Origin of the sequence: Flavobacterium oncorhynchi (assembly GCF_002217355.1) — a bacterium.
GTDB classification, from domain to species: Bacteria; Bacteroidota; Bacteroidia; order Flavobacteriales; family Flavobacteriaceae; genus Flavobacterium; species Flavobacterium oncorhynchi.
The window spans coordinates 115,344-346,029 of sequence record NZ_MUHA01000007.1 but is presented as its reverse complement, the minus strand read 5'-3'; the positions used below and the strand labels follow the sequence as shown (position 1 = coordinate 346,029).

At 33.1% G+C, this 230,686-nt stretch carries 206 protein-coding genes, 1 tRNA gene and 1 pseudogene (2 of these 208 only partly in view); 97 read left to right on the top strand and 111 right to left on the bottom strand.

Going from position 1 to position 230,686, the window contains the following annotated elements; translation table 11 throughout:
• The 5 genes from B0A75_RS06960 to dusB form a co-directional block, all read left to right on the top strand.
• Nucleotides 1-266, top strand: partial view of a 1-acyl-sn-glycerol-3-phosphate acyltransferase gene (locus B0A75_RS06960; RefSeq protein WP_089053573.1) — the end only. It extends 3,412 nt beyond the left edge of the window; the window shows 266 of its 3,678 coding nt (coding positions 3,413-3,678); the start codon falls outside the window, past its left edge; its stop codon occupies nt 264-266.
• A 1-nt stretch (nt 267) separates the two neighbouring features.
• Entirely contained in the window at nt 268-1,785 is a 1,518-nt protein-coding gene (locus tag B0A75_RS06955) for a phytoene desaturase family protein (RefSeq protein WP_089053572.1), read from the top strand.
• Between the two features lie 6 nt (nt 1,786-1,791).
• On the top strand, nt 1,792-3,459 hold the full coding sequence (locus B0A75_RS06950) for a C45 family autoproteolytic acyltransferase/hydolase (RefSeq protein ID WP_089053571.1): 1,668 nt from the start codon (nt 1,792-1,794) through the stop codon (nt 3,457-3,459).
• Nucleotides 3,456-4,751: a phenylacetate--CoA ligase family protein gene (locus tag B0A75_RS06945; RefSeq protein ID WP_089053570.1), complete on the top strand. Its 1,296-nt coding sequence runs from the start codon at nt 3,456-3,458 to the stop codon at nt 4,749-4,751. The genes B0A75_RS06950 and B0A75_RS06945 overlap by 4 nt, the downstream gene beginning before the upstream one ends.
• 113 nt (nt 4,752-4,864) lie before the next feature.
• The gene (gene dusB, locus B0A75_RS06940; RefSeq protein WP_089053569.1) at nt 4,865-5,857 is read left to right on the top strand and encodes a tRNA dihydrouridine synthase DusB; all 993 of its coding nucleotides are present in this window, start codon (nt 4,865-4,867) and stop codon (nt 5,855-5,857) included.
• Between the two features lie 102 nt (nt 5,858-5,959).
• Here the strand turns inward: dusB and B0A75_RS06935 are convergent, their stop codons facing one another.
• The 4 genes from B0A75_RS06935 to rbfA all read right to left on the bottom strand — a co-directional run bounded on the left by B0A75_RS06935 (nt 5,960) and on the right by rbfA (nt 9,824).
• Nucleotides 5,960-6,568 (bottom strand): N-acetylmuramoyl-L-alanine amidase family protein, encoded by a 609-nt coding sequence (locus B0A75_RS06935; protein WP_089053568.1) that lies wholly within the window; start codon nt 6,566-6,568, stop codon nt 5,960-5,962.
• Nucleotides 6,569-6,630: 62 nt separating this feature from the next.
• Nucleotides 6,631-8,058, bottom strand: coding sequence for an MATE family efflux transporter (locus B0A75_RS06930; protein WP_089053567.1), 1,428 nt, complete (start codon nt 8,056-8,058; stop codon nt 6,631-6,633).
• Nucleotides 8,059-8,230: 172 nt separating this feature from the next.
• Entirely contained in the window at nt 8,231-9,430 is a 1,200-nt protein-coding gene (locus B0A75_RS06925) for an ABC transporter permease (RefSeq protein WP_089053566.1), read from the bottom strand.
• A 1-nt stretch (nt 9,431) separates the two neighbouring features.
• On the bottom strand, nt 9,432-9,824 hold the full coding sequence (rbfA, locus tag B0A75_RS06920) for a 30S ribosome-binding factor RbfA (protein WP_089053565.1): 393 nt from the start codon (nt 9,822-9,824) through the stop codon (nt 9,432-9,434).
• Nucleotides 9,825-10,054: 230 nt separating this feature from the next.
• Between rbfA and B0A75_RS06915 the strand changes: the two genes are divergently transcribed.
• The gene (locus tag B0A75_RS06915) at nt 10,055-10,474 is read left to right on the top strand and encodes a CBS domain-containing protein (RefSeq protein WP_089053564.1); all 420 of its coding nucleotides are present in this window, start codon (nt 10,055-10,057) and stop codon (nt 10,472-10,474) included.
• 196 nt (nt 10,475-10,670) lie between these two features.
• On the opposite strand, the gene B0A75_RS06910 is transcribed toward B0A75_RS06915, so the two are convergent.
• From B0A75_RS06910 to B0A75_RS06820, 19 genes are all read right to left on the bottom strand, one after another.
• Nucleotides 10,671-11,951, bottom strand: a complete 1,281-nt coding sequence (locus tag B0A75_RS06910; RefSeq protein WP_089053563.1) for a murein hydrolase activator EnvC family protein — start codon at nt 11,949-11,951, stop codon at nt 10,671-10,673.
• A gap of 23 nt (nt 11,952-11,974) precedes the next feature.
• The gene (locus B0A75_RS06905; protein ID WP_089053562.1) at nt 11,975-12,754 is read right to left on the bottom strand and encodes a DUF4292 domain-containing protein; all 780 of its coding nucleotides are present in this window, start codon (nt 12,752-12,754) and stop codon (nt 11,975-11,977) included.
• 13 nt (nt 12,755-12,767) lie between these two features.
• The gene (locus B0A75_RS06900; protein ID WP_089053561.1) at nt 12,768-14,114 is read right to left on the bottom strand and encodes a tetratricopeptide repeat protein; all 1,347 of its coding nucleotides are present in this window, start codon (nt 14,112-14,114) and stop codon (nt 12,768-12,770) included.
• A gap of 51 nt (nt 14,115-14,165) precedes the next feature.
• Nucleotides 14,166-15,182, bottom strand: coding sequence for a sugar phosphate nucleotidyltransferase (locus B0A75_RS06895; RefSeq protein ID WP_089053560.1), 1,017 nt, complete (start codon nt 15,180-15,182; stop codon nt 14,166-14,168).
• 88 nt (nt 15,183-15,270) lie between these two features.
• On the bottom strand, nt 15,271-15,705 hold the full coding sequence (dut, locus tag B0A75_RS06890; RefSeq protein ID WP_074660083.1) for a dUTP diphosphatase: 435 nt from the start codon (nt 15,703-15,705) through the stop codon (nt 15,271-15,273).
• A gap of 31 nt (nt 15,706-15,736) precedes the next feature.
• The gene (locus tag B0A75_RS06885; RefSeq protein ID WP_089053795.1) at nt 15,737-17,194 is read right to left on the bottom strand and encodes a lipopolysaccharide biosynthesis protein; all 1,458 of its coding nucleotides are present in this window, start codon (nt 17,192-17,194) and stop codon (nt 15,737-15,739) included.
• A gap of 91 nt (nt 17,195-17,285) precedes the next feature.
• On the bottom strand, nt 17,286-17,732 hold the full coding sequence (locus B0A75_RS06880) for a GNAT family N-acetyltransferase (protein ID WP_089053794.1): 447 nt from the start codon (nt 17,730-17,732) through the stop codon (nt 17,286-17,288).
• Between the two features lie 392 nt (nt 17,733-18,124).
• On the bottom strand, nt 18,125-18,985 hold the full coding sequence (atpG, locus tag B0A75_RS06875; protein ID WP_089053559.1) for an ATP synthase F1 subunit gamma: 861 nt from the start codon (nt 18,983-18,985) through the stop codon (nt 18,125-18,127).
• 92 nt (nt 18,986-19,077) lie between these two features.
• A complete protein-coding gene (gene atpA, locus B0A75_RS06870; protein WP_089053558.1) occupies nt 19,078-20,655 on the bottom strand; it encodes a F0F1 ATP synthase subunit alpha in 1,578 nt (525 codons plus the stop codon).
• 38 nt (nt 20,656-20,693) lie between these two features.
• Nucleotides 20,694-21,227, bottom strand: coding sequence for an ATP synthase F1 subunit delta (atpH, locus tag B0A75_RS06865; protein ID WP_089053557.1), 534 nt, complete (start codon nt 21,225-21,227; stop codon nt 20,694-20,696).
• Nucleotides 21,228-21,231: 4 nt separating this feature from the next.
• Nucleotides 21,232-21,723, bottom strand: a complete 492-nt coding sequence (locus B0A75_RS06860; RefSeq protein ID WP_089053556.1) for a F0F1 ATP synthase subunit B — start codon at nt 21,721-21,723, stop codon at nt 21,232-21,234.
• Between the two features lie 84 nt (nt 21,724-21,807).
• Nucleotides 21,808-22,008: an ATP synthase F0 subunit C gene (atpE, locus tag B0A75_RS06855; RefSeq protein WP_089053555.1), complete on the bottom strand. Its 201-nt coding sequence runs from the start codon at nt 22,006-22,008 to the stop codon at nt 21,808-21,810.
• A gap of 40 nt (nt 22,009-22,048) precedes the next feature.
• A complete protein-coding gene (gene atpB, locus B0A75_RS06850) occupies nt 22,049-23,224 on the bottom strand; it encodes a F0F1 ATP synthase subunit A (protein WP_089053554.1) in 1,176 nt (391 codons plus the stop codon).
• Between the two features lie 133 nt (nt 23,225-23,357).
• Nucleotides 23,358-23,741 (bottom strand): hypothetical protein, encoded by a 384-nt coding sequence (locus B0A75_RS06845; RefSeq protein WP_089053553.1) that lies wholly within the window; start codon nt 23,739-23,741, stop codon nt 23,358-23,360.
• Nucleotides 23,741-23,962, bottom strand: coding sequence for an AtpZ/AtpI family protein (locus B0A75_RS06840; RefSeq protein WP_089053552.1), 222 nt, complete (start codon nt 23,960-23,962; stop codon nt 23,741-23,743). Before B0A75_RS06840 ends, B0A75_RS06845 begins: the two co-directional genes overlap by 1 nt.
• Nucleotides 23,955-24,338 (bottom strand): bactofilin family protein, encoded by a 384-nt coding sequence (locus B0A75_RS06835; protein ID WP_089053551.1) that lies wholly within the window; start codon nt 24,336-24,338, stop codon nt 23,955-23,957. The genes B0A75_RS06840 and B0A75_RS06835 overlap by 8 nt, the downstream gene beginning before the upstream one ends.
• Before the next feature lie 2 nt (nt 24,339-24,340).
• Nucleotides 24,341-26,950 (bottom strand): type IX secretion system periplasmic lipoprotein PorW/SprE, encoded by a 2,610-nt coding sequence (porW, locus tag B0A75_RS06830; RefSeq protein WP_089053793.1) that lies wholly within the window; start codon nt 26,948-26,950, stop codon nt 24,341-24,343.
• 87 nt (nt 26,951-27,037) lie between these two features.
• Nucleotides 27,038-27,733, bottom strand: coding sequence for an ABC transporter ATP-binding protein (locus tag B0A75_RS06825; protein WP_089053550.1), 696 nt, complete (start codon nt 27,731-27,733; stop codon nt 27,038-27,040).
• Between the two features lie 111 nt (nt 27,734-27,844).
• Nucleotides 27,845-29,305: a DUF5687 family protein gene (locus B0A75_RS06820; RefSeq protein ID WP_089053549.1), complete on the bottom strand. Its 1,461-nt coding sequence runs from the start codon at nt 29,303-29,305 to the stop codon at nt 27,845-27,847.
• A gap of 127 nt (nt 29,306-29,432) precedes the next feature.
• On the opposite strand from B0A75_RS06820, the gene B0A75_RS06815 reads away from it, so the two are divergent.
• On the top strand, nt 29,433-30,485 hold the full coding sequence (locus B0A75_RS06815) for a 2Fe-2S iron-sulfur cluster-binding protein (protein WP_089053548.1): 1,053 nt from the start codon (nt 29,433-29,435) through the stop codon (nt 30,483-30,485).
• Nucleotides 30,486-30,748: 263 nt separating this feature from the next.
• The gene (locus tag B0A75_RS06810; RefSeq protein ID WP_089053547.1) at nt 30,749-31,162 is read left to right on the top strand and encodes a hypothetical protein; all 414 of its coding nucleotides are present in this window, start codon (nt 30,749-30,751) and stop codon (nt 31,160-31,162) included.
• Here the strand turns inward: B0A75_RS06810 and B0A75_RS06805 are convergent.
• Both B0A75_RS06805 and B0A75_RS06800 read right to left on the bottom strand, forming a co-directional pair.
• Complete coding sequence (locus B0A75_RS06805; RefSeq protein WP_089053546.1) at nt 31,151-32,158, bottom strand: glycosyltransferase family 9 protein; 1,008 nt, start codon at nt 32,156-32,158, stop codon at nt 31,151-31,153. The genes B0A75_RS06810 and B0A75_RS06805 overlap by 12 nt on opposite strands.
• A gap of 39 nt (nt 32,159-32,197) precedes the next feature.
• Nucleotides 32,198-32,803 carry a DUF4254 domain-containing protein gene (locus B0A75_RS06800; RefSeq protein WP_089053545.1) on the bottom strand — a complete coding sequence of 202 codons (606 nt, stop codon included), beginning with the start codon at nt 32,801-32,803 and terminating at the stop codon, nt 32,198-32,200.
• Between the two features lie 113 nt (nt 32,804-32,916).
• Here B0A75_RS06800 and upp point away from each other — a divergent pair, with 113 nt between their 5' ends.
• Entirely contained in the window at nt 32,917-33,570 is a 654-nt protein-coding gene (gene upp, locus B0A75_RS06795; protein ID WP_089053544.1) for a uracil phosphoribosyltransferase, read from the top strand.
• Here upp and B0A75_RS06790 read toward each other — a convergent pair.
• On the bottom strand, nt 33,565-34,494 hold the full coding sequence (locus B0A75_RS06790) for a DUF6427 family protein (RefSeq protein ID WP_089053543.1): 930 nt from the start codon (nt 34,492-34,494) through the stop codon (nt 33,565-33,567). The two genes, upp and B0A75_RS06790, sit on opposite strands and share 6 nt — an antisense overlap.
• Nucleotides 34,495-34,626: 132 nt before the next feature.
• On the opposite strand from B0A75_RS06790, the gene B0A75_RS06785 reads away from it, so the two are divergent.
• A complete protein-coding gene (locus tag B0A75_RS06785) occupies nt 34,627-34,857 on the top strand; it encodes a DUF6341 family protein (RefSeq protein WP_041519835.1) in 231 nt (76 codons plus the stop codon).
• A gap of 38 nt (nt 34,858-34,895) precedes the next feature.
• On the opposite strand, the gene purD is transcribed toward B0A75_RS06785, so the two are convergent.
• Nucleotides 34,896-36,170 carry a phosphoribosylamine--glycine ligase gene (gene purD, locus B0A75_RS06780; RefSeq protein WP_089053542.1) on the bottom strand — a complete coding sequence of 425 codons (1,275 nt, stop codon included), beginning with the start codon at nt 36,168-36,170 and terminating at the stop codon, nt 34,896-34,898.
• A 133-nt stretch (nt 36,171-36,303) separates the two neighbouring features.
• Between purD and B0A75_RS06775 the strand changes: the two genes are divergently transcribed.
• On the top strand, nt 36,304-37,614 hold the full coding sequence (locus B0A75_RS06775; protein ID WP_089053541.1) for a phenylacetate--CoA ligase family protein: 1,311 nt from the start codon (nt 36,304-36,306) through the stop codon (nt 37,612-37,614).
• 42 nt (nt 37,615-37,656) lie between these two features.
• The gene (locus B0A75_RS06770; protein WP_089053540.1) at nt 37,657-38,187 is read left to right on the top strand and encodes an ORF6N domain-containing protein; all 531 of its coding nucleotides are present in this window, start codon (nt 37,657-37,659) and stop codon (nt 38,185-38,187) included.
• A gap of 63 nt (nt 38,188-38,250) precedes the next feature.
• On the opposite strand, the gene B0A75_RS06765 is transcribed toward B0A75_RS06770, so the two are convergent.
• The 3 genes from B0A75_RS06765 to B0A75_RS06755 all read right to left on the bottom strand — a co-directional run bounded on the left by B0A75_RS06765 (nt 38,251) and on the right by B0A75_RS06755 (nt 41,438).
• Nucleotides 38,251-39,018, bottom strand: coding sequence for a glycosyltransferase family 2 protein (locus tag B0A75_RS06765; protein ID WP_089053539.1), 768 nt, complete (start codon nt 39,016-39,018; stop codon nt 38,251-38,253).
• On the bottom strand, nt 39,018-40,391 hold the full coding sequence (locus B0A75_RS06760; RefSeq protein WP_089053538.1) for an undecaprenyl-phosphate glucose phosphotransferase: 1,374 nt from the start codon (nt 40,389-40,391) through the stop codon (nt 39,018-39,020). The genes B0A75_RS06765 and B0A75_RS06760 overlap by 1 nt, the downstream gene beginning before the upstream one ends.
• 63 nt (nt 40,392-40,454) lie before the next feature.
• Nucleotides 40,455-41,438 (bottom strand): UDP-glucuronic acid decarboxylase family protein, encoded by a 984-nt coding sequence (locus B0A75_RS06755; RefSeq protein ID WP_089053537.1) that lies wholly within the window; start codon nt 41,436-41,438, stop codon nt 40,455-40,457.
• A gap of 171 nt (nt 41,439-41,609) precedes the next feature.
• Here B0A75_RS06755 and B0A75_RS06750 point away from each other — a divergent pair, with 171 nt between their 5' ends.
• Nucleotides 41,610-42,686: a glycosyltransferase gene (locus B0A75_RS06750; protein WP_089053536.1), complete on the top strand. Its 1,077-nt coding sequence runs from the start codon at nt 41,610-41,612 to the stop codon at nt 42,684-42,686.
• Here the strand turns inward: B0A75_RS06750 and B0A75_RS06745 are convergent.
• The 7 genes from B0A75_RS06745 to B0A75_RS06715 form a co-directional block, all read right to left on the bottom strand.
• Entirely contained in the window at nt 42,655-43,893 is a 1,239-nt protein-coding gene (locus B0A75_RS06745; RefSeq protein ID WP_244284353.1) for an O-antigen ligase family protein, read from the bottom strand. The genes B0A75_RS06750 and B0A75_RS06745 overlap by 32 nt on opposite strands.
• Before the next feature lie 37 nt (nt 43,894-43,930).
• Nucleotides 43,931-44,989, bottom strand: a complete 1,059-nt coding sequence (locus tag B0A75_RS06740) for a hypothetical protein (RefSeq protein WP_089053534.1) — start codon at nt 44,987-44,989, stop codon at nt 43,931-43,933.
• Between the two features lie 17 nt (nt 44,990-45,006).
• The gene (locus B0A75_RS06735; protein ID WP_089053533.1) at nt 45,007-46,311 is read right to left on the bottom strand and encodes an MATE family efflux transporter; all 1,305 of its coding nucleotides are present in this window, start codon (nt 46,309-46,311) and stop codon (nt 45,007-45,009) included.
• Nucleotides 46,312-46,318: 7 nt separating this feature from the next.
• A complete protein-coding gene (locus B0A75_RS06730) occupies nt 46,319-47,305 on the bottom strand; it encodes a hypothetical protein (RefSeq protein ID WP_089053532.1) in 987 nt (328 codons plus the stop codon).
• A gap of 9 nt (nt 47,306-47,314) precedes the next feature.
• A complete protein-coding gene (locus B0A75_RS06725; RefSeq protein ID WP_089053531.1) occupies nt 47,315-48,994 on the bottom strand; it encodes a DUF6909 family protein in 1,680 nt (559 codons plus the stop codon).
• Between the two features lie 118 nt (nt 48,995-49,112).
• A complete protein-coding gene (locus B0A75_RS06720) occupies nt 49,113-50,597 on the bottom strand; it encodes a GH3 auxin-responsive promoter family protein (protein ID WP_089053530.1) in 1,485 nt (494 codons plus the stop codon).
• 11 nt (nt 50,598-50,608) lie between these two features.
• Nucleotides 50,609-51,109 carry a peptidase gene (locus B0A75_RS06715; protein WP_089053529.1) on the bottom strand — a complete coding sequence of 167 codons (501 nt, stop codon included), beginning with the start codon at nt 51,107-51,109 and terminating at the stop codon, nt 50,609-50,611.
• 209 nt (nt 51,110-51,318) lie between these two features.
• On the opposite strand from B0A75_RS06715, the gene B0A75_RS06710 reads away from it, so the two are divergent.
• Complete coding sequence (locus B0A75_RS06710) at nt 51,319-51,495, top strand: Sec-independent protein translocase subunit TatA/TatB (protein ID WP_089053528.1); 177 nt, start codon at nt 51,319-51,321, stop codon at nt 51,493-51,495.
• Nucleotides 51,496-51,573: 78 nt separating this feature from the next.
• Here B0A75_RS06710 and B0A75_RS06705 read toward each other — a convergent pair whose 3' ends face one another.
• Entirely contained in the window at nt 51,574-53,697 is a 2,124-nt protein-coding gene (locus B0A75_RS06705; protein WP_089053527.1) for a Tex family protein, read from the bottom strand.
• 115 nt (nt 53,698-53,812) lie between these two features.
• Between B0A75_RS06705 and B0A75_RS06700 the strand changes: the two genes are divergently transcribed.
• Entirely contained in the window at nt 53,813-54,082 is a 270-nt protein-coding gene (locus B0A75_RS06700; RefSeq protein ID WP_089053526.1) for a DUF1294 domain-containing protein, read from the top strand.
• Nucleotides 54,083-54,225: 143 nt separating this feature from the next.
• On the opposite strand, the gene rpiB is transcribed toward B0A75_RS06700, so the two are convergent.
• Together rpiB and B0A75_RS06690 are read right to left on the bottom strand one after the other, a co-directional pair.
• A complete protein-coding gene (gene rpiB, locus B0A75_RS06695) occupies nt 54,226-54,657 on the bottom strand; it encodes a ribose 5-phosphate isomerase B (protein ID WP_089053525.1) in 432 nt (143 codons plus the stop codon).
• 778 nt (nt 54,658-55,435) lie between these two features.
• Nucleotides 55,436-55,669: a putative signal transducing protein gene (locus B0A75_RS06690; RefSeq protein ID WP_089053524.1), complete on the bottom strand. Its 234-nt coding sequence runs from the start codon at nt 55,667-55,669 to the stop codon at nt 55,436-55,438.
• A 110-nt stretch (nt 55,670-55,779) separates the two neighbouring features.
• Between B0A75_RS06690 and rnr the strand changes: the two genes are divergently transcribed.
• The 3 genes from rnr to B0A75_RS06675 are packed head-to-tail and all read left to right on the top strand — an operon-like array spanning nt 55,780 to nt 59,336.
• Complete coding sequence (rnr, locus tag B0A75_RS06685) at nt 55,780-57,960, top strand: ribonuclease R (protein ID WP_089053523.1); 2,181 nt, start codon at nt 55,780-55,782, stop codon at nt 57,958-57,960.
• A gap of 23 nt (nt 57,961-57,983) precedes the next feature.
• Nucleotides 57,984-58,652: a head GIN domain-containing protein gene (locus B0A75_RS06680; RefSeq protein WP_089053522.1), complete on the top strand. Its 669-nt coding sequence runs from the start codon at nt 57,984-57,986 to the stop codon at nt 58,650-58,652.
• 6 nt (nt 58,653-58,658) lie between these two features.
• Nucleotides 58,659-59,336, top strand: coding sequence for a LysE family translocator (locus tag B0A75_RS06675; protein WP_089053521.1), 678 nt, complete (start codon nt 58,659-58,661; stop codon nt 59,334-59,336).
• Between the two features lie 277 nt (nt 59,337-59,613).
• Here the strand turns inward: B0A75_RS06675 and B0A75_RS20490 are convergent.
• Nucleotides 59,614-59,684: transfer RNA gene (locus tag B0A75_RS20490), tRNA-Cys, on the bottom strand.
• Between the two features lie 94 nt (nt 59,685-59,778).
• Nucleotides 59,779-60,138 carry a dihydroneopterin aldolase gene (folB, locus tag B0A75_RS06670; protein ID WP_089053520.1) on the bottom strand — a complete coding sequence of 120 codons (360 nt, stop codon included), beginning with the start codon at nt 60,136-60,138 and terminating at the stop codon, nt 59,779-59,781.
• 107 nt (nt 60,139-60,245) lie between these two features.
• Here folB and B0A75_RS06665 point away from each other — a divergent pair, with 107 nt between their 5' ends.
• The 5 genes from B0A75_RS06665 to B0A75_RS06645 all read left to right on the top strand — a co-directional run bounded on the left by B0A75_RS06665 (nt 60,246) and on the right by B0A75_RS06645 (nt 64,903).
• On the top strand, nt 60,246-62,363 hold the full coding sequence (locus B0A75_RS06665) for a glutamine--tRNA ligase/YqeY domain fusion protein (RefSeq protein WP_089053519.1): 2,118 nt from the start codon (nt 60,246-60,248) through the stop codon (nt 62,361-62,363).
• An 894-nt stretch (nt 62,364-63,257) separates the two neighbouring features.
• Nucleotides 63,258-63,740 carry a hypothetical protein gene (locus B0A75_RS06660; protein WP_089053518.1) on the top strand — a complete coding sequence of 161 codons (483 nt, stop codon included), beginning with the start codon at nt 63,258-63,260 and terminating at the stop codon, nt 63,738-63,740.
• A 91-nt stretch (nt 63,741-63,831) separates the two neighbouring features.
• Entirely contained in the window at nt 63,832-64,158 is a 327-nt protein-coding gene (locus B0A75_RS06655) for a YtxH domain-containing protein (RefSeq protein WP_089053517.1), read from the top strand.
• Between the two features lie 136 nt (nt 64,159-64,294).
• Nucleotides 64,295-64,645: a competence protein gene (locus B0A75_RS06650; protein ID WP_089053516.1), complete on the top strand. Its 351-nt coding sequence runs from the start codon at nt 64,295-64,297 to the stop codon at nt 64,643-64,645.
• Nucleotides 64,646-64,648: 3 nt separating this feature from the next.
• Nucleotides 64,649-64,903: a DUF6327 family protein gene (locus B0A75_RS06645; RefSeq protein WP_089053515.1), complete on the top strand. Its 255-nt coding sequence runs from the start codon at nt 64,649-64,651 to the stop codon at nt 64,901-64,903.
• Between the two features lie 22 nt (nt 64,904-64,925).
• On the opposite strand, the gene B0A75_RS06640 is transcribed toward B0A75_RS06645, so the two are convergent.
• Nucleotides 64,926-65,906, bottom strand: coding sequence for an SPFH domain-containing protein (locus tag B0A75_RS06640; protein WP_089053514.1), 981 nt, complete (start codon nt 65,904-65,906; stop codon nt 64,926-64,928).
• Between the two features lie 132 nt (nt 65,907-66,038).
• Nucleotides 66,039-67,544 carry a glutamate--tRNA ligase gene (gene gltX / locus B0A75_RS06635; RefSeq protein WP_089053513.1) on the bottom strand — a complete coding sequence of 502 codons (1,506 nt, stop codon included), beginning with the start codon at nt 67,542-67,544 and terminating at the stop codon, nt 66,039-66,041.
• Nucleotides 67,545-67,705: 161 nt separating this feature from the next.
• On the opposite strand from gltX, the gene B0A75_RS06630 reads away from it, so the two are divergent.
• The 7 genes from B0A75_RS06630 (at nt 67,706) to B0A75_RS06600 (ending at nt 78,906) form a co-directional block, all read left to right on the top strand.
• Nucleotides 67,706-71,095: a DUF4175 family protein gene (locus B0A75_RS06630; RefSeq protein ID WP_089053512.1), complete on the top strand. Its 3,390-nt coding sequence runs from the start codon at nt 67,706-67,708 to the stop codon at nt 71,093-71,095.
• Nucleotides 71,092-71,511 carry an rRNA maturation RNase YbeY gene (gene ybeY / locus B0A75_RS06625; protein ID WP_089053511.1) on the top strand — a complete coding sequence of 140 codons (420 nt, stop codon included), beginning with the start codon at nt 71,092-71,094 and terminating at the stop codon, nt 71,509-71,511. The genes B0A75_RS06630 and ybeY overlap by 4 nt, the downstream gene beginning before the upstream one ends.
• A gap of 348 nt (nt 71,512-71,859) precedes the next feature.
• Nucleotides 71,860-73,731: a tRNA uridine-5-carboxymethylaminomethyl(34) synthesis enzyme MnmG gene (gene mnmG, locus B0A75_RS06620; RefSeq protein ID WP_089053510.1), complete on the top strand. Its 1,872-nt coding sequence runs from the start codon at nt 71,860-71,862 to the stop codon at nt 73,729-73,731.
• Between the two features lie 302 nt (nt 73,732-74,033).
• A complete protein-coding gene (locus B0A75_RS06615) occupies nt 74,034-74,894 on the top strand; it encodes a class I SAM-dependent methyltransferase (protein ID WP_089053509.1) in 861 nt (286 codons plus the stop codon).
• A gap of 234 nt (nt 74,895-75,128) precedes the next feature.
• Nucleotides 75,129-75,704, top strand: a complete 576-nt coding sequence (locus B0A75_RS06610; protein ID WP_089053508.1) for an OmpH family outer membrane protein — start codon at nt 75,129-75,131, stop codon at nt 75,702-75,704.
• A 103-nt stretch (nt 75,705-75,807) separates the two neighbouring features.
• The gene (locus tag B0A75_RS06605) at nt 75,808-78,087 is read left to right on the top strand and encodes a helix-turn-helix domain-containing protein (RefSeq protein WP_089053507.1); all 2,280 of its coding nucleotides are present in this window, start codon (nt 75,808-75,810) and stop codon (nt 78,085-78,087) included.
• A 57-nt stretch (nt 78,088-78,144) separates the two neighbouring features.
• Complete coding sequence (locus B0A75_RS06600) at nt 78,145-78,906, top strand: hypothetical protein (RefSeq protein ID WP_089053506.1); 762 nt, start codon at nt 78,145-78,147, stop codon at nt 78,904-78,906.
• A gap of 43 nt (nt 78,907-78,949) precedes the next feature.
• On the opposite strand, the gene B0A75_RS06595 is transcribed toward B0A75_RS06600, so the two are convergent.
• Entirely contained in the window at nt 78,950-79,912 is a 963-nt protein-coding gene (locus B0A75_RS06595; protein WP_089053505.1) for an HU domain-containing protein, read from the bottom strand.
• Between the two features lie 238 nt (nt 79,913-80,150).
• On the opposite strand from B0A75_RS06595, the gene dprA reads away from it, so the two are divergent.
• Nucleotides 80,151-81,251: a DNA-processing protein DprA gene (dprA, locus tag B0A75_RS06590; protein ID WP_089053504.1), complete on the top strand. Its 1,101-nt coding sequence runs from the start codon at nt 80,151-80,153 to the stop codon at nt 81,249-81,251.
• 45 nt (nt 81,252-81,296) lie between these two features.
• On the opposite strand, the gene trpS is transcribed toward dprA, so the two are convergent.
• Nucleotides 81,297-82,271, bottom strand: coding sequence for a tryptophan--tRNA ligase (gene trpS, locus B0A75_RS06585; RefSeq protein WP_089053503.1), 975 nt, complete (start codon nt 82,269-82,271; stop codon nt 81,297-81,299).
• A 205-nt stretch (nt 82,272-82,476) separates the two neighbouring features.
• Between trpS and B0A75_RS06580 the strand changes: the two genes are divergently transcribed.
• Nucleotides 82,477-83,232, top strand: a complete 756-nt coding sequence (locus tag B0A75_RS06580) for a lysophospholipid acyltransferase family protein (RefSeq protein ID WP_089053502.1) — start codon at nt 82,477-82,479, stop codon at nt 83,230-83,232.
• 541 nt (nt 83,233-83,773) lie between these two features.
• Here B0A75_RS06580 and recA read toward each other — a convergent pair.
• From recA to B0A75_RS06560, 4 genes are all read right to left on the bottom strand, one after another.
• Nucleotides 83,774-84,781: a recombinase RecA gene (gene recA, locus B0A75_RS06575; protein ID WP_089053501.1), complete on the bottom strand. Its 1,008-nt coding sequence runs from the start codon at nt 84,779-84,781 to the stop codon at nt 83,774-83,776.
• A gap of 163 nt (nt 84,782-84,944) precedes the next feature.
• Entirely contained in the window at nt 84,945-85,454 is a 510-nt protein-coding gene (locus B0A75_RS06570; RefSeq protein WP_089053500.1) for an acyl-CoA thioesterase, read from the bottom strand.
• Between the two features lie 88 nt (nt 85,455-85,542).
• Nucleotides 85,543-85,926: a DoxX family protein gene (locus tag B0A75_RS06565; protein ID WP_089053499.1), complete on the bottom strand. Its 384-nt coding sequence runs from the start codon at nt 85,924-85,926 to the stop codon at nt 85,543-85,545.
• Nucleotides 85,927-85,933: 7 nt separating this feature from the next.
• Nucleotides 85,934-87,082: a DNA polymerase III subunit gene (locus B0A75_RS06560; protein ID WP_089053498.1), complete on the bottom strand. Its 1,149-nt coding sequence runs from the start codon at nt 87,080-87,082 to the stop codon at nt 85,934-85,936.
• A gap of 436 nt (nt 87,083-87,518) precedes the next feature.
• Here B0A75_RS06560 and B0A75_RS06555 point away from each other — a divergent pair, with 436 nt between their 5' ends.
• The 12 genes from B0A75_RS06555 (at nt 87,519) to B0A75_RS06500 (ending at nt 116,512) form a co-directional block, all read left to right on the top strand.
• The gene (locus B0A75_RS06555) at nt 87,519-87,971 is read left to right on the top strand and encodes a hypothetical protein (RefSeq protein WP_089053497.1); all 453 of its coding nucleotides are present in this window, start codon (nt 87,519-87,521) and stop codon (nt 87,969-87,971) included.
• A 187-nt stretch (nt 87,972-88,158) separates the two neighbouring features.
• Nucleotides 88,159-89,451 carry a hypothetical protein gene (locus B0A75_RS06550; protein ID WP_089053496.1) on the top strand — a complete coding sequence of 431 codons (1,293 nt, stop codon included), beginning with the start codon at nt 88,159-88,161 and terminating at the stop codon, nt 89,449-89,451.
• Nucleotides 89,452-89,552: 101 nt separating this feature from the next.
• Entirely contained in the window at nt 89,553-89,966 is a 414-nt protein-coding gene (locus tag B0A75_RS06545) for a hypothetical protein (RefSeq protein WP_089053495.1), read from the top strand.
• Nucleotides 89,963-91,417 (top strand): gliding motility protein SprC, encoded by a 1,455-nt coding sequence (gene sprC / locus B0A75_RS06540; RefSeq protein WP_089053494.1) that lies wholly within the window; start codon nt 89,963-89,965, stop codon nt 91,415-91,417. The genes B0A75_RS06545 and sprC overlap by 4 nt, the downstream gene beginning before the upstream one ends.
• A 1-nt stretch (nt 91,418) precedes the next feature.
• Nucleotides 91,419-95,174: a PorP/SprF family type IX secretion system membrane protein gene (locus B0A75_RS06535; protein ID WP_089053493.1), complete on the top strand. Its 3,756-nt coding sequence runs from the start codon at nt 91,419-91,421 to the stop codon at nt 95,172-95,174.
• A gap of 132 nt (nt 95,175-95,306) precedes the next feature.
• Nucleotides 95,307-109,763, top strand: a complete 14,457-nt coding sequence (locus B0A75_RS06530) for a T9SS type B sorting domain-containing protein (RefSeq protein WP_165765097.1) — start codon at nt 95,307-95,309, stop codon at nt 109,761-109,763.
• A gap of 43 nt (nt 109,764-109,806) precedes the next feature.
• Nucleotides 109,807-110,781 carry a PorP/SprF family type IX secretion system membrane protein gene (locus tag B0A75_RS06525; protein ID WP_244284352.1) on the top strand — a complete coding sequence of 325 codons (975 nt, stop codon included), beginning with the start codon at nt 109,807-109,809 and terminating at the stop codon, nt 110,779-110,781.
• Nucleotides 110,782-110,947: 166 nt separating this feature from the next.
• A complete protein-coding gene (locus tag B0A75_RS06520) occupies nt 110,948-112,135 on the top strand; it encodes a phosphoglycerate kinase (RefSeq protein WP_089053491.1) in 1,188 nt (395 codons plus the stop codon).
• A gap of 110 nt (nt 112,136-112,245) precedes the next feature.
• On the top strand, nt 112,246-114,084 hold the full coding sequence (locus tag B0A75_RS06515) for a LysM peptidoglycan-binding domain-containing protein (protein WP_089053490.1): 1,839 nt from the start codon (nt 112,246-112,248) through the stop codon (nt 114,082-114,084).
• 46 nt (nt 114,085-114,130) lie between these two features.
• Nucleotides 114,131-115,099 carry a DUF4837 family protein gene (locus B0A75_RS06510; RefSeq protein WP_089053489.1) on the top strand — a complete coding sequence of 323 codons (969 nt, stop codon included), beginning with the start codon at nt 114,131-114,133 and terminating at the stop codon, nt 115,097-115,099.
• 171 nt (nt 115,100-115,270) lie between these two features.
• Complete coding sequence (locus B0A75_RS06505) at nt 115,271-115,912, top strand: DUF1579 domain-containing protein (protein ID WP_089053488.1); 642 nt, start codon at nt 115,271-115,273, stop codon at nt 115,910-115,912.
• 153 nt (nt 115,913-116,065) lie between these two features.
• Nucleotides 116,066-116,512: a GNAT family N-acetyltransferase gene (locus B0A75_RS06500; protein ID WP_089053791.1), complete on the top strand. Its 447-nt coding sequence runs from the start codon at nt 116,066-116,068 to the stop codon at nt 116,510-116,512.
• 126 nt (nt 116,513-116,638) lie between these two features.
• Here the strand turns inward: B0A75_RS06500 and B0A75_RS06495 are convergent, their stop codons facing one another.
• The 4 genes from B0A75_RS06495 to rnpA all read right to left on the bottom strand — a co-directional run bounded on the left by B0A75_RS06495 (nt 116,639) and on the right by rnpA (nt 120,403).
• Nucleotides 116,639-117,442: an OmpA family protein gene (locus B0A75_RS06495; protein ID WP_089053487.1), complete on the bottom strand. Its 804-nt coding sequence runs from the start codon at nt 117,440-117,442 to the stop codon at nt 116,639-116,641.
• Nucleotides 117,443-117,445: 3 nt separating this feature from the next.
• Nucleotides 117,446-119,083 carry a S41 family peptidase gene (locus B0A75_RS06490; RefSeq protein ID WP_089053486.1) on the bottom strand — a complete coding sequence of 546 codons (1,638 nt, stop codon included), beginning with the start codon at nt 119,081-119,083 and terminating at the stop codon, nt 117,446-117,448.
• Between the two features lie 2 nt (nt 119,084-119,085).
• On the bottom strand, nt 119,086-119,919 hold the full coding sequence (locus tag B0A75_RS06485; RefSeq protein WP_089053485.1) for a DUF4349 domain-containing protein: 834 nt from the start codon (nt 119,917-119,919) through the stop codon (nt 119,086-119,088).
• 79 nt (nt 119,920-119,998) lie between these two features.
• A complete protein-coding gene (rnpA, locus tag B0A75_RS06480; protein WP_089053484.1) occupies nt 119,999-120,403 on the bottom strand; it encodes a ribonuclease P protein component in 405 nt (134 codons plus the stop codon).
• Nucleotides 120,404-120,529: 126 nt separating this feature from the next.
• Between rnpA and B0A75_RS06475 the strand changes: the two genes are divergently transcribed.
• From B0A75_RS06475 to B0A75_RS06465, 3 genes are all read left to right on the top strand, one after another.
• A complete protein-coding gene (locus tag B0A75_RS06475) occupies nt 120,530-121,276 on the top strand; it encodes a lysophospholipid acyltransferase family protein (RefSeq protein ID WP_089053483.1) in 747 nt (248 codons plus the stop codon).
• Nucleotides 121,277-121,319: 43 nt separating this feature from the next.
• Entirely contained in the window at nt 121,320-122,312 is a 993-nt protein-coding gene (locus B0A75_RS06470) for an acyl-ACP desaturase (RefSeq protein ID WP_089053482.1), read from the top strand.
• A 177-nt stretch (nt 122,313-122,489) separates the two neighbouring features.
• On the top strand, nt 122,490-123,143 hold the full coding sequence (locus tag B0A75_RS06465; RefSeq protein ID WP_089053481.1) for an HD domain-containing protein: 654 nt from the start codon (nt 122,490-122,492) through the stop codon (nt 123,141-123,143).
• 808 nt (nt 123,144-123,951) lie between these two features.
• Here the strand turns inward: B0A75_RS06465 and B0A75_RS06460 are convergent.
• The 4 genes from B0A75_RS06460 to B0A75_RS06445 form a co-directional block, all read right to left on the bottom strand.
• Nucleotides 123,952-124,074: a FeoB-associated Cys-rich membrane protein gene (locus B0A75_RS06460; protein WP_089053480.1), complete on the bottom strand. Its 123-nt coding sequence runs from the start codon at nt 124,072-124,074 to the stop codon at nt 123,952-123,954.
• A 6-nt stretch (nt 124,075-124,080) separates the two neighbouring features.
• Nucleotides 124,081-126,180: a ferrous iron transport protein B gene (gene feoB / locus B0A75_RS06455; RefSeq protein ID WP_089053479.1), complete on the bottom strand. Its 2,100-nt coding sequence runs from the start codon at nt 126,178-126,180 to the stop codon at nt 124,081-124,083.
• The gene (locus B0A75_RS06450; protein ID WP_089053478.1) at nt 126,180-126,419 is read right to left on the bottom strand and encodes a FeoA family protein; all 240 of its coding nucleotides are present in this window, start codon (nt 126,417-126,419) and stop codon (nt 126,180-126,182) included. The genes feoB and B0A75_RS06450 overlap by 1 nt, the downstream gene beginning before the upstream one ends.
• Before the next feature lie 103 nt (nt 126,420-126,522).
• Entirely contained in the window at nt 126,523-127,188 is a 666-nt protein-coding gene (locus tag B0A75_RS06445) for an SCO family protein (RefSeq protein WP_089053477.1), read from the bottom strand.
• A gap of 320 nt (nt 127,189-127,508) precedes the next feature.
• Here B0A75_RS06445 and B0A75_RS06440 point away from each other — a divergent pair, with 320 nt between their 5' ends.
• Nucleotides 127,509-129,569 (top strand): M13 family metallopeptidase, encoded by a 2,061-nt coding sequence (locus B0A75_RS06440; RefSeq protein ID WP_089053476.1) that lies wholly within the window; start codon nt 127,509-127,511, stop codon nt 129,567-129,569.
• A gap of 144 nt (nt 129,570-129,713) precedes the next feature.
• The gene (locus B0A75_RS06435; protein WP_089053475.1) at nt 129,714-131,774 is read left to right on the top strand and encodes a M13 family metallopeptidase; all 2,061 of its coding nucleotides are present in this window, start codon (nt 129,714-129,716) and stop codon (nt 131,772-131,774) included.
• A 55-nt stretch (nt 131,775-131,829) separates the two neighbouring features.
• On the opposite strand, the gene B0A75_RS06430 is transcribed toward B0A75_RS06435, so the two are convergent.
• From B0A75_RS06430 to hemB, 3 genes are all read right to left on the bottom strand, one after another.
• Entirely contained in the window at nt 131,830-132,279 is a 450-nt protein-coding gene (locus B0A75_RS06430; protein ID WP_089053474.1) for a GyrI-like domain-containing protein, read from the bottom strand.
• Nucleotides 132,280-132,350: 71 nt separating this feature from the next.
• Nucleotides 132,351-132,752, bottom strand: a complete 402-nt coding sequence (locus B0A75_RS06425; RefSeq protein WP_089053473.1) for a c-type cytochrome — start codon at nt 132,750-132,752, stop codon at nt 132,351-132,353.
• A 1-nt stretch (nt 132,753) separates the two neighbouring features.
• Complete coding sequence (gene hemB / locus B0A75_RS06420; RefSeq protein ID WP_089053472.1) at nt 132,754-133,746, bottom strand: porphobilinogen synthase; 993 nt, start codon at nt 133,744-133,746, stop codon at nt 132,754-132,756.
• A 282-nt stretch (nt 133,747-134,028) separates the two neighbouring features.
• Between hemB and B0A75_RS06415 the strand changes: the two genes are divergently transcribed.
• Nucleotides 134,029-134,661: a hypothetical protein gene (locus B0A75_RS06415; RefSeq protein ID WP_089053471.1), complete on the top strand. Its 633-nt coding sequence runs from the start codon at nt 134,029-134,031 to the stop codon at nt 134,659-134,661.
• A gap of 3 nt (nt 134,662-134,664) precedes the next feature.
• Nucleotides 134,665-136,470 (top strand): hypothetical protein, encoded by a 1,806-nt coding sequence (locus B0A75_RS06410; RefSeq protein WP_089053470.1) that lies wholly within the window; start codon nt 134,665-134,667, stop codon nt 136,468-136,470.
• A gap of 68 nt (nt 136,471-136,538) precedes the next feature.
• Here B0A75_RS06410 and B0A75_RS06405 read toward each other — a convergent pair whose 3' ends face one another.
• The 10 genes from B0A75_RS06405 to hemA form a co-directional block, all read right to left on the bottom strand.
• On the bottom strand, nt 136,539-137,426 hold the full coding sequence (locus B0A75_RS06405) for a fructose bisphosphate aldolase (protein WP_089053790.1): 888 nt from the start codon (nt 137,424-137,426) through the stop codon (nt 136,539-136,541).
• An 81-nt stretch (nt 137,427-137,507) separates the two neighbouring features.
• Nucleotides 137,508-138,446 carry a DUF4421 family protein gene (locus B0A75_RS06400; protein WP_089053469.1) on the bottom strand — a complete coding sequence of 313 codons (939 nt, stop codon included), beginning with the start codon at nt 138,444-138,446 and terminating at the stop codon, nt 137,508-137,510.
• 149 nt (nt 138,447-138,595) lie between these two features.
• Nucleotides 138,596-139,498, bottom strand: coding sequence for an oxygen-dependent coproporphyrinogen oxidase (gene hemF / locus B0A75_RS06395; protein WP_089053468.1), 903 nt, complete (start codon nt 139,496-139,498; stop codon nt 138,596-138,598).
• A complete protein-coding gene (locus tag B0A75_RS06390; protein WP_089053467.1) occupies nt 139,488-140,039 on the bottom strand; it encodes a GNAT family N-acetyltransferase in 552 nt (183 codons plus the stop codon). Before B0A75_RS06390 ends, hemF begins: the two co-directional genes overlap by 11 nt.
• Before the next feature lie 2 nt (nt 140,040-140,041).
• On the bottom strand, nt 140,042-140,419 hold the full coding sequence (locus B0A75_RS06385) for a hypothetical protein (protein ID WP_089053466.1): 378 nt from the start codon (nt 140,417-140,419) through the stop codon (nt 140,042-140,044).
• A 77-nt stretch (nt 140,420-140,496) separates the two neighbouring features.
• On the bottom strand, nt 140,497-141,522 hold the full coding sequence (gene hemE, locus B0A75_RS06380; protein WP_089053465.1) for a uroporphyrinogen decarboxylase: 1,026 nt from the start codon (nt 141,520-141,522) through the stop codon (nt 140,497-140,499).
• 51 nt (nt 141,523-141,573) lie between these two features.
• Complete coding sequence (locus B0A75_RS06375) at nt 141,574-142,239, bottom strand: uroporphyrinogen-III synthase (protein WP_089053464.1); 666 nt, start codon at nt 142,237-142,239, stop codon at nt 141,574-141,576.
• Nucleotides 142,239-143,162, bottom strand: a complete 924-nt coding sequence (gene hemC / locus B0A75_RS06370; protein WP_089053463.1) for a hydroxymethylbilane synthase — start codon at nt 143,160-143,162, stop codon at nt 142,239-142,241. The genes B0A75_RS06375 and hemC overlap by 1 nt, the downstream gene beginning before the upstream one ends.
• A 146-nt stretch (nt 143,163-143,308) precedes the next feature.
• Nucleotides 143,309-143,713 (bottom strand): GxxExxY protein, encoded by a 405-nt coding sequence (locus tag B0A75_RS06365; protein ID WP_089053462.1) that lies wholly within the window; start codon nt 143,711-143,713, stop codon nt 143,309-143,311.
• 186 nt (nt 143,714-143,899) lie between these two features.
• A complete protein-coding gene (gene hemA, locus B0A75_RS06360) occupies nt 143,900-145,150 on the bottom strand; it encodes a glutamyl-tRNA reductase (protein WP_089053461.1) in 1,251 nt (416 codons plus the stop codon).
• 227 nt (nt 145,151-145,377) lie between these two features.
• Between hemA and B0A75_RS06355 the strand changes: the two genes are divergently transcribed.
• From B0A75_RS06355 to B0A75_RS06325, 7 genes are all read left to right on the top strand, one after another.
• Complete coding sequence (locus tag B0A75_RS06355; RefSeq protein ID WP_089053460.1) at nt 145,378-146,250, top strand: helix-turn-helix domain-containing protein; 873 nt, start codon at nt 145,378-145,380, stop codon at nt 146,248-146,250.
• Nucleotides 146,250-146,792 (top strand): hypothetical protein, encoded by a 543-nt coding sequence (locus B0A75_RS06350; protein ID WP_089053459.1) that lies wholly within the window; start codon nt 146,250-146,252, stop codon nt 146,790-146,792. Before B0A75_RS06355 ends, B0A75_RS06350 begins: the two co-directional genes overlap by 1 nt.
• A 155-nt stretch (nt 146,793-146,947) precedes the next feature.
• A complete protein-coding gene (gene hemH, locus B0A75_RS06345; RefSeq protein WP_089053458.1) occupies nt 146,948-147,961 on the top strand; it encodes a ferrochelatase in 1,014 nt (337 codons plus the stop codon).
• A gap of 33 nt (nt 147,962-147,994) precedes the next feature.
• Nucleotides 147,995-148,543, top strand: a complete 549-nt coding sequence (locus B0A75_RS06340; RefSeq protein ID WP_089053457.1) for a CopD family protein — start codon at nt 147,995-147,997, stop codon at nt 148,541-148,543.
• A 230-nt stretch (nt 148,544-148,773) separates the two neighbouring features.
• A complete protein-coding gene (locus tag B0A75_RS06335) occupies nt 148,774-150,189 on the top strand; it encodes a sensor histidine kinase (RefSeq protein WP_089053456.1) in 1,416 nt (471 codons plus the stop codon).
• A 10-nt stretch (nt 150,190-150,199) separates the two neighbouring features.
• Entirely contained in the window at nt 150,200-150,982 is a 783-nt protein-coding gene (locus B0A75_RS06330) for an enoyl-CoA hydratase/isomerase family protein (RefSeq protein WP_089053455.1), read from the top strand.
• A gap of 130 nt (nt 150,983-151,112) precedes the next feature.
• On the top strand, nt 151,113-151,511 hold the full coding sequence (locus B0A75_RS06325; protein WP_089053454.1) for a hypothetical protein: 399 nt from the start codon (nt 151,113-151,115) through the stop codon (nt 151,509-151,511).
• A gap of 560 nt (nt 151,512-152,071) precedes the next feature.
• On the opposite strand, the gene B0A75_RS06320 is transcribed toward B0A75_RS06325, so the two are convergent.
• The 3 genes from B0A75_RS06320 to B0A75_RS06310 form a co-directional block, all read right to left on the bottom strand.
• A complete protein-coding gene (locus B0A75_RS06320) occupies nt 152,072-152,725 on the bottom strand; it encodes a metal-dependent transcriptional regulator (RefSeq protein WP_089053453.1) in 654 nt (217 codons plus the stop codon).
• A gap of 92 nt (nt 152,726-152,817) precedes the next feature.
• On the bottom strand, nt 152,818-154,686 hold the full coding sequence (locus B0A75_RS06315) for an Nramp family divalent metal transporter (RefSeq protein ID WP_089053452.1): 1,869 nt from the start codon (nt 154,684-154,686) through the stop codon (nt 152,818-152,820).
• Between the two features lie 74 nt (nt 154,687-154,760).
• A complete protein-coding gene (locus tag B0A75_RS06310) occupies nt 154,761-155,153 on the bottom strand; it encodes a Fur family transcriptional regulator (protein WP_089053451.1) in 393 nt (130 codons plus the stop codon).
• Between the two features lie 94 nt (nt 155,154-155,247).
• Between B0A75_RS06310 and B0A75_RS06305 the strand changes: the two genes are divergently transcribed.
• The 7 genes from B0A75_RS06305 (at nt 155,248) to B0A75_RS06275 (ending at nt 162,481) form a co-directional block, all read left to right on the top strand.
• Nucleotides 155,248-155,601, top strand: a complete 354-nt coding sequence (locus B0A75_RS06305; protein ID WP_089053450.1) for a MerC domain-containing protein — start codon at nt 155,248-155,250, stop codon at nt 155,599-155,601.
• Between the two features lie 12 nt (nt 155,602-155,613).
• Nucleotides 155,614-156,519, top strand: a complete 906-nt coding sequence (locus B0A75_RS06300; RefSeq protein ID WP_089053449.1) for an NAD(P)/FAD-dependent oxidoreductase — start codon at nt 155,614-155,616, stop codon at nt 156,517-156,519.
• Nucleotides 156,520-156,758: 239 nt separating this feature from the next.
• The gene (locus B0A75_RS06295) at nt 156,759-159,020 is read left to right on the top strand and encodes a TonB-dependent receptor (RefSeq protein ID WP_089053448.1); all 2,262 of its coding nucleotides are present in this window, start codon (nt 156,759-156,761) and stop codon (nt 159,018-159,020) included.
• Nucleotides 159,021-159,393: 373 nt separating this feature from the next.
• The gene (locus tag B0A75_RS06290; protein ID WP_089053447.1) at nt 159,394-159,858 is read left to right on the top strand and encodes a thioredoxin family protein; all 465 of its coding nucleotides are present in this window, start codon (nt 159,394-159,396) and stop codon (nt 159,856-159,858) included.
• Between the two features lie 18 nt (nt 159,859-159,876).
• Nucleotides 159,877-161,061 (top strand): lycopene cyclase family protein, encoded by a 1,185-nt coding sequence (locus B0A75_RS06285; RefSeq protein WP_089053446.1) that lies wholly within the window; start codon nt 159,877-159,879, stop codon nt 161,059-161,061.
• Between the two features lie 3 nt (nt 161,062-161,064).
• Nucleotides 161,065-161,862, top strand: a complete 798-nt coding sequence (locus tag B0A75_RS06280) for a tetratricopeptide repeat protein (RefSeq protein ID WP_089053445.1) — start codon at nt 161,065-161,067, stop codon at nt 161,860-161,862.
• 208 nt (nt 161,863-162,070) lie between these two features.
• Nucleotides 162,071-162,481, top strand: coding sequence for a BrxA/BrxB family bacilliredoxin (locus tag B0A75_RS06275; RefSeq protein WP_089053444.1), 411 nt, complete (start codon nt 162,071-162,073; stop codon nt 162,479-162,481).
• A gap of 49 nt (nt 162,482-162,530) precedes the next feature.
• Here the strand turns inward: B0A75_RS06275 and B0A75_RS06270 are convergent, their stop codons facing one another.
• From B0A75_RS06270 to B0A75_RS06260, 3 genes are read right to left on the bottom strand one after another with little or no spacing between them, the layout of a single operon-like run.
• The gene (locus B0A75_RS06270; protein ID WP_089053443.1) at nt 162,531-163,898 is read right to left on the bottom strand and encodes a TolC family protein; all 1,368 of its coding nucleotides are present in this window, start codon (nt 163,896-163,898) and stop codon (nt 162,531-162,533) included.
• Nucleotides 163,891-167,064: an efflux RND transporter permease subunit gene (locus B0A75_RS06265; protein WP_089053442.1), complete on the bottom strand. Its 3,174-nt coding sequence runs from the start codon at nt 167,062-167,064 to the stop codon at nt 163,891-163,893. Before B0A75_RS06265 ends, B0A75_RS06270 begins: the two co-directional genes overlap by 8 nt.
• 18 nt (nt 167,065-167,082) lie before the next feature.
• Nucleotides 167,083-168,228, bottom strand: a complete 1,146-nt coding sequence (locus B0A75_RS06260; RefSeq protein ID WP_089053441.1) for an efflux RND transporter periplasmic adaptor subunit — start codon at nt 168,226-168,228, stop codon at nt 167,083-167,085.
• 319 nt (nt 168,229-168,547) lie between these two features.
• Here B0A75_RS06260 and trhO point away from each other — a divergent pair, with 319 nt between their 5' ends.
• The 4 genes from trhO to B0A75_RS06240 all read left to right on the top strand — a co-directional run bounded on the left by trhO (nt 168,548) and on the right by B0A75_RS06240 (nt 172,201).
• Nucleotides 168,548-169,906 (top strand): oxygen-dependent tRNA uridine(34) hydroxylase TrhO, encoded by a 1,359-nt coding sequence (gene trhO / locus B0A75_RS06255; protein ID WP_089053440.1) that lies wholly within the window; start codon nt 168,548-168,550, stop codon nt 169,904-169,906.
• Nucleotides 169,907-169,932: 26 nt separating this feature from the next.
• On the top strand, nt 169,933-170,364 hold the full coding sequence (gene tnpA / locus B0A75_RS06250) for an IS200/IS605 family transposase (protein WP_089053439.1): 432 nt from the start codon (nt 169,933-169,935) through the stop codon (nt 170,362-170,364).
• A gap of 365 nt (nt 170,365-170,729) precedes the next feature.
• Nucleotides 170,730-171,971 (top strand): peptidase U32 family protein, encoded by a 1,242-nt coding sequence (locus B0A75_RS06245; RefSeq protein WP_089053438.1) that lies wholly within the window; start codon nt 170,730-170,732, stop codon nt 171,969-171,971.
• The gene (locus tag B0A75_RS06240; protein ID WP_089053432.1) at nt 171,971-172,201 is read left to right on the top strand and encodes a ferredoxin; all 231 of its coding nucleotides are present in this window, start codon (nt 171,971-171,973) and stop codon (nt 172,199-172,201) included. The genes B0A75_RS06245 and B0A75_RS06240 overlap by 1 nt, the downstream gene beginning before the upstream one ends.
• Before the next feature lie 128 nt (nt 172,202-172,329).
• On the opposite strand, the gene B0A75_RS06235 is transcribed toward B0A75_RS06240, so the two are convergent.
• The 4 genes from B0A75_RS06235 to B0A75_RS06220 all read right to left on the bottom strand — a co-directional run bounded on the left by B0A75_RS06235 (nt 172,330) and on the right by B0A75_RS06220 (nt 176,103).
• A complete protein-coding gene (locus tag B0A75_RS06235) occupies nt 172,330-173,286 on the bottom strand; it encodes a hypothetical protein (protein ID WP_089053437.1) in 957 nt (318 codons plus the stop codon).
• Nucleotides 173,287-173,304: 18 nt separating this feature from the next.
• Nucleotides 173,305-174,249: a DUF6175 family protein gene (locus B0A75_RS06230; protein WP_089053436.1), complete on the bottom strand. Its 945-nt coding sequence runs from the start codon at nt 174,247-174,249 to the stop codon at nt 173,305-173,307.
• A 66-nt stretch (nt 174,250-174,315) separates the two neighbouring features.
• Nucleotides 174,316-174,828, bottom strand: coding sequence for a hypothetical protein (locus tag B0A75_RS06225; RefSeq protein ID WP_089053435.1), 513 nt, complete (start codon nt 174,826-174,828; stop codon nt 174,316-174,318).
• Between the two features lie 24 nt (nt 174,829-174,852).
• Nucleotides 174,853-176,103 carry a hypothetical protein gene (locus B0A75_RS06220; RefSeq protein ID WP_123872331.1) on the bottom strand — a complete coding sequence of 417 codons (1,251 nt, stop codon included), beginning with the start codon at nt 176,101-176,103 and terminating at the stop codon, nt 174,853-174,855.
• Between the two features lie 227 nt (nt 176,104-176,330).
• Here B0A75_RS06220 and B0A75_RS06215 point away from each other — a divergent pair.
• The 7 genes and pseudogenes from B0A75_RS06215 to B0A75_RS06185 all read left to right on the top strand — a co-directional run.
• Nucleotides 176,331-176,552, top strand: a pseudogene (locus B0A75_RS06215) (U32 family peptidase); the annotation flags it as partial.
• A complete protein-coding gene (locus tag B0A75_RS06210) occupies nt 176,552-176,782 on the top strand; it encodes a ferredoxin (protein WP_089053432.1) in 231 nt (76 codons plus the stop codon). The pseudogene B0A75_RS06215 and the gene B0A75_RS06210, both read left to right, overlap by 1 nt.
• A 177-nt stretch (nt 176,783-176,959) precedes the next feature.
• Entirely contained in the window at nt 176,960-178,324 is a 1,365-nt protein-coding gene (locus tag B0A75_RS06205) for a PSP1 domain-containing protein (RefSeq protein WP_089053431.1), read from the top strand.
• Entirely contained in the window at nt 178,308-178,787 is a 480-nt protein-coding gene (locus B0A75_RS06200) for a gliding motility lipoprotein GldH (protein ID WP_089053430.1), read from the top strand. The genes B0A75_RS06205 and B0A75_RS06200 overlap by 17 nt, the downstream gene beginning before the upstream one ends.
• Nucleotides 178,788-178,796: 9 nt before the next feature.
• The gene (locus B0A75_RS06195) at nt 178,797-181,103 is read left to right on the top strand and encodes a penicillin-binding protein 1A (RefSeq protein ID WP_089053429.1); all 2,307 of its coding nucleotides are present in this window, start codon (nt 178,797-178,799) and stop codon (nt 181,101-181,103) included.
• A gap of 167 nt (nt 181,104-181,270) precedes the next feature.
• Complete coding sequence (locus tag B0A75_RS06190) at nt 181,271-181,969, top strand: CoA transferase subunit A (RefSeq protein WP_089053428.1); 699 nt, start codon at nt 181,271-181,273, stop codon at nt 181,967-181,969.
• Nucleotides 181,970-182,056: 87 nt separating this feature from the next.
• Nucleotides 182,057-182,713 carry a 3-oxoacid CoA-transferase subunit B gene (locus B0A75_RS06185; protein ID WP_089053427.1) on the top strand — a complete coding sequence of 219 codons (657 nt, stop codon included), beginning with the start codon at nt 182,057-182,059 and terminating at the stop codon, nt 182,711-182,713.
• 160 nt (nt 182,714-182,873) lie between these two features.
• Here the strand turns inward: B0A75_RS06185 and B0A75_RS06180 are convergent, their stop codons facing one another.
• Both B0A75_RS06180 and B0A75_RS06175 read right to left on the bottom strand, forming a co-directional pair.
• On the bottom strand, nt 182,874-183,395 hold the full coding sequence (locus tag B0A75_RS06180; protein WP_089053426.1) for a DUF6646 family protein: 522 nt from the start codon (nt 183,393-183,395) through the stop codon (nt 182,874-182,876).
• 46 nt (nt 183,396-183,441) lie between these two features.
• The gene (locus B0A75_RS06175; RefSeq protein WP_089053425.1) at nt 183,442-184,176 is read right to left on the bottom strand and encodes a metallophosphoesterase family protein; all 735 of its coding nucleotides are present in this window, start codon (nt 184,174-184,176) and stop codon (nt 183,442-183,444) included.
• Between the two features lie 140 nt (nt 184,177-184,316).
• Here B0A75_RS06175 and dinB point away from each other — a divergent pair, with 140 nt between their 5' ends.
• Together dinB and B0A75_RS06165 are read left to right on the top strand one after the other, a co-directional pair.
• Nucleotides 184,317-185,399 (top strand): DNA polymerase IV, encoded by a 1,083-nt coding sequence (dinB, locus tag B0A75_RS06170; RefSeq protein ID WP_089053424.1) that lies wholly within the window; start codon nt 184,317-184,319, stop codon nt 185,397-185,399.
• 100 nt (nt 185,400-185,499) lie between these two features.
• A complete protein-coding gene (locus B0A75_RS06165) occupies nt 185,500-186,000 on the top strand; it encodes a PAS domain-containing protein (protein WP_089053423.1) in 501 nt (166 codons plus the stop codon).
• Nucleotides 186,001-186,158: 158 nt separating this feature from the next.
• Here the strand turns inward: B0A75_RS06165 and B0A75_RS06160 are convergent, their stop codons facing one another.
• From B0A75_RS06160 to B0A75_RS06105, 12 genes are all read right to left on the bottom strand, one after another.
• The gene (locus tag B0A75_RS06160) at nt 186,159-187,763 is read right to left on the bottom strand and encodes a fumarate hydratase (RefSeq protein WP_089053422.1); all 1,605 of its coding nucleotides are present in this window, start codon (nt 187,761-187,763) and stop codon (nt 186,159-186,161) included.
• A 71-nt stretch (nt 187,764-187,834) separates the two neighbouring features.
• Nucleotides 187,835-188,563, bottom strand: coding sequence for a hypothetical protein (locus B0A75_RS06155; protein WP_089053421.1), 729 nt, complete (start codon nt 188,561-188,563; stop codon nt 187,835-187,837).
• Between the two features lie 15 nt (nt 188,564-188,578).
• Complete coding sequence (locus tag B0A75_RS06150; RefSeq protein WP_089053420.1) at nt 188,579-189,232, bottom strand: hypothetical protein; 654 nt, start codon at nt 189,230-189,232, stop codon at nt 188,579-188,581.
• Nucleotides 189,233-189,259: 27 nt separating this feature from the next.
• Entirely contained in the window at nt 189,260-190,699 is a 1,440-nt protein-coding gene (locus tag B0A75_RS06145) for a nucleoside recognition domain-containing protein (RefSeq protein ID WP_089053419.1), read from the bottom strand.
• A 111-nt stretch (nt 190,700-190,810) separates the two neighbouring features.
• The gene (locus B0A75_RS06140; RefSeq protein ID WP_089053418.1) at nt 190,811-191,884 is read right to left on the bottom strand and encodes a winged helix DNA-binding domain-containing protein; all 1,074 of its coding nucleotides are present in this window, start codon (nt 191,882-191,884) and stop codon (nt 190,811-190,813) included.
• Between the two features lie 52 nt (nt 191,885-191,936).
• Nucleotides 191,937-192,650 carry a 3'-5' exonuclease gene (locus B0A75_RS06135; RefSeq protein WP_089053417.1) on the bottom strand — a complete coding sequence of 238 codons (714 nt, stop codon included), beginning with the start codon at nt 192,648-192,650 and terminating at the stop codon, nt 191,937-191,939.
• Nucleotides 192,651-192,740: 90 nt separating this feature from the next.
• A complete protein-coding gene (locus tag B0A75_RS06130) occupies nt 192,741-193,217 on the bottom strand; it encodes a methylated-DNA--[protein]-cysteine S-methyltransferase (protein ID WP_089053416.1) in 477 nt (158 codons plus the stop codon).
• A 175-nt stretch (nt 193,218-193,392) separates the two neighbouring features.
• Nucleotides 193,393-194,208, bottom strand: a complete 816-nt coding sequence (locus B0A75_RS06125; protein ID WP_089053415.1) for an SDR family oxidoreductase — start codon at nt 194,206-194,208, stop codon at nt 193,393-193,395.
• 171 nt (nt 194,209-194,379) lie between these two features.
• Nucleotides 194,380-194,799 (bottom strand): SRPBCC family protein, encoded by a 420-nt coding sequence (locus tag B0A75_RS06120; protein WP_089053414.1) that lies wholly within the window; start codon nt 194,797-194,799, stop codon nt 194,380-194,382.
• A 4-nt stretch (nt 194,800-194,803) separates the two neighbouring features.
• Nucleotides 194,804-197,197, bottom strand: a complete 2,394-nt coding sequence (locus tag B0A75_RS06115; protein ID WP_089053413.1) for a M28 family peptidase — start codon at nt 197,195-197,197, stop codon at nt 194,804-194,806.
• Nucleotides 197,198-197,210: 13 nt separating this feature from the next.
• Nucleotides 197,211-197,558 (bottom strand): hypothetical protein, encoded by a 348-nt coding sequence (locus B0A75_RS06110; protein WP_089053412.1) that lies wholly within the window; start codon nt 197,556-197,558, stop codon nt 197,211-197,213.
• Nucleotides 197,558-199,084, bottom strand: a complete 1,527-nt coding sequence (locus B0A75_RS06105) for a bifunctional GNAT family N-acetyltransferase/carbon-nitrogen hydrolase family protein (RefSeq protein ID WP_089053411.1) — start codon at nt 199,082-199,084, stop codon at nt 197,558-197,560. The genes B0A75_RS06110 and B0A75_RS06105 overlap by 1 nt, the downstream gene beginning before the upstream one ends.
• A 174-nt stretch (nt 199,085-199,258) precedes the next feature.
• On the opposite strand from B0A75_RS06105, the gene B0A75_RS06100 reads away from it, so the two are divergent.
• Nucleotides 199,259-199,588: a single-stranded DNA-binding protein gene (locus B0A75_RS06100; RefSeq protein WP_089053410.1), complete on the top strand. Its 330-nt coding sequence runs from the start codon at nt 199,259-199,261 to the stop codon at nt 199,586-199,588.
• Nucleotides 199,589-199,658: 70 nt separating this feature from the next.
• On the opposite strand, the gene B0A75_RS06095 is transcribed toward B0A75_RS06100, so the two are convergent.
• From B0A75_RS06095 to metG, 8 genes are all read right to left on the bottom strand, one after another.
• Nucleotides 199,659-200,351, bottom strand: coding sequence for a DUF2461 domain-containing protein (locus B0A75_RS06095; protein WP_089053409.1), 693 nt, complete (start codon nt 200,349-200,351; stop codon nt 199,659-199,661).
• A 93-nt stretch (nt 200,352-200,444) separates the two neighbouring features.
• Nucleotides 200,445-200,630 (bottom strand): hypothetical protein, encoded by a 186-nt coding sequence (locus tag B0A75_RS06090; protein ID WP_083692280.1) that lies wholly within the window; start codon nt 200,628-200,630, stop codon nt 200,445-200,447.
• An 82-nt stretch (nt 200,631-200,712) separates the two neighbouring features.
• Complete coding sequence (locus tag B0A75_RS06085) at nt 200,713-201,231, bottom strand: ferritin (RefSeq protein ID WP_089053408.1); 519 nt, start codon at nt 201,229-201,231, stop codon at nt 200,713-200,715.
• A gap of 94 nt (nt 201,232-201,325) precedes the next feature.
• The gene (locus tag B0A75_RS06080; protein ID WP_089053407.1) at nt 201,326-202,798 is read right to left on the bottom strand and encodes a hypothetical protein; all 1,473 of its coding nucleotides are present in this window, start codon (nt 202,796-202,798) and stop codon (nt 201,326-201,328) included.
• Between the two features lie 214 nt (nt 202,799-203,012).
• Nucleotides 203,013-203,645, bottom strand: coding sequence for a chloramphenicol acetyltransferase (locus tag B0A75_RS06075; protein WP_089053406.1), 633 nt, complete (start codon nt 203,643-203,645; stop codon nt 203,013-203,015).
• A complete protein-coding gene (locus tag B0A75_RS06070; protein ID WP_089053405.1) occupies nt 203,645-204,352 on the bottom strand; it encodes an HAD family hydrolase in 708 nt (235 codons plus the stop codon). Before B0A75_RS06070 ends, B0A75_RS06075 begins: the two co-directional genes overlap by 1 nt.
• 396 nt (nt 204,353-204,748) lie before the next feature.
• Nucleotides 204,749-205,633, bottom strand: a complete 885-nt coding sequence (locus B0A75_RS06065; protein WP_089053404.1) for a DMT family transporter — start codon at nt 205,631-205,633, stop codon at nt 204,749-204,751.
• A gap of 94 nt (nt 205,634-205,727) precedes the next feature.
• Nucleotides 205,728-207,863, bottom strand: coding sequence for a methionine--tRNA ligase (gene metG / locus B0A75_RS06060; RefSeq protein ID WP_089053403.1), 2,136 nt, complete (start codon nt 207,861-207,863; stop codon nt 205,728-205,730).
• Nucleotides 207,864-208,349: 486 nt separating this feature from the next.
• On the opposite strand from metG, the gene B0A75_RS06055 reads away from it, so the two are divergent.
• Complete coding sequence (locus B0A75_RS06055; RefSeq protein WP_089053402.1) at nt 208,350-208,577, top strand: CDGSH iron-sulfur domain-containing protein; 228 nt, start codon at nt 208,350-208,352, stop codon at nt 208,575-208,577.
• Nucleotides 208,578-208,635: 58 nt separating this feature from the next.
• Here B0A75_RS06055 and B0A75_RS06050 read toward each other — a convergent pair whose 3' ends face one another.
• The 5 genes from B0A75_RS06050 to B0A75_RS06030 form a co-directional block, all read right to left on the bottom strand.
• Nucleotides 208,636-209,538, bottom strand: coding sequence for a PhzF family phenazine biosynthesis protein (locus B0A75_RS06050; RefSeq protein WP_089053401.1), 903 nt, complete (start codon nt 209,536-209,538; stop codon nt 208,636-208,638).
• A gap of 74 nt (nt 209,539-209,612) precedes the next feature.
• Nucleotides 209,613-210,170, bottom strand: coding sequence for a YdeI/OmpD-associated family protein (locus B0A75_RS06045; RefSeq protein WP_089053400.1), 558 nt, complete (start codon nt 210,168-210,170; stop codon nt 209,613-209,615).
• Nucleotides 210,171-210,173: 3 nt separating this feature from the next.
• Nucleotides 210,174-210,722 (bottom strand): DUF6438 domain-containing protein, encoded by a 549-nt coding sequence (locus B0A75_RS06040; protein WP_089053399.1) that lies wholly within the window; start codon nt 210,720-210,722, stop codon nt 210,174-210,176.
• Between the two features lie 11 nt (nt 210,723-210,733).
• Nucleotides 210,734-211,012, bottom strand: coding sequence for a hypothetical protein (locus B0A75_RS06035; RefSeq protein WP_089053398.1), 279 nt, complete (start codon nt 211,010-211,012; stop codon nt 210,734-210,736).
• A 64-nt stretch (nt 211,013-211,076) separates the two neighbouring features.
• Nucleotides 211,077-211,415, bottom strand: coding sequence for a hypothetical protein (locus B0A75_RS06030; protein WP_089053397.1), 339 nt, complete (start codon nt 211,413-211,415; stop codon nt 211,077-211,079).
• 136 nt (nt 211,416-211,551) lie between these two features.
• On the opposite strand from B0A75_RS06030, the gene B0A75_RS20485 reads away from it, so the two are divergent.
• From B0A75_RS20485 to proC, 12 genes are all read left to right on the top strand, one after another.
• On the top strand, nt 211,552-211,722 hold the full coding sequence (locus tag B0A75_RS20485) for a hypothetical protein (RefSeq protein ID WP_165765096.1): 171 nt from the start codon (nt 211,552-211,554) through the stop codon (nt 211,720-211,722).
• Between the two features lie 52 nt (nt 211,723-211,774).
• The gene (locus tag B0A75_RS06025) at nt 211,775-212,317 is read left to right on the top strand and encodes a DMP19 family protein (RefSeq protein ID WP_089053396.1); all 543 of its coding nucleotides are present in this window, start codon (nt 211,775-211,777) and stop codon (nt 212,315-212,317) included.
• Nucleotides 212,318-212,719: 402 nt separating this feature from the next.
• Entirely contained in the window at nt 212,720-214,264 is a 1,545-nt protein-coding gene (locus B0A75_RS06020; protein ID WP_089053395.1) for a patatin-like phospholipase family protein, read from the top strand.
• Between the two features lie 294 nt (nt 214,265-214,558).
• The gene (locus tag B0A75_RS06015) at nt 214,559-215,455 is read left to right on the top strand and encodes a hypothetical protein (protein WP_089053394.1); all 897 of its coding nucleotides are present in this window, start codon (nt 214,559-214,561) and stop codon (nt 215,453-215,455) included.
• Nucleotides 215,456-215,482: 27 nt separating this feature from the next.
• A complete protein-coding gene (locus B0A75_RS06010; RefSeq protein WP_089053393.1) occupies nt 215,483-216,892 on the top strand; it encodes a T9SS type A sorting domain-containing protein in 1,410 nt (469 codons plus the stop codon).
• 150 nt (nt 216,893-217,042) lie between these two features.
• Entirely contained in the window at nt 217,043-218,314 is a 1,272-nt protein-coding gene (gene serS / locus B0A75_RS06005; RefSeq protein ID WP_089053392.1) for a serine--tRNA ligase, read from the top strand.
• A gap of 94 nt (nt 218,315-218,408) precedes the next feature.
• A complete protein-coding gene (gene lgt / locus B0A75_RS06000; protein ID WP_089053391.1) occupies nt 218,409-219,242 on the top strand; it encodes a prolipoprotein diacylglyceryl transferase in 834 nt (277 codons plus the stop codon).
• Nucleotides 219,243-219,302: 60 nt separating this feature from the next.
• Nucleotides 219,303-221,084 carry a tetratricopeptide repeat protein gene (locus tag B0A75_RS05995; protein ID WP_089053390.1) on the top strand — a complete coding sequence of 594 codons (1,782 nt, stop codon included), beginning with the start codon at nt 219,303-219,305 and terminating at the stop codon, nt 221,082-221,084.
• Nucleotides 221,085-221,198: 114 nt separating this feature from the next.
• Complete coding sequence (locus B0A75_RS05990) at nt 221,199-221,510, top strand: DUF4286 family protein (RefSeq protein WP_089053389.1); 312 nt, start codon at nt 221,199-221,201, stop codon at nt 221,508-221,510.
• Nucleotides 221,511-221,664: 154 nt separating this feature from the next.
• Entirely contained in the window at nt 221,665-222,444 is a 780-nt protein-coding gene (rsmA, locus tag B0A75_RS05985) for a 16S rRNA (adenine(1518)-N(6)/adenine(1519)-N(6))-dimethyltransferase RsmA (RefSeq protein WP_089053388.1), read from the top strand.
• Nucleotides 222,434-223,840 carry a magnesium transporter gene (gene mgtE / locus B0A75_RS05980; protein ID WP_089053387.1) on the top strand — a complete coding sequence of 469 codons (1,407 nt, stop codon included), beginning with the start codon at nt 222,434-222,436 and terminating at the stop codon, nt 223,838-223,840. Before rsmA ends, mgtE begins: the two co-directional genes overlap by 11 nt.
• A gap of 181 nt (nt 223,841-224,021) precedes the next feature.
• Nucleotides 224,022-224,798 (top strand): pyrroline-5-carboxylate reductase, encoded by a 777-nt coding sequence (proC, locus tag B0A75_RS05975; RefSeq protein WP_089053386.1) that lies wholly within the window; start codon nt 224,022-224,024, stop codon nt 224,796-224,798.
• 72 nt (nt 224,799-224,870) lie between these two features.
• Here proC and nhaA read toward each other — a convergent pair whose 3' ends face one another.
• Nucleotides 224,871-226,013, bottom strand: a complete 1,143-nt coding sequence (nhaA, locus tag B0A75_RS05970; RefSeq protein WP_089053385.1) for a Na+/H+ antiporter NhaA — start codon at nt 226,011-226,013, stop codon at nt 224,871-224,873.
• 159 nt (nt 226,014-226,172) lie between these two features.
• Nucleotides 226,173-226,862 carry an alpha/beta hydrolase gene (locus B0A75_RS05965; protein WP_089053384.1) on the bottom strand — a complete coding sequence of 230 codons (690 nt, stop codon included), beginning with the start codon at nt 226,860-226,862 and terminating at the stop codon, nt 226,173-226,175.
• Nucleotides 226,863-227,229: 367 nt separating this feature from the next.
• Between B0A75_RS05965 and B0A75_RS05960 the strand changes: the two genes are divergently transcribed.
• From B0A75_RS05960 to B0A75_RS05940, 5 genes are all read left to right on the top strand, one after another.
• Nucleotides 227,230-228,177, top strand: a complete 948-nt coding sequence (locus B0A75_RS05960; RefSeq protein ID WP_089053383.1) for a 2-hydroxyacid dehydrogenase — start codon at nt 227,230-227,232, stop codon at nt 228,175-228,177.
• 180 nt (nt 228,178-228,357) lie between these two features.
• Nucleotides 228,358-228,765 (top strand): DUF805 domain-containing protein, encoded by a 408-nt coding sequence (locus B0A75_RS05955; protein ID WP_089053382.1) that lies wholly within the window; start codon nt 228,358-228,360, stop codon nt 228,763-228,765.
• 25 nt (nt 228,766-228,790) lie between these two features.
• Complete coding sequence (locus B0A75_RS05950) at nt 228,791-229,069, top strand: TM2 domain-containing protein (RefSeq protein WP_089053381.1); 279 nt, start codon at nt 228,791-228,793, stop codon at nt 229,067-229,069.
• 89 nt (nt 229,070-229,158) lie between these two features.
• Nucleotides 229,159-229,422 carry a TM2 domain-containing protein gene (locus B0A75_RS05945; RefSeq protein WP_089053380.1) on the top strand — a complete coding sequence of 88 codons (264 nt, stop codon included), beginning with the start codon at nt 229,159-229,161 and terminating at the stop codon, nt 229,420-229,422.
• A 198-nt stretch (nt 229,423-229,620) separates the two neighbouring features.
• A complete protein-coding gene (locus tag B0A75_RS05940) occupies nt 229,621-229,986 on the top strand; it encodes a DUF805 domain-containing protein (RefSeq protein WP_089053379.1) in 366 nt (121 codons plus the stop codon).
• 87 nt (nt 229,987-230,073) lie between these two features.
• Here the strand turns inward: B0A75_RS05940 and B0A75_RS05935 are convergent, their stop codons facing one another.
• Nucleotides 230,074-230,686: the 3' end of a GNAT family N-acyltransferase gene (locus tag B0A75_RS05935; RefSeq protein WP_089053378.1), read on the bottom strand. The gene runs 1,190 nt beyond the window's last position; only the last 613 of its 1,803 coding nucleotides appear in the window; its start codon lies off the right edge, out of view — the gene reads right to left on this strand; it ends in the stop codon at nt 230,074-230,076.

Genomic DNA, 230,686 nt, shown 5'->3' with positions numbered 1-230,686 from the left:
ATGAAGAAAAATTGGCTGTTGCAAAAACGAATTATTTCCTTAAAAAGAGAAAAATACTCTATTCTGATCAAATAGAAGCAGCATTTGAAAATCAACATGAAATTCTTTTAATTTCTGATGAAAGCTATGCTGCTGCTTTTGAAAAAATCATTTTAAGCACGGCAATAATTTTAATCAGCTGTCCAGATTTAAAAGCTAAACTGATTGCTGCTGGTTTTGAAATTGCTGCTGAAGAGAATGCTATAACTGTATTAAAGAAAAAATAGGATGAAAGAGCATTACGATGTAGTAATTGTTGGCAGCGGTTTAGGCGGATTGGTTTCGTCTATAATTTTGGCTAAAGAAGGCTACAGCGTTTGTGTGCTCGAAAAAAACAATCAATACGGCGGAAATCTGCAGACTTTTGTTCGTGATAAAACTATTTTTGATACTGGAATTCACTATATCGGAGGCTTAGATAAAGGCGAAAATCTCTATAAATATTTTAATTATATCGGTATTATGAAGCATCTAAATTTGAAAAAATTAGATGATAACTGTTACGATATGATTTCTTTTGAAGATGATCCGAACGAATATCCGCATGCGCAGGGATATGATAATTTCACCAAACAGCTGACTGCCTTTTTTCCTGAAGAAAAAGCCAATATTGATAAATACTGCGAAAAACTAAAGGCGATCTGTGACGCTTTTCCGCTTTACAATTTAAATTGGGAAGGAAAATATGAAAACGAAATTCTTGCACTTAATGCCAAAGAAACGATTGAGGAATGCACGCAAAATGAAAAATTAAAAGCGGTTCTTGCCGGCTCTAATTTTTTATATGCTGGAATTCCAGACAAATCGCCATTTTACGTTCATGCTCTTTCGATAAACTCATACATTCAAAGTTCATGGCGATGCATTAACGGCGGAAGCCAGATCACAAAACAACTCTTAAAACAGCTTAAAAAATACGGCGGCGAATTTTACAAATACAAAGAAGTTACTCGATTTCATGTCGAAAACAACAAAGTTGAATTTGTAGAATTAAAAGACGGAACAAAAGTTTTTGGCTCAAGGTTTATTTCAAATATTGAACCTAAGACAACTTTGAAAATGGCTGGTGAAGAAAACTTTAGAAAAGCGTTTGTTAATAGAGTTCAAAGTCTTGAAGGTGTCATTTCGGCTTTTAGTTTGTATTTGGTTTTTAAACCCCAAACTTTTAAATATATCAATCATAATTTCTATCATTTCAAAAAAAGCAGCGAAGTATGGACTGCACATGATTATGATGATGATTCTTGGCCAAAAGGTTTTATGGCTTCGATGAATGCCTCAAAAAAAGATGAAATCTGGGCTGACGGAATGACGTTTATTACCTATATGAAATATGAAGATATGGCTCCTTGGAGCGGTACTTTTAATACAACTGCCGAAAAAAGCGATCGAGGGGAAAGTTATGAAGAATTTAAAGCGAGAAAAACGGCTAAATTTTTAGATGAAATTGAACTAAAATTTCCAGGAATTAAAGATTGTATCAAATCGATTCATTCCTCGACACCGCTTTCCTATCGTGATTATATTGGCGGTTACAACGGAAATATGTACGGATATGTTAAAGATTCTAATAATCCGATGAAAACATTAATCCCTGCAAAAACCAAATTGGATAATTTGTATCTTACGGGTCAAAGCATAAACATGCACGGAGTGTTGGGTGTAACAATTGGCGCCGTTTCGACCTGCTCTGAAATTATTGGTAAAGAATATTTGGTTACCAAAATCAACAAAGAATCTGAATAAAGAATCATGAAAAACCGAATCTCATTTTTTTTATTTATCGGTTTTCTACTATCGCTTGTTTCTTGCGGAACATCAAAATCAATGCACCATCAACCCGAAATTTTGGGGTATAATTCGGAAAAACCAGTTGTCAAGAAAATTTCTGACTCTGTTTTTACTTCAGGAAAAAATTCTCTTTTAAAAAACAAACAAGGTCTTTGGGAATTGTATGCTGAAGGCGATCCACTTGAAATTGGTTTAAACACCGGCGCCTTGACAGATTCACTTTTAAAAAAACAACAACAGATTTTTTTCTCTAAAATAACCGATTTAATTCCGTCAAATTTTGAGCAGAAAATGCTTCGTCATTTTTTAAAATGGTACAATCGAAAATTATATTTGAATGTTCCTGAAGAATATCAAACAGAAATTTTTGGCGTTTCAGAATATACTTCGCATGAGTTCGACAATATTGCATCCAAATATCAACGCGGCCTGTATTTACACGCTGCACACGATATTGGCCATGCTCTTCAAGATTTAGCTTTAGTCGGCTGTTCTTCTTTTGCTGCTTGGAATGAAAGATCGGAAGATGGAAGTTTAATTCTTGGACGAAATTTTGATTTTTATGTAAATGACGCTTTTGCGGAAAATAAAATTATAGCATTCATAAATCCGAAAGAAGGTCATAAATTTATGATGATTACTTGGCCGGGAATGATTGGTGCGGTTTCTGGAATGAACCAAGAAGGCTTAACAATTACAATTAATGCATCAAAATCGAAAATTCCGTTAATTGCCAAAACACCAATTTCGATCCTTACTCGAGAAATTCTACAGCACGCCGCAACTATAGATGAAGCCATTGCGATTGCCAAAAAAAGAAAAGTATTTGTTTCTGAATCTATAATGGTAGGAAGTGCAAATGATAACAAAGCAGTTTTAATCGAAGTTTCTCCCAAAAAAATGGATGTTTTCGATGTTTCAAACAGCAATGAATTAATTTGTTCTAATCATTTTCAAGGCGATGCCTTTAAAAATGACAAAAGAAATCAAGCTCAAATCGCCAACAGCCATTCTGAATATCGATTTGAAAGAATGCAGGAACTTTTATCTGAAAATTCAAAAGTAAATCCTGAAATTGCTTCTGAAATTCTTCGAAACAAAAACGGTTTAAAAAATATTCCGCTTGGTTACGGATCTGAAAAAGCACTAAATCAGCTTATGGCACATCATGGAATTATTTTTAAACCTAAAGAAAAATTAGTCTGGGTGTCTGCAAATCCGTATCAATTAGGCGAATTTGTCTGCTACAACTTAGATACTGTTTTTAGTAATCGAAAAACAGATACTTTGGTTTCGTTTCAACTAGAAAATTTAAATATTGCCAAAGATCCTTTTCTACAAACTACAGCTTACGAGAATTATAAAAAATTTAGAATTGAAGATCATAAAATAGATGCTCTGCTTGAAAAAAAAGAAAGTATTTCGGCTGCATTTATTCAAAATTACCAATTCTTAAACCCTGATTATTGGGTTGTATATTATAAGCCAGGATTGTACTTTTACCAAATAAAAGATTTTCAACAGGCAAAGCTTAATTTTGAAAAAGCTTTGACAAAAGAAATCACCACTGCACCTGAAAAAGAAAAAATTGAAAAATATTTAAAAAAGATCAAAAGAAAACTACAATGATTCCAGCAATAGAAAAAGATTCTTTAGAAGAAATTAAAATTTTTCAAGAAAAAAAACTTACCGAACTTTTAGAATATATCAGTCAAAATTCACCTTTTTACAAAAGACTTTTTGCTGGACAAAATATCGATATTTCGAAAATTAAAACACTCGAAGATTTACAATTTTTGCCTGTTACTACAAAAGAAGATTTACAACAATATAATGATGATTTTGTATGCGTGCCGCAAAATAAAATTATCGACTACGCCTCTACTTCAGGTACTTTGGGCGATCCTGTAACTTTTGGTTTAACTGATTCTGATTTAGATCGATTGGCTTATAATGAAGCTATTTCTTTTGCCTGTGCAGGAATTACCGAAGGCGATGTTGTACAGTTGATGACTACAATCGACAGAAAATTTATGGCTGGTTTGGCTTATTTTCTGGGACTTCGAAAACTAAAAGTAGGCGTTATTCGTGTTGGTGCCGGAATTCCTGAAATGCAATGGGACTCGATTTTAAAATACAATCCGAGTTATTTAATTACAGTTCCTTCGTTTTTATTGAAGTTAATTGAATATGCCGAAATTCACGGAATCGATTATAATAATTCGAGTGTAAAAGGCGCCATTTGCATTGGAGAATCGCTGAGAGATCAGGATTTTTCGATGAATACTTTGTCTAAAAAAATTACGGATAAATGGAATATTAAGTTATTTTCGACTTATGCTTCTACTGAAATGAGTACGGCTTTTACAGAATGTGAACACGGAAAAGGCGGTCATCATCATCCAGAATTAATCATTGTTGAAGTTTTGGACGAAAATAATCTACCGGTAAAAAATGGTGAAACGGGCGAACTCACTTTTACTACTTTAGGTATTGAAGCGATGCCTTTACTGCGTTTTAAAACGGGCGATGTTGTACAGCTTCATAATGAACCTTGCGCCTGCGGGCGACACACTTTGCGTGTTGGTCCTGTTTTAGGACGAAAAAAGCAAATGATTAAATACAAAGGCACAACGCTTTATCCGCCGGCAATGAACGATGTTTTAAGTGGTTTTGATAATATCGAAAATCATATTATTGAAATTTCGACAAACGATTTAGGAACGGATGAAATCGTGATAAAAATTGCTGTAAAAAATCAAACTCCAGAATTTTTGCAGGAAATAAAAGATCATTTTAGAGCTAAATTAAGAGTAACTCCAAAAATAGAATTCGCTTCAAAAGAAACTTTAAACCCTTTGGTTTTTAACCCTATGAGCCGCAAACCAATTCGGTTTTTTGATTACAGAACTTCGTTCTAAGTTTTTCTTTTTTAATATTAAATAAGGATAAAAAACTCAGAACCTTAGCATCTTAGAAACTTAGAATCTTTTTAATTGAACTAAAAGTTGTAATTTTGCAAAAAATTATGAAGATGGTCAAGATTGGCAACATAGAATTACCCGAATTTCCTTTACTGCTTGCTCCGATGGAAGATGTGAGTGATCCGCCGTTTCGCAGATTATGCAAAACGCACGGCGCTGACATGATGTATTCGGAATTTATTTCGTCAGAAGGATTAATTCGTGATGCTATCAAAAGTAGAATGAAGTTGGATATTTTTGATTACGAACGTCCTGTTGGAATTCAGATTTTTGGTGGTGATGAGGAAGCAATGGCACTTTCGTCTAAAATTGTTTCTACGGTAAAACCTGATTTAGTAGATATTAATTTTGGATGTCCTGTAAAAAAAGTAGTTTGTAAAGGTGCTGGAGCCGGCGTTTTGAAAGATGTTGACTTGATGGTTCGTTTGACAAAAGCGGTTATTAGAAGTACTGATTTGCCTGTAACGGTAAAAACGCGTTTGGGCTGGGATGAAAACTCGATTAATATTGATGAAGTTGCTGAAAGGCTTCAAGATATAGGTGTTCAAGCTTTAACGATTCACGCTAGAACTCGTGCTCAAATGTACAAAGGCCACTCTGACTGGTCGCATATTGCTCGTGTAAAAAACAACCCAAGAATTACAATGCCTATTTTTGGAAACGGTGATATCGATAATCCTGAAAAGGCTTTAAAATATAAAAACGAATACGGAATTGACGGTATCATGATTGGCCGTGCTGCAATTGGTTATCCATGGATTTTTAATGAAATTAAGCATTATTTTAAAACGGGCGAGCATTTACCTGCTCCAACGGTTATTGATCGTGTTGAAGCGGCGAGAAATCATTTACAATGGTCTATGGATTGGAAAGGCGAGCGTTTAGGAATTGTAGAAATGCGTCGTCATTATACCAACTATTTTAAGGGAATTCATTCTTTTAAAGAATTCAAACAAAAACTGGTTACTACTGATGCTCCTGAAGATTTATTCGCAATTATGAAGGAAATCGAGCAGGTTTACGCAGGATATGAATTTGCTTAAAATATAATCTTTTTCAAAGTTTTCAACTCTGATAAAAATCTGATATATAAAAAAAGACCTTCAATATTGAAGGTCTTTTTATTTTGAGTGTGCAATCATTTTTTACTTTACAGCTTCTAAAATGTTAAGTGCAATTTCTGTCTGTCCTTTTTCGCTGGTAATGTAATCGCGATCTTTTTCATTTGATAAAAATCCAATTTGTACTGTCATTACAGGGCAGCTAGCATTTTTTAGTATATAAAAAGGTGCTTCAGAAACTCTTCTTTTTGCGAGATTTCCGGCTTCAGTCATTTTATCAATTACAATAACTGCGCTTTCCTTTGATTTTTCATGAAACGTCTCATTTGATGGGACATAGACATCTACTCCGTTTACACTCATATTCATACTTTTACTAACATGCAGAGAAACAACTAAATCTGGTTTTAAATTATTGATTATAGAAACTCTTTCGCTCAATTCCATCTCACGATCACTATCTCGAAGTAAAACGATTTCAAGGTTACTATCCTTATTTAATGCTTTAATTTTTTTTGCGATTGTTTCCGTAATTAATTTTTCTTGAAATCCATACATGTCGGCACCAAGATCTTTTCCGCCATGACCGGCATCAATTACAATTGTTTTTTTCGCCTCTAGTGGTTTAAACGAAAAAATAACTGCCAATCCTAAAATTCCTAAAAGCGCTGAAAATTTAATTCGATTTTTCATAATATAGTTTTTGGTTACTAAATTTTAACGTCTTTTTTTAAGAAAAAGTATACAAATAAATTTTACACCTGAACTCTTTTCCACTTTCCTCTTTTATAGAAAAAGATTCCTGCTAATGTTATTGCAGTCTCTGCAACTGGAATTGCAATGAAAACTCCTGTTGGTCCCATATTAAAATGTTTGGCAAGTATGTAGGCTAATGGTATTTGAAACAGCCAGAATCCGAAGAAATTAATTCCTGTTGGTGTCCACGTATCTCCTGCTCCATTAAAGGTATTTATTAAAACCATTCCTATTCCATAAAAGACAAAACCAATGCACATGATCTGCAAAGCTTCTACTGCAACCGTTTTTACTATTTCGTCATTGGTGAAAAATGAAATTATATACTGTCCAAAAACTAATGTTATAATTGTAATAGAAGCCATAAAAACCAAATTGTATTTTGCAGTCGTAAAAACTGATTTTTCGGCACGCTCAATTTGTTTGGCTCCTAAATTTTGTCCTACCAAAGTTGCCGCTGCATTACTCAATCCCCAAGCAGGCAGAATAAAAAACATCATAATTCGCAATGCAGTTTGATAACCTGCAGAACCATGATCGCCTCCTGTTGTAGCTACTAATTGTGCCAAGAAAATCCAACTGCATGAAGCGATTACAAATTGTAAAACTCCCGGAGCTGCAATTTTGACTAAAGCTTTTATCTGCTTGAAATCTGGAATTAAATAGGAGATTTTAATTTTTAAAACTCCATTTCCATAAAACAAATGATAAATTTGATACAAAACCCCAATACTTCTTCCTAAAGTTGTGGCAATCGCCGCACCAACTAATCCGAAAGCAGGAATTGATCCGAAACCATTAATTAAAATTGGACATAAAATAATATTACAAATATTAGCAATCCAAAGGCTTTTCATTGCGATTGCCGCATTACCAGCACCGCGAAAAATTCCGTTTATCAGGAATAAAAATGTAATACATAAACTTGAGCCAATCATTATTTGAGTGTATCTAAACCCATGTTCAGCAGCTTCAACAGAAGCTCCCATGAATAAAAGAATATCTTTGGCATAGATGATTCCAAAAATGCTCATAAAAACACTTAGTACAAATGCAATAATTATAGCCTGCATTCCGGCTTTTGCAGCAGCGACAGGATCTTTTTCTCCAATACGTCTTGCTACAACTGCGGTTGCTGCCATACTTAATCCGATGTCTAGAGAATATATAATTGTTAATACAGACTCTGTTAATCCAACCGTTTGAATTGCAAAACTGCTGTGTTCTAAGTGACCAACAAAATACAAATCGACTAAAGCAAAAACCGATTCCATCATCATTTCTAAAACCATTGGTATGGCTAATAGAATTACGGCTTTCTTAATACTTCCAGAGGTATAATCAAAAGATTCGTCGCCTTGTAAGGCTTGTTTTAGGGTGGTGAAAATTTTAGAAAATAAACTTTTCTTTATAACTGTTTCTGTCATGATATTTAGGATAAATGATAAAATTTGCCCAGATGTAATAATCTGAACTAAGAGAGTAAAACGTAAGTATCCTAATTATTCTAAAAAAATAAAATTAGGATTAGGCAGAAACAATCATATGCTGTAGATTTTTAAAGCAATAAATGTAAGTAATATTTTTTAGAGAAATATATTAATCCAACAACTTTTTGCTTACACGGCTGCTGGCAATTAATGAAGCTACAAAACCAAGAGAAACAATTGTACCTAAAACAATAAGTACGTTTTCTACTGTAAATACTACTGGATAGGCCAAAGTTGCGGTAAGCATAATGAGCTCATATTTTTGCTGCAGCACTACTAGAATAATACCTAAAGCGAGACCCAATAATCCTCCAAAAATACTTAGCAGTGTTCCTTGAAGTAAAAATATTTTTCGAAGGCTGTTGATTTCTGTTCCAAGATTAAAAAGGGTTTTTAAATTTCCTTTTTTCTCTAAAATCATCATAATTAAAGCACCCACTAAATTAAAAAGTGCTACAACAATTACGAGAGTAAAAATCAAATAAACTACAATATTCTCAGTATTAAGCATTCTGTATAAAGACTCGTTAAGCTGTGCTCTGTTTTTTAAAGTGACTTTGTTATCGAAAATATTTTTTAGTTGATTTGTAATGGCACTTTCATCTGCATTTGGTTTCAGTTTAAATTCGATACCTGAAATCTGATTGGGTTTATACATCAATAATTCCTGAGTAAGACCTAAATCTGCAAATACATATTTTGAATCTAAATCTTCACTGATTGAGTAAACTCCAACAGGCAATACATCTGTTTTTGTAAAGGCTTCATTTGGATTTTCGATTGCTCCTGTTCCTGGTTTTGGTGCAAATATCTGCAGCGGGTTTTCAAAATCAAGAATTCCCATCGAGAAATCTTGTGCCATTCTATATCCAATTACTACCTGATAAGAGTCTCTTCTAAGCCACTGCCCATTAAATAGTTTTTTCTTGATATCGTTTACTACAGGATAAACACTGTCTACACCTTTTAAATAGGTAACATGCTGTTTATCTTTGAATAAGAACAAAACACGTTCTTCGATAATTTTGGTATAAGAGACAACTCCTTCAATTTTTTTGAGTTGATTTTCTTGTTCTTTAGAAATAAAAAATGATTTTCCTAAAGTACTTGTCATTTTCAAATCGGGATCTATTTCGTTTGTAAACGAAAGACTAAAAACTTTTAATCCGCTAAAAACGGATAACACCACAAACAAAGCCATTGTGCCAACAACAATTCCCATGCTGGCAATACGATTGATAATATTGATAGCGTTATTTTTACTTCGGCTGAAAATATATCGTTTGGCTATGTAAAGGGGGAAATTCAATTTATGATTTTCTTCTTTTTTCTAGTAGATCACGGTTTTCAATTGGATTCTCTCTGTTTGCCAAAGCATTGTCTATTTTCTCGATATAGTCTAAAGAGTCGTCAATAAAGAAAACTAGATTTGGCACACGGCGTAATTGCAAACGAACGCGCTGTGATAAATCATGTTTGATTAAGGTAGTATTTGATTTTATTCCTTCTAAAGTTTCTTTGGCTTTTTCTTGTGGAAAAATACTTAAATATACTGTCGCCACAGATAAATCTGAAGTAACACTAACTTTGGATACTGAAATTACTAAGTTGCTAATTCCATTTTTTCTCACTTCACCTTGCAAAATATCAACCAGATCTTTCTGGATTACACTGCCTATTTTTTTCTGTCTATTTGTTTCCATAGTGCAAAAATACTATTTTTAATTTCAATCGATGCAATTTCGAATTAACTTAAAAATGAATTTACAAATCTATTTCTCAAAAAACTGTCACTTCTAGTATTCCTTTTCACAATATTCTCAAATTTCAACTATTATAGGTAATCATTTGTTTTGATTTAAAAGCTGATAAATGTCACAAATATTATCGGAATTATTTTACATATTTGATATAAATTTAACACTTATCTATTATGAAAAAAAGAGAACCAATTAGTCACATTATGACTAAAAGCGTAGTGACTGTAAATCAAAATGATGATTTGAGAAAAGTAGTAGAAAAACTAAAATCAAATTCGATTAGACATATTCCAGTTGTAAATGGCAAAGTAGTAGTTGGTATTATAAGCCGAACAGATGTTAATCGATTGACTTTTGGTGCTTTGTTTGACGGACAAGAAGGTGTAGATGAAGCGATCTTAGATATGCTCAGCATTTCGCAAGTTATGACTTCGAAACCAAAAACTCTTCCTTCTGATACCATTATTAAAGATCTGGCGGAAGTTTTTGCAAAAGAAGATTTTCACGCTCTGCCTGTTGTAGACAATGGAGAACTGAAAGGAATTGTAACAACAACTGATGTTATTAAATATTTTTTAGAACAATATGATTAAAGTGAATGGAAGCCACAAAAAAGAGCTTCTTATTAAAAATTCTGCAATATGATCTAGATCCAGGATTCTGCTTTACTTTAAAATCTAGATAATGCAAACAATAAAAAAGTCGTTTTCATCAGCATGCTGATGAAAACGACTTTTTTAAACTTAATCCTTTAGCAAATTTTATATTCTAAAATTTTTAATTGCTGTATTATCTATTTTGCAGCCATCCTTCTGGATTGTTGTTTGATGTATTTTGAAGAATCAAGAATTTAATAATTGTTTTACCTGTGTCTCCACTAGTTCTAACTTTTCCAATAACTTGTTTTACTTTTACTTTATCACCTTGTTCAACAGATACAGAGCTTAGATTTTGATATACGGTAAAGAAATCTCCATGCTGAATAAAAACAGCTCTGTTTACAGGAGATAAAGCAATCACTTTCGATACCACTCCTTCAAACACCGCGCGTGCGCTTGCTCCTTGTTCAGTAGTAATCTCTACTCCTGAATTATGAACAGTCAATGACGGGTACAATGGATGCGGTTGATCTCCGTAACCAAGCGATATAAATCCTTTCTCTACCGGCCAAGGCAATTTTCCTCTATTTGCTTTAAAATCGGCAGCTAAAATTTTACCTTCCGGTGTTAATGCAATTCTGTCTGATGAATAACTTTTAGGTGCTGCTGCCTCTGCTTTCTCTGCTTCGCTGGCTTTACCTTCTGCGATTCTTCTGCGTCTCTCTTCTTCGGCTCTTTGATTCGCTAATCTAATTTGTTCACGAATAAGTTCTTTAATTTTAGCGTCGATTCTTCTCGATTCTTGCTGTTTTGCTCTCGTATCAGCAATAATTTTATTTTTGTCTTTTTTAATTGAGTTAACTAATTTTTGCTGTTCTTTTTTCTCAACTTCCAAACTTTGTTTTTCCTTTTCGTTCTCAGCTATAATTTTTTTCTTAACCTGTCTCTGCCCGTCCAACTTTGCATTAAAATCAACTAATTGTGCTGTTTTAGACTCAATTTCTAAACCTTGATTTTTTCTAAAATTCGTATATTGTTTTAAATATTGGGCTCTTTTATAAGCTTGCAAAAAACTTTCTGAAGACAAAATAAACATTGCTCTACTTTGCTCAGAACGGCTTTTGTACGATTTTAAAATCATCTTAGCATAATCTGCTTTTAAAACTTCCAGCTCTTTTTTTAATTTATTAACCTTAACTTGATTAATATACATATCATTACTTAACAGTTTTTCCTGCTTTGCGGTAGTATTGATTAATTTCTCTTTTAATTTGATTTTATTCGCCTGAATTAAAAATACATTTACAGCCGATTTTTCTTTTTTCTTTACTGATTGCAGCATCTTTTCATTATCTCTAATTTCCTGCTGAATCTGCGCTTTACGCTGTTCAAGTTTTTCTTGCTGTGAATCTTGCGCCCACATAAAAGTTGTGGCACAAATAAAAATTAGGCTGAGGAGAAATTTCGGCATGTTTCTTTTTTCTTTTTGCAAATTTACTTAATTAAAACTTTTTTATAACCGCTTGGTACACTATACGGAAAAGAAAGTTCCTCGTTAAACGAAATATTGTTATAATTTAAATTAATGTTGGTTGTTCCTTTTGGCTGCACAGCATTAATTGTAAGTGTTGTTGGAATTGTTCCTTGTGCAAAAGTTTTACTGTCAGAATAATTAATTTCTAACTTTCTGTTTTCAGATGCTTGTGTGATTTCTTCTTTCTGCAGCAAATATTTTTCAGGATCTAAATAGAATGCCTTTTTTATATTCTCATCCTTTTCATCTTCTAAACGAAAAAGATTTTCTACAATTGTCTGCGTATACTCTCCTTTTCTTAAATCATCAAAAGCTTCTCCAATTAATAAATTCTGTACTTTATTATAATCTAATTCAGTTCCAAGCCATTTGCTCAAACTGCTAAAATCACCTTCATAATAAGTACTGTTTATTTTTTCATAATAGCTTACTGCGGTTGGTGTAATCAAGGCTTTTGCCATTGTAATTCCTAAAAATCGAACGCTTACTAAAATCTGTTTGTCCTTTTCAATTTTTATTTCAGCAGTTACGTTTTGACTTTGTTTATCATCTACATACTTCGCAGCAGCTTTTATATAGAGAGTCGAAAAATCTAGTTTGTTTTCGTAATGCTTCTCTATTGCCTTTTTATCTTTTTTTGTAATCGTTTCGACTACAGTGTTGTTTTGTACTGCTGCCTGTTTTGATTTACATGAAATCACAAAAACGGACATTAATACTAATACAATATATTTTTTCATTTTATTCTCCTTATTATTTTTGTTTTAATAACTCATTTGCTTTCAAAAAGTATTCCTCTTTTTTCTTAGCATCTCCCAATCCATTGTAAGCCTCACCAAGTTGAATATTAAAATTTGCTTCGAGCTTTTTATCATCAACAACATAATCAAGTCCCATTTCTAAAACGGTTTTTGCGTTTTTAAATTGTTTCAGCTGATTATTTCCTAATCCTGCATAATAGTAAAATTGAGGCTGACTCGGATAAACTTCTATCATGCTCATTGCTCTTTTTGTCATTGGCTCAAATTGTTTTGCCTGCGTATAAGCATCAAGCAAAAGCAGGTTAGTCTCACGATCTGTCTCTGAATTTGTTCTTAGATCTTTCTCGTAATATTTAATTGCATTTTCAAATTGTCCTTTTCCATGATAAAATTTGCCAATTTCTTTTGCAACATCAATCTCTTTATCGTTATCAAAATATGCAATTGCCTTTTCTAAATCAGGTGCATACTGAGGATTTTTAGTCACAAAAATCAAAAACTCATTTAACGTGCGATGTTTCATTTTTGAGTCAATTTTTGAACTTGACAAAACTATATTCATCGCCTTAATCGCTTTTTCTGCTTGATTAGCGTCTAGATATACTTTGAATAAACTTACCTGTGCCCATTCTGAATCTGGAATTTCTTTTGATAATTGTTTTGCTATATCTAATGCCTTATCTGTTTCCTCTGCTTTTGAATATAAAAAAATCAAATTAACGTAATTGGATTCTTCTTTTGGGTTTTTCTTAATCTGATCTATTAAATTGGTAATGGCAGCATCTTGATATTTTCCCTGCGATAAAATCTGAATTTTATATCTTTCACGATCTTCAGATTTCCCAAACTTATCGTTCATTTCATTAATAGCAGTCAAAGCTTTATCAAATTGGTTTGTGATCATATACAACGATATTAAATCGTCTTTATACTCTTCATCAAAAACCATAATTTTCTGAATCGTTTCGATTGCCAGCGGATAATTTTTGGTTTCATAACTTACATCGTAAATTCCTAACCAATACCATTTGTTTTTTGGGTTTAATTGCGTGGCTTTTTCAAATGCTTCCTGCGCATTTTTATAATCTTTAAGCGCCAGATAATTTTTCCCTAATTCAAAATAGGCAACAGCATCATTAGGTTTTAGTTTGATACATTTATCTAATGATGCTATTGCTTTATCATAATTTTCGATTCCTTTTTGTTTTAAAGATTCATAAAAAGCATCCTGATAATCATCTGTTGCCATAGCAATATCTTCTGGTTCAGTTTGAGCCAAAACCGTATTTGAATTGCCAAGCAAAACGAAAAATAAAATTATTAAAACGCCTTTTTTCATTCTTTTTATATTTTCATTTTTAAACCAAAAAGAACCTTTTGAAACCTATTTTTATTCTAAAACAGAATAATCTCCAATGCTGATACTGGTAAATTTACCATCGTAACTTACATGATTTCCAATCATTGCATTGTCTAAATTTGCATTTTTTATTTGAGAATAAGTCTGCACTAAACTGTTCTTAATTGCACTATCCGTTATGTGGCATCCTTTCCCAATTGAAACGTTCGGGCCAACTGTTGTATTTTTAAGCACTACATTTTCACCAATATAACAAGGTGGAATGATGGTTGAGTTTTCTAGTTTTACATCATAGTCAACTAAATGTTCACCATCGTTATGTAAAAATCCCAACATTCTGGTATTTGTTTCAACAGTTACATCTTTATTTCCGCAATCCATCCATTCGTCAACGCTTCCAGTTTTAAAAACTTTTCCGTTGGCCATCATAGCTTTAATACCGTCATTGATTTGATATTCTCCGCCGTTTTGAATGTTATTATCTAAAACGCCTTGAAGTTCATTTTTCAAATCACTAACTTCTTTGAAATAGTAAATTCCAATAACCGCTAAGTCGCTTACAAACTCTTTTGGTTTTTCAACCAATTCTATGATTTCGTTATTTGTGTTTAGTTTTACTACACCAAAAGCTTCTGGCTGTTCTACTTGTTTTACCCAAATTACAGCATCTGCTTCAGGATCTAATTCAAAATCGGCTCTAATTAAAGTATCCGCGTAAGCAATAACTGCAGGGCCTGAAAGAGAGTCTTTTGCACACATAATAGCATGACCTGTTCCTAAAGGTAAATCTTGACGATAAATAGATGCTTTTGCTCCTAATCCTTTTGCTAAATCTTCTAAACTTGCTACAAGATCATCTCCAAAAAAAGCAGGATCTCCTAGTATAAAAGCGACTTCTTCAATAGGTTCTTTTAAAATTTTGGCAATATCCTCGACTAAACGATGTACAATTGATTTTCCTGCAACTGGAATTAATGGTTTTGGAACAGTTAAAGTATGTGGCCTAAGTCTAGATCCGCGGCCAGCCATTGGAACGATTATTTTCATTTTTTTATTGAAAGATTAAAAGATTGAAAAATTAAAAAAGATTATAATACAATCTTTTAATCACTAAATCTTTAAATTATTAAATTTTCTATTTTACTCCTGTACTGCCAAAACCGCCTTCACCTCTTGAAGTTTCAGAAAGTTCTTCGACTTCGATCCATTCAGCTCTTTCGTGTTTCGCAATAATTAATTGTGCAATTCGTTCTCCATTTTCGATTACAAATTCTTCATTTGATAAATTTACTAAAATTACCCCTATTTCTCCTCTATAATCTGCATCGACCGTTCCTGGAGAATTTAAAACGGTAACTCCTTTTTTAGCAGCCAATCCGCTTCTTGGTCTCACCTGTGCTTCATAACCAATTGGCAATTCGATAAAAAGTCCTGTTTTTACAATCGTTCTTTCTAAAGGTTTTAATGTAATTGACTCTGTTAAATTAGCACGCAAATCCATTCCTGCAGAAGCAATAGTTTCATAGTTAGGTAAATCGTGCTGTGATTTATTGATAATTTGTATTTTCATTTTATATTTTAAATAATTAAAAAAGTAACTTCTACTTTTTCATAATTCCTTTAATAGTCTCTTTTTCATTATGATAAACAAAGTACATAAAGCCTAAAAGCAGTGGGATGCCAACGAAATAATTTTCTCTAAAGCCATAAAAAGAAATTGCCGAAAACACAATCGAAATTCCTAAATAAGCAGATATTTTATTCATATCGTATGGTATCGGATAATATTTATTTCCTAAAACATAGGAAATTAACATCATGCTTCCGTATGCTGAAATAGTAGCAATCGCTGATCCGTAATAACTGTATTTTGGAATTAAAAAGTAGTTTAAAACTAATGTTACGATTGCGCCAACTATCGAAATGTAAGCTCCAATTTTTGTTTTATCTGTAAGTTTATACCAAACTGATAAATTGTTGTAGATTCCTAAAAAGAAATTTGCCAAAATAATTAAAGGCACTACTTTCATGGCTTCCCAATAGGATTTATTATCTAACAAAAGATATTTTAAAACATCGGCAAAAACGATGACACCTAATAAAATTAAGGATCCTAAAATCACAAAGTATTTCGTAATAACTGCATATGTTTGGGGAGCATTGGCGTTTTTTGCATGGCTAAAAAAGAACGGTTCAATTCCTAATCTAAAAGCTGTTGCAAACAAAACCATAAACAAACCAAGTTTGTAACAGGCAGAATAAGCTCCAACTTCAGATTTTGCTAAATTCTCGGGTAATAAATAGCCTAACAAAATTTTATCAAAATGCTCATTAACGGCGAATGCTAAACCTGCCACCAAAATTGGAAGACCATATTTCATCATTTTTTTCCAAAGTACAGGATCAAATTTTCGACCAAGCGACATATAATTTGGTGAAAGCACTATAAACGTGGCCAAACTTGCCAAAAGATTGGCAATGAAAATATAAGCGATCTGGAAATTTTCTACATATAAATTATCCCAAACTGAATTTGGATTTGAAGCGGCCAGTTTTGGTAAATACATCAAAAAGAAAATATTCAGCACCAAATTAACGATGACATTTCCAATTTTAATAGCCGCATACACCATTGGACGCTGATTGGCTCTTAACTTAGAAAATGGCACTAAAACCAAAGCATCTAAAACTAAAATCCAAACAGAATAAGTAATATACTGCACATCGACTTCTGCCCAAGCTGCCAAGGTGTTTCTAAATATTAAAGCAGCAAATAAGAAGATTATTGATGACCAAAATATTGATATTGTAGATGTTGCAATTACATTTTTCTTATCTTCTTCTGCGCTGTAAAATCTAAAAAAAGCCGTTTCCATTCCGTAGGAAAGTACTACGTTAAAGAAAACCATCCAAGACAAAACAATCGAAACCTCACCATATTCAGCCGTGGGCAAAATACCTGTATATAATCTGACCAGTAAAAAACTCAGCATTCGGGGTAAAACCGTCGCCAGTCCATAAATCGCAGTTTGTTTGAATAGATTTTTATATAATCCCAAAATAGTTTGTAATAAAGTTCGTGAAACAAAAATAACCAATTCTTTGGTTTAATAATGCTTTTAAAGGTTCAATAAAAGCTTAACTATTATTTTATTTAGTTATTTTACTTTCGTCTAATATTTTTACAAAATGAAACCCTTTTGGATTGTATCCTTGATTATAATAAAAACGATGAGCTCCAAAATTTCCCGTAAAAGCATCTAGAACTATACTGCTGCAACCTAAAGCTATCGCTTTCTGTTCTATAAAATCTGTTAATAATTTACCAATTCCTTTAGAACGATATTCTGGATTTACAACAAAATTGTCAATCTCTAGATATTTTCCTGTCCACAGTTTAGTAGCAGACCAACAGCCCGTAAGTCCTACACAAGTTTCATCTTGAAAAACACCAATTTGAATATAATTATGAGGCACCATCTCAAGGAGAAACGATTTATACTTTTCTACCGTAATCATTGGGTATAGAAATCTCATTGTATCGGTTTGGTCCAACATTTCTTCAATCGAAGTAAGCTCACGTATTTGTAAATTCATAATATATAAATAGACCTCAAAAATACTTATTTTTTTTGCTCTCTGTATAATAAGGTAAAAAGCAAACATGTTAAATCTATAATAAAGAGAAAAAATTTTGTAATTTTTCTAGGAACCTTCTTGATAACTTTGTGTCATAGGGAATGAGAAAAGCTACAACGCAACCCTAAAAAAGCAAAGCATTGGGACTAATAAAGCTAGTTTGTTCCCATAAAAGACAAAGCAGACAGAGGTGATAAATCTGTTCAATAATTTTATAAAATGGTAATGGTTCTCAATTTTTAGGGTAAATTGAGAATCACCATTTTATAAGCTGACTTGAAAATACAAAACTATTATACAAAAAAGAGCCGACAATTAATTGTCGGCTCTTTTCGTATTTGAATATCAAATTATCCGTTCAAAGCTTCTGCTCCACCAACGATCTCTAAGATTTCGTTTGTAATAGCAGCTTGACGTGCTTTGTTGTACGTTAATTTTAATTGGTTTCTTAATTCAGTTGCGTTGTCAGTTGCTTTGTGCATAGCTGTCATACGTGCTCCGTGTTCTGAAGCAAATGAATCGCGAATACCTTTGTATAATTGTGTTTTTAAAGACTTAGGAATTAAAGTCAAAACAATTTCTTCTTTTGAAGGTTCGAAAATATAATCTCCAGCAGAAACTGGCGCATCAGATTTAATTGGAGCTAACGGTAAAAATTGTTCTGTTTGAACGATTTGTGTTGCAGCATTTTTAAACTGATTATAGATTAATTCGATTCTGTCATATTCTCCTGATAAAAATTTCTCAGTCAAATTATCAGCAATTCCAGCAACATTATCAAAAGTTAAATGGTCAAAAATTGCATTATGATGTCCGTGTGCTTTAAAAGATTTACTTAGTACATCATTTCCTTTTTTACCAATAGGAAAAACATCTACTTGTTTTCCAGCATAAAAAGCAGCACGATTTTTAACTTCTTTAATAATATTTGCATTGAATGCTCCACATAAACCTCTATTTGAAGTTATAGCAACAAGTAATACTTTTTTTACTTCACGTTGTGTTGTGTAATCTCCTCCAACTTCACCATCAAGTGTAGCAGAAAGATTTTGCAGCAACTCCGTTAATTTCTCGGCATAAGGGCGCATCGCAGTGATTGCATCTTGTGCTTTCTTAAGCTTTGCTGCAGAAACCATTTTCATTGCCGATGTAATTTGCATCGTCGATGAAACGGAAGTAATTCTATTACGGATTTCCTTTAAATTTGCCATTTGTCGATTAAAAAAATGTGACAATTTGAAAATTAGATAATTAGAAAGTCTCCTAAGATGTTTTCTAATTATCTAATTTACGAATTCTCTAATTAGATATATTTTGCTGAAATTTCTTTTGCTGCTTTTTCGATAACATCAGTAATGTTGTCATCTAATTTTCCAGCTTTCAACGCGTTAAGCGTATCTTTATGTTTACTGTTTAAGTAAGCTAAGAAATCTGCTTCAAATTCTTTTACTTTATTTACAGGTACGTTTCTTAATAAGTTTTTAGAACCAGCGTAAATAATAGCTACTTGATTTTCTACTGTATAAGGATCGTTAAGACCTTGTTTCAAGATTTCAACGTTTCTTTTTCCTTTTTCAATTACGTTTAATGTAACAGAATCTAAGTCAGAACCAAATTTAGCGAAAGCTTCTAATTCACGGAATTGAGCCTGATCTAATTTTAAAGTTCCTGAAACTTTTTTCATTGATTTAATTTGAGCATTACCTCCAACACGAGATACAGAGATACCTACGTTAATTGCAGGACGAACTCCAGAGTTGAACAAATCTCCATCAAGGAAAATCTGACCATCTGTAATCGAAATTACGTTTGTTGGGATATATGCAGAAACGTCACCAGCTTGAGTTTCGATAATTGGCAATGCAGTTAATGAACCACCACCTTTTACGATAGACTTGATAGAATCTGGTAAATCATTCATGCTTTTAGCAATACCATCATCAGCAATTACTTTACAAGCACGCTCTAATAAACGAGAGTGTAAGTAGAAAACGTCTCCAGGGTAAGCCTCACGTCCCGGTGGTCTTCTTAATAAAAGAGAAACCTCACGGTAAGCAACTGCTTGTTTAGATAAATCATCATACACAATAAGTGCTGGACGACCTGAATCTCTAAAGTATTCACCAATTGCAGCACCTGCGAAAGGAGCATAAACTTGCATTGGAGCTGGATCAGAAGCATTTGCAGCAACGATAACTGTATAAGCCATTGCTCCTTTTTCTTCTAACATTTTTGCGATTCCTGCTACAGTTGAAGCTTTTTGTCCAATTGCAACATATATACAGAATACAGGTTTTCCTGCATCATAAAATTCTTTTTGATTTAAGATTGTATCGATACAAACAGTTGATTTACCTGTTTGACGGTCACCAATTACAAGCTCACGTTGTCCACGACCTACTGGAATCATAGCATCTACTGCTTTTACACCAGTTTGTAATGGCTCAGTTACTGGCTGACGAAATACAACACCAGGTGCTTTTCTTTCTAAAGGCATTTCATATAATGTTCCACCAATTGGTCCTTTTCCGTCAATTGGAAAACCAAGAGTGTTCACTACACGTCCTACCATTTGCTCACCTACTTTAAGAGAAGCAATACGTTGAGTTCTTTTTGCAGTAGATCCTTCTTTAATTCCTGTTGATGGTCCTAAAAGTACCACACCAACATTGTCTTCTTCAAGATTCAATACGATACCTTCCATACCGTTATCAAATTCTACTAACTCACCATATTGAACATTAGACAGCCCGTAAACACGAGCAATACCATCTCCAACTTGAAGTACTGTTCCTACTTCCTCCAGCGTAGCACCAGATTCAAAACCTTCTACTTGCTTTCTTAATATTGCTGAAATTTCAGCAGGTTTGATTTCCGCCATCTTAATTTATAATTTAGACACTTTTATGTGTAATAAAACTAATTACTTAACTCTCTTTTTAATACTTGCAATCTGTTTGCAACAGATGCATTGTATTGATTATCACCTATTCTTAAAATAAATCCACCAATAATTGAAGGATCTACTATATTTTCAATTGTAATTTTTTTGTCTGACAAAGTTGCGATTTTAGCTAAAACTTTAGCTTCTAATGCAGCATCCATTGGAATTGCAGTTGTTACTTTCGCAGTTTCAACTCCATTGCTTTCGTCAAATAATTTATTGTATTCTACTGCAATTGCATCTAGAATTTCAAATCTTTTGTTTTCGAATAATAAATGAAATAAACCTTTAGTTACACCATTTACATTTGCAAAAACTTCTAAAAGAGCACTTTCTTTAACTTCAACTTTTGTAGTTTGGTTTTGAATAAATGCGCTTAATTCTGAATTATTTTCAATCGCTGATGCAATTGATTTCATATCGTTATTTACAGCTTCGGCAACACCTTTAGAGTTTGCTAAGTCTAGAATTGCTTTTGCATAACGAATTGCTGCTCTTGTACTTGCCATAATCTTAGTTTAACTTTACGTCACCTAACATTTTCTCAACTAATTTAGTTTGAGATTCTTTGTTAGATAATTCTTCTTTCAATAATTTTTCAGCGATGCTTAAAGATAGACTTGAAACTTGTGATTTCAATTCTGCCATTGCAGCATTTTTTTCACTTTCGATCGCTGCTTTAGCTTGCTCAATTAATTTTTGACCTTGCTCTTGTGCATCATTTTTAGAATCAGCAATAATTTGCTCTCTCATTTCACGTGCTTCTTTCAACATAGCATCACGTTCTGCACGAGCTTCTTTTAAAATACGCTCATTATCTGCAGTTAAGTTTTCCATTTCTCTGCGAGCAGCTTCTGCTGAAGCTAAAGCATTGTTGATAGATTCCTCACGGCTTTTTACAGCTCCTAAAATTGGTTTCCAAGCAAATTTTGCTAAAAGAATAAAGAAAACAATAAAGATAATTGTTGTCCAAAAAATTAAACTTTCCGGTGAAGTTAATTGCATAACATTATATGTTTAAAAATTGTTTGTCGTTTTTTTTAAAAAAACTTCCTGGAGCCAACCGCTGCAGGAAGTTTTAAGTTTTAATTATTGTGCGATTAACGCAACAACTACTGCGAAAAGAGCAACCCCTTCAATAAGTGCAGCAGCAATAATCATAGCAGTCTGGATTTTCCCAGCAGCTTCTGGCTGACGAGCAATAGCGTCCATTGCAGAACCACCAATTTTTCCAATACCAATACCTGCACCAATTACAGCTAATCCAGCTCCGATTCCAGCTAATACCATAATAATAAATTTATATAGTTAATAATTAATAAAACTCTGATTAATGATGATCGTGCTCTTCAACAGCCTGACCAATAAATAATGCTGAAAGCAATGTAAATACATATGCTTGTAATGCAGCAACTAACATCTCTAATACGCTCATGAACAATACAAATGCTCCAGAAACTGGTCCAATTGCAACTGATTTAAATATGAAGATTAAAGAAACTAAACTCAAGATAATAATATGCCCTGCAGTAATGTTTGCAAATAAACGAATCATTAAAGCGAATGGCTTAGTAAGCATTCCAATGATCTCTACAGGAATCATAATTGGAGCTAACCACACAGGAACTCCTGGTGTATTAAAAATATGTCCCCAATAATTTTTGTTTCCGCTTAAAGTTGTAACTACAAACGTAATAAATGCCATTACAAATGTAAAGTAAATATTTCCTGTTAAGTTTGAACTGAATGGGAAGAATGGAATTAAACCAATAAGGTTATTAATCCAGATAAAGAAAAATATAGTTAAAAGATACGGCATATATTTCGCGTACTTTTTTGTACCTATATTAGGAATAGCAATTTCGTCTCTAACAAAAGTTACAAGCGGCTCTAAAAATCCAGCCAATCCTGTTGGTGCTTTGTCGTTTTTCTTGTATGATCTTGCCACTGCAAAAAATACAAGGAACAAAATTATTGCCGACATCAACATTGAGAAAACATTTTTTGTAATAGAGAAATCTAAAGGTCTTGCATCAAAAGCAAAAGCTCCGTTATCTTTTACCTCTTGTGACAATCCTTCAAATTTGTCAGCGTAGAAAATTATTTCTTTATAACGAACAAATTTTTGACCGTTGATATCAACAACATGTTCTCCTGAATTGTCGTGGTGAAATTTTGCAGATGAAAAAATCTCTAAACCATTTGCTGTCCATAAAATAACTGGAAGACTAAAAGAGATTGGATGACCATCCCAGTCAGCAATATGAAAATCGTGAGCATCTCCAATATGAGAATTGATTAATTCACTAGCATTAAATTCTTCTTCAACTTTATGAGCAACAGTTTCTCCGTGGCCGTTTGTCTCTGCATGACTTCCTTCTGCTAATTCGACATTTTCGTGTGCAGCTGAAGCACTGTCAACAGGCGTTGATGCGAAATTTATCGACGAAGTAAGTGCTAATAAGGTAACTAATAAGTACTGAACTGGTTTATTGGAAATTATCATTATTAAAACTGTATCTAATTTTAGGTTTCAAAAATTTTTTGCAAAGGTACATTTTTAATTTAAAACTGAAAATATATCGATATAATTTTTAAAATTTCCGTTTCAAAATGCGATATATTTAATAATGAGACCATTAACCCTTGTTTATAAGCCTAATTGTAAAGACTGTCTCAAAAAGTAAAAACAAAAAATAAGGGATAAAAAACGCACTTACATCTACTATAGGATTTGCAGCGCCTGACTTTATAAACGGAATTAAGAAAACCACAGCCGCCATCATTCTAAAAAAACTAGCACCAAGAAAAGTAAAACCTGTATAAGTGGAAAAGTTTTTATTGATGTAAATAAGTAAAAGATACACTATAAAAGTGGCCAAAATATTGAACAAATAAATACTCCATGCAGCATAAAAAAAGTTATACTTGTCAGACAAAGACTGCATTATAAAATACTGAGCAGCAAACAACACAATTGAAAAAGGGATAAAATACTTTAGGAAATCTACAGTTCTATTCATTACTTGTTTAAATTTTTAACTTGTCTGATGACATTATAAAGTGCTAAAAAAACAGAGAATAAAGAAAGAACAATTGTCCAAAGCGATCCTCCGTTAGAATACTTTTCGTCTAACCAGGTGCCAAAGTAACTAAATAAAAAAATAATTATCCCCATTTGAAAGGGGATATTTATAAATGCAATCCATTTGTTATTTTGTTTATTATTCGGATCCTTATCCATCTTTTAGGGTTACTTCCTTATTGTTAGTTATCATGGTACAAGTTGCTGTAAATTCAGCTCCAGGTTCTATAGAAAGTTTTCCAACGGCCACTTCGCCGTGAATTTGTGCAGATTCTTTAATATTAAGAATTTCTAGAACTTTAATTTTTCCACGAAATTCACCTTCAATATCAGCGTTGTTACAAATGATCTCTCCTTTTACAACACCGCTTGCTCCAATGACTAATTTTCCTTCGGATGTAAAATTTCCAATCAATTCGCCATCAAGCCTAAAATCAGCTTTTGAAACAATATCACCTATTATAGAGGTTCCTTCAACAATTCGATTTGTTTTTCCTAGAAGTTCTGTTCCGTTTTTTTTTACTTTATCAAACATTATTATGGGGTTTTTGGGGTCAAATAGACTTCGAGATTTTTCTTGATTTGAACCACCTTGTAATTATCGCTCGATATAATTACTGCAGGTTGAGCGATTTTAAATCTTTTATCATCTCTCAAAACGCCAGCCACATCTTTAGCATAAGCCTCAGATTTTACTCCGTGAATAACAACAAAACTTTCCGTCTTATTGTATTTATCTACTGAAGTTGTCAGACGCTGATAATTTTCAACAGCTAAAAAGCTTTTAATCACATCTTCTATATGCTTTGCTGTTTTACTGTCATTACTTGCAATTGGATATATTATTTTCCAGTTTTTATTGTCTTCTGTTGTAAAATTAAGACGTTCTAAAACTGGAACTTGCTTTTCTAGAATCTCTCTTGCATTTTTACCCTCTTCACTATTCGGATAATTATCTGCAACTGTTTCTAAACCTTTTTTATACACTTCCAATCCGTTAACCTTTCCTAATGTATTTGCTTTAAGCAATTCATATTTAGAAACTATTTCATCTCCTGAATACTGATTAATTAAATTATCAATATTATCTAAAACAACATTAAACTGCTCTTCTTGATAGAGTTTGAACCATTTTTGATATTCTTTATCTGGTGACGAAAGGTCGTCTGTTTTTACATTATTTAAAATTTGAGCATATCGTGAGTTCGGATATGTTGCTATAATGTTTGCTTTTATCGCTTGTGCCTTTGCTGGATCAGTAATTTGATAAATTTTATACAAATTATACATTGCCGGCAATACCAATTTTTCTTCTGGATTATTTTTTAATAATTGTTCCAGCTTATCACTTGCTAAAGCATATTCATTAAATTTTTCTTTATATATAAGTCCTAATTGATAGTACGCAAAATTGCGGTCTTTATTAATACTATCAATAGCCGTTTGCGATTTAGGAAGCTTATTTTCATAAAAAGCGGTAGTGTATTTTTCGACAACAACAGTGTCTTTTAATGCATTTGCATTTTCCAGATTATTTATTGTGTCATTCATTGCGGCATTATTTGCAGATTTTATAGCTGCCAATCTCCAATTTCCGCCCATTGTTCTATTACCCCACATTTTCTTAAATTGCAATTTTCCATAGGCAACTGTAGTTGGATTATAGAAATAAAAAGTACTTGCTACATCATTTCCAGATTGAGGTTTTAATCCGCCGTCAAAATCAACAGGTTTCCCTAATGAATTCGGATTAATTGCTGTTGGCGCATTAGATGCATTTGTATTTCGGTCAATATTTGCCAGCTTCTCTTTTTCTCTTTCTTCTAAAATTCTTTTTGCTTCATCTTTCTTTTTCAGTTCAGCAATATAATTTTCAAAGTAGGTTTTTCTCTCAGCTTCTGGCAGTTTGTATACCTTAATTATACTGTCATTAGTTTTTGCAATCGCTTCGTACTTAATAACGTTGTCAAGGTTTTTTCTGTTTTTTTCAATAAAAGCAAACTCTCTGGTTTTTGGGTTTAACTTCGTTAATGTACTGTCATAATATTTAGCAGCCATTGAATAATCTGTATTTTTAAAATACATATTTCCAATGTTTCGATAAGCCGATGCCATTAAATATGGGTCTTTGGATTTTCTGCCTAATGATTTATCATAAAATTTCAGCGCATTTTCAGTGTCTTTCTTTTTATCATAATAAACCGCCATTTCATAAAACAAAACATCATAATAAGGTCTGTTTTCACGATCTGCAACTAGTTTATTGTATGTTTTTAAGAAAATAGTATCGTTACCGCTTGCGTAATCGTACATCTGTGCTTTTTTTGCATAAGCATGCATCATATATTTTCGATCGGCTTTACGATTCATATCAATTACACCATCGTAAAAATAGTCTGCACTATCTTTTTTTCCAGCCTCTTGATACATCTGCCCTAAAATAAAACGGTATCTGGCACGATCTTCATTTATTTTGGTGAATTTTTCGGCAATTTTAAGCTTTGTTACTGCGCTGTCTCTTTGCTCTAAATTTAAAAATGCTTCAGCCAAAAGTGCATTAGCATCTGAAAAAGTCTGTTTATTTAAATCTGTGTTTTTTAATAATAGGTTGATGTTTTTTACAACAATTGCATCATTTCCTAAACGCATATTAGTTTTCTCACGCCAGATTTTTGCGGTATAAATATTACTGCTGTTTGGATATTTGTATAAAATATAATTGAATGCTTCTAATGCCGGTATAAAACGCTGATCGTAATATCTGGCTTTTCCAAGCATTAAATAAGCTTCGTCTATTTGAGAGTTTCTTTCTCGTCCTCCAATATTCATTGAATGCTTTTGAATTGCTTTTGTAGCTTTTGTCTCGGCTAATTCAAAATCAGGATTTTTTGCTTTTTCTTCATCAGAAAAGTTTTCATCAAACTGCATTTTTTCTATTGGAAGTATTTTCCAAAAGTTGTCCTGATTATTCGCATATATAGATTGTAAACCTTTATCGAGGCCTATTCCGCCATTATACAAAATGTTATATTTTGTACTTAAAGCATGTGAATTCCTCGATACAAAGCTGTTATTTTTGGTAGAACAAGCTATCAAAAGGAATAAAAAAACAAGAAAAAAACTATATTTAAGAGTATTCTTTTTCAATAGAACTGATTTTAAAGCATAAACTACCAAAAAGCATTTTTAGTATAAAGACTTGTAAAAATACGCTTCTTTTTGAAATATAGAAACTTATACGGCAAAAAACGATTCAAGCTCTTGCAGGGTTTCTTTTGATGTTTGAATATCCTTTACAATTTCGCCTTTGTTAAGCGCCACAATACGATCGCAAACCTCTACTGTATGCTGCAAATCGTGACTTGAAACCAAAACAGTTATATTTGGATTATCTGCCAATTCTCTAATAATTTTCTTTAATCGGCTGACTGTAGTCGGATCTAAATTTGCAAAAGGCTCATCTAAAATAACAACTTCAGGATTACCTATTAAAGTCGCTATAATACCTACCTTTTTTTGGTTTCCTTTAGATAAATCACGCAGATACTTTTTATTATTTAATATTTCTCCGTTAAAAAATTCCTCATGTTCTGCTAACAAAGCATCAACATCAGCTTTATTCTGACGACGTAAATCACCAATAAAATAAAAATATTCCTCTGGAGTTAAATATCCAATTAAAAAACTTTCATCAAGAAATGAACCTGTAAATGATTTCCAATTTTCGCTTGTATTTACTTGAATATCATTATTTTTTATAGATCCTGTTGACGGCTGAACCAAATCTAAAAGCAGACTAAAAAAAGTTGTTTTACCTGCTCCGTTGTTCCCAACTAACCCAAAACTTTGTCCTTTTGGGATTTCAAGATTATTAATATTTAAAACTGTAGTTCCGTTATATTTTTTTGAAAGTTGATTTGCTTGTATCATTTTAATTTTAGATTTTAGATTGTTGATTTAGATTAAAAAATCTATTTTTTCTTTGATTGTCAATCAGATAAAAATTATCTAATTATCGAATTGGCACATTTTCTAATTACGTTAATTCTTTTGTTTGTAAGCACTTATCGTACTATACTTTTCTATTTTGTATCTCTTTTCGATTACTGAAAATACTTTTTCTTTAAACACTAAGCCTAAAACTCCTGCCGTGGCAACCAAAGCTAATGCAACCGTTTTATCAGCAAAATGAAGCCCAAGCCAATACAACAGTAATGGCAAAAATATTTTTGGCAGCGAAAGCAGCATAGCGCTTACATTAAATGCTTTTTTGTCTCCAAAAGCCCCGCCAGCACTACTTAAATCAATAGGTGTTTTTGTAAATGCTCCTCCTAAAAGCACTAAATGTGAGTTTACACCAATATTATAAATGGCACCAACAACAATGGTTAAATAAACTTCCCATCCGTAAAAAAGATAAAATGAAGCCAAAACGGTTGAAACAAAAGTAGCAATAACAATCAGCCACCATTTTGAAGTAATGTATCCGCGATACGGAATATTTTGTGTCATCATCAATTGATAATAAGAACTATCCCAGCTTGGTACAAACTGACCAAAAACAAATAAAAATCCGCCCGAAACAAATATTCCGCCAAAAATTTGCATTACTTGCGGCTGACTTGTGTTTCCAAAAAAGAGCAGGCCGTAAAACAGGAAGACAACACTCAAAAAAATGGTTGTTTTTGATCTTTTGTTTCTTTTAATAAGTTTAATATCATTCTTTAGAAATGTTCCAACTGTTCCAAATTGATTCAACCACGAAAGATTCTCAGTTGTAGCAATATCCTGTTTTACTGAAAGTCCAGCATCTAGATATAAATTCTTCTTGAAATACTTAAAAGTAAAAAGATAAAGGCCTGCTAATACCCAAACTGGAATTAAAAATAGTCCGTCAATATCATAAAATCCTTGAAAAACAGGTGTTGTAAACGTCGTAATATCAAATAATTTATAATACTGAGCAGCTGCCAAAACTAAAATTATTCCAATAAAAACAACAAACAATTTATCTATGTTGCTTAATATAATATTTAGAAAATTATTGATGTATACTAAAGACAGTATGGCTAAATGCCAAAAAATAATTTCGATTAGATCATATCCATTTAAAATCAGTACTACCGAAAACGGAATAAAAAACAAAGCATGAACCCAATTGAAAAATGACAGCATTGTTTTGCCAAGAGAGAAATGAACAATAACTGATTTTTTAAAAGGTAAAACCAGCAAAGGTTTAATATTTAAAACTGGAATAGATTGTACTAATAATCGAATAACTAAATCGAACAAAAAATAATAAATTAAAAATTTATTGACGGTTTGCAACGGATCGAGATTCATTTTTTTAAGAGCATAAAATACTCCAACACCCGCTCCTATAAAAATTAATGAAAAATATATCATTAAAAACCCCAGTAAAATCTTCATCGCCAAATTTTTACCAAATGATGCAGATCTGGCAAAGGCTTTCCATTCAAGGTAAATAAACTTTTTAATCATTGTTAATTTGTTTTGATTTTGGTAGTAAGAGATCAAATGTAGGAAAACGTTACAAAAAAAGTTAAAAAAAATATTTTAGTAAGTGTCAATTACTTAGTCTTTGCTACTTTTGCAAAAAAAATTAATCATGCCTTCATTCTTAAAACTAATAATTAAAGAGGTAAAACGTGAAACTGCCGACGCTGTTTCTGTTCTTTTTAATGTTCCTGAAGAACTAAAACCAGATTATAAATTTATAGCTGGCCAATACATAAATTTAAAGTTAACACTTGATAATCAAGAAATTCGTCGTGCTTATTCAATTTGTTCTGCGCCAGAAAGCGGCGAATTACGAATTGCGGTAAAAGCGGTTAAAAATGGTTTATTCTCGCAATTTGCAAATACAAAGCTTAAAGCGGGAGATGTTCTTGAAGTTGGTCATCCAGAGGGTAAATTTACCTTTGAACCTGACGCTGAAAGACAAAAAAACTATGTGGCTTTTGCAGCAGGAAGTGGTATAACACCTGTTTTGTCTATTTTAAAATCAGTTTTAAAAAGCGAACCAAAAAGCTCATTTGTATTAGTTTACGGAAACAAAACTCCTGAAGAAACTATTTTTCATCAAGAATTACATGATTTACAATTGCAATACGTAGGCCGCTTTTTTGTGCATTATGTTTACAGCCAGGCAAAAGTTGAAAATGCATTATTTGGCCGAATCGAAAAATCGGCAGTGAATTTTGTTTTAAATAACAAACACAAAGAATTAGAGTTTGATAAATTTTTCTTGTGTGGACCTGAAGAAATGATCAACACGGTTTCTAATGTTTTGAAAGAGAAAAACGTAAAAGAATCTGCTATTAAGTTTGAGCTTTTTACTTCTTCTTCAAAAGAAAATGAAATTAAAACTTCGTTAGAAGGACATACAAAAATCACTGTTTTAGTTGATGATGAAGAAGTTACTTTTGAGATGTCTCAAAAACAAACTATTCTTGATGCGGCTTTAAAACAAGGTGTTGATGCTCCTTATTCTTGTCAAGGTGGTATTTGCAGCAGCTGTCTAGGACGTGTAACTGCAGGTTCTGCTGAAATGACAAAAAATTCTATTTTAACAGATAGTGAAATTGCAGAAGGTTTAATTTTAACTTGTCAGGCACATCCAACATCTGAAACTATTTATGTTGATTACGACGACGTATAGTCTGTATTAAATTCTAAAATATAAAATCCAAATTCCAACTTTACAATTGGGATTTGGATTTTTTTTGTTTTTTAATATTTACAGTGGTTGTAATGGTAGAAAAAATTAACACAGCTGAAGTTACAATAAAACATTTTTTAGCTAAAATAATGCTGATTTTTTATTAAATTAGGGGTAAAATTAAAGCACTCATAATCTGATGCTCTTATATTAGATTTACAGTCCTAAATCAAATTTGTCAACACATTTAAACATTAAATATCATGACAATACATCACTTCCTTCGTTTATCATTTATCGCAATTTTTGTAGTAACAGCTCTTTTTTGTATTTACTTTATAATTAAAAAACAACGAAATAAAAAAGGACCTAAATTACTTACCTCAGAAAAGTACAACTCAACAATGATTGGGAAAATGACTGAAATTAAAATCTCTGACCAAAATATTTTTAACATCTGGCCTTATGTGAGTAAATTAAAAGCCGCAAAAATACTTTCACATAAAATCAAAGAGTCTCAATTGGTGCATAAAGTCTATAGAAATTCAACCGAGAACTTTGAACACATTTTACTGTCTACAGAAAAAGAGAATCATTTTGTTGTAATTGTAGCCAATAGAAATAAAAAGAAAACAATTGGATATTTTCTTCATGATTTGAATGGATTATACGCTTAACTGAATTTTTTGAACGATTTCATTAGGAGAAATACTTCTCATCGCATCTTCATAACCTTCAACAGTTTTATTTCCATAAACCGAAGTTGGCAGTTGCGGGTATTGATTTCTATCAGAAGTTAGAGCATTTTCAAGACTTTGATTAAAAGGCAAAAATCCTGCATAAGGATGAGTTGCTCCCCAAAGCGTTATTACTTTTACGCCCAGCATAGCGGCAATATGTGCATTTCCAGAATCCATAGAAAGCATTACATCAAGATTGCTGATTAACTGTAATTCCTGTTGAAATTTAATTTTTCCAGCCATATTAATTACATTTTCAAAAGGTTGTGCTACTGAATCTAAAATCTCGATTTCTTTTTTTCCACCTCCGAAAAGCAAAATTTTATAGGATGAATTCTCTGCTAATTTTGCAACAACTTCTTTCATTAAATCTAACGGATAAACCTTAGAATCGTATTGTGCAAAAGGTGCGATACCAATTAATTTTTGATTTTTGTTTCCGATAATTTCTAAAATATCTTCACTTAAATTTGCCTTTTCTGGGAATTGAGGGTTAGATAAATCTAAAGAAAAACCAAGTTCTTCAAACACTTTTGCGTGTCTTTCAAACATTGTTGGTAATGGTGTAAAAATCTTATTTTCCGCTCTCGTCAATTCTTTTTTCCCTTCGCGGCCTTTATCAACAGTTGCTCTTTTTTTTCCGCTCAAAGCGAAAAGCGAGCCCACAACCTTAGATCGCAAAACGTTATGAAGATCTGCAAAAGCATCCACTTTCAATTTACTTACGTCTTTAAATAAGCGTACAAGTCCTAGAAAACCTTTATGTCTTTCTTTTTCATCAAAAACAAAAAAATCCAAATTCGGAATTCCGTCAAAAAAAGGTTTAAAAAAAGGACGAGAAATAACAGTCAATTTTACCTCTGGATATTGTTTTACAAAAGCACGTAAAACAGGAACCGTCATGGCGACATCTCCCATTGCGGATAGTCTCATGACGGCTATATGCTTAATTTTATTGGACAATTTTGCCAATTATTTTTTATTTTGATATAAAACAGGATTCAATTCATCGTCGTTATACATTTTCATTTGTTTGTATACTTTCATGAATTTATCACCATTTTCGATGTCAGTCAATAGATCATCAATTGCAGTTGACAAGTCAGATCTTTGCTCTAATAGAACATTTAATTTTTCCTGACATTTATCTCTATGTTCTTGTGTAGCTTCTGCGCGAGTAGCTTCTTCATGCATATGATAAATTTTTAATGCCAAAATCGATAATCTGTCAAATGCCCATGCTGGACTTTCAGAGTTAATTTTCGCACCGTCTTTTACTTTTACATTGCTGTATTTTTGCAAAAAGTAACTATCGATGTATTCTACCATATCAGTACGTTCCTGATTAGATGCATCGATTCTTCTTTTTAAAGTAAGAGCTGCCACTGGATCAATTTGCGGATCACGAATAATATCTTCAAAATGCCATTGAACAGTGTCAATCCAATTTTTTAGATATAATAAATGTTCGAATTTGTCCTTTGGATAAGGATTGTTTATAGGTTGATCTACATTATCAAATTTATGATAATCTTTGATGCTTTGTTCGAAAACAGAATATGCTAATTTTGAAAACATGTCTTTATTTGTTAGAGTTACAAAGATACTTTTTATACTTTTATGGTGCGAATAATAACGAGTAATTTTTTGTTCTCGTATTTTTACCAAATTTATAATTTTAAAATTTAACTATGAAAATTCATTATATATCTGAAAATAACAGCATTTTAAATCATTTTTTAGGTCAAATCCGAAATATAGATGTTCAAAATGACAGTATGCGTTTTCGACGAAATATAGAACGAATAGGTGAAATTATGGCGTATGAATTGAGTAAAGATCTTACTTATAAAAACGTCGAAATTCAGACTCCGCTTGGCATAAAAAACACAACAGAAATAGCTGCCGATTTGGTTTTATGTTCGATTTTAAGAGCTGGATTACCTCTACATACCGGCTTTTTAAATTATTTTGATAATGCAGAAAACAGTTTTGTTTCGGCCTGCAGATATCATCCTAATAATGATCACGTATTTGAAATTAGAGTTGAATATCAAGCCGTTTCAAATATCAATAATAAAACCGTTTTATTACTTGATCCAATGCTGGCAACTGGTCAGTCAATAGTTGCTGTTCATGAAAAACTAGTTGAAAATGCAACTCCGGAAGAAATTCACATTGTTGTAGTTATTGCGGCTCCAGAAGGAATTGCTTATCTAGAAAAAAACCTTCCTGAAAACTGTCATTTATGGGTTGCTTCGTTAGACGAAAAACTAAACGAGAAAAACTATATTATTCCTGGACTTGGTGATGCAGGTGATCTTGCTTTTGGAAGTAAATTATAATTGCGAGAAAAACGTAAATAAACTGCACAAAATCAGTACATAAAATACAATTTCGTTATTAAGTTTCTGCTGTACATACTCTATATGACTCGCTGCCATAATAGTAAGCGGTGCAATGCTAAACAGTAATAAATCATTGCTTTTATCTGGTGAGACAATAAAAACAAGAGCGGCAATAAAGAAACAGGCCACCACTTTTTTGTAAGAGGCATGAACAATCTGAGGCCTGTTTGACAATGTTGTAATCATTGAAACTACAAAGAATAAAGCAACTGCAACATATATTGAAAGCGCACCGTTTTCATAATTGTTCTTAAAATAATCTATTCTAAAATCGATTACTGCGCGTTTTTGAAAAAATTCAACCGCATTAATATTGAACATTAAAGATATCATGGTAAACACTAAAGCTACAGCCAAAAGCGCAATAAAGGGTAAAACCCAGTTCCTATAATCTCTCGAAACGTGAAAAACTATCGATATAAAAACCAAAATTAAAAATAAGACACACCAAAATTGAAATAAAGAAGCTACAAAAATCCAAAAAGAAGCATCAAATATTTTTTCTTTTGATGCTTTAAGAGATTGAAGTGAAACCAATCTTCGAAGTGCTAATAAGATGAAAAAATTAGCATAAATTACATCCGGATTATTAAATATTGTAGGGAAAAATAATATAAATAATAAATAGAAAAATATCGCGTATCCATTGTCTTTACTGAGGCCATTCTTTTTAACAATGAAATTAATCATGAAAAAAGAAGCCAAAATAAAGCACAATAAACTCAATTTTTGGAATATCGTAAAATATGAATTTATCCAAGACGTTTCTCGAATTTGAAACATAAAAAAGAAAACCAGTATCAAAATTACAACCAATGAATAATTTAATGGCGTAGATTTTTTAAAAACACTTGTTATCATAAGGATATTTTATACTTTTGTGACTGTAAATATAATACTTGTTTAAAAGGAAAAACCAACAAGTTGAAAAAGATTCTTTTGAATTTTAATTCAATGCGTTAAAAACAATAATAACATATAATTTTATAAATTATGACAGCTTTTTTCGAAGGAATTCAATACTTATTCGTTAACATTTTGTTTGCTCCACTTGACTTTTTACGTCATTTAGAACTAATTACTTGGTTTGGTGCAAACACAATTAACTGGATTTTCATGATCATCTGTGCATGTGCAATCGTTTATTGGATTAAACAATTACGCATTTTTGATGATGCTGGAACAGAAAACCAAGATACAACGGCTCACTCTTTTTTAAAATAAAAAATATCTAACCCTCCGAAAAGGGTTAGAGAATTCATTTATATTAGATCGAATCCGATATCTTTTCTAAAATACATCTTATCAAAGCTTAGTTTATCTATGTTTTGGTAAGATTTTTTTATGGCCTGCTGAAAATCATCTCCATATGATGTTACAGTCAAAACACGTCCTCCATTAGTAACGACATTTTCGTTATCTAATTTTGTTCCCGCGTGAAAAACTATTGAATCTGTAATATTTTCTAAACCAGTAATTACTTTTCCTTTTTCGAAATCTTCAGGATATCCGCCAGAAACCACCATAATTGTAGTTGCACTTCTTGGATCAACTTCTAAAGTAAAATCGTCTAATTTTTGATTCGCAACCGAAAGAAACAACTCAACCAAATCAGACTGTAATCTTGGCACTACAACTTCCGTTTCTGGATCTCCCATTCTCACGTTGTATTCAATAACGATTGGTTCATTTTTTACATTGATTAAACCAATAAACACAAATCCTTTGTATTCGATTCCATCTTTTTGGAAACCTTCGATTGTTGGTTTTACGATACGAGTTTCTATTTTTTCCATCAAAACAGCATCAACATAAGGAACTGGAGAAACTGCTCCCATTCCGCCTGTATTTAATCCTGTATCGCCTTCGCCAATACGTTTGTAATCTTTTGCTGTTGGAAGAATTTTATAGCTTTTTCCATCAGTCAAAACAAAACAGCTTAATTCAATTCCGTCTAAAAATTCTTCGATAACTACTTTTGAACTCGCTGCTCCAAATTTTGAATGAACAAGCATATTTCTCAATTCCGTTTTAGCCTCTTCTAAATCTTGAATAATCAAAACTCCTTTTCCTGCTGCTAAACCGTCTGCTTTTAAAACATAAGGAGGTTGTAAAGTTTCTAAGAATGCACATCCATTTTCAACTGTTTCGGCAGTAAAACTATCGTAAGCTGCTGTTGGAATATTATGTTTCATCAAGAATTCTTTTGCAAATTCTTTACTTCCTTCTAACTGTGCTCCTAATTTTGATGGTCCAATTACTGGAATATGTTTTAAACTTTCGTCGTTTTTAAAATAATCATAGATTCCTTTTACTAAAGGATCTTCGGGACCTACAACAACCATACTTACTTTTTCTTGAAGTACAAATGTTTTAATAGCATCAAAATCGGTTGGAGACATTGCAACATTTGTAGCAATTGCAGCTGTTCCTGCATTTCCTGGTGCAACAAAAAGTTTTTCGCAAAGCGGACTCTGAATCATTTTCCACGCAAAAGCATGCTCTCTTCCGCCTGATCCCAATAATAAAATTGTCATGGTGTAGTTGTATTTAGTTGTGGTGCAAAAATAATTGCTTTTGCACGTAAAAAATAATTAAATCTCAAAAACTTATTGATTCTTCACTGTTCATAATTGCTAAATATTACTTTTGACTAAAATTATAAGAAAAATGATTCGTCTTTTTGATCTTTCTCTTCTATTAAATGGTTTTCCGATAAAGAAAGCCAAAACCGAATTGGATAAGATTGTTTGTTTTTCTGAAGAAGAATTTGCTTCATTTCTTGAAAATAAAAAGAAAGAAATTGTTGATTTTCACTTGAAAAACAACTCTTTTTATGCGGCATTAGTTGGAGATAAAACTTTTAAAAATTGGAAAGATTTACCGATTTTAAATAAACAGAATCTTCAAAAGCCGCTGCAAGAAAGACTTTCAAAAGGCTATTCTAAAAAAACCATTTACCTCAACAAAACATCAGGTTCAAGCGGAACTCCTTTAATTTTTGCCAAAGATAAATATTCACATGCTTTGACTTGGGCATCGAATATTATGCATTTTGGATGGTTCGGGATCGATTTTAATCATTCCTATCAGGCACGTTTTTATGGAATTCCGATGGATTTTATTGGCTACCAAAAAGAACGTTTCAAAGATTTTTTGAGTTGCCGGGTTCGATTCCCAGTGTTTGATTTATCAGATGATGTTTTGGCTAAATTTTTGAAAAAATTCAAAACTAAAAAATTCGATTACATCAACGGATATACAAGTTCTATTGTTCTGTTTGCTAAGTTTCTAGAGCAGAAAAATATCGTTTTAAATGAAATTTGTCCAACATTAAAAGCCTGTTTTGTTACCTCAGAAATGCTTTTCGAAATGGATAAAAAACTATTAGAAAAACAATTCGGCATTCCAATTATCAATGAATACGGCGCTTCAGAACTGGATTTAATTGCTTTTGAAAATCCGCAAGACGAATGGCAGGTAAATGCGGAAACACTTTTTGTAGAAATTTTAGATGAAAATAATAATGTTCTCCCTTACGGGAAAGAAGGAAAGATTGTCATTACTTCGCTTTTCAATAAAGCAAATCCATTTATCCGATATGAAATTGGCGACATTGGAGTTTTAGACGAAAAAAGCACACCACAAAAACCAATTCTCAAAAAACTTATTGGCAGAACAAATGATATTGCAATTCTTCCAAGCGGAAAAAAATCGCCTGGTTTGACGTTTTATTATGTAACCAAAAGCATCATTGAAGACGACGGAAAAGTAAAAGAATTTATCATCAAACAAACCAAATTAGATACTTTTCAAATTGAATATGTTGCTGATACAGCATTAGTTTCAGAACAAATTCAAAAAATAAAAGAAGCTATCGATTTCTATTTAGAACCCAATTTAAACTTCACTTTTACAAGAAAAACTGTTTTAGAAAGAACCAATCGCGGAAAACTAAAACAGTTCAAATCATATTTATAAATATAAATAAAATCTTACATTTGATTTTCTAATTAAAAACTTATGGAAGATCAATCTTTACTTTCTGAAGAAACAATTTCTAATAAAATATATTTTATCTGTGGTCAAAAAGTGATGCTTGATAGCGATTTAGCGTTACTTTATGGAATAGAAACTAAAGTATTAAAACAAGCCGTTAAAAGAAATTTATCTCGATTTCCACAAGATTTCATATTTGAACTCACTAAAATCGAATATGATTCTCTAAGGTCACAATTTGTGACCTTAGAGAAAGGAAGAGGTAAATATCAAAAATATCTACCTTTTGCTTTTACAGAACATGGAGTTTTAATGCTCTCAAGCGTCCTAAAAAGCGACAAAGCAATTCAAACCAATATTCAAATCATGAGGATTTTCACAAAAGTGAGGCAAATGCTTTTGGATACAACTGAAATTAAAGTTGATATACTTCAGATCCAGAAGAAGTTAGAAAATCATGATAAAAATATTGAATTGGTATTTTCTTATTTAGATGAATTGACTGAAAAAAAAGAAAATGAATCTGAAAGAGTGAAAATTGGTTATAAAAAATAATTCTTCAAGGTCACAAATTGTGACAGAAACTTGATATCATAATTTGCGACATCAAGTTGAATTTTAAATCTTCTTTATATATTTTGGTTTGATAATCAATTGAGTAAACAAAAACCTCATCATCAAAAAAACAGAAAAAACAAGATTATTTCCGTGAAATTCCCGATAAACACCAAAGTTGTGTTTGATCAATTTGAATTTTGATGATGAAATAGAATCTTTTCTAATTCTGTATAAAGCTAATGATTCCGGAACAGCTTTTGCCTCTTTAATTTGTTTTAAAATGGTAAGCCATAATCTCCAATCCTGTCTTTTTTGAGAAGATTCTAATTTGATTTTTCCAAAAAAATCTGCGTCGTAAATAGCGGTTAAATTTCCAACGTAATTGCAAAAAAACAGTTGTTTATAAGTCAATGGTATCGGAGTTTGAACTCTTCTGTTTAAATTGTTTCCGTTGTCATCTATACAATCGTAAAAACTAAATGTAAACGATAAATTATTTGCTTTTAAAAACTGGATTTGCTTTTCTAATTTCTCTGGAAACCATAAATCATCGGCATCTAAAAATGCAATATATTTTCCTGAAGCTTTTTCTAAAGCAATATTTCTAGCGAAACCATTTCCTGAATTTGTTTGTAATTGATAGTGTTTTATTCGGCTTTCTTTTTGAATAAAATCGGCAATAATTTTTACCGTTTTATCTGTTGATGCATCATCAACCAAAATCATTTCCCAGTTCTCGTAAGTCTGCTTTTGAACTGATTCTACAGCAGCTTTAATGAATTTTTCAGCATTAAACGTTGGCATTAAAATAGAAACTAAATCATTCATTAATATGCCTTTTGATCGCCTTTAAAAATATTAATAACGGTTTGAAGAATTATTTTTAAATCTAAAATTAAAGACCAGTTCTCGATATAAAAAACATCAAACTTTATTCGGTTTATCATATCTCTTTCTATCGTTATTTCGCCTCTAAAACCGCTTACTTGCGCTAAACCAGTAATTCCTGGCTTTACGCAATGGCGAATCATGTATTTTTTTACTCTGCTGCTGTATTCTTTATTCTGAGACCACAAATGAGGTCTAGGTCCAACAACGGACATATCACCTAATAGAACATTTATAAATTGCGGGAGCTCGTCTATACTTGTTTTTCTCATAAAACGCCCCATTCCTGTTACGCGAGGATCATCTTTTGAAGCTTCTTTTTCAGTTGTTTTATTAATATACATAGAACGTAATTTATAACATACAAATTCGTTCTCATCTATTCCGGGTCTGCCTTGTTTGAAAAAAACGGGACCTTTTGATTCTAATTTGATTAAAATAGCTAATACTGGAATCAGCCATGACAATAAAAAAACGATTACCAAAAGAGAGAATAAAACATCAAACAGACGCTTCATGAATTTTACTGCAGGCTCATTAAGTACGGTTTGTTTTAATGACAATACTGGGAAAAAATCGTAGTAATCTATCTTTAGATTTTTTGAGAAAATCTCCTTTGTATCAGGAATAAACTTTATCGTTTTATTATTTTCATCTGCAAAATCAATTAGCTTTTTCAAACTGTTGTTTGATACTTCATTCAAAGAACAGTAAATTTCATCGACTTCATTTTCGATCACAAATGGCTTTAAAGCATCTAATTTTCCAGTAATATTCTGATTTTCATTTATATCTGAAAAATATCCTAAAAATCTATACCCATAGTCTTTTCTGGTTTCAAAAAGATTTTTAAGACTAATTGCTTCTGGTGTAAATCCAATAATAACGGCATTCCTATAATTGTTGCCTGTTATTATTCTATATTCTTTTAAATAAAAAAACCAAGCAAATTTAAAAACGGTAACTACTACCAAAACCAGAATTATAAACAAAAAAATCTTTGATTCGTTAAAAATGGCTTGTCTAGAAAATGGAAAAAATGCAATAACAGTCAATACAAATAAAATTCCTTGTTTGATTATTTTTGATGTAATAGCAACTGGAGTTGTAAAGCGATATACATCATAAAATTTAACAGAAAAGGCAACTATTCCCCAAGCGATAATTTGATAAAATATTAAAATCCAAATATTTGATGAACCCAGTTCATTAAAAAAAATGAAAAAACTGAGTATAGAGATCATTGTCAGGTCGATTAAAATACTTATTGGCCTAATATATTTTGAATATCTTCCTGTGTGAAATGCCATCATAAATAATTCCTCTATGCCTTTTTATCAAAATTTATTATCTTCGAAAATAATTCCGTTTACCGTTTATCTAATATAACCCGAAAAATCTTTATGCTCTTCTTTAGAAAGTTCTTCTTTAGAAAGTGATCTAAAATAATCATACGTAATTTTCATTCCTTCAGAACGGCTCACTTTTGCTTCCCAACCCAGCAGTTCTTTTGCTTTGGTTGTGTCTGGCTGGCGTTGTAATGGATCGTTTATAGGTAATGGATGATAAACTACTTTTTGATTTGTTCCTGTAAGTTTTATAATTTCTTCTGCAAAATCTTTTATTGTAATCTCATCTGGATTTCCAATATTTACTGGATATACATAATCAGAATGCAGTAATCTAAAAATACCTTCTACTTGATCGTCAACATAACAAAATGAACGAGTCTGCATACCATCTCCAAAAATCGTTAAATCTTCTCCACGCAAAGCCTGTCCGATAAAAGCAGGAATTACACGCCCGTCATTCAATCGCATTCTTGGACCATAAGTATTAAAAATACGTACAATTCTGGTTTCAACACCGTGAAAAGTATGATATGCCATTGTTATTGATTCCTGAAAACGTTTGGCTTCGTCATAAACTCCTCTTGGTCCAATTGTATTTACGTTGCCATAATATTCTTCTGTTTGAGGATGTACTAATGGATCTCCGTATACTTCAGATGTTGAAGCGATTAATATTCTAGCTTTTTTTACTCTTGCCAATCCTAATAAATTATGTGTTCCTAAAGAACCAACTTTTAGGGTCTGGATTGGAATTTTTAAATAATCTATTGGACTTGCCGGCGATGCAAAATGCAAAATATAATCTAAATCGCCTGGTATATGAACAAATTTTGTAATGTCGTGGTGGTAAAATTCAAAATGTTCTAATTTGAATAAATGCTCAATGTTTTTAAGATCGCCGGTAATCAAATTATCCATTCCTATAACAAAATAGCCTTCTTTGATAAATCGATCGCACAAATGTGATCCTAAAAAACCCGCTGCTCCGGTAATAAGTATTCTTTTCATAATGATTTTATTGAACCTTTTGTTTTGATAATGGCTGTAAATATGCACAAATGTAATAAAATATCCGGCCTTTTAAATTGACTAAAATTTTTACTAAAAATGAGATTTGTTTTTTTTAAGTCGATATTAAACTGGTTTATTCTATTTTTACGATTCTAAATTCTAAATGTTTTGAAAGTTGTACATATTGTTGAGGCACTAGAAGGTGGTGTTTATACTTATTTTAAAGATTTGTCAGCTTACTTTGGTGATGAAGAAATAAGCAAAAACATCGAAACTACTATTATTTACAGCAGTAATAGAAATGGTGTTAGTTCTCAAAAGGTTAATGCCGAATTCTCTAAAGGTGTTAACTTAATACACCTAGATATGGTTCGCGAAATTTCTCTCGTGAAAGATTTAAAATCTATTATTAAACTTACCCAAGAACTTAAAAAAATTAATCCTGATATTATTCATCTTCATTCCTCAAAAGCTGGGGTTTTAGGACGACTTTCTTCTTTTTTCTTATTCAAAAAAACAAGGCTTTTTTATTCTCCGCACGGATATGCTTTTTTAAGAACTGACATTTCAAATCGTACAAAAAAGTTTTATTCTGTTATAGAAAAAAGCTTTCAGTACCTATTTAGAGGAACAATTGTTGCTTGTGGTGATACTGAATTTGAAATTGCTAAAAATATCGGTCCCTCAAAACTTATTAGAAATGGTGTTGATATAAATGAAATTCGTCAATACTTTTTACCTCATCAAAACACAAAACTAACCATTGGCATATTGGGCAGAATAACTGCGGCAAGAAATCCTAAATTGTTTAATGAGATTGCTTTACAATTTCCTGATTTTAATTTTATCTGGATTGGTGATGGAGAACTAAACCATTTGATTACAGTGCCAAATATTCAGATTACGGGTTGGATTTTAGACAAAAATGCTGTTTTTAAAATACTAAATTCAATTGATATTTATCTGCAGACTTCTCTTTGGGAAGGTCTTCCAATTGCAATTTTAGAAGCGATGGCGCTAGAAAAACCTGTAATTGCCACCAATATTATTGGCAATAAAGACATTGTTGTTCCTAATAAAACGGGGTTTCTTTTTAACGAAATCAATGAACTAGAAAGTTACTTTAACGCTTTAAAAGATTCAAAAACAAGAACTGTTTTTGGAGAAAATGCATTAATTCGATGCAAGGATCTTTTTGATAAAAATAAAAACTTTAAACAGCTTTTTGATTTATATCAAGAATAGCTTTTTGCGGCAGCCAATAACTTGAAAAAACAGAAAACCAAAATCCGCTAAAGGCAATTCCATCAAATCTAAGCAAAAAGTCATCAGTTAAATTTGAGGTAAAAAAGAGGATGAAAAATGAAATTATTATCGCATTTTTCAAATCATATCCTAAATATCCGATACTGAAAATATAAAATGTTACTACTAAAGGACCAAGGATTCCAAATTTTAGTAAAAAATCTAAAAACTGGTTATGCGTTGGAAATTCATATTTAGCCAAAAACTGCTGGTTGGTTGCTTTAAAATATTTATTTAATTCTGGTTTTCCATCAGAAGCTCCTACTCCAAAAGGAAGATTTTTAACGGATAATTCCCAAGCTGATTTCCATACCGAGAGTCTTACTGCTAATGAATTGAAAGCATAAATTTCTGGATGATCAATTTCATCTAATTTTCCCACTTTATCCATATAGGCAAAAGTTACAGTAGAGTATTTCTCCTTCATATAGGGGTTTTTCTGTATAAAAACGAACAAAATACTACCTAATACAAGTAACACTGTTATTGCTGTTAGGATCATTTTTTTTATGTTGAATCTTGATTTTATTTCGAAAATGAAAACAACTAAAAAACCAATCAAAGCATTAAGCAACGCCATTCTGGTATTTACTAAAAGGACAAAGAAAAATGAAAGTAAAAAAATAATTATTCGAAGTATTTTAAAAGTACTTTTTTCTTTATTCTGAAAGCTGTAAAACACAAAATAGAATGCACAAATAGAGACAAATGCCAAATGCATATTTAGAGCCGGTGCATGAATACCAATGCTGTCTGCAAACTTATAACCCATTTCCCAAAGGTCAATTCTGCTTAAATATTTACTGACCAAATCAGGATAAACCACGTAAAATCTAGTTAAAAAAAACAGCATCAGCATTGTTGTTGCAATACTATAAGTCTCTATTAATTTTAAAAATTTTACACGCTGATAATGGCCAATAATAAAGATTGGAAATAATAGCAGCGAAGTACTCTTTTCAACCGCTTTTAATCCTTTAGATATAGAATCATTATTCCAGAAAAATAATAATTCTAACAAAAGCGGTGAAGCGATACAAGCAGTCAAAATCCAAGCTGTTTTGCTGAATTTTAGTTTTTTTACGTAGATCAAACTAAAAACACTAAATAAAATAATAAGCAGCGAACATGGTTTTCTGAATATCATTGCGATTGCAATCAGACACAAAAAAACATGAAATATTTTATTGAAGTTTTTTTCTGAAAGATTCATAGTATAATGCAAAATAAATTAAAGGAAAAACACCCATTTTATGTCGTACAGCGGTGCCTAAATCGGGTTCAAAAACTCCTTGTACGATAAAGAAAGAAAAAATAATGAGCAGTACTAACAGTTCTTTTGAATATGTTTTTCGATCTGCCAAACATTTTGCAAACCGAACTAATAAAATGTAAAACAGTAATAACTGCCAGATTATAAATATAATTATTTGTGGTGATAATAGGTGTTTTAAGCCGTTTATTGGAATATTGACTGTAAAAAATCCGTAAAATATTCCAATAGCTTCTCCGTACCACGTATCTGTTTTAACGGGAGAAATAATAATAGAATTGGCATCAGCAGAACCTATACGTTCATTGTTTACCACTTCTCGGCTGATTTCTGAAAGATATTTCCCTTTTAAAACGCCATGACTAAAAGATAAAAAAATGGCTATTAGCAAACCATAAAACAGTGTTGTTATAGTTTTACTTTTAAAACTCACTAAACTTACTAAATACATCCCGCCGCCAATAACTGGAATTAAAAGATAATAGGGACGAAAAAACACGCCGAAAACCAACAATAAAAGTACTGTGTATATGATTGTTCTTTTCAACGAAATTTGTTCATTTAAGCACATAAAAACGATTGGAGAGAGATATAAAAAGGTTATAAACTCTTTTGACGGCATTGATACAAAAATGGCAATCATTAAAAATGCCATATAAACCAAAATGTTCTTGACATTGAGCTTTTCAAAACGATCTGGAATACCTATTTTGTACAAAACATACATTAAAACAGGAAACTGAATTAAAGCAATGATTGGAAAGGGTAAGCAACGCAGTCCAGAAATTTTATACAACAAAATCGAAACCGGATAACTCCCTATATATCCTATTTCATTTCCTTTATCGTATGCAATAATAGCAGCATCATAAAAAAACTTGGGAGGCAAAATAAAAAAAGCAGCTGCTGCAACTGCTAGATTGGCTGTTGCAATAAGTAAAAATGCTGCTTTTCTTTTTTCTATTTTCATATAAAAATTGTCATTTCTTAATGTAAAAAAATCACTATTTTATCTTTTCGATAAATAATTAAGGCTACAACACTATTCCAGAAAATAGAGCTTGAAACAAATGCAATCGCGCCACCAACCATTCCATATTCTGGAATTAAAAATCGGTTTAAAAGAAAATTAATTACAACAGCCGCAATTAAAACAATCTGAAAAATATGCTGTCTTCCCGTCATATTCAAATAAACCGGCGCAGACCCAAACGCGGAACAAACTCCTTGACCAATTATTAAAACTAAAAAAGCTTCTTTTGCAACTACGTATTGATGCCCAAAAAAAGACAATACATGCTCAGAACACAGGCTGATTATAACTATTACCGGAAATGTGATTCCGAAGATTAAACGAACACTATTTCGTAAAATTCTTTTTAATTCTGCTTTATTATCTTTCGCAAAAAACTCTGCAATTTTTGCTGAAACAGTAATATTAATGGTTAAAATTATTACTGAAACGATGGTCATTACTTTAAAACCAACAGAATAAAAAGCGACTGTTTCGTCATTTCGATATTTTTTTAAAAACATAATATCAAAACTCATTAAAAGAAACATTGCCATTCCGCTTATTGCAATTGGGTACGATTTTAAGAATACTTCTTTATGCGAAAAAGTATCGTTACTTTCTGTGACTGTAAGTTCTCTAAAATAAATATAAACATATACTGAGCTAATGATTGAAAGCAAAACAAATCCAATCAAAAAAATATCTACCAAATAGGTTTCTTTATTCCAATAAAATAATAGTATCGCGCCTGCAATTAAAGGAACATATTTCACAACATTTCTAAACAATTCAGCCGTATACAATTTATCTAAGGCTCTAAAAATCTCTGTATTTAAAGTCGAAATTCCGTAGAAAAACAATGTTGCTGTACCTTTTAATAAAATAGAATATACCTCATTATCTGAAAAGTAATTATTTATTAATTCCTTACTAATTAAGGCAACAATAACAATTGCTGCAATTGAAGTTGCAAACAGCATTGCAACCATTTTAAAGTAGATTTTTTTCAATTGCTCAAGTCCTCCCGTGCCCGCCAATCTTCCTTTAAAATATAAAATAGACTGATCGAAACCTAATAAACATATGCTTCCGATGGCTAAAAGAAAAGAACGTGCAAAATCATACTGCCCAACTAATTTAGGACTGTAACATTTTGTTAGAAATATGGTGAATCCAAAAAGTAAAACAACTCCAAAAATCCTCAAAAACAAAGTACTTAGACTTTGTTTTAAAAATGCATTCTGCGAAATTCTTTCAAAGATTTTGTTCGTTTTCAATACATCGTTATTTAATTTGAGATTTTAAAAGCTGACTGTTGTAAAACTTCTTGAACAAATGAATAAAAATAAAAAGAAGAATAAAGACTGCTGGAAGCAAAATTTTAAAATTACCATTTGTAAGCTTTACAATATTTATGTTCAAAGTGGTATTAATCTCTTTAACTGCTTTATCGTAGTTCACTAACTTTAATCTATTTCTTCCTTGATCAACTATCAAAGTTTGCTTGGTTTTAATTAGATCATTAAGCTGTGTATTCTCATTGTAATAAACCAATTTATCGTTCTTTGGTCCATTTTTAACCGTGCTCGAAAAACCATTTAAAACATCGTCAATTTGAGCAATGATAGTATCATTTTTAGCAATTTGCTGCTCTAGATTTTTATATCCTATTTTTTGAAGTGCATTAAAATATTCTGAGCTGTTTAAATACTGCATCAATGGTAAAACTATTTCTTTGTCATTTACTTCTTTATTTGATACAAACGAAATAGTATGAAAAGTATAATTTTTGCTCGTTATATTATCTTCCAGAACTTTTTTTACTTCACCAACCTCAGCCATTAATTTTATGAGTTCAAAGTTTTGTTCCTTGTCTTCAATAAATTTATAAACGTCGGCAATTGGTTTAATTTCGATTTTTTTGATTGCTTTTGGATTCGAAATTCCAACGACCTTTTTTAAGAAAACAGTATCTCCTGAAACAATTTTAGACTCGATTAAATCTATTTTAGAATATAAATAATCTACACTGCCAAAATTGGGCGTTACAATAACCTCATTTTGAAACGTCTTTTTGTTTGAATCCAAAAACCACCCCAAACCAAATCCAAGAACAATCAAAACCAATATAATTATCCAGTTTCGAATAAAAAACTGAATTGATCTAAAAAGTAAGGCATTTATTCTGTCGAAAAAATTCCCAATTGTTTTCGATAAATCAAAAATATCAATTTCCTGCTCTGAGTTGTTTTGGGGTACTTTTGTACTCATTTACGTTTTTTATTTTACGTTGAAAATTTGTTCTAAAATTTTAATAGTAATCAAATAAGTTGGTTTTACCCCCGTTGTTCCAAGTCCGCCAGAAGCCAAAGTACTTCCCGTTTCTAATGGATTATCTGAAGCGTAATAGGCATAACGAACTTTTATATCGTGCGGTACACTTTTTCTAATTTTTGAAGCTGATTGTATCGCTTTTTGGTAATAAGATCCTTCCATTTCAAGACCAATTACACCCCACGTCGATTCGTGGAAAAATTTCAATAAATCTCTGTTTTGCAAAGATGTTCCTAAAACAGTAACCATCGCACCTTCAAAAACTGCAATATCGTTTCCTTCAAACATGGCGCCTGTTAATTCATTTTCGAAGAAATAATTATCAGCCGTTCCTTCATTTATATGTGCTGTAGGAATCATAATATCGCCTTTTCCACCTTCAAGAATTCCGGCTTTACCCATTATAGAAACTGATTTTACATTTAGTAATGTTTCTTTTTTAAATGGTTTTAAAAGTTCGTCGATAGTTTCATAAGCCTGCTCTCCAAAAGCATAATCCATTACAATAATTACCGGTTTTTCATCGTCGATTTTCGCTTCAGAGAATGCTGTTTTTGACCAGTCGATTTTTGCCGTATCAAAAATTTGAACGTCAATGTTGGTTCCCGAAGTATCAGGAAGTGAAATCATTCCGTTTTTCAAAGCCAATTCTTCAACATGACTTCTAATTTCTTTTGATCCTGAGTTGCTTAATTCTTCATATATAAAGAAATCTGTTTTTCCTTTAAATTTTGTTTTCAATAAAGGCGTCGCAAAAATCGAGTTCATCACACTGTGCATATTAGCACTAATTACGTGAATTGGTCGTTTTAAAAGGTCATTTGCTTTTAGAACTTCTTTGATATTTGTTGCCCAAATTTCTCCGTGAATATGGTGCCCTAGACGTTCGCGTAAAACAGGGCTGAAAGTAATTGTTCGTTTATTGTTTTCAACAATTTCTTCGATTGCTAATTTTCCTAACCAGTAAATAACGTGAAGGAAACGATCAGGCGCATTTTCAGAACCAAAAGCGTCATAAATGTCTAAAACCTCTTCAAAAGTTCGGCCTAAAATGTTTGCAACGTGCGAAATCGCTTTTTCTTTTTCAATCTGCGCCAGCTTTTTAGTCTGCATTACAGCTTGTTCTAATTTAAGCCAATCGCGAGAAACCTCTCCACCGTCATCTAATAAAACTCTATTTTTAATTTTATGCGATTCGATAAAAATAAAAGTCAAATGCGTCAGAATATCGTAAATATCAGAACGTCCGCGCGTGATTTCGACATTCATTTGTTCCTCGTCGATTCTATAACAGTTTCTTCTTCTTTTTGGAGGAACAATTGGTTGAAAATGCGATTTAGAATAACCTTCATCTGAAGTTAAATTGATAAAACGGCATTGTTCGATTCCTATTGGTAAACGTTCTATAACGTACAAAAGTCCGTTTAATTCTACTTTTTCTTCGGCAATATTCCCATAAATTTCTGGGCGTAAAGCCAATAATGATTCTCTTAAACTATCACCAGAAACTCCCATTGGTTTATAAAAACCACGGTTGAATAAGTGACGCATTGTAATGTACATTTTTTCTATAGCTGCAGATGATTCCTGAGCTCTTGATCTTGATATATGTTTAGTTTCTTTCATGTTTTTTATTTTAAAAATCTTCTTTTTGAGAAGATATCTGTGGTATTTTATTAAACGAAATTAGGAATTATAAATGTTAATTTAATTGAAATCTACCTATCTTTCTTTTTAATAACCTTTACTTCAAATTATCTGCAATATCTCTATTATTTGATAATCTCGGAATTTTATTTTGTCCGCCTAATTTTCCCTGCGATTTCATGTATTCCTGAAATCCATTTTTCGAAACTTTGGTAACAACTACTTTTCTCAACACATTTCCGGTGATTAAATCATCATAATAAATGTTTTGTTTTCGCATTGAATCGTCAATTGCTTCCGCAAAAGTTTCCATATTCTCTGGTTCGTTTTCAAATTCGATAAACCATTCATGATATGGTAATCCGTTTGATGGCGTAATTTGAGGCGCTACGGTAAATTCGTTTATTACAATATTTGTTCCTGCTGTTGCTTCTTTCATCGCATTTTCGACTTCATTGGCAATAACGTGTTCTCCAAAAGCAGAAATATAATGTTTGATACGTCCTGAAACAATAACTCTATGCGGAAACAAAGAGGTAAACTGAACGGTATCGCCAATATTATAACGCCAAAGCCCGGCATTTGTAGAAACTATTAAGGCATAATTAATCCCCATTTCTACTTCGCCAATCGTATAACTTTTTGGATTTTCGGTAAAGAATTCATCGGCTTTAATAAACTCGTAGAAAATTCCCGAATTCAAAAGCAAAAGCATTCCTTTTTGTTTCTGAGAATCTTGATAAGCAAAAAAACCTTCAGAGGCTGGAAACAATTCGATACTGTCTACTTTCCGGCCAATCATGTTTTCGAACTTAGCACGATAAGGCTCGTAATTAACTCCGCCGTAAATAAACAAATTAAAATTTTTGAATAACTCTCCTATTTTCTTACCGCCGCTTTTTTCTTCTAAACGCTCAAAATACATTTGTACCCAAGACGGAATTCCCGAAATTATGGTCATATCTTGATTGATTGTTTCCTCTACAATTGCATTTACTTTAGTATCCCAATCTTCAATACAATTGGTCTCCCAAGAGGGCATTCGGTTTTTCTGCAGATATTTTGGTACAAAATGCGCTCCAATTCCGGATAATCTTCCAAATTTGATTCCGTATTTTTCAACTAAAATTGGACTTCCCTGCAGGAAAATCATTTTCCCATCAACAAAATCAGCATTTCCCGTTTCATAAATATAATGCAAAATCGCATTTCGAGAGGCTTTTATATGAGATGGCATTGACTCTTTTGTAAGCGGAATGTATTTTGCGCCGGAGGTTGTTCCGGAGGTTTTTGCAAAATAAATTGGTTTTCCTTTCCAAAGAATATTCTCTTCTCCCTCTTTTACTCTATCGATATACAATTTTAAATCTTCATAATCTCGAACTGGGACATTCTTTTGAAAATCATCAACTGTTTTTATCTTTTTAAAATGATGGTCTTTTCCAAACACAGTTTCTTTTGCATCACTGATTAAACTCTTAAATATTTCATTTTGAGTTTCTATCGGTTTATTGGCCCAAGCCTGTGTTTTATGGTATATTTTGCTGGCAAATAGTTTTGCTGCTACTGATTTAATAGACATTTTTAATGGTATTATTTCTTTTCTTTTTTATTTTTAACAGCTTTAGAATTGATAGACTCCTTCTCCATTTTTGCAACTTCTTCTCTAAGCTTAATTTCTTCTTCGGTGGTTTTCATATTTACATCAGAAGGTTCATCAACATCTGCTAATATGGAATCTTTATTGAATTTTGCATATTCTAATTCTCCTTTCAATACTTTCTGAACCCCTTTTATATAAGCTTCATTTTTCCTCAAAGCTCTTTCTAATGAATCTGATTTTATGGCAAGTTCTGTCGCATTTCTTTTCAATTGCGATGAAGAATATCCTGGAATAAATTCGCGTAAAGGTGTAAAAGCAATAATAAAAGTAGTTACTAATATTAAAAATATACCGCCTAGAGTAAACGTTACAAAAACGTTCATTAAGTTGAGTTTAAATGAAAAAATTTCTTCAAAAGTTTCTTCATTCAAGATTACCAAGCGGTTTTTGATGAACAAATTTTTTCTAAAATTGAATTTTTTCTTAGTCATTTGGTTAATTATACAAGCAAATATAGTAATTAATCGTATTGCTGCTGTCTGACAAAAATGAGCAAACACAGCAATTTAAATATTTTATAAAATATTTAACGCAGTAAGTAACAAATATTTTAAACCAAAAACCCTTGTTGTTCGTATATTCTATATACCTTTGCGGTAGAATTTGAAAATCAATTTGCTTCGGCATTAATTATACAATCATGGGAAGATTAGGTCTTACAGAAATCCTTGTTATAGTAGGTATTGTGATATTACTTTTTGGAGGTAAAAAAATTCCAGAATTAATGAAAGGTTTAGGAAGCGGAATTAAGGAATTTAAAAACGCTGCTAAAGATGATCAAACAGCGCCTAAAAAAGAAGAGGAAGAAACTAAATAAGCATTTACAACCTTATTAAAAAATCCCAAGCTACAATGTAGTTTGGGATTTTTTTGTTTAATTCTCTTTTTTGAAATTTTATAAAATCATTGTCAGCTGAATTCTCTTTCTGTCCTCATCTACCTCAGTAACTTTTACATCAACATGCTGATGTAATTTTACAACTTCGTTTACGTCGCTTACAAAACCAGCTTTCAATTGTGATATATGAACCAAACCGCTTTCTTTGATTCCGATATCGACAAAACAGCCAAAGTTGGTAATGTTATTAACAATTCCTGGTAAAATCATTCCCGTTTTTAAATCTTTGATTGATTTTACATTAGCATCAAATTCAAAAACCTTTGCCGACTTTCTTGGGTCTAATCCAGGCTTTTCAAGCTCTTTTATGATGTCTTTTAATGTAAGCAAACCAATTTCAGGTGTAATATAGTTTTCGGCCTTAATAAGCGCTGTTTTCTCTTTGTTTGCTATTAAATCATTTACTGAAAGTTTCAAATCTTTTGCCATCTTTTCAACAACTGGATAAGCTTCTGGATGTACCGCAGAATTATCTAATGGATTTTTAGCATTCGAAATTCGAATAAAAGCTGCGCCTTGCTGATAGGCTTTATCACCCAAACGCGGAACTTTCTTCAATTGCTTTCTATCTTCAAAAGGACCATTTTCTGATCGATATTGTACAATGTTTTCTGCCAGCTTCTCTCCTATTCCACTCACATAACTCAACAAATGTTTACTTGCAGTATTAATATTAATTCCAACAGAGTTTACACATCGAATTACAGTATTGTCTAATTCTTCTTTTAATTTCGTTTGATCAACATCGTGTTGATATTGTCCTACTCCAATCGCTTTTGGATCAATTTTAACCAATTCAGCCAACGGATCTGAAAGTCGACGCCCAATAGAAACTGAACCACGAACTGTTACATCATAATTAGGAAATTCTTCTCTCGCTATTTTTGATGCTGAATAAACAGAAGCTCCTGCCTCAGAAACGATAAAAACCTGCAATGGTTTATCAAACGCAATTTTTTTAATGAAAAATTCCGTTTCTCTAGAAGCAGTTCCGTTACCAATAGAAATAGCATCAATTTGATACGCATTTACCATCGAACGGATTTTCTTGATTGCCATTGTTTCCTCATTTTGAGGTGCGTGCGGATAAATTGTTTCGTTGTATAATAAATCGCCTTTTTCGTCCAGACACACTACTTTACAACCACTTCTAAATCCTGGATCAATTGCCAGAATTCGTTTTTCGCCCAAAGGCGGAGCTAATAAAAGCTGTCCTAAATTATTAGCAAAAACCTGAATTGAATTAGCATCTGCTTTTGCTTTTGCTTCTTGTAACGTTTCGTTTCCTATTGCTGGATTTAATAAACGTTTATAACTGTCTTCAATCGCTAATTGCAAATGAGCTGTTGTACTGTTTTGTTTTTTAATGATAATTTCATCAATAACATCGTAAGCATCATCGATATCAACATCAATTTTCATTTTAACAAAACCTTCATTTTCAGCACGCAGCATAGCTAATAAACGATGCGAAGGGGTTTTAGTTAAAGGTTCTTCCCAATCAAAATACTGACTGAATTTTTGTGCGCCTTCTTCTTCGGCTTTCTTTTTTACAACTTTGGTTCCAATAGTTGCTTTTCGCTGATATAATCTACGAAGCTGTTTACGAACGTAAATGTTTTCGTTAATCCATTCTGCAACAATATCTCGTGCGCCTTGCATGGCAGCTTCTTCGTTAACAACATTTTCATTGATGTATTGAGTAGAAATAAAATCGACATCAACATCATTTTCAGACATTATAATTTTCGCCAACGGTTCTAGACCAAATTCGCGCGCAACATCAGCTTTTGTTTTTTTCTTCTTTTTGTATGGAAGATAAAAATCTTCTATTTCCTGCAGATCAAAACTCTGTTCTATTTTTTGTTTTAATTCTGGTGTAAGTGCTTTTTGTTCTTCAATGGATTTTAGAACGGCTTCTTTACGTTTTGTAAGCGTTTCATATTCTTTTTGAAGTTTTGCAATTTGTTCAATTACAACTTCATCAAGATTTCCAGTCGTATCTTTTCGATATCGAGAAATGAACGGAATCGTACAATCTTCCTCTAATAATTTAACGGTATTTTGAATATTAATTGCTGCTGTTTGTACAGACTTGGCAATGAATTGAATATTAGTCATACTTTTAATGAAATAAATTCTTAATTATAAATTGATATAATTTACTTGTTAAATAAATTTAGTAACCTACCAATGATTCGGCTAAAATAATATCTTTGTTTTTAATTTTATACCAATGGAGATTTTATTACTGTATTTTTTATTTGTAAATATCATTGTTTTTATCCTCGCAGGATATGATAAATATCAAGCTCGAAAAAACAAACAAAGAGTTCCCGAAAATACACTTTTTTTACTCGAAGCAATTGGCGGAACAATTGGTTTATTAACAGCAATGTTAATCTTTAGACATAAAACGAGTAAAATATCATTTATTATAAAATTCTCAATAATTTTTATACTTCAAGCCCTTTTGATTTACCTAATAGTAAATAATAAAATATAGATATTAACAATGTTGATAACCCCAAAAAATAGGCATATAAAACTGAATTACAGTAATTTAAAAAAATAAAAAACCGGATAAATTTTAAAAATATACCCGGTGAGTTTACTATATATTGGTGCGAAGCACCCATTTTTTCTGTTTTACGAACAAGCAATCTTATTTACTCTATTTTGATGTCTTCCGCCTTCAAAAGCAGTTGCTAAAAACGTTTCAACAATTTCTACAGCCTGTGGAATAGAAGTAAATCTTGCTGGAATACTCACAATATTAGCATCGTTGTGTAAACGTGTTAAATAAGCTATTTCTTTAGTCCAACATAAACCAGCTCTTACTTTAGGATGTTTATTAACAGTCATTGCAATTCCGTTACCGCTTCCGCAAATAACAATTCCAAAATCTGCTTTTCCTTCAGAAACATCATTTGCAACAGGATGCCCAAAATCAGGATAATCAACAGAATCCTCAGAATCAGTTCCGTAATTAGTTACTTCATATCCTTTTGCTTTAAGCATTTCAACAATTGCTTTTTTATACTCTGGTCCTGCGTGGTCGTTTCCTATCGAAATTTTCATTTTTAATACTATTAAGTTGTGTTGTGCAAATTTACTCAATTAATAAATGTTTGCCATGAATTTCCCTAATTTTCACAAATTTTATACTTATTAACTTTAAAAAGCACTGCTCCTAATAGTAAGCTCTATTTTAGAAATTAGTAAGCTGAAACCCTTGTTTTACAACTATCTTACTATCAAATCCTTATCAGTTATCAACATTTTTAATAACTCTATAAGTATCTCATTATCAATAAAGAATAAACAGCTTTTTTGTTAAAATTTTAAAGTGTTAATAGCGATTCCTAATTCGTTGATATTCAATTAACTTTAAGTTAACATTATTTGTTAATAAGTTGGAAAAGAAAATTAGAAGTTTTTTTTGGTCGTGTCAAAAAAATGCTTAATCCAAAACTGGAATTTAAAATGCAAGAAAAGTTTCAGGAATTTTTAGAAAAGTTATCAATATCAAAAATGCCATTTTCAACAAATATCAACATATGAACTTATCTACAAAATGAATTCATTTTTGGTTGTCAACCGTTGTTAATTAAAATACAAAAAGTCTTAAAAATTAAACTTTTAGCTAAAAATAACTATGTTGATAACTCAAGATAACTAAGAGAAACTTCATTTCAATACTTTTAAAAATAAATTTATTCGACATATTAACACACTATAATAACAACCAAATTTTTTTAAATTTTTAAAAATCTTTTTTGTTGTATTTAATATATGTTGAAAACTAAAAAAGTTTAAAAAGAAAAAAAATGAATTTAATTTGAAAAAAAGAAACTGTTTAAACGATTTTAAGAGGATTGTTTAAGTTGTCTAGAATTTCTTGAACTTGTTCGAAATCGTTTGGATGAACTTTGAGTTTGATTCCGCCAAGTGCAGCCGAGTACATTGGGACAACTGAAAGGGTCATTTCGTTTTCAAAAAAATATGGAATTTCTTCTTGTTCCAGTAAGTGTTTGAGAACTACCGTTTCGTGCTGATAATTGAATATAGCGATGGTTTGAAAGCTTTCCATTTTAGGTCTTTTTGTAAATGTACGAAAAGTTATATTTTTAATAATTCTAATTGTTAAAAAGTATTATCTAATATCTTATTTGTAATTTTAAGCCTTATAAGAAAAGATATATGAGTAAGAAAATTAGAAAGCCGATAAAAAATGAGAAGGATTTCTCTGGAAAAATAATAAAAATTTTATCGCAAAGCCCTAATAAACCATTCAATTATAAGCAAATAGGAGCAAAGCTCGAACTTGACGATACTAAAAGCAGAAATCAAATTATTAAGGATTTGAAAATTCTCGCTGCTTCAAAAAAGATTATAGAATCTGAACCTGGTAAGTATTTAATAAAAGCAATCAGTCAGGATTATTACGAAGGAACAATTGATATGACGAGCAGAAAAACGGCTTATTTTATTTGTCCTGATTTTGCAGAAGATGTTTTTATCCCGACAAATAATTTAAATCGTGCTTTAGATAAAGACAAAGTTAAAGTCTATGTTTATAATAGAAGAAAAGGAAAAAGACCTGAAGGTGAAGTAATTGAAGTTTTAGAAAGAGATAAAACAGAGTTTGTTGGAGTTATTGATATTCAGGCAAATTTTGCTTTTGTTTCGACTGCAAACCCAAAAATGTATACCGATATTTTTATTCCAAAAGATAAAATAGGTGAAGCTGAAAATGGAGATGTAGTTTTAGTAAAAATAGAAGATTGGCCAAAAAGAGCCGATAGTCCGTTTGGATCTGTAATTAGAGTTTTAGGAAAACCTGGAGAACACAATACAGAGATTCATGCTATTTTAGCCGAATACGGTTTACCAGCAGATTTTCCGGTAGAAGTAGAGGTTTATGCACAAAAATTAGATACCTCAATTCAGGAATCTGAAATAGCAAAACGTCGTGATATGCGTGATACACTTACGTACACGATAGATCCAAAAGATGCAAAAGATTTTGATGATGCATTGTCTTTCAAAAAGTTAGAAAATGGAAATTTTGAAATAGGTATTCACATTGCCGATGTTTCGTATTATCTTGAAGAAGGAACAATCTTAGATGATGAAGCTTATCAAAGAGCAACTTCGGTTTATTTAGTAGATAGAGTAGTGCCAATGCTTCCTGAAGTTTTGTCTAATTTCGCTTGTTCACTTCGCCCAAATGAAGAGAAATATACATTCTCTGCTGTTTTTGAAATTTCTCCAAATGCACAAGTTATTAACCAATGGTTTGGTAGAACTGTAATCTATTCAGATCAGCGTTTTGCCTATGAAGAAGCACAATATATCATTGAAACAAAAGACAATACTATTCCAGTTGATATTTCTATAACTGGAGATTCTTATGTAGTTTCAGATGAAATTGTAGAAGCGACTTTAAAATTAGATGAATTAGCGAAGATTTTGAGAAAGAAAAGAATGCAAAATGGTGCTATTTCTTTTGATAAAGTTGAAGTAAAATTTAATCTTGATGCAGAAGGAGAACCAGAAGGAGTTTACTTTAAAGTTTCAAAAGATGCCAATCATTTGATTGAAGAATTCATGCTTTTAGCCAATAGAAAAGTGGCTGAATACATTGGAAAACAAAAGAAAACGTTTGTTTATCGTATTCACGATGAACCAAACGAAGATAAATTAATTGCAATGCAAGGTGTAATTGCTAAGTTTGGTTATAAAATAGATTTCCGTAACAAAGGCGATATTTCGAAATCATTGAATGCTTTGATGGAAGAAGTAAATGGTAAAAAAGAACAAAACTTAATTGATACTCTTGCGATTAGAAGTATGAGTAAAGCCAAATATTCAACAGATAATATTGGTCATTATGGTTTAGCATTTGATTATTACAGTCATTTTACATCGCCAATTCGTCGTTATCCTGACGTTATGGTACATCGTTTGCTGCAGTATTATCTAGATGGAGGAGCTTCTGTAGATGAAGAAACTTATGAAACTAAATGTTTACATTGTTCAAATATGGAAGGTTTAGCTACAAATGCTGAACGTGACAGTATTAAATACATGCAGGTTAAATACATGCAGGATCATCAAGACGAAGAATTCCTTGGCGTTATTTCTGGTGTTACTGAATGGGGAATTTATGTTGAAATCGTTTCTAACAAGTGCGAAGGAATGGTAAGAATCAGAGAAATAAAAGATGATTACTATACTTTTGATGAAAAACAATATGCTTTAGTTGGAGCTACTTCAAACAGCATTTTACAATTAGGAGACGAAATTTATGTTAAAGTAAAAAATGCCGATTTAGTTAAAAAACAACTGGATTTTCATTTTTTACGAAGAGCTGAATAAATATTAATTAAAAAAATAAAAGTATGAGAAAGCTAATTATTGGAGCAGCAATTTTATTTGTACAAATGTCTTTTGGTCAAGTTACTAAAGAACTGGGAGATTTCGATTCGGTTAAAGTTTTTGATAAATTAAGTGTTAAATTAGTTCCATCTTCTGAAAACAAAATTGTTATTAAAGGAGCAAGAGAAGCAGAGGTTGAAGTTGTTAACAAGAAAGGTTTATTAAAATTAAGAATGCCTTTTCCTAAACTATTATCTGGTGATGATCTTGATATTACTTTGTATTACAGAAACATAGAACTTATTGATGTCAATGAAGGAGCTTATGTTTCAAGTAAAGATCCTATAAAAGCAACTGTTTTTAAAGTGAGTGCTCAGGAAGGCGGAAAAATAAATGTTGATTTAGATGTTGATAAACTTAATGTAAGCTCAGTTTCAGGAGGTTCAATAACATTAACTGGTAAAGCTTCCAATCAAGATGCAAGTCTTGGAGCAGGCGGTTATTTGCTGGCAAGTAAATTAGCCACTTCTCAGACGAAAGTAAGCGTTTCTGCGGGAGGAAAAGCAGATGTTAATGCATCAACCCTTGTCGATGCAAAAGTGAGCGCAGGAGGCTCTATTTACATTTATGGAAAACCAAAGCAAATTAACCAAAAAACGGTTTTTGGTGGTAAAATTGAAGAAGTAAAATAATTTTTGATGATAAATGATATTCTGGCTGGACTGCCATGGGGACTTGTTCTAAGCTTTATGGTAGGTCCGGTATTTTTTGTTTTATTAGAAACCAGCATTACAAAAGGATTTAGAGCTGCAATTGTATTTGATTTTGGAGTGGTATTGGGTGATATATTTTTTATTGCCATTGCCTATTTAGGAAGTTACAGACTGATTTCAAGTTTAAAAGACAAGCCGGCACTTTTTATTTTTGGAGGCATAATTATGCTTTCCTATGGTATTATTTCTTTTGTAAAACTGAAGAAGGAAGAAAAAATTAATGATGAAGAAATTGATCGAGATATCTTAAAAAGAAACTACGGAAGTTTGTTTGTAAAAGGATTTTTATTGAACGTTATTAATATAGGAGTTCTTGGTTTTTGGCTTGCAGTTATTATTTCTGTAGGACCAAAATTAGAAATGCAAAATTCAAGAATGTTTACTTTTTTTGCCTCTGTAATTATTACTTATTTGTTAGTTGACTGCATTAAAATACTATTAGCCAAACAATTAAAATCTAAAATGACACCGACTAATATTCTAAAAATTAAAAAAGGAATTAGTGTAGTTTTGATGGTTTTTGGTTTTGTTTTAATGATCCAGGGATGGTTTCCAAAAGAAAAAGAAATGGTTAAAAATGCTTTTGAGAATATTGAAAAGTAGTTTGTTAATAACCCAAAATTATAAAATTAAGCCTCTGAAATTCAGAGGCTTTTTTTTATGTTTATAATGTTCGTCTGTAATTTTGTCAAAGTTTAAAACTTTGACAAAGTTGACAACAGTTTGTCATTTCGACGAAGGAGAAATCTTCGCAACTAACTCCGTAGTAATTGTCAAATCTTGGTAGAGCTTCTTGTGGAGATTTCTCCTTCGTCGAAATGACAAGATTGTGGAAAGTTTAGGCATAAAAAAAAGAGATACAGAAATGTATCTCTTTTTGAGGCATCGTCCGGATTCGAACCGGAGTAGGAGCTTTTGCAGAGCCCAGCCTAGCCGCTCGGCCACGACGCCATTACTTGAACGGATGGCAAAAGTAACTAAAATCTTTAAATTTCAAAAGTTTAATGTAAACTATTTTAAAAAATTAGATTTTAAGCAAAAGGAATTACTTTCTTTTTTCGGTCATTTTAATGGTAACTGTTTCAACATCACCGCCAATAGGAGGATTTACTTTTGAAACCCAAACAGTCGTTTTTTCTACAGATTCAATTTCTGCCAGTACACGAATTATGATTCTTTTAGCAACATGTTCTAATAAATGAGAACGAATTGCCATTTCTTCAGCAACAATTTTATTCAAATGAACATAATCAACCGTGTCAGCAAGATGATCGCTTTGTGCTGATTGTTGTAAATTTGCTTTAATTTTTAGATCAACAATATAATCTGATCCTATTTTTCCTTCTTCAATTAAACATCCGTGGTAAGAAAAAGTACGGATATTTTTCAGTTTTATAACTCCCATTTTTTTATTGTTTCACGTTTAAAGTTTCAGGTTTTGTGCTACTTAAACAACTTTAAACCTGAAACCTGAAACCTTTTTTTTATCTTTGCTAAAATTACTATAAAATAATGGCATCAGAAGAGAAATCACTCAATTTTATTGAACAAATCATAGAGGAAGATCTAAAATCAGGTCTTTCACAAAGTAAACTTCATTTTCGTTTTCCACCAGAACCAAATGGTTATTTACACATTGGACATGCAAGTTCTATTGCATTAAATTTTGGTTTAGGAATTGATTATCAGTCTCCTGTAAATTTACGTTTTGACGATACAAACCCTGAAAAAGAAGAACAGGAATTTGTTGATGCTATTAAAAAAGATGTTGAATGGCTGGGTTACAAATGGGCTGAAGAACGTTATGCTTCTGATTACTTTCAACAATTATACGATTGGGCAGTTTTATTAATTAAAAAAGATAAAGCCTATGTTGATAGTCAGTCTTCTGAAGATATGGCTATTCAAAAAGGAACTCCATCTACAGTTGGAACAGATAGTCCGTACAGAAATCGTTCTGTTGAAGAAAACTTAGATTTATTCGAAAGAATGAAAAACGGTGAATTTGAGGCTGGTACACATATTCTTCGTGCTAAAATTGACATGAAATCGACTAATATGTTGATGCGTGATCCTATTATGTACAGAATTTTACACAAGCATCATCATAGAACCGGCGATGCTTGGAAAATTTATCCAATGTACGATTGGGCGCACGGACAAAGTGATTATTTAGAAGAAATCTCACACTCATTTTGTACGCTTGAATTTTTGCCTCACCGTGAATTATACGATTGGTTTTTAGATCAAATTTTAGACGAAAATAAACTGCGTCCGAAACAAAGAGAATTCGCAAGACGTAATTTATCACATACTGTTGTTAGTAAAAGAAAATTACAGCAACTAGTTAAAGAAAAGCATGTTAACGGTTGGGATGATCCTAGAATGTCAACTATTTCAGGACTTAGAAGACGTGGTTATACAGCTACATCTTTACGTCATTTTGCTAATACAATTGGTATTGCAAAACGCGATAATTTAATAAATGTATCGGTTTTAGAATTTTGTATTCGTGAAGATTTGAACAAAATTGCACCTCGTGTAATGGCTGTTTTAGATCCTGTAAAATTGGTAATTACAAATTATCCTGAAGGAAAAGAAGAGTGGTTGGAAGCTGAAAATAATCAGGAAGATGAAAATGCAGGTTTTAGAAAAGTACCTTTTTCTCGCGAATTATATATCGAAAGAGAAGACTTTTTAGAAGAAGCTCCATCTAAATATTTCCGTTTGACTTTAGGAAAAGAAGTACGTCTAAAAAATGCGTATATCATTAAAGGTGAATCTGTTGTAAAAGATTCTGAAGGTAATATTACAGAGATTCATGTTACTTATGATACTGATTCTTTAAGTGGAAGCGGGACAGAAGCAAGTCAAAGAAAAGTGTCTGGAACATTGCATTGGGTTTCTATCCCTCATGCTGTTGAAGCAGAAGTTCGTTTGTACGATCGTTTGTTTACAGATGAAGCTCCAGACAGTTATAAAGAGAAAAATTTCTTAGATTTTGTGAATCCAAATTCATTAGAAATTGTAACTGGATTTGTTGAACCAAGTTTAGCAACCGCTAAAAATGAAGACAAATTTCAGTTTCAACGTTTAGGATATTTTACTGTTGATAAAGATTCAACTGCTTCAAAATTAGTGTTTAACAAGACTGTAGGATTGAAAGATGCTTGGGAAGAAAAAGGTAAAAAAGAAGAAAACAGCATTAATAATTCTTTAAAAGATATTAATAAATATTTTAAATTAGAAAATTTAGCTGAACGTTTGGCAATTCGAGATGCAATAGGCGAGAACATAGCAGCTATTTCAAGTTTTTCACTTTTGCAGAATTCATTAAAAAAGAATATCAACAATAATAAGGCTTCATTGTTGTTTGCTCTATTTATTTTGAAATATTCAAATTGGAAATCTTCGGATTTTGAAGAAGAGGATATTAAAAAGTTATATACTATGTCTTTAAGAAGTGAATCAACTTATGTTAGATATAGAGCTCTTTTAAATTTAAAAAATATTGAAAACGAAAATTTAAGAAATCAGTTTGAAGACCAAATTTCAAAACTGCATTCAAATCCTCCAAAAAATGCATCGGAAAAAGAAATCGAAATTCTTGCCGAGATGATAAAAAAATAATATAACTACAATCTATTAGAAAGCGCTTTTTATAAGCGCTTTTTTTATTATTTATTTTTTCTATTGATAATTAATATTTTATAACTTTTATAAATTAAAAATGACTTTCATAAATTAATTTTGAGACATTTTTTCATTTCTTCCATGTTAATTATCCTATTTTTAAAAACAGTAAAACAGAAGGCTTTATTTTAATTTTTGATTTTATTTTATGTCTTTTTAGATTTTTTTAAGTACAAAATGTTTTTGAAATTGAAATTTACTTTTTTAAGAAAAATTATATTTAGTCTTTTGCAAGTTTTATCAATTTCTAAACTACTGTTTTTGTAATATCAATTTTAATTATTTTAATTTTATTATTCAATGTTTTTAATTATTATATATTTTATTTATTGATTTTTTAAATTTAATAGATAAATATAAGTAAAAATGACTTTAATAAATTAATTTTAAGACTTGTTTTTATCTTTTTAATGTTATTAATTATCTTTTTATTTATTGTTGTTCTACGATCTTTATTTTAATTTTTAGCGTAATTTTTCTTAGTTTAACGGGTTGTTAACACACAATTGTTTATAAAGTTGCTATTTTTATAAAAAGCTCAAGTATGAAATTTTAGAATTTCAAAAATTGACGTTTTAAGAATCGAATTGGAGTTTTTCTAAAATTTAAAAATTTTCATTTTTAGTTTTAGAGTTAATTCTAAACCTGAATTTTAAAAATTGATTTTATGGTCAGTTTATAGTTGTAATTTGTTTTTGATAATACGTTTACGATGTAAGTATTTTTTGAAGGCATTTATAATTTGTAAATTTCATGAAGTTAGTTTTACACGTATCGAAATTTTGATTTTCATTTTGAACTAAGAATTTTAATCCTTAAATTTTAAATGTTATGAAAAATTTATTTTTTACATTATCAGCAGTTTTATTTGCAAACATTGCAATTTCGCAAACACATCAAATTACAAAACACAATGGTGAGCAACTTGATGTAAATTTTATTAAAAACGAAAATGGTCTAATTTATTATTCTTTAAACGGAAGTTCTGAAGAAGTTAAAATTAGTAAGTATGCTGTTTCTCAATTAACCAATAAACAAACGAATCAAACACAAAAAATATCAGATAAAATAATCGTAGATTCAAAAGATGATTACAAAATGGTAACAGTTCTGCCTCAAGAAAAGACAATAGGACTGAAAGAAGTGGCTTCATTCACTGGTGTCTCGACAAGGACAAAAGGAGAACCGCCAATTGCTAATAAGAATCAAACTGCTATGAGAATTAAAAGTAAGTCGGCTTCAAATGGATATCCGTTTGTAAGTATTGTTGAGAAAGGAAATGGTAAATATGAAGCAGTAGCTTACGCGTATTAATTTTAGTGTTAAATTTTAGTAAATATCATTTGTTCAATAATTTATATTTTAAAAAAAGAGTACCTTTATTAATCACTTAAATTTTATTATTATGTCAAAGAACTTAAATACAGTAGCAGCTATCTTGGCTGGTGCAGCTGCTGGTGCAGCAATCGGAATATTATTTGCTCCAGATAAAGGATCAAAAACACGCGCAAAATTAAAAGAAGGTTTAGATGATGCCAGGCATAATTTAAAAGATTCTATTTCAGCTAGTTCTGAGGTATTGCGCGAAAAGTTTGCTCATGCAAAAGGTAATCTTGACGGAACTTATGATGAGTTACTTTCGAATATGAGTTATAAAACAGAGGAAGTAATTACTTTTTTAGAATCTAAACTTGCTGATTTAAAAGCGCATAATGCGAAACTTCAGAAATAATATTTAAGGAGCACAAAGTTCACTTGGATTTTTATAATTGTATTTTGGTTTATTTTACTTAATTTTAAGTAGCAGCTAAATACAGTTTTTTTCAAAGTGTATTTTGTGCTTCTTTTTTTTAATTAAAACTACAATTATGGCTTTTGAAGAATTAAAGGAAAATACAGAAAAGATTCAGGATCAGGCTAAAGTTTATATTGATAGTCATTTAGCATATTATAAACTCTGGGGTTTTAAAGTTGCAATGAAATCAACTACTTTAATTTTTAAGTTTACATTGATTTTATTGTGTTTTAGTATGGTTTTGCTTTTTGGATCTTTTGCTGCAGCTTATGCTTTTGGTGCTTTATTCGGAAGTATTGCTTTAGGATTCTTAGCAGTAGGAGGGATCTATTTGGTATTTACAGTTTTACTTTTCTTTGTAAAAGATAAATTTGTAGAGGGACCAATTTTAGAGAAATTTTCAGAAATCTTTTTTAATGAATAAGTTATGGAAACAAAAAAGTACTCTTCATACGCTGAAATCGACAGAGATTTAGAAATTTTAAAATTAGAAAAAGATATTAATTATCAAAAGTTAGTTTTAAATGTTCAAAAAACAAAAGAAAGTATAACACCGCAAAATATTGTAAACGGTTTTATTTCATCATACACAGATTATTTTTCAAATTCTTATACCAAGATACTTCAATCTGTTTTACCGTACATAATAGGTTGGTTTATAAATAGAAAAAGAGGCAATTAAGCCTCTTTTTTCTTTTAGTTAGTTATTTAACTTCAGGTTGGATATCATCTTCATAACCAGATTGTGGTTGAATTGGTTTTGGTTTCTCTATCTTTTTATTAGTTTTTTTCATCATTTCGCCAACTTGATTTGATGCTGTGAATGAAGCAACCATATTGTTCAACATATCACTTCCTGCTTGTGGTGAATTTGGTAATAATATTAAATTAGAATTAGTATCAGCACCAATAGATTGCAGTGTATCATAATGTTGTGTAACAACAATTAAAGCAGAAGCTTCTTGAGAATTAATACCAACATTGTTTAAAACTTCAACACTTTCTACTAAACCTCTTGCAATTTCACGACGTTGATCTGCAATACCTTGACCTTGTAAACGTTTACTTTCAGCTTCGGCTTTTGCTTTTGCAACAATTCTAATTCTTGAACTTTCAGCTTCAAATTCAGCAGCAGTTTTTTCTCTGTCAGCAGCGTTGATTCTGTTCATAGCATTTTTTACTTGGATATCTGGATCAATATCAGTAACCAATGTATTGATAATATCGTATCCGTAAGTAGTCATTGCTTCGTTTAATTCTCTTTTTACTGCAATTGCGATATCGTCTTTTCTTTCAAAAACATCATCTAATTTTAGTTTAGGAACTTCAGCACGAACAACGTCAAATACATAAGCAGTAATCTGATCGTGAGGATATTCTAGTTTATAAAAAGCATCATATACTTTATCTTGAATTACCTTAAACTGAACCGAAACTTTCATTTTAATAAAAACGTTGTCTTTCGTTTTAGTTTCAATAATAACATCTAACTGTTGAATTTTAAGATTTACACGTCCGGCCAATCTATCAACAACTGGAATTTTTAATTGCAATCCCGAATTTCTCACGCTGTGAAATTTTCCAAATCTCTCGATAACAACTGAACTTTGTTGTTTTACAGTAAAGAAAGACGACATGAAAATGAAGAATGCCAATACTAATAAGATAATAAATGCTGTACTCATGGTTTTTAATTTATGTTTATGATTTTGGGAATTTACGAAAATTCTTCTAAAATATGGTTTTTAAGCATTAAAAAAACGCTAAGAACATTTGTTAGATGTTTCTTAGCGTTTCTATTTTGAATTGAAATTTTATTATAAAGTTTCGATTGCTTTATGAATTCTTGAAATAGTTTCCTCTTTTCCGATGATTTCAACAATGTCAAATAGGTGAGGACCTTTAAGAGCTCCAACTAAACTCAAACGGAAAGGCTGCATAACTTTACCCATTCCAATTTCGTTTTTAGTTAACCAATCTTTTGCAATAGTTTCAATATTTGCGGAAGTAAAATCTTCAATATTTTCTAAAACCGAAATCAATTCCTGCATTAAAGCCGGAGTTTCTTCTTTCCAGTTTTTACTTGCTTTTTCATCATATGATGTTGGAGCCTGGAAAAAGAAATCAGTTAAGTCCCAAAATTCTGAAACAAAGTTTGCTCTTTCTTTGATAAGTGATACAATGCGAGTTGTCACTTCGAGCGGAGTCGAGAAACCTTTTTCTTCTAAAATAGGAGAGAAGCTTTTCGCTAAATCAGCATCATTTTGTTTGATTAAGTATTGATGATTGAACCATTTGTTCTTTTCAGGATCAAATTTTGCTCCTGCTTTATGAACTCTGTTTAAGTCAAAAGCCTCTACTAATTCTTCTAAAGAATATAATTCTTTATCTGTTCCGTCATTCCAACCTAACAAAGCAAGGAAGTTTACAACCGCTTCTGGGAAAAATCCTTTTTCTCTGTAGCCAGATGAAATGCCTTCTTCAGTTTTCCACTCAAGTGGAAACACAGGAAATCCTAATTTGTCACCATCTCTTTTAGATAATTTTCCGTTTCCAACAGGTTTTAAAATTAATGGTAAATGTGCAAATTCCGGAGCATCCCAACCAAAAGCTCTGTATAATAAAACGTGAAGCGGCATCGATGGAAGCCATTCTTCTCCACGAATTACATGAGAAGTTTCCATCAAATGATCATCAACAATATTAGCTAAATGGTAAGTTGGCATTCCGTCACTTTTGAAAAGAACTTTATCATCAAGTAAACTCGTTTCAAATTTTACATCACCACGAATAATATCTTTTAAATGTAAAGTTTCATCGACTGGAGTTTTAAAACGAATTACGTAATGTTCTCCATTTGCAATTCTTTTAGCAGTTTCATCAGCTGAAATTACTAATGATGTATCTAATTTTTCACGGTTTGTATGATTGTAAATAAATGTTTTTCCTTCAGCTTCCTGCTCTTTTCTTAAAGCATCAAGAGCTTCTGGAGTATCAAAAGCATAATATGCCCAACCTGAATTGATCAATTCATCTGCATATTTTTGGTATAATTCTTTACGATCACTTTGTCTGTATGGTCCAAATTTTTCATTTTTTCCAACTGTTTCTTCAGGAGAAATTCCTAACCATTCAAGCGCTTCCATAATGTAAGCTTCCGCACCTGGAACAAAACGAGTCTGATCTGTATCTTCAATTCTCAGATAAAAAACACCGTTATGTTTTTTTGCAAATAAATAATTAAATAGGGCAGTACGAACTCCGCCAATATGTAATGGTCCAGTTGGACTTGGTGCAAAACGCACACGAACTTGCTTTGACATTTGTTTAAATTTTGTTGCAAAGATACGATTCTAATCAGAGAATTAGAAAATGAGTTTAATTAGATAATGTATTGTTTGTAGCTTAATTGACTAATTTTCTCATTGATCATTTTCTAATTAAAATTAGTACTTTTATAGGTTATAAATAAAATAGATTCACATTGAAAACATCATCTGCAATATATCAGAAGTTAGAAGGATTTATAAAGAAATATTATATGAATGAATTGATAAAAGGAGGACTTCTTTTTATTGGTTTCGGTTTATTGTATTTTCTTTTTACCCTTTTTGTTGAGTATTTTCTATGGTTAAAACCTGCAGGAAGAACACTTTTGTTTTGGGTATTTATTGCAGTAGAAGTTTTTCTGTTATTTCGATTTATATTATTTCCAATTTTTAAACTTTTCAAACTTCAAAAAGGGATCGATTATAATCAGGCTTCGGCAATTATTGGAAATCATTTTACTGAAGTTAGTGATAAACTAACGAATTTTTTACAGCTTTCATCCAATGAAAATTCAGCAGAAAGTTCAGAATTAATGCTGGCTTCGATTGAGCAAAAAGCAAATTCATTGCAGCCAATTCCATTTGGAAATGCGATCAATTTTAAATCAAATAAAAAGTATTTACCACTAGCTTTAATTCCGGTTTTACTGTTTGCAGTCTTTTTTGTTTCTGGAAACAGCAATATAATTTCGCAGAGTTTTAATAGAGTAGTGCACTTTAATGCTTCGTTTTTGCCGCCGGCTCCTTTTAAGTTTGTGGTTTTAAACAGTAATCTTCAAACAGAACAAAACAAAGATTTTATTGTAAAAGTTGAAACGGAAGGTAATGTCGTTCCAGAAAATGTGATGATCCATATTGGGAGTGAAAGCTATTTTATGGAATCATCTCAAACAGGAAAGTTTGAATTTAAGATTGAAAAGCCAACAACGGATGTTCAGTTTTCTTTTGAAGGAAATTCAGTTTCATCAAATGATTATGAATTAAAAGTTATTACAGTTCCATCAATTGCGAACTTCGAAATGGTTTTGAATTTTCCGTCGTATTTAAAAAAGAAATCTGAGATAATTCAAGGAACAGGAAATGCAATTGTACCTGAAGGAACCGTTGTAACTTGGAAAATGAAAACCCAATCTACTCAAGAAGTGGTATGGAAAGAAGAAAACTCAATTTTTAAGTTTAATAAAGCTGAAAATGAGTTTAAATTGGCTAAGAATATTAGTCAAAATACAGATTATCAAATCCTTACTTCAAATAATAAGGTTAAAAACTATGAAAAGTTAGATTATCAGCTGTCAGTTATCAAAGATCAGTTTCCAACCATTACAGTTTCGCCTGCTCCTGATAGTTTAAAGCTTGATAAAAGTTATGTTTTAGGAAGATTAGGTGATGATTATGGATTGTCAAAGCTTCAGGTTGTTTATTATGAACATGGAAAACCTAATACTGCCAAACGTGGAACTATTCCTGTAAAGCAAGGAGTGTTTGATCAGTTTGTTTTTAATTTCCCAAGTAATCTTGCTGTGCAGGAGGGAGTATCTTACGAATACTATTTTGAGATTTTTGACAATGATGCACTGCACGGATTTAAGAGCACAAAGTCATCTACGTTTTCAGATCGTGTTTCTACAACTGATGAAATTCACGATGCGGAACTACAGCAGCAAAATGCAAATATTAACAGCTTATCTAAGTCATTAAAGAATCAGCAAAAGCAGTTTTCTGAAATGGATAAACTGAAAACTACAGGTAAAGAAAAGGATAATTTGGAGTTTAAAGATCAGCAAAAGATCAATGATTTTATCAAACGTCAGAAACAGCAAGATGAATTGATGAAGCAATTTGCTGAAAAGATGAATAAAAATCTAGATAAATTTCAATCTGAAAAGAAAGATAAAACTGCCGATGATTTGCAAAAGCGTTTAGACAATGCAGAGAAAGATTTAGAAAAGAATCAAAAATTGATGGATGAGTTGAAGAACCTAAATGATAAATTAAACAGCGAAGAGTTGTTTGATAAGATGGAAAAGTTCAAACAAATCAGTAAGAATCAATCTCGTAATTTAGAACAATTAGTTGAATTAACAAAGCGTTTTTATGTAGAAAAGAAAGCAGAGCAGGTTGCTGAAAAGTTGAATAAGTTGGCCGATAAGCAAGAACAGCTTTCAAATAACAAAGAAAATAACAAAGAGAAACAGGATGAAATTAATAAGTCTTTTGATAAAATTCAAGAAGATTTAAAAGATTTGAAACAAGAAAATAACTCTTTAAAATCTCCTTTGGATATTCCTAAAGACGCATCAAAAGAAAAAGAAGTAGAGAACGATTTGAATAAAGCTTCTGAAGAATTAGGTAAGAAGAATACTGAATCAGCTAAACCTAAACAGAAGAATGCTTCTAAGAAGATGAAGTCTATGGCAGAGCAAATGCAATCTACTATGGAAGCAGGAGAGCAAGAACAATTACAGGAAGATGTTGCAATGCTTCGTCAGATTCTTGACAATCTTTTGGCTTTTTCATTATCTCAAGAAGATGTTATGAAACAGTTTAAATCGATGAAATTAGGTTCTTCGGCCTATACAAAGAACATAAAAATACAGCAAAATTTAAAGCAGCAATTCCGTCATATTGATGATAGTTTGTTTGCATTATCGCTTAGAAACCCAAAAGTTGCTGAAGAGGTTACGAAGGAAATTGGCAATGTGCAGTATAATATGGATAAAGCAATTGAAACTTTAACGGATGTTCAGATTCCAAAAGGTGTTTCACATCAGCAATATTCTGTTTCTTCTGCAAATAAATTAGCTGATTTTTTGAGTGATTTATTGAACAATATGCAAATGTCTATGTCCAAACCAGGAGCAGGAAAGCCTAAACCCGGAGATGGTCAAGGTATGCAGCTGCCTGATATTATTCAAAAGCAAAAAGGTCTTGCTGATAAAATGAAAGATGGAATGAAGCAGGGTAATAAACCAGGTATGAGCCAGCAAGGTGATAATGGAGATGGGAAGGAAGGACAAGGAAAACAAAATCAAAGCAAAGAAGGACAAGGAAAAACAGGACAAGGAAAAGCGGGCGATGGTAAAAGTGGTCAAGGAAACAACAAAGGAGAGAAAGAAAGTAATGATAATGATGGTGAAGGTGATGCTGAAAAAATAATGGAAATATACAAAGAGCAAGTTAAACTTCGTGAAGCATTACAAAAAGAATTAGCAAAACAGGGTTTAGATATGCAAGGTAAATCAGTTATTGATCAGATGAAAGCATCGGAAAAGCAGATTTTGAATAAAGGTTTTAAGAATGAAAACCTGCAGCGTATTTTAAATATTCAACAAGAATTGCTAAAACTAAACAATGCAGTTCAGGAACAAGGACAGGATACAAAGCGACAATCTGAAACAAATAAAGCTGAGTTTTCTAATCGATCAAATGCTTTGCCAAGTTCGTTGACGGATTATTTAAACAGTGTAGAGATATTAAACAGACAATCACTACCTTTGCGCTCGAATTTTAATCAAAAGGTTCAAGAATATTTTAATACAAAATGATCAATTTTAATTACGAAACAGAATTTATTTTAGACAACGAACAAGCCTTTTCTGATTGGTTAAGTGCTGTAATAGTTTCTGAAAATAAAAACGAGGGAGAAATAAATTATATTTTTTGTGATGATGAATATCTTCATAAAATCAATGTAGAGTATTTAGATCACGACACATTAACTGATATTATCAGTTTTGATTATACAGTTGGTAACGAATTGAACGGAGATATATTTGTTTCTGTTGAAAGAGTAGAGGACAATGCCAAAGACTTTAATGTTTCTTTTGAGGAAGAATTGAAAAGAGTTTTAGCTCATGGGATACTACATTATTGTGGGTATAAAGACAAGAGTGATACAGAAGCAGAACTTATGCGTTCTAAAGAAGATGAAAAAATTGCGATGTTTCACGTGGAACAGTAGATAATTTTTCTATTTTCAAATTGTCGACATATGTAAAAACTGTTCCACGTGAAACGGTTTTTAAGTGGTTTTTTAGAAAGTGTTTCACGTGGAACAGATAAGTTGTTTTTAAAAAACTGACATTTTTTTTTAAAATGTTTCACGTGAAACATTTTAAAATTTGATTTAATTTTTTTGTGAATGTAATATAAGATGTTCCACGTGGAACCTTCGAGTTTGTTTTGAGGTTTTAAATGTGAAACTTGAAAAAAAAACTGAAATAAAAAAACTCGGTTCCACGTGGAACAAAGAAAATAAAGTTAATTCTGAGAATCGCCTTAAACGGTTTGCAGAGAATAATAAAACAAAATGTTTTTAGAAGAATACGATGTTATTGTAGTTGGTGCTGGTCATGCAGGATCTGAAGCCGCGGCAGCGGCCGCAAATTTGGGATCCAAAACTTTATTGGTTACAATGAGTTTGCAGAACATAGCTCAGATGTCTTGCAATCCTGCGATGGGAGGAATTGCAAAAGGACAAATCGTTCGTGAGATCGATGCACTTGGAGGTTACTCTGGAATTGTTTCAGATCGAACGGCAATTCAGTTTAAGATGTTGAACAAATCAAAAGGACCAGCAATGTGGTCGCCAAGAGTTCAAAGTGATCGAATGCGTTTTGCTGAAGAATGGAGAATGATGTTAGAGGGAACTCCAAATTTAGATTTTTACCAAGAGATGGTAAAAGGGTTAATAATTGAGAACGGAAAGATAAAAGGAATTAAAACTTCGCTTGGAGTTGAAATTCGTTCAAAATCGGTAGTGTTGACAAACGGAACTTTTTTGAATGGATTAATTCATATTGGAGAAAAACAATTCGGTGGAGGAAGAGCAGGTGAAAGTGCTGCAACTGGAATTACCGAAGATTTAGTGAAAGCTGGATTTGAAGCTGGAAGAATGAAAACAGGAACACCGCCACGAGTTGATGGTCGTTCTCTGGATTATTCGAAAATGAATGAAGAGAAAGGAGATGTAAAACCGGATAAGTTTTCTTATTCGGATTTAACCGTTCCGTTAACGCATCAGAGATCTTGTCATATGACATACACGTCGCTGGAAGTTCATGATATTTTGAGAGAAGGTTTTGATCGTTCGCCAATGTTCAACGGAAGAATTAAAAGTTTGGGTCCAAGATATTGCCCGTCGATTGAAGATAAGATTAATCGTTTTGCAGATAAAGAACGTCACCAACTTTTTGTTGAGCCAGAAGGATGGAATACTTGTGAAGTTTATGTAAACGGATTTTCGACTTCGCTTCCAGAGGATATTCAATTTAAAGCGTTGAGTTCTGTTGCTGGTTTTGAGAAAGTGAAATTCTTTCGTCCAGGTTATGCGATTGAGTATGATTATTTCCCGCCGACACAATTGAAACATACTTTGGAAACGAAGTTGGTTGAAGGGTTATATTTTGCCGGACAAATTAATGGAACGACAGGATATGAAGAAGCAGCATCGCAAGGTTTGATGGCTGGAATAAATGCGCATTTAAAAGTGCATGAAAAAGCACCATTAATTTTAAAACGTGATGAAGCTTATATTGGAGTTTTGATTGACGACTTGATTACGAAAGGAACGGAAGAACCATATCGTATGTTTACATCAAGAGCGGAGTATAGAACTTTACTGCGTCAAGATAATGCCGATTTTAGATTAACGCCAATGTCTCATGAAATTGGTCTTGCTTCTGAAGCTCGTTTGCGAAGAATGGAAAAGAAATTAAACGAGTCTGAAAAGATGGTTTCTTTTTTTAGAGAAACAAGTGTTTCGGTTGCGGAGACAAATCCAATTTTAGAAGCGAAAGAAACTGCACCAATTACACAAGGTGATAAAATGTTTAAAGTTTTTTCTCGCCCGCAGATTGATTTAGAAGATATGCTGAAATTCGAAAAAGTGAAAGCGTATGTTGAAGAAAATAATCTAGACAGAGAAATATTAGAGCAAGCCGAAATTCAAGTTAAGTATTCTGGTTATATCGAAAAGGAAAGAAATAACGCTGATAAGTTAACTCGTTTAGAAGAAGTAAAAATTCCGGAGAATTTCGATTATAATAAAATTAAATCAATGTCTATTGAAGCAAAACAAAAATTGGGTAAAATTCGACCAGTTACAATTTCTCAAGCTTCAAGAATCAGCGGAGTGTCGCCAAGTGATATTTCTGTGCTTTTAATTTATATGGGACGATAAAAGAAAGTTTCAAGTTTCAGGTTTCAAATTATATTGGAATTTGAAATTTTGTTTTATTTGATTTTTGTTCTGCATGATCTTAAAGTTTAAAACAAAGTAAACGTGAATCTATTTTAATTTTGTTCCACGTGAAACGATTTTTATAAAAATATCGTTTTATAAAAAAAAAGAGAATAAATTATAGAATTGTAGAGATGGACAGTTGTCCATCTTTTGCAATTTTGAAATCATATCAAATCAAGATTAGTCGAACTTCGGTTTGTCTAAATTATACGCACCTACTAAAACTATTAATTTAAAAAATGGACGTTTTAAACAAAAAACATTTTCTTACTGTAAAAGACCATTCTGTTTCAAAAGAAATTTTCGATTTATATTATGATGAAAATCTGGATATGCTGATTACTTCGCCGCAGCCGGATTTAGAAAATTTAGGAAGATATTACGAGAGCGAAGATTATATTTCGCATACAGACAATAAACGTTCGTTATTTGAAAAAGCATATCATTTTGTAAAAAATATTGCTTTAAAAAATAAACTGAATTTAATAAATGCTGAACAAATTCATAAAGGAAGAATTTTAGATATTGGTGCTGGAACTGGAGATTTTTTGTTGACAGCAAAAAATGATGGTTGGGAAACTGTTGGAGTAGAGCCGAGCGAAAGAGCAAAGAATATTGCAATTCAAAAAGGCATTTCGTTTGTGCATGAAATCAGTGATCTCGAAAGTCATTCTTTTGATATTGTAACAATGTGGCATGTTTTAGAACACGTGCCAAATTTAGAACTTCAAATTCAAGAATTGAAACGATTATTAAAACCAACTGGAACATTAATTGTTGCGGTTCCAAACTTTAAATCGTTTGATGCCGAATATTACAAATCTTTTTGGGCAGCTTATGATGTGCCAATTCATTTTTGGCATTTTTCAAAAAAATCGATTCAATCACTTTTTGAAAAAGTAGATATGAAATTAGAAAAAGTTCTGCCAATGAAATTTGATTCATTTTATGTGAGTCTTTTATCAGAAAAATACAAAACTGGGAAAATGAATTTTATTAGTGCATTTTTTATCGGATTGCGATCAAATTTAAAAGCGTCAAGGACAAAAGAGTATTCGTCGCATATTTATGTGCTAAAAAACAACCAAAACGCAAAATAAACGCATTTAAGACGTTTTTCGAGTGTATCCGAGGGTTTGTATTGTCTTTTTTGAGATATTCCCTCTAGTAAAAGCTATGAAAGCCACTTTTAATAGTGATATTTTATAGTAGCTTTTAACTCGATAAATAAAACCAATATCATAAAATTTTAGCATTTTTTAAACTTTATGTGGATGCTATTTATTTTTTTATATTTTTGTCTTTAATACTTTAAAAAAAATAGAAATTTAGAAATGAAAAAAGCATTAGTAATTATCGCACTTTCAATTTTTGTTGTTTCATGTGATAAAGCAGCCGAAGTTAAGGAAGTAAAAACAGCTTACGTAGATACTTCAGTTTTAATGAAAGAGTACACTGAAGCAAAAGACCTTGAAGCTAAATACAAAGCTCAAGCCGAAGAAAAGGGAAGACAACTTCAAGCTGAAATTACTCGTTTTAAACAAGACGCTGCTAATTTTCAAAGTCAAGCACAAGCTAATGGTCAGCAATGGGCGCAACAAAGAGGTGCTGAATTGCAAAAAAGAGAGCAGCAATTAGGTTATGCTCAGCAAGCATTATCGCAGCAATTGCAACAAGAAAGTGGTGTAGAAATGGATTCTCTAGTAAGCGGAGTTAAAAAATTTATTAAAGATTACGGTAAGAAAAATGGATATTCTTATATCTATGGTACTGGTGATGCAGCGTCAATATTGTATGCTGAAGACAAGTACGACATTACAAAAGAAGTTGTTAAAGCTTTGAATGATAAATACAAAGCATCTCCTAAAGCAGAAGATAAACCAGCTGTAAAAGAAGAGGCTAAAAAATAAACTGCCAAACTAACTAACTAAATTGAAAAACCTAAATCAGCTGCTGATTTAGGTTTTTTTCTTTTGTAAAAATGCGATATTTTTGACCTTTAATACCCGCCTAATGCAAAACGTTTCAGAAGCTGCAGCTTACACCTTGCAATTTATAAATCAGACGCAAAAATCGATCTTTTTAACTGGTAAAGCCGGTACAGGAAAAACGACTTTATTGCGCGAAATTATTGCGACTACACATAAAAATACTGTTGTTGTGGCTCCTACAGGAATTGCTGCGCTTAATGCCGGCGGTGTAACAATTCATTCGATGTTTCAACTGCCGTTTTCAGCTTTTTTACCCACTTATCAAGAAAGTTCTCAGTTTACAGAAACCGTAAAGTTTGAAAATAAAGAATCTCTGCGCAGGCATTTTAAGATGAATAACGTTAAGCGAAACGTGATTCGGAATATGGAATTGTTGATAATTGATGAAGTCAGTATGTTGCGTGCTGATTTACTGGATGCTATCGATTTTATGATGCAGACAGTTCGTAAAAACACTAAGGCTTTTGGTGGGGTTCAAGTACTTTTTATTGGAGATTTATTGCAATTACCGCCAGTAATTCGGGATGAAGAATGGCGCACACTTCGCAATTATTACAAAGGAAAATTCTTTTTTCATTCTCACGTTATTACGCAGAATCCGCCAATATATATTGAATTATCTAAAATTTATCGTCAGAGTGATGATGTTTTTATTTCGGTCTTAAATAATCTGCGCAATAATCAAATTACAAAAGAAGATGTAGAGGTTCTAAATCAATACGTTAAGCCTGATTTTGATTTAAAAAACAATCCTGGTTTTATAACACTTACAACGCATAATGCAAAGGCAGATACTATTAACGAACAGGCAATCAGTGACTTATTAGGAAATGAGTTCACGTATCAGCCTTTTGTAGTTGGAGATTTCCCAGAAAAAATATTTCCTGTCGAAGAAAGCTTAAAACTTAAAGTGGGAGCACAGGTCATGTTTGTTAAAAACGATTTGTCTTTCGAAAAACGTTATTTCAATGGAAAAATGGGCGTTATCAAGTCACTTTCGCCCGAAGAAATTTTTGTTCATTTTCCTGAGGAAAACAAAACGATTGAAGTTGAAAAGTACGAATGGAAAAATATTCGATACAAAGTAAACGAACTCACAAAAGAAATTGAAGAAGAGGTTTTAGGCACATTTGCACATTATCCTTTAAAATTGGCTTGGGCAATTACCGTGCATAAAAGTCAGGGATTAACTTTTGAGAAAGCTGCGCTCGATGTATCGCAAGTTTTTCTGCCTGGGCAGGCATATGTGGCATTATCGCGATTAACGTCCTTAAATGGGCTTATTTTGCTTTCTCCGATACAAATGAATGGTCTTTCCAACGATCAGGATGTAATGGATTATGCTTTGAACAAAGCAACTGAAGATGTTTTGAAGAATTCGCTTCATTTTGAAACCAAAAATTTTATTCATAACTATTTGATTAATAGTTTCAATTGGGCAGATTTAGCGCAGGAATGGCGCAATCATCGTTTTAGTTATAATGAAAATGCCGCTAGTTCCGAAAAATCTAAGCATTCTGCTTGGGCTCATAAGCGCTTAGAAACAATAGATTCTCTTATAAATCCGTCAGAAAAATTTGTGCAGCAGCTTAATAAAATATTCAGTAAAGAAACTGTTGATTTGTTGTTTGTGCAGGAAAGAGTTACAGCGGCTTATGATTACTTTTTTAAGCCTATGGATAAATTAGTTACGGATCTTTTGAGTAAAATGGCCGAAATTCAGAAATTTAAAAAAGTAAAGGAATTTTATGAAGAATTAGCACTGCTCGATGATTTACAAACAAAAGCAGTTCTGCGTTTGATGAAAGCAAAATTACTGATCGAAGTAGTAGTTTCCCGTGAAACAATTTGCAAAGAGAAATTAACTTCGCCAGCGATAAAAAATTATAAAACAGATAAAGTTTCCAAAATAAAAGAAGACTTTAAAATGGCGAATACAGACATGTTTCAGGTCGAAGAGCCAGTAACGCGTTATATTTCTAAAAAAGTGGATAAAACGGCCGAAAAAGGCCCAAAAAAGACCACTGTAGAAGAAACTCACGAACTATGGCTGGAAAAAAACTCTGTTGAAGATATTGCGAGACTTAGAAAATTGACAGTTCAAACGGTCGAAATGCATTTGGTAAAATTGATACAGGCCAAGAAAGTTGATATTTCTGATGTTCTTCCTTACGACAAAATCCTTGCGCTGCGTGAAGCTTTTCAGTTTTATCAAGAAGAATCGCTTAATGGTTTGAAAGAAAAACACGGTGATGAATTTAGCTGGGATGAACTTAAAATGTTTAAAGCCAGCATAAATTAACTATTTTTATAATTGATTGTAACTATCATGATTTATAATTAATTAAAAAAATAGAACATGAAAACAGTAAATGTATTTGTTGTATTAATGTTTTTTTGCATTGGTTTTGTTCATTCGCAAGACATTAAACCAGAATCGCAGGTTTTTGTAAATAGATTTATTACCAATGTAAAAAGCGACAATAAAGAGGCTCTTGCTGCATTTGTCTCCTATCCGCTTAAGCGTGAATATCCTATACAAGATATTGAAAACAAAGAAGAATTTTTAAAACGTTATTCAGAAGTATTTGATACTGTTTTAAAAAATGAAATTATTAAATCTGATCCTAAAAAAAATTGGTCTGATATGGGCTGGCGCGGATTAATGCTAAATCAAGGAAGTATTTGGCTGGATATTGATGGAAATTTGACGGCAGTAAATTATCAATCAAAGTTTGAAATAGATTTAAAAAAGAAATTAATTGCTGCACAAAAAAAAGAGCTGGATCCTAGTATTGCATTTTTTCAAACGCCGATCTGCATTTTAGAAACAGCTAAATTTAGAATTCGAATTGATGATTTAGGCAAGAATAATTATCGTTATGTGTCATGGTCAATTAACAAAAAAATGACCGAGAAGCCTGATTTAATACTATACGGCGGAAATTTGGTTTTAGAAGGAAGCGGCGGAAACCATCAGTATGAGTTCAAAAAAGATAAGTTTGTTTATGAATGTGCCATAATTGTTTTAGGCGAAAAAGATTCTCCGCCGGCAAGATTAACTATTTATCAGGGAGAGAAAGTGATTCTTTCTCAAGACGCAAAAATTGTTCCACGTTAAACAAAAAAAAATCCTATTCGTAAAGAATAGGATTTTAAGATTTTTATAGATTTTCAACGAGAATCCAGGCATCTGGATTTTCACCTTTTTGTATTTCTTTTTGAGCTTTTTGAGCTTCATTCATGGTAGCGTAACTTCCATATAAAACAGGGAATAAGCCGTGTTTATTTTCTCCAAGCATTCTAGCTTGATAACCATCTTTTATCAATTGGTTGTAAGCTTTTCTTGCATTTTGTTCACTTCTAAAAGCGCCTGCCATAATATGGTATGGCATTACTTTTTCTGCTGGAGCTTCTACTTTTGCTGAATCAACTGAAAGGGTTACAGCAGGTAAAGGATTTTCAATAAAAAAAGTAGCTTCTTGTATTTTGCTTTGAACTTTTTTCTGAACAACACCTTCTACAACAAGAGTTTGTGCTGCAATTTGATTTTGGTAAAGTGGGTAACCAATGCTTCCAGTAATTCCTAATCCTAGTACAAAAATAGCAGCATATCTTAAGAAAGTTCTTGATGATCTTCCTTCTTCATTTTCATATAGCGAAACGCTTTCTTTTTCAAGCTGTTCCAGTTTTTGCTCAAAATTCTCTTTCTTAATCAAAGGCGAAACAAACGGACTTAATCCAAACGATGTTGTTAAAAAGTTAGTTTGATCATTTGGTGTAAAAATGATATTGCTTTCAGAATTAAGACGGATTTCACCAATGTTTTTTAAACTTATAACTCCATTTTCTTCCAGTGTTTTTTTCCAACTCTGAACTTCAGCAGCAATCGCATTTACAGCAAAACCATAGGTTGTACTTTCTGCATGTGAAATATGATTAGCCAACAGTCCATCATTGTTTTTAAGATGGCTGTTGAAAGAGATCATTTTTTTTGGTGGAAAAAATGAATTTGTGCTTTCATTAAGCTGTGCCGATTGAATTTCGGTTAAAAATGCTCCAAACCCTGGAACCGTTACACACTGATAACGATACAATAACTGTGCGATGTAAGTTTCGATTTTCATAAAAACAAAGTTAGGTAATGAATATAGTTATCAAAATTTTATTCACAATTTTTATTAACAATTCGGCTTTTTTTATAGACAATTCGTTTTCAGTAATTTAAGAAATTTAGTTGTGTTTTTATTGAAGCCGCCGAAAGTTAAATTTAAATATTTATTAAGAAATTACTTTATTTTATTCATATTTGTACGATTAAATTGCTTTAATTTTTATTTCTATTTTACATAATGTTTTAAAGAGATGTCAGACCAAGAATTGTTTTATTTATTAGCCTTAATGAAGGTGGATGGTGTAGGGGATATAATGGCTAAAAAACTGCTTTCTAATTTTGGAAATGCTGAAGCTATTTTTAAAGCTAAATCAAATCAAATTGCTGTTATCGATGGTGTTGGAAGCGTTTTAATGAAAAATTTGAAAGACAAAACAATATTTGAAAAAGCCAGTAAGGAACTTGAATTTATAAACGCGGATGGTTTGAAAGTTTCTTTTTTTCAAGATGATGATTATCCGGAAAGACTTAAACATTGTATCGATTCTCCAGTTTTGATTTTTTCTTCGGGTAATATAAATTTAGAAAGGAGAAAGATTATCAGCATAGTAGGTACACGTCAGATTACATCATATGGAACTGAATTTTGTAGAAAGTTGATTGAAGATCTTGTGCCTTTAGATCCTGTAATTGTTAGTGGTTTTGCTTATGGTGTTGATATTGTGGCGCATCAGTTGGCGATTGAAAACAATTTGCAGACAATTGGAGTTTTAGCTCACGGTTTAAATCAAGTTTACCCGAAGACACATAAAAAGTACATGACCAAAATGGAGGAAAATGGTGGTTTTATTACTGAATTTTGGAGCTCATCAAATCCTGATAAAGAAAATTTTGTTCGGCGAAACCGCATTGTTGCTGGAATGAGTGAAGCTACAATTGTGATAGAATCTGCAGATAAGGGAGGATCACTTATTACGGCCAATTTAGCCAATGATTATAATCGGGATGTATTTGCTGTGCCAGGACGTGTAACTGATAAATACAGTCAAGGCTGTAATAACCTCATAAAAACGCAAAAAGCAAACGTTTTAACCTCTGCTGCCGATTTGGTTTATATTTTGAATTGGGACGTCGAAAACAAGCCAAAAACAGTACAGAAACAATTGTTTGTAGATTTAGATGAGTGCGAACAGAAGATTTATGACTTTTTGCTTAAAAATGGTAAGGAATTACTGGATATAATAGCGATAGAATGTGATCTGCCATTATTCAAATTATCGGGAACGCTTTTAAATATGGAGTTGAAAGGTGTAGTAAGACCTTTGCCGGGGAAATTGTTTGAAGCGGTTTAAAATAAAAAGCCTAACAGGTTTTTTAAATCTGTTAGGCTTGATAAATTATTTTTGAAACCCAAGAACATCTCTTACTTTGGCCAAAACGCCGTCAGCAACAACAGAAGCTTTTGCTGCACCTTTTTTCAATAGCGCATCAACTTCGTCAAGATTGTTTATGTAGTAATTGTATTTTTCTCTTTCTGTTTTAAATTTTTCTGTAATTAATTCAAACAAAGCTTGTTTGGCATGACCATAACCGTAATTTCCGCCTAAATAATTGGCTCTCATTTCGGCAATTTGTTCTTCTGTTCCTAATAGTGAATAGATAGCAAAGGCATTACAAGTATCTGGATTTTTAGGATCTTCAAGCGGAGTACTGTCAGTTTCAATACTCATAACCTGTTTGCGTAAAACTTTATCATCAAGAAAAATATTGATAATATTATTGGCAGATTTACTCATTTTTCCACCATTCGTTCCAGGAATTAACATACTGTTTTCTTGAATTTTAACTTCAGGAATTACAAAGGTTTCACCCATTTGATGATTGAAACGAGAAGCGACGTCACGAGTGATTTCTAAATGCTGCATCTGATCTTTTCCAACTGGAACAAATTCTGCATCATAAAGTAAAATATCAGCCGCCATTAACATTGGATATGTAAAAAGTCCAGCGTTTACATCATCTAAACGATCTGCTTTGTCTTTAAAAGAATGCGCTAAAGTCAAACGTTGAAAAGGGAAAAAACAGCTTAAATACCAAGTCAATTCAGTTGTTTGAGCCACATCAGACTGTCTGTAAAAGGTAACTTTATCAGGATTTAAACCACAGGCAAGCCAAGCAGCTGCAGTACTATATGTGTTTTCTCTTAAAGTTTTACCATCTTTAATTTGTGTAATCGAATGTAAATCAGCTATAAACAAATAAGATTCGTTTGCTGGATTATTCGATAACTCAACTGCAGGGATAATCGCTCCCAATAAATTGCCTAAGTGTGGCGTTCCAGTACTCTGAACACCAGTAAGTATTTTTGCCATTCTTGTTTTTTCTTATTCTTTCAACCACAAAGATTGCAAGTTTATTTTTTTTAACCGCAAAGTTCGCAAAGTTTTTCGCAATGTCCACAAAGTTTATTGAAGATATGGGCTGTTTTAAAGTTTTATTTTTTAGAAAAGTCTAATATTCTAAAAATCTAATACTCTAAAAATCTAAATTCACTTCTGTTTTCTTACATTTGAAACCATGAAAGGATTTAAAATTGTTTTTTGGATTTTATGGCGTATTTGGTTTTATGTTTTAATGGCTATTCCTATAGTGATTATGCTGCCGTTTTTAGTGATTTCTATTCTCTCAGAGAAAGGTTATCCCTATTTCTTTAAAATGGCCCGCATTTGGGCTAAATTCATTCTTTACGGCATGGGTTTTTATTACAAAGTAAAGCGCGAACAGAAACTCATTAAGCACAAAAGCTACATGATTGTTGCTAATCATACTTCGATGACAGACATCATGCTGACGCTTGCGATCATAAAAAATCCTTTTGTTTTTGTGGGAAAAAAAGAGCTTGTAAAAATTCCGTTGTTTGGTTTTTTCTATAAAAGAACTTGTATTTTGGTAGACAGAAATTCTTCTCGAAGCAAAAATGAGGTTTTTAAACGTGCTCAGAGTCGTTTAAATCAAGGTTTAAGTATTTGTATTTTTCCTGAAGGCGGAGTTCCAGATGACGAAAGTATTTTACTGGATGAGTTTAAAGACGGCGCTTTTAGACTGGCAATTGACCATCAAATTCCGATTGTTCCAATCGTGTATCCTGACAATAAAGAACGTTTTTCGTATACTTTTTTTAGCGGCAGTCCAGGAAAAATGAGAGTAAAAGTTTTGCCTTTTGTTGAAACGAATGGGCTGACTTCTGAAAACCGAAAAGAGCTTAGAGATAAAGTCAGACAATTGATTTACAAGGAACTGTTAGAGTTTGAGAAAAAAGATTCTAAGAAATAATACATACAAAACCCGATATTCCAGCTTTAAGAATATCGGGTTTTCTTTTTGAATTAAAAACATCCTTTTGTATTTAAAGAAGTTTATCTATGAATTATTTTTTCTGAGATAAAACGGAGCACTTTTTTAAATTTCAATTTGGTTTTTTTTCGGTTTTTACTGTACAACACTTCTATTTTCTCTTTCATGGTTAAAATATTATAAGGTTGGTAATAAAGAGTTTAAAACTCAGTTAACGTCACATTATAGTAGATAGTAAAAAATGAAAAAGGTTGCGTCAAAGAATGAAAAAAAATAAAAAGGATAAAATCCGTCAGCCAAAAACTAACGGATTTGTACCTTAACCAACCAAATTTATTCTAAAAACCATTGAATAGGTATTTATGGCAATACCTGCCCCAATATTAATTTATTTATTAGATGGGTTTATTTGTAAATGGTTGCGTTGTTTTTTTGCTTTTTTTGAAAATAAAAAACCCGACAGGTTTTAAACTTGTCGGGTTATAGAGAATAAATCTATAAATTACAGATTTATAATTATTTAAGCATTAGCTAATTCTTTGATGTGTGCTTTAATTTTTACTTCTAATTCATCAGCTAATTCTGGATTATCTTTAATTAAGGCTTTTACAGCATCACGGCCTTGTCCTAATTTTGTGTCTCCGTAACTAAACCAAGATCCAGCTTTTTTAACGATTTCAAATTCAACCGCTAAGTCAAGAATTTCACCAGTTTTAGAAACTCCTTCTCCGTACATAATGTCGAATTCGGCAGTTTTAAAAGGCGGAGCAACTTTGTTTTTAACGATTTTAACTTTGGTTCTGTTTCCAATAACGTTCTCACCGTCTTTAATTTGAGAAGAACGGCGAATATCTAAACGAACAGAAGCATAGAACTTTAATGCATTACCACCAGTTGTAGTTTCAGGATTTCCGAACATTACACCAATTTTTTCACGTAATTGGTTGATGAAGAAAACAGTACAGTTTGTTTTACTGATTGTTCCAGTTAATTTTCTTAAAGCCTGCGACATTAAACGTGCGTGAAGTCCCATTTTAGAATCTCCCATTTCACCTTCAATTTCACTTTTTGGAGTTAAGGCAGCAACAGAGTCAATAACAACAATGTCTATAGCTCCAGAACGAATCAAGTTTTCGGCAATTTCTAAAGCCTGCTCTCCGTTGTCTGGTTGTGAGATGATTAGGTTTTCGATATCTACACCTAATTTTTCAGCATAGTTTCTATCAAAAGCATGTTCAGCATCTATAAAAGCAGCAATTCCGCCCGCTTTTTGAGCTTCGGCAATAGCGTGTAAAGTTAATGTGGTCTTACCAGATGATTCTGGACCGTATATTTCAATAATTCTTCCTTTTGGATATCCATTAACTCCAAGAGCTAAATCAACGCCAAGTGAGCCAGAAGAAATCGTTTCTACCTCCACGATGGCTTTATCGCCCATTTTCATTACGGTTCCTTTTCCGTAGGTTTTGTCAAGTTTATCAAGCGTTAATTGTAACGCTTTTAATTTGGCTTCTTTGTCTGAACTCATCTTTTTCTTTTGTCTAAAATTGTTATTTTGTTTCTTTTTAATAAAAATCAAAAAGAGTAAACGGCGTCCTGATTTTTATTTTTTAGGCTTGTAATTTGGTAAAAATACTTCTTTTTTTTGAAGTTTGAGTGACTCAGATTGTCACAAATTGTAACAAATTTTATTATAAAAATAAAGCCTTTAATTCTGTGGCATCAGACGGTTTCATTTTTCCAGCAAGAACCAAACTCAGCTGTTTACGACGCAAAGCAGCATCAAAACGTTGTATTTCAAGTTCTGTTTCTGGCGTGATTGGCGGTACTTCAACAGGTCTTCCTGTATCATCAACTGCAACAAAAGTATAAATGGCTTCGTTTGCTTTTGTTCTGCTGCCAGATTCACGATCTTCTACCCAAACATCAATGAAAACTTCCATCGAACTTTTGAAAGATCTTGATACTTTTGCTTCAACAGTTACAACACTTCCTAATGATATAGCTCTATTGAAAGCAACGTGATTTACAGATGCCGTTACTACAATTCGGCGAGAATGTCTGCGCGCCGCAATACTTGCTGCACGATCCATACGGGCAAGTAACTCACCGCCAAATAGATTGTTTAAAGGATTTGTTTCACTTGGTAAAACCAAATCGGTTAAAATAGTTAAGGATTCTGAAGGATGTTTTGCATTCATTTTTTGATAAAATTTTATTTTCTTGCCGCGGTTTCCAGATTTAAAAACCTTTTAAATTGCGGCTTACTTTTTTTAAAATTGCGGTCGATTAATTCAACCAATAAACTGCCATTACAGCAGGAATAAAATAAATTACGATGGTTCTTGCACCATCATAATCTTTTGCTAATCGCTGTCCGAAAAGCATCATTAACAAACAAATACAAGAGAAAATTGCGCCATAAAAGCCGTATTCTCGGCCGCTGTTTGTTAATAATTGAATTGCTCCAACTACACATAAAACACCAGAAATTAATTCTAAAATTAATAAATGAAACAAAGCAAGAGGAACTTGGTTTTTTAGAGGTGTTTTGGCAAAATGACCTTTAAGCCATTCAACATTATCTTTCCAATAAAAAATCTTTTCATAGCCTGATTGTAAAAAAGTTATGGCTAAAAATGCTAGTAATAAAATAGAGGCGGCATTATTCATCTGAAAATTATTTTTTGTGAATTAAACGAGTCAGTTTTATAGATAAATCGGTTAAGATTATTTTTGCATTTCCGTTTCTTTCAATGTGATACATCGCATCTGAAAGTTCTTTGAAAATTTCATGAATATTATTGCCGTTTACAAAAGGCGCAAAATTTTCCAGTTTAAATTTTTCTACTTTAGGTTCAATGTAAACCAAAGTTGGTGCTTGGTAGTTAAGCAAAAGAGCTTGACGAAACATTTCAATACAAAACTGAATAAATTTCTTTTGACTTTCGCGTCCAAGTCCTGCAATTTCTTCGCTCCAAGAAATTAAATCCTGAATTGCGGCAGCATTTCCTTTTGCTCGGAAAGCAGCACGAACCCAATTGACAAACCATTGTTCAAAAGGATATTCAGAATCATCTTCTTTGAGTAAATGAAGTGCTTTATTGAAATTTCCTTGTGCTTGATGTGCAATTTTAAAAGCTGATTTTTCGTCTAGATTTTCTTTTGAAATTAAAGCTTCGGCAATTACTTTTTCCGGCAGTCCGTTAAAGTGAATTACTTGACAACGAGAACGTATGGTTTGAATAATATCTTCTTCGTTTTCAGAAATTAGGATAAAAATTGTTTTATCTGAGGGTTCTTCTAGAAGCTTTAACAGCTTGTTTGAGGCTGCAATATTCATCTTATCTGCCATCCAGATAATCATAATTTTATAACCGCCTTCGTATGATTTTAGCGAAAGTGATTTTAAAACTTCTTGAGCATCTTCGACTCTTATTTCTCCTTGTTTGTTTTGAACACCAAGAATTTTATACCAGTCGAACAAACCGCCGTATGGCATTTCGTGAATGAAAGTTCGCCAATCTTGAATAAAGTCTAAGCTTTTTGGTTTGGTTTTTACATCTTCGGTAGTAACCGTTGGGTAAATAAAATGCAGATCGGGATGCGAGATGTTTTGAAATTTTAGGTTGCAGGAATCGTTACCGTTTTCATTTTCGTTCCCGGTGTTATTACACAAAATATACTGCGCATAAGCAATTGCAGTCGATAATGTACCGCTTCCTTCAGGGCCGATGAATAATTGAGCATGCGGAATTCGTCCAGAAGATGCGCTTTTTATTAAATGGCTTTTGATGTAATCCTGACCTAAAATTTGTGAAAATTGCATGAGGCAAAGATAGAAGAAAATGATGTAGTCAAAAATTTTCCAGATAAAGTTTATACGGCAGCTTTAATTTATGAGATTCTGATGGATTTTTATAAAAATATTTGCGGTTTGCTAACGAACTTTTGTTAATAAAATTGTTCATGTTAGTAAATATAAAGACTTTTTTGTTAATATTTTTTTTGAAAAAACGACAATCGTATGCTTTTTTTGGTTATTTAGAGTAGATTTTACTCTAAATTTTATGGCTTAAATCTTACGGTTTGGATTTTAACAATTTTAACAGAAAGCACGTTAAAACGCACATTTTCTCGACATAACGCTGGTTTTTAAGCTTTTTTTAAGCTTTTTTTTTGAAAAAACAAATCAATAAAGTTGCAATTTAAGTTAATTTCTATATTTTTGTTTTCATCAACAACCAATTATTTAATAAGAATTTATGAAAGGGAAAATTATTTTATTAAGTGCATTTTTTATCTTGACAACTGCAGCTGCTTCGGCTCAGGCAAAGAACGCTCCAAGAAGTATAATTAGTACGACAGCTCTTATTCGTAAATATCACGATCAAAAAGAATTGAGTGGTATGCAAAAAGGGGAATTGTTAGAATTATACATTGAGCGAATTAAAGTATTAGTAAAAACTCTCCCTTACATTGCGTTGGTTACAAAGCCGGGTGTTACAATGGCAGACTTAGGTATTCCAGACGATAACGAACACAAAAAAGTTTTAGATGCTCAGGCTGTCGGTACATCAAATTTCTTAGATACTACAGTAGAATTTCAAAGAAAAATGATGCCATATTCAGATAAAGGAAACTTAATCGCAGCTATTTTATTTTACGAAAGTACATTGAAATCTTTACACGAATTCAACGATTTGAACGAAATGTAATTTTTATAAAAATATTTTAAATCTCTTTTTTGATGCTTGAACAGCTTTAAGCTCTCACAGCATTTTAAAAGAAAAAAGAAAATTAACTCGTTCTCGATATGTTCTGAATACCACCAGAAAATCTCGAGATGAGTTTTTTCATTTACGCATACCCAAATATTATTAACCCCCAATACCCCCCCTTATCATGAAAAAAATTACTCAATTGATCTGTATCTTTTTGACAGTCACAAGTATGAGTGCTCAACAAGAGAAAGGAATTATGGGCTACACCAATTGGTTAAACAACTGGACCGAATTTAAGCCTAACAAAGTAGATTACGGAGAAGCAAACCAAATTTTAGCAGGAAATATTTCTGTTAACACAAAATTGCTGAAGAGGAATATTTATGTTTTGCAAGGTAACGTGTATGTTACGAATAATGCAGTTTTAACAATTGAACCAGGAACTTTAATTATTGGTGATTTTGAAACAAAAGGAACATTGGTAGTTACTAAAGGTGCACAAATTATGGCTGATGGTTTAGAAACTGATCCAATTGTGTTTACTTCTAACAGAAGCCTGAAAAAAGCAGGAGACTGGGGTGGAGTAGTTATTCTTGGAGATGCTCCAATTAACAAATTTGGAAATGTAGGTTCTTATAACCTAGACTTAGACCCAACTCTTACTACTTATGGCGGTGATAATACAGCTTCAAATTCTGGTATTATGCGATTTGTTAGAATCGAATTTGCTGGAAAAAAAGTAAAAGGTGTTGATACTTTCAACGGATTAACTATCGCTGGAGTTGGTAATAAAACAATCTTAGAAAATGTAATGGTAAGTTACTCTGGAGGAGATTCATTTGCTTTCTTTGGAGGTGATGTCAATGCTACAAAATTTGTTTCTTACAAATCAATCAACGACGATTATAAATTTACTCAAGGAGTTCAATGTCGTTTATACAATTCATTAGCGGTTAGATCATCTTATTTATCTAGTAACAAAGACGGATCTCGTTGTATGGAAGTAAAATCATACGAAAAGAAAAGTGAAACAGATTTTACTAAAAAACAAACGCTTGTTGTTGCTACAAACATCACAATGCTTAACGACAGTGAAAACATCAATGCTGATATTCAATCAGGTTTAGTAAAAGAGGCTGTTTATGTAGCTGAAAATGCTTCTCTTGAAATGAAAAGAAGTGTAATCTCTGGATTTAATCCTGCTGTATTGTTAGACAGTAAAACTGAGATTAATGATGCTAACCTTAAAAAAATCAAATTTGAAGAAATGTACTTTAACCTATGTAAAGGAAATATCTTTACAGAGTACAATTCGAATAATGAAGATTTAGAGAGCTGGTACGGAAACAGCGTATTTTTTAACGTTTATTCTCAAAGCAGCAACAAAGAAACATTTATTGACATTTTCAACGCTAAAAAACCAGATTTTAGATTACAACTAGGAAAAATCACAGCTTCAAGCGGCAATAGGTAAATAGATTTCGATTTTTATTTCAACGCGTAAATTTTATTAATAAAGTCCCCAGACACAATTTATGTATCGTCTCAACCGGACCAAATAAAGATCAAGACATAATGGCTCAATCTACAAAAAAGTATTTTTTATATACAATATTTTTGTTTTCGCCTATATCGTTAAGTCTATATGCACAAAGTACTGTAACATCAGAAGCTATAGTTTCTGTTGAAGCACAGTGTAATTTGACTTCGTTTAAAGCGACAAACCAAAAAAATGATCCTGCTACAGGGATCAGTCAATTAGAGAATTCTAATCAGTTTATAGCAGGGCTGTCCACCCCCAAGGACAGCCTTACTATTGCAGCTGAAATGAAAGATCTAAGTGCAGACTGTAATGAAAATTCATTAATTAGTGCAACTTCAATTCTTGCAAAAGATATTATTGAAAACTATAAATATGATTTTTCAGAAACATTCATAGACATCTTATTTTTTGAACGTATAGACTTATCTAGAACGCGTACTATATGATTCAAAAAATTACTTTTTCTTTTACCAGATTACTTATTTTATTTAGCATAATTCTATTTACTAAATCAAATATTTATGCGCAGGTAAAAACTATCAGTCCACAAGTATTACCTTTTGATAGAATTTGTGCAAGCATTGATGGGAATGAATACACAGCAACATTTACCTATACGGGAATTCCGCCAGAAGCAGTTTTTGTGGTTGAACTATCAACAAATAACTTTACAACTATTGTTACTGCAGTGACCTCTCCTGTTAGTGATACAGGTAGTCAAAGAACTGTAAAATTTTCTGTTCCATCTAATTTGGTTGGCGCAGACAATTATAGTTTAAGAGTTTCAACTACTGGTTTTTCAAGTGGTAAATTTGTTTCTTTTGGTTTAAAGAATTTCTTTCCTATTTACTATAAAGCGCACGACAGGCAGTATACAATAAACAATTTTTCAGGTACGGCGACGTTTTGTTCGGGCGGTAGTTATTTATTAACTATTGACCCAGATTCAACTACGCCTCCAAATGATTCTCCTTTAAAATACAGTTTTTTAACTTACAACTGGTACAAGGATAATGGTGTTTCTACGCCACCTACCCTTATGGCTGGAGCTTCAGGACCTAGTTATAATGTTACGACGAATGGAGTTTATTATGTAGAAACCAACTATGGTACATGTACATCAGATTCTTATTCAAATCGTGTAACAGTTAGTTCTTCAGCATCAGGTTCTTCGGTTACAATCGACTCAAATTTAGGAAACCCTTTTTGCGCAAACGGAACAGGTACAATTTTAACAGCAACCGCAGGAAACAAATATCAATGGAAAAAGAATGGAGTTGCTATTAAAGATGCTGTAGGTCGTTCTTATGCGACAAATGAATCTGGTATTTATTCAGTTGATGTCGATTTTGGAGGCTGCAGCGCTTCAGGATCTATTGATCTTAAAAGTAACGGATTTACAGCAAGTATAGATGTTGCAGATACTACTGCTCTTAATGAAGGCGAAACTGTAAATGTAAGTCTTACTACAGATGCTGCTAATCCAGAGTTTGAGTGGTCATTAAATGGAAATGTAATCGCAGGAGCGACATCAAGATCATACTTGGTAGCTGCACCTGGTAACTATAAAGCAAAAATTTCGCAGACCACAGGGTGTATATCTTCTCAGGAATTTAGCTTTAAAGTTACAGGTCCTTCAGCACCCTCTACAGTTATTCAAAATATAATTAAGCTCAGCAGTGCGAACCCGTATTGGAATATTCCAGATGCTTATAAAAACGCTACTACTAAAGTAATTATTCTAAGTTCAAACGGCGAAAAGGTTCTTGATGTTTACAACTATCAAGGCGATTGGCCGCAGACAGCAATAGATTTTAAAAATGTAAATCCAGTATATTACTATGTCATTCAATCAGACACCGGTGAAAAAAAAGGATCAATAACTGTGATTAAATAAGATGAAGAAAATTTTACTATTCATAACTTTATTTTACGGTTTTTCAAATGCACTCTATTCTCAAGAACAAAATGAGAATGGAGTTGTTTCGTTTTCAATGCCTATAAGAAATTCTTTAAAGTTTAACAGATACTTAATTAACCCTGCATTTAGTTTTGTTCGAGAAACAAATGCTTACGCAAGTTTTTATAATAAAAGACAATGGGTACAATTTGATAATGCGCCGCAAACTTATTTGGCGGGTTATTCAGGTCGTTTTAGAGAAAACGAGGCTTTCGCTTTTGGTTTATTTCAACAAAATTACGGTTTAATGACTGTTTTTGGCGGAGTCGGAAATTTTGCTCATAACATCGTTTTACAAGAAGACAGTAACTTAACATTTGGTTTGAATGTAGGAGTTTATAAAAGCGGATTAGACAGAGGTAAAATCATTAGTGACGACATTGAAGTTTTAAACGGAGAGTATCCTTCAAATACTTTATTAACTGTTAATCCAGGTATTAATTACGGAACTGCTTTTCTAGATTTCGGATTATCGATAAACAACTTAGTGCTTTACAATTTTGGTTCAGGAATGGTAAAGGATGATCCAGAAAGAGCGATACAACTGCACGGAATGTACACGGGTTATTTGGATAGTTTTGGTTTTTTTGACAGAAGTAAATTTTCTGGACTTGTAAAAACAGAGATTAAAAAAGATAAAACGATTATTTCTGGACTTGCTATGCTTGCAATTCCGCAAGGATTTTGGGCACAGGCAGGATATAATACTTTATACGGAATTTCGGCTGGTTTAGGCGTTAATATTTCGCCTAGCATTTCTATCGAGTATAACTACGAAAGAGGAATGGGAAATTTCACCAATATGGGAGGTTCTCATGAGTTTGCAATTGCATATAAATTTAAAAGTAAAAATTACTATTACGGTGAAGATGAAGAAGGATCATTAATAGATCCTGCAAAACCAAAACCAGTAATGGCAAAGAAAACTACAAGTGCTCCAGTTACAAGGGTGAGTGGTGCCGAAACAGCTAGATTAGCAGCTGAAGCTAAAGCTGTTGCTGATGCAGAAGCAAAACAAGCAAGACTTGCCGCTGCAGAAAAAGTGAAGGCTGATGCCGAAGCAGCTGCAAAAGCAAAATTAGAAGCAGATAATAAAGCGAAAGCAGATGCTGAAGCTATTAAGATAAAATTAGCAGCCGATGCTAAGGCTAAAGCTGATGCCGCAGCCAGTGCAAGAGCACAAACTGCAACAGCAAATAGAGCAGTTGCCACAACACAAAAAACACAAACACAATTGGCCGCTGATAGAGCCAGAGCCGATGCTGAAGCACGCAGAATTAAACTAGCCGCAGATACTAAGGCAAGAGTTGATGCAGCAGCAGCAGCGAGAGCACAAGCAATTGCAAATAAACCTGCAGCAGCTAGTGCAGCTCCACAAAAAACACAAGCGCAGTTAGCAGCTGATAAAGCAAAAGCAGATGCAGAGGCTCTTAAAGTTAAACTTGCGGCTGATGCCAAGACCAAAGCAGATGCCGAAGCATTAAGAATAAAATTAGCAGCAGATGATAAGGCTAAAGCTGATGCAGCAGAAGCAAAACGAAAAGCAGAAGCTAAAGCCAAAGCAGAAGAAGCAGATTTACAATCGATACTTGCTGCTGATGCAAAAGCAAAAGCAGATTCTGATGCATTGCAAGCTAAGTTAGCTGCCGAAGCAAAAGCAAAAGCTGCTGCCGAAGCAAAAACTAAAGCTTCAATTGATGCCGCAAATAAGGCGAAACTAGCGTCAGATGCAAAAGCGAAAGCAGCTGCAGATGCGGCCTTGAAAGAAAAATTAGCTGCGGAAGCAAAAGCAAAAGCAGATGCCGAAGCAAGACAAGCATTAATAGCTGCCGAAGCAAAAGCGAAAGCAGATGCAGAAGCTTTAAAAATTAAATTGGCCGCAGATGCAAAAGCAAAAGCAGATGCCGAAGCGCAAGCAAAATTAGCCGCAGAAGCAAAAGCTAAAGCCGATGCTGAAGCACTTCAAGCAAAATTAGTAGCCGATGCCAAAGCAAAAGCAGACGCTCAAGCTAAGCTGGCTGCTGAGGCTAAAGCAAAAGCCAATGCAGAAGCATTACAAGCGAAATTGGCAGCTGAAGCTAAAGTGAAGGCTGATGCAGAAGCGGAACAAGCGAGATTGGCAGCAGAAGCAAAAGCAAAAGCCGATATGGTGGCATTACAAGCAAAACTAATTGCTGATGCAAGAGTTAAAGCAGATGCAGAAGCAACTGCGAAAGCAAAGGCAGACGCTGAAGCTAAACAATTGCAACGAGCTGAAGAAGCTCGCTTAGCCAAATTAGCTGCCGAAGCAAAAGCGAAAGCCGATGCTGAAGCTTTGAAAGCAAAACAAGCGGCTGAAGAAAAAGCCAAAGCCGATGGACTTCAAGCTAAACTTGCGGCAGATGCAAAAGCTAAAGCGGATGCAGAAGCATTACAGGCGAAACTTGCAGCCGATGCAAAAGCTAAGGCTGATGCAGAAGCACTTCAGGCAAAATTAGCCGCAGATGCAAAAGCGAAAGCAGATACTGAAGCTCTTAGAGTAAAACAAGCAGCGCAAGAAAAAGCAAAAGCTGATGCAGAAGCCCGCCAAGCAAAACTTGCTGCGGATGCAAAAGCAAAAGCAGACATGGAGGCGGCTCAGGCTAAATTATTAGCAGATGCAAAAGCAAAAGCAGATGCGGAAGCGACTGAAAAAATGAAAGCGGAAGAAGAAACGAGACAGTTAAGATTAGCAGAAGAAGCACGTGAGGCTAAATTATTGGCAGACGCTAAAGCGAAAGCTGATGCAGAAGCGCTTCAAGCAAGATTAGCTGCTGAAGCTGTGGCAAAAGCAGCAGCAACTCCAAAAGACGATACTGCTAAAGCTATTGAAAACTTAACACAGTCATTAGAAAATTCAAGTAAAGTACAGAAAGATTTATTATCTCAGTTTAATACAACAGTAGCTAATAAACAAAGAGACTTGAATGATTTAAGAGAAGAAAACGATTTAAGTGAAAAAGGTATTTATAAAGAGCCAAAACCATTTAAAAGTGTTGCAGCAGAAAATAGTCAATTAGAGGCCTTAAAAGGACAACTTGCAGATGCGAGCAGAATGCAAAAAGAAGAGATTGCAAAACTGACTAATTTGTATAACGAAAGACTTAAAAAAGTTCCAAATAAAAATGATGCTTTGAATAAAGCTTATTTAGATAAGATAAATGAGTTAAAAGCAGCACAGTTAAAAATGGAGCAAGACAGTGCGGTTCTGCTTTCGAATTTAGAGCGTATTAAGACTGAAACGGAGATTGAGAAAAAACGTAGAATTAAACGTGCAGCATATGAAAACGATCAAGGAAGATATGCACAGGACGTTGCCGCTCTTAAACGTATCAAAGAGACCACAAAATTAAGCAGCACACCATTGAAGGCAAGTGATTTTGATTTTGGAGAAGACCAGTCGAATATGCAGATTATTAAGAATATTAAAAATTCTGATAATGGTTATTATTTAATTATTGCAGTTCACAACAGCGTTGAAAAAAGAGATGAATTCTTAAGAAAAGCGGTAGCAGCTGGACGTACAGATGTTAATTTCTTTTACAACGTTACAACAAGTAAATATTACATCTATTACGATAAGTTCGATGGATTACCAGAAGCAACTAAGGCATTAGAAGCTAAAGGATCTAAACCATACAACGGGAAAATGGCTATCGTAAAAGTGGAAAATTAATATAATTACAATGAGAAAATATGTCCTTTTTGTTTTGAGAAGGACACAGATAATAAAATGTTTCAGAAAGCTGGAGTTTATTTTTTAATGCCCCTTAAAAAATAAACGTAAAGCAAAAACAAAATGAAGACCATGAAAAAACCTACTATTTTTAAAGCATTAATTGCCGTTATGTTGTTCTTGTTGAGCTTTTCTTCAGATGCTCAGGTAAGAAAAAATTTTAAAACGGAGTATGCAAACAACTTAAATGGCGATATTTTAGTTATTGGAAACAATATCTTAAATAGACATGAAGATAAGGATGGAAACCGTGCAAATGATCCTTTTGATGATACATCTAAGGTAAATGACAATTTCGAAATGAAATACATTAATGTTGATAAACAGGGCACCTTTAATTCAAGCTCTGCAACATTAACAATTCCTCCAGCTAGTAAAGGCTGTTTTGAAATTGAATATGCAGCTCTTTATTGGGCAGGAACCTACCAAGGTACGGATAGAAGTATTATTAATACAGTAAAACTTAAAGTACCAAATGGCACTTATACTCCAATTACGGGTACTGTTATTTATGATGAAGGAGGGCCAGGTGTTGATGAAGTTTATGCATCCAAGCCATATGCTTGCTTTAAAGAAATTACAGACGAGGTTAAAGCAGCAAAAGAAGGAGTTTATACCATTGGTGATATAGTTTGCTCTGAAGGAAAAATTACTCCTGGCGGTAACTCCGGAGGTTGGACACTTTTTGTGGTTTATAAAGATCCATTGCTTCCAAACAGGTTTATTACAAGTTTTAATGGTTTTGGTATTATTAAGAAAAGCGACCCGCCATTAATCCTTCCTATTTCAGGTTTTAGAACGAATCTTTTTGGAGATGTAAATGCTAAATTAGGGTTTAGTGCCTTAGAAGGTGATGCTAGTTTAAAAGGTGACGGTCTTGAAATTAAAGGAGCAAAATCTGCTGAATATGGAAATATTTCTTCACTTGTTAGACCAATTGCTCCTGGAGTACCTGCTTCTGGTCCGTGGTGGAATTATAAACCTGCGATACCGCCAACACCAAACTTTTTTAATAGTACTATAACAGACGGAGATGTTATACTAGCGGGGCGTGTTCCAAATAGTATAAATACATTAGGTTATGATGCTGGTGTTATAAAAATTGATAATAATAAAAACGCCATTATACAAAATGACGAAACAGATGCGAATTTGAGAATAAGCACTTCTTCAGATTCTTATTATCTGTTTTTTAATGCACTATCAGTAGAAATTATTGCGCCAAAAATTGTATTGAAAAAGAATGCACTTGATAAAGATGACAAGAATATTAATGGAAAGCCTGTAACATTAAATCAAGATATTCAATACGAGATTAATTTTAGAAATGAAGGAAATGATGACGCTAAGAACTTTACTATAACGGATGAGCTTCCTAAAAATGTAATTTTTGGTGGTCTTGGCAGTATTACAAAAGATTCTAGAATTGGTGCTACTTATGACGCTACAACAAGAAAACTTATTTTTACAATACCAGATGCAATGGTTGTTGCAAATGGACCGCTTACGCCATATAGTATTAAATTTAGAGTAAAAGTTGTAGACGATTGTAATGAATTGATTGATGCTTGTGCTAACAAAATTGAAAACATAGCATATTCTAAATATTACGGTGTAAAAAATACTTCTCCAAATGGTTTTGGAGAAGGAAGTTATTCTTCAATTTCGGCTTGTAATATTGGAGAACCAACAGCAACAAACTTTTTAGTTGGTATTCAGGATTGTTTATTTAGCCGAGACGTATCACTTTGCGGTACGACAACATTAACAGCTGCTTTGGGGTACACAACTTATGTGTGGAGAGATCCAAAGGGAGTTATTTTTGGAGGAAACAACAGAACCGTAACTATTAATAAACCGGGAAAATATACGGTTAACAATAGTGGAGCTGCAAATTGTGAACCTATTCAGCAAACTTTTAATGTGACAGATTATCTAGCTGGAACCATTAAAAACCCAATCAAAGGAGACAATATAGATCCTGCAACAAATGAGCCTTTCGTTTGTGTTCGAGATCTTAAACCTTTTCCTAAAATATTTTTATGCGGTCTAAATGATACAAGAGAACTCGATACTAAAATTACTGGAGCTACAAGTATTATTTGGCAGGAAACCACTGATATACCAGATAAAACAGTACCAGACAGCTGTCCTAATGAAGCCGCTACTAATTGGAATGAAATAGGACGAGGATCTATTTTTACGGTAAATAAAGCTGGTGTATATAGACTTGTTGTTAATTATGGAAATACCTGCGTTGTTATACATTATTTTAATGTATACCAAAATTTACTTGATCCTAAGGCCGAGAAACAAGATATTATTTGTAATACAAAAGGAAGTATTACAGTTACAAATCCGCCTGAAAACACAGGATATTCTTATAGTCTTGATGGTATAGATTATCAAACATCAAGTATATTTAATGATGTTCCAAAAGGAAGTTATAAAGTTCAAATTAGACAAACGGTATTAATTAATGGAGAAATTTCAAGCTGTCCATTTTTTGTAGACGTAAATGTTGAGGAACTTTTATTAACAACAGATATTAAAGCAACCCATCCAATTTGTACAGGTGATTTAGGAACAATAAATGCCAATATTAATAATGTTCCTGGTCAATATAAATTTGTGCTTAGAAAAAAAGGAAGCACAGTAGAGATTCAAAACACAGGGTTTATCGATGATAACTTTAAACAATTTACAGGAGTTGAACCTGGAGAATATGAAGTTGATATGTCTACAGCTAAAAACGGCTGTTTCCAAACAAAAGAAATAATAGTATTTGATTATCGTTTGACTGCCGAGGCAAAAATTACAAAAGTACTTTCTGCATGTGGTGATGGCGAAATTCAAGTAACAGTTAAAGGAGGAACTCCAAGACCAGGACCACCGCCATATTACATGTATTATGTAAATGGCAATGCTGATTATGTTACCAATCCTAAAATTCCAGTGACCGTAGATAATTTGCCTGCCGATGGAATTTATAAAATTGAAGTGGTTGATGATAAAGGATGTTCCGTAATGACACTTCCAATAACGGTTACAATGGTACCAAAACCAACAATTGACATTAAAACAACTGATGTTAAATGTTATGGGGAAAATATTGGAGAAATTATTATTGGAGTATCACCAGTAGATTCTGGTTATGCGGTATCATATAGTTTAGATGGAGGTGCATACAGTTCGATTTCACCAATTAAAAATTTAGCAGCAGGAAAGCACTCTTTAGTAGTTAAATATATTTATGATGGTGTAGAATGTGTTGATCTACCTAGAGAAATTACAATTTTAGGACCAGATGTAGCTTTAACAGCTTCAGCTGGAGTATCTGAATTAGCAGGCTGTGGACCTGCAGGTGAAGGAGTAATTCGTATAACAAATCCGCAAGGAGGAGTGTTGCCTTATACTTATAGTTTTGATGATCAAAAAACATGGATTACAGATAATTGGGCTTATAAACTTCCAGGAACATACACTGTTTACATAAAAGATAAGAATGGTTGTATTTATCCAATGAAGGATGTTAAAATAGATTTACCTCCAGTGGCTCCAATTATAGAAATTAAAGCTCCATTATCTTTTAATTGTGATGGTACGGCAACAACTACGGTGACTGTAAATAATCCAGATAATGCTAGTTTTGAATATAATTATTATTTGGACGATAGTACAACTCCAAATACAAATGTACCTCCAAATGTGTTTCCAAATGTAACGACAGGAGATCATAAGGTACGTGTTGAGTATAAATTAGTTAGTGTGCCTACTTACAGTAATTTATTGAAGGAAGATTTTGGCAGCGGAGCTGATGCAAAAATAGCTGGTATAAACGGTAATTATTGTTGGGAAAAGCAAGACTACATTACTGATTGTGGTGCAGGTTTATGGCATGATTATCTTTTAAACGATGGAGAATATGTAGTTACAAAAAAAATACTTCCTGATCATACTGCTGATTTTGGATGGACAATTCCTGTAGATCACACCAGTGGTGGAGCTAATACCGAAGGAAGATACTTAGCAGTAAACATTGGAAAAACAGCTGGTGCAGGTGGTATTATATATACAAAGCCAATTGTTGACATTATTCCTGGTCAGGATATTAAAGTTGAATTTTATGCTTTGAATTTGCTGCTTAAAGCAAATCAAAAAGTAAAACCAAACCTAACAGTTGAATTACATAAAAATGGAGTCGTAGTTCCAGGAGCATCTGTAAATACAGCAGATATTCTTCAAAATGAAAGTTGGAACTTTTTAGATAAATTATCAATTAATCCGGGTCCTAATACTGCTCTAGATTTTGTTATTAGATCAAATAGTGATAGAGAAGATGGTAACGATTTAGCGCTTGATGATATTTTGGTATATCAATTGCCAAAATCATGTAAAACGATTGTAGAAATTCCTTTTAATGTACCAACAGGTAAAGCTTTTACTGCCACTGCCACAGCTACTAAAGATGTGTCATGTGCTACAGGCGCCGCTGATGGTGAAATAACGATCACAGCATCTAATTTTGATACTGCAAATGGTTATCAATATTCAATTGATGGTGGTGCAAATTGGGTAACAACTACAGTAACCCCATTAATTGTTGGAGGATTTAATGCTGGTACTTTTGACGTAAGAATGCGATTCGATAGTACTCCAGCGGGATCAGGTTGCGTTGTAACAGCTTCGCCAACTATTAAAGCACCAGATGTGATAGTTGCAGATGCTTCTGTAAAAACAATTGCAAGATGTGATGTAGGTGCTACTATTACGGCAAGTGCCATAGGTGGATCAGGTGCTTATGAATATGAATTAAGATATGCAGCTGGTGGTGTATACAGAATTTTTCAGAAAAATGAAGAGTTTTTAGATGTATTACCAGGAGATTATGAACTATTTGTAAAAGATATTAACGGTTGTATCAGTCCGGCAGGAGATCCTATAAAAGTAGATGCCTCGCCAGTTATAGACGTAGAGTTGGATGTTGCTACAGATTATTGTTATGATGAAGTTAATAAAGCGACTTTAGTTGTAAAAGCAAGTGGCGGAACAGGTGTATTTAGCTATAGTTTAGATAATGATACAGCTCAGACATCTCATATTTTCAAAAATGTTGAACCTGGACTTCATAAAATTATAGTTATAGATGCGGCAGGATGTAAATCTCCAGAGATTTCAATTACAATTGAGCCAGAATTAGTTGTAACCCCTTCAGTTAAAGAACTTGACTGTTCTTCGCCAACGACAAAAGATGCTGTAATTACGGGAACTATAACTGGAGGATACCTTCCGTTTACAATAACTAAAGTATCAGGACCAGCAGGAACATTAGATCAGCCTTCGCCGTTAGCTACAGGTCGAACGTTTACTTTTACAACAAGTAACGCAGGTGATTATGAATTTGAGGTTAAAGATAAAAACGGATGTACGAAACCGTTAAAAGTTAAAATTGATCCAATCACAAATCCTAGCCTTAAAGAGATTAGCAAAACAAATGTTTCTTGCAAAACAAAAAGTGATGGATCTGTTGTATTGTCAGGAGAAAATGGTTCTGGAGGATATAAATTCAGCGATGATGGTACAACGTTTACAAATAATACTGGTATTTTCTTTGGTTTATCAGAAGGTGATCATACGTTTTATGTAAAAGACAGCAAAGGCTGTACAGGTCAAAAAACAGTTACTATTTCAGCTCCGGATGCTTTAGGAGGTTCTGCTTCAATATCAATTCCATATACTTGTGCACATAAGGCAACAATTTCTGCTTCTGCAACTGGTGGAAACGGATCTTTTACATTTGTATTAAAAAATGGTACAACAGTTATAGCATCAAATGATACAGGTTTATTTGAAAATTTAGATATTCCAGGAACTTATAATGTTGATATTACAGATGGAAAAGGATGTCCTCTTACAGTTCCTGCTGGAACTATAGTTGCTTTGACACCGCCTACTGATATGACATTCTCTAACACCGCATTAAAATGTCCGTCAAATACAGTTGATGTAACTATCGAAAGTGTGACTGGAGGTAAAGGTACAATGGCGACATTCCAATACCGTATTTCATTGCCGCTTACTGCACAGACATTATATCAATCAGATCCGAAATTTACAGGTTTAGCACCTGGAAATTATACTTTTGAAGTAAAAGACGAAAATGATTGTACAAAAGAAGTATTATATACTATTGATAAATTACCGTTATTAGGTATCAGCAGCAATGTTGACAGCAATGTAAAATGTCTTGATGATGCAAATGGATCTATAAAATATACTATTTCTGGGTTTGGTAATAACACACCATATTCTTATACTGTTGATGGCGGAACAGCTCAAACGGGATTATTTACACCTGCAACAGGCAGTTCATTTGAAATTTTAGTTTCTGGATTGGCAGCAGGAGAACATGAGATTATTGTTAAAAACGGAAAAACAGATTGCGAGGTTTCAAAAAAAGAAACTGTTAAAGCGCCATCGACAAAATTTGAAATTAATCTTCCAACTCTTTCGCCAGTTACTTGTAAAGAAAATGGAAAAGCCATTATTAATGTAGTAGGCGGATGGGGCGATTATGAATATACAGTAACTCCCGTTGCAGCCCCAAGTACTCCAATTGTAAAAACAAGCAATACTTTTGAGGATTTAGCAGATGGCGATTACAAAGTTGTGGTTAAAGATGCAAACGGGTGTGAGGTTACTCAAGACTTTACGATTGCTGGTAAAACAGCAGTAGTTGCAAGTATTGATGCAACATCAATCTTATGTTATACTGCAGCTGGAGCTACAATAAAAGTAACTCCAAATACACAGACCAATTATGTGTATAATATTATTGGAAAAGCTACTCAAAACCATGGAACTTTTTCAGGACTAAAGCCTGGCAAATACACTATTAGAGTTACAGATACGTCAACAGGATGTTATATCGACCTAGCAGAACAAACTGTTTCGACAGAGTTAACAGCTAGTACAAATTTAATAGACGCTCCTACATGTAAAGTACCAAGTATTAGAATCGATGGTGAAGTTTTAGGAGGAACTCAAGATTATTCTTATACAGTAGAAATTAACGGAGATGAAACTTTAGATCCTACAGTGTATACTTTTACAGGTAATACTTTTACTTATACAAATAACATTGCTACAACGGCGACAACACAAACAACTTACTTGTTTAAATTTAGTGATGCAAAAGGATGTACAACCTCTTCAACAGTAATAGTTGAGCCTAAAACGGATCCGGAGATAACATCAGCCGAACAAGGGAGTATTATTTATTGTCATGGAGACAAAACAGGATCTATTGATGTAGTTATTAATACAGCCAAAGGCAAGGGACCTTATACAATCAATGTAAAACAAACCAGCCCCGTTAGTTTTGATTTCGGTACTCAAACAACCGGTCTTCCAGCGGGTGATTATACCATAACGATTACTGATGATAACGGATGTACAGGTACTTTACCAGCAAAAATTAAAGAACCTCTTAAAATTGAGTACACAGTTGGTGTAGAATACATGAAATGTGATGGTGCAGGGTTCTCTTATGGATCAATTTCAGTAAAAGATTTAATTGGAGGATCAAACGTTGCTAATCCTGGACCACCTGTAGTTCTTGATGGACCATTCACCTATACGTTGACAAACAATGTTGGGCAGCCAACACAAACAGCTCCACATAATATATCTGATGCTAGAGGTGATTACACATTTAATGTTTTAAATTTTGGTATTTATGAATTGACAGTTACAGATGCTAATGATTGCTCTGTTACAAAAGTAATCCCTATGGCTTCTCCACCAGAGGAGATGGATATAAAGATTACAGGAACAAAATCATGTACTACTGCAGAATTATTAGTGTCTGTAAAGCCAGCTGTAGTAGGAGGACCATATCATTTTGCACTTTACCCTATTTTATCTGGTTCAACTCCTCCATACGAGTATGCCAGCAATTTGGGATCATATCAAGATGCTCTTGAAACAGTAGATAAAACAGATCCTAAATATTTACAATCACTTTTTACAGGATTAAATCCTGGTGTTGTCTATTCATTTATTGTTTATGACTTAGCAACAAATTGTTATTATTTTAAACAAGCTGAAGTTCCAACTGAATCAGCATCTACTTTAATTCCTGATGTTAAAGCAAGTAATGTTACTTGTATGGACGCGAAGGATGGTAAAGTTTCGTTCACACTTTCTGGATTTAATCCAGCAACCACAGATGTTAAATATGAAATATTTAATTCTCAAACAAACAAGCCGCTTCCAACTCCAGTTTCTGGAATGGTTACAAAAGCAACAGCTGCAACTGGTTACGATATCCCTGCTTTATTAATTCCAGGAACGTACTATATTTTATTTACAGAGTTTGATAATGTTGGCGGCGTAGATGTATGTATAAATTCATCTAAAACGTTTACAATTTCACAATCACTTACACCTTTAACTTTAACAGTAAATTTACCTAAGAATGATAATTGTAAAGCCGCGAAAGGAGTAATTGAAGCTTTTGGAAAAGGAGGAACAACTATTGATGCAGATCCAGCAAACGGTATCATTGCAGTACCATATTTATATCAAATTTTTGATGATTTAGGACCTGTTGGTTATGATGCAGCAAGTGATACTAAACCAACGGCAGCATCTTTTGAGCTTGCTTTACACACAAGCAACACATTTAATAAGGATAATGGTCATTATATAGTGTATGTTAGGGATGCTTATGGTTGTATTGAATTTAAAGAAGTTAATGTTTTACTTGATCCTGAGCCTGAAATTACAGCAGTAGTAGGAAATCAATGTACTGCAACAGAGGCTGGATTCAGTATTAATGTAAACTTTACTACCGTAGGAATTGGACAACATCAATATAGTTTAGATGGAGGTGCATTTAAACCAATTCCTGCAGCAGCATTTACAATTTCGAACTTATCTTCTGGGATACATAGTGTTGAAATTAAAGATGCCAATGGTTGTGGCAATAAGGTGTCAGGTATTGAAATAGTGGCACCATTGAACATCAATGCTGATTTTACCAAATTACCAGCTTGTAAACTTGCAAATGGAACAATTACTGCAGAGGTAACTGGAGGTACTATATCAAGTAATTTTAAATACACTTTAGTAAACAATACAGTTAGTACTCCAGATGTTGTACAATTAAATGATCCAATATTCTTGAATCAGGCAGCAGGAAATTATACAATTACGGTTGAAGATTTAGGTACAACTTGTAGTAAATCGACAGTTGTTGATCTATTAATTCCAACAGATGTTACGTTTACTTTAAAGAATACACCGCCATATTGTACACCTGGACAAGGTAATGATGCCAATGGTACTGTAGAAGTTGTATTGGCGGCATCTAATGACAATCAACCGTATAAGTTTACCCTTATCAGAACTATCCCAGCGGGTGGTATTCCAGTTGTTCAAGATACTCCACTATTTACTGGTTTAATAGCTGGTACGTATAGTGTAACTGTTAAATCTGATAGAGATTGTGAGTTTACAGATAATACCACACTTATTCCGCCAACGCCAGTTAGCGCTACATTCAAACAATCAAAATTTGAATGTAATGGAGATGATTTAAAAGACAAAGAAATTGAAATCATTCCTTCTGGCGGACAAGGAGGCGGTATAATTACAAACTATAAGTATAGTAACAATGGAACAACCTGGGGAGATGACAACATATTTAAAGTTGTTGATAATCAATTAACTCAAACTGTTAAGTATTATGTCAAAGATACTAATGGATGTATCTATAGCGAAGAGGTAATAATTGCCCCATTCCCTATATTACAAAAAGCTGTCGCAGTTGTAATAAATCCGCCAATGGACTGTCTTAACGATCAGCAAGACATTGAGGTAACTATTACAGGAGGTACAAATACTCCAGCAGCGTTTACTTATCAGGTATATAGAGATGGTGTTCTAATTCCAGGATTAATTCCAGTAACAGGTAATACATTTGTTTATGCTGCTAAAACAGCAGGTCATTTTTATGAATTTGAAATTTTCGATAACAATACTACTTGCAGCATTATGTCTAACGCTGTAGAAGTTCCGGTTTTCGATAAAATCAAAGTGACCGCTAGTGTCTTTACAAATGTAGATTGTAATACAAATATGACTGGACAAATCCAGATTAATATTACAGATTACGCAGGACCTTATACGTATGAGATTTTACAAGGAGGACTTCCGTTAACTCCACCAGTAACAGGAGTAGGAAACAGCAGCGCATCAACTTCTTTTGTAATTCCTGAAAAAGTTTACGCAGGTAAAAATTATACAGTTTCGATTGTAGAAACAGCTTTCCCAAGTTGTCCAGCAGTTTCAAATGAGGTTGAAATTACAGAACCACCAGTATTAAGTGGCTTTAGCGTAAAAAATGAGAATAAAAATTGTTTTAATGGTGGCTCAAGAGTTACTATTGATTTAACCAGTATTTCAGGAGGAAGTGGTGGTAATACCTACGCATTTGTTGAAGATGGTACTTCTCCAGATCTAGCATATGGCCCAGAAAGCGTTAAAGTATTAGATCCAGCAGTTAATACTAAATGGGATGTTTATGTAAAAGACAGCAAAGGCTGTGTTATTAAACAAGATGTTACAATTGCAGAAGATGTGAGTCCTTCAGGACTTTCAGTAAATGCATTCAGTAATTGCCCTAGTCTTACAGGAACCTATACTTTCACTGTAACTGCGACAACTGCAGGCGGTGCTGAGTATAGTATTGGTAACGGTTTTCAGCCTACAGGTACATTTACTGTAGATAAAGCAGGAGAATATATCGTAACTGTAAAAGATAAAAATGGATGTACAAACCCAGTTGAGTTTAAAGTAAATATTTTACAGCCATTAAAACTAATCACCAAGGTTTCAACAGTGCCAACATGTAATACATCTTCAGGTGAAGTTACTTTAAAGGCTTCTGGTGGTACAATTACTCCAAGCTATGAATTTAGTATGGATGGAATTGCATATTTTGAAGATCCTGCAACTCCAGCAGAGTATATATTTAAAGGATTAATACCAGGAGATTATAAATTCTACGTAAGAGATAAATTGACAAATTGCGTTAAAATCGAAGATGTAAAAATTGAAGATGCAACTTTAATAACAGGTTTCAGTTTAAAACCAACAGCAGTTACGTGCTTTAATTCAACAGATGGAACAATAACAGCAATTTTGGAAGCTCCATCAGCTGGAGTTAATGATAATCCTGATTATAAGTATAGTATCGATGGAGGAATAACAAAACAAGATAGTCCAATCTTTACAGGTTTAGCAGCAGGTCCTTACAGAATTACAGTATATTCAGGAAGAGGCTGTTCTGAATTTGCAGATATAACAGTAGGAACACCTGATATTATTAGTGTTCCAGTTCCTGATGTTGTACCATTTATGTGTACTTCAGGTAGTAACGTTAATAATTTTGCTACAATCACAGTAAACGTTGCTAATATTTTAGGAGGTTCAGGTAATTATAAAACATTTGAATTTATTAAAGCAGGAAATCCTATTCCGGTTAAAAAAGGAGGAGAACCATTTTATGTAGTGAACGACTTAAACGGAGGGATCTATACAGTAAATGTTTACGATAGCAAAGGTTGTATGGGAACAGCACCAGCAACTGTAGAAGTTAAACCATTTATAGCTATAGATGCAATAACGGTTGGTGTTACTAAAGCTATTACATGTAATAACCCGCAAGAGATTAAAGTTTCAGTTAGTTATGTAGGAGCGACAGCACCTGCTAATCTACAATATACTTTAGTAGATGTTGATACAGCAGCTGGTACAAGCGGTACCCTGTATCCTAAACAAACAAATACAGACGGTATTTTTATAGGTTTACCAGTAGCAAATTACCTAGTTACAGTAACAAATTTAGATACAGGATGTATGGTTAAAACATATCATTATGTAAACGAACCAAATACATTTAATCTTAAAATTGATAATGTTGTTAACTTAACTTGTTTCAATGACAATAACGGAAGTGTAGATGTTACTTTTATTGATAGAGTAATTACCACAACTCCTCTTAATCCAGACGAAGCTGGGCCATTTGATTATATCGTTACTGATGCAGCGGGAGTAACTGTTAAAAGCGGTAGTACACCAAACGCGGGACCATTTACAATTTCTAATTTGTCAGCTGGTGAATATAAGATTACAGCAACATTAAGAGGAACTCCTTTTTGCAGCGTTTCAAGCTATTTTACAATTAATAGACCAACAGCTGCATTAACTGCGTCTAAAACACAATCTGAAATTACTTGCGTTGCTGGTAACAATGATGGTGTAATTGTAGCATCAGCAACAGGTGGATGGCCGGGTGAATATTTGTACGAACTTAGATTAGGAACATCGGTTGTTAAAAGATATAACGCTTCACCAGTATTTGATAAGTTAACAGCTGGAGATTATACCGTTTATGTAAAAGATGGTTTAGGCTGCGAAAGCTCTGTTAGCGCCAAATTAGATAACCCTAAGCCAATTGATGTGAAGATTAGTGCTACGCCAAAGCTGACTTGTTTTGATAATGAAGACGGAGTAGTAACAATAGATTTAGTTACAGGAGGTTCAGGTAATTATACTTTTACGCTTCATGGAGTATTGACAGACGGTTCTGTGACAGTAGAACAATCACAAGGCGCAAGAAAGTTTACAGGTCTTAAAGCAGGAACATATTATGTAACAGTAAATGATACTTGGACTTGTACAAATGATTCAAACAAAGCAGTTATTGATCAGCCAGATTTAGTAAAAGCAAGATTAGAAATTGTAACTACTGAGACTTGTCGAAAAGCGCCAGTACTTAGACTTACTGCAGTTGGAGGAACTGGGCCATATTATTACAGCGCAGACGGAATTACATATTCTGCGGCATCATTTAATTCATTTGTAGATATTACATTGCCGGTAACAACAGCAAAAGTTCAATACAAATATTTTGTAAAAGACTCTAATGATTGTAAGAGCTATATATCTAATACATCTGAGTTCTCACCAGTTCCTAATTTAGATTTTGAGCATACTAGTGAGATTGATATTAAATGTAAAGGAAGCGCAACAGGATCTATTAAAGTAATTGCAAAAGGAGGTTTAGGAAATTATATTTACACCTTACAAGATGCAGCCGGAGTAGATATTACTCCAGTACCAACGCAGCTTACACCTGGAGTATTTACAAATTTATCTGTTGGAGTTTACAAAGTAAAAGTAACAAGTTCTGATTGCGAATTTTGGTCAACTTCAATTGAAATTACACAACCAAATGAGCCTCTTGTAGCAACAGCAGTACCTACTGGTGTAACTTGTAACGGTTATAATAACGGTAAAATAACAGTAAATGCAAATGGCGGAGTAGGAGTTTACAAATATGCTATTGAACCTGAATTTAGACAGTTCTTCGATAAAAATGTATTCGAAAACTTAAAACCTGGATTCTATGATATTTTAGTTCAGGATGAAAATGAGTGTTATGTATTCCTAAAAGACGTTGAGATAAAAGAGCCAGATCAACTTATTGCTGCTGAAATTGCAGGTTCTATGATTCCAGAAGTTTGTGCTGGTGATAAAGATGGTGCATTTAGTATCGAGATTAAAGGAGGTACAGCACCTTATACAGAAAGTCTTGATAATGAAAAAGGGCCGTACCTTCCAGTGAACGGAAATATCAGGGATTATACTGGTTTAACTGGAGGTAAACACACAGTTTATATTATTGATAGCAGCGGATGTAGTTCTGAAGTCGAAATCAATATGCCATTGCCAGTTGTTCTTGATCCAATTACCGAAGTATCTTACCACTGTGTCGACAATGCGCAAGCTAACATGGTAGTAGTAAAAATTGATGACAGCAATGATATTGCCGATGTTGATTACTCACTTGACGGAACAGGAACTTATCAGCCAAGTAATGTCTTTATGAACATAACGCCAGGAAGACACTTTATTGTGGCTAGACATACAAACGGATGTGAAGTACCAACAGCAAGTTTTGATATCGTTTCATACGAACCTTTAGCATTAACATTAGCCGAAGACAAAGGAGTATGGAACATTATTAAAGCAACTGCTACCGGTGGTGGAGGTGATTACGAATACAGTATCGATGGAGTAAACTTTAGCACTAAAAATGATTTCAAAATTTACAAAACAGGTACTTATACCATAACCGTAAGAGATAAAAACGGCTGTACAGTTTCTCAAGATTACTACATTAAGTATATTGATGTTTGTCTTGATAATTACTTTACACCAAACGGAGACGGCGTTTACGACACTTGGGGACCAGGATGTACTAATATCTATGACAAACTGGAGTTCTCAATATTTGACAGATACGGTCGTATAATTGCTAAATATCACTATGGTCAAAAATGGGATGGTAGATACAACGGTGCTGAATTACCATCAGGTGATTACTGGTATGTTCTTAAACTAAATGACGAGAATGATGCAAGAGAGTTTGTTGGACATTTCACTTTATACAGATAACAAAATAAATGCCCCTATGATGTTGTCTAAAAAAATTATTACAATGAAAAAGTTTATTTTATCCTTAGTACTCATGGCTGTAACAACAAGTTACAGCCAAGAGTTAAACCTACCAGTATTTACCCAGTATTTGGCAGATAACCCTTTTGTAATTTCACCAGCATTTGCAGGAATTGGTGATAATCTTAGAATTCGTGCCAACGGCCTTACACAATGGGTTGGGATTAAAGATGCACCCGATAATCAATCGCTGTATGCCGATTTTAGAATTCTAGACCGTTCAGGAGTTGGTTTAAATGTTTACAATGATAAAAATGGATATACCAGACAAACAGGAGCAAAAGTTTCATTTGCACACCATTTGATTCTTGATTATTATTCCAAACAATATTTGTCTTTTGGACTTTCATACAACTTCAATACATTTAGAATTGATATTGATGAATTTAACAATACAATAGAACATCCAATTTTGGATCCAGCCGTTACAGATAACCGTTATACAACAAATAGCAACTTCGATATTAGTGCGCTATATCGTAACAAAGGATTTTATGTAAGTTTTAATGCCAATAACGTCTTAAAAAAGAACACAGATAAATATCGTGGTGTAGAACCTAGTTTACTTTCAAACTATCAAGTATATACAGGCTTTGTATTTAATGACGGCGAAAATAGACGTATAGAATACGAACCATCAATTTACTATCAGTATTTTGCAAGCGATAAGCGTTCAACAACCGATTTCAACTTTAAGTACAGACGTTATAACCGTTACGAAGATTATTATTGGATTGGAGTTTCATACCGTTTCTTAAACGATCAATTTCCAAAACCACTTTCAGTAGGACCAATGGTAGGTTTCATGAAATCAAAATTCTATTTTGGATACTCCTATCAAGTAATGTTCAATGATTTAGGAAGTTACAATACCGGAACGCATTCAATTACAATTGGTTTTGATTTCTTCTCATCAATCAGTAACTGTCCTTGTACACAAAGTCCAGTACACGATTAATAAGAACCGCAGTAAAAATTTTATAGAATAAAACATTTTTTGTTTTATTTCATAATTTACATCGTTTTCGTTGTTAATCAACAGTTATTTTTGTTTTTTTCGAATTTAAGACAACTGTAAAAGTTCTATATTTGTTTTTCTTTCAAAAAAACTAAAAAATTATCAAATGAAAACTTTAAGCGATTTCGATTTTAAAAATAAAAAGGCAATTATCCGTGTTGATTTTAATGTGCCGTTAGACGAGAATTTTAATGTAACTGATACGACACGTATTGATGCAGCAAAACCAACAATTGATGCTATTTTAGCACAAGGAGGAAGCGTAATTTTAATGTCGCACTTAGGAAGACCAAAAGGAGCAGAAGAAAAATATTCGTTAAAACATATTTTAAAAACAGCTTCTCAAATTTTAGGAGTTGAGGTTAAGTTTGCTGAAAACTGTATTGGAGAACCAGCACAAACAGCAGCTAAAAATTTAAAACCAGGAGAAGTTTTATTGCTTGAAAATTTACGTTTTCATGCTGAAGAAGAAGCTGGAGACGTTGCTTTCGCAAAAGAATTAGCATCTCTTGGAGATATTTATGTAAATGATGCATTTGGTACAGCACATAGAGCTCACGCATCAACAACAATTATTGCACAGTTTTTTCCTAACGAAAAATGTTTTGGAACATTATTGGCAAAAGAAATAGAAAGCTTAAACAAAGTACTTAAAAACAGCGAAAAACCAGTAACAGCAGTTTTAGGAGGTTCAAAAGTTTCTTCTAAAATTACCGTTATCGAAAATATCCTTGACAAAGTAGATCACATGATTATTGGTGGTGGAATGACTTTTACTTTCGTTAAAGCACAAGGCGGTAAAATTGGTGAGTCAATCTGTGAAGATGACAAACTAGATTTAGCACTTGAAATTTTAAGATTAGCAAAAGAGAAAAATGTACAAGTTCACATTCCAGTTGATGTAGTTGCTGCTGATGATTTTTCAAACACAGCAAATACACAAATTGTAGATGTAACAGCAATTCCTGACGGATGGCAAGGACTTGATGCAGGACCAAAATCTTTAGAAAACTTTAAAAAAGTGATTTTAGAGTCAAAAACAATCCTATGGAACGGTCCATTAGGTGTTTTCGAGATGGAAACATTCTCTAAAGGAACTATAGCTTTAGGTGATTATATTGCCGAAGCAACACAAAATGGAGCATTTTCATTAGTTGGAGGCGGTGATTCAGTTGCAGCCGTAAAACAATTCGGTTTTGAAGACAAAATGAGCTATGTTTCTACTGGTGGCGGGGCAATGCTTGAAATGTTAGAGGGAAGAACTTTACCTGGAATCGCTGCGATTTTAGACTAAAATATCACATTTAACATTTTTTTGCATAGTTTTCTTCGTTAAACCATTTATTTTTGCAAAAACGAGGTCTTATAATTATTTGAATTATAAGGGTTTAAAAAAGATGTTATATGATTGTAAAAAAAATCTCACTAGCGGTATCTGTCCTTTTTTCGATGTCGATGTTTGCGCAGGAAACTGCAAAAACCGAATTAGAACTTAAGCCAGTTGTTAAGTTATCATATTTAGATTCAATAAAAAGCACTTTCAAAAAAGATGACATGGCAACTCGTGTTGACAGTCTTTGGATGAATGAGTTAGTAAGTCTAGATATTTATGACGATTTAACAAAAGATATTCAAACCATTAATTCAGATGTTACAGTAGATGAAGAACTGCCAACAGAACTTCTAAAACAGCGTCTGCACGCAATGAATGAAAAATCACCATTTGATATTCAATACAATCAAGGTTTAGAAAATATAATAAAGTCATTTCTTAAGAACCGTAAAAAATCGTTTTCTCGATTAATGGCTTTATCTGAATATTACTTTCCAATTTTTGAGGAAACGTTTGCCAAAGAAAAAATTCCTTTGGAAATTAAATATTTAGCCGTTGTAGAATCTGCTTTAAACCCTAAAGCAGTTTCTAAAATGGGCGCTACCGGACTTTGGCAGTTTATGTATGGAACCGGAAAACAATACGCTTTAAAAATCGATTCTTATGTTGATGAACGAAGCGATGCTCTTAAAGCTACAGCCGCAGCTTCAGATTACATGACCAGAATGTTTAACGTTTTTAACGATTGGGAACTAGTTTTAGCTTCATACAACTCAGGACCAGGAAACGTAACAAAAGCAATTCGTCGTTCTGGCGGTAAAACAAACTATTGGGATATTCGTAACCATCTTCCAAGAGAAACTCAAGGATACGTTCCAGCATTTTACGCTACAATGTACCTTTTCGAATACCATAAAGAGCACGGAATTAATCCAGAAAGAGCAGTCGTTAAAAATTTTGAAACAGATACGATTGCAATAAAAAATCAAATGTCTTTCAAGCAGATTGCCGATTTACTAGATATGCCGCAATCGCAGATTCAGCTCTTAAATCCTTCTTATAAATTAAATGTAGTGCCTTATTATCAAGGAGATCAGCATTTTCTTCGTTTACCAAAGGATAAAATTGCCACTTTCGTTTCAAACGAAGATAAAATATACGCCTACGTTAAATACCAATCTGGATTTAAAACAATGTCGACACAACTAGCAATGAAAGTGGCGCCAAAAGTAAAACCAGCGGTAACTCGAGAAGCCGCAGCAGCATCAAAAGATATTCAGTTTTATAAAGTTAGAAAAGGAGACAACTTAGGAGCAATCGCAGATAAGTACAACGTAAATATTTCTGATCTAAAAAAATGGAATAACCTTAAATCGAATGCAGTTGCATTTGGAAGAACATTAAAAATTAAATCAGAAGCAGAAACAGTTTCTAAAAATATAAAAGAGCCTAAAACTCCGGCAATTATCGAAAGAAATTCAGAAGAAGCTATTGCTGCTGCTGACGACAAAGATAAAAATGCTGTACAAACTCAAGAGTACACCGTTGCAGCTGGAGATAATTTAGGAAACATTGCTAAAAAATTCGGTACGACTATTGCGGACTTAAAAGAACTAAATAATCTGAATTCAAATACAATTGCTTTAGGAAAAACATTAATAGTTTCTAAAACAGTTTCTGAAATAGAAGAACCGGCATCAACTGCAATAGCACTTAATTCTGTTGATTCTTTCAAGAAAAAAGCACCATCTGCAAAAAGTTTGGGTGAAGATTATTACGTAAAAAAAGGAGATTCTTTGTACAGTATTTCTAAAAAATATCCAGGAGTAACAATCTCGGATATTAAAAAATGGAATGGTATTAAAGATGAAGACATTAAACCCGGAATGAAACTTAAAATAAACGGATAATAAAAAATCTTATTTAAATTTGGGTTTTATTTCATAAATTAAGAAAATGAATAAAACCCATTTTTTATTGCTGTTAATCCCATTTTTACTGTTGTCTTGTCTAAAGACTGATAAGCAGTCAGAGCCAATTTCTGGAAAAACGAATACTATTTCTATCATTATCGACGATCAATTGTGGTATGGAGAAGTAGGCGACAGTATTAGAAACAAATTTGCTTCACCAGTTTTGGGCTTAACCCAAGAAGAACCCTTATTTACAATAAATCAATATCCTGCCAGACTTCTTGAAGGTTTTGTAACAGACAGCCGCAGTATAATTGTAGTTAAAAAAGCTGCAGTAGATAAATTCGAAATTACTCGCAGCAAAGCTCTGCCGCATAATACATTTCGCATTTACGGAAAATCGGTTGATGATATTATTTGCAGTATCGAATTAAATTCAGCGCAAATAATAAAAATGATTCGTGATGCCGAAATCCAAAAAATTCAAGATGACAACAGCAAATCACTCTTAAACCCGGCAGTTATAAAAAACAAATTTCATATCGATCTCCAAATTCCAACCGGATATGAATACATGCTGCACAAAAAGAATTTCATTTGGCTTAAAAAAGACATTATAAGCGGCAATACAAGTTTACTTATTTACCAAATACCACTTCACAACTTTAAAATCAAAGGAAATGTTGTTGGTAACATAATCAAAATGAGAGATTCAATTGGTTATTATATCAAAGGACGTGAACCCAATACACGTATGATTACCGGGGAGGCTTATGCACCATATTTCTCAAACACAACTTTAGACCAAAAAGAAGCCTTTGAAACAAAAGGAACCTGGGAGCTCAAAAACGATTTCATGGCAGGACCATTTATCAATTACGCAATCGTCGATCCAGTTTATAATAGAATCTTAGTTATAGAAGGATTCTGTTATTCCCCATCCAATCAAGAACGAGATTTAATGTTAGAACTAGAAGCCATCATAAAATCAGTAAAAATTGATAAACGATAAAAATTTGTTTCAAGTTTTTTAATCAGAAAGTTTTTAATAGTATTCCTTTCGTAAACTGTTTGGCTAAACTGCACAATGTAAAACATGAAACATTGAAACCTTAAACTTAAAACCTCTACAGTTAATATATTTCTTATTTTTGTTTTATAACAAACAATAAAACAAATACTTATGAAAAATTTAACCACAACATTATTACTGGCAGCACTGTGTTTTACCTCTTGTAAAAAAGAAGTAAAAACAGAAGATGCCGAAAAAACAATCAAAGACAGCGTTGCTGTAGAAGAACCAGCTGCAGAACAGCCTTTAGACTCAGCAGCACAAATGAAAGCTTGGGCAGCTTATGCAACTCCAGGAAATGAGCATAAATTAATGGCCGATGAAGTTGGAACTTGGAATTGTGAAATGACTTTTTGGTCAGAACCAAATGGAAAACCTGAAAAAGCCACTTCGACGGCTAATGTAAAAATGATCCTTGGCGGACGTTATCAAGAAGCTATTTATATTGGAACCATGATGGGACAGCCATTTGAAGGCAAAAGCACATTAGCGTATAATAATGCCAGCAAAGAATTCACTAGTACTTTTATCGATAATATGGGAACAGGAATGATGGTAGGATTTGGTAAATACGACGAAAAAACCAAAAGCATGGAGTTAAAAGGCGATATGGTAAATCCGATGAACGGTATTAAAACACCTTACAGAGAAATTTATACTATTGTAGATCCTAAAACTCGAAAAATGGAAATGTTCGATATGAAAAACGGAGAAGAATATAAAAGCATGGAAATTATAATGAAGAAAAAGTAATTTTCTATTTAGGTACAGAGAAACAGAGACACAAAGGTTTATTCTAGCGGATGAAGCTTTGTGTCTTTGTAATTTCTATAAGAAACTTTAGCGCAGCTAAAAAATTATTTAACTTAGCGCCTTCGTGCCCTTGTGGCAAAAAAACAAGGAAGAATGGAATTAAAATGGAAAATAAAGCCTTTTGAGGCACTAAATGTAAACGAGCTATATGATTTGCTCAAATTAAGAAGTGAGATCTTTGTAGTAGAGCAAAACTGCGTTTATTTAGATCTTGATAGCAAAGACAAGAAAGCATTACACCTAATTGGGGAATACGACAATAAAATTGTTGCCTATGTACGTTTATTTGATGCAGGAATTACTTTTGATAATGCTTCAATAGGCCGTGTAGTGGTTGATGCCAATTATCGTGATAGAAAATGGGGACACGATTTAATGCGTGAAGCGATTTCTGCCATAAAAGCAAACTTCAATAAAGAAAAGATTACCATTGGCGCACAATTGTATTTAAAGAAATTTTACGAAAGCCACGGCTTTGTACAATCAAGCGAAATGTATTTAGAAGATGATATTCCGCATATTGAAATGATTAGAGAATAATAAAGATGATACTTTATTGAAAGTAAAAAATTTGGCGATTTTGTGATTTAATCTTGCAAAATCGCCAAGTTCTTTAAGTAGAATTCTTTTATTTTCTATTAAGACAGTAGTTTTTACTTCATTTTATCAAATCTTAGTAATCAAAAACTCAACACGGCGATCATAAGTATCTCCCTTTTTTAAAGGAAATTTATTGCCGCAGCCTTGATAAGTCATTCTGTTTTTAGAGACTTTTTTAGAGCTTAAATAATAAAAAACGGTTTTGGCACGGTTCCAAGACAAACGCCTTTCCTTTGTATCCTTGTCAATTCCGTCACTATATATTTCGGGAGTACAACAAACATGACCTCTAATTTCAAACTGTATGTTTTTTTGCTTTTGCAAAAGGATCGCAATTTTGTCTAATTCCTTTTTAGAATTATTAGTAAGTTTTGCACTTCCAAGATCAAAGAGAATATTGTCTAAATAAATCCTGTCACCAACCTTTAATTTATCTTTAAACGAAGAATAAACGCCTTTTCCAAAACTATTGCGTTTAACAACAATTAAATCAACCCGTCGATTTCTAGATCTCGTTTCGTACAAATTTTCGACCGTATCTGGTCGAAGCACCACACGGCCCTTTCCTTCTAAAACAACAATTTTAGTTTGATTAAATCCAGAAGCAAGCAGTAAGTCTTGAATTGTATTTACCCTGTCATGAGACAGTCGAAAATTATAATCATCGCTGCCTCGATCATCGCAGTAGCCGTAAATTTGTATAGATTCAACTTTAGAGGTATCTATTGTTTTAATAAAATTCTTTACAACTTCAATCTGCTGGCTGGTAAGATCAAATTTATCGAAATCAAAATAAACAGTTTCAATAGGTTTTTGCTGTGCCGATACATTGTAAATTAAAAACAGAAATAGGGCTCTATAAAGTTTCATTCATTACATTTTTAGAATCGTTTTATATTCGGTTTGATTATTTAATACGTTAACAGCTTTTTTTATCTCCGAATTATTTTTGATGTAAAATTGATATAAACCTTCCTGATATTGGTATCTTTTTATAAGTTCTTCCTGAATTAGATTTTTAATTTCTTTTTGATTTTTATCCAATAAAGTATTTTCGCTTTTCTCCAAAGCAGCTATTAATTGTTGGTATTCAGGAGCAATTGTTTCGTCAATTTTTTCATTTTTAGCAGCCGCCAAAGTATTTTTAAGCGCAATTTCAGTTTCAGTATCAAAACTAATTTTGTTCGATTTTAAATATTGTTTAAAACTGCCGTAATCAGCATCAGTAATTACAGGAATTTTGTCCCCTAAATTTGGATTCTTGTAATAGTATGACGTTGCATAATCAAAAATTCCATCATTTTTTAGAAGAGCAGTCGTAATCGGACTCATTTTTGTCTCGTCTAATTCAATATCCGGTAAAACTCCGCCGCCGTCATAAACCGTTCTTCCTTTTCTTGTTTTAAAAGCATTAAAATTTTTAGCATCCGTTTTTTGCGCTACGCCATTTTTGTCTTTATGCGCATAATCCAAAGCCTGAATGCATCTTCCAGACGGAGTGTAATATCTAGAAATAGTCACTTTTAACTGCGTTCCGTAAGTAAGATCTACAGAGCGCTGCACTAAACCTTTACCAAAACTGCGGCTTCCTAAAATAACAGCACGATCTAAATCCTGCAAAGCTCCAGAAACAATTTCAGAAGCCGAAGCACTGCGTCCGTTTACCAAAATAGCCAAAGGAATTTCAGTATCAACAGGTTCTTTGGTCGTTTTATAAGTATTATTGTGTTTTTCAATTCTCGATTTAGTAGTTACAATAACTTCATTTTTAGGAACAAACAAATTACAAATATCAATAGCTTCGTTCAGCAAACCTCCGGGATTTCCTCTTAAATCAAGAACAATTTGTGTTGCCCCATCCGCTTTTAACTTCTCCAGCGCCTCTTTAACTTCTGCAGAAGCTTTTCGGCTAAAGTGAGACAGCACTATATAACCCGTTTTGCTGTCAATCTTGCCATAAAAAGGAACCGATTTAATATCGACTTCGTCTAGAACTAATTCAGTAGTAAACATTTTTCCCTGACGAAGGTATTTTATAGCTATTTTGGTGTTTTTTGCCCCTTTTAAAAGCTGCGAAGCATCATCTTTAAAATCAGCAATTAAAACATCGCCAATTTGTATAATTTCGTCACCCGCTTTCAATCCTGCTTTATCAGCGGGATAATTTTTATAAGGCTCTCGAACAATTAAGCGGTCTTTTTTACGCGCTATCATAGCACCAATTCCAGTATATTCCCCAGTATTATTAATTTTAAAATTAACAACATCCTGTTCGTTAAAGTAAACCGTGTAAGGATCTAAACTTCCAAGCATACTTTTAATGGCTTTATCCATCAAATCACCCGGATTCGTTTCATCTACATAATTAGTGTTAACCGCTTTAAAAAGAGTCGTAAAAATTTCTATTTGCTTGGCAATTTCAAAGAAATCTTCTTTAAAACTGGTTCCAACAAATAAAAATCCTGCCGCAACAGCTGGTATGATAAATTTCTTTTTGAAATAAGGATACATGATTATTGTTTTTTTCTTTTAAATCTTCTTCTAATAAAATAAACCGCAGCACAAACCATCAACACAAATGGCCATACACTTAAAAGCCAAATGAAAAAACTCGACAAGCCAAAAAATCCAGATTTAAATGCCGTCCAGATTTTAGAACCGTATGATGTTTTAACGCCTTCTTGTTCTGCGATTGTTTTGTAAAATTCAATTGTGAAAGTGCTCTCAGAAACTCGGCTTTCTAAATATTTTAGCTGTCCTTGTTTCGCTTCAATTTCTTCACGAATGGCTGAAATTTGCTTTTCAATTTCTAAAATCTCACTAATCTTAGTCGCTTTTTGCAGAATTTGAAGATAACGTTCCTCCAGTTTTTGTTTTGTTTTTAATCGCGAATTCAGATCAATATATTGTTCTGTAACATCTTCTGCTGAAATATCCTTGCGTTCAAAATACGAAACGCCTTTTGAGACCGAACTTAAAAAAGGATCAAAATTTTGACTTGGAACTTTTACCGTTAAATTTCTAAAAATACTATTGTAATCTTTTCCTTCAGAATCACTTAGAATAGTTCCTTTATTAGCCGTTATAGCCGTTTTGATTTGATCGAAAGTTTTTTCTAAATCATTAGTTTCAAATCGAAGCGAAGCTTGTTTGATAATTTTCTGCGGAATTTCGGGTGAAGCTAAATTTGAAACTTTGTCTTTTGCTTCAGATTCACTTGCACCTGCTGGCGGCGGCGGTGACGACATTTCTACACTGCTTACAGCAAGATCTTCAGGATGCGAATTAGTTTTATTGCAGCCAGAAAGAACTAAAAAACAACATGTTAAAAAGAAAATAGATCGCATAAAGTTTCAATTTAGAGCTAAAACTACAATTTTTTTATAATTTTTTGTCTAAATTAAGATACAAAATGAGTTTTGAGGTCTACAACTCTGTATTATTTTCAGATTCCTGAGTTTTCTTAATTTGAAGTATGAATTTTTCAAACAATTGAATCGTTTTTGTGTTGATTTCTTCAAACGATAATCGGTCTTTTGTTTGATAAAAAAACATGAAAGAATAAGGCTGATCCAGATTATCTAAAAGTAAATGTTTGTTTAAACGATAAGTTTCTCTTAACACCCTTTTGAAATAATTTCGATCAACCGCTTTTTTAAAATATTTTTTAGATACCGAAACTCCAATTTTTGTTTTTTCCTCTGAATTTTCTCCCACTGGACAATAAACCAAACGAAGCGGGTATTTTGAAACCGATTTTCCTTCAGAAAACAGTAAACCAATTGTCGTTTTGCTCTTTAAGCGTTCATTTTTAGGGTAAGTAAAGTTCATTTAATTCAGAAAAAATTTGCAAATTTTGGTACAAAGGTACAATTAAAGCATAAAAATGGTTATTGTTTTTAATTTTTATACCGCTAAAAATATATTTATTACTTTTGGCCTTTAATTTTTAGAAGCATGCAAAAGGTAATTTCGTATCCTATATCTGTAATTTATTATTTATGTTTTGGATTATGCTTAGCGGTTTTTCATCCGATACAATGGGTTTGTTTAAACCTTTTTGGTTATCAGGCGCATAAAAAAAGCGTTGATTACTTGAACTTTTGCCTTTTAAAATGTACAAATCTAGTTGGAACAACCTATAAAATTGAAGGTGTAGATACAATTCCTAAAGGAGTACCGCTTATTTTCGTTTCAAATCATCAAAGTATGTACGATATCGTGACAATGATTTGGTACTTTAGACGTTTTCATTGTAAATTTGTAAGTAAGAAGGAGTTAGGAAGCGGAATCCCGAGTGTATCTTTTAATTTACGTCACGGAGGATCTGTACTAATTGACCGTAAAGACCCTAAACAAGCGATTCCAGTAATCAAAGGCTTGTCTGAATATATCGAAAAAAACACTAGATCTGCTGTGATTTTTCCAGAAGGAACCCGCAGCAAAACTGGAAAACCAAAAGAATTTGCCCAAAGCGGTTTAAAAATTCTATGTAAATATGCGCCTTCAGCGTATGTTGTGCCAGTAAGTATTAACAATTCATGGAAAATGGTGCGTTATGGAATGTTTCCTGTTGGTTTAGGAAATCGCCTTACCTTTACAGTGCATAAAGCAATGGCTGTAAAAGAGTATGATTTTGCAGAACTAATGGCTTTGACAGAAAAGGAAGTTGTAGAAGGAGTAAACGAGTATAAACAGATTTAATTTTAGTAAAAAGCTAAACTTAAATCCAAATTTAAAATAAGTAATGTCTATAAAAAACATTAGATTAGAAGTGATGCAGTTTTTGGAAAAAAACGTTGACAGCTTCGTTGAACAGTATTTAATTCCTGTGGAAAAAATTTGGCAGCCGTCTGATTTTTTGCCTAATTCTGAAGGTGAAAACTTTTTTGAAGAGGTAAAAGAATTGCGTGAAATTGCCAAAGAACTGCCATACGATTTCTGGGTAACGCTTGTAGGTGATACAATTACCGAAGAAGCTTTGCCAACATATGAATCTTGGTTAATGGATGTAGAAGGTATAAACCAAGTAGAAAATGGCGGCAATGGCTGGTCTAAATGGATTAGACAATGGACAGGAGAAGAGAACCGTCACGGTGATCTTTTAAATAAATACTTGTATTTGTCTGGTCGTGTAAATATGCGTGAAATCGAAATGACAACACAGCATTTAATTAACGACGGTTTTGATATTGGAACAGGAACTGATCCGTACAAAAACTTTGTATACACCAGTTTTCAGGAATTAGCAACTTATGTTTCACACAATAGAGTAGCACAAATCGCTAAGAAATTTGGTGATAACAAGTTGTCTAAAATGTGTAAAATGATTGCAGGTGACGAAATGCGTCATCATCATGCTTACAGCGAATTTGTTACCAGAATTTTCCAGGTTGATCCAAGCGAAATGATGCTGGCTTTTCAATACATGATGAAGCAGAAAATTGTTATGCCAGCTCACTTTTTAAGAGAATCAGGCCAAAAAATAAGCACCGCTTTTGAGCAATTCTCAGATTCAGCACAACGTATTGGTGTTTACACAGCTAACGATTATGTTGATATTATGCAGAAATTAATCAACAAATGGGAAATTGACAAAGTTACTAATTTGACTGATGAAGCAGAAAAAGCACGTGATTACTTAATGAAATTACCAGCTCGTATGGCTAGAATTTCTGAAAGATTAGTAATTCCTGCTGAAGGACATATCTTTAAATGGGTTGAACCAGCGAGATTATAGATTTTAGATTGCAGATTACTGATTTTAGATTTAAAATTGATTTTTGCAGTTGATATTGAAAACATTGTTGATTGTTAAAGTCTTAAAGCTTTAACAATCAACTTTTTTATTTTAAATATAAAAGCCAATAAAAATCTGTTTGATCAGAATGCTTTTATTACAAACTAAATACCACTTATGAATAATTCTGAACTTATAATCAAAACAATCACTTTTGTAAAAGAGAAATTAAATGATGCCGAAGGCGGACACGACTGGTTTCATATCGAACGTGTTTACAAGAATGCACTTTTAATTGCAAATGATACCAATTGTGACCTTACTGTTGTTCAATTAGGAGCTTTACTTCATGATATTGCCGATAGTAAGTTTCATAACGGAGACGAGACAATTGGCCCCAAAACTGCACGGTTGTTTTTAGAGTCAGAAAATGTTTCAGAAGAAATTATACAGCACGTTGTCAATATCATTGAAAATATCTCTTATAAAGGCGGAAATTTTGAAAAAAAGTTCTCTTCCATAGAATTAGATGTTGTTCAGGATGCTGATCGCTTAGATGCTATTGGAGCAATTGGAGTTGCAAGAGCATTTAATTACGGAGGATTCAAAAATAGAGCCTTGCACAATCCCGAAATTGCGCCGGTGACAAATATGACAAAAGAAGAGTACAAGAAAAATAGTGCGCCAACAATAAACCACTTTTACGAAAAGCTTTTGCTCCTAAAAGATAAAATGAATACCGAAAAAGGAAAACAAATTGCGGCCGAAAGACATCGTTTTATGGAAACATTTCTAGCCCAGTTTTATGCAGAGTGGGAAGGAGTGAAGTAAGTTTTTGTTTCGCAAATATTCAGCAAATAAACACAAAGCCTCGCAAAGATTTTTAATTCTCTGCGAGGCTTTGTGTTTTTACTTTGAGCATCTCTGTGAAATAATACTTTTCTAAAGTTAACTTGTTGGAAGCAATTATTTTCAACACATAGAAACATAGGTTTTGCAGGCAAAAATTAGGCGTTTCACTTTTTTAAAATACACATAGCTGTGCTATGCGAAAGAAACGAGTCTCTTTTTGTCTCCTTTTTTAGGTATAAAATCTATGTTTCTATGTGTTGATTTTTTTGTAATTACCCCCAACGAGTTAGACTTAGAATTTTATGGATTTTTTGGGTTTTAGTTTATCCGATAGACCCAGTCAATTTGAGTTATTGTTGTCATCGTATAAAGAAGATAAATTAGAAAACCTTTTTTTACGAAGATAAATATGCCTTTATTGAAATAATTTAGAGTGTTTTTTTTAGGTTCTATTTGTTTTAATAAAAAGCTATTGAGATAAAACCAGAATATTAGAGCAATACTAAAAAAGCATATTTTTCTAAAGTCTGATGCATTTATTTGATCAACAAAGAGATTTAATTGATGTATTAAATATACAATTATAAAAAAAGAGGCAATGCCTAAATTGATGTATCGATTTAAAAGAACTTTTTTAGAAAGTATTAAAAATATTGATAAATTTAAGGATATGAAGAATAAACAGTAAATGAAATTTGCCATTTTTTAAAATATCAGTCATTTGTATAGCTGAATCAAGCCAAAGCTCTTCTAAATCTTAGAACCTCAGCAACCCAGAACCTTTTTCCTATGAACACCCGCAATTACCATCACCACAGTCTTTTTTCTTTTTAGATTTCCAAAAAAACTTTTTGATCAAAAAAGCGACCGCAATAAAAAGGATTCCAAAAGCAATTATTTCTTGTATCATGGTGTTTTATTTTAAAAATTGATAAGCCAAAAGAGCTGTAAAATAAGCCAGTCCAGTCATAAAGAAAAGTTGTGCAACAGGCCATTTCCATGAATTTGTCTCTTTTTTTGTAATTGCTAATGTACTGGCACACTGCATCGCAAAAGCATAAAATAGCAGCAATGAAATGCCGCTGGCAAAATTGAATATCTTTTCGCCTGTTTCAGGATTAACTTCCTTTTGCATTTTGCTCTTAATTGTCGATTCATTATCACTGTCTCCAACACTGTAAATTGTTGCTAGAGTTCCCACCAAAACTTCACGAGCGGCAAAAGAACTAATAATGGCTATTCCAATTTTCCAATCATAACCCAAAGGCGAAATTACAGGTTCGATAGCTTTACCCATAATCCCGATATAAGAATTCTCTATTTTTTGAGAAGCCACTTCATTTTCAAATTGAACTTCATTTAAAGTCGTATTTGCGAATCTTTCCTTTACAATGTTTTCCGCATCGTTAAAATCTTTTCCAGGGCCAAAAGAAGCTAAAAACCATAAAATAACAGATATTGCTAAGATAATTTTACCAGCACCAAGAACAAAAGCTTTCGTTTTTTCGACAACATTGATTCCAACATTCTTCAAAAGCGGTAATTTGTAACTTGGCATTTCAACAACAAAATACGATTTTGAGTTTAGTTTTAAAACCTTATTTAAAACATATGCCGAAAGTATAGCGGCAACAAATCCTAGTAAATACAAAAACATCAAAGACAATCCCTGCAGATTGAAAATTCCTAAAACACGTTTATTAGGAATCACTAACGAAATCATAATCGCATAAACAGGTAATCTCGCAGAACAAGTTGTAAATGGTGTTACCAAAATAGTAATTAAACGCTCTTTCCAGTTTTCGATATTTCGTGTCGCCATAATTGCCGGAATCGCACAAGCTGTTCCTGAAATTAACGGCACAACACTTTTTCCCGAAAGCCCAAATTTGCGCATTATTTTATCCATTAAAAAAACAACACGACTCATATAACCACTCTCTTCCAGAATCGAAATAAATAAAAACAAGAAGGCAATTTGCGGAATAAAAATAATAACTCCCCCAATTCCTGGAATAATTCCCTGCGAAAGTAAATCGGTTAAAATACCGCTTGGCAGTTCATCAGCAACCCAGCTGCTTAACGATGCAAAAGAGCTGTCAATGAAATCCATTGGTATTGTCGACCAGCTGAAAATAGACTGGAAAATGACAAACAAAATACCTAGAAAAATAGCATAACCCCAAAATTTATGAGTTAAAACACGATCTAGTTTTGCTCTAAAATCTTTTGCTATCGAGGCATCAACTTTTAAACCTTCCTTTAAAACATCATTTATAAATTGATACCTTTTAATGGTTTCTTTTTGCTGCAGACGTTTTAATTCTGAATGTGATTTGGTAAAAGTGCTTCGGATTTCATTTCGATCTAAATTCGAGAAATTAACATCCTGCGTAATTACCAGCCACAATTTGTACATTAATTGATTTGGAAATGCTTTTTGTAAATTTTCAAAATATTCAGGATCAATTACAGAAGCATTTAAGCATGGTTCGTGCGGAATTGTTTTATAGGAAACAATTAATTCTTTTAATTGCTCAATTCCTAAACCTTTGCGAGAACTTACTAAAGCAATTTTAGTTTTTAGTTTTTCTTCTAAATACGGAATGTCTAAACTAATTCCCTTACTTTCCATACGATCAGACATATTGATAACTAGAATCGTCGGAATTTCAAGATCTTTTATTTGAGTATAAATCAGTAAATTTCGTTTCAAGTTTTCAACATCAGTAACTACTACAGCAACATCTGGATACAATTTGTCGTTTTTGTTCAGTAAAAGTTCAATAACAACACTTTCGTCCATCGAACTAGCATTTAAACTGTACGTTCCAGGCAAATCCAGAATATTAGCTTTGATGTTATGCGGTAATTTACAGAAACCTATTTTTTTCTCAACCGTAATTCCAGGATAATTCCCCACTTGTTGATTTAAACCCGTAAGTTGATTAAAAACAGAAGTCTTTCCAGTATTTGGATTCCCAATAAGGGCAACATTGATATTTTGAATGCTCATTACAAATTGTTTTTGATAAGTTCAACTTCAATTTCACGAGCAGTTTCAACACGTATGGCTACATGCGAACCATTTATATCTAAATATAAAGGATCTCCAAAAGGAGCAATTTGAAGCATTTCGACTAAGCTGCCCGGCAAACAACCCATCTCTAATAATTTTAAAGGAATCAAATCGATATCAAAATCTTTGATAATGGCTTTATCGCCTTTTTTCAGGGTGTGGATTGTATTTTGCAAGCTTATTTAGATTGAGTTTAGATTGCAAAAATAGGCAATAATTCTTTATTTCAAGGCATTTAACACACCTGAAAATGCTAAATCTTTCTAAAAATTGAGGATTTTACTCCTTACACAAGAAATCGATGTCTTCCAGCAGACGTTTAATTTCTTCTTTATTCGTTCCGTCATAAAAACCGCGAACACGTCTTTTTTGATCAACCAAAACAAAATTTTCGGTATGAACCATATCGTACAATTGATCAGGTCGACCTAATTTTACCGCCAAATACGATTTTCTGGCCATCGTATAGATTTCTTTTTTGTCGCCCGTAACCAAATTCCATTTGCTGTCTACAACACCATGTTTTACTGCATAAGCTTTCAAAACGGGAATGCTGTCCACTTCAGGAAAAACAGTATGCGAAAGCAGCATAACTTTTGGATTGTTTAAAACGGCTTTTTGAACCTCTTCAAGGTTTGTTGTCATTTTTGGACAGATAGAACCGCAGGTTGTAAAGAAGAAATCAGCAACATAAATTTTCCCTTCGTAGTTTTTTTGAGTAATTGTATCTCCATTTTGATTTACAAACGAAAAATCAGCAATTGTATGGTATTTACTTTTGTATTGAACAGTGCTGTCAACTAATTCCGGATTAACATCGGCAGGATTAAAAATAGGCAGCGTTTTTTGTGGTTTTAAAGCCGAATAAAATAAAGATATAGTGACAACCGAAAAGACAATTAATACAATAAAGAATTTGCGGTATTTGTATAGAAGCGATTTCATAAAAACAATTTGGCGCAAAAATACGAAAAGAGCATTTTAAAAGGCACAATTATAACGCTTTTTAACAGCTTTGATTTTTTTAATCTTGTAAAGTATGCAATGCTTTTTGTTTCACGTAGATTTCACAGATTTTATAATTAAATGCACACACTGCCAAAACTTACTTTCTAGAAATTGCAGAGGGTTTAAATCTTAAAAAGCAGAAATGGCGGAGGTTATACTTTTTACTAAAATACTGCCGTTAATTATTGCTTTGATTTTAACACAAAATTCCAAATATTAACAATATTTTTGTATTAACACAAAAATCACACTCGAAAATGAACAAACAATTTACAAAACCCTTATTTTGTGTCTTTTCTGTAATGTTTTCATTAACTGCAGTTAAAGCACAAAACGCAGCTCCAAAAGAGCCTGGTATTAATGTTTCTTACATGAATACCAAAGTTAGTCCAGGTCAGGACTTTTTTCAATATGTAAATGGAACTTGGTTAAGTAAAACCGAAATTCCAAGTGATCGTACAACATGGGGAAGTTTCAATGAATTGATAAAGAGAACAGACAAAGATGCAATGTCTATCCTAAAAGAAGCATCAAAAAACCCAAAGTACAAATCAGATACTGATCAAGGAAAAGCAATAAATTTATTTGCAACAGTTCTTGATACTGTAGGCAGAAACAAACAAGGAATTGCACCTTTACAATCTTATTTGAAAAAAATTGATGCAATTAAAAGCGTAGCGGATCTTCAAAAATATTTAACCGAAGTTGAGCAAGAAGGTGCAGCTGGTTTTTTCGGAACTTATGTAGGTTCAGATGAAAAAAACAGTTCTAAAAATTCGGTATATCTTGGAGTTAACCAATTGGGATTACCTGATAAAGATTATTATATTTCAGAAGATAAAGATTCTAAAGAAAAACGTGCAAAATACCTATTGCATGTTGCAAAGATGATGCAGTTTATTGGCGAATCTCCAGAGAAATCAAAACAAAGTGCTTCGGCTATTTTAGCTTTAGAAACAGAATTGTCAAAACCAAGATTAAATCGTGTTGAAAGCAGAGACAGCCGTTTGCAGTATAATCCAATGACAATTGCTGAACTTCAAAAGTTAACACCAGCTATAAAATGGGAAGCTTATTTTACTGGAATAGGTTTAGCAAAGCTTGATACAGTTGTAGTTATGGAGCCTAAATACATGAAAGCGCTTCAAACTGTTTTTACAGCTAACAAAGTTGGACAATGGAAAGAGTATTTAAAATGGGATTTAATCCATACTTATGCAACGAAATTATCAACAGATGTTGAAACGGCTAATTTCGATTTCTACAGCAAAACTTTAAGAGGAGCAATAAAACAATTGCCGCGTGAAGAAAAAGCATTACAAATTGTAAATAATAGTGTTGGTGAAGCACTTGGTAAATTGTACGTTGAGAAAGTTTTTCCAGCTGAAGCTAAAACCAAAGCTTTAGATATGATTCAAAATGTAATTACTGCATACCAAAATCGTATCAACAACTTAACTTGGATGTCTGCAGAAACGAAAGTAAAAGCAATTGAAAAATTAAACAAAATCACCATTAAAGTAGGGTATCCTGATAAATGGAAAGATTACTCAGCACTTGAAATTAAAAGTATTGCAGAAGGTGGAAGTTATTTCGATAATTCGCGTAATATAGCAAAATGGAACTTCAAAAAAGGAATTGAAAAATTAAACAAACCAGTTGATAAAACAGAATGGGGAATGTCACCGCAAACGGTAAATGCGTATTACAATCCATCTTACAACGAAATTGTTTTTCCAGCAGCAATTTTACAGCCGCCGTTTTACAATTATCAAGCTGACGAAGCTGTAAATTATGGCGGAATCGGAGCTGTAATCGGGCATGAAATTTCACATGGTTTTGATGATTCTGGGGCACGTTATAATGCCGAAGGAAATCTTGTAGACTGGTGGACGCCCGAAGATTTAAAACAATTTACAGCACTTGGCGATAAATTAGCAGATCAATACAGCGCATTAGAGCCTTTGCCGGGAATTCATGTAGATGGTAAATTTACATTGGGTGAAAACATTGGAGATTTAGGTGGAATAAATGCAGCTTACGATGGATTGCAGTTGTATTTAAAGAAGCACGGGAATCCTGGTTTAATTGACGGTTTTACACCAGATCAGCGTTTCTTTATTTCTTGGGCAACAGTTTGGAGAACAAAATCAAGAGACGAAGCGATAAAAAATCAAGTAAAAACAGACCCGCACTCTCCGGGAATGTACAGAGCTTATGTTCCTATTCAAAACATGGACGTTTTTTACACTACTTTTGGAATTAAGAGCGGTGATAAAATGTTTGTAAGTACAGATAAAAGAGTAAAAATTTGGTAAGATAATATTGAACCATAAAAAACGGCGCTGATTCAGCGCCGTTTTTGTTTGTATAAAGTATCAAATTAATTATTTAGAGTATTTAACAAATAGTTTAGAATAATTGCAATATGTTTGTGTATATACTAAAAACTATAAATAAAAATGATTAAACAGTTTAGAAAACCGCTGTTTTGTGTTGTTTCTGCAATGATTACAATTACTGCAGCTCAGGCACAAGACGCAAAAAAGAAAGAACCAGGTATCAATCTTTCTAATATGGACACGAAAGTGAGTCCAAAAAATGATTTTTTTCGTTACGTAAATGGAGCTTGGCTGGACAAAACAGAAATTCCAAGCGATAGAAATTCATGGGGAAGTTTTAACGAATTGCGTCAGAAGACTGATAATGATGCTCTTGCTATTCTAAAAGAAGCATCAAAAGATCCTAAATATAAATCAAATACAGATCAAGGTAAAGCAATTGCTTTGTTTAATACGATTATGGACACTGTTGGTCGTAATAAAAACGGAATTACGCCACTTCAGCCTGTTTTGAAGAAAATCGATGCTATTAAAAATGTTACCGATCTTCAGAATTTCTTTATCGAAATGCAGCCGCAAGGAGGTATTGGTTTTTTTGGAGTATATGTTGGAGCTGATGCTAAAAACAGTAACAAAAATACCGTTAACTTAGGACCGGGAGGTTTAGGATTATCTGATAAGGATTACTACAATTCAGACGATAAAGATTCAAAAGAAAAACGTGAAAAATACGAAATACACGTTGCGAGAATGTTACAATATATTGGAGAATCTCCTGCAAAAGCAAAAGAAAGTGCAAAACAAATTTTAGCTTTAGAAATTGAACTTTCTGCTCCAAGATTAGACCGTGTTGAAAGAAGAGACCGCAGAAAACAATACAATCCAACTGCGATTGCTGATTTAAAGAAAAATACGCCTTCTATTCAATGGGAGAAATATTTCACTGGAATCGGAATGACGAAATTAGATTCAGTAAATGTATCGCAGCCGCGTTATATGATTGCTTTAGAAAAAACACTTTCTGAAAAGAAAGTAGAAGCTTGGAAAGAATATTTGAAATGGTCTTTATTGAATAGAAATGCTTCAACATTGACCACAGCTATTGAAGAAGCAAATTTTGATTTCTACGGAAAAACCCTTACAGGAGCTTTAAAACAACGTCCTCGTGAGGAAATGGCATTGCAGGTAATTAACGGTGTTACTGGAGAAGCTTTAGGAAAATTGTATGTAGAAAAATTATTTCCTGCTGAGGCAAAAGATAAAGCAAAGAACATGATTGCTAATGTAATGTTAGCTTACGAAAACAGAATTAATGCATTGCCTTGGATGTCTGCGCCAACAAAAGCAAAAGCAATTGAAAAACTAAAGAGACTTACCATTAAAATTGGATATCCTGATAAATGGAAAGATTATTCTAAACTAGAACTTAAAAACGTTAACGAAGGCGGAACTTATTTTGATAATATGAAAAACATATCAAAATGGTCTTATTCAGAAAGTTTAGCAAAATTGGGTAAACCAGTTGATAAAACAGAGTGGGGAATGTCACCTCAAACGGTTAATGCTTATTTCAATCCATCGTATAACGAAATTGTGTTCCCAGCGGCAATTTTACAACCGCCTTTCTACAATTATCAAGCTGATGAAGCAGTTAATTATGGTGGAATTGGTGCAGTTATTGGTCACGAAATTTCTCATGGGTTTGATGATTCTGGAGCACGTTACAATGCCGATGGAAATCTTGTGGACTGGTGGACACCAGAAGATCTAAAACAATTTACAACTCTTGGAACTGCATTGGCTGATCAATACAGTGCTTTAGAGCCTTTGCCTGGAATTCACGTAGATGGTAAATTTACTTTAGGAGAGAATATAGGAGATTTAGGCGGAATTAATGCTGCTTATGACGGATTACAATTGTATTTGAAAGCAAATGGAAATCCTGGTTTAATTGACGGATTTACGCCAGAACAGCGTTTCTTTATTTCTTGGGCTACAGTTTGGAGAACAAAATCTAGAGACGAAGCAATTAAAAGTCAGGTTAAAACTGATCCACATTCTCCGGGAATGTACAGAGCAGTTGTGCCAATTCAGAACGTAGATGCTTTTTACCAAGCTTTTGATATTAAAAAAGGAGACAAAATGTATATTGATCCTGCTAAGAGAGTTAAAATCTGGTAAGAATAAAATCCATAAAAAAACGGCGCTGATTCAGCGCCGTTTTTGTTTTTATGTCTTATCGAATTGCAATGTAAATATCAACTTCTGCATTTTTTGGGTCTTGGACTTTTTCTCCATAAACTTCAAAATCTGCTGTAAAAATTCGATCTAGATCCGAATTCCAAATTTCCAGCCATTTATTATAAACAATACCTTCGGTTAAATTTCCTTTGGCAATAATTTTTTCATAATCAGCTGCTTCAACTGTTTTACCAACCATGTTTTCAGGTATGAAATCTAAACTTTCAACTTTACAGCCTAAAATAGTCGTGTAAGGTTTGGTGTGATCTTTTTCATAATCGGTATAAATACAAAAAATCTCTTCTGAAATTTTACCTGGAATTTTTTGCTGAATTCCTTCTGTCATAAATTTGTTCCAAAGCACAGGAATATCCTGAGCTGATTGACCATTTTCGTTTGTCGTTCTTACCGAAATACCAATAATATCGAATTTCTGAATTTTCATTTTACTTCATTTTTGTTGAATTGTAAATTTAAAATGAGGTAGTGACAACTGTATGTCAACAAGAAATAAAACTATTTTAATTTACTGTAGATATACGTTTCAATAGCCTTTAATTCTTCATCAGACATTGCCTGCGTTATCGGAATATTAGTTTTCATAACCGCAAATTGACTCGGGTCAACAATTGGTTCCGCTTTTCCTTTTAAGAACGTAACGATATCAGCATTTTTATCTTTGTAAATCTGTGCGATTTCTTTAATACTTGGTCCAATTACTTTTTGATCAACTTGATGACAAGAAGTACAGTTTCCTCTTCCTTCAAAAATTTCTTTTCCTAAAGCCTCTGGTGTTTTGGCTTCTGCAGATTCTCCTTCTGTATACGTTTCAGCTGGATTATGATTAGGGTTTTCAGCCGCTTCTTTTTTGCATGAAGCAAATGCTAAAACGGCAGATAAGAATAATATTTTTTTCATATTATTTATTTAAAATTACGGCAGCTTCTTTTGCAAAGTAAGTAGAGATAATACTAGCTCCTGCACGCTTAATGCAATAAAGTTGCTCTATCATAATTTTATCGTGATCCAACCATCCTCTTTCGGCTGCGGCCTTTACCATAGCGTACTCACCAGATACTTGATAAACAGCAACAGGAACATGTACCGCATTTTTTACCTCACGAACAATGTCTAAATATGCCATTCCTGGTTTTACCATAACAATATCTGCACCTTCCTCAACATCTAATAAAGCTTCGCGAATTCCTTCAATTCGGTTAGCATAATCCATTTGATATGTTTTCTTGTCTTTTGGAATATTTTGAGAATCTACAGGAGCAGAATCCAAAGCATCACGAAAAGGACCATAAAATGCCGAAGCATATTTAGCACTATAACTCATAATTCCAACATTATGATGTCCGTTTTCTTCCAAAGCCTTTCTAATCGCCAAAACTCTTCCATCCATCATATCACTTGGAGCAACAAAATCAGCTCCAGCTTCTGCATGACTTAAACTCATTCGAGTTAAAGCATCAACAGTTGCATCATTGATTAATTGACCATTTTCAATAATCCCGTCATGACCATAGATTGAATACGGATCTAAAGCTACATCCGGCATAACGATCATTTCTGGAACAGCGTCTTTTATCGCACGAATAGTTTGCTGCATCAAGCCGTCTTTATTCCAAGCTTCAGTTCCTTTGTTGTCTTTTAAATTATCGCTGACTTTTACATAGATATTTACCGCTTTTATTCCTAAATCCCAAGCTTCTTTTACTTCTTTGATTGTGTTATCTAACGAATGACGGTAAATTCCCGGCATTGACGGAATAGCTGCTTTTACATCTTTTCCTTCAGCAACAAACATTGGAAGCATAAAATCCTGCGGACTTAAACTGGTTTCACGTACTAAAGAACGAATTGATTCATTGGTTCTCAAACGACGGTTTCTTTGTAATGGGAACATATAATTTTAGATTTTAGATTTTAGATTTCAGACTTTAAACCTGATTTCTTTGAAAACAGATTAATGAATCTTAATTTCTAAAAATGCAGTTGTTATTTTATTTTTTTGAAGATTATTTTACTTTTTTAACAAGTAGCGCAAAGTTAATCAAAAATCAACAGAATAAGGAGTTTAGACCTGTGCAGAATCCGTTAATATTATCTAAAAATTGATGCTTTTATAAGCTGAATTTTAAGAAACCTTTGCGGTAGGTTTTTAAAATATTTCGCATAAATTTGCGAAATGAAGAAAATTCTTGCTTTCTGCTGCTGTTTGCTCTTGACGAGTTGTTTTGAGATAACAGAAAGAATCAAACATCACGACGATCAAAGTGGTGAATATACATTGATGATCGATTTTTCGAAATCATGGTTTAAAACCAAGTCTGCTATTTTTTTAGAAGAAGTAGATGGAGTTAAAATCCCAAACGAACAAGAAATCTCTCAGAAATTAGAAGACTTTAAAGGGAAAGCTTTAAAAATTGCGGGAATTTCAAACGTTACAACCAAAACAGATTTTGACAATTACATTTTCATCATCAAACTTAATTACGCCAATATAAAAGCTCTAAACGCTGTTGTAAATACGATTAACAATCAGCGTGATCAAATTCACTTTAGCAGTAATGCTAAAAATTTTGAAAGAATTGCATCCTATCCAGTTCCCGAAAAAGTGGTTAAAGATCCCAAGAAAAAGAAAGATCTTGAAGAAGCCAGTATAACAGCAATTTATACTTTCGACAAAGACATTTTATCAGTTGAAAATACCAATAGTAAAATATCCAAAAACAAAAAGACGGTTTTTTTAAAACAGAGTATGTACAGCGTACTTAAAAAATCGACATTAATGAATAATACAATCCAATTAACGCCTTGATTTATGAAGCAATTCTGCACTTTATTTTTAGTATTCGCCACCTATCTGACCTTTGGTCAAAACAATCAAAATAAATACGACTATTTTGTACAATTCAACGGAAATCAGCTTTCAAAAAAAGTAAATATCGATGAGGTATTGAATCATCCTGTATTGAATAAGTATAAAGATCGAAACTCAGATTTTGATATCAGCAAGTATACATCCCTTGTTTATTTAGACAAACAATTAACCGTTCATGGAAATTTTACAGACAGTATTCCGTATTGTCAAATCACTATTCCGATAAAGGATAAAGATGCTGCACGACAGTTTTTACTGCACGAATACAGCCTGAATAAAAACACAGATTCGGTTATAACTCCAAATGTTCAGGATTTTGGAAATTTCAGCATTCTTACTACAAAAAATGAAAAAGAATCATTTGCGTGGAATGATAATTATTTGGTAATATTAAAATTAACAAAGAAATTTCACTCCAACCGATATGATATTCCAGCAGCAGTTACACTACAAGATTCAATTGCAATAGATGAACCTTATAAAGAATTGTCTATTGAGGAGCCGGCAGTTACTGATAATTCAACAGTTGTAGAAGAATCTCCATATAGTAATGAATCTTATGCTGAATACACTAAAGAAGAAGATGACTTTAATCAAAAACTGGCTGAACAGCAAAATTTGATGATAAAAGCATTGTTCGAAAAAGGATTTACTGTTCCTGTATCCGATAAAATAAATGCACTTGCAGATATTTCATCATGGGTAAATTACGGTGCAGTTATGACTGGTTTATATTCTTCTTACTCCTATCCGATGGCAATTTTTGGAGGTTATGATAAATTTTTACCAAATCAGAAAAATTTGGGCAATTTTGTAAAAGGCATTAATCTCGACTTTTATTTCGACAGCAACAATGCGCGAATAGAAGAAGTTATCGAATATTCAGAACAGATTGCAGAAGTCGTGGGGAAAATCAGCAATAGAAAAATCAATAAAAACATATTTAATTACTTCCCTGTAAATAAACCTTTGGGATATATGTCTTATCATATCAATACCCAAGCAGCGCTTGAAAACATTCCCTCTTTAATGACAGATTTGTTTAATAGTCCAGCATTAAAGAAAGATGATGTGGCTGTCGTTACAGATTTAATTTCTACAATTGTTGATGAAGAGGCAACTGCAAAGCTTTTTGACGGTGATTTGAGCTTGTTTTTATACGACAGTAAGAAAGTTGAGGTGGTTTCTAAATCGTACGACTACGATGAAAATTTTGAGCCGATAGAAAAAGAAGAAAAAATTAAGAAAACAGTGCCGCTTTTCGCTGTAATTTTTACCTCTACACATCCAACATTTGGCGATAAGCTTTTACAGTTAGGCGTTCGTAAACAATTTCTAACTCAAAACGGAAATGCTTTCCTGATAGAAGGAACAAAAGAATATGGTGATTTGTTTATTATTAAAGATAAAGATGTTGTTGTCGTAGCAAATACACTTGATTATTTTAGTAAAGAAAAGGGATCATTTGTGGCTGAAGCCAAGAAAGATTTAAAGAAAAATTATATGTTCGGAAAGTTGAATATTGGTGAGACAATAAATGTCTTTGCTAAATTAGAAAACACGAATACATCCGATTTTGAAAAATTTAATAAGATTTCGAAGCAATTTTCAGATATTACTTTTGAGTCTCCTAAAAAACTAATCAATAACAAATTGATTTTTGCAGTTAAATTGAACACTTTAAAATCGGATAAAAACATCATTTTACAGACATTAGATTTAGCTGATGAAATGACTTCGAAATAATCGATAAAATACAAATCCCCGAAAAATCAATTTCGGGGATTTTTTTTTAAGCTTTAAATGATAATTTATTAGGTGATAGAAGCGTCATAAATGGCTTTTATCGTATGTTTCAGCGTATTATTAAAATCATCATCAGATTGTTGAGCACTAAGTCCTTCAGATAATGCTCTTGAGAAACTTGCAATTAATCCGTGGTTTTGTGCAAGTCTGTCATTGGCATCTTCTCTAGAATATCCGCCAGAAAGAGCCACAACTCTAACAACATTTGGGCTAGACATTAATTCTTTGTAAAAATCATTAACCGTTGGAATCGATAATTTCAACATTACTTTTACATCTTTGTCTAAAGATTTTAGTTGTTTTAAGATTTCTTCTTTTAGAATTTCTTCTGATTTTGTCTTATCAGCACTATAAATATCAACTTCAGGCTCAATAATAGGAATAAGTCCTTTTTTAAAGATTTGAAGACCTACAGCAAATTGCTGTTCCACAACTTCACGAATACCCTCCGCATTTGCCTCTTTAATAACAGAACGCATTTTAGTTCCAAAAACGTTTCGTTCAACCGCTCGTGTCAATAATTCATCCAAATTAGAAATAGGTTTCATTAACTGTACACCATTTGCAAGATCAGCAAGACCTTTGTCTACTTTTAAAAATGGTACAATCTGTTTTTTCTCCCACAAATAATCGGCAGTCCACAGGCCGTCAATTTTACGATCCATTGTGTTTTCAAACAAAATAGCGCCTAGAATATATTTGCTGTCAAATGCTGGACTTTTTATAATTCTAGTCCTCATTTCATGCACAAGAGTATACATTTCTTCGTCATTTGAAAAACTATTTTCTTGTATTCCATATTGTGCCAATGCTTTTGGGGTACTTCCGCCGCTTTGATCTAATGCGGCAATAAAGCCCTTTCCAGAATGCATGCGATTTAATTGTTCATTGTTCATATTTGCCATAATACTGAATTTTAGGTGGAATAAATTCCCGTTAATTTAAGCATTTTTTAGAACTTATTGAAAGAGCGTTTTTTACAGTCCAATTTTTTTGTTGACTTTATCGTAAACTTCTTTTACTTTTTTAGGAGGATCAAATCGATAACCGACAGAAATTTTTAAAGTACCGATATTGTCATTTAGTCTAGGATCGACTTTATCATCTTGAGCAAAACTTACCGAATTTAAACTTGCAAAAGCAAAAAAACGGTCTTTATTATAGGCCAGTTTTAAATTAAAATCAACCTGATATAACGCTGATGTATCTCCGTTAACATCATTAATTCCAGCTCCCAATGCAATGCCCGCTCCAATTAAAACGCGATCACTGATTACAAAATTATAAAAGTAGGAGGGTGCAATAGTAAATACATAAATATCTCCTGGAGTAGAATCTGAAGTATTTAAATCTATATTGGTGTAATAAAATGAAAATGTTGGAATAAAACTTCCCGAACTTTTAGTCTGCCATTCATTTTGGCTTACGAGCGTTTTAAAAGAGAATTTATCATTAAAAACATAAGCTGTCGATCCGCCAATTTTAGTAGTTCTCATCCTTGGCAATTGAGCAGTTATATTATCATCACTAATATAAAATCCCTTTTGATTGATGAAAGTAAAAGACTGCATCCATTTTTTATAATAAAAACGGGTATTAAAATTAAAATGTTTGGAATGAGAATCGCCTTTGTTGCCGCCAAGAAATTTGGGCGCGAAACCTAGAGTAACATCGATGATTTTGTAATTCAGATTAAAACCAATCTGTTCTCTGCGATTCGGAATTAGATTAACAAATGTTTTTGGATCTTGACTATTTGAGGCAATTTGAAAACTATTGGAAGTATCTAAATAATAAATACTTGCCGTAATTTTATCATTGTATGATTTAAAATAACGATTTTGTAAAGTATCGTTTTGAGCAAAACACCCAAGAATACTGGTGAAAAATGCTATGTAAATCAATTTTAAACACATAGAGACATAGTTTTTAGATCATTTAAAAGACGTTTCACTCAAAATGAGCCACATAGCACACTGTGAAAAAATCATGATTTTCTAAAATCACCTCTAAGATAATTAAATCTATGTTTCTATGTGTTGAATAAATTTTTAAATCAAGATGATTAAACCCACTCAATTGGGTTTTCTAATATATTGATCAATTTTTCCTCATCGCTTCCCGCTTCTGGATGATGATCGTAAACCCATTGAACATGCGGAGGTAAACTCATCAAAATACTTTCGATTCTTCCGTTTGTTTTTAAACCGAATAAAGTTCCTTTGTCGTGAACTAGATTAAATTCGACGTAACGACCGCGGCGAATTTCCTGCCACGTTCTGTTTTCTGGAGTATATTCTAAATTTTTTCTTTTTTCCACAATCGGAACATAAGCTTCAAGAAAACTATTACCAACTTCGGTTACAAAATTGTACCAGTTTTCCATTGACATTTGCTCATTTGCTTTACAATAATCAAAGAATAAACCGCCAATTCCGCGGGCTTCATTTCTATGCGCATTCCAAAAGTATGAATCGCATTGTTTCTTGTATTTTGGATAAAATTCTAAATTATGTTTACCGCAAGCCGTTTTACAAGTTTGGTGAAAGTGTTTTGCATCTTCCTCAAACAAATAATAAGGCGTTAAATCTTGTCCGCCGCCAAACCATTGTTCGATCACTTTTCCAGATTCATCATACATTTCAAAATAACGCCAATTCGCATGAACCGTAGGAACCATTGGGTTTTTTGGATGTAAAACTAAACTTAATCCGCAGGCAAAGAAATCAGCTTCGCCAACATTAAACATTTTTTGCATCGTTTCAGGAAGTTTTCCGTGAACGGCTGAAATGTTTACTCCGCCTTTTTCAAAAACATTTCCGTTTTCAATAACACGTGTTCTTCCACCGCCGCCTTCAGGACGTTTCCAAAGATCTTCACGGAATTTTGTAGTTCCGTCAACAGCTTCTAATCCAGCGCAGATTTGGTCTTGTAATTTTTGTATGTATGCGTAAAATTTATCTTTCATGTTGCTTGTATTCTGATTTGAGTAACCCAAAATAAACGACATCTTCAAATGTTCCGTCGCCGCCTTTAAATTCGTCTCTTAATATTCCTTCTTGTTTAAAATGATGTTTTAATGCAATTTGCTGACTTGCTTTATTGATTTTTGAAGTACAGATAAAAACCTTGTTCATTTTTAAAGTATTAAAACAAAAATCTAATGTTTCTGAAACCAGTTTTGAGGTAATTCCTTTTCCTTGATAATCTTCATCAACAAAATAACCCAATTCACATTTAGAAATACGATTATCAATGCTTTTGATACATAAATAACCAATTAATGCATTGGTTTTTATGTCTCTGGGATAAAAATAGTATCCTTCTTTATGGTTCTCTTTATCTTGATTATAAGCAATGAAATTTTTGGTTTTTTCTAAATCTAAGCAATGAGATAAAGTTACTGGAAAAGTTTTTTCGATGTGTTTTGCATTCTTTTCGATAAGCGCGTAAAAATCTTTGGGAAGAATGTTTTCAATTCGCTCTGTTTTCCAATCTGTAAAACTCATTTCTATCTGTTTTTGGCCGAAGCAATTTTAGCGTTAATCCCAAAGGAAAAAACTTTGCTTTCTTGTTGGATATATTGGTAGATTGCAAGTGCTTTTTCTCGAAAATTAAATTGTTTCTCTGCAGAAAGTCCCATTAAAATATCGGCAAATTGTTCTTGCTGATTCCAGTCTAAATGACATTGTTGCAATAGAATAATTAATTCCTCTTCTGGAATTTCAATTGTTCTCTGCAGACTTAAGCCGAAACTTTTTAATTGTTCATCAATAAGACTTGTGTCTTCAGCATTCCAAAATTTCGGGACAAAAATTAAGGCATGCAAAGTTCGCAGAGTATTCTCTATTCTAATAGATTCTTCATCTCTAAGACCTTTGTTCAGCATGTTTTTTTAGTTGATGGTTGATCGTTTTTGGTTGATCGTTACATTTCCAACAACCATCAACCAAAAACTATCAACGATTATTGCCCGTATTCCTTAACCGCGTCAATAAATGCTTTTGCGTGATCTACTGGGATATTTGGTAAAATTCCGTGACCTAAATTTACAATATATTTGTCTTTTCCGAACTCGTCGATCATTTCGTGAACCATCTTTTTGATAGTCGGAATTGGAGAAAGTAATCTTGATGGATCAAAATTTCCTTGTAAAGTAATGTTTCCACCAGACAAGTAACGAGCATTTCTAGCCGAACAAGTCCAATCAACTCCTAATGCAGAAGCTTTACTTTTTCCCATTTCGCCAAGAGCAAACCAACAACCTTTCCCGAAAACAATAACCGGAGTAATATCAGCTAAAGCATCAACAATTTGGTTGATGTATTTCCATGAAAATTCCTGATAATCAACAGGAGAAAGCATTCCTCCCCAAGAATCAAAAATTTGAACCGCATTTACTCCAGATTTTACTTTTTCTTTTAAGTATAAAATAGTGGTATCGGTAATTTTTTGTAATAAAGTATGCGCTGCTGCTGGATTTGAAAAGCAGAATCCTTTTGCAGTATCAAAACTTTTAGAACCTTTTCCTTCAACAGCATAACAGAAGATTGTCCAAGGAGAACCAGCGAAACCAATTAATGGTACTTCGTCGTTCAGCATTTCCTTAGTTAATTTTACAGCATCAAAAACGTAACCTAAACTTTCATTTACATCTGGAACAAAAACTTTGTGTACATCTGCTAAAGAACGAATAGGGTTTGGAATGATTGGACCCAAATTATCTTTCAATTCTACGTGAATTCCCATTGCACGAGGAACTACTAAAATATCTGAGAATAAAATTGCAGCATCTGGAGCAATTCTTCTGATTGGTTGTACTGTAATTTCAGCAGCTAATTCAGGAGTTTCGCAACGCGTAAAAAAATCATATTTGTCACGAAGTTCTCTAAATTCAGGTAAATATCTTCCTGCCTGACGCATCATCCATACCGGTGGGCGTTGAACTGTTTCTCCTTTTAATGCTCTTAAAAATAGGTCGTTTTTTAACATTGTTTTTTATTTTAGTTGCAAAGCCGCAAAGGGACAAAGTTGCAAAGGTTTTTATTTGTATTCGTTAATTACATCTTCAATTACGTCTTCAACTGTGGGCTGGTCTGCAATAATGATGTTTTTGGTGATTTTATGTAAAGCTTCTGCGGTGGTTTCCCCAATGCAAAAACAGATTTCTTTCTTGATCGTATTTTCTTTTAAATAACTTTCAACACCAGACGGACTGTAAAATAAAATTGCATCAACAGGTGATTTTATTTTTTGAGGCTGTAATGAGGTTTCGTAAACCTGAATTTCGTTTAGTTTTATTTGTGCTTCTTTTAAAGCTGTTGGTAAAGTATCTCTTCTAAGATTTCCACTGAAAAAAGTATAACTTTCACTGCGGTAAATTAAAGTGATAATTTCTGCTAAATCAGCCGCATAACCAGTATAAGCTACAACATTGAATCCGTTTTCAGATAAAAGAATCTTTGTTTTTAAACCAACGCAATACACGTTTTTACTTTTAAGATCTTCTGATTTTGGATTGGATAAAACACTACGAACTGCATTTTGACTGGTAAAAATCAAACTTTCGTTGAGGTTTTTAAGTTCAAAAGGTTTGTTTTCGGTTTTGATAAAGTCAGCTTCGATTACTTCTATGCCAGCTTTTGTTAACTCTTGTTTTTGAACAGGAGATAATATTTTTGTGGATAATATCTGAATTGATTTTGCCATTATTTTTTCAGGGATTCTTTAATCTTCTGCATTAATTCTGCTCCCCCATTATTTAAGATTTCCTGAGCTGAATGAAAACCTAATTTTTTCCATTCTGAAATATCAACCGTTTTGTTGATTTCTAATTTTTGTTTTCCGTCAATAGAAAGTAAAACACCTTGAAAATGAAGCGTATCCTCGTCTTCGTTATAGTTTACCAAAGCTCCGATTGGTGCCGTACATCCGCCTTCAAGTGTTCTCAAAAATTGACGTTCGATATACGTGCAAATTTCAGTTTCGATATGATTTAACTGCGAAAGTGCATCTAAAGTATAATTATCATTTTCCATTGCTACAACAAGCATTGCTCCTTGTGCCGGCGCGGGAATCATCCAGTCTAAATTGATGAAATTTTCAGGTTTTAAGTTAATTCGTTCCAAACCTGCAGCAGCAAAAACAGCCCCATCCCAATCATTGTCCTGTAATTTTTGCATACGCGTATTTACATTTCCGCGTAAATCAACTACAGTATGATTTGGATATTTGTTGAACCATTGCGCCTGACGACGTAAACTGCCGGTTGCAATTGTACTTGGATTCGTAAAATCAGGATTTCCTTTATGAACTAAAATATCAAGAACGTTTGCTCTTTCTAAAACAGCAGCTTGAACAATCCCTTTTGGTAAAGCCGTTGGAACATCTTTCATAGAATGAACCGCAATATCTATATCACCATTAATCATGGCAATATCCAGCGTTTTTGTAAAAATTCCTGTAATCCCTAATTCGTAAAGAGGTTTGTCCAGAATAATATCACCTTGAGATTTTACAGCAACAATTGAGGTTTTATAACCTAAGTCGTTTAATTTCTTTTCGACAGTGTGTGCCTGCCAAAGAGCCAATTCGCTGTCACGTGTTCCAATTCTGATTGTTTTTTCAGCCATTTTTTTTATTTTACCATTAAGGCATTAAGAGAATTAAGTCTTTGTGTTTAATTTAAGGTTATTAAGCTTTCTGTATGGTTTGGCTTAATTATCTTGACAAAGATTGACTTAATTTATTTAATGTCTTAATGATTTAATATTTTATTTTAATCAATTAATCTTGCAAAATGATCATTTACAAGAGGTTTCATTGATTTTGTTATGTTTGTTGTATTGAAATTTATCAATAACCCTTGAGGTCTTTGTAATAATTTCATATAAGTTAATAATTGCGCTTCGTGAATTGGTAGTAGGTTTTCTATTGCTTTTAATTCAACAACGACACAATCATTAACCAATAGATCTATTCTTAAATCAGATTCAAATTCAAGATCATAATAATCAATTTTAACAGATAATTGTTGTTTTACATCATATCCGTTTCGCTCTAATTCATATTTGAGGCACTTCTCGTATATACTTTCCAAAAGTCCAGGTCCTAAAGCTTTGTGCACTTTTATAGCAAAACCTGTAATTTCATAAGCCAATTGCGTTACCTCTTTTTTTGTCATAGAACTTTATTTCTTTTTACCATTAAGATATTAAGTTAATTAAGCTTTGTGTTCAAGAATAGCTTGGCTTAATTCTCTTGACAAAGATTGAACTTAATTTCCTTAATATCTTAATGGTTTAATTTTTATTAAGTATTACTACTACAAATCTTAATTCTCTTAATGCCTTAATGGTAAAATTTAAAATTAAGATGCTTTTATTTTGAAGACTTTTTCGATCCATTCGATGCTTTCATCGACCATAGTATCGTCGTCTTTTAAATGATTGGCAAAATGAGTAGTGATTTTTTGGATGATTCTATTACTGATGATTTCAGCTTGTTCTTCATTAAAATCGGCAATTTTTTTACTTTGAAAATCTAATTCTGAAGCTTTTATTGCGTTTAATTTTTCTTTTAAGGCGTTAATTGTTGGAGCAAATTTGCGGCCTTTCATCCAAATTACAAATTCTTCTTTGATTTCTTCAATGATCGCTTCCGCAGCTGGAATGTGTAATTTTCGGTTTTCCAAAGTTTCATCTGTCAATTGCGACAAATAATCCATATGGATCAAAGTTACACCGTCTAATTCCTCTACATTTTCATTAACGTTTTTCGGAATAGACAAATCCAGAATCAATAAAGGTTTTTTAAGATTTAAGATTGCTTTGTCAACAGTTGGGTTTTGAGCGCCTGTTGCAACAACCACAACATCGGCTTTTTGAAGTTCTAAATGAAGTTCAGAATAATCTTTAACAATCAAATTAAGTTTTCCAGCTAATTTCTCGGCTTTGTCTTTAGTTCGGTTGATTAAAGTAATATGTTCGTTTTTAGTATGTTTTACTAAATTTTCGCAAGTGTTTCTGCCAATTTTTCCAGTTCCAAAAAGCAAAATGTTTTTATTACTGATGTCTTCTACATTTTTAAGAATGTATTGTACTGAAGCAAAAGAAACCGAAGTTGCACCAGAACTGATTTCTGTTTCGTTTTTGATTCTTTTACTTGCCTGAATAACCGCATTAACCAATCTTTCTAAAAAAGCATTGGCTAATCCCATTGATTTTGAATGGGCAAAACTGGTTTTAATTTGGGATATAATTTCAAAATCGCCTAGAATTTGACTATCTAAACCAGTTCCTACGCGAAACATATGATTAATTGCTTCTTGGTTTTTGTAAACAAAACCAACTTTTTGAAAAGCATCAACAGAACCGTTGCTGTTGTCGCAAATAAGTTTGATTAATTGAAAAGGATGTTCTGCAAAACCATAGATTTCGGTTCTGTTGCAGGTTGAAGTAACAATTAAACTTTCTATTCCATCATTTTTAGCTTGTTCCAGCAAACGAGTTTTTGCAACAGCATCCAAACTAAATTGACCTCTGACCTCAGCATCAGCTTTTTTATAACTCAGACCAACTGAGTAAAAATAAAGGTGTTTCGGTACGTTATTGTTTTCCATAAATTCACTTTCATAAAAGTGCAACAAAATTATTACTATAGTGTTTATAAAAGTAACGCTTAAAGTACTTTTTGTATCGCTATGTGTTTTTTTGATTGTAAACGACTGTTTTTATGCAAAAAGAAGTACTTTTGTAGCAAAATCAAGTCGTTTGAAATGATTTGTTTAGAGTCGTTCTAAATAACATTCTGGATTTGCTTTGATTTTCTTTTCTAAAAAACATCGCTATGAGTTCTCAAGAAATTATAAAAATTGAAGACGACTTTACGCTGATCCGTTTTCAAAACGACAGTTCAGAACCCTTTTTTGGGCAGCATGAAGTAGGTAGTGGGCTGATACAGTTTCACTTCGGGATAAAAGGCAACGCCAAATTTTTGTTCAATCAAGGTAATTATGCTTTAGAATTGAAAGAAGAAAAATCGCTGCTTTTGTACAATCCGCAAAAAGAATTACCGCTGAATTTAGAATTAGCTCCAAACTCTTGGGTGATCTCTGTAATTGTCTCTATTAAAAAATTTCACGCGTTATTTTCTGCCGAAGCTGATTATATTACTTTTTTAAGTCCTGATAATAAGGATAAAAAGTATTACAATGAAGGGAATATTAGTCCGTCAATGGCAATTGTTTTAAGTCAGCTGTTTCATTATAATCTTCATCCATCTATAAAAAACCTTTATTATAAAGGAAAAGGATACGAATTATTGAGTTTGTATTTTAATAGAACCGAAGACCCAAACGCAGAACAATGCCCGTTTTTGATTGACGAAGATAATGTGTTGAAAATTCGCAGAGCTAAGGAAATTATCATTGCTAATATGGCTGAACCGCCTGGATTGCAAGAATTGGCAGATGAAATTGGTTTGAATTTGAAGAAGCTTAAAATGGGGTTCAAACAAATTTACGGCGACACTGTTTATGGTTTTCTATTTGATTATAAAATGGATTTTGCGAGAAAGCTTTTAGACAGCGGATCTTATAACGTAAACGAAGTTGGATTGAAAATTGGATACAGCACTGGAAGTCATTTTATAGCGGCGTTCAAGAAAAAATTTGCGACAACTCCAAAGAAGTATTTAATGTCAATTAATGCGAATGTTTAATGATTAAAAGATATTCAATAGTTTTATTGCTCTTCTTAATTCTGTCTTGCAAATCAAAAGAAGAAAAAATGTTTTTTGATTTTGATAGTGTTGAATATTATTCATTAAATAAGAGCAAAGAGCAGGAAATGGATGCGAACCATAGTAAAGGTATTGATAACACTACTGAGGACAAAATCTTTTATAATGATTATCCAGAGAAAGTAAATAATACGATTTTTTACAAAACAATTAATTCTGATGGATTTTCTAAGTCTGAACTATCTAAAAAAGATGTTGAGTATTTAAGAGATTATATTTTTTTAGAAAAGTCTTCTTTAAAGATGTTTGAAAATGTATATGCTTGTTCGCCTCAATATAGAGATATTTTAATTTTCAAAAAGAATAAAGAAATCTCAGGAATAGCTAAAATATGTCTTTCTTGTCGCCAGTTTTATCTGATTAGCTCTAAAAAGGAAATTCAAACAGAAAACTTTGGAACAGAGAAAGAATTTAAATCGTTGGAAAAATTATTCAACAAATATAAAAAGGATATAAACTGATAGTGTTTTAATTCAATCAATTTTAAAAATAACAAGATAATTAAAAAGTAATAAATATCATATTTCTAAAAAGTTACAAGTAATACTTTTGACGAAATTTTAAAAACAAATAAAAAGCTTAAAGCCTAATGCTTAAAGCCTAAAGCAAAAAAATAATGAAAGGCGTATTATTAGTAAATCTAGGATCTCCAGACAGTCCAACGACAAAAGATGTAAAACCTTATTTAGATGAATTTTTAATGGATAAATACGTGATTGACGTTCCGTATTTGTTGAGAGCATTATTAGTTCGCGGTATTATTTTAAGAAAAAGACCAGAAGAATCAGCGCATGCTTATGCAAAAATTTGGTGGGAAGAAGGCTCTCCTTTAGTAGTTCTTTCTGAAAGAATGCAGAAAAAAGTACAGCCTTTGGTAAATGTTCCCGTTTCTTTAGCAATGCGTTACGGAAGCATGACTATCGAAAAAGGACTTCAGGAATTGAGTGATAAAGGTGTTACAGAAGTTTTACTTTTCCCGCTTTATCCGCAATATGCAATGGCTTCAACTTTGACGATTTTGGTGAAAGCGGAAGAAATTCGCAAGAAAAAATTCCCACATATAACGTTTACAGATGTTCCGGCATTTTACAACAAACCAGATTATATCAAGAATTTGGCCGATTCGATTCAGAAGCACTTAGTTGGGTTTGATTATGATCATTTATTGTTTTCGTACCACGGAATTCCAGAGCGTCATATTCGTAAAACAGATGTAACCAAATCACATTGTAAAATTGACGGTTCTTGTTGTAATACGCCATCTCCGGCACACGATTTTTGTTACCGTCACCAATGTTATGAAACTACAAGACAAGTTATTAAGCTATTAGGACTTCCTGAAGATAAATATAGTTTGACATTTCAATCGCGTTTAGCGGGAGACAAATGGTTAGAACCTTACACCGATGTTGAAATTGATAACATGCCGGCAAAAGGAATCAAGAAATTAGCAGTTGTAACACCAGCTTTCGTTTCAGATTGTTTAGAAACGCTGGAGGAAATCGCAATGCGTGCCAAAGAAGATTTTGAAGCAAATGGAGGAGAAGAATTTTTGGCAATTCCATGTTTGAATGATGACGACGAATGGTGTGAGACTGTTGGGAATTGGATAAACGATTGGGCTAAATAGAGAATAGAAGCGAGAGTAAAGAAAAAAGACTTTATGGAATATTACAATTATCTAAAATCACTGCATCTTATATTTGTAATCACTTGGTTTGCTGGTTTGTTTTATATAGTGCGTTTGTTTGTTTATCAAATTGAAGCAAACGAAAAATCATCTCCAGAAAAAGAAATTTTACAGGCGCAATACAAAATAATGGCCTACCGTTTGTGGTATATAATTACATGGCCGTCGGCAGTTTTGGCGAGTATTTTTGCTTTTTGGATGCTGTTTTTTACAGATGCCGGTCATATTTGGCTTTCACAGTCCTGGATGCATGTAAAATTATGTTTCGTTTTTCTGTTATATTTATATCACGGAAAATGCCATCAAATTTTTAAACAGCTGCAAAATGACGAAGTAAAATATACCAATAATTTTATGCGTTTATGGAATGAAGGCGCAACAATTATACTATTTGCGGTTGTTTTTTTAGTAGTTTTAAAAAGTGCCGTCAACTGGATTTTTGGTGTAATCGGAATTATTTTATTCTCGGTTTTAATTATGCTTGGATTTAGGTTTTATAAAAGAATTAGAGAGAAAAAATAAAAAGGTTGCCACGAATTGCACGAATTAGCACGAATTTATTTTTGTGATTTTTTTGCCACAGATTAAAGTGATTATTAATATTTTAAACTGCGTAAAAAAATCATTGGAATTCTTTAATCTGTGGGAAAAAATTAGTGCTAATTCGTGTAATTCGCGGCGAAAAAACAAAAACTATGTTTAACAACTTCAAAATGTCAATGCTTTCGCTTCGTACCAGGATTTTCCTGTCGATGATTGTATTGATTGTTGTGGCATCTTTTTTATTGGCTTCGATTTCTATTATACAGTTCAAAACCGAAGCAAAAGAATACCATCAAGAGCGGCTGGAACGTAAAGAAAATGCTGTAAAAGAGCATATTAATTATGTACTTTCTACAACCACTTATCCTTTGAAAACCCAAAATCTAGATTTAATTTTCAAAGATAAAATTCATGAACTTGCACAGATTCATAAAATTGAAATCAATATTTACAGTCTCGACGGGAAGCTGCTAAAATCTTCAAAAGAATCCTTTGCAGTCGATAAAATATCACCGCCAATTCCTGAATATATTCTGAAATTAGTTCGTTCATCAATCGAAAAACGTTTTGTAGATATTAAAACTATCGACGGCGTTAAAAACAGATCGTCGTACAGTTTAATTAAAGATGAAAAATTCAAACCTTTAGGAATTTTAAATCTTCCATACTTAGAAGATGACGGTTATTATGACAATGAGCTGAATACGTTCTTAATTCGCTTAAGTCAAGTATATTCTTTTATGCTGCTTGTTGCTTTTGCGTTGGCGTATTTTCTTTCGACTTATATCACAAAATCATTAAAAACAATTTCTGATAAATTGGAAGAAACCAATTTAGATCAGAAAAACGAAAAAATCGTAATAGAAGCCACCAGTAAGGAAGTAAATTTCTTGATTAAGGCTTATAATGGAATGGTGGATAAACTTGAAACCAGCGCGATAAAATTAGCTCAAAGCGAACGTGAAGAAGCTTGGCGCGAAATGGCGAAACAAGTGGCGCATGAAATAAAAAATCCGCTTACGCCAATGCGATTGACCGTTCAGAGTTTTCAGCGAAAATTCGATCCAAACGATCCAGATGTAAAGCAGAAGATGAATGATTATTCAGAGACTTTAATTCAGCAAATCGATACCATGACAGCCGTTGCTTCGGCATTTTCTAATTTTGCCTCAATGCCTGCACAGCAAAATGAGACTTTAAATGTCGTTGAGGTTGTAGAGTTGGCATTGGATATTTTTAATGAAGATTATATTTCTTTTGAAAGTGATGAAGAAGAAATCATTTCTAAGATGGATAGGACACAGTTAATACGTGTGATCACGAATTTAGTTAAAAATGCAACACAAGCAATTCCAGAAAGTCAGATTCATAAATCGATTGTTGTCAAGGTAAAAAGGCGAAATAATAATGTTGAAATCGCTGTAAAGGACAACGGAATTGGAATTCAAAAACAAGATATAAGCCGAATATTTGAGCCAAAATTCACGACTAAAACAAGCGGAATGGGACTTGGATTAGGAATTATAAAAAACATTATCGAAAATTACAAAGGAACGATTACCTTTGAATCAACATACGGAAAAGGAACTACTTTTAGAGTTTCTTTGCCAATAACAAACTCATAAATTCTAGGTCATGAACTACGAAAATCTTTTAATTTCGATTGAAGAAAAAATTGCGACTGTTACAATTAACAGACCAGCAAAACTGAATGCTTTAAACAAAGCAATGATCAGCGATCTTAGTAAAGCGATTAAATTATTGGGAAAAAACGACGATGTTCGTGTTATTATCTTAACAGGAAGCGGCGAAAAAGCATTTGTGGCTGGAGCTGATATCTCAGAGTTTGCAAATTATACCATTATAGAAGGCGCACAATTGGCAGCCGAAGGTCAGGAGTCACTATTTGATTTTATAGAAAACCTTAAAAAACCTGTTATTGCGGCTGTTAACGGTTTTGCATTAGGAGGCGGATTAGAGTTAGCAATGGCTTGTCATTTTAGAGTAGCATCAGATAATGCTAAAATGGGATTGCCAGAAGTTACTTTAGGATTAATTCCTGGTTATGGAGGAACGCAGCGATTGCCTCAATTAATTGGAAAAGGACGCGCAATGGAAATGATTATGACTGCATCAATGATTTCTGCTGAAGAAGCAAAACAATACGGTTTGGTAAATCATGTTGTGTCTCAGGCAGAACTTTTGTCGTTTACAAACGGAATTGCTCAAAAAATTATTAAAAATGCTCCGTTTGCAATTGGTAAAGCAATTAAAGCAATTAACGCTAATTTCGAAGATGGCAAAAATGGATTTGACACGGAAATAAAATCTTTCGGAAAATGTTTTGGAACACAAGATTTTAAAGAAGGTACAACAGCATTTTTAGAAAAGCGCAAAGCCGAATTTACAGGAAAATAATTTTTCTTAACCGCAAAGTTCATAATTCAGATAGTTATAAAAATTGCGAACTTTGTGGTTAAATAATAACAGACAAAGGTTTTAAAAACTTAGAACCTTAGCATCTCAGAACCTTAGAACCTTAAAAAAAATGTACGAACCAATATTTGCTCTTTTTTGCGAACGCGTTAAAGAAAGCATTCAAAACGGAACTTTTGCTAAACTGACTTTAGCCAAAACAATGGGAGATACTGAAATTAAAAATATCTACTTTCGTTTGGTTTTAAATGAAGATAATACTTTCTCGATTTCATTAACAACGCGTTATAAAACGGAAGAAGTCGAAAGTATTCACACCTTAGACGAGGCTTTATTGGTGTTAGGAACCTATATTAAAAATCCTTTTTTGACAGCATTGTTATTTACAACAGACAACGATTTAACGTTTAAAGTAAACAAAAAGAATGCTGGAAGTATTATTGAACAACCACCAACATTTAAAAATGCTTCACCAGTAATGTTGGAGATGATTGAAAAGGGAATTGTTTGAAATAGTTAAAGTTAGTGTCTTTTTCTAATTCGTAAGAAAAATGAATTATTTTAGTTGTAGTTTTCTAGATTAAAAATAATTGCACATGAATGTATATAGAGTGTCAGGTCGGTTGAGAGCTTTTATTTTCTTTTTTTCAATAGTGCTAATATTGATGTTTGGCAGCTTATTTATAGTTCCTTTTGTTACTTTACCGCCCAACTCTCGTATTTCGGAAATGTATAGTTTCTGCTGTTCCTCAGTTTATTTGAATGTTCTAGTGATGTTACTAGCTTTTGTGGTTATCGTTTCGGCCCTAATTTTATTAATTAATGTCTTTATACGAAGAATCATTTTTACAAATGATTCTATTGTTTCAAGAAACATATTTAGTACCCGAAGATTAGCATACGATGAAATTAAGGGCTATAAAATTAACCATTCCATGCTTTATATAGTTACAAATTCCAGCAAGAAAAAACACATTGCGATAAATCTTTTTAGTTTAGAAAGAGCTAATAATTTAATACGCAGTTTAGAAATGCGGTTTACAAATTTAGATTTCTAATTAATAAAAAGAGCTATACTAATTTTACGAACAAATTAGAAGCGATTTTATTCGAAATCGACAATTCCTTGTTGTCAACTTTTATTTTTACAGATAAATCAAAAGATTCTTTAGAAAGGAATTCGATTTTAGAACCCAAAGCAATTCCTTGTTTGTCTAAATATTTTAGGAATTCTGATGAAGTATCTTTTACCCCTACACAAACGCCAGTTTGATTTTCAGATAATTCAGAAAGCAATTGTTTCTCTATCTTAATAATTCTACCATTTGCATCTGGAATGGGATCTCCGTGCGGATCTTCAGTCGGATTTCCAAGAAAATCATCCAAACGATTTATTAATTGTTCTGATTTAATGTGTTCTAATTGCTCTGCAATATCATGAACCTCATCCCAGCTGAAATTTAGTTTCTCAACTAGAAAAACTTCCCATAAACGATGTTTTCTAACAATCATTTTTGCCGCTAGTTTTCCATTTTCAGTTAACGAAACGCCTTGATATTTTTTATAATTAACCAAATCTTTCTCGGCTAACTTTTTAAGCATGTCAGTAACAGATGAAGCTTTAGTTTCCATCATTTCGGCAATTGCATTCGTGCTCACCTCAGTTTCTAATGAAGCTGTAAGATGATATATAGATTTAAGATAATTTTCTTCTGAAAAAGTCATTTTTTTGAGGTTCTAAGGTTCTAAGATGCTGAGGCTCTAAGTTTTCTTTTTCGGCTTTTATAAAACCTTAGCATCTTAGAGTCTCAGTACCTTTATTTAACAATCAACAAAGGTATCGAAATTTTATGTCTGAGTTTGTCTACTGTAGTGCCAAAAAGAATATCTTTTAATCCAGTGTGGCCGTGAGTTCCCATAACTAAAACATCAAAATTTCCTTGATTAATAATATTTGGAATCACAGTGTTAGGTTTTCCAAAACCAAGTTCAGTTTCGATTTTAAACCCTTTCTGCGAAAGCATATCTTTATATTCCAACAATAATTTCCCGTCTATAGTAGTTTCGTGATCAGCAATATTTCCTCCGTACATTAGCGCGCCTACCGTTTCAACAATATGAATTAAAGTGTATTGTGCATTAATTCCGCCCAGTTCAAAAGCATTGTTAAGTGCAGCTTCATCAGCTTTAGAAAAATCTACAGAAATGGCTATATTTTTCTTATTGTAGATTTCTTTTTGAACATATTGTAATTTAAGATGGTGAGGAGAATGATTTTCAATATTTGATTTCGCTCTTGCAATAAATGGTTTTACAATAATATATAGCAGCAAAGCCAGAAAACCAAAAGCAAGCGGCACAACTGTAAACCAAATTATTGCTGGATGCTCTGAATTTGCAAGCCAAGAAGTTATTTCGTCATAAACCAATTTTGCATTTAATGAAACGATGATTGCGGCGATGATCCAAGAAACTGTTTGAGTAGTTTTGGAGATATGAAAGCCATTCATTTTAGATTTATCACTCACAAAATGAATTAGAGGAATAATGGCAAAGCCAAGCTGAAGACTTAAAATTACCTGACTTAAGATTAATAATTTTCCAGTGACGCTTTCTCCATAAATAGAAATAACAATTAATGCTGGAACAATAGCAATTAAGCGGGTTAAAATACGACGAACCCAAGGCTGAATGCGCAAATGCAAATAACCTTCCATTACAATCTGTCCGGCAAGAGTTCCTGTTACGGTTGAACTTTGTCCTGCAGCAATAAGTGCAACAGCAAATAAAATTGGAGCCCATTTAGTTCCTAATAACGGTTCTAGAAATTGATGCGCATCTTGAATTTCGGCAACCTCAAACATTCCGTTTTTATGAAAAGTTGCAGCGGCGAGAATTAAAATTGCGGCGTTTACAAAGAATGCTAGATTTAAGGCAATAGTAGAATCGATCAAATTGTATTTCAACGCTTGTTTTATGCCCGCCGGGCTACGGTCAAATTTTCTAGTTTGTACTAAAGAAGAGTGCAAATATAAATTGTGCGGCATTACAGTCGCTCCAATAATTCCGATCGCGATGTATAAAGCTGCCGAATTTGGAATTGAAGGAATAAGACCTGCAAGGATTTTTGGAACTTCGGGTTGTGCAAAAATCATTTCAAAAATAAAAGAGAGACCAATAATTGCGACCAAAACAATTATAAAAGCTTCCATTTTTCGAATACCTTTATTAATTAAGAATAATAGAAGAAAAGTATCTAAAACAGTTATTAAAACGCCTTCAAACAGCGGAATTCCAAATAATAGATTAATTCCAATCGCCATTCCCAAAACTTCCGCAAGATCGCAGGCGGCAATGGCAATTTCTGCCAAAAAATATAAAATGTAATTAATGAATTTTGAATAGGTTTCTCTTGAAGCCTGCGCAAGGTCGCGCTGCGTTACAATTCCCAAACGTGCACTTAAGCTTTGCAGCAGCAAAGCCATTAAATTACTCATTAATAAAACCCAGACTAAAGTGTAACCAAATTGACTTCCTCCGGCGATATCTGTTGCCCAGTTTCCAGGATCCATATATCCAACACTTACAAGATATGCGGGGCCTAAAAAGGCTAATATTTTTCTAAAACCTGTTTTTTTATGCTCTGTAGCAACCGATTGGTTTACCTCTTCTAAAGATTTGGTCATTTTAAAAGTATTGTTTTAACAAATATAGGTATAAATTATATTCGTAGAACAATATTTTTAGGCGAGTCTAAATATTAGATGTTAGAATTCAAACAATTTGGACATAAACCTGATAATGTAAAATTTATCTCGTTTACTTTATAATTGTGCGGCATAATATAACTTGGCTTTACATTTTCGAGACAGGTAATTTCATGACAGTTTTCGCAGCTAAAATGGGCATGATTATGTATGTGCACACGCTGATGCGAATGATTGCATTTTGCATATTTTACGGTACCGTCTAGATTTGAAATTTTGTGAATAATATCATCGTTAACTAAGCGATCTAAAATTCGGTAAGTAGTAACACGATCACATATCTCGTTCAATTGTTTTTGAATTTCGGTATGAGACAGAGCTGTTTTAGATTTCTCAAAAATCTCTAAAACGGCCGTCTTTGCTGTGGTATTGCGCATGGTTTTCATTCTGTTTATAAATTAAAAAATTAACGCAACAATGTTGCAATTTATTTTAATGTGTATATTTGCAACAAAATTGCATTAAGCAAAAATACAAGAAATGAAGAAAACAACAACATCCTTTTATGATATTTTAGGAATTTCGAGCGCGACTATTTGCCTGGTTCATTGTTTAATTTTTCCACTCTTAACCATTCTGCCTTTAGGCTTAAGTCACAATCCAATTATCGATTTATTATTTGCTTCAATAGGTTTATTTGCCATCTTCAAAATTATTAAAAAATCTGCTCTTTTAGTCTCAACAATTCTAGTTGTTTCAATGATGTTGATCTGGATAAGCATTTTAAGTGAGATGGTGTTAGACATACATTCAGATTTAATTTATTTGGGAGGCATCGGAATGATTATCGGGCATTTGATCAATTACAAATTACACAAAAAACAAAATCATTAAAAAAACAGTGTTATGAAACAGAAAAATTTTGATGTGATTATCGTTGGCGGCAGTTATAGCGGTTTGTCAGCGGCAATGAGTTTGGGGCGCTCGCTGCGCCAGGTTTTGGTTATCGATAGTGGTTTGCCTTGTAACAGACAAACGCCATATTCTCATAATTTTATTACGCAGGACGGCGAAAAACCAGCTGTTATTTCGGCGAAAGCCAAATTGCAGGTTGCTCTTTATAAAACAATTCATTTTTATAATGGACTTGCGGTAGAAGCGGTTAAGAGAGAAAACGGATTTGAAATTTCAACAGAATCTGGTGAAGTTTTCAAGGCTAGAAAAGTCTTGTTTGCAACTGGCGTTAAAGATTTGCTTCCTGAAATTAAAGGTTTTGCAGATTGCTGGGGAATTTCAGTTTTACATTGTCCATATTGTCATGGTTATGAAGTTAAGAACGAAAGAACGGCCATTATTGCAAATGGTGAAATGGCTTTTGAATATTCAAAGCTGATTTCAAATTGGACAAAAGATCTTAGATTATGTACAAACGGAAAATCAACTTTGACTTTAGATCAAGTTGAGGCTTTGAAAAAACATGGAATTACTCTATTTGAGGATGAAATTGAAGCTTTTGAGCATGCAAATGGATATGTGGAGTATATTATCTTCAAAAACGGTGAAAAAACGGCTGTAAAGGCTGTTTATATGAAACCGCCTTTTAAACAACACTGCACTTTGCCAGAAGTATTAGGCTGTGATTTGAACGAACAAGATTTACTAAAAGTAGATGCAATGCAAAAAACAAATATTGCCGGTATTTATGCAAGTGGAGATTGCACGACTCAAATGCGATCTGTTGCAATAGCAGTTTCTACAGGATCGTTTGCTGGAGCTGTGATTAATAAAGAACTTATTGATGAGGATTTTTAATTATTGTCGAAAATCTTTCGCAAAGCCGTTAAGTTTTATAAAAAAAACTCGGCGTCTTCGCGGCTTTGCGAGATTTAGTTAAGAGAATGCAGTAAAAAATAACTTTGCGTTTTTTGTCTTTAATGGGTTAAAAATAAAAATATAACATATTGATATGGATTTAGTTGAAAAATTACAAATTTAAAGTTGATGTTTGTCAAATTTAATTTTTAGTTTTGTCTAAATTTAATTTTACCACGATGAAAAATTCAATTTGGATATTGATATTATTTAATTTACACTTTTCTTTTGCACAAGAAACGACGAAAGTATCGGGTTTTATTTCTGGTGAAGGAAGGAAAATACAAGCCGCAAATGTTCATTTACTAGGTTCAAAGCAAAAAACCGTTTCGGATAGTTTGGGTTTTTATGCATTCGAGAATGTTGCTTTTGGAAATTACACTATTCAGGTTTCTCAAATGGGATTTCAGACTTTGAAAAAGAAAATTGAAGTGACTAAAGATTCTATTCAATCTTATGATTTTGAATTGACCGATAATGAGAATCAGCTTAATGAAGTTGTGGTTTCTGGGACTTTAAAAGCCGTAAAGCGATTAGAAAGCGCCGTTCCGGTTGAGGTTTATTCGCCCGTTTTCTTCAAGAAAAACCCAACACCAAGTATTTACGATGCGCTTCAAAATGTAAATGGCGTTCGTCCTCAGCTCAATTGCGGCGTTTGCAATACGGGTGATATTCATATAAACGGTTTGGAAGGACCTTATACTTTGGTTTTGATTGATGGAATGCCAATTGTAAGCAGTCTTTCGACAGTTTACGGTTTGTCAGGAATACCAAATTCATTGGTTGAGCGAATTGAAATTGTAAAAGGTCCCGCTTCTTCTCTCTACGGAAGTGAGGCGGTTGGCGGATTAATTAATATTATCACTAAAAACCCAACAAATGCACCAATGTTTTCTGCGGATTATTTTACAACTAGCTATTTTGAGAATAATCTTGATTTGGGAATGAAATTTAATGTTGGAAAAAAAGCAACTTCGCTTTTAGGAATTAATTACTTCAATTATAATCAAGTTATCGATAAAGACAAAGATAATTTTACAGATGTAACACTTTCTGATCGTATTTCGGTTTTTAACAAATGGAGTTTTCGTCGAAATAATAATCGTTTGTTTACCATTGCAGCACGCGGAATGTATGAAGATCGCTGGGGCGGAGACATTAGATGGGAGAAAAAATATAGAGGCGGCGATGAAATTTACGGCGAAAGTATTTATACAAAAAGAGGAGAGCTGATAGGAAGTTATCAATTACCATTTGAAGAAAAATTAATGCTTTCTTTCTCTGGAAATGTGCATTATCAGGACAGCCGCTACGGAACAACCTCATATATAGCAAATCAAAAAATTGGTTTTCTGCAATTGACTTGGGATAAAAAAATAGGCAGAAATGATTTTCTTGCTGGAATTGCCACTCGATATTCTTATTATGATGATAACACAACGGCAACAAAAGAAGCTGAAAGTACTTGGCTGCCAGGAATTTTTGTTCAGGATGAAATTACAGTTTCGTCAAAAAGCCAAATTTTGTTAGGAGCGCGCTATGATTACAACTCCATTCATGGTTCGATTTTTACACCAAGATTTGCTTATCGCCTAAAAGCAAATGAAAATACTATTTTTAGATTAAATGCCGGAACAGGGTTTCGAGTTGTAAATTTATTTACTGAAGATCATGCAGCACTTACAGGTTCTCGAGATGTTGTAATTCAGAATGATTTGAAACCAGAAAAATCTGTAAATGTTAATTTTAATTATATTCAGAAAATTAATTTCGGAAACGGAACATTTATGGGTATTGAAACGACCGCTTTTTATACACGATTCAGCAATAAAATAATTTCAGATTACGAGACTGATCCTAACAAAATTATTTATGATAATATTGATGGATATGCCTTAAGTCAAGGAATTAGTACGAACATTGATGTGAATTTTACGAACGGATTGAAATTTATTCTCGGCGCGACTTTTTTAGATAATAAAAATGTTGAAGATGGAATTGCGGCACGACCTTTTTTAACAGAGAATTTTACTGGAACTTGGAGCATTTCGTATAAAATTGAACCTTGGAATTTGTTATTGGATTATACCGGAAATGTGTACAGCCCAATGAAACTGCCTTTGCTGAACGAATATGATCCAAGAAATCCAAACTCGCCTTGGTACAGCATTCAAAATATTCAGTTTACGTATACAGGATGGAAAAATTTTGAACTTTACGGGGGCGTAAAAAATCTGCTTAATTTTACTCCAATGCAGAATAACCCATTTTTGATTTCGAGAGCAAACGATCCTTTCGATAAAAATGTTCAATATGATTCGGCTGGAAAAGTATTGGTTACGCCTGATAATCCGTACGGTTTAACTTTTGATACGACTTATGTTTACGGACAAAATCAAACTATTCGTGGTTTTATAGGATTACGATATACTTTGAGGTGATTTTATAAGCCACAGATTGCAAGGATTAGAAAGGATTTTTTCGCCACGAATTGCACGAATTTACACAAAGTAGTACGTAGTAAAAAATTCAAAATTCGTGAAAATTTGTGTAATTCGTGGCAACATTTTGTAATCCTTTAAAATCAAATTATTCGCGGACTTAAAGGATTACGATATACTTTGAGATAAATTTATAAGCCACAGATTAAAATGATTTTTTTTAATATGATTGATTAGCAATTGTCAGGCTGAGCGAAGTCGAAGCCCTGCTCCAATTGGCAAGCCCTTCGACTTCGCTAAAGGTGACAATCAGAAAAAAGTATTTTAATCTGGGGTTCCAATAGCTATCGGGAGTGGCAAAAAAAACAAAACAATGAAAAAGCTATTTATTTTAATTTTCTTCCTCGGAATTTCAGCAACAGGTTTTTGTCAGCTGAAAAATAATTCTTTTGAAGAAATTGATAGTTTGCAGCAAATTCAAAAACGAAAAATCATTGTTTTCATTCATACCGATTGGTGTCAGTTTTGCCAAAGAATGAAAGCAACAACTTTCAAGAATAAAGAAATCATTGAAGCATTGAATTCAAATTTCTATTTCATTGATTTTAATGCCGAAGAGAAACGCGATATTATATTTAATAATCAGATATTTAAATATCAACCTTCGGGGAACAATGTTGGCGTTCATGAACTGGCTTTGCAGCTTGGAACGATTAATAACCAAATTGTATATCCGGTTTTGTGTGTTTTGAATGAGAATTATGAAATCATTCTTCAGTACAACAACTATTTAAGTCCAAAAGATTTTAAACTTATTTTAAAAAAATTGGAAGAATAAAATTTCTTATTTTTGAGAATGGATTCTTCGCAAATCAGACACTTCGATTACATTTTTACGGGAACTGGACTGGCTGCTTTAATGACAGTTTACAAAATGATTCTAACTGAAAAATTTTCAGATAAATCTATTTTGCTGCTAGATCAAGATTCAAAGAAAAGAAATGACAGAACTTGGTGTTTTTGGGAAAAAGAAGATTCGATTTGGAATCCTATCATTTCTAAAAAATGGGATTTGGCTTTGTTTGCCAATCAAGATTTTAAACGAGATCTTGAATTAGAACCATATACATATAATAAAATCAGCGGATTAGATTTTTACAATTTCATTTTTGAAAGGATTTTAAATCAGCCAAATGTTACTTTTTCGAATGAGAAAGTTACCGATATAAACGAACTTGAAACCCATGTTTTTGTGGGTACAGAAGAAAATCGTTACACGGGAAATTACTTATTCAACAGTATTTATACAAAGGCTTTCGCCGAAAGTCAAAATAAATATCCAGTTTTACAACAGCATTTTGTGGGTTGGTTTGTGAAAACTGAGAAGGAAATTTTTAATTCTGAAAAAGTCACTTTTATGGATTTTTCGGTAGAACAAAAAGGAAATACTCGATTTATGTATGTTTTACCTGCTTCTACAACTGAAGCTTTGGTAGAATATACTTTGTTTTCAGAAAAAAGACTTTCAACAGAAGAATACGAAAGTGAAATTCAAGTTTATTTGGAAAAACTCGGAATTCAGAAATATGAAATTCAGGAAAAAGAGCAGGGAAGTATCCCGATGACTTGTTATCCTTTTTGGAACAAAAACACTAAAAGGGTTTTAAACATTGGAACTGCCGGCGGATGGACAAAAGCAAGTACAGGTTATACCTTTAAAAATTCGGATAAAAAATCTTCAGAATTAGTTGATTTTCTTCAAAATGAGAATTTTAAAATGAAAGATTTTCACAAGAGAAGCCGATTTTGGTTTTATGATTTATTGCTTTTAGATATTTTGTATCGTCATAATGAATTAGGAAGTTCTATTTTTTCTTCTTTATTTAGAAATGGAAATCGTCGATTGATTTTTAAGTTCTTAGACGAAGAAACTAGTTTTTTTGAAGATGTTAAAGTTATTTTAAAGTGTCCAAAAATTCCATTTATTAAAGCGTTATTTAGGGTGATTTTTCTCTCAAATAAAATTAACCAAAACCAATAACCTTTGAAAAATATTACTTTAGGAATTTCTTTCTTTTTTACCCTTTTATCTTTCGGACAAGTTTCTACAAATAAAGTGCATGATGCTATTGTGGAAGAGTTTTTAACCAATTGCGCCGAAAAACACAATTATGTTTTTGAAATGGCTGAATGGCAGGATTGCCTTGATCAGGGATTAAAAAAAGACAGTACTGTTGCCTATCTCTGGCAGCAAAAAGCAATGCCTTATTTTAAATGCAAAAAGTATGAAGCCGGAATGCAATATTTAGACAAGGCTGTTTTTTATAATAAAGAACGCTGGCTGTCTTATAGGGCTTTTATTAAGTGCATTTTTGCACATACTTACAAAGAAGCTATTAAAGATTTTGAAGAATGTATAAAACTTTATGGAAACAGTTATGTTATGGATCATTCTTTTAGTTTTTACATGGGAATTTGTTATCTTCAGTTGAACGAATACAGCAAAGCGGAGAAGCTTTTTGATGATTATGTAAATGATATTTATAAAAACAGGCAACAATTGGAGCACCCAACGGCTTATTTTTATCAGGGAATTGCGCGGTACGAGTTGAAAAAATGGGATGAAGCAATTGCTATTTTTGATAAGGCGATTAAAATCTATCCTGAATTTTCAGACGCAAAGTATTACAAAGCGATTTGCTGGCTGAAACAAGGTAAACCAAGAGATGAAGTTGTGGCTTTGGTAGGTATTGCTAGAGAGGATGCTGCAAAAGGTTTTTCTCTTAATGAAGATAATACTATTTATGAAACCTATCCGTACCAAAAGAAATTCAGTAAATAAGATTATGTCATTGTTACCGAGTTTATTGTGGGTTTTGTTTTGAAGAAAGTGAGTTGTTTTAAGATTTGATTTTGACTTACGACTTTATGACTTTACAACTTTTGACTAAATCAATCGAACTATAACAAAACTTTATACTTCAAATTAAGTAGTTGCGAGTAAACTTTGTAACTTTGCAGTTCAAAAGTAAAATTTAAAAATAAGAAATATGTATCCAGAAGAAATGGTAAAACCAATGCAAGCTGAATTAACTGCTGCAGGTTTTCAAGATTTACATAGTGCTGAGGCTGTAGATAATGCTATCAAAGCTGAAGGTACCACTTTAGTTGTTGTAAACTCTGTTTGTGGTTGTGCTGCAAGAAATGCACGTCCGGGAGCAAAAATGAGTTTAGAAGGTGCTAAAAAACCAGATCATCTTATTACAGTTTTTGCTGGTGTAGACAAAGAAGCTGTTGATGCTGCAAGACAACATATGTTCCCATTTCCTCCATCATCGCCATCTATGGCTTTGTTCAAAAACGGAGAGTTGGTTCACATGTTAGAGCGTCACCACATTGAAGGTCGTCCAGCTGAAATGATCGCTGAGAATTTGCAAGATGCATTTAATGAGTTTTGCTAATTTAAGCGACTAAGGTTCTGAGTTGCTGAGNNCTCAGCAACTCAGAACCTTACATGCTCCATCCCCCGCCAAGTGCTTTATACAACTCCACCATTGAACTTAATTGTCTTTCAGATAATTGAGCTAAGCTTAATTGAGCATTAAACAGGTTGGTTTCGACATCTAAAACTTCTAGGTAAGAAACGTAGCCGCTGTCGTATCTTTCGCGAGAAAGGTTAAAGTTTATTAAGGCCGCTTTAACCTGTCTGTTGCGGGCTTCCCACTCTTCTTTGTAGGTTTTGATGTTTTGAATAGATTGTTCTACTTCGGTAACGGCAGAAATATAGGTTTTTTGATAGGAAAATTTGAGTTCTTCGGCCTGTTGTCTGTATATTTCAACTCTTCGTTTGTTTCTTCCAAAAGCAAATATTGGTCCGGCAATTCCAGCTGATGCATTCTGCGCGTAGGAACTTCCCAAAAATAAATTGCTTAAATCGGCACTTGCAAACCCTGCAATTGCGGCAAGGTTTAGAGAAGGAAAGCGCATGGCCTGAGCTGTTCCAATTCTTTCATTTGAAGCTTTGTACTTTAATTCTGCGGCTTTTACATCAGGTCTGTTTTCTAACAAGGAAGAAGGAATTGATAATGGTATTTCATTTACAACTCGAAGTTCTGTATTAGATTTTCCTCGTGGAATTTCAGATGGAAGCTGACCCGTGAGAAGAGAAATAATATTTTCTTGATAGGTAATCTGCCTTTTGATATTAGGAATAGCGGCTTGCGCTATAGCAACCTGTTGTTCAATTTGAACTTTATCGACCTCAGAAATATAACCGCTTTCAAATCTTTTGCTTATAATTTCATAGTACTTTTCTCTAGTAGAAAGGGTATGTTTTGCAATTTCCAATTGATCGTCAAAGTTTCGCATTTGAAAATAAGCTGTAGCAATACTGCTTACAATATCAGACAGAACAACTTTTCGAGCTTCTTCTGTCGCAAGAAGTTCGTTTTGTACAGCATTATTCTCATGACGATATCTTCCCCAAAAATCAATTTCCCAAGACATACTGGCGCCGACATTCGATGGCATTAAGTTTTTCTCATTGCTGTTTATTGTTGCTCCATATTGAAATGAAGGCAATAAATTTGTTTTAGAATAACCTAATTCTGCTCTAAGCTGATCAATTCTAGCGACTGCAATTTTTAAATCATAATTATTTTGCAACCCTTTTGTAATCAGATCTTTTAAAACATCATCATTAAATAGATCAAACCATTTTAAGTTGGTTACAGAAGCCAGTGTATCTAAATTTCTTTCGTTTTTATAAGAATCTGACTTTAGCTGTTCTGGTTTAGTATATTTTGGTCCCACCATACAGCCCACCGGTAATAGTGAAAGTATAAATATAACTACGATTATTTTGTATTTCTTAATCATGGTCTGTAGTTTTTGAGTCCATATTATTTTCAGTTGTTACGATCTCATCATCTTTCTTTTTGCCGATGTTTTCAATCATTACAAATAAGCCGGGAACAATTAATACACCTAAAACGGTGGCGATTAACATACCGCTGAATACTGCCATTCCCATTACAATACGAGCTTGAGAACCAGCTCCTGTAGCAGTTAACAGCGGAACAACTCCAAGAATGAAAGCAAAGGCAGTCATTAAAATTGGTCGAAAACGAAGTTTAGCCGCTACCATTGCTGATTCATAAAGCGGTTTTCCTTTTTCATATTCTTCTTTGGCAAACTCGACAATAAGAATGGCGTTTTTAGCCACCAATCCAATTAGTAATACTAATCCAATTTGAGCAAAAACGTTGTTTACATATGCATCACTTCCAATTCTCGCTAAAAGCAGTCCTAAAAATGCCCCAAAAACGGCAAAAGGAGCACCAAGCAGCACACTAAACGGCAGTTTCCAGCTTTCGTATTGTGCGGCTAGAATTAGAAACACAAAAACTAATGCCATTATAAATACTGAACCTCCGCCGGGCGAATGTTTTTCTTGATACGAAAGGTTGATATAATCAAAGCCCATATCTGAAGGCAGGGTTTGTTTAGCAACTTCTTCAAGAGCCGTTAAGGCTTGGGCACTACTGTAGCCGTCACTAGGACTTCCTCCAATTTCGGCAGATCTAAATAGATTTAGACGATTGGTGAAATCGGGCCCCATAACTTTTGTTGCTGTAACTAATGTAGATATTGGAAGCATATCGCCATCATTATTTTTGATATATATTAAATTTAGATCTTCTGGTTTTACTCTATTAACGGCTTCACCTTGTATGAAAACTTTATATTGACGTCCAAAACGGTTAAAGTCATTTACATAACTTCCTCCTAAAAATGCTCCTAGAGCTTCTGTAACTTTCGAGACGGGTACGCCTAGTTTCATGGCTTTGTCATTGTCAATATCAAGTTTAATTTGCGGAGAACCTGCATTAAAAGTGGTGTAAATACGTTTTATTTCAGGACGCTGCTGAGCTGCTGCTATAAAAGCCTGAGTTTGTTCTGCTAAATATTGTGGTGTATTACCGCCTTTATCTTGCAGCATTAAACTAAACCCGGCAGACGCACCAAGGCCTTGAATTGCAGGAGGGCCAAATCCAAATACAGAAGCGGTAGTTATTTGAGTTGCAAATTTTTTGTTTATTCTGTCAACAAATTGTTTAGAGGTTTCTTCCCTTTCTTCCCATGGTTTTAATGAAATGAAAACAAATGCACTATTAGGCTGGTAAGAATTCGTAAGCATACTAAACCCGTTTATGGTAGTATAAGACAGGATTGATTTTTCTTCTTTTAAAAAGCTGTCGACTTTTCTAGATACTTCATCTGTACGCTGCAATGAAGATGCCGGCGGTAAAGACATATTGACTAATACATAACCTTGATCTTCTTCAGGAATGAAGCCTAACGGAATTTTTTTACCTAGTAAAACAACCGCTGCCAGAATAACTGCCAGTAATACAACAATTCGCATTGATTTTTTGGCAAAAAAAGTGGCTCCTTTTATATATCTGCCCGTTACTTTTTCAAAGATTCTATTAAATCCAGTAAAAAACTTGGCTAACCAGCCTGTTTGTTCTTCGATAGGTTTTGTTGGTTTTAACAACATGGCACATAAAGCGGGACTTAAAGATAGGGCACTAAATGCAGAGAACGCCACGGAGACGGCAATGGTTATGGCAAACTGTTGATAAAAACGCCCTGTAATTCCTGGGGTCATCGCAACAGGTACAAATACAGCAATCAAAATTAAGGCAATTGCTATTACAGGTCCAGATACTTCGCGCATTGCTTGGATTGTTGCTTCTCTCGGATTTTTTCCTTTTTCTATATGATGAATTACAGCTTCTACAACAACAATGGCATCATCGACTACAATACCAATAGCTAATACTAATCCTAAAAGTGAAAGTGTATTGATAGAGAATCCTAATAACGGGAAAACGGCAATCGTTCCTATTAAAGAAACTGGAACTGTGATTAAAGGAATTAATGTTGCACGCCAGTTTTGAAGGAAAATAAAAACCACCAAAATTACCAGTATAATGGCTTCAAAAAGTGTATGAACAATATCATCAACTCCCGCTGTAATGGCAAGAGTCGTATCTAATGATTCTTGGTACTCTATGTCTTTTGGGAATTTTTCAGACAAGTCTTTCATGGTGCTTTTGGCTAGTTCAGCTACCTCTAGAGCATTACTGCCGGGCATTTGATAAACTGCCATTACTGCACTTGGAGAACTGTTACGACGGGCAGAAGAACTATAATTTTCAGTTCCCAGCTCAATTCTAGAAATGTCGCTTAGTAAAACTTGAGCACCGTCTTTTTTACTTCGAACAACGATTTCTCCAAACTGTTTTTCAGTAACTAAACGATCCTGCAGCGTAACACCATAAGTAAATTCAGTTCCGGGCGGTGCAGGCTCAGCACCAAATTTCCCTCCAGGACTAATCATGTTTTGAGCATTCAAGGCATTTTTTACATCGTCAACTGTTACGCCCAGTTTGCTCATTACATCTGCTTTTAGCCAAATACGCATCGAATAATCACTTCCTCCAAAAAGTGAAACTTCTCCAACACCTTTAATACGGGCTAACTGGTCTACAATATTAATACTGGCATAATTATTTAAAAATTTAGCATCGTATTTTGGATTGTTTGATGTTACTGTAAACAACATCATTGGGAATGAAAGGGATTTTTTTACCACAACACCTTGTTGTTTTACACTTGAAGGCATAAAAGGTGAAGATTGATTTTGCCTATTTTGCGTAAGCATATTGGCATTGTCCAAATTAGTTCCAACATCAAAAGTTACCTCAATGGTACAAGCCCCATCAGAAGTATTGGTAGATTTCATGTACAACATATTTTCTACACCATTTACCTTTTGTTCAATTGGTGTAGCAACGGCTTGTTCAACATTCAACGCATTAGCTCCTGTAAAACTTGTGGTAATTTTTACAACAGGCGGATTGATGTCGGGGTATTGTGAAATAGGCGTTTTTTGTAGTGCCAGTAATCCAAGTATTACAATAATAATACTTATTACAATAGCAACGATTGGTCTGCGAACGAAAAATTCTCCCATAATACTGTGTTGTATAAATTATTTAACTGCTCCAGCCCCAGTCTGACCTAATTCCCATTGCACTATTTTTGGTGTGATAACACTTCCGTTTTTTAATAATGAAGTGCCTCCCATGGCAATTTTATCTCCAGGTTTTAAACCGTCTTCAATAACATATCCATCTTTTACCGATGGCCCTGGTTTTACAATCTGCATATTGACTTTATTGTCTTTTCCAAGAACATACACTTGATAAATTCCTTGTACTTCTATTACTGCTCGCTGCGGAATCACGATTGCATTTTTGCGAACATCTGTAAGTAAACCAATTTTTACATATTGTCCCGGACGCAATAATTTATCAGGGTTTGCAAATGAAGCTTCAAATGTTATTGCACCAGTAGAAGGATCAATTTGTCTGTCGGCAAAACTAACTCGACCTGTTTCTGGATAAGTTGATCCATCTGATAATTTTAGAGAAACTACTGCACCCGATCCTTTTAAAGGAGAATCTGGTTTACTAAATTCTCTAAAAAGACGTAGAAATTCCTGTTCGCTCATTGTAAATCTAACTCTTACATCGCCTAGATCAGAAATTGTATTTAAAACAGATGCAGCGCCAGGTCTCACATAATCGCCCACTCTTACTTTAGATATCCCAATTAAACCTGAAATTGGAGCGAGAATTTGGCAGTAACCCAATTCTATTCTTGAATTTTCTAAAGAAGCTTGCGAGGCTTTAATTTGAGCCTGAGAAGCACTATTGGCAGATTTTGCCGAAATTAATTCTCTCTGACTAACAGCATTTATTTTAGCTAAAGGTGCAATCATATCCAAGTCTGCTTTGGTTTTTGCCAAACGTGCTTGTGATTCTGCCAATGTTCCTTCGGCTTCTGCAACTTTTGCTTTATATGGTAACGGATCAATGCTGTACAATAACTGACCTTTGGTTACAAAACCACCTTCTTTAAAATTTAAGCTTGTAATAATGCCATCGACTCGCGGATTTATTTGAATATCTGATTGTCCGTAAGTTTGTCCAGTATATTCAGATTCAACTTTTACATCCTGATTCAAAACTGTAAGGATTGAGATTTCTAATGGTTTGGGCGCTGGCGGAGTTTCTTTTTTGCAAGCTGAAAGAAAGAAAAGGGATAGAATTGCCGAGAGGTAAATTTTGTTCATTTTTAATTTATATTAAGATGCATTAATATTCAACTAATTAAAAACCAATTAAGTCCATAGCTAAGTTAACATTTTTTTAATAAAAAAGTAAAAAAAGTATATTTCATTTTATCTCACTTTGTAAAGACTGTATTTATTTGATAATCAGTAATTACGGTGGTTTTGAAGAATGGTAAAGAGAAAATGCATGAATTGCTCCGATTCTTTAATGAAAAAAAACAGATAAAATGTTAATAGAATTTTTAATCTGAAAATAAACCTTATTTTTGCAGCAGATTTTAAAAATCACATATATTCTTAACTTAAAACTGTTTATAGCATGCAACTGTACAACACTTTGAGCGCAGAAGAAAGAGCCATCATGATCGATGATGCAGGTAAACAACGTCTTACGTTGTCTTTCTATGCGTATGCAAAAATTGAAGATCCCAAAAAATTTCGCGATGATTTATTTCTAGCCTGGAACGCACTTGATGCTTTAGGTCGAATTTATGTTGCTAACGAAGGAATTAATGCTCAAATGAGTATTCCTGAGGAAAATTTGGAGGCTTTTAGAGCAACTCTTGAAGTTTATGATTTCATGAAAGGCATTCGCTTAAATGAAGCTGTAGAACATGATGACCATTCTTTTTTAAAATTAACTATTAAAGTTCGCCATAAAATCGTTGCCGACGGTTTAAATGATGATACTTTTGATGTTACTAATATAGGCATTCACTTGAAAGCCAAAGAATTCAACGAGATTTTAGATGATCCAAACACGATTGTTGTTGATTTTAGAAATCACTACGAAAGCGAAGTAGGTCATTTTAAAAATGCCATTACTCCAGATGTTGAGACTTTTAGAGAAAGTCTGCCAATAATCAACGATCAACTTCAAAACCATAAAGAAGATAAAAATCTGGTAATGTATTGTACTGGAGGAATTCGTTGTGAAAAAGCAAGTGCATACTTTAAGCACCAAGGTTTTAAAAACGTATTTCAGTTAGAAGGCGGAATTATTAATTATGCTAAGCAAATTGAAGCTGAAGGTTTAGAAAGCAAATTCATTGGAAAAAACTTTGTATTTGATAATCGTCTTGGTGAAAGAATTACGGATGACATTATTTCGCAATGCCACCAATGTGGAAAACCTTGCGACAATCACACAAACTGCGAAAATGACGGCTGTCATTTATTGTTTATTCAATGTGACGATTGTAAAGCCGCAATGGAAAACTGTTGTTCTACAGAATGTTTAGAGATTATTCATATGCCTTTAGTAGACCAAGTTCGTTTAAGAACTGGAAAACAAGTTGGAAACAAAGTGTTTAGAAAGGGAAAATCTGAAAATCTAAAATTTAAACATTCAGGAGAATTACCGAATTCAGCTTTGGGTGCTGCAGAAAAACCAGTTGATATTCGTCAGAAAGTAAAAGTAAAAAAAGTACTTCTTGGAAAAGCAGAACATTACTACGTAAAAGCACAAGTGGGACAATTTACTATTGAAAACCAAGAGTTAAACCGCGGTGATAAAATCTTAATTTCGGGACCAACAACAGGTAATCAGGAAATGATTTTAGAAAAGCTGATTGTTGACGGAGCAGAAACTGCAACGGCTAAAATTGGTGATAAAGTTACTTTTGAGGTTCCTTTTAGAATTAGATTGTCAGATAAATTGTATAAAATTGTAAATTAGCATAAATTTTTTATGCTAATTTATTTATGTCACAATCCTTTACCAAATTATGGATTCATGCAATTTGGGCAACCAAAAATCGGCAGGAATTAATTGGTTTTTCAATTGAAAAACAACTTTATGATTTCATTTGGCAGGAGTTAAGTGAACTTGGATGTCCTGTTAGGATCATTAATGGAATGCCTGACCATGTGCATGTTTTATTTTTACAAAATCCACAAAAAACAATATCAGACATTGTAAAGCAAATAAAAGGAAGTTCTTCTCATTTTATGAATAGAGGAAAATTTATCCTTGAAAAATTTGCCTGGCAAGCTGGCTTTGCAGCCTTTTCTGTCAGTGAATCTCAGTTAGAGGCTGTTTACAATTACATTAAAAATCAAAAACAACATCATCTTAAGAAAAATGGACAAGATGAATTTGATGAGTTTGTAAAATTACATGGATTAGATAAGTAGAATACTTGACTAAACAATACGTTTCCCGTGGTTGAAACCACGGGCTATATTGAAATATACGACGTCAAGAAAATATAGCCTGGGGTTTCAACCGCAGGAACACAACGTATATCCGTAACGATTATATATTTTTCAAAATTGAATTTTCAAATAATACGTTCCCCGTGGTTGAAACCACGGGCTATATTGACAAACAATAGGTAAAGAAAAACATAGCGTGCGGTTTCAACCGCAGGAACACAACGGATATCGATAACGATTATTAATACTTCTACGAATAATTTTTAAAATATAGACTATGATATAAATCATAGGAATCTAATCTATATCCACATTATTTTTGTCATTGGAATAATAAAATCAAAATGACACTTACCAATACAATTGAACTCATGGCTCCCGCAGGGAACTTTGAGTCACTTCAGGCTGCTTTAGATAATGGTTGTGATTCCGTATATTTTGGAGTTGAACAGCTTAATATGCGCGCACGTTCGACGGTGAACTTTACTATTGACGATTTAAAAGAAATTGCGAATCGATGCGAGGCAAAAAAAGTTAGAAGTTATCTTACATTAAATACAATTATTTACGATCATGATTTATCTGTCGTAAAAACATTATTGACTAAAGCGAAGGAAGCCAACGTTACGGCGGTAATTGCTTCTGATCAAGCTGTAATTGCCATGGCAAGATCAATTGGAATGGAAGTTCATATTTCAACACAGTTGAATGTAACGAACATAGAAACCATAAAATTTTACAGCTTATTTGCTGATACAATGGTTTTAAGCCGAGAATTAAGCTTGCGTCAAGTAAAAAATATTACGGCTCAGATTGAAAAAGAACAGATAAAAGGTCCAAACGGAAACTTAGTCGAAATCGAAATTTTTGGTCACGGTGCTTTGTGTATGGCAGTTTCAGGAAAATGTTATTTGAGTTTACATTCACATAATTCATCTGCAAATCGTGGTGCCTGTAAACAAAACTGCCGAAAAAAATATACCGTAATCGATCAGGAAACTGGTTTTGAAATTGAACTCGATAACGAATACATGATGTCGCCAAAAGATTTATGCACGCTGGATTTCTTAGATCAGGTTATCGATTCGGGAATTCAGGTTTTAAAAATCGAAGGACGTGGTCGTGCGCCAGAATATGTAGCAACGGTTATTAAAACTTATCGTGAAGCTATTGACGCTTATTATGACGGAACTTTCTCTAAAGAAAAAGTAACAGTTTGGATGCAGGCTTTAGAAACCGTTTATAATCGCGGTTTCTGGTCAGGATATTATTTGGGTCAGGAATTAGGAGAATGGAGTGCTATTCCGGGTTCTGCAGCAACACAGAAAAAAGTGTATGTTGGAAAAGGAACGCACTATTTTCCAAAAGCCAATGTAGGACAATTCAAAATAGAAGCTTACGATATTAAAATTGGGGATAAAATTCTCATAACCGGACCAAGTACCGGCGCTCAGGAAATGATTATTGACGAAATGTTTGTAAATGATCTCGAAGCCGAAAAAGCAACAAAAGGAGACGATTGTACTTTTAAACTTCCATTTAGAATCAGAATGTCGGACAAATTATATAAAATTGTTGAAGCGTAATGGTTATCGTAACTTTACAAAGAGATAAATGTATTGGATGTAATTACTGCGTCGAAATGGATCCAGTACATTTTCAAATGTCAAAAAAGGACGGAAAATCAGTTTTGATTCATTCTGTAAATGCAAAAGGCTTTTTTACATTAAAAACGCCAAATCATAGTATTGTTGAAAGCTGCGAATTAGCGGCAAAAGCTTGTCCAGTAAAGATTATTACGGTTAAGGAAACTTAGAGTTAATAAAATAATGACATTCCGTTTCTAATCAGCATTTAAAAGGTTTTATTTAAATTACAAATCCCACAAGCAAAACTTGTGGGATTATAAGATAACTAAACTATAAAAATATTAGAAAATAAATTTTACCACCAACCTGTTACAATGTAATTTACAGATGTTGATTTAGCATATGCAAGAGCAATATCTCTTTCCGCTTTTAAGGCAGCTTTATCAGCAGAAACTTCATCTTGGTATACTTTCATTCTAAAGCTCCAGGCTTTGTTGTTGTCTGCTAGAATTTTAGCCCCTATTTTGTCTGTAAAAGCTTTTGCTTCGTTATAGCATGCAGCATTTGGGCTTATTTCTGTTAAATATTCTCCTGCCGTATATGCTCCTGATTCATCCTGACTAGTATTCCAAATGTTTTTTGCCTGATTTAGTTTTACTTTACAATCATTATCTATATACTGTTTGTAAATTACTTTTGAAACAGGAAGACTTTTGTCATAACAAACTTTACAAGCATCAGGAATTGTAGCTAATTTAAATAATGCAGCCTCATACTGACCCTGACTAGCCATTGATTTCGCATCTTTTATAATAAAATCACATTTACGATTATAGTAATCTACAATTTTCACTTTAGCTTTTGCAATAAAATCCTGATATTTAGGATCGTCTACTTTTAAATTTTTTAAAGCCGACATATATGCTTTTGTTTCATTTTCTCCAACACCTTTCAGAGTAATAGAACAGCTGGAAAACTTAATGCCCTCCATACCGTCACCAATGTAAAGATTTACACCTAAAGTATAAGCCTGCATAGGCGGAGCTGTTGGCGTGATATCTTTTGTTAATACAACAACATTTGCAGTAATAATAAATCTTGAATTTTCGGAACTTACCCCCAAGCCACTTGATGTAATGATCTGAGAAAGTTTATTTTCAAGATTGTTTCTTGCTATGTCTGTTAAGCCCTCAATCTGATCAGGTACGTATGCAGTAATGTCTATCTGTGAGCTTGCATCAGAAGCACTTGAATTTTGAGCCTTTGCTCCACTAAAGTGAAGTGCCAGCAATATTAAAAGTAACTTTTTCATCTTTTTTAGATATTTAGATTATTTTTCTCCAACTATAATAGAAGCTTGACCAAGCCCTTTTGTCATTAACTTAGAATCTATTTTATAAGTATCTTTCAAATATTTTTGAAGTCCTTTAGCCCATCCTTTTGCATCAATTGCTTTTCCGTCACTGTCATAAAGCGGAATTCTTACTTGTTCAAAAAGCATCATGTTTTCAGTAGAATCGGTAGCATTATAACGACCTTTTACTGTGTTGTTTTTTACCCAGTTATCAATTTGATTTCCTAGTTCGTCTCCACCATATTCAGTTTCAAAATCCCCTTTAAATGAATCCCATTTTTTAAGTCTCAGGATGATTTCTCTTCCATTGGCAAACATATCATCAAAATGGCTCATCAGTTGCGTATTAAAATTATCCATATGTGATAAAACGGCAGTTTCTAACATTACAGGCAAATTAGAACCTATAAGTTCATTTCCAGTTCCAGATGCTCCAGCGATTTGTTTATCTGTATATGCATCTAAACCTTGAAGATTAAACGTAACAGAATGTTTAGGCCCCATAGTGTTGACATTCCATGTAATCTGCATAATAATATCGGCTTTTGCCGTTTTCTTTAATTTATCTATTGGACTTTCAGCAACAGAGGCTCCGCTAGATTTGCTATTTAACATTGCGTCTTCTGCAGATTCGCTTTCCAAGGATTTTAATGCAGATTCCAGATTTTTTAAAGGAAAGCCTCTTGTAGCCATCAATTCATTTATTTTGCTGATGGCAATTAAAAGATTAGAGTTCTCTTGAAGCGCTGTTTTGTAATCTGGAACTTTTACAATTGATCCCTGATTGTCATATTCAAGCATATACCCACGCTGGTTACACCAAACATCGCTTGGAACCACCATTATCGTTGGTTTTTTTGCTTGTGCCTTTATCGCTGAAACGCTTAAAAATAAAGTAAGAATTAAGATTATCTTTTTCATTTATGTACGGTTTTTAAATTATTGAATGAATTATTTTTTTAAAGTTTTCAAAGAGTTTTTTCAACTTTAAAACCCGCTTGTCAGCGATTTAATAATTCCTGAATTTTCGAGATCTTTTCTTAATTCTGCCACGTTTACAGAAACGATTACTCCAATTTTATATTCTTTTCCAATTTTCATTCGGTCTTCTGCGGCAACTGCTCCATCATTAGATAAGGAAACAAACTTCATGTATTTGCCTCCATCGCTAAAAAAGCTTTTAAAGAAATCTGCTTTTTCTTCTTCTAAATTGGAATTGTTCGTAAGAGGATTTTGGCTAGGAACACCCGCTTTGCCAGGAAAACCTTTAAATATTACACCGTGCACGGCATTCTTTTTAGATTGTTCTGTGGCAATTTCTGGTTTTTTAGAATATGACCAAACTTTTATCAGATAGGTTCCTTGAGTTCCGGTTTGAACTGCTTCAATCTCGTATCTCCAAGCCTCTGTATCTTTATTTGCTTTTCGTTGTTGTGCAATTCCAAAAGTTGAAATCAGCACTAATAATACAAGTGTGATACTGCGTTTAAAATTTTGCATTATTTTTTAATTTTAGGTTTAATATTAATTGATTTGTCTAATCAGCATTCCAGGATAGTATTTTCCCCCACCTTCAAAAGTGGTCGCTTCCAGTGCCGAATTAATTTCATTTCCATCATCATCTAAAAGTGGCAGTCCACCTGAGAAACGATTGTCCCAAATTCTATTTTTAGAAACTTTAATAGTTCCTTTTCTTTTATACTCTATAATTCCTGTTTTAGGATCCATGTTTGCTTCCAATACTTCAAATTTATCTCCAGGTTCCAAACCTTCTTTTATTCCAATTTTTGCAGTTATTGGATTTCCAGTAAACAATGGAACTTTGGTTTTAAATACATCATATTTTTTCTGAAGCTTTGCATATACGTTATCTACATTTCTAGCAACGGCAAGATTGATGATTTGATTTTCTGTTCTTTTTCCGTTTAATGAAAAAGTTACAAGACTTGTAGAACTTTCTGAACCAATAAGCTCCAATTGAAACAAATCAGATCTGTCAAATTTTGATTTTTTTTCTGCAAGATTTCCCGTTGTAGAGCTGTCGATCCAGTAATCTTGGTAAAAGGTATTACTAGTATCGTCATCCCATTTTAGTTTGTATAAATAAGAAGTTGTCCAAACAGAATAGCCTTCTTTTGCTCTTTCATAAGCTTTATCAGCTACATCAATTGCTTTATTTCTAACTAAAGCAATCGTTAATTTATTTGCTGCTACGTAGGCAGCCTCTCTAGCTGCTCTTGCTACAGGTTCGTTTTCGATGAACTTCATTTTTGAAACTACCACAAACGTATTACCTATTAGTTCTAATCCCGCAGACTCTAAAAGCGCTTTTCCTTCAGATGAAGCTTCGGCAGTTTTTATATCTGTAAAAGAAGCGTTGATTAATCCCCTTTCACTTACTAACTTGATGTCAAATGTTCCGTTGGCTTTTCTGTTAAACCATTTAGCAACTAACTTATTGGCTATTTTGTTGTCTGTAAAATATTTGTTTATAACCGGAATCATTTTTTCATCTGACGTATCGTCAGTTAAGCCATATTTTTTTGGGTCAAATGATTTTTCTCCGATCTGATGATCATCATATTTGTCTGGGAATGGCGCATTATAATAAGCTCCTATAACCTGGTCTTTTTTAGGAAAGTTGTTTGATTCAATTAAAATCGTGTGAAGCGAACTTCTGCGATATTTTACATCATTAATATCTTTGCCCGCCTGTGCAAAGCTACTTGAACTTGCAATTAATACCATTGCAACTAATACTTGCTTTAATTTCATAAAAATTTTCATGTTTTACAGATAGATTCTGCGTGAATAAATTAATTTTCTCTGATTTGTTAACTAGAATTTGTCAGAAAAATATGTAAATGTATTGTAAAGAAATTTGTAGGAAAGTACTCAATAGGGTATAAAAACAACAGAATAGGTTTTTTTAATGTTGAAATCTAACTTAGGGTGTTGAAGAAAATGTTGTTAAAACTTGAGTCATATTGAAAAACATCTCGAAAGCCAATGTAGGACAATTCAAAATAGAAGCTTACGATATTAAAATTGGGGATAAAATTCTCATAACCGGACCAAGTACCGGCGCTCAGGAAATGATTATTGACGAAATGTTTGTAAATGATCTCGAAGCCGAAAAAGCAACAAAAGGAGACGATTGTACTTTTAAACTTCCATTTAGAATCAGAATGTCGGACAAATTATATAAAATTGTTGAAGCGTAATGGTTATCGTAACTTTACAAAGAGATAAATGTATTGGATGTAATTACTGCGTCGAAATGGATCCAGTACATTTTCAAATGTCAAAAAAGGACGGAAAATCAGTTTTGATTCATTCTGTGAATGCAAAAGGCTTTTTTACATTAAAAACTCCAAATCATAGTATTGTTGAAAGCTGCGAATTAGCGGCAAAAGCTTGTCCAGTAAAGATTATTACGGTAAAAGAGACATAGATATATTCAGCCTAAAAAAAGCTTAAAAAAAACTATTTTGTGTTAAACAGAAGAGGTTTTTTTATTTTAGACGTCTTATAACTCAAACGATAAAAAGCAAAATAAAAAAAATACTATCTTTACCGATCAAACGTTTATGAACTTAAGCTGCATTTTAGCAGCACTACATATATAATTATGGCATGTACAAGTTGTTCAACCTCTGATGGCGGCGCACCAAAGGGTTGTAAAAATAATGGGACTTGCGGCACCGACAGCTGCAATAAATTGACGGTTTTTGATTGGCTTTCGAACATGAGCCCGTCTAATGGAGAGGTGATTTTTGATTGTGTTGAGGTTCGTTTTAAGAACGGACGTAAAGAATTTTTTAGAAATTCAGAAAAATTAAGTTTAAGTATTGGTGATATTGTAGCAACTGTTGCTTCGCCAGGACATGATATTGGAATTGTTACTTTGACAGGAGAATTGGTAAAAATTCAAATGAAGAAAAAAGGAGTAAATCCAGATAGTAACGAAGTTCCTAAGATTTATAGAAAAGCATCTCAAAAAGATATTGATATTTGGTCTGTAGCTCGTGATCGTGAAGAACCAATGAAAGTTCGTGCACGTGAATTGGCAATTCAGCATAAATTGGAGATGAAAATCTCAGATATTGAATTTCAAGGCGACGGATCAAAAGCGACTTTTTATTACACGGCAAATGACAGAGTCGATTTTAGACTTTTGATTAAAGATTTTGCAAAAGAATTTAGCACAAGAGTCGAGATGAAACAAGTAGGTTTCCGTCAGGAAGCTGCTCGTTTGGGTGGAATTGGGTCTTGCGGAAGAGAACTTTGCTGTTCAACTTGGTTAACAGATTTTAGAAGTGTTAATACATCGGCAGCGCGTTATCAGCAGCTTTCATTAAATCCGCAGAAATTAGCGGGACAATGCGGTAAACTAAAATGCTGTTTGAACTATGAGCTAGATACTTACATGGATGCATTGAAGGATTTTCCAGATTACGACACTAAATTAGTGACTGAAAAAGGAGATGCTATCTGTCAGAAACAAGATATTTTTAAAGGATTAATGTGGTTTGCTTATACCAATAATTTTGCAAATTGGCACGTTTTAAAAATTGATCAGGTAAAAGAAATTATAGCTGAAAATAAACAGAAAAACAAAGTTTCTTCATTAGAAGATTTTGCAATTGAAGTGACTTCAGAACCTGAAAAAGACTTTAATAATGCAATGGGTCAAGAAAGTTTAACTCGTTTTGATCAGCCTAAAAGAAAGAAAAAACCAAATCGCAAGCGTAAGCCAAATGCTGAAAATGCGATTGTTGCAGCTCCTGAAAAAGCACAGCAAGCCAATAATAAACCTGCTGGAGGAAATTCGAATAAACCAAATAAAGGGAATAATCCGAATAAGCCAAATCATCAGAATAAGCAGCAAAATCCGAATAAAGGAAGTAATTCGAATAAGCCAAATTCAAATGAAAATAAAACGGCTGAACCTAGAAAACCTATAATTATTACAAAAAATGAGAATAAAAAATAGCGGAATTCTTTTTTTGGCAGCGATACTTCTTTTTTCGTGCGATAAAAAAAGAGTGTTCGATGAGTATAGATCTGTTGGAAGTGCTTGGCACAAAGACAGTATTATAACTTTTGATCTGCCAGTTTTAGATTCTACCAAAAAATACAATTTGTTTGTAAATTTGAGAGACAACAACAATTATCCGTTTAATAATCTGTTCTTAATTGTAGCTTTAGAAACACCAAGTGGTTTTACAAAAGTGGATACTTTAGAATATCAAATGGCAAATCCTGATGGAACTCTTTTAGGAAACGGTTTTAGTGATATTAAAGAAAGTAAACTTTTTTACAAAGAAGATGTAAAGTTTAAAGGAACCTACAAAGTTCATATTAAACAAGCGGTTAGAGAGTCAGGAAAAATACCTGGTGTTGAAGCTTTAGATGGTATTACAGATGTAGGTTTTAGAATAGAACAAAAAGATTAGAAAATAGTTATGGCTGCTAAGAAAAACAATCAAACAAATAGCGTAAAGGATATTAATTATTATAAAAAGAAGTTCTGGAGAGTCTTTGCCTATTCCTTATTAGGTGTTCTGGCTTTCTTTTTATTTGCTTCTTGGGGACTTTTTGGCTCGATGCCTTCATTTGAAGATTTGGAAAATCCAGATTCTAATTTGGCAACCGAGATTATTTCTTCTGATGGAGTTGTAATTGGTAAGTATTTTAAAACCAATAGATCACAGCTTAAATATTCAGATTTGCCAAAAAGTTTGGTTGAAGCTTTGGTTGCAACCGAAGATGCTCGTTTTTATGAACATTCAGGAATCGACGGGCGAGGAACTTTGAGAGCGGTATTTAGTTTAGGAACAAATGGAGGAGCAAGTACATTAACTCAACAGCTTGCAAAACAATTATTTCATGGAGAAGGTTCTAAATTTCTTCCTTTTAGAATTGTACAAAAAATAAAAGAGTGGATTATCGCCATTCGTTTGGAACGTCAATATACCAAAAACGAAATTTTGGCAATGTATTGCAACGTTTATGATTTTGGAAATTATTCAGTAGGAGTTAGTTCTGCTGCGCAAACCTATTTCTCAAAAGATCCGAAAGATTTAACTATGGACGAATCAGCTATTTTAGTTGGAATGTTCAAAAACTCAGGATTATACAACCCAGTTCGTAATCCAGAAGGAGTAAAAAATCGTCGTAACGTAGTGCTTTCTCAAATGGAAAAAGCAAAAATGATTACTGAAGCTGAAAAGTTGAGATTACAAGCTTTGCCAATTGCTTTAAAATTCAAATTAGAAAGCCACCGTGAAGGAACAGCTACTTATTTTAGAGAATACCTTCGTGATTACATGAAAAAATGGGTTGCCGAAAATAAAAAACCTGACGGGTCAGATTATGACATTTACAAAGACGGTTTAAAAATATATACTACGATCGATTCAAGAATGCAGGCACATGCCGAAGAAGCAGTTTCTGAGCACATGAAAAATCTGCAGCAGCAATTTTTTATTGAAATGAAAACCAATAAAAATGCACCTTTCGTAAACATTACGCAAGCTGAGACTGATCGTATTATAATGCAGGCAATGAAAAACTCTGTTCGTTGGGCTCAGATGAAAGAAATGGACAAAAGCGAAGATGATATTATTGCTTCATTTAAAGTAAAAACAAAAATGCGCATCTTTACTTGGAAAGGAGAACGTGATACTGTAATGACGCCATTAGATTCTATTCGTTATTTCAAGCATTTTTTACAATCAGGAATGATGGCTATGGAGCCGCAAACTGGAAATATTAAAGCGTGGGTTGGGGGAATTAATTATAAATATTTCCAATACGATCACGTTGGGCAAGGAGCAAGACAAGTTGGTTCTACTTTTAAACCGTTTGTTTACGCAACTGCAATTGAACAATTAAATATGTCTCCTTGTGATTCAATTCTAGATGGACCATTTATGATTCACAAAGGACGTCATAATGTTACAGCAGATTGGGAACCAAGAAACTCTGACAACAGATACCGCGGAATGGTTACTTTAAAACAAGGTTTAGCGAACTCGATCAATACTATTTCAGCAAAATTAATTGATAGAACTGGTCCAGAAGCTGTTGTTGAATTAACACATAAATTAGGTGTAAAAACCGAAATTCCTGCGCAACCATCTATTGCTCTTGGAGCTGTTGATATTACAGTTGAAGATATGGTGGCTGCTTACAGTACATTTGCGAATCAAGGAGTATATGTAAAACCACAATTTTTAAGCCGTATCGAAAATAAAAGCGGAGAGGTTATTTACGAACCAATTCCAGAATCTCATGACGTTTTAAATAAAGATATTGCTTTTGCCGTAATCAAATTGTTAGAAGGGGTTACAGAAACTGGTTCTGGTGCTCGTTTGCGTACGCAAGGCGGAGGAAGTGGTGATAATAGATGGACAGGATATCCGTATATGTTCAAAAATCCAATTGCAGGTAAAACCGGAACAACACAAAATCAGTCAGATGGATGGTTTATGGGAATGGTTCCGAATTTAGTAACTGGAGTTTGGGTAGGTTGTGAAGATCGTTCGGCTCGTTTTAAAAGTTTAACATACGGACAAGGAGCTACAGCAGCATTGCCAATTTGGGGTTATTTCATGAAACTTTGTTATGCAGATCCAGGGCTTCAGATTTCTAAATCAGAATTTGAACGTCCAGCAAATCTTTCTATAAAAGTAGATTGTTACAGCAGACCTGCTGTTGTAAAAGACACAACACAAACAGAGCAAAATACAGACGAATTCGAATTGTAATTTAGTCTCTTTTTAAAATATAAAATATCCTTTTGCGGCTTTCAGATTTGAAAAACGCAAAAGGATTTTTTTTTGGATTGGTTGATTTTATTTTTTACGAAATCGATATAAATTAATCTAAAAATCTTATTTTTATCAAAAATATACGATAATAAAGACCCTTTGTTATGATAACAAAAAAAGTAAATAATGTTCAGGAAGCAATTGATGGAATAAAAACTGGAATGACAATTATGTTTGGTGGTTTTGGTCTATGCGGTATTCCTGAAAATACTATTGCTGCTTTAGTAGAAACTACAATTTCAGATTTAACTTGTATTTCGAACAATGCCGGCGTTGATGATTTTGGTTTAGGATTGCTTTTGCAAAAAAAACAAATCAAAAAAATGATCTCATCTTATGTGGGAGAAAATGCGGAGTTCGAGCGTCAGATGCTTTCAGGAGAATTGGAGGTTGAATTAACGCCACAAGGAACTTTGGCAGAACGCTGTCGTGCGGCACAAGCTGGAATTCCAGCTTTCTTTACACCTGCAGGTTACGGAACCGAAGTTGCTGAAGGAAAAGAAGTTCGAGAATTCAACGGTAAAATGCACATTATGGAACAAGCTTTTAAAGCTGATTTTGCCATTGTAAAAGCATGGAAAGGCGACGAAGCTGGAAATTTGATTTTTAAAGGAACTGCCAGAAACTTCAATGCTTGTATGGCTGGTGCGGGTAAAATTACAATTGCAGAGGTTGAAGAATTAGTTCCAGTTGGGACTTTAGATCCGAATCAAATTCATATTCCCGGAATTATGGTACAGCGCATCTTTCAAGGAGAAAAATTTGAAAAAAGAATCGAGCAGCGCACTGTTAGAATTAGATAATTAGAAAATGTGATAATTAGATAATTATTAAGATAGTGCAACGCTTGGCATTATCTAATTGTCTAATTTCCAAATTGACACATTATTATGGGACTTAGTAAAGAAGATATCGCAAAACGAATTGCGAAAGAAGTAAAAGACAGGTATTTTGTGAATCTAGGAATTGGGATTCCAACCTTGGTTGCAAATTATGTCAGAGAAGATATTGCAGTTGAATTTCAAAGCGAAAACGGAGTTCTTGGTATGGGACCTTTTCCTTTTGCCGGCGAAGAAGATGCAGATATTATCAATGCAGGAAAACAAACTATAACAACGCTTCCGGGTGCGAGTTTTTTCGATTCGGCTTTTAGCTTCGGAATGATACGCAGTCAAAAAGTAGATTTAACCATTCTAGGCGCAATGGAAGTTTCAGAAAACGGAGATATTGCCAACTGGAAAATTCCAGGTAAAATGGTAAAAGGAATGGGAGGCGCAATGGATTTGGTGGCTTCCGCCGAAAATATCATCGTTGCTATGATGCATGTGAATAAAGCGGGCGAATCTAAAATCTTAAAAAAATGTACTTTGCCATTAACCGGCGTAGGATGCGTTAAAAAGGTTGTAACCGAGTTGGCGGTTCTCGAAGTGACAGAAAAAGGTTTTAAGCTCTTAGAACGAGCGCCAGGCGTTTCTGTCGAGCATATCATCGCTTCAACTGAAGCCGATTTGATTATTGAGGGTGAAATTCCAGAAATGGCGATTTAGATTTTAACCGCAAGGCACGCTAAGATTTACGTTAAGTTCGCAAGGCTTTTTCTAATCTAGAAAAGACGGAGAGTCGCAANNTTGCGACTCTCCGTCTTTTCGAGATTAAAACATTTCACAATACTTTCGCGTTCCTTGCGGTTAAATGAGCGTAAAAAGCTTAATCTAAATTAAAAGAAGCTCCTAAACTAAAAGTCGTTTGGTTATTTAAGTGATCAAAAACACCATCATTACTTCCGTATTTTGCAATTGGAAATCCAATTTCAGTAAAAACTCCAAAACCATCTGTAAAGAAATAACGTCCGCCAATGTGACCTCCAAAATTATGTAATCCTAAACTTAAACCCGGGTAAACATCTAATTGTTCTACACCAATAACACTGCTTAAATTAGCATTAATTCTTGCTTTAGCATCAAAACGATCTCCAAAATCAGGAGTTTTAGTATTTGAAATTTGATTATTATAAAAAGTATAATCATCTACACCAAGTAAATAATTGGCAACAAATCCAAAAGAGAAATTTTCTCCTAAACCAAAATCTACAGACCCTTGAATTCCAGAACCTCCATCTTGTATATTAGCACCAACGTTTACTTTTATATCACCTTTTCCTTTAAAAGCCTGCTGCGCCTGAGTAAAACTAACTGTTACTAAAAACAAAAATGTAATAACCTTTTTCATAAAACTTAAATATTAATTATTGAGTGCAAATTTAATTTATTAGACGCTAATTCCTACCTTTTTCGTCGGAATATAATTCGTTCAACGGATCACTCTGCCAGAACTCTTTAGTATCAATATCCATAATTGTCAACGGGCCTTTAAAAGCAGCGCCAGTGTCAACATTCCAAACACAAGCCCTTTGTACAGGTACAGTCTGCCCAATTCGGGTAACAGGCGTATGCCCAATATAGATTTCTTTATAAACCGTAAAACGTTTCGGATAGTACAAATCATCTGGTTTTAAGTTTGGATCTAATGAAAGCGCAGTTTCCCATAGCGTTCTATCCCAATAAAACAGTTTCGGAAAGTATTCCCAAACAACACCATTTAAATTAGTAAAACCGGCATGTACAAATAGACGATTTTGATCATCTAAATAATAATCTTTAAGCGTTTCTAAAAAAGCAATATGTGTTTTCTTTTTTTCTTCAGATACTTTAGCGTAGCCTTCAACGGTTGCTCTTCCGCCATGTTTATACCACATTTCTTCATCAAGGTCATCATGTCTGTTTTCAAGCCATTCTAAGGCCAATTGATCGTGATTTCCTCTAATGCAGATGCAGTTTTGTTTGCTTTTTAAGTTAATCAAATAATCGATCACTTCTGCTGACTGACTCCAGCCATCAACATAATCACCTAAAAATATAAGAGTATCTTTTGGAGTAACTTGAGCTTTTTTAATCACTTGCTCAAGTGCGAGTAATCCGCCGTGTATGTCGCCTATAACAAATGTTCGCATTTTTAAAAATTTCGGGTATTAACTACAAAAATAAATAAAATGATTTGTTTGGAATCATTTAGTTGTTAATCTTTAAAAATTGATACTATTTATAACAGCAGAAGCTCTCTAGTTATAGGTTTCCTGTTTAAATTTGCATCATGTCAGACTTGCCAACATATCGAAAAATTATTCATATTGATATGGATGCTTTTTATGCTTCTGTTGAGCAGATGGATAATCCGATGCTGAGAGGAAAACCTGTTGCAGTTGGAGGTTCAGAGAATAGAGGGGTGGTTTCTGCAGCAAGTTATGAAGCTCGAAAGTATGGAGTTAGGAGTGCAATAAGCGGAGTTTTAGCCAAAAAATACTGTCCAGAAATTATCTTTGTCCGCCCAAGATTTGATCGATATAAAGAAATCTCTAGTAAAATTCATAAGATCTTTCATGAATATACGGATTTAGTTGAACCGCTTTCGCTGGATGAAGCTTATCTGGATGTTACACAAAATAAAAAAGGAAATCCCAGCGCAAGCTTATTGGCACAAGAAATCCGATTTAGGATTTTAAATGAAGTTGGTCTAACCGCTTCGGCTGGAATTTCAGTTAATAAATTTGTAGCAAAAATTGCCAGTGATATTAATAAACCTAATGGACAGAAAACAGTAAATCCAGATGAAATTTTGGCTTTTTTAGAAGATCTGCCTATTCGAAAGTTTTATGGTGTAGGAAAAGTTACAACAGAAAAAATGTACCACTTGGGCATTTTTACAGGATTAGATTTAAAAAGCAAATCGCTGGAGTTTCTGGAGAAACATTTTGGGAAGTCTGGGGCATTTTATTACAATGTTGTTAGAGGAATTCATAACAGCGAAGTAAAAGCACATCGTATTACAAAGTCGGTGGCGGCAGAACATACCTTTGATGTTAATTTATCGTCTGAGATTTTTATGTTGGAGCAGCTTGATAAAATTGCATCTTCACTAGAAAGGCGATTAAAAAAACATAATATTTCGGGAAAAACAGTTACACTTAAAATAAAATACAGCGATTTTACGCAGCAGACAAGAAGTAAAACGATGCCTTATTTTATTTCGGATAAAAGTTTAATTATCGAAATTGTTGAAGAATTACTATATCAGGAAAAAATGAAAGATTCCGTTCGACTGCTCGGTATTTCTTTAAATAATTTAAACACGGAAGAAAAAAAAGCAGTTGTAGTACAGTTAAAGTTTTCTTTTTGAGAAGATTAATAATTGATTAAAATTGTTTTTGTTTCTTTATTTGTGATGAATTTTCTTCTTATATTTGAGTTGAAATTTAGATAAAATCAAATATCTGAGCATGAAAACAAACTTATCTGAGGAGACTTCGGATCGTAATTCAGTTCCTATTTTGGCGTGGGATTTTCATTGTGAGTATTTTAGAGAGCTCAAAGCATTTCTTGCAGACTTAAAAAGAATGAATAAAATCTCCAGTCAGTTCGTCTGGAATCAGGAAAACTTTGATATCGAAGAGCGTATTACAAAGGAAGTTGTTTTGGTTACAGATTTGAATTTGAAAATTATTTTTGCTTCAAATGGAATTAAAAAAATGACTGGATATACAGAAGATGAAGTTTTAGGAAAAACACCAAAAATGTTTCAAGGACCCGCTACATCAAAAGTGGTTTTAAATGAAATAAGAGAAGCAATACAACAGCAAGTTCCATTCAATAAAACCCTTAAAAACTATAAAAAAGACGGAAAAGTTTACAAATGCAACATTGATGCAATACCTGTTTATAATCTAAAAGGAAAAGTTTCTCATTTTATAGCTTTCGAAAAAGAAGATAAAAGTGCTTAGTTTTAGGTTCAAAGTTGTAAAGGCTCAGAGTCACAAAAGAAAATCATAAAAGGCTACACACCTTTAAGTTATAGTAAAAAAGAAACCGCCAATTGGCGGTTTCTTTTATTTAAAATCTTAGCAGCTCAGAACCTTAGTTCCTTAGCATCTAAAAAAAATTATAAATTTTCAAAGAAGTCATTTCCTTTATCATCAGTGATAATAAAAGCTGGGAAATCTTTAACGGTGATTTTTCGAACTGCTTCCATTCCTAATTCTTCAAAATCAACAACTTCTACTTTTAGAATATTATCTTGAGCCAAAATAGCTGCTGGTCCGCCAATCGAACCTAAATAGAATCCACCGTATTTATGACAAGCATCAGTAACTTGTTTAGTTCGGTTTCCTTTTGCAAGCATAATCATGCTTCCGCCATGTTTTTGAAATTCATCCACATAAACATCCATACGACCAGCCGTAGTTGGACCAAAACTTCCTGAAGGCATTCCTTCTGGTGTTTTCGCTGGTCCAGCATAATAAACTGGATGGTTTTTAAAATATTCCGGCATTGGTTTTCCTTCTTCAAGCATTTCTTTAATTTTAGCATGTGCAATATCACGTGCTACAATTACAGTTCCGTTTAACTTTAAACGTGTTTTGATAGGATATTGAGATAGTTTTGCCAGCATATCTGCCATTGGCTGATTTAAGTCAATTTCAACCGGAGCTTCTAAATGCGGAGCTGTTTCTGGTAAAAATTGTTTTGGGTTCACTTCTAGTTGCTCAACAAAAATTCCGTCTTTCGTAATTTTTCCTTTGATATTTCTGTCTGCAGAACAAGAAACTCCTAATCCAACTGGGCAAGAAGCAGCGTGACGAGGTAAACGAATTACACGAACATCATGTGTAAAATATTTTCCTCCAAATTGAGCGCCAATTGCACTTTCTTGGCAAATTTGCTGTACACGTTCTTCCCATTCGTGATCGCGAAACGCCTGACCAGCCATGTTTCCTGAAGTTGGTAAATGGTCATAATAGCCTGCAGAAGCCTTTTTAACAGCGCTTAAATTCGCTTCAGCAGAAGTTCCTCCAATAACCAAAGCTAAATGGTATGGCGGACAAGCTGAAGTTCCTAAATCTTTAATCTTAGTGCGGATAAAAGCATCTAAAGATTTATCGTTTAATAAAGATTTAGTTTGTTGGTATAAATACGTTTTATTTGCAGAACCTCCGCCTTTTGCCATAAATAAGAATTCGTAAGAAGCTCCTTTTTTAGCATAAATATCAATTTGAGCCGGAAGATTTGAACCTGAATTCTTTTCTTCAAACATCGAAATTGGAACGATCTGCGAATAACGTAAGTTACGTTTTTGATAGGTATTAAAAATTCCTTTACTCAACCATTCTGCATCATCAACACCAGTAAAAATGCTTTCACCTTTTTTTGCCATTACAATAGCAGTTCCGGTATCTTGGCAGCTTGGCAACTGTCCTTCGGCAGCAACAGAAGCATTTTGAAGTAAATTGTAAGCCACAAAACGATCATTATCTGTAGCTTCAGGATCGTCAAGGATTTTTCTTAATTTCTTTAAATGCGTCGTTCTAAGCATAAACGAAACATCAGTTAAAGCTTCTTCAGCCAATAACTCTAAACCTTTTGGGTCAACAGTAAGAACTTCACGTTCTCCAAATTGTTCCACTTTTACAAAATCAGAAGTGATTTTGCGGTATTGCGTATCATCCTTTAAAATAGGATAAGGATCTTGGTATATAAAATCAATCATTGCTTTGTTTTTTACAAAGTTAGAAATTATTTACCTAAGAAAGAATTTGAATAAGACTTGTTTTTGAGTGTTTATTCTCGTTTGTGAAATTCGTCAAACGATACTTTTTTCTCGAAATAAACCTTGTCTTTGGCAGAAACTAATTGTTTTTTCCAATGATTGCCAGTTAAGCGAAAAGCAATAGAGTCATAATGTGAAACGGTTCCCATATCGTCATTATCGTCTTCAGGGAAATAGGTTACGGTTTTACAATAAAAAGATTCAGGATTAGATTTCGCATTAGGATTGTCAAATTCAACCCAGCTTCCCCAACCGCCATCGAGCATAGAATCCCATTCATGAACCAGTTGTAAGTCACTGTTTTTTAAATAAAACAAATAATTATTTTGGCTGTAACCGCAGGCAGGATACCCAAAAGTAATTCGAACAAAAGGAGAGTTTTTGGAAGCCGTAGAATTTAATCCATATGTTGCTCCCCATTCAGACCCTTTATCAACGCCGTTAATTGAAATTTTTGAATCGGTGACTTTAGTTTTATTTACATAGAAATCAAGACGGTATTTTGAAGTTACAATGCTGTCTTTATCTGCCGTTTGATTTAATAGATGAGCTAAAATAAAATTGGTTTTTGAGTTTTCTTCCCCTTCAGAAATTGAAATGGTATCTGTTTTTAGAAAATGTTCTTTTGCAGCAGTTGTTTCTGTCTTGGGTTCTGCAGTTGTACTTGTGAGTTGCGTTTCAGGTTTTGGTTTTTGACAGCTTATTAAAAGCAGTAAAAATAAAAGAGCTTGTGGTTTCATTATTTTAAATCGATATTATTTTAGGGCTATAACGAATAATTTCTTTTTTTGATAAAGTTCGGCTAACGAAATACTTTCTCCGTTGAGGTAAAAAAGTTGATTTTGGAATTTAACTTCATTAGGATTAATTAGAAAATAATAATTGTCGCGATCATTAAGAACGCTTAGGTTTTCATAATTTAATTCTATAATTTCAATATAATTTATAATGTTCAGTTTATGAGCTTCTTCCAACGTAATTGAATTATCTTCATATCTTAGAGAAAGTTTATCACCTCCACCAGGCATCCCAAACCACGGAATTGCTTTTGCAGATACCATCGAAATATAATCTGGAACAGTATTAAAGATAAATTGTTTTTTTTCAAAATTCTCAAAAAAATCAGGTAGAGATTTTTTTTCGAAAGGTTCATTGTTATCCCAAAAAAAGATACCCTGATTTTGCCAAGAAGGATCTTGAAGATTTTTCTCAGTATTATTATCCCAATAATGCATATACAATTCACGTGGCATAAAAGTCAGTATAGAATCGTTTATCAGCCAATCAATTTTATTGGGTTCGAATTTATTCTCTTCAATTTTAATTTCTTCTATAGTTTTAACCTCTTCGGGCTTATTTTTTTCGATAGTTTCAATTTCCTTTTTTTTGCTGAAGAATCTTTTAAACATACTTATATTAATTTGATTAAAGGAGAATTAAAAAAACCATGTAGCTACAAAAATCGCTGTAATCACACAAATCAAATCAACCAAAAGCATTGTTCCCAAAGCATAACGTGTGTTTTTGATATTGACAGACCCAAAGTAAACGGCAATTACATAAAAAGTACTTTCGGCGCTGCATTGAAAAATACTGCTTAATCTAGCCGTCAATGAATCTGCTCCAAAAGTATTCATAGAATCAATCAAAAATCCTCGAGATCCTGCTGAGCTAAATGGACGAAGCATTGCTACAGGCAGAGCATTTGTGATTTCTTTACTCACGCCCATATTCGAGAATACAAAGGCAATTCCATTACTTATAATTTCAAATAAACCACTGTTTCTGAATAAAGAAATAGCAACTAACATACCCAGTACATAAGGAAAAATAGTAACACCAGTTTTTACACCATTGTTTGCACCAACTACAAATGTTTCAAAAACAGTTGTATTGGCATCCGTAAATTTTTTCTCGTGAATGAATGAAAAAATCAAAGTAAAAGCAATAATTGCAATCAATATCAGACCTGAAAGATTAGAAGTAAAGTAGTTTTTTCCAATTAAATCTAAATGATTTACATACATCAGCAAACCAACGATAGCAGCAATTAATCCCATTAATACGATAAGAAGAGAAGCGCTTTTAAAATTGATTTTTTGTTTAATTCCCACAATTAAAAAAGCTGCAATTGTACCAATGAAAGATGTAATGATACAAGGCAGCATAACATCAGTTGGATTAGTTGCATTAGCTGCTGCACGATATCCAATAATAGAAGTCGCAATTAATGTTAACCCAGAAGCGTGAAGACACATAAACATAATTTGTGCATCGCTCGCCTTGTCTTTGTCAGGGTTTATTTCCTGTAAACTTTCCATAGCTTTAAGTCCAAATGGAGTTGCAGCCGAATCTAATCCTAAGAAATTAGCAGCAAAGTTTAAAGTCATATAAGATATTGAGGGATGGTTTTTAGGAATACTCGGAAATACCTTTACAAATACAGGACTTAATACTTTAGCCAGTCTTCCAGATGCTCCAGAAACAATTAAAAGTTCCATTAATCCGCAGAAAAAGGCTAGATATGCCATAAGAGGCAGAATTAAATCAAGTAAAGTCGTTTTACAAGTTGGAAGTAAACCATCCGATTTTTGAAGACCGCTGAAAATTTTTACCGTTTTGTTTTTATAAACATAAGTTGTGTCAGCATTAAGCGTATCACGATTGATAATCATCGTTTGATCTGGCGCTTTTTTAATACTGTCCTTGATAAAAGCAGGAAGCTGCTCAATGTATTTTTCTGAAATTAAAATTGGATCATCTTTCTTTCCATTTAAGACAGAATCAATAGTATAAGTATTGGCAGTAAATAAACTGACTACAATAAAGACAATCGAAGAAATAAAAATGACTAACCAGAATCTACTTAATACCATAATGCTGCTTTTTTTTGTAAATGTAATTATTTAGGGATAAAATGCACAAAGATTTTATAATCGAAACAAAAGTATCTCTCACAACTAATAATCATTTAGTGAAATTATGATTTATTCAATGATAATTTTAGTCTCGAGGTAATTTTCAAAAGGCTTAATTGCTTCAAAGAGTATTTCTTTTTTTGAGTTTTTAATTTCATTAAAAAACAGAGTTTCAATTTTTGCGTGATCTCTTTTGATCGTTCTTTTCCATGTTCCAATAACCTTTCCGTTTTCCATAATTATGGGTTTAAAGATACCGTTATTGGTAAAAGCTTTAGTTTGATGCTCTACTAAAATTGAAGCTTCGCGAGTTTTATACGAAATGAGAATTTCATCAAAAGCAGGAAGAAAATGTACGCTTTCGCGAAAGATATTCTCATTAGAAAGATCAGAACCCAACCAATAAGTTTGATTTTCAATTTCAACTGAATTCAATTCTGATGCGATTGAATGAATCGCCAATTTGCAGACTGTAGGCGAAAAACCAGACCACCACGAAAAATCTAGTAAAGTTGCCGGGCCATGACTTTCGAAATAACGTTTTGCTAGTTTTGCCAGTCCCTCTTCTTTTGTTAGTTTAGTATTTGGTCGTTCAACACGTTCTTCAAGAAGTGCATACGTAATTTGTTTGCCATTCATTTTTCCGTTACAAACCAAACCATCGAGTTCTGCATTCATCATAATTGCGGCACTTAGAAAATCTTCTTTCGAAGTTTTTTTAATATCTAGTTCCTGCATTATTTCATCTCGTGTCAAATGATTGTTTCCCGCCAATAGTTTTTCGATCGAAGTATTAATCTGATCTAGTTTTTTGGAATCAAAACCATATTTTTTTGCGGCTGAAGCAGTGAATTTTTTTACTTGCGGTGCTGAAAGATCAAGCATCCAATAAATATCATCTGCTGAAACAAAATGCCAAGTTGGTCTTAAAATATGGGTTCTGATAATCTTGCCAGAATTTACGGTTTCTTCAATTTCCTTTTCAGATGCATCACATCGAGATCCCACAGCCCATTTTGCCATGGCATAATCTTGAGCTTGCATCGCACCTAAATAGTGTACAATTTCTTGTGGAGAACATTTAGTTGTTTTATGCAATTTTTGAGAAACAAGACGGTGATGTGAAATTTCTGAATGAATCATTTTTTAAAATATCAAAATAAACTTTGCACCTCTGCACCTTTGTGCCTTAAAATTAAACGTGAATAATTTCATCGTCAATCAATAAATCTTCACGACGCAGACGAAGAAAAATCTGTGCAACGGCAATCGTATCTTTTTCGCAATACGTTACAATTCGATCAATATCTTTTTCAACATAAAACACATGAGCCACTTGACTGCCGTCAATATCACCTTTTGGCGATGGAACGCCTAGAATTTTAGTTAGTAGTTTTAAGGATGTAAAATGCTTATAATCGCCAAATTTCCATAATTCTAAAGTGTCTAAATGCGCAATTTCCCAAGGTTTTTTGCCAAACAAATTTAGTTTGTCTGGAATTGCAATTTGGTTGATAATCATTCGGCGGGCTAGAAACGGAATATCAAATTCTTTTGCATTATGTCCGCACAAAAGATGCTGCGGCTGATTGAAATGATTGTTCAATAAATTATTAAAGTCTTTCAAGATCTTTTTCTCTTCTCCAAAAAAAGAAGTCACTCTAAAATTACGAATGTCGCTTTTAATAGTAAAATAACCGACAGATATACAGACGATTTTTCCAAACTCGGCCCAAATTCCAGCACGATCGTAAAATTCTTCTGCAGTAAAATCGTCTTTTCGCTGATATTGTGTTTTATGATCCCAAAGCAGCTGCATTTCTGCATCAAGCGAATTGAAATTTTCTTCTTCAGGAACAGTTTCTATATCTAGAAAGAGAATGTTGTTGAGGTTTATTTTTTCAATCATTATTTAGACATCTTAGATGTTAGATTTTTAGACTTCTTAAATTTATAAAAGTACAAAAATCAATCGTTATATAAGAATTAACCTATTTTTTTAAAACAAACTTTGTTGTGTACTCGGACTTTCATGTTCCAAAAGCCATTTTTTACGAGATAATCCGCCGGCATAGCCCGTTAAAGAACCATTTGTGCCAATAACACGATGACAGGGAACTACAATCCAGAGCGGGTTTTTTCCATTTGCCGAAGCCACTGCTCGAATCGCTTTTACATCGCCCAGTTTTTTGGTTTGATCCATATAACTCACCGTTTTTCCATACGGAATTTCAAGTAATGATTTCCATACTTTTTGCTGGAATTCGGTGCCTTTTGGATTTAGTTTCAAATCAAAATCGGTTCTTTTGCCCTCAAAATATTCTTGAAGCTGCAAAACGGCTTCTTGCAAAACGTCAGGAATTGTTTCAGAAACTTCATTTGTGCCAACATCTGAAACTGAAATTACTGAAATACCATTTTCATCTCCAATAATTTTGGTGATTCCTAATGGTGAATTGATATAAACTGTTTCCATAATTTATTGCAAAAGACGTTAAACAAAGTTAAACCATATAAGTGATATAAGAAATTTAAGTTTTTGTTCGTTTTACTAAAGTTAGTAAAGTTTACACTATTGTCACCCTGAGCGAAGTCGAAGGCTTGTAAAAACAAAAGGACTACGACTTCGCTCAGCCTGACATTAGTCGTCTTTAATAATTCTCCAGTTTAAATTGATAGTTTAATTCGTTTTGAATTTTTTCGCTTGAAATAGTCTTTTTTATATCTGATTTTTCAGAACTGAATATCGGCAAAGCTAAATTCAATTCTTTTGCTTTTTGAGTGTAATATTCTTTTCGTGAAGGGTGAAAAGGTGCAGCGGCATTAAAAACTTCATTCCATTTTGATTGTGTGATGATCGCTTCAATTATGCCAATACAGTCATTTTGATGAATAAGATTTACCGGCGCATCTGGGTTTTTAAGATTTTCTTTTCCAGCTAAGAACTTTACAGGTTGTCTGTCTGTCCCAATTAATCCACCGAAACGAAGTATTGTGGTCTCGAAATTTTGATTTTTTTGAAGGATCTGTTCTGCCAAAAGCAATTGAAGGCCGCTTTCGGTTTCTGGATTTGGGTTTGTTTCTTCTGTAATTAAATTGTTTTCATCTCCATATACAGAAGTTGAGCTTACAAAAAGCACTTTTTTGATCGCTGCATTTTCTATAAAGGGAATTAGATTTTCTATTTTTTTGACAAAAAATTTATCGGAAGAATCAGATTTGTTTTCTCTTAATTTGGGCGGAATATCAATAATTAAAATTTCGTTTCCGTCTAAAAAAGCGTCTATACTTTCTGAAATTCCGTCGCTCTCAACCGAAACTAAAAAAGGATTTATGCCTGCATTTTTTAAAATTGAAAGTTTATGTTCAGAAGTTGTTGATCCTTTTACCGAATTTCCTGTTTCAATTAGTTTTTTAGCCAGAGGTAAACCCAGCCACCCGCAGCCCAGTATGCTTATTTTTGCCATTTTCGTGTAAAGATTCAAAGTTGAAAAAGCTCAAAGTTAAAACTTATAAAAGACTTTTTATGCTTGTCTTGCGATTGTTTCAGGATGTTTGCAAGAACAACTAAAGATCGAGTAAAGAAGATTTTTGAAAAAAGGAAGGGCAGTACTTAATTTAAAAGCCTGCCCTGAGATTTAATTTTCGACCAAAGTTTTTAAACTTTGAAGTATTGGATTTTCGTCACCTTGAGGTTCTTCTTGAACGGCTCCAGGACGATTGTCTTCTTGAATTATTTGTAGTTTTACTTTGTTGCTTTCTTCAAATAAAATATAACTCATTATGTAATAATTTTCTGGTTTGTCTTCTAATTCTGGACGTGGAAAAAACAAAGAGTATTTTATTTTTTGATTTGGAACAATTTCTAAAATACTGCCCCATTGCTCAAAGACTTGACCTTCCCATTCATTTCTAAAACGTATTTCATTACCTGTTTTCCAGTCTGTAATAAGTTCGCTGCCATATTGCCACTGTTTTACCAGATCTGGTTTTGTCAATGCATTCCAAACTTCTTCAATAGATGCATTTAATATTGTAGTTGAAATGTTTGTTGCCATAAAACTATTGTTGTTTAATAACTGGTTTTAAACTGTCTTTTGCAATAATTGTAGAGTCTTTTACAGTTGCAGCAGGGGGTAAAACTGGTGCCGGCGGCGTATATCGTTTTATTTTTTGTTGAATTAAAACCGCATCATTTAAAACAAAAGGTGTCGGCATCATCCAGTCGCTTCTAGGTTTGATTTTAAGCAACGGATTGGATAACAAATCAAAAGAACTCTCTATTAAATCCATATCAAAAATAGCCGATTTGTTAATATAGAAATCCAAAACAAGAGGTTCATTGCCTACAACATAATAACATAAAAGGCGCATTCCTTCTCGCTCTAAACGATTTCCTTTTTCGCCCGAAGTCGAAACGCCATTTGCCTTAAAGTTGTAAAATGTCATTTTTGGGTTAGCATAAATATCGTATCGATTTACTTTTCGATTAGGAGTAATTTTAATTTTTAAATAGCGATTATTGCCCACAACGCTGTCTTTAATAAAAGAAATAGTTGGTTTTGGCACATCAACAACTGGAGCAATTGCACTGTATGTAAAACCTGAGCTGTATTTACTGCTTAGCGGCAGATTGTTTAATCCTGGAGCTTTTTGATTTTTTTCTCCTAGATAAGCTTTTGTCCAATCATCTAGATTTGTATCGTAAGTAGCCCAAATTGCTGAGTTTGAATTTGCATTGTAGATGTATAATAAACTATTTGATTTTGCTTTTCCTGGTTCATACCCTGAGTGATAACCCGCATAAACAAAAAATCCTATTGAGCAGGCAAAGAAAACCATAAGCCAAACTCCTTTTTTTATGAAAGAGTTAAAAACCGGAAGCAATAATCCGAAAAGCAAAACGGTTAAAATTGCGCTTCCAAAAAGTATTTTTAAGCCCAAACCAATTGGGAACATTACGATAAACGGAGCTACAATTGCTAATGCTGGAATGCTAAAAATCAAGTTTAAACCCAAACCGGAATATTGAGTAAAAACATAGATTGCAAATAATACTATTCCAAAATAAACAGGAATAATTAAAAAACCTGCGCCAGTTAAACTGTTTGCTAAGAAGGCATTTATAATAATCCAAAGAAGCAAAGGAGCCGTAAAATGATTCATAGTTGCTTTTGCATCTGAAAAATGATGATAAAAGGCAAAACAAATGGCGATACTCAATGTTACAAATGCTCCAATATAAGCATGACCATTATAGGTAAAACCGTTTAGTAAATCAGAATATTGCGGATAGATTTCTAAGATAATTTTCCAACCTAAAAAAGTAACTAATCCAGCAGTAATTATAGATCCTAAAAGCGGAACAAAACCTTTGAATATTTCTCTGAAAGTAATTATACGTTTTGCTTTTCCAATAAAAATAAGAATAATCAATAAACCAAAAGCAATAAGAGTCATTGGTGCAACCCATGAAAACGGATAGCTTATAAATGAAAATGGAATATTGAAATATACATTATCTTCTGTTGATGAAGTTTTGTTCAAGTCTGTATTCGCAAAATATTTCAGCAAAGGCATTAAATAAGATCCTTGATGTGCCAGCGTAGTTTTGCTTAAATGGTGAATATCGTCTTGCTGCGTATGATAATTGTAATGTCCGTCGATAAAAGCAAAGTTGAATCCTTGAATATTTCCCTGCTCTCTAAAAACAGTTAAATCAGTATCATTTGGCAGCATTTTATAGATGCTGTACATTAACGAGTTAGAAACGGGATAAGCTGTTTTTGCCTTCGAAAATTCTTGAACAAGCGTTTGATTGCCTTTGTTTGTTTCCATTAACATATAACTTGGCCCGGAAGTTCCTCTGGCTTCAAAGTTTAAGACCAAACCAACGTCTTTTGCCCAAGGATGTTTGTTTACAAAAAGGGCAGCGCCATTTAAACCTAATTCTTCAGCATCTGAAAAAAGAATAATAATATCATTTTTTTGAGGCTGTTTAGCGTATAAAAAAGCACGAATTCCTTCTAGAATCGTGGCTACACCTGATGCATCATCACTTGCGCCTTTTGAAAAAGAATGCGGAGCACTGTCGTAATGCGATAAAAGTAAAAGTGCTTTAGTATTATTAGTACCCTTAATACGGGCTAAAATGTTTTTTGATTTTACTAAAAGACCTTTGTCGTTTAGTGTAAAACCTTCTTGAACACTAGTTTCTAAACCAATTCGATTAAGTTCAAGCTTAAGATAGTTTGCTACTAATTCATGATTTGTTGACCCAACATAATGTGGTTTCTGAGCGATAATCTGCACTTGATTGAAGGCTCTTTCAGTCGAAAAATCAGCGAGTGCTTCATCATTTTTTGACAGCCATTGCGGCATCATTGCGGCATAAATAATGCCTAAAAAGGTTAAAATGCAGACTACTGCCAGAATTGAGGCTGGGTTTTTTTTCATGATGAGTATTAAACTAAATTTCTTTTTTAACAAGCATATAATAATCATTGTCCAAAGAGCGATATCCTTGGTCGTATAGGAAATAGTAGGTATTTCCTGTTTTGGTCAGCAAGATATTGGTAAAGAAATCAAAATCAAAGCCTTTATTAATCATTTTATCTTTTGTTGCTTTTGATTTCCCATCAGTATTTAACTCAGACAAAATACGGTAATTTTTTCGTAATTTATTGTTTACATTACGCATATAATTGTTACTGTCTTTATTTATTTTATTGTTGTAGGCATTTCGGCAGCTGTCTGAGCAGAATTTTTTGTCTTCTCTGCCAACAAGTTTTTCTGAACATTCGAGGCACGTTTTCATTAATTTATTTTTTTAGTTTCATACAAATCTGTTCTTCTGTCTTTTAAAACCCGAACGCTTCCGTGTTCATGAAGTTCTTTGAGCAGATTTAAATCAACATCTACAATCAATGTCATTTCAGTATTTGGAGTTGCTTCCGCTTTAATTCCATTACTAGGAAAAGCAAAATCTGAAGGCGTAAATACAGAAGCCTGTGCATATTGAATATCCATATTGTTTACCTTCGGAAGATTGCCAACACAGCCGGCAATAGCAACATAACATTCATTTTCGATAGCACGAGCTTGCGAACAGTGTTTTACACGCGTGTACGCATTTTGAGTATCGGTTAAAAAGGGAACAAATAAAATATTCATTCCTTCATCTGCCAATAATCTTGAAAGTTCTGGGAATTCGACATCATAACAAATCAAAATACCAATTTTACCGCAATCTGTATCATAGGTTTTAAATTCAGAACCGCCTTTCATTCCCCAATGTTGTACTTCATTTGGAGTGATATGAATTTTTGAATACATTTCAGAAGTTCCGTCTCTTTTGCATAAAAAACCAACGTTGTATAAATTGCCATTTTCCAAGTGAGGCATACTTCCAGTTATAATATTGATATTATACGAAATGGCAAATTCTTGAAAACGCTTTCGAATTGGATCTGAATGACGCGCTAGTTCTCTAATTGCTTCGGCTTCGGATAAATGATTGAAATCGGCCATTAAAGGAGCAATAAAAAGCTCTGGAAACAGCGCAAAATCACTTCCGTAACCCGAAACAACATCTATAAAAAATTCGGCCTGTTCAAAAAGAGCTTCAACATTGTTTAATTGGCGCATTTGCCATTGAATTAATCCTAATCTGATAACACTCTTTTCTAGATTTATAAGTTTAGGACTTTCATCATAATAAACATTGTTCCATTCTAATAAAACCGCAAATTCTTTTGATTCTTCATCACCTTCTAAATAGTTCTTAATAATTCTCAATACATGAAAATCATTGCTGAGCTGAAAAGAAAGTACAGGATCATGAAGTTCTTTATCTTTAACCTTTTCGATATAGTTCTTTGGAGATAATTTTTTAGCGTATTGATTATAGTTTGGAATTCTTCCGGCAAAAACAATGGCTTTTAGATTAAGCTGTTCGCAAAGTTCCTTTCGCGCATCGTAAAGACGTCGGCCCAGACGGAGACCTCGATAGTTGGGATGAATAAAAACATCAATTCCGTACAAAATTTCTCCATTAGGATTGTGAGTTGAGAATGTATAATCGCCAATAATTTGTTTGTAGTTGTGTCTTTTATCGACTAGTTTTTCATCAACAATAAGCGATAATGCCGATCCAACAACTACACCATCGACAAGAATGACTAATTGTCCTTCGGGAAATATCGAAAGTAATTTTTTAATATCACTAGATCTCCAATACGAATTGGCCATTTCAGGATACGCTTCAACCATTGAGTTTTTCAATTGTTTGTAATCTTCAAGAGCTAAATTTCGTAGTTCTACTTTTTTGATTTCTGCTTGCATATCGTAGGATTTATCTCAAATATACAAAAAGATTTCCACTTACAAACGTTTACAAATATTTACAACCGAAAGTAATTAGTTTACAACCGAATATTTTTTGCAGTCGATCGCATCTTTGCCTTGTTGAATTTGATCAACGAATTCTTTATATGAACATTTAAAAAAGTAAAAGCCATGAATGCAATGAGAAACAGAGTACAATTAATTGGTAACGTAGGAAATGATCCAGAAATTAAAACGTTAGAAACAGGTAAAAAAGTAGCACATTTAACAATCGCTACAAATGAAATTTATAAAAATGAGAAAGGTGATAAAGTAGAAAAAACAGAGTGGCATCGTGTGACAGCATGGGGAAAAACTGCCGAAATAATTGAAAAGTTTGTTGTAAAAGGAAAAGAGATTGCTGTCGAGGGTAAATTAACCCACAGAAGTTATGATGATAAAAACGGCGAGAAAAGATATGTTACAGAAGTTGTTGTAAACGAGATTTTGCTGTTGAGTTAATAATCGCTTAATCAATTTATTGAAGCTAAACCAAACAGGTCTTAAAGCCTGTTTGGTTTTTTTATGAAAGCTATAGAATGGAAGCACCATTTGTATCTGTTGTTAATACTTCGCTCATATAATCTAAAAAAGGCCTCATGTTCTTGAAAGTTTCTAAAGCCTGTTCTAAAAACTGAGTACTCAACACTTCTTCATCGGTAAAGCGGCGAAGAACTAGAAACTGTTTGTAGCGCAGTAAATCAATTGCTTCGTGAGTTGTATCAAAACCTTTTGGAGCTGTTTTAAGTTGTTCGCCTTGTAAAGTTCCAAAGGTTGAAACAAAAGATTTTGAGTTTAAGATTGTTCTAAATGATTCTGAATCGTGACCAAATTCGCTTCTTATACGTTTTAAATCTGCTGCATTGGGTCCCCAAAAGCCGCCGCCGACAAAAGTATTTCCTTTTTCGATATGAAAATAATAACCGCCTCGTCTTTCATTTGTTGCTCGCGTAAAACTACCGCCCCAAAAGGTTTTAAAAGGAGTTTTGTCTTTAGAAAAACGAATATCTCGATAAATCCTGTACACACTTTTTTTGCCAGAAGCTGTTTCTATAAGATCAGTTTTAGAAAGTTCCTGTAATAATGCGCCTGCAAAAGTTTCAATATGATTTAATTCTTTTAAGTATTCCTGTTTATGTGTATCGAACCAAGGTTTGTTGTTGTTTTCTTTAAGCAGAGACAAAAAATCAAGGCTGGATTTGGGTATAGTTATGTGATTTTCCATATTTAGTTATGAAAGCGTTTTTTAAAATCAGATGATGAATTTACTTTAAAATTAAAAACCCACCAAATGTATTGGTGGGTTTTCTATATATCGTTAAGCTGTTTTTTTGAATAAATCAAACATAGGACAACGTGAACAACGTTTCTTTTCACTTTTTTTGTATTTCTCACAACAAGAAGATTTACAGTTTTCTAACTTCTTAATGTTTTCAAGGATAGCTTTATTCTTTTTTTTCTTTTTATCCTTTTTCTTGTCCTTGTCTTTTTCTTTCTTGCCCAATTTTCCTCTGTATTATAAAAACAGTAGCAAATATAAATCAAAAAAGTTATTTTTAAGTATTCTAAATAAACTTTAACTTTTTTTATTTTGGATTGATTGCAATCGAGCTTGTAACTGTTAATTGCTGAATATCACGATCAAACAAGTAAAGTCCGCCTTTATCGTCTCCAATTAAGTTTATTTTATCTAAAATTGATTTAGCAGTCGCTTCTTCCTCGATTTGTTCAGAAACATACCATTGTAAGAAATTATGTGTTGCATAATCTTTTTCTTCAAAAGTTATGTGTACTAATTCGTTGATCGATTTTGAAACAAAAAGTTCATGATTATAAAGCTCCTCAAACATTTCTTTAAAAGTAGAATAGCTTGTTTTTGGCGCTTTTAGATCTGTTATATGAGCGTGTCCTCCGCGTTCGTTTACATATTTTACTAATTTTAGCATATGTGCACGCTCTTCATCTGATTGTGTGTACATAAATTGGGCAATTCCCTCTAATCCGTGTACTTCAGCCCAACAAGCCATAGAAAGATAAGTTTGCGAAGATTCTGCTTCTATGCGAATTTGCTTGTTTAAAGCCGTTTCAATATTTTTTGATAGCATAATGATGTCTTTTTTGTAAAGTTAGAAAAAATAATTCATTCCATTTTTTCGAAACCAAGAAAACATGACGCATTTGAATTAATTCACACTAAAATTAAGGCTTATTTACAGGGAAATTTTTCGAAAAAACAGCTTTATTGCTAATAGGATTTCCTGCATCTTCACGCATAAATCCATCGGTAAATTTACGAATTACATATTGTTTTGTTCCCAGATCGTAATAACCTAAAAGCGAATAGTCTTTAAGTTTAATGATGTTTTCCAAGATAATGTTTTTACTTTTTCCTAAAAAATAAAATATATTATCAATAGCCAAAGGCTCAGTTTGTTGATTGTTTATAAACTCATAATTAGGATTCAGCATCGAATCAAAGTAAACCATTCGGCTTTGCGTGTAAGCAGGATAAGTATTGTAGTCTTCAAATCCGAAGAAAGCATCGTTTTGACTGTAGTTAAAACTTGGTCTAGGTGAGACTTGATATTCAAGAAATCCGCCAAAGGTGATAAAACTATTTTCTTTGTTTTTAAAAACCGTAACTCCAGCATTTAAAGCAGATAATTGTTTTAGAAATTTAGCTGTAGTATTAATTTTCTGCGGTTTGTATCCGTTATTTTGAATAAACAGCGGGGAGTTCTTGAAATTTATGGTGTCTTTTTTCGAAATAGAAACTGTTTTAACAGATTTGCCAGTAGACAAGTCTTTTATATTAAATAAAAACTCGTCGTTATTGGTGCTGATTTGAAATAGTTTATTGTCGTTGTAAAAAGAATTTGAAGTTTTAGAAGGTTTTTTAGATATAGGCTGATCGTAGTTTTTCTCAGTTACTTCCTGAGTTTCCAGATTAAGATCTAAAACTTGTGTTTTTTTTGTATTGTAATCTAAAGTTAAAAGAATGTGATTGTCTAAAACATACATTTTGTTTTTGCTAACACTTTTGTCCAGCGGATTAAAGTTGTCATATTCCATTTTTTCTATTGGAAAATACTGGAGAATTGTACTGAAAGAAAAACGCTGGTCATTTTTATTTTGAAATAAAATCCCTGAAAAATCAAACATTTTTATTTCGCATCTTCCATTTTTAAATATAAAAAGAAGTAAATGCGGCTCTTTTATTTCCTTGGCTAGAACATAAAACGAATCGTCTTTTTGAAAATGGCTTATAACATAAGAATTGTAAGAACCAAAATCAAAACTTAAAGTTTTGGAAGCTTTTGTATCAAAGTAATACTTAATAATTCTTAAGTTTTTATAGTCAGGAGAGCTCCAATACAGCGATGGATTTCCGTCTTCGCTTAAGCTGCTGCCCAGCAAAATTCCATTTTTTGCACTTTTTATAGAATCAGTATATTGACCTCGTAGAAATAGGGATTTATTGTATTTTAAAATATTGATATTGTTATTGTCTGAGGTAAATACATATATTTCATTAGTTTTTGCATCCTCTATATTTAAGCTCTGACCATTTTCTAGAGGATTACTTAAATTTAACGGAAAACTATTTAATACTGTTTGACTTAACAGTATCGAGTTAGGGAGTAAAACAAGGAAAAGTAATATTTTTTTCATGAGTATTTTGAGACAAAAATCATTCCAAATTTAATGAAATAAATTTTCTATTCCGAAACGAAAATGATCTTTCATAATTGTACTTTGTCTTTGGAAGAAGATAAAAAAAGCCCTAAAAACATCTTTTAGGGCTTTTAAATTTATTTGAAGTTTTTTTATTGCATTTTGTTTGTTCGTTTTAAAAGCAGCAGAACAAAATAAGATTGAAGAAAAACTATCGTTTATTCATTTCCTCTTCAAAACGATCTATAAATTGCCCTACATGTAAACCATCCATTAAAGCATGATGAACGTGAACCGACATTGAGATTGTTCGTTTTCCAGTTTCAGAAGTTATCATTTTTCCAAAAGAAATTTTAGGGCAGCTGTCTGGAAACGTGTAACTTCTGGCGTGTGAAATCGAAGTGAAATTTATCCACGGAATAGCCGAGAAATGGATCAAATTGTCATCATCAAAAGATCTTGTAAAAAGACCAGTTGTATTTTGAACGCGTTCAATTTCGGCTAAAGCATTTTGTGTAAATAAATTAAAATCTGGATTGTATTCAATTAATGAAAATCCGAAAGTGCCGTCTTCTCTTCCAATTGTTGCCGATGCATCAATATGATCATTCACGTAAATTTTATCATCGGCAATTCTATATTTAAAATTTTCTACTGAATTTACAGCAGCTAATGTCTTGTGTAAGTAGTAAATAAAAAAAGAAACATTTAGTTCTTTTGCTGTTTGATACGCTTTTGTGCAATCAATTTCAACAGTTACACCAAAAAATGGTTCTTCCATTTGTTTAAAGTGTACAAAATGTTCTTTTCTATTCCAGTTTTCTAGATCTAAAAGTGTTTTCATTATAGTAAGTTCTGAAGGACTTCAGTTATATTTTCGAATGAACTAAAATGTTCGTGTTCTATTTTATGAGTAATTTTTTCATGTTCCCAAGTAGTATGAAAGGGAATATGAACGGCATATCCTCCAATTTCTAAAACAGGCAGAACATCTGATTTTAATGAGTTTCCAATCATTAGAAATTCATGTGATTTAATGTCTAAACGACCAAGCAGTTTTTGGTAATCGATATTTTGTTTGTCTGACATTACTTCGATATGGTGAAAATAATGACCCAAACCAGAACGATGCAATTTGCTGTGCTGATCTTTAAGATCGCCTTTTGTAGCAACAACTAGTTTATATTTTCCATGAAGCGCTTGCAAAGTTTCTTCAACTCCGTCTAAAAGTTCGATTGGTTTTTCAAGTAATTCTTTTCCATATTGAATGATCTTTTCAATAACTTCAATTGGAATTGTATTGTTTGAAATGTTCATCGCAGCTTCAATCATCGAAAGAATGTAACCTTTGATTCCGTATCCGTATAAAGGCAGGTTCTCTATTTCAATTTTAAATAACTCCTGCGAAATACCTTGATGAGAAAGATAATCTTCCATCAAAGCACAAAATTTATGTTCTGTTTCTTGAAAATAAGGTTCGTTTACAAATAAAGTATCATCGGCATCAAATGCGATTACCTTTAAGTTTGGTATTTTGCTTTTATGTAACATAGTGTTTTTGTTTTAGGTTTTTTGTTGTTTCAGGTTTCAGGTTTTTTTGCCACAAATTATTGAGATTAAAATGATTTTTTAAAATCTGCTCAAATCTGCTGAATCTGTGTGAAAATATTTAGCCACGAATTACACGAATTGCACTAATTTTTTTGTCACTCCCGATAGCTGTCGGGATATTAAGATTAAAAAAAATATCTGCTCAATCTGCCAAATCTGCGTGAGATTTTTTTAGCCACGAATTACGCGAATTGCACTAATTTTTTAGCCACAGATTATTTAGATTAAAAGGATTTTCATTTGCTTAATCTGCCAAATCTGCGTGAGAACCTTTTTAAAAATTAATTAATAATCTATGTTAATTCTTTAAATCTGTGGAAATCTGTGAGCTGTTCTTTACTTAGAAAAAAGCTTTTTCAAAGAAATTGTTTTATCGTAAAACGTAATTCTAATTCCGAAAAGTAAAATAATACCGCCAAAAACCATTTGTAAAGTTATTTTTTCTTCTAAAAACAACCAAGCTAAAATTGATGTTATTACAGCCTGACTTAATAAACTCAGCGATACTCTTGTTGCGCGCATATGCTGTGTGGCATAACTAATCGAAAGCCACGCACACAATTGGCATATTACTGCTTGAAGTACTAATACAAACCAGCCTGTATTTGAAAATCCTGTAAAAGGTTCGTTTAAAGAATAACATAGAATTCCTAAATAGATGCTCGATGTAAATAAACTGATTGTCATAAAGGAAAGTACATCAACTTCTGATAATACATTTTTGCTGACCAAAAGATAAATCGAATATAAAATTCCTGATAAAACAGCAAACAGAAAGGCCTGATTGAAATTGAGATCAATAAAGAACTCAAAACCAACCAAAGTTACCATTCCGAATAAAGAAACAATTGTTCCAATCCAGAAATTTGTCGCAGGTTTTGATTTTAGAAATAAAAAGGAACCAATTCCTACCCAAACCGGCGATAAGTTTGTAAGCAATGAAGCCTGCGTTGCACTCGAATCCTGAATGGCGATATTCCAAACTGCCACATCCGATGAAAATAAAATTCCGCAAAGCATTGCCAAAAGCGTAAGTTTTAAACTCGGAAGTTTAAAGTTTTTACTTAAAAGCACATAAGGCAAAAGCAGAATAACAGCAAAAAACATTCGGTAGAAAGCCGAAATTAATCCTGATGTTAAACGTAATTTAACCAATATTGGGAAAATCGAGATGCAGAGTATACCGCAGATTAGGGCTAATCTTGGTTTAGTGAGTTTCATTATTGTTTGTTTTTAGGCTTATAGATAAAAAGAAAATTGCGTGAATCAAATTAAGAATAATCGACTCACGCAATTTATATAACTATATAAATCTTTAGTTTACAGTCGATCCGTTTGGAGCGTCAGCATCAGGATTTACAAAAACCAGTTTTCCTTCGGCATTTGTTGTCATTAAAATCATTCCCTGGCTTTCAACACCGCGTAAAGCTCTTGGTGCTAAATTAGCTAAAACAGAAACACGTTTACCAACGATTTCTTCTGGAGAAAAACTCTCGGCAATTCCTGAAACAATTGTACGAACATCAATTCCAGTATCCACTTTAAGAACTAAAAGTTTGTTTGCTTTTGGCATCTTTTCCGCTTCTAGAATAGTTCCTATACGGATATCCATTTTCGCAAAATCTTCAAACTGAATTAAATCTTTTTGTGGTTCAGGTTGTTTGCTTTCAGCAAGATTAGCCGTTTTTGTTGCTTCCAATTTATCTATTTGTTTTTGTATTTCTTCGTCTTCGATTTTAGCAAAAAGCAATTCAGCTTCGCCAATTTTATGTCCAGCAGGAATTAAATCTGAATTTTCAGTAATATCATTCCAACCTAATGTTTTATCCAAAATGATGTCTTTTGCATCACGATTTTTCTCTTTCAAGAATTTGCTGAATCCTTCAAAATGTTCTTTAAGATCACCTAAATTCAAGATTTTAGACAATTTTGCAGCTGTAAAAGGTAAAAACGGTTCAGCCAAAACGCTCAACGCCGCAGCAATTTGAAGTGCTACATACATTTGAGTTTTTACACGCTCTGGATTGTCTTTCATTACTTTCCAAGGCTCTTCGTCAGCAAGATATTTGTTTCCTAAACGAGCAACATTCATTAATTCGCCTAATGCTTCACGGAATCTGTAGCGCTCAACCGAACTTGAAATTACAGCTGGATACGCTTTTAATTCTGCTAAAACAGCTTCGTCAACTTCAGTAAATTCATTTGGCGTTGGAATAACACCTTCATAATATTTGTTGGTTAAAACCACAACGCGATTAATGAAGTTTCCGAAAATAGCAACCAATTCGTTGTTATTTCTAGCTTGGAAATCTTTCCAAGTAAAATCGTTATCTTTTGTTTCCGGCGCGTTTGATGTTAATGCATAACGTAAAACATCCTGTTTGTCTGGAAATTCTTCTAAATATTCATGTAACCAAACTGCCCAGTTTTTTGAAGTCGAAAGTTTGTTTCCTTCCAGATTCAAAAACTCATTTGCCGGAACATTGTCTGGTAAAATGTAGCTTCCTTCAGCTTTAAGCATTGCTGGGAAAATGATACAGTGAAAAACGATATTGTCTTTTCCGATAAAGTGAACCAGTTTCGTTTCTTCATCTTTCCAATACGGTTCCCAATCTTTTCCTTCGCGCGCTGCCCATTCTTTGGTAGAAGAAATGTAACCAATCGGCGCATCAAACCAAACGTATAATTTTTTTCCTTCGGCACCTTCAACAGGAACGTCAATTCCCCAATCAAGGTCACGCGTTACCGCACGAGGTTCAAGTCCGCCGTCGATCCAAGATTTTACTTGGCCGTAAACGTTAGGTTTCCAGTCGTTTTTATGACCTTCTAAAATCCATTTAGTCAAGAAATCAGAATATCTGTCTAAAGGTAAAAACCAGTGTTTTGTTTCTTTTAAAATTGGAGTTTCACCTGTAATTGTCGATTTTGGGTTGATTAAATCAGTAGCATTCAAAGTCGATCCGCATTTTTCGCACTGATCGCCGTAAGCTTCTGGATTGTCACATTTTGGGCAAGTTCCAACCACAAAACGGTCTGCTAAAAATTGATTTGCTTTTGCATCGTACAATTGCTCTGTAACTTCTTCAATAAAATCTCCTTTATCATACAAAGTTCTAAAGAATTCTGAAGCCGTATCATGATGAATTTTTGCCGATGTTCTGGAATAATTATCAAATGAAATTCCGAAATCTGCAAACGATTTACGGATGATTCCGTCGTATTTATCAATAACTTCTTGTGGCGTAACTCCTTCTTTTTTTGCTTTCATCGAAATTGCAACACCGTGTTCATCGCTTCCACAGATAAACGCAACGTCTTTATTTTGCAAACGCAAGTATCTAGAATATATATCTGCAGGCACGTAAACCCCCGCCAAATGCCCAATATGGATTGGTCCATTAGTATAAGGTAACGCTGCTGTAATAGTATATCTCTTTGGATTTTGTATCATAACTCAATTTTATTGAGTGCAAAAATAAGCAATAGAATTGAGATTTTGTTATTACGCAGCCATTCGCTGAGTTTTTTAATCTCGTAAAGTCGCAGAGGCGCAAAGTTTTTTAACCGTTTTGTCAGGCTGAGCGAAGTCGAAGCCTGTGCTAGTTTCACACAATCTTGTCATTTCGACGTAAGGAGAAATCTTTGTAAGCAGCTCGACAAAGATTGGAGATTTTAGGAATGGTGTTTCTCGCGAAGATTTCTCCTTACGTCGAAATGACATAAAATGAAGTAAAACTTTGCGATTCTGCAACTTTGCGAGATTATTTCAGCGTAAATAAATATAAAATCTTTGAGAGATTTCGACTTCGCTCAGTCTGACAATATTTGTGGTAAATCTCCATTAAAATAGAACCAGTTTAAACTAGCCTTGCGACTAAAATCTTCAAGATTTATTTCGCAATCTTTGCCTTCCGAAAAAAAACTAAAAAACAAGTTTATGAGCAAGACAAAATTAATCATCAATAAAAATGGATCAATCAAAATCGAAGGTGATTTTGAAATCATGGATTCTGAAGGAGCTGTATACGGATTACAAGGAAGATCTGCACTTGGTCTTTGCCGTTGCGGATTATCGGCAAACAAACCATTTTGCGATGGCGGACACAGAAATAATTTCGAACACGAATCTGTTGCATTCGATTTACCTCCAATGAAAACAAATTAAGATTTTTTCTAATTTGAATATAAAAAAAAGCTGCATTTTCTAGATGCAGCTTTTTTGTTTATAGATAAAGTTCCCCTTTCATTGTAATTATGGATGAACCGCCAACCAAAATATCATTTTCGCGATTCATAACTTCAATAATCGAAGGCTGATTTAATTTTACACCTTGCAGGATTTTATATTCGTGATTGAGTTTTGCTTGTTTCTTTTGAGTTAAAAATCCAATTAACGGACCTGCGGCAGTTCCTGTTGCGGGATCTTCATAAATTCCGATTATTGGATTAAAAAATCTAGTTTCGGCAATATGTTCTTCATTTTGACCTTTTATGGTAAAGCAATAAAAACCTTCAGATTGATATTCTTTCGAAATTTCGATTAACAGCTTAGGATCTGGAATACAGTCGTTCAGGATTTGACTGTTTTTAATGGGAACCATAGTATGTGAAACTTCGGTTTTAACGATTGTGGGAACAAAATCGTTGCTGTCTAAATCTTCAATTTTTAAACCAAGTGCAACGGCTAATTTGTAGGTTGGTATTTCTTGTTTAAGAACAGCCGATTTCTGATGCATTTGTACAACAGGATAAAAGCTTACAGGATCAAAACTTACGGTTAACGGAATTGCAGCGTGTTTCATGATTACGAAACGAGCGTTTTCTTGTTGGTCTTTAAATATGGGTATTCCTTTTAACAAAGCTCCGCAAACCGCTCCTAATAAATTGTGTCCTGCGCCGTCAATTTCGATTCCGGTTGGAGTAAACGAACGCACGTTTAATGCTTTTTGCGTTGGGGAATAATAAACAAATGAAGTTTCGGAATAGCCAAATTCTTTGGAGATGTTTTGATAGGTTTCTAGTTCTAAATTACCGTTTGTAAAAACCACCGAAAGGGGGTTTCCTTTGTAGCTTTCGTTTGAAAACACATCCAAAACATAATATTCTAATGCTTTTCTTCCTTCCATTCCTTTTTCTTTTTAGCTGACACTTTTTTAGACGGAATAAAGTTAGTGCTTAAAAAATACGAAAACAACAGCTTTTACAACATTCGTTTTTGTTCAGCACTTATGTTTATTGCTTTTTCCAATCTCGAAAGTCTGGTTTTTTCTTGTTTAGCACTCATAATCCAGTGAATCATAACTTTTTTGTACGATGGCGCTTGATTGTCGAAAAAGTTCCAAGCTGGTTTATTGGCTTTAAATTGTTTTTCAAATTCAGGATCGAGAACTTCAGGTTCTTTTTCATAAGAATAAATTCCAGATTTTGCATCAGATCTTAATTCAAAAGCTTTTAATCCGGCTTCTCTCATAAGTCCTGCCTTGGTAAGTTCTTCGACTTTTTTGATGTTAATGGCGCTCCAGTTGCTTGACTTTTTTCTGGGTGTAAATCTGTTCGAATAACTTTCTTCGTCAATTGATTTTCTAACGCTGTCAATCCAGCCAAAACAAAGCGCCTGATCTACAGATTCTGACCAGGTCATTGATGGTTTTTTGGTGCTCATTTTATAGAAACCTACTATAAGTTCGGTTTCTTTATCATGATTTTTTTCTAACCATGCTCTAAATTTTTCTGGGGTTGGGAAGAAGATTGGGTTCATGATTTAGTTGCTTTTTAGTGGAGGAGGAGGTGGTGGAAGGATATACTTGGAGCTGAAAAAGAATAATTTTTTCTTTGTTTCAATTAATTTTGCCGTTTTCTTCCAATTATAAATCCATATTGCTAAAGAATCTAATTCTTTTGGAACGTCTTTTTTACGACTATGTACCGCTATGGATTTTTTGATTGAATCTTTATCTATATACATTATGTAAAATCTTCCATCAGTATAATCTTCATTGTACATGGAGTCGTAATTTTTTAGCTGTGTTTTAGATATTAAATCAGACAGCTCTTTTCTGTCTTTTTTACTTAAGTATGCTATATAATTTGTTTTGTTTTTAGGGCTTTTAGTACTGTCAAAAGCAGTGTTACTATTCCAATGTTCTCTTAGATAAATAATATCTTTTGGAGTAAACTTGATTGAAAAACAGGTTCCGAAAGTATTATTAAAGGAAAAATCAAAATATTTAAATGGTGTTGTATTATCGTCCTCTTTTTTGCATCCAAAGAAAATAAATAAGATTATGACCAGTAAAGTTGTTTTCTTCATAATTACTAAAATTACAAATTAGTAATAACTCTAATAATCCATAAAAGTATAATGAATAACAAAAAAGAGAATTGAACTTTATTAACTTTTTGGTTTCCAAATTTTTTGACTAAAAAACGATCTATTAATACAACTGCAAAAACTGGAATTAACCAAAACAAAATATAAATTCCCATTAATCCATCTGGGGCAGAACTTCCGTTTATCAGGATTACAGCGTAAATAATTCCAATAATAATAGAGAGAATTCCTGCGACATAGAATAAGGTTAGATTTTTTGGTAAACTCATAGAATTGGCAGTTTCAAGATTTTTTACAGGTGAATTTTGAGTTACTTTACAGAAATTATTAAGGCTATTTTGTTTGTTTATTAGTTGTAATAATTAAAACACCAGCTTCAGCAAAATTGCCATATATGTTAATTCCTATTTGTCTTTCAAGAGGGACAATTTTTTTAATTTCGTCTTTATGCAACTGAATTTTCTCTTTTTCTAGATCCTGAAAGCGATAAGGTTTTCCGTCAATTACAACGATTGGTTGATTTGTAATTGTTTTGTTTTTAGCCAGTGATATTATAGTGTCTGATAAATAAAGTTTTTCTGCTCCTTCATCTTGGAGTTCATATCTGTTTTGAGAATACATTGAAAATGATAAAAGTGAGATAATTGCAATAGCAAGGTTTTTCTTTTTCATGAAACTTTGGTTTTAAGGATGTTATTATTATGCTAAAATAATCTTTTTTGTTTCGTAATAAACTCATATAAAAACATTGTTGATTATATCATTATTTGGACGAAATTTGCAAAGCAAAACAGTAAGGATGTGAATCATGGCAAAAGGACCCGAAAAGAATACTAAAAACAAGGCTTTACATACCAAATTACTAAATCGTAAAAAGGCTAAACTTCAAGAAGAAAAAAGAGAACGTGCTTTACGATTGAAAGCTTTAGTTGCGAAAATGAACGAAATGAAGAAGAACGACGAATCTGGCGCGGTTTAACTTAGTAGATTTCTTAGTCTTTAATTTAAAAATAATCTCAAAATAAAACAAAATGGAGGAATTTGGTAGAATTATAGTTTCTGAAACAGCAATGGAAAGTGAAAATCCACAGGATATTATCAACTCTAATATTTCGGTAATCAACCTGATGCGTGAAGAAAAAGTAGATGACGATTTGATTCATGAAGATGCTTTGTTGAGTTATTATTTAGATTATTATGCGTCGCAGTATGCAGCTGGAAATTTTTCGCAGTTTGTCTATAATTCTGGTTGGAACAAAGAACTAAACGAATTGATTGAAGAAGGTTTGACTTTGATTGGTGCCGAAAAACATTTGGAGTTATTTCAGGCACAAGCTAAAAGAGTCAAATTATTGAGCAGTGTAAAAATTGCTAAATTTCTTAAAGGAAAGTTTGAAGGTGTAAACCCAACAAGAGATTTGCTGAACAATAATACTTATTTTGAATTAGATGAAAACTTGGTAGAATTAAATGCCAATTTCCTAAAAAATCACCCTGATTTTGAAGTGCTTCCTGTAGATGAAATATTTGCAGTTTTGGAAGAGTTTGTTGGACACGAAATAAAAAGAGCGTAATTTTTTTAAGGTTCAAAGGTTCAGAGTGGCAAAGGTTCAAAGGTTTTGTGATTAGTTACTCTTTTTGAAACTATTGGTTAAAAAGAGTAAGACCTCACTAAGAGTACTGCTTAGCCTGTTGGTTTGTAGTTGGCTAAAAAATAATCTAACACATAGAAACATAGATTTATATCTAAAAAAGAATACAAAAAGAAACATGTTTCTTTCGCATAGCATTGCTATATGTATTTAAAAAAAGTGAAACGCCTAATTTTCGATTGCAAAAGCTATGTTTCTATGTGTTGGAAGAATTATACCCAACAGAGAAAACTTAACAAATCTTTACGCAGTCCTGCTATTATTTTGTGAAATAACTTTATTAATTTCGCTTTGAGTGTTTTACGGATTTTAAAAAGGCCCAAAATGAGAAATAAATACTGCCAAATTTTGCTTGTTCTTTTTATGCAAACAGCAATTTCTCAAAACAAAATTAATCTTTTTTCTGAAATCAATTACAGCTCCATTCCTGCAGTTTCTTTAAATGATTATAAATCAGTTCAGGAAAGAGATCCCAGTTTTCAGAATCCTAATATTGCACTCGGCATAAGTATTTCTGGAGGCGGTTCAAGAGCGCAGTTTTTCAGCATGGGAGTTCTTCTTGGTCTTGAAGAAATTAGCGAGAACAATCTGCAGCGCAATTTTTTGAATGAAATCGACTATTATTCGACAGTTTCGGGCGGCTGTTTTTCGGCAGGATATTATTTAACCATTCTCAAGAATAAATTATTTCAAGACAACTGTTCTTTCAACGAGTTTTATTTTTCGAAAGCAGACGCATATAAAGACTATGTCGATAAATCGGCCAATATATTGTCGCTTTTAAACAACAGCCGTAACGAAAAAGGAGATCGAGTATCAATGACACAGCGCATAGATGCCGATATTTTGCAATACGATGCTATAAATCCTGACAACAAAGATAAATTTGGAAAACAAATGCTGCTGTCTGATTTTTTTATCCCAAAAGAAAGTAATGTTGTGCCTTTGATGCCAATGTTTATTGCTAATGGAACTGCTTTTAATAACGGAGAACGAATTCCGTTTATGCCGCATATTATTAAAGGATTAAAGCTTAATGCATCGCTTGCGCCAAATAGAGCTGCTTTGCCATTAAACGAAAGTGAAATTAATGACGGATATAATTTTCCTGTAACGTATGGTATTACGGCGAGTTCTGCCTTTCCGGGTGTTTTGCCAAAGGTTAAATTTGGCGTCAAAGATCAAAGTAAAATATTGTGTATTATAGACGGCGGTGCTTCGGATAATATGGGATATAAAACTTTGGCTGAAGTACTTCACAGCGATACTAAAGTAAATGATAAAAATAAAAAAGCCGTTTTTATTGATTGTCTCGGTCAGGGAAAAAAGGAACCTTATATAAACGACACGAAAATAGGGCTTCTTTCGTTGTTTGAAACGGCTTCTCTTTATACGGTTCAAACGCGATATATGACTTTTGATAAAGATGTAGAAAGTACTTTTGAAAGATATAAGATTCCTGTTAAGAATTATCAGATAATTGGTTTTACTACAATTCGGGACCATTTGCTGAAAATGGTGAAAGATCAAGATTACAATGATTTAGTGGCAGAATTGAAAGGAACAAACGACGATTCCAGCAGTTGGATTAAGCTGTTTGTCAATTTTAAGGAAGATTTGGTCACTAGATTTGGTGAAAGTGCCTTTAAAAAAGATAAAGACGGCGAAATAATAGTAGCAACACTCGATAAAGATAAATTTCCAGAATTGACTGCAAGCGAAGTTTTACTGTTGTATGAATACGCTTCTCACGTTGAAACAAAATTGCGAATTACCGCTCAGGAAAGAGATGTCTTGCTTTTATCCGGACGCTTTGCGGTATTTTTAAAAACAAATGAATTAAGAGAATTACTCGTAGAGTATAAGTAAATTAACTCATTGAGTGTAACTGCAAAAACAACAATGATTAAACGCATAGAAACATAGGTTTTGTATCTAAAAAAGAAGACAAAAAGAAACACGTTTCTTTCGCATAGCACAGCTATGTTTATTTAAAAAAAGTGAAGCGCCTAATTTAGACTGCAAAAGCTATGTTTCTATGTGCTGAAAGTAATTACAGCTAGTGCGTTAAATTAAGGGCTTTCTTAAAAAAGTGATTTTAATTAAAAAGGGTAAGCAGATTATTTTATATTTGGCAGCCCCTAATTATTAAAATCAAGAACAATGAGAATTAAAACCTACTTAATTCTCAGTGGCATTTTTCTATTTTTATCCTCTTGTGGAAAAAAAGAGAAAGAAATCATTGAGGAAAATGCTTCATCGCTGGCTCTAAAAACAGAGACACCTAAACCAGTTGAAAAACTGATTTTCAAGAATAGTGAATATATAATTTCTTCTGACGAATTAGATTTAAGTCTGCTCAAAAAAGTATCCGAAAACTTGAAAATCGAATATAATGCTGTTAAAATAGAAGATGTCAGCTCGATAAAATACAATGAGGAAACAACTTTTTTTGTGATTTGTATTGTTAGAAAGGAGAACAAATCAAAATCAAATGATGAAAATCGTGGCAATTATTACGAAAGAAAATATGTTTTCGTAAACAACAGCGACGGAAAAATTCTGGCGGAAGAATCTGATGTTGGTCTTGGCTATTATGAAAATAAAGGCTTAAGAGTTGGTAAAACCTATATTTTGAAAAATCTATTGAAACTAGATGAAAAGAATCAGGCAATTGCTTTTACCACAGCAGTGTATTCAAACAGCAGAGTGGTAGTGTATTCTGAGGAAAAGCTCACGATTATGACTTTCGACGGAAATAAAATGAAGAAATTATTGTACGAATATCCTATTCGGTCAGTAAATGGAGATTCAGACGGAAGCGGTACCTATCAAATTGAAACGCTCGAAACCGGTATTAGTATTTCTGATGCTCAGTCAAATGGATTTTATGATTTATTGGTTTCAAAAATATTTTCGTACGAAGCCGCTGCAGAGGAAGACTTAGAAAATGATATTGAAAAAATGAATGATTTAAAAGTTAAAAAAGAATTTCAAAGGCTGCGATACAATGGCAAAATCTACACGTTTAAAAAAGACGATCAAAGCCGATTTTTATAATTTTGTACACGTATAGAAACTAAATAAATGCTAAAAAAAATACTTTTTGTTTTATTGATTTTACCTGTTTTTTTGCTGGCACAAGAAAGGGAAAGAGAAGTGTCTAATAATGTGACACGGTATTTTTATGACGATCATGTAGTGTCTATTGAGATTTGGTATGGAGCCGATAAAAAGCCAGACAGTTCTAAAACTTATTATTCAAACGGGAAACTAAATGAAGTTTTTTATTTTGATAAAGACGGTAAAAAAGACGGCGATTGTTTTCAGTTCAACAAACAAGGTGAAAAACTCGTAACGTGGAATTTTGTGCACGGAAAATTAACCAGCAGAGTAGATCATAAACTGCCTTTTAATAAAGACCGAGAAGAAACAGTCAAGAAAGCATTAAAAATGCTGACAGAAATTAATGCAAAAACTAATTTTAATCCAACAAGAATTAACGATCTCTATAATCGAGGAGTTTTAAGAATCAGCCTTGGTAATACAACATTGGCCATTGAGGATTTAAAAAAGGTTGAATATAGTATTGATAGAGATCCTAAAAACAAGAATTTAGTTTTATCAGATTCAGCGCAAAAGAAAGCTGCTGCTTTTCGCAGTAAGCTTTATGATCGTATGGCAAGCATTTATGGATCACTCGAAATGGAAAGTTTTGCCTTTCATTATTATTTTAAAGCAATCCAGAATGCACCCAATGATTATCGCATTTTATATAATTTTGCAACATTGTTGCAACAGCGAAAATCGTATGATTTGGCGCGTTATTATTTAGAGAAAATCATAGCAGCAAAACCCGATCATGCACACGCCAGATGGGGACTTGCAAGATTGTACAGCGATATTGGCGAGTACGAAAAAGCAATGGATAATATCATGTTTGCCTTTGTATCTGAAAGTGCTATTATAGAAAGAACAACAGCATATGGAGGACGAGATTTAAGAACGACCAGAGGTTTAATCTATCATAAACTTGGAGAATCGGACAAAGGAATTGCCGATTTAAAAATGGCGCTGGAGATGGATAAAAACAATTCCTACGCGATGAAAAATCTTGGAATCATTTATCTGGATCAAAAAAAATATAATGATGCCTGTAAGTTGTTTATAAAAGCAAAAGAACTTAATTATGCTTTAACGTATGATGAATTTGATCTCGATATGCTTTTAGAAAATGCCTGCAATAATATGCCGTCAAAAGAAGAGGGAAAGAGCAAGCCTTTTATTTTTCCAAATCCTGCCGTGACGACAATTACAGTTGAGAATTTAGGTGCTAAAAACTATGATTTTGAGTTTTTTAACTTTGAGTCCGTGTCTGTTTTAAAAGGAAAAACAAGCGACGGAACGATAAATGTTTCGGGTTTGCTTTCGGGATTTTATATTTTAAAAATCACAGTTGACGGTTCAGTTCAAACTTTTAAAATGATAAAAGAATAAATTTTAAAATTTCTTTATAAACCTTTAGATAAACCACATGCATCTGTGGGAAATATCTCTTTCCTCAAAAACTTTGTCATAATCTTAGGAAACATTTGCTTAAATTTGCTTCCGTTATAAAAAATATACAATAGTTATAAAAAACAAGCTATGTTACAAATCGCATTTATTAGAGAAAATCAGGAGAAAGTAATCAAGGCTTTAGCAAAACGAAATATCGATGCTAAAAGCGTTGTTGAAGAGGTGGTGAAATTAGATGAAAACCGTCGTGCTGCGCAAGTTGAGCTAGACAATATTTTATCTGAATCTAATAAATTATCCAAAGACATAGGCGAATTAATGAAAGCGGGAGAGAAATCAAAAGCCGCAATTTTAAAAGAAAAAACCGTTTCATTAAAAGAAAAAAGTAAAGAACTTGGCGAAAAAGCAGAAGCTTTGGCTGTTGAGCTGACTACTAAATTATACACACTTCCAAATCTTCCGGCAGATATCGTTCCTGAAGGAAAAACTCCAGATGATAATTTGAATGTTTTTCAAGAAGGAGATATTCCAGTTTTGCATGAAGGTGCACAACCACATTGGGAATTGGTTAAAAAATACGACATCATCGATTTTGAATTGGGTGTAAAAATTACTGGAGCTGGTTTTCCTGTTTACAAAGGAAAAGGAGCTCGTTTGCAACGTGCTTTAATCAATTACTTTTTAGATAAAAATACAGCTGCAGGATATAACGAAGTTCAAGTGCCGCATTTGGTAAATGAAGCTTCAGGTTACGGAACTGGGCAATTGCCAGATAAAGAAGGGCAAATGTATCACGCTGGAGTTGATGATTTATATTTGATTCCAACAGCTGAGGTGCCAGTTACCAATTTATTCCGCGACGTTATTTTAAACGAAAGTGAATTGCCGGTTTTACATACCGCTTATACACCATGTTTCCGTCGTGAAGCAGGTTCATATGGAGCGCACGTACGCGGATTAAACCGTTTGCATCAATTTGATAAAGTTGAAATCGTTCGTGTAGAACACCCAAATAATTCATACCAAGCGCTTGACGGAATGGTAGAGCATATAAAGAATATTTTGCAGGAACTAAAATTGCCATACAGAATTTTACGTTTATGTGGAGGTGATATGGGTTTCACATCAGCTTTAACCTATGATTTTGAAGTGTTTTCTACAGCGCAGGATCGTTGGTTAGAAATTAGTTCAGTTTCTAACTTCGAAACTTTTCAAGCAAACCGCTTAAAACTGCGTTTTAAAGACAAAGATGGTAAAAACCAATTGGCACACACATTAAACGGAAGTTCATTGGCTTTGCCTAGAGTTTTAGCAGGAATTATAGAAAATTATCAAACACCAGAAGGAATCGTAATTCCAGAAGTTTTACGCCCTTACTGCGGTTTTGACATCATAAATTAAAAATTTCGTACATTTAGGGTTAAACCTAACAGGTTTTTTTAAACTTGTTAGGTTTTCTTAATTGTAACAGTCAGCATAATTAAAATTGAAGAGGATGAATGGAGTGTTAAATTGGAATGTAGATCCTGTTATTTATTGGATAACTGATAGTTTTCCTTTAAAGTATTACGGAGCGCTTTTTGCTTGCGGACTTTTATTAGGATATTATATCGTAAGGAATATTTACAAAAAGGAAAATCTTTCTATCGAGAATCTTGACAGTCTGCTGGTTTATGTAATTGTTGGAACAATTTTGGGTGCAAGATTAGGGCATGTTTTTTTCTATGAGCCTGAATATTTTATGCAGCATCCAGTAGAAATTCTTTTGCCGATAAAAGAAACAGCGGGAGTTTATAAATTTGTTGGTTATCAAGGTTTAGCAAGTCACGGCGGATCAATAGGAGTTCTGATTGCATTGGTTTTATACTGTCGAAAATATCATGTTAAGTTTTTGTGGCTTTTAGATAAAATGGCAGTTGGAGTTCCGGTAACAGGAGCATTTATCAGGTTTGGGAATTTTATGAATTCTGAAATCTACGGAAAGGCTACTAACGGAAATTGGGGAGTTGTTTTTCAAAGAGACGATATGATTCCGAGACATCCAACCCAACTGTATGAAGCATTTGCTTATTTACTGATTTTTGGTATTTTGTTTAAAATGTATAAATCAGAAAGAATTAGAAATGCCAACGGATTGATTTTTGGAACCTTTTTGACACTATTGTTTTTAGCGCGATTTATAATTGAATTTTTTAAGGAAAATCAAGAAAGTTTCGAGAATAATATGCTTTTTAATATGGGACAATTATTGAGTATTCCTTTTATAATTATTGGCATAGTTTTGATTGTTTTAAAGTCAAGACAAAAAAATGATTACGCAGGAATTTGATAATTACTGTGTTCAGATTCTAAAACAGGTAAGTAAAAGCCGCAACTTAATAAGCTGAATATGAAAAACATCTTTATCTATATCGTTTTGTTGTGGTCTGGTTTTGTATTCGCGCAAAACGAGCAATTGGCAAATAATTATTATGAGAAAGGCGATTTTGAGAAAGCTAAACTGATTTATGAAGAGCTTTTAAAAGGTTCTCCATCTAATACGCAGTATTTTTTAAGAACGGTAGACTGTTACCAACAACTGCAAATGTATGATGTTGCCGAAAAAACGATTCAGGATCGCTATAACAAATACAAGCAAGGTGTTTTTTTAGTTGAATTAGGATATAATTTTCAGTTACAAAAAAATGACTCTAAGGCTACATCGTACTACGAGCAGGCAATCGATAAAATCAAAACAAGTCCTAATGATGTTTACGGAATAGGTAATTCTTTTGAGAAAAAAGTTTTGCTTGAATATGCGGTGAAAGCCTATCAAATGGGAATGCAGGTACAGCCCAATTATAATTTTAACTTCCAAATCGGGATGTTATACGGTCAGCTTGGGAAAACAGATCTAATGATCGATATGCTGCTGACAGAATCGTATCAGAATCCGCAAAATTCCAATTTGATACAAACGCAGCTTTCCCGTTTTATGAATGGCGAAACAGATAATACTGCATTTAAAGATGCTATGCGAAAAGCCTTGATTTTAAAAACACAAAAAGATCAAGATGTTTTTTGGAATCATTATCTAAGCTGGTTTTATGTACAGCAAAAAGAATTTGGAAAAGCATTTATTCAAGAGAAAGCAATTTACAAACGCGAACCAGAATCATTGATAAGCATTGTAAATCTGAGCCAGTTTGCCATAAATGAAGATGATACTGACACGGCAGAAGAAATTTTAAATTTCATTCTTCAAAACACCAAAGATTTAGATTTATTGGTAGAGAGCAACGCCCGTTTAATGCAGATTAAAATAGATAAAGCACAGGAAAAAGATTATCCAGCAATTACAAATGAGTTACAGCAATTGCTCACAACTTACGAAATAACTCCTTTTACCTTATCTTTGCAATTAATTCAAGCGCATTTTTTAGCTTTTAATCTAAAAAAGACAGAGGAAGCTAAGACAATTGTTAAAAAAGCGCTGGAATTAAATTTGAATGCATATCAGCAGGCAGATGCCAAGATGGAACTTGCAGATATTTTGTTATTAGAAGAAAAATTCAATCAGGCATTAATTTATTATTCGCAGATTCAATTAGATCTAAAGAATGATGTTATGGTGTATGAAGCAAGTTTAAAAGCCGCTAAAACAAGTTATTTTAAAACTGATTTTGAGTGGGCTTTAGCACAGTTTAAAGCATTAAAATCGGCAAATACACAATTGATTGCCAATGATGCTCTGGAGTATTTTTTGTTAATAAACGATAATAAAGCTGCCGATTCGACACAAACAGCTTTGAAACAGTTTGCAAAAGGTGATTTTTTAATTTATCAAAATAAAAAACAAGATGCAATTGCACAGTTTCAAAGCATATTAAAGGCTTATAAAGGACAGGAAATTGAAGCTGTTACAATGTTGCGTTTAGGTAAGATTTACGAGAGTTTGAAGGATTACAATTCGGCTTTAAGCCAATACCAGCAAATTATCGATCATCACAGCGACGGAATTTATGTTGATGAAGCACTGTTTTTTTCGGCAGAAATTTACAACGACGAATTGCATGATACAGAAAAGGCAAAGCCTTTATATGAAAAGGTAATTTTTAATCATCAGGATAGTATTTACTTTGTTGATGCCAGAAAAAAATACCGAGAGTTAAGAGGGGATAAGAATTTGTAAAATTAAATTCCAAAAAACAAATTAATAATACGATGATTCAATAAGGGATTAAGAGCCTAGAAAGAAAAAAAATCAGCATCTTAATGCCTCAGAATCTCAGAATCTTTAGAAAAAATGATTATTTACAACGTTACAACCAATATACACGAAAGCGTTCACGACCAATGGTTAAAATGGATGCAGGAAAAACACATACCAGAAGTTTTGGCAACTCAAAAATTCTCATCGGCAAGAATTGTTAGAGTTTTAGTTGAAGAGGAAATGGGAGGTATTACATATTCAGTTCAATATATAACAGACAGCAAGGCTACTTTAGAAAAGTATTACCTTGAAGACGCACCTAAATTAAGACAAGAAGCATTAGAATTATTTGCTGATAAAATGCTCTCTTTTAGAACAGAATTGGAGCTTATTTCAGAGCACTAGTTTGAGTTTTTAATCTCGGTTTTGCGCTTTTAGTTATAAAATCGGAAAAAAAACTAAATAAAACTTTGTGTCTTTGAGTCTTAGTAGTAAAAAAGTTTGAGCCTTTGCAGCAAAAAGAATACTTTTGCGCCCTCGCGGCAAAACAAGATAGAAAATGGAAAAAGTAAAAGCCAAAAAACACTTAGGACAACATTTCCTTAAAGACGAAAGTATTGCAAAAGCAATTGCCGATACTTTGAGCTTAAAGGGATATGAAGAGGTTTTAGAAATAGGGCCTGGGATGGGTGTGCTTACTAAGTATTTGCTCGAGAAACCAATTAATACTCACGTGATCGAAATTGATACCGAATCTGTGGCGTATTTAGGGGAGAACTATCCAAAATTAAAAGATCAGATTATCTCGAAAGATTTTCTGAAATACAATATACATGAAGTATACGGAGATAAACAATTTGCAATAATTGGAAATTTCCCTTATAATATCTCTACTCAAATTGTTTTTAGAACATTAGAGTTTAGAGACCAGATTCCTGAGTTTTCGGGAATGTTTCAAAAAGAAGTTGCAGAACGAATCTGCGAGAAAAAAGGCTCCAAAGCCTATGGAATCTTATCTGTTTTAGCACAGGCTTTCTATGATACTGAGTATCTGTTTACGGTAGATGAAAATGTTTTTATTCCTCCGCCCAAGGTCAAGTCGGGTGTGATGAAAATGACCCGAAAGGAAGATTATAGTCTTCCTTGTGGTGAAAAGTTATTTTTTACAGTAGTAAAAACGGCTTTTCAGCAAAGACGAAAAACATTACGTAACAGTTTGAAAACATTAAATTTATCTGATAATCTGCGAGAAGACACTATCTTTGATAAACGTCCGGAACAGCTTAGTGTCGAGGAATTTATTGTTTTGACTCAAAAAATAGAAGCCGATGGAGTTTAAAATCAGTAAAGAGCTCATTAAGGAAATAGAACAGCTTATTCAAGCTAAGAACAATAAAGAGCTAGAGGTTTTATTGAATGACATGCACCATGCTGATTTCGCCGAAATACTTGACGAAATTGACATTGCAGATGCTACTTATATTTTTAAGGTTTTAGACAGCGAGAAAACAGCCGAGATTCTTTTGGAATTAGAGGATGATCTGCGTGAGAAAATCTTAAATAGACTTTCACCAAAGGAAATTGCAGAAGAGCTTGATGAGCTTGAAACGAATGATGCCGCAGATATTATTGGTGAACTTTCGAAAGATAGAAAAGCTGAAGTAATCTCGGAACTTCAAGACGTTGAGCACGCAAAAAGCATTGTAGACTTACTTCGTTACGATGAAGATACTGCCGGAGGTATCATGCATAAAGAGTTAGTGAAAGTTAATGAAAACTGGAACGTTCTTACTTGTGTGAAAGAAATGCGTATTCAAGCCGAAAATGTTTCAAGAGTACATTCTATTTATGTCGTCGACGATGAAAACCGTCTTAAAGGCAGATTATCACTTAAGGATTTGCTGACTACTTCTACTAAAACACAAATTTCAGATATTTATATTAGAAAATTGTATTCTGTAAATGTTGAAACACCAGATGTTGAGGTTGCTCGAATAATGGATAAATACGACCTGGAAGCAATACCTGTAGTAGATGAATTAGGACGTTTAGTGGGACGCATTACAATTGATGATATTATCGACGTAATCAAAGATGAAATCGAAAAAAGAGATACCGAAGATATTCAAAAGTTTGGAGGTCTTGAAGCGTTAGAACTTCCTTACGTTCAAACTCGACTTGGTGAAATGGTGAAAAAGAGAGCAACTTGGCTGGTTGTTCTGTTTATTGGTGAAATGTTTACCGCTTCGGCAATGGGATTTTTTGAAGGAGAAATCGAAAAAGCCGTTGTTCTAGCCTTATTTGTGCCGCTTATTATTTCGAGTGGAGGAAATTCAGGTTCGCAAGCTGCAACATTGATTATTCGTGCTATGGCCTTAAAGGAACTTACTTTAAAGGATTGGTGGTATGTAATGAAAAAAGAAATTGCATCTGGATTTCTATTAGGAGCAATCTTAGGTATTGTTGGTTTTATTAGAATTTTAGTTTGGCAGCAAAGCGGATTATATGAATATGGAGAGCACTGGTTGGCGATAGGAATGACAGTTTCACTTTCATTAGTATTTATTGTTTTGTGGGGAACGCTTTCAGGATCAATGATACCCTTTTTGTTGAAAAAGCTTAAGCTGGATCCTGCAACTTCATCAGCACCTTTTGTTGCTACTTTGGTTGATGTAACCGGATTAGTGATTTACTTTACAATTGCGTCCTTACTCTTAAAAGGGAAGTTGTTATAAAATAAAATAGGTTTGTTTACTGCATTGAATTAGGGTTTTTCAACCGCTAAAGGATTTTCGAACTTTAGATTTTTGCCACAAATTGATAGTTTACAGTGATTTAAAATGGGTAAAATCTACGTAATTTACATGCCGAAAAATGAGCTGTTAATCAGCCAACAATAAATTAAAACCAAGCAGGATGAAAGTACATATTATAGGGGGAGGGAACCTAGGCGTTTCTATTGCCTTAGGAATTGCAAAATTTTCAAAAAACAATCAAGTTACAGTAACAAGAAGAAACACTGCAAGTATTCAATATTTATCTGAATACGGAATTACTGTTTCTAATGATAATAAACATAATATTCAGGAAGCTGATGTAGTGATTTTAACCATAAAACCGTATCAAGTGGATATCGTTTTAGCTGAAATTCTGCCAGTTATTCAAAATAAAACAATTGCTTCGGCAGTAAGCGGATTGTCTTTGGATGTTCTTCAATCCAAAACAAATAACGAATATCCAGTGGTGCGTATTATGCCAAACATTGCGGCACAGTTTGGAGAATCGGCAACCTGTATTTCTTTTCCAGAAAAAGACCGTGAAAAAGCACTGCCAATTGTTGATCTATTTCAAGATTTAGGAACAGCTCCGGTAATTGATGAAAAATTAATGGATGCAGCGACTGTTTTAGGTGCTTGCGGTACTGCATATGCCTTGCGTTACATTCGTGCTTCTATGCAGGCAGGAATTGAAATTGGATTCGATTCAAACACGGCTTTAGCAATTGCTGCGCAAACCGTAAAAGGAGCAGCAAAAATGTTATTAGAAGAAAAAGTGCATCCAGAACAATTAATCGACCGTGTAACAACGCCTCAAGGCTGTACAATTGTTGGTTTGAATGAAATGGAACACAATGGTTTCAGTTCATCATTGATAAAAGGCATTAAGACTTCTTTGAAACAAATTAAAGGCTGAGAATAAATAAAATCAATATTTAAAAATCCTAATTCCAAACTTGATAAGTAGGGAGTTAGGATTTTTTATTTTTTAGACTTTTTTCTTTCCCAAAACATATTTGAGGTAAACAAACCCAAATACACCAGATAATACAGAGGCAATTAAAATCGCTATTTTAGAAAATACTATAGTTTCAGGATCTTTAAAAGCAAGAATTGTGATAAAAATAGACATTGTAAAACCAATACCCCCAAGCATTCCTGCTCCTAAAATATGCGCCCATTTTAAGTTTTTAGGTAAAGCGCATAATCCGGCACTTACACCAATTGACGAAAATAGTAAGATTCCTAATGGTTTTCCAACAACCAATCCTAGAATAATTCCAAAAGTATTTGGGTGATTTAATCCTTCATGCCAGTCAGATTCGATCGCGATACAAGTATTTGCAACAGCAAAAAGAGGTAAAATTACAAAGGCAACTGGTTTGTGTAAAAAATGCTGTAGTTTATAAGAAGAAGATTGCTCATCTCCATTGCCAAACGGAATCACAAAAGCGAGAATAACACCTGTAATAGTAGCATGAACACCTGAATTAAGCATAAAATACCACATAATAACTCCGCCGATTAGGTATGGAATTAGATTGTGAATTTTCATTCGATTCAAAACAAACAAGAAAACCCATATTCCTAATGCAATAGCAAGATTTACAAAAGCAATCGAAGTGGTGTAAAATACTGCAATTACTATTATAGCGCCCAAATCATCAATAACTGCTAGAGCTGTTAAAAAAACTTTTAACGACGATGGCACTTTGCTTCCTAAAAGTGAAAGAATACCAATTGCAAAAGCAATATCTGTTGCCATAGGAATTCCTGCGCCGTTTTGAGTTGCTGTTCCAAAGTTTAGCGCTAGAAATATAGCGGCAGGAACCAACATTCCTCCAAAAGCAGCCATTATAGGAAGTGAAGCATTTTTTATGCTGGACAATTCACCATGATAAATTTCTCTCTCTAATTCTAAACCAATTAATAAAAAGAAAATAGTCATTAAACCGTCATTAATCCAATGCGTGATAGAATGACCATTGAAATCTTTTTCCCAAAACGAGATATATTCAGCAGAATAAGAAGAATTAGCCAGGTACAACGAAACAATCGTAACAAATAATAGAAGCAGCCCGCCTGATTTTTCGTTTTCAAAAAAGGCTTTAAAAGTTTTGGTTAGTTTCATTTGAAGGGTATAATAATTTAGAAAGAAAGAATTTTCTTTAACTCTTGTTTTTCAAAGTTAAAAAAAAATATAACCAATAAAAAATCCTGAAGTTTTGCAATGGCGTATTTCTTTTCTAAAGCCATAAAAAAACCGCCTAAATTGGCGGTTTTAAGTTTCTTAGAGAGCTGCTGCAGCTTCTAGAATTAAAGCACTTACCTCTTTAGGTTTTGATGCCAGAGATGCATGGCCAGCGTCTAAATGAATAATTTTTTTAGGATTTAATTGTTCTGCCATTTCTTTTTGAGTTTCTGGCGGAATCATATTATCGTGATTGGAAATTTGATACCAGCTTGGTTTAGTTTTCCATGCAGGTTCGCCCGCTTGATCTCCAAAACACTGACCATGTATTGGTTTTTGAGCCAGTGCCATAACTAAAGCTCTTTCTTCGTCTAAATCCTGTCCAAATGATTTGTGAAATTCATCATACTTAATCCATAAAAATCCTTTAGGATCAGGATATATACTGGCGCCTCCCGAGCCGGCTCTTCGTCCCAAAAGAGCTCCTAAGCTGTCTCCTGCATCTGGTGCAAATGCTGCGATATAAACTAAACCCGCAACTTTGTCGTGGTTTCCCGCTCCAGAAATTACTGCTCCTCCGTATGAATGCCCAACCAGCAGTACCTTGCCGTCTTGAGCATCAATTAAATCTTTTGTTTTATTTATATCGTCTTGTAAAGAGGTTAAAGGATTTTGAACACTGCGCACTTTATATCCTTTTTTTGTCAGTTCAGGAATTACATATTGCCAATGAGATCCATCTCCCCACGCTCCGTGAACCAAAATAATAGTTAAATCTTGTGTTGCCATAATTGTTTTATTGTTTAAATGGTTAAAATGTAAATTGCTTAATTAGAATTTAATATCAGTTTGTTTAAACGATTGGTCAATTATTTTTTTAAGGTTAAGAAAAATGGGGCAGGTTTATGATTCGTTTTTAAAGTAACAGGTATCTATAAAATTATGAAAATTAATTGATTAACTCTTATTAGTGTTTTAATTTTTGTAATGTTAAAGTAAGGAATGCGAAAGCCATTAGTTGGTTTGAAAGGGATTTCTTTAATTTATTGAAAAGGATATTCAGGTTTCCTTAAAACAGGCAGAGTTTATAGGATTAATAAATCAATAAAAAACTAAGAGAATTAACCGTATTTTTGTTTTAATAAATTAAATAAAAATGAGTGTAAAAATTCTACATATCGATAGTAACCATCCAATTTTATGGAAACAGCTGGAAGAGGCTGGTTTTGAAAATTATGCCGATTTTACTTCTTCTAAAGAAGAAATTGAGGCGAAAATTCAAGATTATAATGGAATCGTAATTCGCAGCCGATTTAAAATCGACAAAACGTTTTTAGATAAGGCAGTCAATTTGCAGTTTATAGCAAGAGTTGGCGCAGGTCTAGAAAGTATTGATTGTGATTATGCTCTGGATAAAGATATTGAATTAATTGCTGCTCCTGAAGGAAATTGCAATGCTGTGGCAGAACATACATTAGGAATGATTCTCTCTCTTTTTAATAAATTGAATATTGCCGATTATGAAATTCGCTCAGGTCAATGGAATAGAGAAAGTAATCGCGGCCATGAACTTGATGGTAAAACCGTTGGGATCATTGGATATGGAAATATGGGTAAAGCTTTTGCAAAAAAACTGAGAGGATTTGATGTTGAAGTTTTATGTTACGATATTCAAGATAATGTAGGCGATGAAAATGCCAGACAGGTATCATTAAAAGAGCTTCATGAAAAAACCGATGTATTGAGTTTGCATATTCCGTGGACTCCTGAAACGGATAAAATGGTTGATGCGGCGTTTATTAATGAGTTCAAAAAGCCAATATGGATCATTAATACTTCACGAGGTAAAAATATTGTAACGGCAGATTTGGTCGCAACAATGAAGTTAGGAAAAGTACTTGGCGCAGGTTTGGATGTTTTAGAGTATGAAAAACTATCTTTTGAAACACTTTTTCAGGATAAAAATACACCAGAAGCCTTTCAATATCTTTTAGATGGAAGAAAAGTAATCTTAACACCACATATTGCCGGATGGACTTTTGAAAGCCATGAGCGCCTTGCGCAGGTTATTGTAGATAAGATAAAGGCCATTTATAAAAAGTAAGCAAAGACAACTACAATAGTTAACAGTTTATAACGAGTTTTTTCTTGTGAAAAAACTCGCGTCATAATTAGTTTATAAAATTAATTTTTGATAATATTGTTGCGATTTTAACAAAAATTAAAGGAAGAAATAATCAAAGTCTTCAAATGCAATAAATATTAACAAACTAATTTATTATTTATGATTGAGTGGTACAAGAAAGTAGTTTTTGAGAACTATGCGAATTTTTCAGGTCGTGCAAGAAGAAGTGAGTATTGGTATTATACACTAGCTTCAGTAATTATTTCTATAATACTTTCAACTTTGGATAATTTTGCTGGTTTGACTTTTGGTCTAGCAGATTCAGGTATATTGTCGTCGATTTATAGTTTATTGGTTTTCTTACCAGGTTTAGGAGTAATGGTAAGACGTTTACACGATGCGGGTAAAAGCGGTTGGTTTATTCTGGTTGTACTTATTCCGTTAGCGGGAGTTATCTGGTTGCTTATTGTCTTGTGTACAGAAGGTAATAGCGGTGTAAATGCTTACGGACCTGATCCTAAGGACGATTTTGAAGAAATAAACGAAATAGGACGTGCTGAAATATAAATAATCTAAAATACAATAATAAAAAATGGAAAATACAAAACCAGAAGCTTGGAATACGCCATCAGCTCCAAGACAAGAAAATAAAAAAGTACTAGCGGGAATTATGGGGATAATTTTTGGATACTTAGGGATTCATAAATTTATTCTTGGATATACTAAAGAAGGTATAATTCAAATAGTAATTACAATTGTTACTTGTGGAGTTGGAAGTATAATTGGGTTTATCGAAGGGATTATCTATTTAACGAAATCTGATGAAGACTTTTATCAAACGTATCAAGTTGGTAAAAAAGGCTGGTTCTAAAAGATATATTCCCATTTGAAATTAACAAATGGGATTTTTTTGAAATCCCCATATTATTTAATTAACTATTGAACTTAAAAATATAAATTATGGAAAACACGCAGTCAGAGTTTGGTAATGCTAAACCAGAGAATAAAAAAGTTGTTGCAGGGGTTCTTGCAATTTTACTTGGAGTATTTGGAGTGCATAAGTTTTATCTAGGTTATACTAAAGAAGGTATTATTCAGCTTATTTTAGGGTTACTATGTGGAATAGGAGGAGTAATAGGTCTTATAGAAGGAATTATTTATTTGACGAAGACTGATGAAGAGTTCTATCAGACTTATCAGGTTGGTCAGAAAACTTGGTTCTAAAAATATAAAATCCCATTCAGTAATGAATGGGATTTTTGTTTGTGAGTAGTTCGCTCTTAAAAAAATGTCTTTTTTTGATACTATAATGTCGGTTAGTTTCTTTAAATAATTGTAAAAGTAAGTAATCTTGAACTTTGTTAAGAAGTAATGGAGTAACTGAAAATCCATAAAGAGTAGGGCAATTTTAAAGATTTTATTATGTTAGAAATGTACAAAAAAGTAGTTTTGGAAAACTATGCAAACTTTAATGGAAGAGCAAGAAGAAGAGAATATTGGATGTTCTTTTTAATGAACTTGATAATTAGTTTTGTTATTGGTTTTATTTTTGGGCTTGTAGCACCAAAAGTGGCTTTCATTGCTAATATTTACAGTTTAGCAGTTTTAATTCCTTCAATTGCTGTTGGAGTTAGAAGAATGCATGATATTGGTAAGAGTGGCTGGTATTTTCTTATTCCAATTTATAATATCCTATTACTTGCTACTGAAGGTGAAAAAGGACCAAATCAATATGGTGCAGATCCTAAAAATGGATTAGAGGGATTAGATGAAATTGGAAAAGAATAAGGTCTAATTTGTTTTTAAATAAGTGTTGAAGCTAAAAAATCCCATTTGTTATTACAAATGGGATTTTTTAGTTTTGAGAGATTAGAGCTAATCTTCTTTCTCAGATAATTTACGCTCTAATTCTATTTGAAATTCTTCAATAACGGGTTTCATAGTGCTTTCAGGAATATCAGCGATTCTGATGTACATTAAGCCGTCAACAGCATTGTTAAACAAAGGATCTACGTTGAAAGCAACAACACGTGCATTTTGTTTGATGTATTTTTTGATTAAAACAGGTAAACGTAAATTGCCCGGTTCTAATTCATCAATGATTTTATCAAATTTATTTAAGTCAGATTCAGCTTCGTCGAAGATAAAGTCTTTATCAGCATCTTTTAATTTTACTTTATAAGCTTTCTTCGGATGAATGTATTGTGCAATATAAGGATCATAATAATTTGATTTCATGAACTCAATCATCAACGATTTAGAGAAATCAGAAAATTGATTACTGATACTTACGCCGCCTAATAAATACTTGTGTTCAGGATGGCGAAGAGTAGTGTGTATAATTCCTTTCCATAACAAGAACAAAGGCATTGGTTTTTGCTGATATTCACGAATAATAAAAGCACGTCCCATTTCGATCGATTTGTGCATCATGTCGTGAAGTTCTGGTTCAAATCTAAAAAGATCTGTCAAGTAGAAACCTTCGATG

Coding starts and splice junctions, on each gene's coding strand:
- B0A75_RS06955 (WP_089053572.1), top strand. CDS start 268: ATGAAAGAGCATTACGATGTAGTAATTGTTGGCAGCGGTTTAGGCGGA.
- B0A75_RS06950 (WP_089053571.1), top strand. CDS start 1,792: ATGAAAAACCGAATCTCATTTTTTTTATTTATCGGTTTTCTACTATCG.
- B0A75_RS06945 (WP_089053570.1), top strand. CDS start 3,456: ATGATTCCAGCAATAGAAAAAGATTCTTTAGAAGAAATTAAAATTTTT.
- dusB (WP_089053569.1), top strand. CDS start 4,865: ATGGTCAAGATTGGCAACATAGAATTACCCGAATTTCCTTTACTGCTT.
- B0A75_RS06935 (WP_089053568.1), bottom strand. CDS start 6,568: ATGAAAAATCGAATTAAATTTTCAGCGCTTTTAGGAATTTTAGGATTG.
- B0A75_RS06930 (WP_089053567.1), bottom strand. CDS start 8,058: ATGACAGAAACAGTTATAAAGAAAAGTTTATTTTCTAAAATTTTCACC.
- rbfA (WP_089053565.1), bottom strand. CDS start 9,824: ATGGAAACAAATAGACAGAAAAAAATAGGCAGTGTAATCCAGAAAGAT.
- B0A75_RS06915 (WP_089053564.1), top strand. CDS start 10,055: ATGAAAAAAAGAGAACCAATTAGTCACATTATGACTAAAAGCGTAGTG.
- B0A75_RS06910 (WP_089053563.1), bottom strand. CDS start 11,951: ATGCCGAAATTTCTCCTCAGCCTAATTTTTATTTGTGCCACAACTTTT.
- B0A75_RS06905 (WP_089053562.1), bottom strand. CDS start 12,754: ATGAAAAAATATATTGTATTAGTATTAATGTCCGTTTTTGTGATTTCA.
- B0A75_RS06900 (WP_089053561.1), bottom strand. CDS start 14,114: ATGAAAAAAGGCGTTTTAATAATTTTATTTTTCGTTTTGCTTGGCAAT.
- B0A75_RS06895 (WP_089053560.1), bottom strand. CDS start 15,182: ATGAAAATAATCGTTCCAATGGCTGGCCGCGGATCTAGACTTAGGCCA.
- dut (WP_074660083.1), bottom strand. CDS start 15,705: ATGAAAATACAAATTATCAATAAATCACAGCACGATTTACCTAACTAT.
- B0A75_RS06880 (WP_089053794.1), bottom strand. CDS start 17,732: ATGAATTTACAAATACGTGAGCTTACTTCGATTGAAGAAATGTTGGAC.
- atpG (WP_089053559.1), bottom strand. CDS start 18,985: ATGGCAAATTTAAAGGAAATCCGTAATAGAATTACTTCCGTTTCATCG.
- atpA (WP_089053558.1), bottom strand. CDS start 20,655: ATGGCGGAAATCAAACCTGCTGAAATTTCAGCAATATTAAGAAAGCAA.
- atpH (WP_089053557.1), bottom strand. CDS start 21,227: ATGGCAAGTACAAGAGCAGCAATTCGTTATGCAAAAGCAATTCTAGAC.
- B0A75_RS06860 (WP_089053556.1), bottom strand. CDS start 21,723: ATGCAATTAACTTCACCGGAAAGTTTAATTTTTTGGACAACAATTATC.
- atpE (WP_089053555.1), bottom strand. CDS start 22,008: ATGGTATTAGCTGGAATCGGAGCTGGATTAGCTGTAATTGGTGCAGGT.
- atpB (WP_089053554.1), bottom strand. CDS start 23,224: ATGATAATTTCCAATAAACCAGTTCAGTACTTATTAGTTACCTTATTA.
- B0A75_RS06845 (WP_089053553.1), bottom strand. CDS start 23,741: ATGAATAGAACTGTAGATTTCCTAAAGTATTTTATCCCTTTTTCAATT.
- B0A75_RS06840 (WP_089053552.1), bottom strand. CDS start 23,962: ATGGATAAGGATCCGAATAATAAACAAAATAACAAATGGATTGCATTT.
- B0A75_RS06835 (WP_089053551.1), bottom strand. CDS start 24,338: ATGTTTGATAAAGTAAAAAAAAACGGAACAGAACTTCTAGGAAAAACA.
- B0A75_RS06825 (WP_089053550.1), bottom strand. CDS start 27,733: ATGATACAAGCAAATCAACTTTCAAAAAAATATAACGGAACTACAGTT.
- B0A75_RS06820 (WP_089053549.1), bottom strand. CDS start 29,305: ATGATTAAAAAGTTTATTTACCTTGAATGGAAAGCCTTTGCCAGATCT.
- B0A75_RS06815 (WP_089053548.1), top strand. CDS start 29,433: ATGCCTTCATTCTTAAAACTAATAATTAAAGAGGTAAAACGTGAAACT.
- B0A75_RS06810 (WP_089053547.1), top strand. CDS start 30,749: ATGACAATACATCACTTCCTTCGTTTATCATTTATCGCAATTTTTGTA.
- B0A75_RS06805 (WP_089053546.1), bottom strand. CDS start 32,158: ATGAGACTATCCGCAATGGGAGATGTCGCCATGACGGTTCCTGTTTTA.
- B0A75_RS06800 (WP_089053545.1), bottom strand. CDS start 32,803: ATGTTTTCAAAATTAGCATATTCTGTTTTCGAACAAAGCATCAAAGAT.
- upp (WP_089053544.1), top strand. CDS start 32,917: ATGAAAATTCATTATATATCTGAAAATAACAGCATTTTAAATCATTTT.
- B0A75_RS06790 (WP_089053543.1), bottom strand. CDS start 34,494: ATGATAACAAGTGTTTTTAAAAAATCTACGCCATTAAATTATTCATTG.
- B0A75_RS06785 (WP_041519835.1), top strand. CDS start 34,627: ATGACAGCTTTTTTCGAAGGAATTCAATACTTATTCGTTAACATTTTG.
- purD (WP_089053542.1), bottom strand. CDS start 36,170: ATGACAATTTTATTATTGGGATCAGGCGGAAGAGAGCATGCTTTTGCG.
- B0A75_RS06775 (WP_089053541.1), top strand. CDS start 36,304: ATGATTCGTCTTTTTGATCTTTCTCTTCTATTAAATGGTTTTCCGATA.
- B0A75_RS06770 (WP_089053540.1), top strand. CDS start 37,657: ATGGAAGATCAATCTTTACTTTCTGAAGAAACAATTTCTAATAAAATA.
- B0A75_RS06765 (WP_089053539.1), bottom strand. CDS start 39,018: ATGAATGATTTAGTTTCTATTTTAATGCCAACGTTTAATGCTGAAAAA.
- B0A75_RS06760 (WP_089053538.1), bottom strand. CDS start 40,391: ATGATGGCATTTCACACAGGAAGATATTCAAAATATATTAGGCCAATA.
- B0A75_RS06755 (WP_089053537.1), bottom strand. CDS start 41,438: ATGAAAAGAATACTTATTACCGGAGCAGCGGGTTTTTTAGGATCACAT.
- B0A75_RS06745 (WP_244284353.1), bottom strand. CDS start 43,893: ATGATATTCAGAAAACCATGTTCGCTGCTTATTATTTTATTTAGTGTT.
- B0A75_RS06740 (WP_089053534.1), bottom strand. CDS start 44,989: ATGAAAATAGAAAAAAGAAAAGCAGCATTTTTACTTATTGCAACAGCC.
- B0A75_RS06730 (WP_089053532.1), bottom strand. CDS start 47,305: ATGAGTACAAAAGTACCCCAAAACAACTCAGAGCAGGAAATTGATATT.
- B0A75_RS06725 (WP_089053531.1), bottom strand. CDS start 48,994: ATGAAAGAAACTAAACATATATCAAGATCAAGAGCTCAGGAATCATCT.
- B0A75_RS06720 (WP_089053530.1), bottom strand. CDS start 50,597: ATGTCTATTAAATCAGTAGCAGCAAAACTATTTGCCAGCAAAATATAC.
- B0A75_RS06715 (WP_089053529.1), bottom strand. CDS start 51,109: ATGACTAAGAAAAAATTCAATTTTAGAAAAAATTTGTTCATCAAAAAC.
- B0A75_RS06710 (WP_089053528.1), top strand. CDS start 51,319: ATGGGAAGATTAGGTCTTACAGAAATCCTTGTTATAGTAGGTATTGTG.
- B0A75_RS06705 (WP_089053527.1), bottom strand. CDS start 53,697: ATGACTAATATTCAATTCATTGCCAAGTCTGTACAAACAGCAGCAATT.
- B0A75_RS06700 (WP_089053526.1), top strand. CDS start 53,813: ATGGAGATTTTATTACTGTATTTTTTATTTGTAAATATCATTGTTTTT.
- rpiB (WP_089053525.1), bottom strand. CDS start 54,657: ATGAAAATTTCGATAGGAAACGACCACGCAGGACCAGAGTATAAAAAA.
- B0A75_RS06690 (WP_089053524.1), bottom strand. CDS start 55,669: ATGGAAAGCTTTCAAACCATCGCTATATTCAATTATCAGCACGAAACG.
- rnr (WP_089053523.1), top strand. CDS start 55,780: ATGAGTAAGAAAATTAGAAAGCCGATAAAAAATGAGAAGGATTTCTCT.
- B0A75_RS06680 (WP_089053522.1), top strand. CDS start 57,984: ATGAGAAAGCTAATTATTGGAGCAGCAATTTTATTTGTACAAATGTCT.
- B0A75_RS06675 (WP_089053521.1), top strand. CDS start 58,659: ATGATAAATGATATTCTGGCTGGACTGCCATGGGGACTTGTTCTAAGC.
- folB (WP_089053520.1), bottom strand. CDS start 60,138: ATGGGAGTTATAAAACTGAAAAATATCCGTACTTTTTCTTACCACGGA.
- B0A75_RS06665 (WP_089053519.1), top strand. CDS start 60,246: ATGGCATCAGAAGAGAAATCACTCAATTTTATTGAACAAATCATAGAG.
- B0A75_RS06660 (WP_089053518.1), top strand. CDS start 63,258: ATGAAAAATTTATTTTTTACATTATCAGCAGTTTTATTTGCAAACATT.
- B0A75_RS06655 (WP_089053517.1), top strand. CDS start 63,832: ATGTCAAAGAACTTAAATACAGTAGCAGCTATCTTGGCTGGTGCAGCT.
- B0A75_RS06650 (WP_089053516.1), top strand. CDS start 64,295: ATGGCTTTTGAAGAATTAAAGGAAAATACAGAAAAGATTCAGGATCAG.
- B0A75_RS06645 (WP_089053515.1), top strand. CDS start 64,649: ATGGAAACAAAAAAGTACTCTTCATACGCTGAAATCGACAGAGATTTA.
- B0A75_RS06640 (WP_089053514.1), bottom strand. CDS start 65,906: ATGAGTACAGCATTTATTATCTTATTAGTATTGGCATTCTTCATTTTC.
- gltX (WP_089053513.1), bottom strand. CDS start 67,544: ATGTCAAAGCAAGTTCGTGTGCGTTTTGCACCAAGTCCAACTGGACCA.
- ybeY (WP_089053511.1), top strand. CDS start 71,092: ATGATCAATTTTAATTACGAAACAGAATTTATTTTAGACAACGAACAA.
- mnmG (WP_089053510.1), top strand. CDS start 71,860: ATGTTTTTAGAAGAATACGATGTTATTGTAGTTGGTGCTGGTCATGCA.
- B0A75_RS06615 (WP_089053509.1), top strand. CDS start 74,034: ATGGACGTTTTAAACAAAAAACATTTTCTTACTGTAAAAGACCATTCT.
- B0A75_RS06610 (WP_089053508.1), top strand. CDS start 75,129: ATGAAAAAAGCATTAGTAATTATCGCACTTTCAATTTTTGTTGTTTCA.
- B0A75_RS06605 (WP_089053507.1), top strand. CDS start 75,808: ATGCAAAACGTTTCAGAAGCTGCAGCTTACACCTTGCAATTTATAAAT.
- B0A75_RS06600 (WP_089053506.1), top strand. CDS start 78,145: ATGAAAACAGTAAATGTATTTGTTGTATTAATGTTTTTTTGCATTGGT.
- B0A75_RS06595 (WP_089053505.1), bottom strand. CDS start 79,912: ATGAAAATCGAAACTTACATCGCACAGTTATTGTATCGTTATCAGTGT.
- dprA (WP_089053504.1), top strand. CDS start 80,151: ATGTCAGACCAAGAATTGTTTTATTTATTAGCCTTAATGAAGGTGGAT.
- trpS (WP_089053503.1), bottom strand. CDS start 82,271: ATGGCAAAAATACTTACTGGTGTTCAGAGTACTGGAACGCCACACTTA.
- B0A75_RS06580 (WP_089053502.1), top strand. CDS start 82,477: ATGAAAGGATTTAAAATTGTTTTTTGGATTTTATGGCGTATTTGGTTT.
- recA (WP_089053501.1), bottom strand. CDS start 84,781: ATGAGTTCAGACAAAGAAGCCAAATTAAAAGCGTTACAATTAACGCTT.
- B0A75_RS06570 (WP_089053500.1), bottom strand. CDS start 85,454: ATGAATGCAAAACATCCTTCAGAATCCTTAACTATTTTAACCGATTTG.
- B0A75_RS06565 (WP_089053499.1), bottom strand. CDS start 85,926: ATGAATAATGCCGCCTCTATTTTATTACTAGCATTTTTAGCCATAACT.
- B0A75_RS06560 (WP_089053498.1), bottom strand. CDS start 87,082: ATGCAATTTTCACAAATTTTAGGTCAGGATTACATCAAAAGCCATTTA.
- B0A75_RS06555 (WP_089053497.1), top strand. CDS start 87,519: ATGAAAGGGAAAATTATTTTATTAAGTGCATTTTTTATCTTGACAACT.
- B0A75_RS06550 (WP_089053496.1), top strand. CDS start 88,159: ATGAAAAAAATTACTCAATTGATCTGTATCTTTTTGACAGTCACAAGT.
- B0A75_RS06545 (WP_089053495.1), top strand. CDS start 89,553: ATGGCTCAATCTACAAAAAAGTATTTTTTATATACAATATTTTTGTTT.
- sprC (WP_089053494.1), top strand. CDS start 89,963: ATGATTCAAAAAATTACTTTTTCTTTTACCAGATTACTTATTTTATTT.
- B0A75_RS06535 (WP_089053493.1), top strand. CDS start 91,419: ATGAAGAAAATTTTACTATTCATAACTTTATTTTACGGTTTTTCAAAT.
- B0A75_RS06530 (WP_165765097.1), top strand. CDS start 95,307: ATGAAAAAACCTACTATTTTTAAAGCATTAATTGCCGTTATGTTGTTC.
- B0A75_RS06525 (WP_244284352.1), top strand. CDS start 109,807: ATGAAAAAGTTTATTTTATCCTTAGTACTCATGGCTGTAACAACAAGT.
- B0A75_RS06520 (WP_089053491.1), top strand. CDS start 110,948: ATGAAAACTTTAAGCGATTTCGATTTTAAAAATAAAAAGGCAATTATC.
- B0A75_RS06515 (WP_089053490.1), top strand. CDS start 112,246: ATGATTGTAAAAAAAATCTCACTAGCGGTATCTGTCCTTTTTTCGATG.
- B0A75_RS06510 (WP_089053489.1), top strand. CDS start 114,131: ATGAATAAAACCCATTTTTTATTGCTGTTAATCCCATTTTTACTGTTG.
- B0A75_RS06505 (WP_089053488.1), top strand. CDS start 115,271: ATGAAAAATTTAACCACAACATTATTACTGGCAGCACTGTGTTTTACC.
- B0A75_RS06500 (WP_089053791.1), top strand. CDS start 116,066: ATGGAATTAAAATGGAAAATAAAGCCTTTTGAGGCACTAAATGTAAAC.
- B0A75_RS06495 (WP_089053487.1), bottom strand. CDS start 117,442: ATGAAACTTTATAGAGCCCTATTTCTGTTTTTAATTTACAATGTATCG.
- B0A75_RS06490 (WP_089053486.1), bottom strand. CDS start 119,083: ATGTATCCTTATTTCAAAAAGAAATTTATCATACCAGCTGTTGCGGCA.
- B0A75_RS06485 (WP_089053485.1), bottom strand. CDS start 119,919: ATGCGATCTATTTTCTTTTTAACATGTTGTTTTTTAGTTCTTTCTGGC.
- rnpA (WP_089053484.1), bottom strand. CDS start 120,403: ATGAACTTTACTTACCCTAAAAATGAACGCTTAAAGAGCAAAACGACA.
- B0A75_RS06475 (WP_089053483.1), top strand. CDS start 120,530: ATGCAAAAGGTAATTTCGTATCCTATATCTGTAATTTATTATTTATGT.
- B0A75_RS06470 (WP_089053482.1), top strand. CDS start 121,320: ATGTCTATAAAAAACATTAGATTAGAAGTGATGCAGTTTTTGGAAAAA.
- B0A75_RS06465 (WP_089053481.1), top strand. CDS start 122,490: ATGAATAATTCTGAACTTATAATCAAAACAATCACTTTTGTAAAAGAG.
- B0A75_RS06460 (WP_089053480.1), bottom strand. CDS start 124,074: ATGATACAAGAAATAATTGCTTTTGGAATCCTTTTTATTGCGGTCGCT.
- feoB (WP_089053479.1), bottom strand. CDS start 126,180: ATGAGCATTCAAAATATCAATGTTGCCCTTATTGGGAATCCAAATACT.
- B0A75_RS06445 (WP_089053477.1), bottom strand. CDS start 127,188: ATGAAATCGCTTCTATACAAATACCGCAAATTCTTTATTGTATTAATT.
- B0A75_RS06440 (WP_089053476.1), top strand. CDS start 127,509: ATGAACAAACAATTTACAAAACCCTTATTTTGTGTCTTTTCTGTAATG.
- B0A75_RS06435 (WP_089053475.1), top strand. CDS start 129,714: ATGATTAAACAGTTTAGAAAACCGCTGTTTTGTGTTGTTTCTGCAATG.
- B0A75_RS06430 (WP_089053474.1), bottom strand. CDS start 132,279: ATGAAAATTCAGAAATTCGATATTATTGGTATTTCGGTAAGAACGACA.
- B0A75_RS06425 (WP_089053473.1), bottom strand. CDS start 132,752: ATGAAAAAAATATTATTCTTATCTGCCGTTTTAGCATTTGCTTCATGC.
- hemB (WP_089053472.1), bottom strand. CDS start 133,746: ATGTTCCCATTACAAAGAAACCGTCGTTTGAGAACCAATGAATCAATT.
- B0A75_RS06415 (WP_089053471.1), top strand. CDS start 134,029: ATGAAGAAAATTCTTGCTTTCTGCTGCTGTTTGCTCTTGACGAGTTGT.
- B0A75_RS06410 (WP_089053470.1), top strand. CDS start 134,665: ATGAAGCAATTCTGCACTTTATTTTTAGTATTCGCCACCTATCTGACC.
- B0A75_RS06405 (WP_089053790.1), bottom strand. CDS start 137,426: ATGAACAATGAACAATTAAATCGCATGCATTCTGGAAAGGGCTTTATT.
- B0A75_RS06400 (WP_089053469.1), bottom strand. CDS start 138,446: ATGTGTTTAAAATTGATTTACATAGCATTTTTCACCAGTATTCTTGGG.
- hemF (WP_089053468.1), bottom strand. CDS start 139,498: ATGAAAGATAAATTTTACGCATACATACAAAAATTACAAGACCAAATC.
- B0A75_RS06390 (WP_089053467.1), bottom strand. CDS start 140,039: ATGAGTTTTACAGATTGGAAAACAGAGCGAATTGAAAACATTCTTCCC.
- B0A75_RS06385 (WP_089053466.1), bottom strand. CDS start 140,419: ATGCTGAACAAAGGTCTTAGAGATGAAGAATCTATTAGAATAGAGAAT.
- hemE (WP_089053465.1), bottom strand. CDS start 141,522: ATGTTAAAAAACGACCTATTTTTAAGAGCATTAAAAGGAGAAACAGTT.
- B0A75_RS06375 (WP_089053464.1), bottom strand. CDS start 142,239: ATGGCAAAATCAATTCAGATATTATCCACAAAAATATTATCTCCTGTT.
- hemC (WP_089053463.1), bottom strand. CDS start 143,162: ATGGCTGAAAAAACAATCAGAATTGGAACACGTGACAGCGAATTGGCT.
- B0A75_RS06365 (WP_089053462.1), bottom strand. CDS start 143,713: ATGACAAAAAAAGAGGTAACGCAATTGGCTTATGAAATTACAGGTTTT.
- hemA (WP_089053461.1), bottom strand. CDS start 145,150: ATGGAAAACAATAACGTACCGAAACACCTTTATTTTTACTCAGTTGGT.
- B0A75_RS06355 (WP_089053460.1), top strand. CDS start 145,378: ATGAGTTCTCAAGAAATTATAAAAATTGAAGACGACTTTACGCTGATC.
- B0A75_RS06350 (WP_089053459.1), top strand. CDS start 146,250: ATGATTAAAAGATATTCAATAGTTTTATTGCTCTTCTTAATTCTGTCT.
- hemH (WP_089053458.1), top strand. CDS start 146,948: ATGAAAGGCGTATTATTAGTAAATCTAGGATCTCCAGACAGTCCAACG.
- B0A75_RS06340 (WP_089053457.1), top strand. CDS start 147,995: ATGGAATATTACAATTATCTAAAATCACTGCATCTTATATTTGTAATC.
- B0A75_RS06335 (WP_089053456.1), top strand. CDS start 148,774: ATGATTGTATTGATTGTTGTGGCATCTTTTTTATTGGCTTCGATTTCT.
- B0A75_RS06330 (WP_089053455.1), top strand. CDS start 150,200: ATGAACTACGAAAATCTTTTAATTTCGATTGAAGAAAAAATTGCGACT.
- B0A75_RS06325 (WP_089053454.1), top strand. CDS start 151,113: ATGTACGAACCAATATTTGCTCTTTTTTGCGAACGCGTTAAAGAAAGC.
- B0A75_RS06320 (WP_089053453.1), bottom strand. CDS start 152,725: ATGACTTTTTCAGAAGAAAATTATCTTAAATCTATATATCATCTTACA.
- B0A75_RS06315 (WP_089053452.1), bottom strand. CDS start 154,686: ATGACCAAATCTTTAGAAGAGGTAAACCAATCGGTTGCTACAGAGCAT.
- B0A75_RS06310 (WP_089053451.1), bottom strand. CDS start 155,153: ATGAAAACCATGCGCAATACCACAGCAAAGACGGCCGTTTTAGAGATT.
- B0A75_RS06305 (WP_089053450.1), top strand. CDS start 155,248: ATGAAGAAAACAACAACATCCTTTTATGATATTTTAGGAATTTCGAGC.
- B0A75_RS06300 (WP_089053449.1), top strand. CDS start 155,614: ATGAAACAGAAAAATTTTGATGTGATTATCGTTGGCGGCAGTTATAGC.
- B0A75_RS06295 (WP_089053448.1), top strand. CDS start 156,759: ATGAAAAATTCAATTTGGATATTGATATTATTTAATTTACACTTTTCT.
- B0A75_RS06290 (WP_089053447.1), top strand. CDS start 159,394: ATGAAAAAGCTATTTATTTTAATTTTCTTCCTCGGAATTTCAGCAACA.
- B0A75_RS06285 (WP_089053446.1), top strand. CDS start 159,877: ATGGATTCTTCGCAAATCAGACACTTCGATTACATTTTTACGGGAACT.
- B0A75_RS06275 (WP_089053444.1), top strand. CDS start 162,071: ATGTATCCAGAAGAAATGGTAAAACCAATGCAAGCTGAATTAACTGCT.
- B0A75_RS06270 (WP_089053443.1), bottom strand. CDS start 163,898: ATGATTAAGAAATACAAAATAATCGTAGTTATATTTATACTTTCACTA.
- B0A75_RS06265 (WP_089053442.1), bottom strand. CDS start 167,064: ATGGGAGAATTTTTCGTTCGCAGACCAATCGTTGCTATTGTAATAAGT.
- B0A75_RS06260 (WP_089053441.1), bottom strand. CDS start 168,228: ATGAACAAAATTTACCTCTCGGCAATTCTATCCCTTTTCTTTCTTTCA.
- trhO (WP_089053440.1), top strand. CDS start 168,548: ATGCAACTGTACAACACTTTGAGCGCAGAAGAAAGAGCCATCATGATC.
- tnpA (WP_089053439.1), top strand. CDS start 169,933: ATGTCACAATCCTTTACCAAATTATGGATTCATGCAATTTGGGCAACC.
- B0A75_RS06245 (WP_089053438.1), top strand. CDS start 170,730: ATGACACTTACCAATACAATTGAACTCATGGCTCCCGCAGGGAACTTT.
- B0A75_RS06240 (WP_089053432.1), top strand. CDS start 171,971: ATGGTTATCGTAACTTTACAAAGAGATAAATGTATTGGATGTAATTAC.
- B0A75_RS06235 (WP_089053437.1), bottom strand. CDS start 173,286: ATGAAAAAGTTACTTTTAATATTGCTGGCACTTCACTTTAGTGGAGCA.
- B0A75_RS06230 (WP_089053436.1), bottom strand. CDS start 174,249: ATGAAAAAGATAATCTTAATTCTTACTTTATTTTTAAGCGTTTCAGCG.
- B0A75_RS06225 (WP_089053435.1), bottom strand. CDS start 174,828: ATGCAAAATTTTAAACGCAGTATCACACTTGTATTATTAGTGCTGATT.
- B0A75_RS06220 (WP_123872331.1), bottom strand. CDS start 176,103: ATGAAATTAAAGCAAGTATTAGTTGCAATGGTATTAATTGCAAGTTCA.
- B0A75_RS06210 (WP_089053432.1), top strand. CDS start 176,552: ATGGTTATCGTAACTTTACAAAGAGATAAATGTATTGGATGTAATTAC.
- B0A75_RS06205 (WP_089053431.1), top strand. CDS start 176,960: ATGGCATGTACAAGTTGTTCAACCTCTGATGGCGGCGCACCAAAGGGT.
- B0A75_RS06200 (WP_089053430.1), top strand. CDS start 178,308: ATGAGAATAAAAAATAGCGGAATTCTTTTTTTGGCAGCGATACTTCTT.
- B0A75_RS06195 (WP_089053429.1), top strand. CDS start 178,797: ATGGCTGCTAAGAAAAACAATCAAACAAATAGCGTAAAGGATATTAAT.
- B0A75_RS06190 (WP_089053428.1), top strand. CDS start 181,271: ATGATAACAAAAAAAGTAAATAATGTTCAGGAAGCAATTGATGGAATA.
- B0A75_RS06185 (WP_089053427.1), top strand. CDS start 182,057: ATGGGACTTAGTAAAGAAGATATCGCAAAACGAATTGCGAAAGAAGTA.
- B0A75_RS06180 (WP_089053426.1), bottom strand. CDS start 183,395: ATGAAAAAGGTTATTACATTTTTGTTTTTAGTAACAGTTAGTTTTACT.
- B0A75_RS06175 (WP_089053425.1), bottom strand. CDS start 184,176: ATGCGAACATTTGTTATAGGCGACATACACGGCGGATTACTCGCACTT.
- dinB (WP_089053424.1), top strand. CDS start 184,317: ATGTCAGACTTGCCAACATATCGAAAAATTATTCATATTGATATGGAT.
- B0A75_RS06165 (WP_089053423.1), top strand. CDS start 185,500: ATGAAAACAAACTTATCTGAGGAGACTTCGGATCGTAATTCAGTTCCT.
- B0A75_RS06160 (WP_089053422.1), bottom strand. CDS start 187,763: ATGATTGATTTTATATACCAAGATCCTTATCCTATTTTAAAGGATGAT.
- B0A75_RS06155 (WP_089053421.1), bottom strand. CDS start 188,563: ATGAAACCACAAGCTCTTTTATTTTTACTGCTTTTAATAAGCTGTCAA.
- B0A75_RS06150 (WP_089053420.1), bottom strand. CDS start 189,232: ATGTTTAAAAGATTCTTCAGCAAAAAAAAGGAAATTGAAACTATCGAA.
- B0A75_RS06145 (WP_089053419.1), bottom strand. CDS start 190,699: ATGGTATTAAGTAGATTCTGGTTAGTCATTTTTATTTCTTCGATTGTC.
- B0A75_RS06140 (WP_089053418.1), bottom strand. CDS start 191,884: ATGATTCATTCAGAAATTTCACATCACCGTCTTGTTTCTCAAAAATTG.
- B0A75_RS06135 (WP_089053417.1), bottom strand. CDS start 192,650: ATGATTGAAAAAATAAACCTCAACAACATTCTCTTTCTAGATATAGAA.
- B0A75_RS06130 (WP_089053416.1), bottom strand. CDS start 193,217: ATGGAAACAGTTTATATCAATTCACCATTAGGAATCACCAAAATTATT.
- B0A75_RS06125 (WP_089053415.1), bottom strand. CDS start 194,208: ATGGCAAAAATAAGCATACTGGGCTGCGGGTGGCTGGGTTTACCTCTG.
- B0A75_RS06120 (WP_089053414.1), bottom strand. CDS start 194,799: ATGGCAACAAACATTTCAACTACAATATTAAATGCATCTATTGAAGAA.
- B0A75_RS06115 (WP_089053413.1), bottom strand. CDS start 197,197: ATGAAAAAAAACCCAGCCTCAATTCTGGCAGTAGTCTGCATTTTAACC.
- B0A75_RS06110 (WP_089053412.1), bottom strand. CDS start 197,558: ATGAAAACGTGCCTCGAATGTTCAGAAAAACTTGTTGGCAGAGAAGAC.
- B0A75_RS06105 (WP_089053411.1), bottom strand. CDS start 199,084: ATGCAAGCAGAAATCAAAAAAGTAGAACTACGAAATTTAGCTCTTGAA.
- B0A75_RS06100 (WP_089053410.1), top strand. CDS start 199,259: ATGAATGCAATGAGAAACAGAGTACAATTAATTGGTAACGTAGGAAAT.
- B0A75_RS06095 (WP_089053409.1), bottom strand. CDS start 200,351: ATGGAAAATCACATAACTATACCCAAATCCAGCCTTGATTTTTTGTCT.
- B0A75_RS06085 (WP_089053408.1), bottom strand. CDS start 201,231: ATGCTATCAAAAAATATTGAAACGGCTTTAAACAAGCAAATTCGCATA.
- B0A75_RS06080 (WP_089053407.1), bottom strand. CDS start 202,798: ATGAAAAAAATATTACTTTTCCTTGTTTTACTCCCTAACTCGATACTG.
- B0A75_RS06075 (WP_089053406.1), bottom strand. CDS start 203,645: ATGAAAACACTTTTAGATCTAGAAAACTGGAATAGAAAAGAACATTTT.
- B0A75_RS06070 (WP_089053405.1), bottom strand. CDS start 204,352: ATGTTACATAAAAGCAAAATACCAAACTTAAAGGTAATCGCATTTGAT.
- B0A75_RS06065 (WP_089053404.1), bottom strand. CDS start 205,633: ATGAAACTCACTAAACCAAGATTAGCCCTAATCTGCGGTATACTCTGC.
- metG (WP_089053403.1), bottom strand. CDS start 207,863: ATGATACAAAATCCAAAGAGATATACTATTACAGCAGCGTTACCTTAT.
- B0A75_RS06055 (WP_089053402.1), top strand. CDS start 208,350: ATGAGCAAGACAAAATTAATCATCAATAAAAATGGATCAATCAAAATC.
- B0A75_RS06050 (WP_089053401.1), bottom strand. CDS start 209,538: ATGGAAGGAAGAAAAGCATTAGAATATTATGTTTTGGATGTGTTTTCA.
- B0A75_RS06045 (WP_089053400.1), bottom strand. CDS start 210,170: ATGAACCCAATCTTCTTCCCAACCCCAGAAAAATTTAGAGCATGGTTA.
- B0A75_RS06040 (WP_089053399.1), bottom strand. CDS start 210,722: ATGAAGAAAACAACTTTACTGGTCATAATCTTATTTATTTTCTTTGGA.
- B0A75_RS06035 (WP_089053398.1), bottom strand. CDS start 211,012: ATGAGTTTACCAAAAAATCTAACCTTATTCTATGTCGCAGGAATTCTC.
- B0A75_RS06030 (WP_089053397.1), bottom strand. CDS start 211,415: ATGAAAAAGAAAAACCTTGCTATTGCAATTATCTCACTTTTATCATTT.
- B0A75_RS20485 (WP_165765096.1), top strand. CDS start 211,552: ATGGCAAAAGGACCCGAAAAGAATACTAAAAACAAGGCTTTACATACC.
- B0A75_RS06025 (WP_089053396.1), top strand. CDS start 211,775: ATGGAGGAATTTGGTAGAATTATAGTTTCTGAAACAGCAATGGAAAGT.
- B0A75_RS06020 (WP_089053395.1), top strand. CDS start 212,720: ATGAGAAATAAATACTGCCAAATTTTGCTTGTTCTTTTTATGCAAACA.
- B0A75_RS06015 (WP_089053394.1), top strand. CDS start 214,559: ATGAGAATTAAAACCTACTTAATTCTCAGTGGCATTTTTCTATTTTTA.
- B0A75_RS06010 (WP_089053393.1), top strand. CDS start 215,483: ATGCTAAAAAAAATACTTTTTGTTTTATTGATTTTACCTGTTTTTTTG.
- serS (WP_089053392.1), top strand. CDS start 217,043: ATGTTACAAATCGCATTTATTAGAGAAAATCAGGAGAAAGTAATCAAG.
- lgt (WP_089053391.1), top strand. CDS start 218,409: ATGAATGGAGTGTTAAATTGGAATGTAGATCCTGTTATTTATTGGATA.
- B0A75_RS05995 (WP_089053390.1), top strand. CDS start 219,303: ATGAAAAACATCTTTATCTATATCGTTTTGTTGTGGTCTGGTTTTGTA.
- B0A75_RS05990 (WP_089053389.1), top strand. CDS start 221,199: ATGATTATTTACAACGTTACAACCAATATACACGAAAGCGTTCACGAC.
- rsmA (WP_089053388.1), top strand. CDS start 221,665: ATGGAAAAAGTAAAAGCCAAAAAACACTTAGGACAACATTTCCTTAAA.
- mgtE (WP_089053387.1), top strand. CDS start 222,434: ATGGAGTTTAAAATCAGTAAAGAGCTCATTAAGGAAATAGAACAGCTT.
- proC (WP_089053386.1), top strand. CDS start 224,022: ATGAAAGTACATATTATAGGGGGAGGGAACCTAGGCGTTTCTATTGCC.
- nhaA (WP_089053385.1), bottom strand. CDS start 226,013: ATGAAACTAACCAAAACTTTTAAAGCCTTTTTTGAAAACGAAAAATCA.
- B0A75_RS05965 (WP_089053384.1), bottom strand. CDS start 226,862: ATGGCAACACAAGATTTAACTATTATTTTGGTTCACGGAGCGTGGGGA.
- B0A75_RS05960 (WP_089053383.1), top strand. CDS start 227,230: ATGAGTGTAAAAATTCTACATATCGATAGTAACCATCCAATTTTATGG.
- B0A75_RS05955 (WP_089053382.1), top strand. CDS start 228,358: ATGATTGAGTGGTACAAGAAAGTAGTTTTTGAGAACTATGCGAATTTT.
- B0A75_RS05950 (WP_089053381.1), top strand. CDS start 228,791: ATGGAAAATACAAAACCAGAAGCTTGGAATACGCCATCAGCTCCAAGA.
- B0A75_RS05945 (WP_089053380.1), top strand. CDS start 229,159: ATGGAAAACACGCAGTCAGAGTTTGGTAATGCTAAACCAGAGAATAAA.
- B0A75_RS05940 (WP_089053379.1), top strand. CDS start 229,621: ATGTTAGAAATGTACAAAAAAGTAGTTTTGGAAAACTATGCAAACTTT.